Here is a 223,672-nt window from a genome sequence, read left to right as displayed (position 1 = left end):
AGTTCGCTCGGTGGCCTGCGCGCCACCGTGCGGGTGCCGGCCTGATCGTTCAGGCGTCGGCGGGGCCGCGCAGACGGGTGTATTCGCTTTGGACGCTGCCCATCAGGTGCTGGACGCTAGCGCCGTCGAGCTTCGCCTTCGTCAGGCGGTCGAGGAGGCTCGCCTCGCCCTGCCACGCATAGCCGTGATCGAAGGGGAGATGGCGCAGCAGCAGCGGGCTCACCACCCTGTTCCGCCGATAGGCAGGATGCCGCACGAGGCGCGCGATCTGGCGCACGAGGGAATCGAGGTCGCCCGATCCGCTGGGAGAACCCGACCGATTCGCGGACGTAAACTGCATAGCGCTCCCCATGAAACCTTGATGTCTGTTTTGGGGCAGCTTCTGTAAATAAATTACTTGTTCCGACCTTCCGTGACGGGATGCCGCCGCCACGGCCAATCTCCCGCCGCACGGGGGGTGCCAACCGTCGCCGTGCGATGCTATGCAGGATACCTCACAGTTTGAGGCGCGCTCCGCGCCAGTTACCGAGTGCCCCGCATGAACCCGCTCGTTCCGCTGTTCATCCTCATCTCGCTGCCGCTCCTCGCGATCGGCCTGGTGCTCTACACGGATACGGGGATCGAGCCGGCCCTGTTCTACGCCTCGGTGAAGACCTTCATCATCCTCGGTGTCGTCTCGGTCGGCATGTCCGTTGCCGCGATGAAGCTGTCCGAGCGCACGAAGCCGTAAGGTGCGGCAGGCGGCTCGGCTCCCGTAGACGACGTTTCCGGCCCGGAGGCCGCCATGCTCCACGTTGTTCCGGCCTTCTCGCGCATCGGCGAGGAGAACGCCTTCGCCGTGCTCGCCCGCGCCCAGGCGCTGGCGGCCCAGGGGCGCGACATCATCAACCTCGGGATCGGCCAGCCCGACATGCCGACTCCGGCCCATGTGGTCGAAGCCGGCATCAAAGCCCTGCGCGATGGCCACCACGGCTACACGCCGGCCACCGGCATCCTGCCCCTGCGGGAAGCGATTGCTCGGGACATCCTCCGCCGGCACGATGTCGACGTCTCGCCCGAATCGGTGATGGTCGTGCCGGGCGGCAAGGTCACCATGTTCATGGCGATCCTGATGTTCGGTGAGCCCGGCGCCGAGATCCTGTATCCGGACCCCGGCTTCCCGATCTACCGCTCGATGATCGAGTACACGGGCGCGACCCCCGTGCCGGTGCCGATCCGCGAGGAGAACGGCTTCGCCTTCTCGGCGGCGGAAACGCTCTCGCTGATCACGCCGAAGACGCGGCTGCTGATCGTCAACTCGCCGGCCAATCCCTGTGGCGGCGTCAGCCCGAAATCGGAGATCGACGCTCTGGTGAAGGGTCTCGCCGACTACCCCGACGTGGCGGTGCTGTCGGACGAGATCTACGGCACCATGACCTATGACGGGGAGGTGCATCACTCCCTGCTCGCGTATCCCGAAATCCGCGACCGGCTGATCTATCTCGATGGAGCTTCCAAGACTTACGCCATGACCGGCTGGCGGCTCGGCTGGTCCGTGTGGCCGAAGCCCCTCTACGAGAACGCCCGCAAGCTCGCGGTGAACGCCCATTCCTGCGTCAACGCCGCGACCCAATGGGCCGGCATCGCCGCCCTCGACGGCCCGCAGGATTGCGTCGCCGAGATGGTCGCGGAGTTCGACCGCCGCCGGTCCATCGTGGTGGACGGGCTCAACGCCCTGCCGGGCGTGTCCTGCATCGTGCCGAAGGGTGCGTTCTACGCCTTCCCGAACGTGTCCCGCACCGGGTGGAAGGCCAAGGCCCTCGCCTCTGCGCTCCTGGACGAGGCGGGCGTCGCGACGATCGGCGGCCCGGATTTCGGCGTCCACGGCGAAGGCTTCATCCGCCTGTCCTACGCGAACTCGGCCGAGAACATCCGCCGCGCGTTGGATCGGATGAAGGATTTCCTGGAGAGCCGGACGGCGGCTTAGCCGGCCGGATCGGCCTCGCTTGGGCCGAGAAGATCGGCCACCCGTTCGGGCAATGCCGGCTCAGACCAGACCCAGTCGGTGAAACCGGCGGGAAGCGCCGCGAGCCTCGCCCTTGCTTCATCGAGGGTGGTGCTCCGGCGCGGTCCCGCCTGGATGCCTGCATGGGCGGCGCGCTTCATCTTGACGGTGCGCGCGGGAAACCGGCGCCCCCCGAGGCCCGGATTGACCGTCAGCGCTGCGACCGACAACGCCCTGCCTGCCGCACGCCCTGTTCGGACATGCAGGCCGGTCTGATCGAAACGATGAGAAGCGCGGTTCACGGGTTGAGCCTCCGCTTGAAAAGATAGACCGGAAGTCCCGGTGGCGCCACCCGAGCGTAACCGTGCGCGAGATACCGGTCCTCGACCTCTTCGAATGGGTCGATCAGCCGGGTTTCCAGCAGGTTCTGCGCCAGGGCCTGGGCCTCGAGCGCGGCAACAGCGAGGGGCAGGATCCGGCCCTAGAGCGAGTGGGGTTCCGGGCATCCTTCGAGGTAGTTGATTGCCAGCCAATCGGCCCCAGCCTTCCCATAGGCGAGGCCGCAGAGCACCCCATCCCACCAGAACGCGATCTCGAAATGGCCGCCGCCGCGCCGCTTGACGACGCGCGTCCAATCCCAAGACACGCGGCGGGGCGGCATTCGCCAGCGGCGCGCTGCCTGTAGGGCCGCGAACGAGATGCCGGTGATCTGCAGTTCGGGCCGCCGGAGGTCGAGTTGCAGACGCTCACGGACGCTTTGGCGGAGGGCTTCGTGTTCGGCCTCGCTGGCCAAGAATCGCTACCCCACCACCCGCAAATAATCCCCGGCGGCCAGCCCACCCCCGGCGATGATCTCCATGTAGACGCCGAGGTCGCGGTGGCCGAGGCGCTTGTCGATGGTCCATGGAATGTCGAGGTCGCGGGCGCCGGTCTCCGGATCGACGTTGGTGGCGGCGCAGCGCACCGTCCGCTTCGTCACCTTGAACCGCAGGCCGCTCGGCGCCTCGATGACCTGCCCAAGCATGTCGAGTTCGGCGAAGGGGGCCAGCCCCTCCACCAGCAGGTTGCCGCGAAAGCGCAGCGGGTTCACCGGGACGCCGAGTTCGTCCTCCAGCATCTGCACGCTCGCCCGGTTGATGAGCGAGACGTAGCCGATCGGCGAGTCGGTGAAGCGGTGCTGCGGCGGGGCTTCGAGCACCTTCGGCTCGCCCTTCAGGGCGCCGGGTACGAAGCGGCGCAGGAAATCCTCAAGGGCTTCACGCCCTTCGGCCTTGTCGAGCTTGGCAGCAAGGGTTTCGCCGTCGCCCTCCACGTGCAGCGTCGCGGTCGCGTCCTCGTAGCGGGTGCGTAGGCGGGCTAGAGCCTCGTCCCGCATCAGCATCAGGTACTTCGTCTTCGGCTGGTGGCGGTAGGCCACCGAGTTGAAGCCGGAGGGGCCGTTCTCGACCGCGTAGAGGCGGTCACCGGGGAAGAAGCCGCTCGTTTCCAGATCGACGCGGTCCACTCGCTCGGGGCTCAAGCCCTTCACCGGATAGCGGTAGAGGGCGCTGACGTGAATCAATGCGGTCATGCGCGGATCGTGGCCCTGAAGTGACATGTCGCGCAAGAGCGTCGTCGGGTCTTGTGGTGCGCATTTGCAACACCACATCCGGACAGTCGGTGGCCGTGAAGCGCCGATGCCCTCGCGCGGCAGATTGCCGGAGGGCGACGTTTCGGTGGCGCCGCGCCTCGTGTGGGCGGCGGATGCCGGTACGGGAGAGGCGATACATGAATTTCGAGAAGTACACAGAACGCGCCCGCGGCTTCGTGCAGGCGGCGCAGAATCTCGCCATGCGCGAGGGCCATCCCCAATTGCAGCCGGGCCACCTGCTCAAGGTGCTGCTCGACGATCCCGAGGGCCTGTGCGCGGGCCTCATCGACCGGGCCGGCGGCCAGTCCCGCGTGGCTCTGGCGCAGACCGAGCAGTGGCTCGCCAAGCAGCCGAAGGTGTCCGGCAACGCGGCCGCCCCGCAGGCGACGCGCGAACTCGTGCGCCTGTTCGACACCGCCGAGAGCGCCGCTCAGAAGGCCGGCGATTCCTATGTCACCGTCGAGCGGCTTCTCCTCGCCATCGCGGTGGAGAAGGAATCGGAAGCCGGCCGTGCCTTGCAGGCCGCCGGCGTCACGCCCGCGTCGCTGAACGCGGCGATCAACACCCTGCGCAAGGGTCGCACCGCCGACAACGCCAGCGCCGAGAACAGCTACGACGCGCTGAAGAAGTATGCCCGCGACCTCACCGAGGCGGCGCGCACCGGCAAGCTCGACCCGGTCATCGGCCGCGACGAGGAGATCCGGCGCACCATCCAGGTCCTGTCCCGGCGCACCAAGAACAATCCCGTGCTCATTGGCGAGCCCGGCGTCGGCAAGACCGCCATCGTGGAGGGTCTGGCGTTGCGCATCGTCAACGGCGACGTGCCCGAATCCCTCAAGGAGAAGAGCCTGCTCGCCCTCGACATGGGCTCGCTGATCGCGGGCGCGAAGTATCGCGGCGAGTTCGAGGAGCGGCTGAAGGGCGTGCTCTCCGAGGTCACGGCGGCGGAGGGCGGGATCATCCTGTTCATCGACGAGATGCACACCCTCGTCGGCGCAGGGAAGGCGGACGGGGCGATGGACGCCTCGAACCTGCTGAAGCCCGCGCTCGCCCGTGGCGAATTGCACTGCGTCGGCGCGACAACGCTGGACGAGTACCGCAAGCACGTCGAGAAGGACGCGGCGCTCGCCCGGCGCTTCCAGCCGGTCTTCGTCTCGGAGCCCACCGTGGAGGACACGGTGTCGATCCTGCGCGGCCTGAAGGAGAAGTACGAGCAGCACCACGGCGTGCGCATCCAGGATTCGGCCCTGGTCGCGGCGGCGACGCTGTCGAACCGCTACATCACCGACCGTTTCCTGCCCGACAAGGCCATCGACCTCGTGGACGAGGCCGGCTCGCGGCTGCGGATGCAGGTCGATTCGAAGCCGGAGGAGCTGGATTCCGTCGATCGGGAGATCGTGCGCCTGAAGATCGAGGGCGAGGCCCTGAAGAAGGAGACCGATTCCGCTTCCCGCGACCGCCTCGTGCGGCTGGAGAAGGAACTCGGCGACCTTGAGGAGCGCTCGGCCGCGATCACGGCGCGTTGGAAGGCCGAGAAGGACAAGCTCGGCACGGCGGCCGATCTCAAGAAGAAGCTCGACGAGGCGCGCAACGAACTCGCCGCCGCCCAGCGGCAGGGGCAGTACCAGCGCGCGGGCGAACTCGCCTACGGCATCATCCCCGGGCTGGAAAAGCAGCTTGCGGACACCGAGGGTTCCGAGAACGGGCGCGGCCTTATGGAAGAGGCGGTGACGCCGAGCCACATCGCGGGCGTCGTCTCGCGCTGGACCGGCGTGCCCGTCGACAAGATGCTCGAAGGCGAGCGCGAGAAGCTGCTCGCGATGGAGACGGCGTTGGCGAATCGCGTCGTCGGCCAGCGCGAGGCGGTGGAAGCGGTGGCGACCGCCGTGCGCCGCGCCCGCGCCGGGTTGCAGGATCCGAACCGGCCTATCGGCTCGTTCATGTTCCTCGGCCCGACGGGCGTCGGCAAGACGGAGCTGACCAAGGCCTTGGCCGGCTTCCTGTTCGACGACGACACGGCGCTCGTGCGCATCGACATGTCCGAGTACATGGAGAAGCACGCGGTCGCCCGGCTGATCGGCGCGCCTCCCGGCTATGTCGGCTACGAGGAGGGCGGCGCGTTGACCGAGGCGGTGCGCCGCCGGCCGTATCAGGTCGTGCTGTTCGATGAGGTCGAGAAGGCGCATCCGGACGTGTTCAACGTCCTGCTGCAGGTGCTGGATGACGGACGCCTGACGGACGGGCAGGGGCGGACGGTGGATTTCCGCAACACGCTCCTGATCATGACCTCGAACCTCGGGGCGGAATACCTCGTGAACCAGCCCGCCGGGCAGGACACGGAGGCCGTGCGGGACGAGGTGATGGGCGTGGTGCGCAGCCACTTCCGGCCGGAATTCCTGAACCGGGTCGACGAAATCATCCTGTTCCACCGCCTCAAGCGGGAGGAGATGGGTGCCATCGTCGAGATCCAGCTCGGGCGGCTTCAGAAGCTCCTGGACGAGCGTAAGATCGTCCTCACGGTGGACGAGGATGCGCGCAACTGGCTCGCCGACAAGGGCTACGACCCGGCCTACGGGGCGCGGCCCCTAAAGCGGGTGATCCAGAAGAACGTGCAGGACCCGCTGGCGGAATTGCTGCTCGCGGGGAAGGTCCACGACGGCGAGCACGTACCGGTCCATCTCGGGCCTGCCGGCCTGATGATCGGCGACCTCACGGTCGGCGCGGAACGGCGCCCGGCGGATGCCACGTTGAACTGACGGATGGGGAGGGGGGCCTAGCGCCCCCTTCTTTTTGTTTAGGCTCGTTTCCTCCGTAGGTAGGCCTGCCGCTCGCCCTCGGCTTGCAACGAGGCGGCGCGGATGCGCAGCAGATCGCGGCGGGTGAGGAGACCGACGAGGGCGCCGCCCTCCGCCTCGGTCACGAGAAGCCGCCCGCTGCCGTCGGCCAGCATCACGTCGAGGGCGTGGGAGACCACGTCGCCCGGATGCACCACCGGCAGACTCGCATCGGAAAGCCGTTCGGCCAGCGTCTCGCCCGCGCTCTCGTCGTCCTCCCGCGTCCAGAGCAGGATCTCGGCCCGCGAGACGATGGCCACCGGACGGCCCGTCGCGTCGGTGACGGGGTAGGCGTCGTGGCGGCCGGCCTCGATGGCGGCGGCGGCTTCCGCGATCGTCAGGCTCGCGCCAAGGGTCTCGACCTCTGTCGTCATCACCGCGCCGACGCGGGTGAACTCGTAGGGATCGATCCCGTATTCGCGCGTCACGTGCAGGCCGCGCCGGGCGATCTTCTCCGTAAGGATCGAGCGCTTCAGCAGAAGCACGCTGACGGCATAGGCCGCCATGGTCGCGGCCAGCAGCGGCGCCAGCGCGCCAGCATCGCCCGTCACCTCCACCGCGAACACGATTCCCGTGAGTGGCGCGGGCAGGGTGCCGCCGAGCATCGCGGCCATGCCGAGCAAGGCCCAGAAGCCGTGCGCGCCGGGCAGCACGGCCGCCGCGAGCGAACCGAAGGCACCGCCGAGGATCAGCAGCGGCGCCAGCACGCCGCCGGAGGTGCCGGACGCCAAAGCCACCAGCCAGATCACGGCCTTCACGACGAGGATCGTCGCCACCACCGACAGGGCCATGTGCCCGTCGAGGAAGCCCCGGATCACATCGTAGCCGACGCCGAGGGCGCGGGGCTCGATCAGCCCGCCGAGGCCGACGACGACGGCGCCGAGTGCCGGCCACCACATCCAGTGGACCGGCAGGCGCCGGAACGCATCCTCCAGCCCGTAGAGCAGGCGGGTGAGGAGCCCCGACAGCAGCCCGCAGGCGAGGCCGAGCACGACGCAGGCCGGCAGGCCCCACCAGGGCAGGGCCGGGTTGTCGGAGAAGGGAAAGAGCGGCCCGGTCTCGAACAGGGCCGGGCGCCACGCCATGGCCGTCGCGGCGGCGACCGTCACCGGCACGAGACTGCGCGGGCGCCATTCGAACAGCAGCACCTCGAGAGCCAGCAGCACGGCGGCGACCGGCGTGCCGAAGATCGCGGTCATGCCGGCGGCGGCGCCGGAGACGAGGAGCGTGCGCCGCTCGATGGCCGACAGATGGAAGAATTGCGCGTAGAGCGAGCCGATGGCCCCGCCCGTGACGATGATCGGTCCCTCCGCGCCGAACGGCCCGCCGCTGCCGATGGCGATGGCCGATGAGAGCGGCTTCAGCACGGCGACCTTGGGCGACATCCGGCTGCCGCCGATGAGGATCGCCTCCATCGCCTCCGGGATGCCGTGGCCCCGGATCTTCTCCGAGCCGTATCGCGCCATCACGCCGACGATCAGCGCACCGACGACGGGAATGGCGACCATCCACAGCCCGCGTGGCGCCGTGGCGAGGGAGGTGAGCGCCGTATCGAACCGGCCGAACCAGGCGAGGTTCGTCACGAGCCCGATCAGCGCCAGCAGCACCCAGGCGGCGCCCACCGCCGCCGAACCGATGATCACCGCCATGCCGGTGAGCAGCAGGATCCGCCTATCGACGGTGAAATCCGAAAGCGTTCGGCGCACCGGGCTATGGCCCGTCGCCTTCGTGGATGACATGTCCATTCCAACCTCCTGCGGCGGAAAATACATCGTGTTACGATATATTCCAGTGCGGTGGGGTCGGAGGCAGGTATGAGCGCCGAGCGGAACGATGGGCTCTCGCCCGAGCAATACGCGGCGCTGGCGGCCTTCCGGTACCGGCTGCGCCGCTTCCTCGCCTTCAGCGAGGCGGAGGCGGCCAAGCACGGCCTCCCGACGCAGCAACATCAGGCGTTGCTGACCATTGCCGGGCACGGCGGCGGCGGACCGGCCACGGTGGGGCTGCTCGCGGAGCAGTTGATGATCGCACCGCACACCGCCGCCGAATTGGTGTCGCGGATGGTCGAGGCCGGGTTGCTCACCAAGGCGCGGGGTACGCAGGACCGGCGCCGCGCCGAGCTGAGCCTCACGCCGCACGCCTCCGCGCTGCTGCAGGACCTGACCGAGGCGCATCTGCGCGAGTTGCGCGACTTCGGCCCCGCCCTCGTCGCAGCGCTGGCGGGGGACGCCGAAAAAGCGACGCAATCGCCGCCGACGAGCCCCGCGTGAGCCCGACGATTCCCACCACTACCGCGTGGCGGCGCTTCTCCCGCGATGCCCTCGGCGCGACGCTCCTGGCGGGGCTCGCCATCGTCGCCTTCATCGCGGCGGCCGATCCCTATGGCCTGCGGGCGGCGCCGGGGCATCCGCCAGGCCCCATCGTGGATACGAACCAACGGCTCTCCTACCCGGCCATCGCGCGGGGCGGGGATTTCAATGCTGCCGTCTTCGGCACCTCGACGGCGCGGCTCCTCGATCCGGCGATGCTCGACGCGGCCCTCAATGCCCATTTCGCGAACCTCGCGGTGAACGCCGCCACGCCCGACGAGCAGATGCGTCTCGCCGCCCTGTTCCTGGCCCGGCGCCCGGTGAAGGCGGTGCTGTTCGGGCTCGACGCGCCATGGTGTGCCGCGCATCCGGCCGCGCGCTCAAGCCACGCCTTCCCGGATTGGCTCTACGAGGAAGGGGCGCCCTGGGGCGTTCTGCGTCAGGCCAACCTGCGGGGCCTGACGGCGGCGGTGAACGCGGTACAGGTGCGGTTCGGGGATGGTCGCCCGCGTATCCGGGGCGACGGCTACGGCGTATTCACCCCCCCCGAGGCGAGCTACGACGCCGCCCGCGCCAACGCCCATATCGCGGCGGGGTCGGGCGATCCGAACGCGCCCTCCGATCCGCCCGAGGCGCCGTTCCCGGCCCTCGACGCGCTCGACGCGGTGCTCGCATCACTCCCGTCCGAAACTGAAAAGATCGTCGCCTTCATGCCAGTCCATGCGGGGGCGCAGGGTCAACCCGGAACACCGATGGGCCGCCGGGAGGAGGCCTGCAAGGCGAAGGCGGCGGAGATTGGCGCGCGGCGTCATGCCCTGGTCATTGACTTCCGCCGGATCTCCCCCGTCACGGCCGAGAACACGAACTACTGGGATGCCCTGCATTACCGCCTGCCCATCGCGGCGCGGGTCGTTGCCGGGCTGAAGGACGCCGCGCGAGGCGGCGGGGACGATCCGCAGGGCTTCTACCGGGTGCTGGCGCGCTGAACCCTCAGGCGGGCTGCCGTTCGGCCCGTGCCCAGCCCTCGCGGGTTTCAGCGCAGTAATCGGCGAAGCGCCCCTCGCGGATGGCGGCGCGGGCGCCGGCCATGAGGTCCTGATAGTAGGCGAGGTTGTTCCACGTCAGCAACATCATCCCCAGGATCTCGTTCGAGCGGACGAGATGGTGGAGATAGGCGCGGGAATAGTCGCGGGCGGCGGGGCAGGTCGATTGCTTGTCCAGGGGCTCGATGGCCTCGGCCCAGCGGGCGTTGCGCAGGTTCACCCGGCCGTGGCGGGTATAGGCGAGGCCGTGACGACCGGCGCGGGTCGGCATCACGCAATCGAACATATCGATCCCGCGCGCGACCGAACCGAGAATGTCGTCCGGCGTGCCGACGCCCATCAGGTAGCGCGGCTTGTCTTGCGGCAGGTGCGGTTCGGTGGCCTCGATCATCGCAAACATCACCGCCTGCGGCTCGCCCACCGCGAGGCCGCCGATGGCGTAGCCCTTGAGGTCGAGGTCCACGAGGGCGCGGGCGCTCTCGGCGCGGAGGTCGGGCAGGTCGCCGCCCTGCACGATGCCGAACATCGCCTTCCCCGGCTGTTCGCCGAAAGCCACCTTGCAGCGCTCGGCCCAACGCAGCGACAGGCGCATCGCCTTCTCGACCTCGTCACGCTCGGCGGGCAGGCGCACGCATTCATCGAGCTGCATCTGGATGTCGGAGCCGAGCAGGCCCTGGATCTCGATGGAGCGCTCCGGGCTCATGGCATGGGCGGTGCCATCGATATGCGAGCGGAAGGTCACGCCGCTCTCGTCGATCTTGCGCAGGGCCGACAGGGACATGACCTGGAAGCCGCCCGAATCGGTGAGGATCGGCCCGCTCCATTGCATGAAGTGGTGCAGGCCGCCGAGGCGGGCCATCCGCTCGGCGCCGGGCCGGAGCATCAGGTGATAGGTGTTGCCGAGCACGACGTCGGCGCCCAGATCGCGGACCTGATCGGCATACATCGCCTTCACCGTGGCGGCGGTGCCGACCGGCATGAAGGCCGGGGTGCGGATCGTGCCGCGCGGTATGGCGATTTCGCCGGTGCGGGCGGCGCCGTCCTGCCCGTGGAGGGTGAAGCCGAACGTCGTCGCAGTCTCGGAGGTCATCGCGTGGCTCCCGCTGCGGCCGGAAACAGCAGGCTCGCATCGCCGTAGGAGTAGAAGCGGTAGCCCGTCTCGATGGCGTGGGCATAGGCCGCCCGCATCGTCTCGAGGCCGGAGAAGGCGCTCACCAGCATGAACAGCGTCGAGCGCGGCAGGTGGAAGTTCGTCACCAGGGCATCGACCGCGCGGAAGCGGTAGCCTGGCGTGATGAAGATGTCGGTGGGGCCGGAGAAGGGGGCGATCCGTCCGTCTTCGCCCGCCGCGCTCTCCAGAAGCCGCATCGCGGTCGTGCCCACGGCGACGATGCGCCCCCCCGCCGCCCGCGTGCGGTTCAAAGCCTCGGCGGTGTCGGCGTCGAGATCGCCGATCTCGCTGTGCATCCGGTGGCCGTCGGTGTCGTCGGCCTTGACCGGCAGGAAGGTGCCCGCGCCGACATGCAGCGTGACGTGGTGCCGGCTGAGCCCCGCCGCGTCGATGGCGCCGAGCAGCGCATCGGAGAAGTGCAGGCCGGCGGTGGGCGCGGCGACGGCGCCGGGCTCGCGGGCATAGACCGTCTGGTAGTCGCTGGCGTCGCGGGCATCGGCCGGGCGCTTGCCGGCGATGTAGGGCGGCAGCGGCAATTCCCCGAGGGCGGCGATCCGCTCATCGAGGAGGGGCCCCGCCAGCTCGAAGCGCAGGACGATCTCGCCGGCCTCGCCCTTCTCCGCCACACTCGCCCGCAGGCGCGTCGCCTCGCAGGCTGTGCCCTCGGCGGCCTGCCCGAAGGTGAGATCATCGTCGGGGGCGAGGCGCTTTGCCGGGCGGGCGAAGGCACGCCACCGGTCCGGGGCCTCGCGCATGTGGAGCATCACCTCCGTGCGCTGGCCCGGTGCGCCGGGGCGGGTGCGGACGCCGTGCAGCCGCGCGGGAATCACGCGGGTGTCGTTGAAGACGAGGGCATCGCCCGGCCTCAGCAGGGTCGGCAGATCGCGAATCACCCTGTCGGACAGGGTTTGCCCTGGGGCCACCACGAGGAGGCGCGCCGCGTCCCGCGGCTCGGCAGGGCGGAGCGCGATGCTCGCCTCGGGCAGATCGAAATCGAAGAGGTCCACGCGCATCGGCGGGTGCGTGCACCGAACAGGCCGGCGATTCAACCGTCGCCAGAGCCGCGGCAAAAAGAAACCCGCCCGGCGGCGCCGGACGGGTTTCCTTCAGCTCATCTCAAATGAGATCAGCAATCCTTGTCGGCCATGTTGGTCGTGGACTTGGCGGCGGCGGCGTTGTTCATGGCGCCAACAGTGCCCGGCGAGGCGGGCTGGTTGCCGCCGGCCATGTTTTTCGAGCCGGCGTTCGCGCCGTCCTTGTTGGTCGTGCCGTCGGTCTGGGTCGGAGCCTGCGTGGCGCCGGCATTGTTCATGGCGCCGACGGTGCCCGGCGAGGCCGGCTGGTTGCCGCCCGCGAGGTTGGCGCTCGACTTGTCCACATCCGAGCTCTTCGGATTCATGGTCTTGTCCGGGGACTTGGAGGCCGTGGTGCCGGTGGCGCACGGAGCGGCGTAGGCAGCGCCGGACATCAGGACGAATACGGCGGCAGCACCGAGCGCGCGAGTAACCTTCATCAGACATTCCTCCAGATTTTGTAATCGCTGAAACAATGACCTGATGTGCCCGGAGGTTCCGAGACATTTGTCCCGAATGAACTTTACCGCCTGGCATCGGGGGTGGCGCATCCGCCTCCTTGCCGAGGCGGGGCCGAACGGGTACGGCTCTTGTGCCGTGGATGGCCGTCGGGGTGTGGCGCAGTCTGGTAGCGCACCTGGTTTGGGACCAGGGGGTCGTAGGTTCGAATCCTATCGCCCCGACCATCCTCCGCAGGGCACGACACCAGGAGCTTTCGAAAACCCCATGCCGAGTGCCCGCATCTACCGCCCCACCAAGGATGCGTCTCAATCGGGCCTCGCCCGCACCAAGCAATGGGTTTTGGTCTTCGACCAGACGAGCCCGCGCGAGACTGACCCGCTCATGGGTTGGTACGGCTCGAAGGACATGATGCAGCAGGTGCGCCTGGAATTCGAGACGCGGGAGGAGGCCGTGGCCTACGCCCAGCGCGAGGGCATCACCTACCGCGTCGAGGAGCCGGGCAAGGAAATGGCGCGCAAGGGCTTGTCCTATTCCGACAACTTCAAGTTCAACCGCACGGCGCCCTGGACCCACTGAGCGCCGTACGGGAGCGGCGCGTCAGCCCTTCTGACGCGCTTCCCATTCCGGATAGGGCGAGGCGCCTTCCGGACGTATCTGCTTGAGCCGCATCGGCTGCTGGTCCAGCGGCCGGCAGAGTTCGGCATAGATGTCGGCGCTCCCCGCGCCGCATTCCTGCGCTTCCTCCGCGCTGAACGCGAAGTAGCCTTCCTTAAAGCCGGCGAGCCGCATGGCCGCGTGGCACATCGGGCAGGGGCGCCCACTCGCGTACATCACGCAATCCGACAGGTTCTTCCGTCCGAGCGCTTGGCTAGCCTTGTGGATGGCGACCATCTCGGCGTGGTCGGTGGCATCCTTGCTGAGATGGACCGTGTTCGGCGCCGTGGCGACGACGGTACCGTCGCGCACGATGACCGCGCCGTAGGGCGTGCCGCCTTCGGCGACGTTGGCCCGCGCGATCCGCACGGCCTCCGCCATGTACTCCTCGTGCCGATCCATCGAATCCTCACCATGCTCTGTCGGGACGTCCTCAGAACGTCGGCCGGGAGGCACGGTTCACGCCAGGATTCACGCTCTAGTGGCACTGGAGGAATTATTTACGCTCGGCTTGTATTTCGGATACCGAGCAGGGAACGGGGCGATGGCCGCTCAAGCAGGCACAAGCTTAGAGCCGAGTGCTGACATGGGAATCGTCGCTCCACCGGAGCGGATTCTTCGGCGTGCCATTCGGCGCGATCAGTTGGATGCTGCCAGACGAAGCGTCCTGCGCGCTCTTTTCATTAACCTGATTCTCGGCCTTACCTGTCTCGCGGTGGCGATCCGCGCGGACCACGCCATGGCCGGGGGCATCTGGTTCGCCGCCTCGACCATCGCCAACCTCCTGCGGGTCTATCTCTGCCGGGCGTTCTGTGTCGGGCTCGACGACGCCACCCCCGTCGAGGCCAATGCGGCCGCCACGGCCATCGACCGGCGGCTGGAACTGATGGCGTTCGGCGCCTTCCTGTCCGGACTGGTCTGGGCCTGCGTGCCGTTCCTCTGCGCCGCGTACACCACGCCGCAGGCGGTCTTCTACCTCGTCGTGACCTGCGGCATCACCGCCGGGGCGGTGAGCTACGGCACGTCCTTTGCGCGCATCCCCGTCTTCTTCATCACGCCGCCGCTCGTCTCGGTGGTGGGATGCCTGTTCGTCACGGGCGGCTTCGAGCGCGAATGCCTCGCGGTGACGACCCTGGTGTATCTGGTCGCGCTGATGCGCACCTGCTTCGAGACGGAGGCCAACTTCCGGCGGACCAGCGGGTTGAAGAACGAGGCCAACGCACTCGCCGCGCGCATGGCGAACCGCGCGATCTGCGATGGGCTCACCGGCCTCCTCAACCGCGCGGGCTTCGCGGAACAGGCCGAGGCGACGCCCGCCCCCTGCCTGATGCTGCTCGACCTCGACGGCTTCAAATCGGTCAACGACATCTACGGCCACAAGACCGGCGATCAGGTCCTGGCCGAGGTCGGCCGCCGCCTGCGGGCGCAGGTGCCGGCCTGCGGCCATGTCGGCCGGCTGGGCGGCGACGAATTCGCCATCCTCTACGATCCCGCCGTGGCGGGTGTGACGGTCCGCGATCTCGCCAAGGCGATCATCGCGGCGGTGGCCGAGCCCTTCGACCGGTTCGACACCGACCGCGTCGGCATCAGCATCGGCATCCATCTCGGCGCCTGCGACAGCCTCACCGAGGGCCTCGTCCGGGCCGACGAGGCCCTGTACGCAGCCAAGTCCACCGGGCGGAACCGCTATCGTATTTTCGATGACGAGTTGCGCGACCGCCTCGACATGCGCCGCGACGCCGAGCGCGACCTGCCCGACGCCCTCGCCGAGGGCGCCGTCGAGGTGTGGTTCCAGCCGATCTTCCGCGTCCGTGAGGGCAACCTCGCGGGGCTGGAAGCCCTGGTGCGCTGGCGCCACCCGCGCCACGGCTGGGTGCCGCCGCCGGATATCATCGCCGCCGCCGGGGTGATCGGCCTGTCGGAGGCGCTGCTGCGCCACATCCTCGACAGCGTCTACCGGATGAAGCTCGCGCTCACCGAGCACGGCGCGACCGACATCCGCATCGCCATGAACGTCTGCCCGCGCGAACTGACCCAGACGCCGATCGAGGGGCTGATCCTCGATAAGCTCGAAGCCTACGGCCTGCCGGCGAACTGGCTGGAGATCGAGTTGACGGAAGACACTGCGCTGGACGCCGCCGCCGTGTCGGACAAGCTCGGCGCGCTGTCGCGGGCCGGCGTGAGCATCGCCATCGACGATTTTGGCGTGGGCTACTCGTCCCTGTCGCGCATCCGGCAGTTGCGCGTAAACCGCGTGAAGATCGACCGCAGCCTCGTCACCGGCCTCAACGAGGCGGGCGACAAGCGTGGGCTCGTGCAGGCGGTGATCGACCTCGGCAAGGCGCTGAGCCTCGAAGTCGTGGCCGAGGGCGTCGAGACGGAGACCGACCTCGTCGCCCTGCGCGAGATGGGCTGCCCCTTCGCCCAAGGCTACCATCTCGGCCGACCGATGCCGCCCGAAACGGTGCTCGAAACCTTCGCGGTACCGCTGCGGAAGGTCGCCTGAGCGTCAGCGCAGGCGGTAGTCCGATAGCCGCGCGCGGCGGGCGCTGCGCCGGTAGGCCAGCACGGAATCCGGCCAAAGGGTCGTGTTGCGGCCCTGAGTGTCGAGATACCAGCTGCGGCATCCGCCGGCCTGCCAGATGCTCTCCTTCATCCGGTTGCGGATGCGCTCCACAAACCGGACCTGCGCCGGCTCGCTGACCTCGATGGCCTGCCTGCCCTCGGCCAGGGCCTTGAGGCAGCCGATGACGTGATCGACCTGGATCTCGATCATGGCGATGATCGAGTTGTGGCCGATGCCGGTATTGGGGCCGAGCAGGATGAAGTAGTTCGGGAATCCCGCGACGGTGATGCCCTGAAAGGCCTGCATCCCGTCCGACCACGCCTCGGCGAGGCGGCGCCCCCCGCGGCCGACCACCTCCGTGCGCAGCGACCCGCCGAGCACGTCGAAGCCGGTAGCGAAGACGATGGCATCGAGGTCGTGCTTCGTCCCGTCCGTCATCTCGACCCCCTCGGGCAGGATGCGGGCGATGGAGCCGGTCTCCAGGGTCACGTCGTCCCGCTGGAGGGCGGGGTAGTACTCGTCCGACAGCAGCACGCGCTTGCAGCCGAAGCGGTATTGCGGCGTCAGCTTCTCGCGCAGGGCCTTGTCGGGCACGGCCTTGCGCAAGTTGTGCTTGGCCATCCCCTCGGCCTGGGCCGTCACCTTCGAGACGCGGGTGAACCCGACGAGCGCCGGGAATTCGAGGCGCCAGAACAGGCGCCACCGTTCCAGCAGCCGCAAGACGGGAAAGCGGGCGTAGCGCGCCTTGCGCGCCTCCGGGATCGCCCGGTCGTTCTTGGGCATGATCCAGGGGGGCGTCCGCTGGAACACCGTGAGGTGCGCGGCATGGCCCGCCAGTTCCGGCACCACCTGGATCGCGCTCGCCCCCGTGCCGACGATGCCGACCCGCCGGCCCTTCAGGTCGACGGAATGGTCCCAGGCGGCGGTGTGGAAGCTCGCCCCGGCGAAGTCGGTGCGGCCGGGAATGTTCGGCATCGACGGATGATGCAGCCCCCCGGCACCGGAGACGATGGCGCGGGCCAGGATCTCGCCGCGATCCGTCTCCGCCCGCCACAGGGCGCGGGCCTCGTCCCAGACCGCCCGGCGCAGGGTGGTGCCGAAGCGAATGAGCGGCATCAGCCCGTACTGCTCGGCGACGCCGCGCAGGTAATCCTCGATCTCCGGCTGCTTGGCGTAGAGGCGGCTCCAATCGGCCTTCGGCGCGAAGGATAGGGAGTAGAGATGCGAGGGCACGTCGCAGGCGGCACCCGGATAGGTGTTCTCCCGCCACGTCCCGCCGATGCCGGGCCCCTTCTCGATCACCGAAATCGGCCCGATGCCCTGCTGCCGGCAGCGGATCGCCATCGCGACGCCGGAGAATCCGGCGCCGACGATGAGCACGGCGAGCACACCGTCCGTGTCCGTGGCGGCGCTCATGCGTGGGTCTCCCGGCCGGCATGGCGCTTCAGGAACTCGGCCGCCTCGTCGAGGGAGATCTTGGCTTCCGGGAGAACCTGATCGGCGAATTGCCACGCATGGGCCACGACGGGGAAAGTCCGCAGCCGCGTCTCGACCCCCGCCGCCTTGGCCCGGTCGGCCATCCGCACGGCGTCGTCGCGCAGGATCTCGCGGTCGCCGACATGGAACAGCAACGGCGGCAGGCCGGTCGGGTCGCCATAGACCGGCGAGGCGAGGGGCGTGCGCGGATCGCCCTCGCCGACATAGACGGGCGCCACTTCCGCGATGGATTGGGCGTGGAACATGGCATCCCGACTTCCGTTCGAGACGCGCGAGCCGTCCACGGCGGCGAGGTCGGTGACGGGCGAGAACAGGCACGCGGCCGAGGGGAGGGGAATGCCCCGGTCCCGCGCCGCCAGCAGGAGCGCCAGAGCGAGGTTGCCCCCCGCCGATTCGCCCGCGAGGCTCGCAGGACCCGCCGCACGGAACGCGCTCCACGCGGCGATGACGTCATCGAGCCCCGCCGGAAACGGATGCTCGGGCGCCAGCCGGTAATCCGGCGCGAAGACCTCGAAGCCCCGCCGCGCGAAGGCGCCTGTGACCGGGCGGTGCGTCCGGGGCGAGCAGGCGACGAAGCCGCCGCCATGGACGTAGAACAGCCGCCGCGACGCTTTTCCCGAGACCGGCCGGATCCATTCGCCCGGCACACCGCCGAGGCTGCCCACCTCGAAGGTCGCGTCGCGCGGGTCGGGGAATGAGGCGCCGCCGAGGATGCGGCGCACGTCGTCGATGCTCTTGGCGCCCGCCAGGGGGGCCTTCACCCGGCGGCGGACCATCCAGGCCCCGATATAGGCACGCAGGCTCGCCATCTCAGACCTTTCCGCCGGAGAGGCGCAGGATCGCCCGCCAATAGCCGGCGGGCAGTAGGCGCTGAATCAGCGCGGCGTTCCGCGCATCCTTGCCGACAACAATGCGCGGCGCGCGCCGCTCGATGCCCCGCAGGATGGCGGCGGCGGCGTCGTCCGCCGACAGGGTGAGCAGCTTTTCGAAAGCGACCCGCCCGGCCTCCGCCGCCTGCCGCATCGTTTCGGCTTCGGCCGGATCGTCGGACAGGCGCGGGTTGCGGGCGTTGCGGGCGATGGAGGTCGCCACACCGCCGGGATGCACGACGCTGACGCCGAGCCCCGTGCCGGCATATTCATGGCGCAGGGATTCGGTGAAGCCGCGCACCCCGAACTTGCTGGTGCAATAGGCCGCTTGGCCGGGCGGCGCGATCAGCCCAAACAGGCTGGAGATGTTTACGATCTGCGCCGCCGGCCGCTCCTTCAACATCGGCAGGAAGGCGTGGCACATGCGGATCACGGCCCGCAGGTTCACGTCGAGCACCCACTCGAAATCGTCGAGATGCGTTTCCTCGAAGCGCCCGCCCAGGGCGACGCCGGCATTGTTCACGAGGAGATCGAGCCGGCCGAACCTTTGCGCGACCGCCTCGGGCAGCGCGGCGATGGCCGAGGCGTCGGCGAGGTCGAGGGTGCGACACTCGGTGTCCGCGCCGGCTGCCTTGGCGCGTGCGGCGGTGACGGCCAAGCCTTCCGCGTCGCGGTCGATCAGCATGAGCGAGGCGCCCCGCGACGCCAGCGCCGTGGACAGGGCGGCGCCGATGCCGCTGGCTGCGCCGGTCACGAGGGCGACGCTTCCCTGCAGGCGGAATCGTTGAGCCAAGCTGCTCTCCCGGCCTCCCTCCGGCGGTGCCGGATCTCAGGGGGTGATAGGCCCGGTGGGCTTCCCTGTCTAGGGTGGATACCCTAAAGACGATCCGTGATGACCCGCGCGACACCGATCCCGAGCGCTACCACCCCGCGCACCCGCGACCGGATCGTCGCGGCGAGCCTCGCGCTGTTCAACGCCCGGGGAATCGGCCGCGTCACGACGGCCGAGATCGCCGCCGCCTCGTCCATGCGCGAGGGGAACCTGCACTACCATTTTCCGCGCAAGAGCCTTTTGGTGGAGGCGATCTTCGCCGCCTTCGCCGCCGAGGCCGAAGCGGTGGCGGGCCGCCTGCCGGCGGACTTCGAGCAGGCCGATGCCCTGACGGCCTATCAGCGGGCCTGGTTCGACCTGATCTGGCGCTACCGCTGCATCTACCGCGACGGGATCGCCATGGTGGAGATCGCGCCCGCGTTGCGCGGCGAGGTCCGCACCCTGCGGCAGCGGACGCAAGCACTGGCGCGAGGCGTGTTCGAAGCCGCCGCCGAGGCCGGGCGCCTGCGCATCGATCCGGACGCGCTGACGCGGCTCCTCGACAATGCCTGGATCGTATCGAGCCACTGGATGAGCTTTCACCTGCAGGGCAAGGCGGATCTCGATGCGGCCGACCTCGAATGGGGGTTCGATCAGGTGCGGGCGCTGTTCCTTCCCTACATCGTCCCGGTCAGCGCAACCGAAGCTTGACTGTTGGTACGATCCTTCCATCCCGGGTGGAATGATCGAACGCCTGATCCACGCGGCCCTGAGCATCGCGCTGCTCCTCGCCGTCGCCTTCCTGTTCTCGGTGAACCGCCGGCTGGTGCGGCCACGGGTGGTGATTAGCGCGCTCGCCCTGCAAATCGGTCTCGGCGCGCTCGTGCTGTTCGTGCCGGCGGGGCAGGCGGCGTTGCACGCGGCCGCCGACACCGTCGCGACGCTGCTCGCCTATGGCGACCGGGGCACCGCCTTCCTGTTCGGCGGGCTGGTCGAACCGCGCATGTTCGAGCTGTTCGGCGGCTCCGGCTTCATCCTGGCGCTGCGGGTACTGCCGCAGATCCTCTACGTCTCCGCGCTGATCGGCGTGCTCTATCATTTCGGGATCATGCAGGCGGCGGCGCGGATCCTCGGCGCCGGCCTGCAACGGGTGCTCGGCACGTCACCCATCGAATCGTTCTCGGCGGTCATCACCATCGCCATCGGGCAGAGCGAGATCGCGGTGGCCCTGCGCCCCTTCCTTCCGATGCTGACCGGGGCCGAGCTCTTCGCGGTGATGTCGAGCGGCGCGTCCTCGACAGCGGGCGCGATCCTCGCGGGCTACGCGGCGCTCGGCGTGCCGATGGCCTACCTGCTCGCCGCCTCGGTGATGGCGATCCCCGGCGGGCTGCTCTACGCCAAGATCCTGTTTCCCTCCTCCGAGCCGACCCGCATCACCTCGACGCGCGTCACCTTCGGGGAGGCGAGGGCGGCCAACGTCATTGAGGCGGCGGCGGACGGCACGCAGAAGGGCCTCGCGGTGGCCGTCTCGGTCGGCGCGATGCTCATCGCCTTCGTCGGGCTCATCGCCCTGGCGGACGGAATCCTCGGCTGGGGCGGCACTCTGCTGGGATGGCCCGGCCTGTCCATCGAAGCCGTGCTCGGCCGCGTCCTGGCGCCGCTCGCGTGGCTGCTGGGGGTGCCGTGGGAGCAGGCGGGGATCGTCGGCGGCGCCATCGGGCAGAAGCTCGCCTTCAACGAATTCCTCGCCTACGCCTCCCTCTCGCCGACGCTGAAAGCCGGCACCCTCGATCCGCGCTCGCAGACCATCGTCTGCTTTGCGCTCTGCGGCTTCGCGAACTTCGCGTCCATCGCGATCCAGCTCGCGAGCTTTTCGAGCCTCGTCCCCGAACGCCGATCCGAGGTGGCGCGCTACGGCTTGCGGGCGATTCTCGCGGGCTCGCTCTCGAATCTTACCAGCGCAGCCATCGCCGGCCTGTTCGTGGGCTGAGCCCAAACGAAAAACGCCGCCCCACGAAGGAGGCGGCGTTCTCAGACCTAACGGTCCCGGATCGACTTAGTTGAAGGTGTCGATCTCAGCGGACTCGTAGCTGGTGACTTCCATGCCGACGCAGATCTCGGACACGACGGGAGCAGACCAAGCCATTATAATTCCTCCTGATAAGATTTCGGATTGGGTGTGTAGCGTCAACCGGGCTGCGATCCGAAGATCGCGAACCACTTAGTTGAAGGTGTCGATCTCGGCCGACTCGTAGCTGGTGACTTCCATGCCGACGCAGATCTCGGACACGACGGGGGCAGACCAAGCCATCTGAACCATCCTCAAGTGTTAGAGCCACCGGTCCGGCAAACGGACCGTCTGATTTTGCCGCAGTCATCCCGATCGGCCCGCGATCCGGTCTCCCGGAGCGCTGCGCCTCTCGGCCCTGCGATATGCAGGATATAACCGTTTGTTGGCGCGCAATACAAGCGGACACGAGCTTATATTTCTCACAGTCACACCGGTCATCCGATAACCCTGAGTTGCTGCTTTGTGCTTGACGGACGCTGCGGGGCAGCGCACGACGCAGCCGCGCGGCACCGCTTATGCGGGGCTGCGGCCCCTTCAATCCCAGACCCGTGAAGCGACGTGCCCGACCGATCGTGCCTGCCGCGCCCGGCCCTGCGCCGTCGCTTCCGTTAAGCCGTCTTCGCGCCGGCCTGCGGGACCGGCGAGCGGCCCGGGAGCGGCCTGACATCCTGAGGCGCGCCGCCTCGTCCCATGAGGCGCGTCATGAACGAGATGGCTCCCTTCGACGCCCGCGTCGAACCCGCAGCCCTGGCCGCAAGGCTGGCTGACGAGCGCGCCCCCGACATCGTCGAGGCGCTGAATACCGAGGCGCCGGAAGTCGCCACGGCGATCCTGCTCGGCCTGCCGATCGAGAAGGCGGTCGAAGTGCTCGACCAGCCCGAACTCGAACGCGCCAGCGAGATCATCGAGATGCTGCCCCGCGACCGGGTGGCCTCGTTCCTGTCGGGCATGTCCGCCGACCGCGTGACCGACGTGTTCCGCGAGATCGAGGAGCCCGGCCGCTCCGACCTGCGTGCCCGCCTCGACGCCGAGACGCGGGGCGCCGTCGACCGGCTCTCGGCCTATGGCGAGGAGACCGTCGGCTCGCTGATGACGACCGAGTTCGTTACCGTGCCCGGCACGTGGACGGTGGGCCAGACCCTCGAATATTGCCGCCACGTCGAGAAGACGCGGGAGACGATCTACTCGATCTTCGTGCTCGACCCGCGCACCCGCGCGCTGACGAAGGCCGTGCCCCTGCGGCGGCTCCTCTCCGGCAACCCGGAGGACAACGTGCTCACCGTGGCGCCGGGCCGTGCGCCGCTCGCCGTCTCGCCCACGGCCAGCCGCGACGAGGCCGCGCGCCTGATCTCGAAATACGATCTCCTCGCCCTGCCGGTGGTGGATGCGGTGGGCCACGTCATCGGCATCGTCACCGTGGACGACATGATCGACGCGATGATCGAGAAGCAGACGCAGGAGGTGCAGCGCTTCGGCGGCATGGAGGCGCTGCCCGAGCCCTACATGGATATCGGCTTCCTCACGATGATCCGGAAGCGGGCCGGCTGGCTCTGCGCCCTGTTCCTCTCGGAGATGCTGACCGCCTCGGCGATGCAGGGCTTCGAGGGCGAGCTGGAAAAGGCCATCGTCCTCACCCTGTTCATCCCGCTCATCATGAGCTCGGGCGGCAACTCCGGTTCGCAGGCGACCTCGCTCCTCATCCGCGCCCTCGCGCTGCATCAGGTGCGCCTGCGCGACTGGTGGAAGGTGGCGTTGCGCGAACTGCCCACCGGACTGGTGCTCGGCGGCATCCTCGGGGTGATCGCCGTGGTGCGCATCGTCGCGTGGCAGAAGCTCGGCCTCTACGATTACGGGGAGCATTGGCCGCTGGTGGCGGCGACGGTGGGGCTGGCGCTTGTGGGCATCGTGACCTTCGGGTCGCTCGCCGGCTCGATGCTGCCCTTCCTGCTCCAACGCATCGGCTTCGACCCCGCCACCGCCTCGGCGCCGTTCGTGGCGACGCTCGTCGATGTGACGGGGCTCGTGATCTACTTCTCGGTGGCGCTGCTGATCCTGCGCGGGACGCTGCTCTAGTCCTGCGACGCCGCCACGAGGCGCTTGCGCTGCACCTTGCCGTTGGCGGTCCTCGGCAGGGCGTCGAGGAAGCGGATCTCGCGGGGGCGCTTGTAGGCGGCGAGGCGGTCCGCGCACCAGTCGAGCAACGCCCCGGCATCCGGGGCGGCGCCCGGCTGAAGCACCACGAAGCCGCAGATCACCGACACGTCGGCGCGCACCGGCAACTCGGCCACGCCCACCTCGGCCACGGCCGGGTGGGCGCCGAGCACCACCTCGACCTCGTTTGGCGAGACGCGGTAGCCCATCGCCTTCATCAGGTCGTTGTTGCGGCCCTCGAACCAGAGGTAGCCGTCCTCATCGAAACGGGCGAGGTCGCCGCCGACGAACCACTCGCCACGGAACACCTCCGCTTCCTCGTCCGGCCGGTTCCAGTAGCCCAGCATCAGCGCCGGCTCCGACCGGTGGACGGCGAGGAGCCCGCTCTCGCCCAGCGGCAGCGGCTCCGGCTCGCCCTCGACGGGGAGGATCGCCACGCGCCTCCCCGGCTGCGGCTTGCCCGGCGATCCCGGACGCACGGGGATGGTTGGGCCGCTGGAGATGTAGGTCGAGATCTCGCTCATCCCGAGGGCTTCGTAGAGCGGCTTGCCGGTCGCCTTCTTCCAGGCGTCGAGTAACTCGACGGAGAGCGGTTCGCCCGCCGTGCAGCCGTGGCGCAGGCTGGTGAGGTCGTGGGCGGGCAGGTCGCCGTATTTCAGGATCTGCCGGTAGAGGGTCGGCACGGCGGCGAAGATCGTCGCGCCGTAGCGGGCGATCAGCCGGGGCCAGACGCCCGGATCACGCGGCCCATTGTAGAGCACCGCCGTCGCGCCCACCGACCACGGGTCGGACAGGCCGACGCCGAGCGTGTAGGTCCAGTTCATCGTGCCGGCGTGCAGCATCACGTCGGATTCGGTGATGCCGATCCAGTGAGCGAGCATCGGCCGGCGGCCGTAGGTCGCCCGGTGGCCGTGCAGCACGCCCTTCGGCCGGCTCGTCGTGCCGGAGGTGTAGATCAGCATGGCCGGGTCGTCGGCAGCCGTGTCGGCGTAGTCGGCTAGCGGTTCGCCGGTCTTCAATGCCGCGATGGCAGCTGCGTCGAGGACGGTGCGCCCGGCCAGGACATCCGGCTCGACGGTGCAGCCGCCTGCCAGCGCCACCGCCGCCGCGTCGGAATTTCCCATCAGGAAGGCGGCCTCGCCCTCCGTCAGTTGCGGCGACGAGGGCAGCGAGACGAGTCCCGCCGCCATCGCCCCGAAATGCAGCAGGGCGTAATCCGCATCGTTGCCCATGCGGATCATCACCCGGTCGCCGGGCTTGAGCCCCAACCGTAGAAGCCCCGCGCCGATGCCGCGCACCGCCCGGTCCACCTCGCCGAAGGTGAGCCGCGCCTCCGTTCCGTCGCCCACGAGGATGAGGGCGGTCTTCTCGGGCCGGAGGCGGGCGTTCTCGCCGATGCAATAGCGGGCCGCGTTGAAGCGGGCGGGCGGCTGGCGGCTTTCGTTCAACGGGCGTCTCTCTCGGGTGGCGGCGGATCTTACGTCCGCCGCTGGGTCTCCCGTTCTTCCAGCCCCTTGAGCACCTTGTCGAGGGTCATCGGGTAATCGCGGATGCGGATGCCCGTGGCGTTGTAAATCGCGTTCGCGACCGAGGCGCCCGCGCCGCAGATACCGAGTTCGCCCAAACCCTTACTCTTCAGCGGGTTCGCCTTGTCGTCGAGTTCGGGCAGGAAGAACGCGTCGACGTTCGGCACATCGGCGTGAGTGGAGACGTGGTACTCCGCAAGGTCGTGGTTCACGTAGTAGCTGTAGCGCGGGTCGATCACGGCATCCTCCATCAGCGCCGCGCCAACGCCGAAGATCATGCCGCCGATGGCCTGCGAGCGGGCGGTCTTCTCGTTGAGGATGCGCCCGCCGGTGAAGCAGCCGAGCATCCGCCGCAGCCGGATCTCACCGGTATCGACGTCCACGCCCACCTCGGCGAAATGCGCGCCGTAGGAGTATTGCGAGAACTTCTTCTCCATCTCGCCGGGCTTGATCTCGCCCTTGGCCTCCAGGCCCTCGGACCCGGCAAGGTCCTTGAGCGCAACCGAGCGTCCGCCGACGCTCACCGAACCGTTGGCGAAGGTCGCATCGCCGGAGCCGAGCCCCGCCTTCTCGACCAACGCCTTCCGAAGGTTGTCGCAGGCGACGTAGAGTGCCGAGCCCGCCGAGCCCGCGCCGAACGAACCGCCGGAGCCGGACGCCTTCGGGAAGTTGGTGTCGCCGAGTTCGACGCGCACCTTGTCGGCCGGCAGGCCCATCATCTCACCGCCGATCTGGGTGAGGATCGTGTAGGTGCCGGTTCCGAGGTCGGTCATCGCCATGCGGACGACGAGCACGCCGTCCGGTCCGAGGCGCACCGAGGCCGAGGACGGCTTGAGCGGATTCTGCCGCGCCGCCGCCGACATGCCGATACCCACGAGCCATTGCCCGTCGCGGGTGGTGCCCGGCTTGGTACGCTTGTCCCAGCCGAACCGTGCCGCGCCCTCCTTCATGCAATCGATGAGGCGGCGGGTAGAGTAGGGGATCTTCTTCTCCGGATCCTCCTCCGGCTCGTTGCGGACGCGCAGCTCGATCGGGTCGATGTTCAGCCGCTCGGCCAGCTCGTCCATGGCGCATTCGAACGCGAGCTGACCCACGGCCTCGCCGGGCGCACGCATCGAGGAGGCGATGGGCAGGTTCAGGTTCACCAGCCGGTGGGCGGTGATCCGGTTCGGCGCCGCGTAGAGCGAGCGCGTCACGTTGGCCGAGGTTTCGTAGAACGCGTCGCCGATGGCGGTGTCCGACCACGATTCGTGGCCGATGGCCGTGAGACGGCCGTCCTTGTCGGCGCCGAGGCGGACGCGCTGGATCGTGTCCGTCCGGTGCGTCCCGACGTGGAACTCCTGCTGGCGGGTCATCGCGACCTTCACCGGCCGCTTGACGACCTTCGACGCCAGGGCGGCGAGCGTCGCCTCGGGCAGGGCCTGAAGCTTCGAGCCGAAGCCGCCACCGATATAGGGCGTGACGATCCGCACCTTCTCCGGCGGAAGTTTCAGCACCGAGCCGAGCGGGGGCTGGCCGCGGTTCGGCATCTGGTTCGCCGAATAGAGCACCACGGCATCGCCGTCCGGCCCCGTCTGCCATTCCGCGATGGTGGCGTGCGGCTCCATCTGCGCATGGATCTGCGTCGGCGTCGTGTACTCGACGTCGATCTGGATCGGCGCCTTGGCGAAGGCGCCGTCGAAATCGCCCAATGACGAATCCGCCTTTACGCCGGGCGACGTCACCATCGGCTTCGGCTCGTAGGCCGCGCCGAGGTTCGGCTTCAGCAGGCCCTTCGGCTTGGTGGCGTCGTAGCTCACCTTCACCAGCATGGCGGCGGCGCGGGCCTGTTCGAAGGTCTCCGCGACCACGAAGGCGACCGGCTGACCGTAGAACGTGACCTCACGGCCCTGCAGCTGCGGCCAGACCTGTTCCTTCTTCTCGCCCTGCTCCGGCACGTTCTCGTGGGTCATCACGAGAATCGTGCCCGGCGCCTTGCGGGCGGCCTCGGCGTCGATGGCCTTGATCGTCCCGGCGGCGACGGTCGCCGTGACGATGTAGCCGTAGGCCGGGTTCTTGAGCGCGTGGCTCTCGTAGGCGTAGGGCGCGCGGCCCGTCACCTTGAGGGGCCCGTCGACACGGTCGAGGGGCTTGCCTACGAGGCCGTCGGCGCGGTCATCGAGCGGCGTACGGCCGATCGGCTGGTTCATCTCCATGGCGGATGTCCTGCGTTCGGCGTCAGGCGCGGGTCGCTTGCGCGACGACGGCGCGCAAGGTCCTGCGGGTGAGGGGGATCTTGAAGTCGTTTGCGCCGTAGCCGCGGGCGCCCTTCAGCACCCGGTCGGCGGCTTCGTCGGCGGAGCCGGTGCGGACCAGCGCCTCCTCGGCCGCCGCCACGCGCCACGGCTTGTGCGCGAGGCCGCCGAAGGCGAGACGCGCCGAGCCGACACGGCCGTTGCCCTCCGCTGCGATCACCGCCGCGATGGAGATGGTGGCGAAGGCGTAGGAGGCCCGGTCCCGAACCTTCCGGTAGATATGCGTGCCCTCGACGGGCTTCGGCAGCGTCACCGCCGTGATGATCTCGCCCTTCTTCAGATCGGTCTCGATCTGCGGCGTGTCGCCCGGCAGCCGATGGAAATCGGCCATGGCGATGCTGCGGGTCTGGCCCTCAGGGTTGACCGTCTCGATGGTGGCGTCCAGGGCCGCCATGGCGACGTTCATGTCGGACGGGTTGGTGGCGATGCACTGATCGCTTGCCCCGACCACGGCCATGATGCGGTTGAAGCCGCCGATGGCCGCGCAGCCCGAGCCCGGCTCGCGCTTATTGCAGGGCATGGCCGTGTCGTAGAAGTAGTAGCAGCGGGTGCGCTGAAGCAGGTTGCCGGCGGTGGTCGCCTTGTTGCGCAGCTGGCCCGAGGCCCCGGCGAGCAGGGCCCGCGAGAGCACCGCATAATCCTTCCGCACGCGGGGATGGGCGGCGAGGTCGGCATTGCGCACCAGGGCGCCGATCCGCAATCCGCCGTCCTTCGTGTCCTCGACCTGTGCGAGGGGCAGGCGGTTGACGTCGACCAGGGTGGCGGGCGTCTCGACCTGAAGCTTCATCAGGTCGAGGAGGTTTGTGCCACCTGCGATGAAGGTGGCGTTCGGCCGCTCGGCGACGATCTTCGCCGCCTCCTGAACGGTCGCGGGACGCTCGTAGGTGAAGGCTTTCATTGTCCGACCCTCACAGCTTCGTGCCGGCGGTGTCGCGGATCGCCGCGACGATGTTCGGGTAGGCCGAGCAGCGGCAGATGTTGCCCGCCATCCGCTCGCGGATCTCGGCTTCGTTCAGGGAGGTCTTGGCCGTCAGGTCGTCGGTGACGTGGCTCGGAAAGCCGTCCTTGACCTCGTTCAGCATGCCCACCGCCGAGCAGATCTGCCCCGGCGTGCAGTAGCCGCACTGGAAGCCGTCGTGCTGAATGAAGGCGGCCTGCATCGGATGCAGCGTCTCGCCCTGGGCCAGCCCTTCGATGGTGGTGATGTCGTCGCCCTCGTGCATGACGGCGAGCGTCAGGCAGGAATTGATGCGCCGCCCGTTCACCAGCACCGTGCAGGCGCCGCACTGGCCGTGGTCGCAGCCCTTCTTCGAGCCCGTGAGCGCGAGATGCTCGCGCAACGTGTCGAGCAGGGACGTGCGGGTGTCGAGGTTCAGGTCGTGCGCCTGGCCGTTGATGGTGAGGCGCACCGGCATGGTCTGCGGCGCGGGGTCTCCGGCGGCGGGGGTTTCCGCCCGCGCGGAGGACGTGGGCAGGCCGAAGCCGCCTAGGCCGAGGGCGCCGATGACGGCGCATCCCTCGACGACGGCACGGCGCGTCGGCGCACCCGCGTTGCCCGGTGAATGGTCTGTCATGCTGCAAATCCGCTGAGAGACGGCCAGCGCGACCGCGCGGCGTGATCCAGAAAGCGTCAGGGCAACGTTGCATCGCCTAAGCTGGATCCAATCCAAACTGCGCCCGATCCGCACGGGGTCCAGGGCCGCCCTGGCGATGCCGGCCTTATCGCCACAGGTGAATGCTGATCCCCCACAGGCAGGAAAGGCCCGGCATGGCTTCCATCCCGACGCTGACGATGAACGACGGCCGTAGCATCCCGCAGATCGGATACGGCTGCTGGCAAATCCCTGAGGACAAGGCGCCGGGCCTCGTCGGGGATGCGCTGAAGGCGGGCTACCGGCTCATCGACACAGCTGCCGCCTACGGCAACGAGGCCGGGGTCGGCAAAGGCGTCCGCGACTCCGGCGTGCCGCGAGGAGAGATCTTCGTCACGACGAAGCTCTGGAATGACCGTCAGGGCCCCGACGCCGCCAAGGCCTTCGAGGAAAGTCTCGCCAAGCTCGGCCTCGACTACGTCGATCTGTACCTCATCCACTGGCCGTGCCCGCAGCGCCGGCTGTTCGTGGAGACCTGGAAGGCGATGATCGCCCTGCGCGATGCCGGGAAGATCAAGTCCATCGGCGTCTCGAACTTCACGGACGAACACCTCGCCACCCTCGTCGGGGAGACCGGGGTGACGCCTGCGGTGAACCAGATCGAGCTTCACCCGTACTTTCAGCGACAGGATGCCCGCGCCGCCGACAAGGCTCGCGGGATCGTGACGGAGGCCTGGAGCCCCCTCGGCCGGGGCGAGGAACTGAAGGATCCGGTGATCGCCGAGATCGCCAAGGCACATGGGAAAAGCCCGGCCCAGGTGATCCTGCGCTGGCATATCCAGATCGGCGTCGTGGTGATCCCCAAGAGCGCCAACCCTCAGCGGATCGTCGAGAATATCTCGATCTTCGACTTCACGTTGAGCCCGGAAGAGATGGCGCGGATCGGCATGCTCGATAAGCCGAGCGGACGGATCGGGCCCGACCCCGCTACCTTCTGCTGAGCTTTTACGGTCGCGGACGCGCTTGTCGGGATGCTGCGGCGCACCCTGACAAACGCGCCGCAAAAGATTTATGCTCAAAGCTAGCATATCTAGACAGGGGCATCCGGCAGCCATAAGTTAGGCGGCACAATGCTCAAAGTGAGCATAATTGGAGGACGCCATGACGGCGACCATCGCGCCCGTCTCCCGGATGCCGGGAGCCCTTCCTCTGCCGGACCTGTACGCGCGGGTCTCCCGTCACGTCCCGGCCATCGAATGGCCCGCGCTGGCGCCGGACATCGAGGCGATCCTGCGCCTCAAGCGCGAGAAGAACGCAGTCATCCTGGCGCACAATTATCAGGCGCCGGAGATCTTCCACACGGTGGCGGACATCGTCGGCGACAGCCTCGCCCTGGCGCGTGAGGCGGTGACGGTCGATGCGGACATCATCGTGCTGGCGGGCGTCCACTTCATGGCCGAGACCGCCAAGCTCCTGAATCCGTCGAAGACGGTGCTGATCCCCGACATGGGCGCGGGGTGCTCGCTCGCCGATTCCATCACGGCCGAGGATGTGCGGGCGCTGCGTCGGAAGTATCCGGGCGTGCCGGTCGTCACCTACGTCAATACATCGGCGGCGGTGAAGGCCGAGTCGGACCTCTGCTGCACCAGCGGGAACGCCGTGCAGGTGGTGCGCTCGCTGAATGCGCCCCGCGTGCTGATGATCCCCGACGAGTTCCTGGCGCAGAACGTCCAGGCCGAGGTGCCGGAGGTCGAGATCCTGACCTGGGCCGGGCATTGCGAAGTGCACGAGCGCTTCACGCCCGCCGATATCCGCGACGTGCGCGAGAGCTACCCCGGCGTCACGGTCATCGCCCACCCGGAATGCCCGCCGGACGTGGTGGCCGAATCGGACTTCTCCGGCTCGACCGCGATGATGATGGACTTCGTGGTGCAGAAGCGGCCCGCGCAGGTGGTGCTCGTCACCGAATGCTCCATGGCCGACAATATCGCGGCAGCGAACCCGGACATCGAGTTCATCAAGCCCTGCAACATGTGCCCGCACATGAAGCGGATGAGCCTGCGCAACATCCGCCGCTCGCTCGAAACCCTGACCCACGAGGTCACGGTCGATCCGGCGCTGGCCGACCGGGCGCGGGCCGCCGTGGAACGGATGCTGGCCGTGAGGACGCGATGAACGCCTTCTCCCGCAATCCGGCGGACCGGGTGGTGGTGGTCGGCGGCGGTGTCGCCGGCCTCAGCACCGCCCTGCGCCTCGCCCCCCGCCCGGTCACGCTGGTGACCGCCTCTCCGCTCGGCCTCGGCACCGCCACCGGCTGGGCGCAGGGCGGCATCGCCTCCGCCATGGGCGCCGACGATTCGGCGTCGCTGCACGCCGCCGATACGGAAGCGGCCGGCGCCGGCCTCACCGAGCCGGATGTCGCGCTCCGCATCGCCGCCGAGGGGCCGCGCTTGATCGACTGGCTGGTGAGTCTCGGCGCACCGTTTGACCGAAGCGAGGACGGCGCGCTCGCGCTGGGCCTGGAAGCTGCCCACAGCCGCCGCCGCATCGTGCGGGCCGGCGGTGATTCGACCGGCGCGCGGGTGCTCGAAACTCTCGTCGCGGCGGTGCTGAACGCCCCCTGGATCGAGGTGGTGAGCGCCGCCGTCACCGATCTGCTCCGCGACGAGGCGGGCGCGGTGGCAGGCGTCGTCGCCGAGAGCGACGGGGCACGCTTCCGCATCCCCGCCCGCGCGGTGGTGCTGGCCACGGGCGGACTCGGCGGGCTCTATGCGTCCACCACGAACCCGCCCGGCGCCACCGGACGCGGCATCGCCCTGGCGGCGCGGGCCGGGGCGACGCTCCGCGACATGGAGTTCGTGCAGTTCCACCCCACAGCCATCGCGGCGGGGCGCGATCCCATGCCGCTCGCCACCGAGGCGCTGCGCGGGGAGGGCGCCCGGCTCATCGACGAGACCGGCGCCGCCGTGATGGCCGGCATCGCTGGGGGCGATCTGGCTCCGCGCGATGTCGTCGCCCGTGGCATCTTCCAGGCCCTTCAACGGGGGCGGACCGTCTATCTCGACACGCGCGGGGCGCTCGGCGCCGCGATGCCGACGCGCTTCCCCACTGTCGCGGCCCTCTGCGCCTCGGCGGGCATCAACCCGGCGACGCAGGCGATCCCGGTGCGGCCGGCGGCCCACTACCACATGGGCGGCGTGAAGGTGGATGCGCACGGCGCGTCGAGCGTGCCCGGCCTCTATGCCTGCGGCGAGGTCTCCTCGACCGGCCTGCACGGGGCGAACCGGCTCGCCAGCAATTCGCTCCTCGAAGGGCTGGCCTATGCCGGCTTCATCGCGGACGGGCTCGACGCGCCGCCGCCGCGCCGGATCCTGCCCGACACCGCCCCCCGCCGTGCCGGCTCCGAGCTCGCGGCGATCCGCGCGGTGATGGAGACGAAGGTCGGCGTGGTGCGCGAGGAGGCGGGCCTGTCCGCCGCCGTGGCCGAGCTGTCGCCGCTGGCCGAGACCTGCGACGCGGCCCTGGTCGCCTCGCTGATCGCGTCGAGTGCGCTGTCCCGGCAGGAGAGCCGTGGCGCCCACTGGCGCAGCGACCATCCCCATCAGGCGCCCGCCCGCCACACCGAGACGACGTCCGCTGGCGTCGCCGCGCCCGCTCTCGCGGAGTGAGACAGCCGTGACCGACATCCTTCCCCTGCCGAGGCTCCTTGTGGAGCCGATCGTCCGCGCGGCCCTGGTCGAGGATCTCGGCCGGGCGGGCGACATCACCACCGATTCCATCGTGCCGCCGGGCGCCCGGATGAAGGGCGTCATCGCCGCCCGCCAGCCGGGCGTGATCTCCGGCACCGATGCGGCGGCCATCGCCTTCGCCCTGGTCGATCCCGAGGTGAGCGTCACCGTCGAGCGCGGGGACGGCACGAAGGTCGCCCCCGGCGACGTGGTGCTCCGCCTCGACGGTCCGGCGCGAGCGATCCTCACTGCCGAGCGGGTGGCTCTGAACCTGCTCTGCCGGATGTCGGGCGTCGCCACGGCCACGAACGGTCTCGTTGAGGCGGCCCGGCCGCACGGCAAGTCGTCCATCGTCTGCACCCGCAAGACGACGCCGGGCCTGCGCTCCCTGGAAAAACACGCGGTGCGCGCTGGCGGCGGCTCGAACCACCGCTTCGGCCTCGATGACGCAGTGCTCATCAAGGACAACCACATCGCGGTGGCGGGCGGCGTCCGCGAGGCCATCGAGCGCGCCAAGGCGCGGGCCGGGCACCTCGTGAAGATCGAGTGCGAGGTCGACACCCTCGACCAGTTGCAGGAAGTCCTGTCGGTCGGTGTCGATGCCGTGCTCCTCGACAACATGGACCCGGCAACACTCGCCCGCGCCGTGGCGATGATCGACGGCCGGGCGCTGTCCGAAGCGTCGGGCCGGATCACCGTCGAGACCGTCGGCGCGGTGGCGGGATCGGGCGTGGACCTGATCTCCTGCGGCTGGATCACCCACTCGGCGGCGATCATCGACCTGGGATTGGATGCGGCCTGACATTCAGGCCGTCGCTGCTTCCAACCCTCCGCCGTCATTGCGAGCGACAGCGAAGCAATCCAGTCGGCACCGCCTTATTCGGATAGGGCGCGCCCTGGATTGCTTCGGCTCCGCCTCGCAATGACGGGAGTGGCCGTAGCGCATTGAAAACGGCTGCGCTCGCGCGCATATGGCCGGCGCGATTTCCCAACCTGACCCGGAGGTTCATTCCGTGAGCGAGACGATCGAGCGGCACGAATTCGGTGCGGAGGTGGGCCGCCTCCTCGACCTCGTGGTGCACGCGCTCTATTCCGACCGCGAAATCTTCCTGCGCGAGCTTGTGGCCAACGCCGCCGACGCCATGGACCGGCGCCGCTTCGACGCCCTGACTAGCGCGTCGAGCGCCCTGCCGCCGGACGCGAAGGTCCGCATCGCCCCCGACAAGGATGCCCGCACCCTCACCATCTCCGATGCGGGCATCGGCATGGCCAAGGACGACCTCGCGTCGAGCCTCGGCACCATCGCCCGCTCGGGCACCCGCGCCTTCTCGCAATCGCTGGAAGCCGCCAAGGCCGAGGACCGGCCGAGCCTGATCGGCCAGTTCGGCGTCGGCTTCTACTCCGCCTTCATGGTGGCCGACCGCGTCACCGTCACGTCGCGCAAGGTCGGCGCCGACGAGGCCTGGACCTGGGCCTCAGAGGGCCAGGGCAGCTACACCCTCGAACCCGGCACCCGCGCCGAGCCCGGCACCGACATCGTCCTGCACCTCAAGGAGGATGCGGACGAATACCTTGAACCCTACCGGCTCGATCACCTCGTTCGGAAGTGGGCGGACTTCATCACCGTGCCCGTCGCCATCGTGCGCGACGGCAAGGACGAGGCGGCCAACCAGGGCACCGCCCTGTGGCGCAAGCCGAAATCCGAGATCACCGAGGAGCAGTACACCGAGTTCTATCACTCGGTCGGCATGAACTTCGACAAGCCCTGGGCGACGCTTCATTGGCGGGCCGAGGGGCAGCTCGAATTCGCGGCTCTGCTGTTCGTGCCGGGCTCGAAGCCGTTCCAGCCGATCGAGAACGACCGCCAGAGCAAGGTGCGCCTGCATGTCCGGCGCATGTTCATCACCGACGAAGCCGAGTTGCTGCCGTCGTGGCTGCGCTTCGTGCAGGGCGTGGTGGACACCGAGGACCTGCCCCTCAACGTCTCCCGCGAGATGTTGCAGACGACTCCGGCGCTCGCCCGAATCCGCAAGGCCGTCACCGGCCGGGTGATCACCGAACTCACGAACCGCGCCAAGAAGGGCGAGGATTACGAGAGCTTCTGGGAGAATTTCGGCCCGGTCCTCAAGGAAGGCATCTACGAGGATTTCGAGCGCCGCGCCGAGATCGCCCCGCTCCTCCGCTTCCGCTCCTCGGCGGTGGAGGGCTGGACGTCGCTGGCCGATTACGTCTCCCGCATGAAGGACGGGCAGGAGGCGATCTACTACCTCGTGGCCGACGATCAGGAGGCGCTGAAGTCGTCGGCGCAGCTCGAAGGCTTCCGGGCTCGCGGGCTCGAAGTGCTGCTCCTCTCCGACCACGTGGATGCATTCTGGCCGGACCAGCTCGGTACCTTCGAGGGCAAGTCCCTGACCTCGGTGACGAAGGGCAACCTCGACCTGTCAAAGTTCGCCCCCGAGGGCGGCGATGCCGAGCCGGCCGAGGGGATCGACGCCTTCGTGGCGGCGGTGAAGGCGGCGCTCGGCGAAGAGGTGGCGGATGTCCGCGTCACCGATCTTCTGGTGGACAGCGCGGTGGTGCTCTCGGCCGGCGGGGCGGGGCCCGACCTTCAGATGCAGCGGCTGTTGCGCCGGGCCGGACGGGCCGGTGCCGGCAAGCCGGCCCTGGAGATCAACCCGCGCCATGCGCTGATCCGCGCGCTCGCGGCCTCACCCGAATCAGAGCTGCCCGAGGCGGCCGGGATGCTCCTCGATCTCGCGCGGATCCAGGACGGCGACAGCCCCCGCGACCCCGCCGCCTTCACCCGAAAGGTCGCCGCGGCCCTCGCGTCGGCTCACTCGGTAGGCGCTTGAGGGGATAAAGCGTGACGGGGCGCACCTGCCGCGCCCCGTCATGATTGATCATTCCGAAACGTGGGGGTCATAACTTCGCCACCGGTCGGGATCATTCCCACCGGATGCGCGGGCGCGGTGGGGGCCGCAGGCGCACTCTCAACTCCACGGCGAGGATCAAAAGTCCCGCCCATCGGACGCGACATGAATCTCGTCGAGGCTGAAGCCGGCAATGGACAGGCGGTCGCCGCAGCCCGCAACCGTGTCCATGCCCATGCGTACCGCCACAGCGGCCGCGTCCGGCGGTTACGGCGGCTGATCCCCGTGGTCGCCGGTGGCGCCACGGCGGTGCTGCTCGCCTACCTGTTCAATCCCTTCGCGGCCGGCATCTCGGGTGTCAGCGTCGGGCCGGTGACGCTCGCAGGCTCGAAGGTGAAGATGGAGAATCCGCGCCTCTCCGGCTTCCGCAAGGGCAACCGCGCCTACGAGGTGACGGCAGAGGCCGCGCTGCAGGACGTGCGCAAGCCGAGCCAGATCGAGCTTCAGCAGATGCGCGGCCATATCGCCACCGACGACCAGGGCGGGCTCGCCCGGCTCTCGGCGGCCTCCGGCCTGTTCGACAGCGCCCGCGAGGCGCTGGACCTCAAGGACGACATCCGCGTCTGGACCGACAAGGGCGAGGAAGCGCGCTTGAAGACGGCGGCCATCGCGTTCAAGACCGGCTCCATCGTCTCGAAGGACCACGTGACCGTTACGACGGGCAAGGGCGTCGTCGATGCGGACGGGCTCGACGTGGTCGAGAACGGCAAGGTCATTTCGTTCATCGGCAACGTACACGTGTCGATCAACCCGGAGAGCGCGGACGCTCCGAAGAGCGACAAGTTGAAGGGTCCGATCCTCACCTCGGATGCCGATCCCGTGGAGCGCCGGCCATGAGCGCTCTGAAGACGATGGCCGCCGCGCTGGCCCTCGGCCTCGCCTTCGCAGTGCCGGCCCATGCCGAGAAGCCGGCCAAGGATTCGTCCTCCGCCTTCGGCAACATCGGCGGCGGCGGCAAAGAGCCGATCAAGATCGACGCCGACCGGCTCGATGTGTTCGACAAGGAAAACAAGGCGATCTTCGCCGGCAACGTCGTCGCCGTGCAGGGTGAGAGCACAATCCGCTGCACGACCATGACGGTCTATTACAAGCGCGGGAAGGACAAGGCCGAGGGCGGCGACGAAGCAGCGCCGAAGAACCCGGCCGAGAACGGCATCAAGAAGGTCGAGTGCGCCGGTCCGGTGACGGTGACGCAGAAGGATCAGGTTGCGACCGGCGACAACGCTGTGTTCGATCAAGATGCGAAGCGCATCGTGCTCACCGGCAACGTCGTGCTGAGCCAGTGCCAGAACGTTACGCGCGGCCAACGTCTCGTCTACGACATGGCGAGCGGCCGGGCGAACATGGACCCCGTGGCCGGCGGGCGCGTCTCGGCCATGTTCGTGCCGGGCGAGAAGTCCGACGGCAAGGACGCGAAGGCGAAGGGCTGCACCGTGCCCCCGGCGAAGCCGCGGGCGCAAGCCAATTGAGCGACGCCGTGGCTTTACAGGCCGGGCCGGCGGCAGCGGCCCGCCCCTCGCTGCTGTCGCGCCTGTTCGGCCGGAAGGCGGCCGCGCCGCAGGGCGTGGAGATGCCGGCCGAAGCCGTCGCGGCACAGGCCGAGGGCGGCCCCGGCATCCTCTGCGTGCGCGGCCTGCGCAAGAGCTACGGCGCGCGAACCGTCGTCCACGAGGCGGGGCTGACGGTCCATACCGGTGAGGCGGTGGGGTTGCTCGGGCCGAACGGCGCGGGCAAGACCACGATCTTCTACATGATCACCGGCCTCGTCGCCGCCGACCGGGGCGAGATCACCCTCGACGGCCTTCCGATCACCCACCTGCCCATGTACCAGCGGGCGCGGCTCGGCATCGGCTACCTGCCGCAGGAAGCCTCGATCTTTCGCGGCCTCTCCGTCGAGGACAACATCCGCGCGGTGCTCGAAGTGGCCGAGCCCGACCGCAAGGAGCGGGCCCGCAAGCTCGAATCCCTGCTGGAGGAATTCGACATCGCGCGGCTGCGCAAGTCGCCCTCCATCGCCCTCTCGGGCGGCGAGCGGCGGCGCTGCGAGATCGCGCGGGCGCTCGCCTCCTCGCCGACCTTCATGCTCCTCGATGAGCCCTTCGCCGGCATCGACCCCATCGCGGTGGGCGACATCCAGGATCTGGTGAAGCACCTGAAGCAACGCGGGATCGGCGTTCTCATCACCGATCACAACGTGCGCGAGACTCTGGGCCTGATCGACCGCGCCTATATCGCCCATTCGGGCCGGATCCTCACCGAGGGCACGCCCGAGGAGATCGTGGCGAACCCAGAGGCGCGGCGCCTCTATCTCGGCGAGGATTTCCGGCTCTAGCGGCCGGGCCTCAGCCCTTCCAGTTCTTGAGCGCCGCGAAGGGGCTGTCCGAGCCCGCCGGCTTCTCTGGGTTCAGCACCGGCTCAACCTGCGCGATCGCATCGGCCAACGAGAAGGCTGACCCGCTCTGCAGCCGGCCGCCGGCCGCGTCCCGGTGTCCGCCGCCCCGGAACAGACGCGCGCCGTCGAGGGCGGTGCCGTCGACCGAGCGGAAGGACAGCGTGCCCATCCGCTGCACGTTCACCACCCGCTTCGTCCGCCCGGCCTCCATGATCCGGTCGGAGACCCGCTGGAACATGCCGGAATCGAGCCCGAAGGACAGGAGCGTGCCGTCCTTCAGTGGGCGGAACAGGGTGTCCGAGCGCGCCAGCGCCCGGGCGAGGCGGGAGCGGGTGGTGAGATTGGCGTCGTCGTCGGGCGCGTCGGCCAGCAGATCGTTCACGATCCGCGTGCGGATCGCCACGGCGTCCTGTTCCAGCTGCGCCGGGGTGGCTCCTTCGCGCAGGCGCTGTCCGGCGGCTAGCAGCAGCGCCGAGACGAACCGGTCGTGCCAGGGATGGCCGGGCGGGATCAGCCCCGTGGCGTTCTCCCAGAAGATCTCATCGAGGGCGATGCCGCCGGGGAAGGCCGCGTTCTCCTTGCGCCACAGGTCGAGGGCGTCGATGGCGGCGATCAGCGCGGCCAGATCCTCCTGCCGTTCGGGCTCGTGCGTGGCGAAGAGGGCGCGGTGCGTCATCGTCATCGCCGTCGCGCAGGAATCCTCGTCGATCAGCAGGGTGATCGCCGGATCGCCGAAATCCGAGCGTGACAGGCCGGGGCGCTCCGCCACGGGGGCGGGCTCCAGGCCCTGACGGGCCAGCTGCTCGGAGGAGGAGGCATGGTGATCGAGCACCACGAGCCGGTGCTTCTCGCCCTCCCGCTTCTTGTTCATCGCCGCGAAGCGCTTCAGACCGGCGATGGTCTGCTCTTCGAGGCCGAGATCGGTCATCAGCAGCGTTTCGGAGGCCTGAGCCTTAGTGAGACGCTTCACCTCCTCCTCGAAGACCGGGCCGACATCGCTGTAGCGCGGGACGTGGATGACGCGATCCACCTCGGCGCAGGCGGCGGCGACCGTCGAGGCGCCGTAGCCGTCGAGGTCATGGTGGGTGATCTGGGTCAGGCGCACGCGCTCTCGGCTCCGGCTGTCGGGGATCCGGGCTTCTTACGCTGCCAGAACGCCGCAGGCGAGAGAGCGGTGGATGCCGCTTTCTTTAAGTTGCGTGATGCCGACTCACGCAAATGGCCCTTAAGCAAGCCCCCGGACGTGGCGCGAAACGGCGCGGGGAAGTTAAGAAATAGCTCAAGCCATTGGCGAACAAGCCGTTACTGTCTGTGGCGGCCGTTAACCAAAGTGAAGGAACGGGCTCCGCAGGGCGAGAACGGTGCAGTCCCTACCCGCTGCTCACAGCATTAACCTTTTGTTAAGCGGCCGATTGCGGCGAGGGCTCCGTCGTGAGAGCTTTCGTTAACGAGAGCTAAACGGTTGGGTCACGGCGATGCGGTTCGCGGCTAACAAGATGCGGGATGCGGCCTCGGCGCTTCGGCGCGGCCTGGCCATCTTCGCCGTCGCCACCGCCGCCCTGACCGGCGCGGCCGCCGCGCAGACGCTGGCAAGCCTCCCGAATGCCGATGTCGGCGCCCGTGTGCGGGGCGATGCCAAGCCGATCGCCGCCTGGAGCACCTTCTGCCAGGATTACGCCGCCGAATGCGCCATCGACCGCACCGAGCCGGCGCGCATCACCCTGACCCCCGCCGTGTGGAACACCATCGTCGCCGTCAACCGCCGCATCAACAAGTCGGTCGAGCCGATGACCGACATGGATCACCTCCACGTCGCCGACCGCTGGGATCTCGCCGAGGACGGCATCGGCGATTGCGAGGATTTCCAGCTGCTCAAGCGCCACCTGCTGGCCGAGGCGGGCCTGCCGCGCCGGGCCATGCGCATGACCGTCGTCATCGACGAGAAGGGCGAGGGCCATGCGGTCCTCACGCTCGTCACGGATCGCGGCGACCTCGTGCTCGACAACAAGACCAACACGATCCTGCCGTGGCACCGCACCGGCTACGTGTTCATCAAGCGCGAAAGCCAGGATGCGATGGCGTGGGTGTCGCTCGGTGGCGCCACTTCGCCCGTCACCACCGCCAACCGTTAACGCAAAAAGGTCGGGGCGATCCACCAGCCCGGATGGGCGGCGCGCAGGCGCTTGGCCGCCCTGACCGCGGCCTGACGGTCCTCGAACAGGCCGAACACCGTCGCGCCGGAACCCGACATGCGCGCGAGGAGGCTGCCCTGACCGCGCAGGGCGGAGAGGCATTCGCCGATGACCGGCGCCACCGTGAGGGCCGGGCCTTCGAGGTCGTTCCGCGCCGGGCCGATGGTTGCGAGCACCGTTTCGGCATCCGCATCCGCCGGGATGAACGGGTGCTCGCCGCCCGAGAGGGTCTGACCGACCGAGAGGCCGAGCGCCTTGAAGACCGGCGCGGTGGGCACCGGCACGCCGGGATTGATCAGCACCGCCGGCAGGGGCTCGATGCCCAGGGCGAGGCTCACATCCTCCCCCGCGCCGCGCATCATCCGCGCCAGCGGATCGAGACAGACCGGCACGTCCGCCCCCGTCTGCCGCGCCGCCTCCACGACGGCCGGATGATCGAGGGTGAGGCCGTTGAGCCGGGCGAGGAGCCGCAGGGCCGCCGCCGCATCGGAGGACCCGCCGCCGATCCCCGCCGCCACCGGCAGGCGCTTCACGAGATGGAACGCCCCCACCTTCAGGTCCGGCACCTTGGCGGCGAGGCCGCGCGCCGCGCGGATCACGAGGTTGTCCGCATCTGGCCCCGCCGGGCCGGCGGTGGGTCCGCTCACCGTCAGGGAGAGGTCGGCGCCCGGCGTCAGGGTCAGCCGGTCGGCCGTGCCGGCGAAGGCCACGAGGCTTTCGAGCACATGGTAGCCGTCCGCCGGGCGCCGTCCGAGGACGTGCAGCGTGAGGTTCACCTTGGCGGGTGCGCGGTCGGTCAGGAGGGTCACGGGAAGTCCGCCGGCGAGTGATCGGGCGGGGTCGGGGGTACAGGCCGGATGGACCGGCGGCAAGGTTGCCTCAGCCGAGGGGGTGCGCCCGGAAGGGCAGGAGGTCGCCGGGGCGGATCGCCTCGATCTCCTCCCCAAGTTCCGCGAGCCCGTCGCTCGCCGCGAGCCCCGTGAGAGCGCCGCCGGGGGCGGGCCTCGCCTCGGACAATCCGTCCGCGCCCTGGTGCAGGCAGACGCGGAGATATTCCAGCCGCCCGAGCCGCTTCGTGAGGGCGAAACCACTGCGGACGAGGGGGAGGGCAGGCTCCTCGGTGCCGCCGCTCAGGAACCGCAGCACGGGCAGCAGGACCGCCACGGCGGTCACATAGGCCGCACCGGGATTGCCGGGCAGGCCGAGGAAGGCCGTGCCGCCCACCTCGCCGAAGGCCAGGGGCCGGCCGGGCTTGATGGCGAGCCGCCACAGGGCGATGCCGCCGGCCTCGTCCACCGCCGCGCGGACGTGGTCTTCCTCCCCGACCGAGACGCCGCCGGAGGTCACGATCAGATCGAACCGTGTCGCCGCCTCCGCGAGCCGTGAGCGCAGCGATGAGGCGTCGTCGCGCAAAATGCCGAGCGCGTGGGGCAGGGCGCCCCAGCGCGCAAGCAGGGCGGCCAGCATCGGCCCGTTGGCGTCGTGAATCCCGGCCGGGGCGAGTCCGTCGCTCATCGCGGTCACTTCGTCACCGGTCGAGAACACGCCGACGCGCAGCCGGCGCCGCACCGGCAGGTCCCTCACACCGAGCGCCGAGGCGAGGGCGAGGTCGCGCGGCCCGAGCCGCCGCCCCGCCGGCAGGGCGAGGTTGCCGCGCGCGACATCCTCTCCGGCGCGGCGGCAATTGGCGCCGCGCTTGATGGTGGCCGAAAGCCGCACCGCATCGCCGTCGAGGGATGTCTCTTCCTGCATCGCGACGGTGTCGGCGCCACGGGGCAGGGGAGCCCCGGTGAAGATCCGCGCCGCGCTGCCGGTCGGGATCTCCGCGACATTCTTGCCTGCCGGCACGCGGGCCGCGACCGGCAGGGGGCTCGCCCCGAGATCGGCGAAGCGGAAGGCGAAACCGTCCACGGCCGAATTATCGAAGGGCGGTAGGGAGAGGGGGGCGGCGACGTCCTCCGCGAGGATGCGGCCCAGGGACTCGCTCGCGGACACGGTTTCGGCCTCGGCGACGATGGCCAGCCGCTCGCGGATGAGCGCGAGGGCGTCCGAAACCCGCATGGGCGCGGGGGCGTCGCAACTCCGAGAGGTCATGGCACGAGACTGACACGAAGGGCGGAAGGCGTCGCCACCGATTGCGGCATGCGCAACCGGGGATCAACCCCAGGACGGGTTTTGCCCCGTCCCGGCGATCCCTTAGGCTCAACCCATGGAATCGCCCTTCGTCCTCGCCTGCCAGCGGCCCTCGTTCGAAATGCCCGAGGGCGTGAGCTATCTCGATGCCGCCGCGTGGTCGCCCTTGCCCCGCGCGGTGCGGGCGGCCGGCGAGGCCGGAATCCTGGCCAAGAGCCGCCCCTGGGACCATTCCCGCGCGGATTTCCCCCGCCAGACCGAGCGGGCACGGGCGCTCGCGGCCGGCCTTATCGGCGCCACGGCGGACGATATCGCCATCGTCGGCTCGGTCAGCCACGCCATGGCGACCGTCGCCCATAACCTGAAACCGGCGCCGGGCGGGCGCATCCTGCGCGTGGCGGACGAGTTCCCCTCCCTCTGCCTACCCTTCGACAGGCTGGCGGACCGCCATGGCCTCAGCATAGAGATTGTAGAGCGGCCCGAGGACGGCGACTGGACCGCGGCCCTCCTCACTGCCATCGCCCGGCAGGGCGCACCGCCCCTCGCCATCGCGACCTTGACCCCCGCCCATTGGACAGACGGCACGCTCATCGACCTCGACCAAATCGCGCCGACCGTGCGCGCGGCGGGGGCGGTACTCGTGATCGATGCGACGCAGGCGGCGGGCGCCATGCCCATCGACGTCGCCCGCTGGCAGCCCGACTTCCTCGCCTTCCCGACCTACAAGTGGACGCTTGGCCCCTATGGGCTCGCCTTCCTCTACGCGGCCCCGCATCGCCAGGATGGATTGCCGCTGGAGGAGAACAGGGGCAATCGCCCTCCGGCCCAAGGGGCGCGGCGCTTCGACAGGGGCGAGCTGCACGATCCCGTCGCCCTGCCGATGGCGGCCGAAGGACTGGCGCTGATCGCGGAATGGGGCACGGAGCCGATCTCGCGCTATCTCGGCCGCCTGACCCAACGGCTCGCGGACGGATGCGGCGAACTCGGCCTCATCGCACCGCCTCAGGAGCGACGGATGCCGCACATCCTCGGCCTGCGTCGGCCGAACGGGTTGCCGGAGAACCTGATCGCCCGCCTTGCGGAGCGCCGCGTCTTCGCCAGCGAGCGCGGGGGCGGCCTGCGCCTGAGCCCGCATGTCTGGGCGAACGAGGGCGATATCGACACCTGCCTCGCGGCTCTCGCGGCGCTTCTCTGAACGCCGCCTTTTCTCGCATGCGGCACTGGTGCCGGGATGGGTGCGAGGCTACATAGTGGGAGCGGGGCTGCAGAGTTCGTCAGGAGCACTATCCCCGGGGCCTTATCGACTCCCTCGGGAGCTGTCACTGGCCTCGTCCCTGGACTTGGCCAACACGGCGCCCACCTACGCTGTAGGTTTCCCGGGATCGATCCTCCAACGGCTCACGTGGCTCCGCACCCCGATCCTCACTCTTTAGCTGGCCGGAAGGCTGAACTGCGCCGCACGGCGCTCGCCGCCCGCGATGCCCTCGATCCCGACGCACGGCGCGCGGCGTCCGCCGCCATCGCGGAGACCCTCCTCGGCCTGGAGCCGCTCCGCGCGTCGACGCTGGTGGCCGGCTATTGGCCGATCCGCAGCGAAATCGATCCCCGCCCGGTGATGAAGGCCCTGGCCGAGCGCGGCACGCGCATCGCCTTGCCGCACGTGACCCCCGACGGCCTCGTCTTCCGCGAATGGATGCCCGGCGCGACCCTCGTGCGCGGCCAGTTCGGTTTGAGCGAGCCCGATCCGTCGCTCCCCGCCGTCGCGCCCGATGCGCTGCTGGTGCCGCTCGCCGCCTTCGATGCGGAAGGGCGCCGCCTCGGGTACGGGCGCGGCTATTACGACGGCGCCATCGCCCGGCTGTCCGAAGGCCGTGCGTTGCTGACCATCGGCATCTGCTACGCCGCCCAGGAGGTGCCGGAAGTGCCGGTGGAGCCCCACGACAAGTCGCTCTCGGCCATCGTCACCGAGGCCCGGACGTTCCATTTCGAAGGCGCGCGCGGATGAGGCTCCTGTTCCTCGGGGATGTGGTGGGCCGTCCGGGCCGCACCGTCGTACTCGACCGGCTCCCGGACTTGCGCGAGCGCTGGCGGCTCGATTGCGTCGTCATCAACGGCGAGAACGCGGCCGGCGGCTTCGGCATCTCCGAAGCGATCTGCGACGAGCTGATCGGTGCCGGCGCCGACGCCGTGACGCTTGGCAATCACAGTTTCGACCAGCGCGAGGCCCTGGTCTTCATCGGCCGGCAGGAGCGCCTGATCCGCCCGGCCAACTATCCGCCCGGCACCCCCGGCCGTGGCGCCACCATCGTCGAGACCGGCAACGGCGCGCGGGTGCTGGTAGTCAACGTGATGGGCCGCGTCTTCCTCGACCCAATGGACGATCCCTTCGCGGCGGTGGAGCGCGAGATCTCCGCGTGCCCCCTCGGCGCGGCGGCGGATGCCATCGTGGTCGATGTCCATGCCGAGGCGACGAGCGAGAAGCAGGCGATCGGACACTATCTCGACGGGCGGGTGAGCCTCGTCGTCGGCACGCACACCCACACCCCGACCGCCGACCACCGCATCCTGCCCGGCGGCACCGCCTACATGTCGGATGCGGGCATGTGCGGCGATTACGATTCGGTCATCGGCATGCAGAAGCACGAGCCGATTCGCCGGTTGATCCAGAAGACGCCGGGCTCCCGCTGGGAGGTGGCGACCGGCTCCGGCACGCTGAGCGGAATCGCCATCGAGACCGGGGCGAACGGGCTCGCTACAAAGGTTGCTGCCGTGCGGATCGGCCCGAATCTCGAAGAGAGTCTGCCCCATTTCTGGGAGTAAAGAAGCCCTGCCCTTGGCAGATCGGCTCAAGGGCGTACTATGCCGGAAAGTGCTGAACCGCACATGCCAGATGCGGGCCGTTAGCGCAGCCGGAGGGACATCTCATGCTCAACAGCACGAGCCTCATCAAGTCGTCGTGGATCGCCGTCGAGGTCGGCCGGGAGCGCACGGAGCGTGTGCTCATGGTCGAGACCTACATCGCCGTGAGCCCCCTCGAACCCAATTACGACCCCGCGCAATACGAGAAAGTCGTGGGCTGCGTCCGCAGCGTGCTGGCGCGCAATTCCGAGATCGACCGCGCCTCGATCCTCAGCATGCATCGCGGCTCCGGCTGCACCGCCCTGTTCCGTGACCGTCCGGTCGAGGCCGCCCTCACGGCGGCCTGACAGACACCCTTTCACGCTCAGAACGGCCGAAGGTCCGTGGCGCCCCGCCACGGGCCTTTTTTTCGCGCGGCCCTGTCATTGACGCGTCATTAGAGCTGTTCTAATTAAGAACTACGGACGGCGCCGGGTTCGGCTCCGTCGAGGTTCTTTTGGGAGATTGAGCATGGCCGGTACCGCGAACGCGTCCTGCGAGAGCTGCCGCTTCTACGACGAGCACAAGGGCAACGGCGCCGTTGCCAAGTCCGACGAGGGCCTGTGCCGCTTCAACCCGCCGGTGAGCCAGCCGGGTCCGGACACCAAGGGTCTCTGGCCCGTGGTGGCGACCAGCGATTGGTGCGGCCACTTCACCGCCGAGATGACCGCCGCCGAGTAAGCGGCGCGCCTCGCGAGTGTGCCCGAAGGGGTCGGTGCGGATGCACCGGCCCCTTTGCTTTTTCGGGGACACCAATGCGCCGCGCACAGACTGGAGTGGGGAAGGGGGCTCGCTGTCATCATCCGGCCAACTTCCGGCGTGAGACGGCTGCCAGCAGCATCGGCGCCGCCTGTCGGCGGTGACGGCGACCCGCCGGAATACCGGCACGGCCCCGTCACGCCCCGCGGCTCGCGATGGAGGAGAGTTCAGGGATGATGTTTCGTACGCTCGGTCGCCGCGCCGCGCCGGTCGCGCTGCTCGCGCTCGCCGCCCTCTCCGGACCGGCCCGCGCCGCCGCCACACCCACCGATCCCACCGGCACCTACCTCACCGAGGATGGCCGCGCCCGCGTCCGCCTCGAGAAGTGCGGCGCCGTCAACGACAAGCTGTGCGGCTACGTCGTGTGGCTGAAGGTCCCGCTCAACGACAAGGGCGAGCCCCGGACCGACTTCAAGAACCCGGACCCGAAGAAGCAGGCTCGTCCGTCCCTCGGCCACCAGCTCATCATGGGCCTGAAGCCGAATGACGATGCCCATTACGAGGGGCAGATCTACAATTCCGAAGACGGCAAGTTCTACAAGGTCACGATCTGGACGGATGCGCCCAACGAGTTGACCGTGAAGGGCTGCCTGATCGCGTTCCTGTGCAAGTCGCAGACCTGGACCAAGGTCAGCGATCTGATCGCTGGCCAGCTCGCAGGCCCGACCAACGGGGCGAACGGCCCCCGCACGGATCCCGAGTACATGCCGAAGACGGCAGCCGGCGCGGCCAAGCCCGGCACCAAGGCGCCTGCCGGCAAGGCTGCGCCGGCACCGGCTCCGGCAGCCGCGGCTCCGGCCGACGACTGAGCGGCCTCGCGCCACGAAAAAGGCCTGCCCCGGGGAACCGGGGCAGGCCTTTTTCTTGCGCCGATGCGCGACGCTCAGTCCCTGTCGAGGGACAGGTCGGGCGCTTCGGGATTCTTCATGCCGACGACGTGGTAGCCCGCATCGACGTGCAGGATCTCGCCGGTCATGCCGGCGGCCATGCTGGACAGAAGGTAGGCAGCCGTCTCGCCGACCTCACCGATCGTCACCGTGCGCCGGAGCGGCGCGTTGTACTCGTTCCACTTCAGGATGTAACGGAAGTCGCCGATACCGGAGGCGGCGAGCGTCTTGATCGGCCCGGCCGAGATCGCGTTCACGCGGATGTCCTTCGGGCCGAGATCGGCGGCGAGGTAGCGGACGGAGGCTTCCAGCGCCGCCTTGGCCACGCCCATCACGTTGTAATGGGGCATCCACTTCTCGGCGCCGTAATAGGTCAGCGTCAGCAGCGAGCCACCCGGCCGCAAAATCTTCTCCGCGCGCTGCGCCACCGCCGTGAAGGAGTAGCAGGAGATCAGCAGCGACTTGGTGAAGTTCTCCTCGGAGGTTTCGAGGTAGCGCCCCGTCAGCTCGTCCTTGTCGGAGAAGGCGATGCAGTGGACGACGAAATCGATGCCCTCGGGGAAGATGCGCGCCGCCTCGGCGAACACCGCGTCGATGGACGCGGCGTCGGTGACGTCGCAATGGCCGATGACCTGCGCGTCGAGTTCCTTCGCCAGCGGCTCCACGCGCTTGCGCAGGGCGTCGCCCTGGTAGGTGAAAGCCAGTTCGGCGCCGTGGGCGCGGGCGCTGCGGGCGATGCCCCAGGCGATCGAACGGTTGTTGGCGACCCCGAGGATCACCCCCCGCTTGCCTGCCAGAATCCCGTGCCCGTGTTCCGCCATGACGCTTCCCGGTATAACGCGGCGCCGGTAGCGCCGGGGGTTCCCTTAGCGGAGGCGGGACGGGGACGGAAGTCCGACCCGCAACGGAGCGGGCCGGATTGACGCTTTCAGCCGACCCGCGCGGCCCGGCGGGCCCGGGCGAACTCGGCCAGGGCCTCGTCGTCGCCGGAGGGCAGCGTGATCGCCGTGGTGGCAAACAGGTCGCCCCGCGTCCCATCCTTCTTGGGCAGGCCCTTGCCGCGCAGGCGGAAGGTGCGTCCCGAACTGGTCATCGGCGGCATCTTCATCTCGACGGCGCCCGTGAGTGTCGGGACCCGGATCGTGCCGCCGAGGATCGCATCGTCCAGCGGGACGTCCACGCTCACCCGCAGGTCCGCCCCCTCGGTCTTGAAGCGCGGGTGAGGCTGGATGCGGATGGTGAGGAGGGCGTCGCCCGGCTCCGCGCGCGGCCCACCGCCATAGCCGAGACCGCGCAGGCGGATGGTCTGTCCGTCGACCACGCCCTTGGGGATCATCACGTCGACCTCGCGGCCGGTGGGCAGGTTGAGGCGCAGCTTCTCCTCGCCGCCGACCTGTTCGAGGGTCACAATCAGTTCGGCCGAGACATCCTCGCCGCGCGGAGCCTGCCGCGTGCCGGGCCCGGCGCCGCCGGCCCTGAAGGCCTCGCCGAAGATGTGCGAGAAGATGTCCTCGCCCATGCCGCCGCGCTGGTTGCGCGCCATGGATTCGAAGTCGAAGCCCCGTCCGCCGCCACCACCGCCGCCGAAGCCGCCGAACCCCTCGAAGCCGGTCGCGCGCGGCCGGCCGTCGGCGTCGATCTCGCCGCGGTCGAACTGCTTGCGCTTGTCGGCATCGCCCAAGATCTCGTAGGCCGAGTTCACTTCCGCGAACCGGTCCTTGGCCTTCACGTCGGTCTTATTGCGGTCGGGGTGAAACTCCTTGGCGAGCTTGCGATAGGCCTTCTTGATGTCGGCCTCGCTCGCAGCCTTGGGCACGCCCAGAACTTCGTATGGGTTGCGCATCGGTCGTGGATAGCTTTCAGCGAAGCGGGGATGCTTCCCATGTGGGAAGCCTGTTGCATTGCTGCAACGGTGCTGGCGGCAAAAGTCTGCGCGAAAGGCGTCGCCGTCAAGCGGTCGAAATGCACGGCAGGCGCATCGCCATGATCGCGGTAGGGGCTTAAAGTCCCGCACTCCACCGCTCGATGCCGGACGCCATGACCTACCGTTGCGATCACGTCCATCTGCGCAGCCGCGATGCCGTCGCGGCCGCCGCGTTCTACACGGCGATGTTCGGCGCCCGCGAGACCGGCCGGGTCGGCGGCGAGCCGGTGCAGCGGGTGATCCTCGACCTGGGCGGTCTCACGGTGTTCATCGAGCAGGCCACCGACGACGTGCATCCGGCTGCGACGACGCCCTGTCTCGGCGTCGAGCATATCGGCCTCGCCGTCGAGGACATCGAGGCGGCCATGGCCGACTTGAAAGGGCGCGGCGTGGTGTTCCGGACGGACATCATCCAGCGCGGCCCCGGCCTGCGCATCGTCTTCCTCGACGCCCCAGACGGGGCGATCATCGAATTGCTGGAACGGCGCTGACGACCGTTACCGTCCGGGGCTCGGCTGGATGAAGCGGATCCGCTGATCCGCTTCGGGGTCGCTCGCCACGAAGCGGCTCGGGCTCGGATCGATCCCCACTAGGCCGCAATCGTTGTACACTGCGCCCAGCACGGTCCGGTAATGATCGCGCACGCGGGCATGGCAGTCGCAGGACACCTCTTCCATCCGGCGCCGGTCGAGGACCGTGATGCGACCGCGCCCGACCTTGATGAGCCCCTGTTCCTGCAGGACCCGCAGGATGCGCGTGAGATAAGTCCGCTGCACGCCGAGCATCGCCGCCAGAAGCTCGTGGGTGATGGGCAGGACGGGCGAGCCGATCCGGTCGTGAAGGGTCTGGAGCCAGCGCAGGCAGCGCTGTTCGATGGGATGCAGGGCGTTGCAGGCGGAGGATTGAAGCACCTGCGCCAGGAGGCAATCCGAGTAGCGGGCGAACAGGTCGCGGATGTGTCGCGACTGGCGCTTGGCCTCCTGCAGGATGGCGGATTCAATCCGCAGCATCGGCCCGGCGATCTGCACGATGGCGTGCGTGGAGGCCGGCACGTAGCCCTGGCTGACGATGCCGCCGACCGCCCCTTCGTGCCCGATCGTCGCCGTCTCGGCGCTGCGCCCGTCGCTCGTGGTGATCACCAGAGTGACGACCGCGTGCTCGCAAGGGAAGGTAATGTGCGTGACCGGCGCGCCCGCCTCGAAGATCGTGCCGCCCTTGCCGTAACTGACCGCTTCAAGATGCGGCAGCAACAACTCTCGGTCGAAGCCTCGCAGGGCTTTCAACAGCAGGTTGGTTTCTAGGCTGGCGGCAGATTCGACGGGCATCGCATCGTTAAAAGCGTCTGTACTTTCTACTCCTTAACCAATTCGCTTTGTGGCGTCTGTTCAAGACTAGACCAATTGAGGACAAAATCCGCTAATTTAGGTGGGTTTTGTGAAGCCGTAACATTAGTGCTACTTGTCGGTGCAAATTCCCTGCGAAGACAAGCGCTTGTGATCCCTCGGATCACAGTCCGTGGACAGGAAGGACGCCCAATCGGAGGGGGTGCCGTAGAAGGCGTTCCGGTCGACGTCGCCCCGCACGCCGGGGACCCGGCCGGTGGAGGTGAACTGCCAGAGCATCCAGCGGCGGTTCACGAAGCGCTGCTCCGGCTCGGCGGCGGTGGAGCGCAGCCAGTGCGGATAGTCAGGCAATTCGCCTTCCAACACGTCCTTGTGGAAGGTGATGTCCGTGTAGATGATCGGGCGCTTGCCGGTGTAGCGCTCCATCTCTTCGAGCATCTCCCGCACCATCGTCAGCGCCTGCTCCTTCGGAAGCTTGCGCGGGCAGGTCTGGGAATGGCCGTTCCATTCCACATCGAGGACCGGGGGGAGGGCGCTCGGATCGTTGGGGACGTTCTTCTTGAACCAGTTCATCTGGTCCCGGGCCGAGCGGCACCAGAAGACGAAGTGGTAGGCGCCGCGTGGAATGCCGGCGGCGGCGGCTCCATCCCAGTTCGTCCGGAATCGCTCGTCCACGTGGTCGCCGCCCTCGGTCGCCTTGATGAAGGCGAACTGCGTGCCCGAGGCGCGGACGGAGGCCCAATCGACGTTGCCCTGCCACTTCGAGATGTCGATGCCCTGGATCGGGTGCAGCTTGGCCTTGGCCACGCCCGGATGGGGCTTCACGTCGCCCTTGGTGGGGTAGAAGTCGGGGTTGCTCGAGCAGGCGGCGAGGCCCGCGAGGGTGGCCACGGCGAGCGCCCGGCGCGACATGCGCAGAACGGCCGACAGCGACGCGGAGATGGAGCCCCCGAAGAGCGGTGTAGACACTCTAGTCCGAGACATCAGCGCCACCGCCCGTTTCTCCGAAAAGCGCTTACGACAGGCCTATTCGATGACCCCTCTGCAGTTAACGGACCTTTGCGATCATTGCGGCGGAATTCCGGGATGCGTTGCCGGCCAGTGACATACCCACAGCCTGCCGCGCTTGGAGAAGCTGGCTGCGCAGCCTAAGTCCCGGCACAGCAAGGAAAGTCGGGTCGTGCTGCCGTGAGCAAGAGACTGTTTACCATCGGCTACGAAGGGCTCGATCCGGAGCGCCTGCGGGACGCCCTCCAGTCGGCCGGGGTCGCCGTGCTGGCCGATGTCCGCGCCGTGGCGAACTCGCGCAAGCGCGGCTTCTCGAAGGGTGCCCTGAAGGCGGGTCTGGAGGACGCGGGGCTCGGCTACGCGCATCTGCGCGTCCTTGGCACGCCGAAATCCGGCCGCGAGGCTGCCCGCGCCGACGATGCCGCGCTGCTGAAGCGCATCTATTGCGAGGAAGTGCTGGAGACGGCGGGCGGCATCGCTGCGCTCGATGAGCTGTCGGCCCTCGCCGAGAAGGCGCCGACATGCCTCCTGTGCTTCGAGCGTGATCCTGCTCGCTGCCATCGCCGCCTTCTGGCCGAGCGGCTGGCGCCGCGCGGCTTCGTGGTCGAGGACCTGTTCGGCTAGATCCTCAGGCCTGCGCGATGGCCTGGACGCGGGCGCTCACCGCCCCGGCGAAACGGCGCATCGGCTTGAGCGCCGCGCCAAGCAGGGCGCTCGGGCGTTCGGCACGGGCTTCCGGCCGGCGCCGGTTCGGGTCGGCCTCCGGCGACACGGGCAGATAGAGCGCCTCGAAGAAGGAGATCTCCATCAACCCGGCGCCCGCCTCGTCGGTGACGAGGAGCGAGGCATCGAGGAGCTTGGCTTCGCCGCCGTGGCGCTGGACGATGCCGCGCACCACGGTGGAGGCGACGAAGCGCAGAGCGGCCGTGTCGCCGACATCCTGGCCGACGCGGTCGGGGACGACCTTTCCGTTGATGACGATATTGAAGAAGGCACGCATGAGGGCGAGGCTTTCTTGCGAGGGAGGCCGGGCGGCCGGGTTCAGGCGGCCTCGACGTCCCTGTCGGGTTCGGCGGCCGATTTGGGATCGAAGGCGTCGGCGAGCAGGCCGATGCGGCGGGCCATGTCCCGCACCTCGTTGAGGGCGATCGACTTCTGGCCTTCCTTCACAGCCCGCGTGATGTCGCTCACCTGGGCCGTCGCGATGCGCTTCAGTTCCTCGGCAAGTTGCTGGCTTGTCATCATGTCCGCTGTCCGGCGAAGGAATAGCGGCAGGTTCGGCTGGTCTCGTTACCATGCCGTATCTTCGGGCGGTGGATTGCTGTGGATTGAGGGGATCGCCCGCTCGACCGTGCTTCCCGTTGCGCGCACCGGCCCGTGCGCTACCTCCGGCACGGCCGCCACAGAACTCCAAATCAGCAGGACCGCAGCATGGACTTCGCCCTCTTCCTCGACTTCGACGGCACCCTCGTGGACATCGCGCCGAGGCCCGATGCGGTGGTGGTCGAGCCGGGGCTGATCCAGAATCTCGAAGCCGTGCGGCAGCGGCTCGGCGGCGCGCTCGCCCTCGTGAGCGGGCGGCCCATCGCGCAGATCGACGGGTTCCTCACGCCGGCTCAGTTCGATGCGGCCGGACTGCACGGCGTGGAGCGGCGGCGCGAAGGCGAGATCGTCGGCGGGCGCCCGGAGGACCACCCGGACCTGCGCCGGCAGGTGGAACGGCTGCACGCCGATTCGGCGCCGCTGGCCAATGTGTTGATCGAGGACAAGGGCGCGTCCGTCGCCGTGCACTGGCGGCTGGCAAGCGCGGAGGACGCGCAGCGCGCCGAGGCGCTGGTGAAGGAGGCGGCCGGTTTGCTCGGCGCTGCCTACCGGCTGCAACTCGGCAAGGCGGTGGGTGAGATCGTGCCCGCCACCGCGACCAAGGCCGTGGCGATCCGCACCTTTCTGGAAGAGGCGCCCTATGCGGGCCGCCGGGCGATCTTCCTCGGCGACGACAAGACCGACGAGATCGCCTTCGCGAGCGTCACCGAGGATGGGGGCGTGGCCGTGCGCGTCGGCGACGGCGAAACCGCCGCCGCGCGCCGTTTGCCGGATCCGGCGGCGGTGCGGGCGCTCATCGCCGCCTGGGCCGCCGGAGACCCGATCGACCCGGACGCGCTGCCGCCCGCCTGAGGGCGCCTTACGGCGCCATGTCGGGGACGGGCTTCACCACCACGTCGTCGACCGGCGCCTCGACCGGGGTCGGAACCGCTGCCTCGACGCGCGGGGGCGGAGTGAGCTGCAGCGTCTCGCTGGTCATGGCCAGCGACTCGAAGGCCTTCTGCGGATCCTCGTTGAGCTTCGTGCCGTAGCTCGGGATGATGCGGCGGATCTTGGCCTGCCACTCGGGCGTCGCGACCTTCTTGGCGAAGACCTTCTCCAGCACGGAAAGCATGATCGGCGCGGCGGTCGAGGCCCCCGGCGAGGCGCCGAGCAGGCCGGCGATGCTGCCGTCCTTCGCGCTGACGATCTCGGTGCCGAGCTTCAGCACGCCGCCCTTCTCGGGATCGCGCTTGATGATCTGCACCCGCTGGCCCGCCTGCCACAGGCGCCATTCGCTCTTCTTCGCGTTCGGGAAGTACTCGCGCAGCGCTTGGTAGCGGTCCTCGTCCGACAGCATCAGCTGGCCGGCGAGGTATTCCACCAGCGGATACTGATCGATGCCGACCCGCATCATCGGCCACACGTTGCTCGTGGTGGTCGAGGAGAGCAGGTCGAGATACGACCCCTCCTTCAGGAACTTGGTCGAGAAGGTCGCGAACGGTCCGAACAGGATCACGCGCTTGCCGCCGAGCATGCGGGTGTCGAGATGCGGCACCGACATCGGCGGGGCGCCGACGGACGCCTTGCCGTAGGCCTTGGCGAGATGCAGCGACGTGACGTCCGGGTTCTCGTTGATGAGGAACGAACCGCCGACGGGGAAGCCGGCATAATCCTCGGCCTCGGGGATCCCAGACTTCTGCAGAAGATGTAGGGCCCGCCCGCCCGCGCCGATGAAGACGAACTTGGCATCGACCGTGTCGGCCGCGCCGGTCTTCACGTTGCGGATCGACACGCGCCAGGAGCCGTCACCGTTGCGGGCCAGGGCCTCGACCTCTGTGCCGGTCTTCAGATCGAACTTCGGCGCGCTCTTCAGATGGCCGACGAACTGGCGGGTGATCTCGCCGAAATCGACATCGGTGCCGACCGGCGCCCAGGTGGCGGCGATCTTCTGCTGCGGGTCGCGGCCCTCCATCATCAGCGGCACCCAGGCCTTGATGCGCTCGGGGTCCGACGAGAACTGCAGGCTGGAGAAGAGCGGGCTCGCCCGCAGCGCCTCGTAGCGGCGCTTCAGGAAGGAAACGTTCTCATCGCCCCACACGAAGCTCATGTGCGGCGTCGAATTGATGAAGCTGCGCGGGTTCCGGAGAACGCCGTTCTTCACCTGCCAGGACCAGAACTGGCGAGAAATCTGGAACGCCTCGTTGATCGCGACGGCCTTGTCGATCGTCACCCGGCCCTTCGTGTCCTCGGGGGTGTAGTTCAGCTCCGCCAGGGCGGAATGGCCCGTGCCGGCGTTGTTCCAGCCGTTGGAGCTTTCCAGGGCGACACCGTCCAGCCGCTCCACCATCTCCATCGACCAGTCGGGCTCGAGCTCGCGCAGCCACACGCCGAGGGTGGCGCTCATGATGCCGCCGCCGATCAGCAGCACGTCGACCTTGCGAGTATCGCCGGCCGCGCCCGCAATCGTCGCGGGCAGCGAGGCCGCCGCGGCGCCGGTCAGCGCAGTCCCGATAAGTTGCCGGCGGCTGAAACCGACTGAACTATCGTTCATATCCTGCGAGGAAGAGCGGTTGTCGTGATCGATCATTGCTACCGACGGTTCTCTCAGAGAGTTAAATTTTATTTGCGGGCGGCTACAGTAGAATTTGAGGCCCCACTCCTTGCCGACCCGCTCCCAATGCTCAAGCCGTTTGCATTGCAACGGGGGGCCGCGCCGGACGCAAGGGTCGTCGTGAGGCCTTCCCGTGCCGGGCGGCATTTGCGACACAGGGCACGGCCGGCGCTGTCCGCGCGGCGGGGAGGTGAGTGCTGATGTTCGAGTTCCCGGTCCTCATCGGCGACATCGGCGGCACGAATGCCCGCTTCGGTCTCGTGGAGCGGAAGGGTGACAAGCCGCGAACGCTCTCGCACGAGGCGACCGCCGACCATGCCGACCCGTCCGCCGCGATCCGTGCCGCGCTCGGCAAGGGAGGGCAGGACGCGCCGCCGCCGCGCTCGGCGATCCTCGCCATCGCGGGGCGGATCGACGGGCCGGAGATCCAGCTCACGAACGCCCATTGGAAGGTGAGCGGCGAGCGGATCGCCGGGGATTTCGACCTGTCCTCGGCGACGATCGTGAACGACTACGTCCCCGTGGCGGCCGGCGCGGCGGAGATCGAGCCGCACGACCTCACCCCCATCGGGCGCAGCCATCCCGTGCCGGGGGGCGCCCGCGTGGTGCTCGGGCCAGGCACCGGCTTCGGCGCGGCGGCGCTGGTGCCGTACTCTTCCCACCTCGCCATCGTCTCGACGGAGGCGGGCCATACCGATATCGGCCCGGCGGATTCTTTCGAGGAGCAGGTGTGGCACGCGCTGGAGCGCGTCGAGGACCGCATCACCGTCGAGACAGTGCTCTCAGGGCCCGGCCTCGCGCGTCTTCACGCGGCGGTGGCGCATGTCCGCACCGGGCGCCCGCACGACAAGATCGACCCCGCCGCCGTGACGGAGGCTGGGCTCGACGCGTCCGATCCCCACGCGGTCGAAACGCTTGGCCTGTTCGCCCGGCTGCTCGGCCGGGTCTGTGGCGACCTCGCCCTGACCTTCCTCGCCACGAGCGGCGTCTATATTGGCGGGGGCATCGCGCCGCGTATCCTGAAGGTGTTGGAAGAAAGCGGATTCCGCGAGGCCTTCGAGCGTAAGACGCCCTTCGCGACTATGATGCGCGGCATCCCCACCAGCGTCATCACGGTGCAGGACCCGGCCTTCAACGGGTTGTCGGCGTTGGCCAGCGACGGGGCGAAGTTCGTCTATCACGGGCAGGTCTGGCGCCGCCCGGAGTGATTCGAGCCGCCCGCTGCGGACATGTCATACAATTGACATAGCACGATCCATGCGATGAACGCATGGCTTGTTACAGCTGTCGCTGTCTGTTTGCCTTGGCAATGGGAACCATAGCGCACGCGATCTTGACGCCCCGCGTTTTGTTGCATTGCGAAATTTTCAAACCGCGACGCAGCAATTCTGTGTTTTCTTTTGCGGGCCGGAATACCCCGGTGTCGCATCGGAGCACACAATGCGCACGATTATCATTCTTGCGTCGTCCGCTATCGCCGCAGCGACCTTCGCGGCCGGCATCGCCTCGGCCGACGACCGGATCAATGTGACCCCGCCGATCAGCCGTGAGCATGCCCGCGAGATCCGCGCCATCCACCCGGCCGGCGAAAACACCGTGACGCCCCAGCCGGTCCCGACCGCCGAGACGCCGCGCCCGTTCTCGGCCGCCGCGTCCCGGATCGACGTCGCCAACCGCTGAGGCGGTGGGTCAGGCCGCAGCCAGCGGCTTGGACACATCTTCGAGGGACCGCCCTTCGGCGGCGGTCCCCCAGATGCCGCCCACCACGGCGGCCACGATCATCAGCACGGCACCGAGCAGGTAGCCGAAGAAGACGTATTCCCGCGAACCGCTCTCCACGAGCGACCCGAAGAGCAGCGGACCCGAGACGCCGCCGACCCCCGTGCCGATGGCATAGAAGGCGGCGATGGCGAGCGCCCGGATCTCTAGCGGGAAGGTTTCCGCCACGGTGAGGTAGGCCGACGAGGCCGCTGCGCTGGCGAAGAAGAACACCGCCATCCACACCACCGTCTGGCCCACGGGGCCGAAGGCGTCGATGAGGAACAGGTAGCCCGCGCCGATCAGCATCACGCCCGAGATGCCGTAGGTGAAGGCGATCATCGGCCGGCGTCCGACTGTGTCGAACAGCCGTCCGAGGACCACCGGCCCGAGGAACGAGCCCAGCGCGAAGGGCAGCAGATACCAGCCGACCTGCCCGCCCGGCACCTGATAGAACTTCTCCAGCACCAGGGCATAGGTGAAGAACAGGGCGTTGTAGAAGAACGCCTGACCTACCATCAGGCAGAGTCCGACCACGGTCTGCTTGCGGCTCGTCACGAACATCGAGTGCACCACGTCCGAGAGGGGCGTGTGATGGCGGACGCGGATCTTGGTGTGCTTCTTCGGGTCCGGCGGCGGCAGGGTGACGCCCGCATCGGTGAATCGCTTCTCGATGCTCGTGACCACCCGGTCGGCCTCGGCGGTGTAGCCGTGGGTCGCGAGCCAGCGCGGGCTTTCCGGGATCCAGCGCCGCAGGAACAGGATCACGAGGCCGATGGCGCCGCCGGTCAGGAAGGCGACGCGCCAGCCCCAGGCCGGATCGATCACTTCGGGCTTCAGCAGCACGATCGACATGAAGGAGCCGAGCGCGGCGCCGATCCAGAACGAACCGTTGATGACGAGGTTGGTCCAGCCCCGCGCGCTGGCCGGCACGAGTTCCTGGATGGTCGAATTGATGGCGGTGTACTCGCCGCCGATACCCGCGCCCGTGAGGAAGCGGAAGAAGCAGAAGCTCGCCACGTTCCACGAGAGGCCGGTGGCGGCCGTGGCGACGAGGTAGAGGGCCAGGGTGATGAAGAAGAGCTTCTTGCGGCCGATCCGGTCGGTCAGCCAGCCGAAGCCCACGGCGCCCGTCACTGCGCCGACAAGATAGGAGGAGGCCGCGAGGCCGACGTCGAACTCGGAGAAGGACATGGGCGGCTGGCGCAACGCGCCGACGAGGGAGCCTGCCAGCGTCACCTCAAGGCCGTCGAGCACCCAGGTGATGCCCAACGCCACGATCACGAGCACATGGAAGCGGCCCCAGGGCAGCCGGTCGAGGCGCCCCGCGATGTCCGTATCGACGACGCTGCCGATCTCGGCGCGCTCGGGCGTGCCGGCTACCCCTTCCACCTTGGTCGCCATGCTGCCCGATCCTCCATTCACCAAAAGTCGTGAGAAGCAGTAAACCGCAACTCCGAATTGCTGTTCGCAACAATCGCCCGCCCGATTCGGTTCGATCTCGTCTTCACCGCCCCAAGTCAAACTGGCCGCACTCACAACGAGTGATCGCCATGCGCCTCCGTCTGTTCCTCGCCCTCGTCGTCACCACCGGCTTCGCGTCCTTTCCCACCGGCGCGGCGGATTCCGCGCTGCCCGCCGCGAAGCCGCGTGTCGCCATGGGGGCAGAGGAGCGCTGGGCCCTTCGCCCGAGCGAGCCGGTGCGGGTGCTGTTCGCCTCCGTGGAGGAGGCGCCGCGCCGGGACGTGCGCATCGTCTATCCGCCCCTGGTCGAGCCGCGCTGAGCCCTCGCGTCCGCTCGCCCCGGAACCTTGAAGCGCGTACAGCGTCGGGGAGGTTTCGACGGGCGAAAGGAGAGGCGGATGGGTGTGGCCACCGACACGGATCTGCGTGAGGCGGGCGTCTGCCCGCAGCGCCTCGCCCGGATCGCGCCGTGGATGGACCGGCTCGTGGCGGACGGACGGCTCGCGGGCCTCTCTGTGTCGATGCAGCGACGCGGCAAGACCGTCTTCGCCCGTGCCTGCGGTCAGGCCGACCTCGCGCGCGGCACGCCGTTCACCCTGGAGACGGTGACGCGCATCTACTCCATGACGAAGCCGCTCACCTCAGTGGCGGTGATGCAGCTCTACGAACAGGGCCTCTTCCAGCTCGACGATCCGGTCTCCCGCTTCCTGCCGGAGTTCAAGGAGATGCGGGTGGCGGTGGGCGGTAACCGCGCCAAGATCGAGACCGAACCGGCCAAGCGGCCGATCACGGTGCGTGACCTCCTCACCCACACCGCCGGCCTGACCTATGGCTTCATGGAAGCGACGCTCGTCGATGCGGTCTATCGCGAGAAGGGCATCGACTTCCTGGCCCGCGAGGGCACCCTCGCCGAGATGTCGGCGCAGACGGCCTCGGCGCCGCTCCTCGCCCAGCCGGGCGCGGCCTGGAACTACAGCGTCGCCACCGACGTGCTCGGCCATTTCGTGGCGGTCGTCTCCGGCCGCCCCTTCGCGGATTACCTCCGCGAGGAGGTGATCGGGCCGCTCGGCATGGTGGACACGGATTTCCACGTCCATCCCGAGTGGATGGACCGGTTCTGCGCCTGCTACGCCTACGACCGGGAGCGCAAGCTTCGGCCCTTCGACGGCTCTGTCGAGACGAGCTTCAGCCAGCCTCCGGCCATCCCCTCGGGCGGCGGCGGCCTCGTCTCGACGGCGGCCGACTATCACCGGTTCTGCCGGATGATCCTCAACGGCGGCGAACTCGACGGGCGCCGGCTCCTCGGCCGCAAGACCGTGGCGCTGATGACGGCGAACCACTTGCCGGGCGATCTGGCGGCCATGGGCACGCCGCGCTTCGCCGAGACCTCCTATGCCGGGATCGGGTTCGGGCTCGGATTCTCGGTGATGCTCGATCCGGCCAAGGCGCAGATCGTCGGCACGCCGGGGGAGGTCGCGTGGGGCGGCATGGCCTCGACGGCGTTCTGGATCGACCCCAAGGAGGATCTGGCCGTCGTGCTGATGACACAGCTCATCCCGTCCTCGGCCCTGCCGATCCGGAAAGAACTGCGCGTCCTGACCTACGCGGCGCTGGTGGATTGACCCGCGCGGTGCCGGCTCAATCCGGTACCTTGAGGCCCGCGATGTCCTTCGGCCCCTCGGGAAACTGGGGGTCCATCGCCTCAAGGGTGTCGGCGATGGTCTTGGCGACGAGGTAGTTGCGGAACCACTTCCGGTCGGCCGGCACCACGAGCCACGGGGCGTGCGGCGTCGAGCAGCGCCCGAGGGCGTCCGCGAAGGCCGTCTGGTAGGAATCCCACGATTTGCGCTCGACGAGGTCGGCCGGGTCGAACTTCCAGTGCTTGGCAGGGTCGGCGATCCGGGCCTCCAGCCGCTCCTTCTGCTCCTCCTTGGAGATGTGCAGGAAGAACTTCAGGATCGTCGTGCCGCTCTCGGTGAGAAGCCGCTCGAAATCGTTGATGGCTGCGTAGCGCGAGCGCCAGACCGCATCGGGGACAAGGCCCTTCACCCGCACCACCAGCACGTCCTCGTAATGGCTGCGGTTGAAGACGCCAATCATCCCCTTGCCGGGGGTGCGGTGGTGATACCGCCAGAGGAAATCGTGGTCCAGTTCCTCGGGCGAGGGCACCTTGAACGAGGCGATGGCGCAGCCCTGCGGGTTCACCCCCTTCAGCACGGCGCGGATCGTGCCGTCCTTGCCGCCGGTATCGATGGCCTGCAACACGATGAGCAGGCTGCGCCGCCGCTCGGCATAGAGCTTCTCTTGAAGGTCGGAGATCCGCGCCCGCTCCTTGCGCAGCTGGTCCTCGGCCCAGCCCTTGTCGAGGCCGCCGTTCTCCCGGGTGTCCACGCCCGCGAGATCGAAGGTCACACCGGGCGCCACGGCGACGAGGCCGGGGGCCGGCACGATGGGGCTTGCGACAGGCGCATCGAGCGCATCGGGCCTCATTCCGGCGATCAGGCCGGCGGCGTTCGCCCACAGGGATGTCGAGGGTGGGTGCAAATGTCCGTGGGAGAGATCGTCCCGGTCTGCTACCTGCCTGCCGGAGGCGGGCTGGCCGCGATCATGCTTGCCGTGTTTCTTGGACATCCGGTGAGGCCTGTGGGGGGCGTTGCTCAGCGGCATCGGAACGGTTGGGCTGATGCCTCGTTCCGGCGGCCGTGTTCCTCGTAAGGAACGCAGAGTTTGCGGACTATCTTTTTTATTCGGCACGGCCAGACGGGCTGGAACGCGGAGGGCCGTCTTCAAGGTGCCCACGACATCGACCTGAACGCCATCGGCGAGGCGCAGGCCGCCGCGGTGGCGCCGCGCCTCGCGGCCGTCGCCGGTTCGGCGCTCGCGGAGGCGACCTTCATCGCCAGCCCGCTGACCCGGACCCGGCGCACCATGGAAATCCTGCGCGGGACGCTCGGCCTGCCGCCCGAGGACTATGCCACGGATCCGCGCCTGCGGGAGATCGGCTTCGGCGCGTGGGAGGGTTCCACCTGGACCGAGATCCGCCGACGGGACCCGGCGGGGGCCAGCCAGCGCGACCGCAACCGGTGGCACCATCGCCCGCCGGGCACGGGCGCGGAAAGCTACGCGATGCTGGTGGAGCGCGTGGCGCCGTTCTTCGCGGAACTCCCTCCGGTTTCGGTGGTCGTCGCTCATGGGGGCGTCGCCCGTGCCATGCTGGTCGCCCTCGGCCAGATGGACATCTACGCCGCCCCGCGCCTCGGCATCCGCCAGGGCGAGGTGCTGGTCGTGGAAGCCGGGGGTTGGCGCTGGGCCTGATGACCCGCAAGCCACGGTCGAGACTTCGTCACCGTCGCGGGGCCGTTCCGGTGGAAAGCCGCCTCGCTAACGGCACGATCCGCAGGGTATAGGGCGCCAGATTGACATGCGCCGGTGGGTAGAGCCGGCAGCGGAGCAGCGCATGAGCGACCTCGCCGAGAAGTCCTTGCCCGCCACGGCGGCCATGGACGCGCGGCCGTCGGGGGATGGGGCGGTCCTGTATGGCGACCGCCGGCCAGACCTGATCCGCGACGAGGTGCTCGGCGAGATCTTCCTCGCCTCCGCCAAGGCACGCGGCGACCATCCCTGCCTGATCGACGGGGCCGCCCTCGGCACGGGCGGGCTGCATCCGCATCTGAGCTATACCCAGGTCGTGGCGCGGGCGCAGCGGATCGCCGCCGGGCTGGCGCATCGCGGCATCGGGCCGGGCGACGTGGTCGGCCTCTGGATGGCGCGTGGGCCGGACCTTCTGGTCACGCAGATCGGGATCACCCTCTCGGGCGCCGCGTGGCTGCCCTTCGACGCCGAGGCCCCCGCCGACCGGGTCGGCATCTGCCTCGGGGATGCGGCCGCCAAGGCACTCCTCGTCTCCCCGGCGCTCGAATCCCAGGCGCCCGCCGGCACCCCCGCCCTGACGCCGGCCGCGCTGGACAGGGACACGCCCGCCGACGCCCCCGTGCCCGATGCGCGGGCGAAGGGCCTCACCCCCGGCCATCCGGCCTACCTGATCTACACCTCAGGCTCGACCGGCGTGCCGAAGGGCATCGTCATCAGCCACGCCAACATCTGCCACTTCCTGCGCTCGGGGAACGCCCTCTACGGGATGCGGGCGGACGATGTGGTGTTCCAGGGCGCCTCGGTCGCCTTCGATCTCTCGATGGAGGAGATCTGGGTCCCCTACCTGGTCGGCGCGACCCTGTTCGTCGCGAGCCCGTCGATGATGGGCGATGTCGAGGCGCTGCCCGGCATCATCGCGAACAACGCCATCACCGTCCTCGACACGGTGCCGACCCTGCTCGCGATGATCACCGGGGACCTGCCCAAGGTCCGCCTCGTGCTGCTCGGCGGCGAAGCGCTGCCCGAGCCGCTGATCGCCAAATGGGCGACGGCGAAGCGCAAGCTGTTCAACACATACGGGCCGACCGAAGCCACCGTGGTGGCCACCGCCGCCGAGATGCATGCCGGCGAGCCCGTGACCATCGGCGGGCCGATCCCGAACTATTCCGTCTACGTGGCGAGCGAGGAGCTTCGCCTCCTCTCGCATGGCGAGCAGGGAGAGTTGCTGATCGGCGGCCCCGGCGTCGCGGCGGGCTACCTGAAGCGGCCGGAGCTGACGGCCGAGAAGTTCATCGCGAACCCCTTCGCCTCGGACGGGTCGGACCCGATCCTTTATCGCTCGGGCGATGCCGTCTCCCTGGACGCAGACGGGCGCATCCTCTTCCACGGGCGCATCGACGATCAGGTGAAGATTCGGGGCTTCCGGGTCGAGCTGGGCGAGATCGAATCCCGCATCCGCGCGGTGCCGGAGATCAACCAGGCGGCGGTGGTGCTGCGTTCGGATGACGGGGTGGACCGGCTCGTCGCCTTCCTCATCCCCGAGCGCGGCCAGAGCCTCGACACGCCCTCGCTGCGCAAGCGCCTCGCCGCCGAGATGCCGCCCTACATGGTGCCCGGCCATTTCGAGGTGGCGGAAACCCTGCCGCGCCTCACCTCCGGCAAGGTCGACCGCAAGGCGTTGAAGATCGCCCCGCTGGCGGTGGTCGCCGCCGACGGCGAACAGGAGCCGCCGCAGAACGACACAGAGGCCGCGTTGCTCGCGGCCGCCAAGCAGATCTTCGGCGCGCAGCCGATCCCGCTGGAGGGCGATTTCTTCGCCGATCTCGGCGGCCATTCGCTTCTGGCCGCGCGGTTCGTCTCCGCCGTGCGCGAGACCCCGGCGCTGGCCGGCATCACCCTGCCCGACGTCTATGCCAAGCGTACCCTGCGGGCGATGGCCGACGCGCTGATCGAGCGGACCGGGGGCGTCGGCGCCGAAGCCGCCGTGCGGGACCTGAGCTTCGAGCCGCCGCCACTGCTGCGCCGGGCGCTGTGCGGCCTCGCGCAGGCGGTCGCCTTGCCCTTCCTGATCGCGCTCGCCACCGTGCAGTGGCTCGGCATCTTCGTGACCTACCTGCTGCTGACCGGCGGTGGCCTGAGCTTCTTCGCCGAACTCGGCGTGCTGCTGCTCGTCTACATCGCCATCAACGCGGTGACGGCGGCCATCGCGGTGGCGGGCAAATGGCTCGTGCTCGGACGGACGAAGCCCGGCCGCTACCCGCTTTGGGGCGTCTATTACTACCGCTGGTGGCTGGCGCAGCGCCTCGCGCCACTGGTCCACGTGAAATGGCTCCAGGGCTCACCGGCCATCGCCAGCTACCTGCGCCTGATGGGCGCCAAGGTCGGCCAGGATACGCTGATCTCCGATATCGAGATCGGCGCCCCCGACCTCCTCACCATCGGTGACGGCGCGTCGCTCGGCGGGCGGCTCGTCATCGCCAATGCCGAGATCGTCGGCAACGAACTCGTCATCGGCAAGGTCGAGATCGGCGCGGATGCCGCCATCGGCACGTCCTGTGTCATCTCCCACGACACGGTGATCGGCCCGCAGGCCGAGATCGCCGACCTCACCACCATCCCGTCGCGCACCCGCGTCGGCGCCGCCGAGCGGTGGGACGGCTCCCCCGGCCGCAAGGTCGGCATGGCCGAGACGGGCGACCTGCCCGCCCAGGCGACCGCGAGCCCGCGTCGGCGCGCGGCGTTCGGGCTGATCTACATCCTGCTGCTCGGGGCGATCCCGGCGGTCGGGTTGCTGCCGATCTTCCCGGCCTTCTTCATCTTCGACCAGATCTCGGATTCGCTCTCGGACATCACGGACATCGACTACCACTTCTACCTGCCGATCCTCACATGGCCGACCGCCATGCTGATGACCGCCGGCACGGTGCTGCTCATCACCGGCCTGCGCTGGTCGATCCTGCCGCGTACCCGGCACGGTACCTACTCGATCCACTCCCTGTTCTACCTGCGGAAGTGGTCGCTGGCGCTCGCCGTCGAGGTGACGCTGGAGACGTTGGCCTCGCTGTTCGCCACCGTCTACATGCGCGCGTGGTACCGGCTGATGGGCGCCCGGATGGGCGAGGGCGCGGAGATCTCCACCAACCTCGCCGGCCGCTACGACCTCGCGGAGGTCGGCGCACGCAACTTCATCGCCGACGAGGTGGTGTTCGGCGAGGAAGAGATTCGCCGGGGCTGGATGCATCTCGATCCGGTCCAGACCGGCAAGCGCGTCTTCGTCGGCAACGACGCGGTGGTACCGCCGGGCGCGGTGATCCCGGACGACGTGCTTATCGGCATCAAGTCGAAGCCCCCGGCCAACGACGCGATGGCGCCCGGCGAGACGTGGTTCGGCTCCCCGCCGATCCGCCTGCCGGCGCGGCAGCGCGTCGATCTCGGCTCGGCCGCGCAGACCTACGAGCCTGGCCTGTGGCCGAAGGTGCGGCGCGGCGTGTTCGAGGCGTTCTCGACCTCGTTCTCGCCGATGCTCTACATCACCCTCGCGATCACCTCGATCGATTGGTACTTCTACCCGGCGATCCTAGAGCGCGACTGGACGGGGCTGGCGGTCAGCTTCATCACCGTGAGCGTGGTGATCGCGCTGATCCAATCCTCGGCGGTCATCGCGATGAAGTGGCTGCTGATGGGCGTCTACCGCCCCGGCATGCAGCCGATGTGGTCGTGGTGGGCCATGCGCACCGAGGCCATTGCGGTGGCCTATTGGGGGCTGGCCGGCAAGGTGCTCCTCGAACACCTGCAGGGCACGCCGTTCCTGCCCTGGGCGCTGCGCCTGTTCGGCGTGAAGGTAGGGCAGGGGGTGTGCATGCTCACCACCGACATCACCGAGTTCGATTGCGTCGAGATCGGCGATTTCTGCACCATCAACCGCGTCTCCGCATTGCAGACCCACCTCTATGAGGACCGCATCATGAAGATCGGCCGCGTCGTGGTCGGGCGCGGCGTGTCGGTGGGGTCGTTCTCGACGGTGCTCTACGACACTAAGGTCGGCGACTACGCCCGGCTGCGGCCGCTGACCATCGTTATGAAGGGCGAGTCGATCCCGGCCAACACCGAGTGGGAGGGCGCCCCCGCCGTTCCGGTGATCCACACGGCGTAGGCGGAGGTGGCGGCGCCTAGCCGACCGCCGTCAGCCCCTCGGCGCGGATCCAGTCCCGCGTCCGGTCGAGCGCCCGCGTCAGGCGGTCGAACAGTGTGTCGATCTCCTCCCGCGTGATGATGAGCGGCGGGCACACCGCTACGCGATCCCCCGAGAGGTAGCGGACGATCAGCCCTTCCTCCTGGGCGAAGGCAACGCAGCGGGCGGACACGCCGGCCTTCGGATCGTATTGGCGGCGGCTCGCCTTGTCGGCGACGATCTCCAGGCCGCCGATCAGGCCCATGCCCTTGGCCTCGCCGACGATGTCGTGCTCGGCCAACGCCGACAGGCGCCGCTGGAAGTGCGGGGCCTTCTCGGCCGCGCCCTCGATCACACGGTCGCGCTTGTAGATCTCGATGGCCTTGATCGCGACGGCGCAGGCGACGGGATGCCCGGAATAGGTCGTGCCGTGGCCGAAGCCGCCGAGCTTCTCGCTCTGCCCGAGCAGGGCCTCGTAGAGCGGTGGGTCGATGCTGATGCCGCCCAGCGGCACGTAGCCGGAGGTCACGGCCTTGGCGAAGGAGATCGTATCAGGCCGCATCTCCAGGGTTTCGCCGCCGAACCACGTGCCCAACCGGCCGAAGCCGCAGATCACCTCGTCGGCGATCAACCGCACCTCATACTTCGTCAGCACGGCCTGAATCGCGGGGAAGTAGCCCTTCGGCGGGATGATCGCCCCGCCCGCACCCATCACCGGTTCGGCGATGAAGGCGGCGACCGTCTCCGGCCCCTCGCGCAGGATCGTCTCTTCCAGTTCGGCGGCGAGGCGGGCGGAATAGGCCTCCTCGCTCTCACCCGGCTCGGCGCCCCGATAATGGTGCGGCGTCGAGACGTGCAGGAAGCCCGGCAGGGGCAGATCCCAGTCCAGATGGTTGGCCGGCAGGCCGGTCATGGAGGCGCTGGCGATGGTGACGCCATGATAGCCCTTCTTGCGGGCGATGATCTTCTTCTTGTTCGGCCGCCCGAGGGCGTTGTTGTAGTACCACGCGAGCTTCACCTGCGTGTCGTTCGCCTCCGAGCCCGACGAGCAGAAGAAGACCTTCGAGGTCGGGACCGGCATCAGCTCCTTCAGCGTCTCGGCCAGTTCGATGGCCGGGTCGTGGCTGCGGCCGGAGAAGAGATGCGAGAAGGGCAGGCGGCCCATCTGCTCCCGCGCCGCCTCGACGAGTTCCGCATTGGAATAGCCGAGCGCCGTGCACCACAGCCCCGCCATGCCCTCGATATAGGGGCGGCCATCCGCGTCGTAGACGTGCACGCCGTCCCCGCGCTCCAGCACCAATGGGCCGGTGCGGCGGTGATTCGCGAGCTGCGTGTAAGGGTGGAGCAGAGTTTCGACGTCGCGGGTCGCGAGGTTCGAGAGCATGCAGGCGCTCCTGGACAATGGGCCGTGCCACACTACCGGCACGATGCCTGCGCAGATAGGTCCGTCGTCCGCGATCCCTCTTCCCCGGACGCATGCCGGACCAACCGATGCAGAGCCCCGACAGCTACATCGCCCACCCCGCGCCCGGCCGCGCCTGCGGCACCTGCACCCTGTGCTGCAAGGTCTACGACGTGCCGGCGGTGGAGAGCGTCGCCGGGCAATGGTGCCGGCACACCCTGTCCGGCCGGGGCTGCGCGATCCACGCGACGCGGCCGGACCATTGCCGCGCCTTCCATTGCCTCTGGATGACGGAGGGCTGGCTCGGCCCGGAATGGAAGCCGGAGCGCGCCAAGATGGTGCTGAGCCTCGATCCGACGACCCGCAACATGAACGTGCAGGTCGATCCGGGGCAGGCGAACGCATGGCGGCGCGAGCCCTATTACGGGCAGTTGCGCCGCTGGGCGGTGGCCTCGGCGGCCAAGGGGCGGCACGTGCTCGTCCACGTGAACAAGACGACGACGATGGTGCTGCCCGACAGGGACGTCCCCCTCGGCATCATCGCCGCCGACGAGCGCATCGTCACCCGCGAGCGGATGACCCCGCAGGGCCTCACCTTCGACGTGGAGAAGGTCCGCCCATCGCCGCAGCCGGCCTGAGCCTATTCCGGTGAAGGCCCCCGATGCTCTATGCATCGCGGGAGCCAGGAAAAGCCGGACGGAATGACCACGATCCACGATTTCACCGTCCACGAGGGGGACGGGAGCCCGCACCCGCTGGCGCAGTACCGGGGGCAGGCGCTGCTCATCGTCAACACGGCGTCCCGCTGCGGCTTCACCTCGCAATATGCCGGCCTCGAAGACCTCTGGCGCGCGCGGCGCGAGGCGGGGTTCACCGTCCTCGGATTTCCCTGCAACCAGTTCGGCAAGCAGGAGCCGGGAGATGCGGCGGAGATCGCGCGGTTCTGCTCGCTGAGCTACGACGTGACGTTCCCCATCCTCGGCAAGGTCGAGGTGAACGGGCCGAATGCCGATCCGCTCTTCACCTACCTCACCCGCAGCCGTCGCGGCCTGTTCAGCACGGCGGCGATCAAGTGGAACTTCACGAAGTTCCTCGTGGGGCGGGACGGCGTGCCCATCGCGCGCTTCGCGCCGAAGGATCGCCCGGTCTCGCTCGCCGGGGCCATCGACAAGGCGCTGAGGGTCTAGGCGGGCTCGTGGCTCGCGCGGAAATCGGGCGCGGCGGTCCAGAGCTGGCGGGGGCCGCGCTCGCTCTGGTAGCAAACGGGCGAAACGGACTCCCGCAGGATCCCCGCGAGGAACCGGCTTTCGGCCAACCGGCCGAGAGTCAGCGCCGACGCACCACCCACGAAAGCTTGCTTCTCGAGCCGAGACAGCGACTCGAACAGCGCAATACGCGAATCGCGTTCGCGAGGACCCCGCGCGCGACCTAAAATCGCCGTCAGATCGTCGATGAAGGTGTTTTCGTCGGTCGAAGGGACGGACATCGGGCAGCCAATTCTTGACGGGCCGATGCTAATACGACGGAGGCGATTTCCGCCAGGGGTTGTTTCGCGGTCGGACGATTATGGTGAAAGCCGGGCAGCGATGTTGCCCGATTGCATCGGCAGCAGACGCCTCACGAGAGGGCCGCGATGGTCCGCGCGGCGGCCTCGAACTCCGCGCGGCGCACCGCAAGGCGCTCCTCGGCCTCCTCGTCGCGCCCCCAGACATCGGCCTGATAGGTCTCGTCCACATGGGCGGCAGCCCAGGCTTCCGCCGGGTCGAGCCGCCCGTGCAGCACGGCGAGGGCGAGAATGAGCGAGCCGGAGAGCGTCGTGAGGGTGTGGAGGGCGGCGAGCTTGAAGGGGTCGCGCACCTGCCGGACGGCCTCGGACAGGGCCTGAACGCTCTGCGGCGGCTGCGTGACGTGCATCACGCCCTCGCTGAGGATCAGCCGCGCGCCGAACGTCTCGTAAGCCCAATCCAGCACCGGATCCCAGGCTTGCGCCTGCGCGGAGACGAGCTTGTCCGGGTCTGCGGCGCGGTAGGCGAGGAGGTCCGTCTGCGCATAGGCACAGAGGTCGTCGGCCACGGCATCGAGGCGCTGGGACACGCCGTCGATGGCCGTGTTGGCCAAGCGGGTGAGCGGCATCTTCGCCGGGTCGATCTCGGTGGTCTGCGCCCCCCATTCCGCCGCGACGGCTTCGGCCAGCGTCTCGGAGGGGAGAAGCAGGGGGTTGCGGGCCGGCGTGTTGGCCGACCGTCCATCGAGGGTCAGGCGAAACCCGCCCTCGGTCGGGGCGAAGCCGGCCTCCTTGTAGAACCGGCGGGGGAGGGCGGGTTTGGCCCCCGACCGTGCGGCCCGCATCGGATCGGGCCGTGCCTCATCGCCCGGTTCGCCGAGCCAGTCTCGCGTCACGTCGCTCATGGGCACGCACATAGGCGTTTCGCCGCCCGTGGGCGAGGGGGGTCAGGCGAGGCCGAGCAGCGGTTCCAGCGCGGCCGTATTCTCCACCACCGTCACCGCGCCCGCGCGGAGCAGGGAGCCCGGTGCGTGGTAGCCCCAGGCGACCCCGATGGGCGCGACGCCCGCCGCCACCGCCATGCCGATGTCGTAGGTCGTGTCCCCAATCATCACTGTGCCGTCGGGGCCGGTGCCGGCCTCCCGCATGGCCTGATGGAGCATGGCGGGATCGGGCTTCGAGGGCGCATCGTCCGCCGTCTGCGTCGTGACGAAGCGGCCCTCCCAGCCGTAATGCTCGATCAGCCGGTCCACGCCTCGGCGCGACTTGCCCGTCGCGATGCCGAGCATCACCCCCGGATTCGCATGAAGCCGGTCGAGCAGATCGGCCATGCCGGGAAACAGCGGCTCCTCGTGATCCGGGTCGAGCCGCAGGCGGTTGTAGGCGAGCTTGTAGGCTTCGGAGAGTTCGGCCACAGGCCCGTCCTCGCCGACGAGTCGGCGGAAGGCCTGCGGCAGGGACAGCCCAACCACGGACAGGGCGATGCGCCGCTCGGGCGCGGGCAGGCCGAGCTCGGCGAAGGCGACGCCCTGCGCGGCGACGATCAGATGCTGGCTGTCGACGAGGGTGCCGTCCACGTCGAAGACGACGAGCCTCATCGGCAGCCCCATCTCATGGCTTGCGAACGGGTGCAGGCGCGGGCGCGGCGGCGGGCGCCTGCTGCTGCTGTTGCTGGTGGCGGGTGCGCTCGTAGCCGAGGCGGCAGCGGATGAGGAACCGCCGCCGCTTGCCGCCGCGATAGCCACGCTGGTGCGAGGCCCGGTTGCAAGCCGCGTAGGAGCGCCGCCGCTTGTCGCGACTGCCGACGACGGGTGCGCCGGCGGCACGGGGCTCGGCGCGGGCAACGGGCGCCTCGACCTTGGCGGGTTCCGCCTTCGCAGGCTCGGGTTTGGACGCCGCCGGCTTCTGCGGAGCCGGCGCGGCATCGCCCGGCGCCGCATGGGCGATGGGCGCCGTCAGGCACAGGGCGGCGAGGCAGGCCAGAGTCGCGAGCTTCATGTCCCAGGGTCTCGACCGTCGGATATCCCGGCAGGCAGGCGCGCGGCCGAGCAAGGCAGCATATGAGGCAGGCGGCGCCGTTGCCAAGGCATGGCCGCCCGCAGGAGCGCTCCGGCCGATCAATCTTCCGGTGCGTCCACCACCGGATCGTACCGCCCGGCATCGAAACCGAGGAGGTTCCAGCTCTGCTGCATGTGCTGCGGCAGCGGCGCGCTCACGTCCACGGGCTTCCCCGTGCGCGGATGCGGGATCACGATCCGCCGCGCCAGGAGGTGCAGGCGGTTCTGGATGCCGCCGGGCAATTCCCAGTTCTCGACCGAGAAGTATTTCGGGTCGCCGACGATGGGGTGGCCGATATGGGCCGCGTGGGCGCGCAACTGGTGCGTGCGCCCCGTCACCGGCTTGAACGATAGCCAGGACAGCTTCTGCGCCACGTGATCGACCGTGGCGTAATAGGTGAGCGCGTGTGTGGCACCCTCGTCACCGTGCTTGGCGATGCGCATCCGCGCGTCGGCATCGGTCGGCTCGTCTTTGGCGAGATAGGTCGAGACCCGGCCCTGCTTGACGCGCGGCACCCCGGCGCAAAGCGCCCAGTAGATCTTGCGGGCGTTGCGCGAGCGGAAGCTCTTGGCCAGCGTCGAGGCGGCGAGCCGCGTCTTCGCGATGATGAGGCAGCCGGCCGTGTCCTTGTCGAGCCGGTGGACGAGGCGGGGCTTCTGCCCGTCCGGCCCGATCAGCGATTCGAGGAGGCCATCGACATGTCGGACGGTGCCCGAGCCCCCCTGCACGGCGAGGCCGAAGGGCTTGTTCAGCACCATCATCTCCGCATCCTCGTACAGGATGAGGCTCCGCAGGAAGGTGGCGTCGTCCGAATCGCGGGCGGCGCTGCGCGGGCGGTCGTTCGGCTGGTCGAGGCGCAGCGGCGGCACGCGCACGCTCATCCCCGGCTCCAGCCGGTCGTTCGGCTTGGCGCGCTTGCCGTCGACGCGCAGCTCGCCCTTGCGGACGATGCTCTGCACGCGGGTGAAGGGTAGCTGCGGGAACCGCGCTGTGAGGAAGCGGTCGATCCGCATCCCCGCCTCGTCCGCCTCCACCATCAGCGTCTGCACGCCGGAGGCGAGGGTCGCCGAGGCCTCGGCGCGCTGCTCCCGCTTGCTCGGGCCGGGGGGCGGGGCCACGGGCTCGGGCTTTGGTTTGGGCTTGCGCGGCTCGCGCGGCTCCGGCGCGGCGGCCGGAATCCACGGCGAGCGCTCGCTTGAATCGTCGCCGCGGGCGCGGGCGGCGCGCTCGGCGGCATCGTGGGCGCTGGTGCGCGGGCCGGTGCGGGCGCGGTTGGCGCCGAACGGCGGCTTGCGGCCCGGCCGTCCATCGGGGCGGCCATTGCCGCCGGAAGGGCCGCCGCGGCGGGGAGGTCGTGTGGTCATGATCTTCCTGGAATGCCCGCCGCATAGCATCGCTGGCCGCACCCGGCAAAGTCTTGCCCCGGGATAGCCGCTTTGCGAGCGTTGACGCGGGGGGAGTGCGTCGCCTAGCGTGGCCGTGACGGTTCCCCTTTCGGGGATCAAAAGGGAACGCGGTGTGGGGCAACCCGAAGCCGCGGCTGCCCCCGCAACTGTAAGCGGTGAGCTTTTCCACCATTCACGTCACTGGGCCGGTTCGCCCGGGAAGACGGTGGGACGGCGGCGACCCGTGAGCCAGGAGACCTGCCGTCAGCCGTGGTCACACGCGAAACGCGCCGGGCGGGGTGTCCTGGCGGGTGTCGAAGCTGCGCCCTGAGCGGCGCTGCCGAGGCCTCGTTCGCGGTGACGTGCCACAGCAGCGCGCCCGCGTCCGCCATGCCCGCATTCCAGCCATCCGCCGAGGTTCTGCCCGAGCCTTCGCGACAAGCTGGACATGTAATGTTGTTACATTGCATGTGGGGTGAGGCCGGCATCCGCCGCGCCGGAGTCCGTCCATCGATGTCCGTTTCCCGTTCCAGACGCCGCCTGTTGGCTCTTGTCGCTCCCCTCGCCATCGTGTCCCCCGCCTCCGCGCAGGAGGCCGTGACCCTCGATCAATTGTCCGTCGAAGGGGAGGGCGGGGTGAGCCTCACCCGCGCCTCGCCCACCGGCCTCAACCTGCGCACCCCGGACCGCACGGCGAGCCGCCTCGGCCTGACGCCCCTCGAAACGCCGGCCAGCGTCGATATCGTCTCTGGCGAAACCGCACGGTTGCGCGGCCAGGACAGGATCATCGACGCCGTGACGCAGGACGCCACGGGCGTCACCGCCGTCGCCACGCCGGGCTACGGAAACGGCACCTTCACCAGCCGGGGCTTCGCGGGGCCGACGTCGATCCAGCAGCTCTACGACGGCACGCGCTTCTACGTCGGCGCCGGCACGGTGACGTTCCCGTTCGACACGTGGAACGTCGAGCGCATTGAGGTGCTGCGCGGCCCGTCCTCCGTGCTCTACGGCGACGGCGCCATCGGCGGCATCATCAACGTCGTGCCGAAGAAGCCGACCTTCGTGCCCATCAACACCGCGCGGGCGGTGGTCGGCTCGGACGGGGTCGCCCGGCTGGCTCTCGATTCGGGCGGCGGCATCGCGCAGGCCGATTACGGCGACACCTTCGCCTACCGATTGAACGTCAGCGGCAACCGGGCGGATGGCTGGCTCAATCAGGCGGGCGATTTCCGCAACCTCGCGGTGTCGGCGGCCTTGCTGTTCCGCCCGAGCCCCGACCTCGCCATCACCCTCTCGCACGACCTCGGCTATCAGGAGCCGATGCGCTACTGGGGCACCCCGTTGGTCGAGGGGCGGATCCCGGACCTGATCCGGTTCAACAACTACAACGTCCGCGATCCGAAGATCACCTGGGCCGACAACTGGACCGCGCTCAAGACCGAATGGTCGCCCTCCGCCGACATCACCATCCGCAACACGGCCTACACGCTTACGAGCCGGCGGCATTGGCTGGACGTGGAGCAATACGCGTTCAACCGGGGCACCGGCCTCGTGGACCGCTCCGATTACCTGGAAATCTACCACAACCAGGAGCAGATCGGGAATCGCCTGGACGCCACGTTCCGGGGCGCGCTGTTCGGGCGGCCGAACGATGTCTCGGTGGGCTTCGATGTCAATCACATCGACTTCCGGCACACGAACAACTTCTACTTCGACCAGACCACGAGCGTGCCCCTCGTCGGCTACGATCCCGGCCTGTTCCCGCAGAACGGCCGGGCGATCCCGGCCTATGCCACGCAAACCAATCAGGCCTCGTTCTTCGCCGAGGATCGGCTGGTCATCACCGACAAGCTGTCCTTCCTCACGGGTGCGCGCCTCGACCTGCCGACGCTGCACCGGCAGGATCTGCAGACCGGCGCGCAGTTCGACCGAAGCTTCCAGGCGCTCGGCTACCGGTTCGGCCTCGTCTACAACCCGACGCCCGACAGCGCCCTCTACGCGCAATATAGCTACGCCACCGATCCGGTCGGGAGCCTCATCACGCTGTCGCAATCGCTCGCGGGCTTCAAGCTGGCGACCGGCGACCAGATCGAGGTCGGTGCCAAGGGGCTGGCCTTCGATGGCGCCCTCGAATGGACACTCGCCGGCTACCGCATCGTGAAGGACAACCTGATCTCGCGCCTGCCCGGCTCGTCGGCGGTCGGCGTGCAGGTGGGGAGTCAATCCTCGCAGGGCGTAGAGTTGGCGCTGGGCTGGCGGTTTACGCCGGGCTGGCGGCTCGACGGCAACCTCGCCCTCCTGCACGCGCAATACGACAGCTTCGACCAGATCGTGAACGGCGCGGCCGTCTCCTACGCCGGCCGGCAGCCCATCGACGTGCCGGAGCGGGTGGCGAACCTGTGGCTTACCTGGGAGCCGACCCGCGACTGGGCCGTGCGCGTGGGCCTTCAGAACGTGGGGGAGGTCTTCAGCGACTTCGGCAACACGGCTCGGCGCCCCGGCTACAACCTCGTGAACCTCGTCCTCGACCGGCAGGTCACGGCGTATTCGCGCCTGTCGCTGCGGGTCTACAACCTGTTCGACAAGGTCTACGCCATCAGCGGCAACGCCGTGAACGGCGTTGGCACCAATTGGCTGCTCGGCCGCCCGCGCTCCGTCGAGGTCGCCTACACGGTGAGCTGGTGAGCGCCGTCGGCAAGCGGGGCAAGCGCTGGCTGATCCTGGGCCATCGCTGGCTCGGGATCGGCACGGCCCTGCTCTTCGCCTTGTGGATCGGCTCTGGGCTGGTGATGCTCTACGTGCCGTTTCCCCGCCTCGACGAGGCGGAACGGCTCGCCCGCCTTGCGCCCCTCGATTGGGACACGGTGAAGCTCGGCCCCGACGCCGCCCTCGCGTTGGTGAGGGCGATGGATGTCCGGCTGGAGATGCGCGGCGACAGGCCGGTCTATCGCCTCGCCGCCCCCGATGGCGGGCGCGTCACAATCTCAGCCGAGACGGGCGAGCGGCTCGGGCCCATCGGCCCGGACGAGGCTGCGCGGATCGCGGGCGGCGGGGCGGTCGAGCCGGTATGGCGCGACCAGTGGACGGTCACGGCGCGCTACGACCCCCTGCGGCCCTTCCTGCAGGTGGCCTCCGGCGATTCGGCGGGCACCGAAACGTATGTCTCAGAGCCGACCGGCGAGATCGCCCTCGTCACCACGCGCTGGCAGCGCGGGTGGAACTGGGTTGGGGCCGTGGTTCATTGGGTCTACGTCACGCCCCTGCGCGCGCGTCCGGAGGCATGGCGCCAGGCGGTACTCTGGCTCTCCGGCGTCGCGAGCGTCACCGCGCTGACCGGCCTCGTCATCGGCATCTGGCGGATGCGCCTGTGGCGGCGCTATCGCGGCGGCGCGGTCAGCCCCTATCGCGGCCTCGCCCTCTGCCACCATGCTTTCGGCCTCGTCGGTGGGATCGGACTCGCCGGATTCATCGTCAGCGGGTGGCTCTCCATGAACCCGAACCGCTGGTTTTCCTCGCTGTCCGTGCCGGACGAGATCAGGGTGGCCTATGCCGGCGCACCCGGCCGCATCGGCTTGTCGCCCGACGACCTGCGGCGGGGGCCGGAGACGAAGGCGCTGCGTTTCACGGCGATCGGCGGACGGTGGTTCGTGGTGCGCGATGGCATCGCCGCCGGCCTGGACGACACCACCCTCACCGCCGCCGTGTCCGTGCCCGGTGGCAGGCTCGTCTCGGCCGCGCGGATCACGGCCTACGACGCCTATTGGTATCCCCACGGCGACGCGCGCCCGCTGCCGATCCTGCGCCTGATCTACGATGACCCCGCCGCGACGTGGCTCCACATCGACCCACGCGACGGCGCCATGCTGACCCGGCTCGACCGCTCGGGCCGGGTGAACCGCTGGCTGTTCGACGCCCCGCACCGGCTCGACCTGCCGGGCCTGACCCTGCGCCCGACCGGCCGTGAAACCGCGCAATGGATCCTCAACAGCCTCGCCGCCGGCATCGCCGTGACCGGGCTGGTGGCCGGCATCCGCCGCCTCGCCCGCACTTGACAGGAACCCTCAACCTGCAACACATGAAGAGGTGTTCATGTGTTGGGGAGATTCGTGACGCAGCCATCGGATCCGGTTTCGGCGGTTGCGGAGGTGTTTCGCCTGCTCGGCGATCCGACTCGCTTGCGGATCGCGCTCACCTGCCTGGAGGGCGAGCGCACCGTGGGGGAGATCGGTGAGGCGGTCGGCCAATCGCAGTCCCTCGTGTCGCACCACCTGCGCCTGCTTCGCACGGCGCGGATCATGCGGGCGACGCGGCAGGGGCGGAACGTGGCCTACGCCATCGATGACGACCATGTGCGCGACGTGCTGCGCAACATGATTGCCCATTTTACCGAGCCGCATGACCATCACCATCCGGACGCGGAGGCGGACGGATCCTGAAGCGTGGGGATTGGGATATGTCGAGCGTCGATGTCGAATTGGTGAAGTGCGCCTGTCCGGACTGCGTGTGCGTGGTCTCGGTGGCGAAGGCCGTCTCGAAGGACGGCAAGGCGTTCTGCTGCGATGAATGCGCCGAAGGTCACAAGGACCATGCCGGCTGCCACCACGCCGGCTGCGAGTGCCACGGCTGAGGCTGACGACCCGGCCCGGTCTTGCCGACCGGGCCGGAGCTCGCGCCGATCAGAACCGCGCGGTGAGGAACAGGCGCACGTTCCGGCCGGGCAGCAGGATCTCGTCCTTCTTGAACGAGGCCGCGTTGCGGATATCCGCGTCGAGCAGGTTGCGCCCTTGCAGGCCGAGGGTGACGGAGGTTGCGCCGTAGACCTTCGGATCGAGGGGGGCGGTGTAGCTCACCTCGGCGCGTAGGTCGTTGTAGCCGGCGGTCGGCGTCTCGAACGCGGCGATGCGGCGCTGGTCGAAGGCGTGGAGCAGGTTCACCCGCGCGAACCACCCATCCGCCCGCACATAGACGCCGCCGCCGACGCGGTAGGGCGGGATGCGCGGCACGTTGGTGCCGTCATCGAATTGCGCGCGCACGGCATCGAACTGCGCCTCCACACCCGCGAACCCGTCACCGATCGGCAGGATGTCGTACTGGCCGATGATTTCGGCGCCGTAGAACGTCGCGTTTTGCTGCTGGTAGACGATCTGCCGATTCTCGGTGCCCGTACCGCACGAGGCGAAGTCGTCGTCGCAGAACAGGCCCGTGTAGTTGCGGTAGATGAAGCCCGTGTAGCGCGTGTAGTAGCCGGTCGCGTCGAGGCGCAGCGGGCCGACGGCCCGGCGGATGCTCGCCTCGATGGTGCGGGCGCGCTCGCGCTTCAGGTTCGGGTTGCCGATCTCGAACGTCGCCGTGGCGTCGTGTGGCCCCTGCGAGAACAATTCGTAACCGCTCGGGCCGCGCTCGACATAGGAGCCGGTCAGGCTCGCCACGAAGTCGTAGGGCAGATCCTGCAGCGCGCCGAGGCTCACGCTCTTCGGCGCGAAGCGCCGGGTGCGCGCGTATTGCAGCGGGTCCTCGCCGTTCACGGGGAGATAATCGCCGGGGAACTGCGCCGCCGTGCCGGAGATGCGGTCCACCTCGTAGCGGCCCGCCGCCTGAAGCCGTGTGCCGGGCCGCAATTCCAGTTCCTCGAACAGGTACACCGCGTTGGCGCGGGATTCCGTCTTCGGCAGGAAGGCTTCGAGGGCGGTGTTGATCACCCGCCGGTCGGACTGGAAGCCGAGCGCGCCGGTCAGCTTGCCGATCTCGGTGAAGACGGGAACGTGCTGGAATTCGAGCCGTGCCTCGGCCTCGCGGTTCTTGAAGGTGGCCTGGATCCCCTCAATCCCGTCCTCGCCGATCCCGACCTCGTTGTGCTTGTAGACCGAGTAGCCCGCCCAGTAGCGGATGACCTCGATGGGTCCGTCCAGCGGGCGATACTCGCCCCGGCTGAGGACGCGGTCCTGGTTCGGGGTGAGGCGGGTGCGGTCCTGCTCCGCGACGCCACCGGGGATGGCGTAGATCGCATCGTAGTGGCTGAACGAGATGCCGGCGAACCCACGGTCGCCGATGGCCGAGATGCCGAAGGCCCCGCCCTGCGATTCGTTGTAGGAGTTGCGCTGGATGCCGCCGGGGATGGCGTAATTGTCGGCGGCGGTCTTGAACCCGTCCGCATGGACGGCGATGCCGTCGCCGCCCGCATCGACCGTCGCGGCGCCGAGCCGGCCGTTGTCGACCGTCGAATAGCCGCTCGTCACCTGGCCCTGGACGCCATTCGCCGGGATGAAGGTCGGCACGCGGTTGTTGTCGGCCGAGACGACGCCGCCGATGGCGCCCGAACCGTAGCGCAGGGTGGCCGGGCCCCGGATCACCTCGATCCGGTCGGACACGAGCGGGTTCACGGGCACCGCGTGGTCCTCGCCGAGGTCCGACACGCCGCCATTGACGATGCCGTTTTCCTGGATGCGCACCCGCGCATTGTCGAGGCCGCGGATGATGGGGCGGGAGGCGGCACCGGGGGCGTAGGTCGTGCCGGAGATGCCCGGCCGATCGAACAGCGCGTCGCCCAATGTGCGGGGCTGGTCCCGCTGGATCTGCTGCTGCGTGACCACCGTGACCGGGGAAAACGTGTCCGTCGCCACCGGTAGGATGCCGATGGGGAAGTTCGCGTCCCCCGTGACGGCGGCCCGGCTCGGTTGGACCGGCGTCGGGCTGGTGACGCTGATCTGGTCCAGAGTGACGGCGCTCTGACCCAGCGCAGGCCCCGTGCCGAGCAGCGCGGCGCAGGCGAGGGCAGGCACGACGGAATGGCGCGGCGCGGACATCGAGACTCACAACTTGTTATAACGTTTCAATGCCGCGCCATGGTGTCACCCCGCAAGGCCGGTTCGGGGCCATGAAGGAAATGGCGGTGAAACGTTACTCAGTTGCAACAGGTCGGCGGGTGTGGGGCGCTTACGGCGCCAGGGCGTCGGCCTCGTCCTCACCCTCGATTTCGGCGTCGATCTCCGTCGCCTGACCGGCGGCGCCCGCCGCTTCGGCGAGGCCCTTCGCGGCCTTGCGCAGCAGCTTGCGCAGGCGGCGGCGGTCGCCCTTGTCGAGATGGTCGAGCAATTCCGCCTCGACCTCTTCCTGGATCGCCTCGATGGCCTGGGCCTTCGCAAGGCCGACCTCGGTGAGACGCACCCGAACCACGCGGCCATCGCCGGCTTCGGCGCGGCGCTCGACGATGCCCAGGGCCGCGAGGCGCGTTACGGTCTTGGAGGCCGTGGGCGGGCGGACCCGAAGGAGCGCGGCGAGATCGCCCATCGTCATAGTGCCGGCGGCGGCGAGCACCTGCACCACCTGCTCCTGGCCCGCGAACAGGCCGATCTTGGCCAGCCGGTCCCCAGTCCGCGCCCGGTGAAGGCGCGCCGCCTGGACCAGCGCCCAGCCGACGCTGCGCGACCCCGGAGGGCGCAGTTTCTTCGAACCCGGATCGAACACGGCACCTTCCGTATCCGCCTCGCGGTCGGGCTTGGCCTTCTCGCCCGCGAGCGAGGCTGCGTCGGACCCGGCGGCAAGCACCGGAAGATCGTAGACCTGCACCTTCGATTCCCGTTCTTCTGCCAGCCCCTGGGCTCTTGGCGGAAAACCGGTGACGATGGGATGACAGAGCGGCGCCGGCTCGGCCGCTCAGCAATGCATGAGGTGGCGCAGCCGCTGCAGGATATCCTCGCCGCTGCACGGCCGCGCGATGAACTCCGCGTGCTGCGGCATCCGGTCGGGATCGGGCGCGGCGCGTCCTGAGACGATGAGAATCGGCAATTGCGGCCGCGCCTCGGCGACGGAGCTGGCGAGGTCGAACCCGTCCGTCTTGCCCGAGAGCTGCACGTCGGTGACGAGGCCGCAGATGTCGGGGCGCGTCTGGAGGATGCTCAGGGCGCGCTCGGCCGAGGCGCACTGGATGGTGTCGTAGCCGCCTTCCTCGAGCACGTCGCCGAGGTCCATGATGGTCAACGCCTCATCCTCGACGAGGAGGATCACCGGCCGATCGTCCGCTACCGTCTGCTCACTCGTCACGTCGTGCTCCTCCCCGCCGCCAACCCTCCGGCGCAGCCAGTTTGCGGCCTCCCCGGCCGTAATCCCAACGGGACAAACGCCCCGTAGTTGCAGCCCCGGGGCACCTCTCGCGCACGAGATCAGCGATTTTCGCGCACGGTCTCGACCACGGCCGCGATCAGCCGGTCGAGATCGGCCTCGGCGATGGTGAGGGCCGGCGTCAGGTAGAGGATGTCGCCGAACGGCCGCACCCAGACGCCCCGCGCCAGCAGCCGTTCCTTTAGTGCGGCGAGGTCCGGCGCTCCCGCGAATTGCACGCAGCCGATGGCGCCGAGCACCCGCACATCCGCCACCCCCGGCGCGCCGCGCAGGTCCGCGAGCCCCGCCGCGAGCCGCGCGCCGATGGCGCGGGCCTGGGAAAGGCGCGGCTCCTGCTCGAACAGGTCGAGGCTGGCATTGGCGGCGGCGCAGGCCAGCGGGTTCGCCATGAAGGTCGGGCCGTGCATCAGCGCCGCCGCCGGGTCGTCGGACCAGAAGGCCTCGAAGATCCCGGAGCGCGCCACCGTGGCGGCGAGCGTCATGGTCCCGCCGGTCAGCGCCTTCGACAGGCAGAGAATGTCGGGCACGATACCCGCCTGCTCGCAGGCGAACAGGGTGCCCGTGCGGCCGAAACCGGTGAAGATCTCGTCCGCGATCAGCGGCAGGCCGTGCCGGGCCGCCAACCGGGCAATGGTCGCCAGCACCTCCGGCGGATGCATCAGCATCCCGCCCGCCCCCTGCACCAGCGGCTCCACGATCACCGCCGCGAGGGTGTCGCGGTGCCGGGCGAGCGCGGCATCGAGCGCCTCTGTCTGGTCGGCGGTGCACGGCAAGTCACAAAAAATCTGCTCCGGCAGGTACGCGCCGAAGCGGCGGTGCATCCCCTCGTCGGGGTCGCAGACCGACATCGCCCCCATTGTGTCGCCGTGGTAACCGCCCCGGAACGCGAGCACCCGGGTGCGGCCTGCGATTCCCCGGTTCAGCCAGTATTGCGCGGCCATCTTCAGCGCGACCTCGACGGCCACCGAGCCCGAATCGCTGAAGAAGACGTGGTTCAGATCGCCCGGCAGCAGGGCGGCCAGGCGGGCGGCGAGCCGTTCGGCCGGCGCATGGGTCAGCCCGCCGAACATCACGTGGGGCATGGCGGCGAGCTGGCGCGACACCGCCTCGGCAATGTGCGGGTGGTTGTAGCCGTGTACCGCCGTCCACCACGAGGCGATGCCGTCCACCAGTTCCCGCCCGTCCGCCAGGCGGATGCGCGTGCCCTTCGTCGCCACCGCTTCCAGCGGCGGGGCGGCGTGCTTCATCTGGGTGTAGGGGCGCCAGAGATGCGTGGTCATGGGCGGGGGATGGACAGAGCCGCCGCCGGGGTCAACCGCCGGAGCCTTGACGCCACCCCGCCGCCCTGGCTTCTCGCCCTCATGAACAGCCTCGATGCCTTCGCGCAGGACAAGCTCGCCGCGCTCGAAGCCGGCGCCCTGCGTCGGCGGCTCACGATCACCGGGCGGGGTCCCGAGGCCGCCGCCGCGCGGGGAGGGCGGGCGCTCGTCTCGTTCTCGTGCAACGATTATCTCGGCCTGTCGCATCATCCGCGCGTGATCGCGGCGGCGCAGGCGGCGGTGGGGGCGCATGGCGCCGGGGCGGGGGGCTCGCGCCTCGTCACCGGCAACCACGCGGTGCTCGCCGCCCTCGAAGCCCGGCTCGCGGCGCACAAGGGCAAGGATGCGGCCCTCGTGTTCGGCAGCGGCTACCTCGCCAATCTCGGCATCACCCCGGCCCTTGCGGGCAAGGGTGATCTCGTCCTGCTCGATGAACTCTCCCATGCCTGCATGTGGGCGGGGGCGCGGCTCTCGGGGGCGACGGTTCTCACCTTCCGCCACAACGACGTCGCCGACCTCGCGGCGATCCTGGGCGCCAAGCGTGCCGCCCACGGACGGGCGCTGATCCTCACCGAGCGCGTCTTCTCCATGGATGGCGACCGGGCGCCGATGCAGGACATCCTCACCGTGGGGCGGGACCACGAGGCCTGGACCCTGGTGGACGACGCGCACGGCCTCGGCATGGTCGAGGACGGGCCGCGTGCCCCCCTCGAAATGGGCACGCTGTCGAAGTCGCTCGGCTCCTATGGTGGCTACCTCTGCGCCTCGCAGCCGGTGATCGACCTGCTCACCAGCCGCGCCCGCAGCTTCGTCTACACGACGGGCTTGCCCCCGGCCTCGGCGGCGGCGGCGCTCGAAGCCCTGGCGATCCTCGAAGAGGAGCCGGAGCGCGGCGCCCGGCCGATCCAGCTCGCTCGCCGCTTCACCACCCGTCTTGGGCTGCCCGAGGCCGAGAGCGCCGTGGTGCCAGTGCTGGTCGGCGACGCGCAGAAAGCCCTCGACCTGTCGGGCAAGCTCGAAGCGGAGGGCTTCCTCGTGGTGGCGATCCGCCCGCCGACGGTGCCCGCCGGCACGGCGCGGCTACGGGTGGCCTTCTCGGCGGCGCACAGCGAATCGCAGGTGGACGCCCTCGCGGAGGCGGTGGCGCGCTTTACCACCGGTTGAGCCCGGCTTCGCGAGACGCTACGCGGGGCATCAACCAGAGAGAGGAAACGAACCCCATGGACGCCACCACCCTGCGCAGCCTCCAGGCCCCCCTCAAGGACCAGTATCGCAACGCGCCGGATTCGGCCGTCATCACCCTGAAGGCCAAGGGCACGCTGGACGACAGCAGCATCGCCTGCAAGGTCGAGACGGGCCGCGCCCTGGCGGTTGCCGGGCTCCACCCGGCGACCGGCGGCTCCGGCGCCGAACTCTGCTCCGGCGACATGCTGCTCGAAGCCCTCGTCGCCTGCGCGGGCGTGACGGTGAAGGCCGTGGCCACCGCCCTCGAAATCCCCCTGCGCGCGGGCACCGTCTCGGCGGAGGGCGATCTCGATTTCCGGGGCACGCTCGGCGTCGACAAGGAGGCCCCGGTGGGCTTTCGCGATATCCGCCTGTCCTTCACCCTCGACACCGACGCCTCGGAGGAGAAGCTGGCGCAACTCCTGAAGCTCACCGAGCGCTACTGCGTCGTGTTCCAGACCCTGAACCACAAGCCGGCCCTGTCGGTGGCGCTCACCACCGCCTGAGGCGGTTGCGCGGACGGCCGCGCCGCTGCATCAGCGGCGGCGATGGCCGACCCGCACCCCGCGCTGCCGATCGAGGCGGCGCTTCCCGATCTCCGAAAGGCCCTCGCGGCCCGCAACGCCGCCGTGCTCGTGGCGCCCCCCGGCGCCGGCAAGACCACGCGCGTTCCCCTCGACCTGCTCGACGCCCCGTGGCTCGGCGGAGGCAAGATCGTGCTGCTGGAGCCCCGCCGCCTCGCGGCGCGGGCCGCCGCCGCCCGCATGGCGAAGACGCTGGGCGAGGAGGTCGGCGGCACGGTGGGCCTGCGCGTGCGCCTCGGCTCCAAGATCACCGCGCGCACCCGGATCGAAGTGGTCACGGAGGGTGTGTTCACCCGCATGATCCTGGACGATCCCGAACTCACCGGCATCGGCGCGGTGCTGTTCGACGAGTTCCACGAGCGCTCCCTCGATGCCGATCTCGGCCTCGCCCTGGCCCTCGACGCGCAGGGTGGCCTGCGCGAGGACCTGCGAATCCTCGTCATGTCCGCGACCCTCGACGGGGCGCGTGTGGCGGGGCTCCTGAACGACGCACCGGTCGTGGCCTCCGAGGGCCGCGCCTTCCCGGTGGAAACCCGCTACCTCGACCGCGATCCGAATCGCCGGATCGAGGACAGTGTCACGGAGGCGGTGCTGCGGGCGCTGCGGGCCGATCCCGGCTCGGTGCTGGTTTTCCTGCCGGGGCAGGCCGAGATCCGCCGCACGGCCGAGGCGCTGGCTGGGAAGGTCGGGCCGGAGGTGATCCTGGCGCCCCTCTACGGCGCGCTCACCCCGGCCGAGCAGGACAGGGCGGTGAGCCCCGCGCGCCCCGGCCAGCGCAAGGTGGTGCTCGCCACCTCCATCGCGGAAACCTCGCTGACCATCGAGGGCGTGCGCATCGTGGTCGATTCCGGCCTCGCGCGGGTGCCGGTCTACGAGCCCGGCCTCGGCCTCACCCGCCTCGTCACCGCGCGGGCCTCGCGGGCGGCGGTGGATCAGCGCCGGGGCCGCGCGGGCCGCACCGAGCCCGGCATCTGCTGGCGGCTCTGGGCCGAGGCGGGCAACGGTGCCTTGGAGGCCTTCGCCAAGCCCGAGATTCTGTCGAGCGATCTCGCCGGGCTGCTCCTCGATTGCGCCGCCTGGGGCGTGCCCGACCCGCGCAACCTCGCCTTCCTCGATCCGCCGCCGGCCCCCGCCCTGGCCGAGGCGCGCACCATGCTCGACGGGCTCGGCGCCCTCAATGCCGACGGGCGCCTGACCGAGATCGGCCGGCGCCTGCGCGCCCTGCCGCTGCCGCCCCGCCTCGCGCGGATGGTGGCGACGGCCGCGCAGGACGGACGCGGCCGGGCGGCGGCGAATCTGGCGGCGGTGCTCGTGGAGCGCGGCCTCGGCGGCGATGCCGTCGATCTCGATGAGCGCGTCGAGCGGTTCGCCCGAGACCGGGGCGGCCGGGCGACCGACATGCGCCGGCTCGCGGAGAACTGGGCGCGGATCGCTGGCGCAAGCGGCCCGTCCGAGCCCAGCCCGGCGGGGCCGCTCCTGGCGCTGGCCTTCCCGGATCGCGTCGCCCGCGCTAGGGGCCGCGAGGGTGAGTTCGTGATGGCGAGCGGCCGGGCCGGGCGGCTCGACGCCGCGAGCCCGCTGGCGCGCGGACAATACATCGTCGTGGCCGATCTGGCGGGAATCGCCGCCAACGCGCGCATCCTGGCCGCCGCCGCCATCACCGCCGAGGACATCGAGGCCCTGTTCGCGGAGCGGATCGAGGCCGTCACGCAAGTCACGTTCGATTCGCAGGCCGCCTCGCTGCGCGCCCGCTCGGTGCGCCGCCTCGGCGCGGTAAACCTCGGCGAGACAACCTTGCCTGTCCCGGCCGACGAGGCTTCGGCGGCGATCCTCGCCGAGGGCATCGTCCGGCTCGGGATCGAGCGGTTGCCCTGGACATCCGCCCTCTCGCAATGGCGCGCCCGCGTGAACTTCCTCCGCGCGGCCGAAGGCGAGGCGTGGCCGGACCTCTCGGACGCCACGCTCACCGCCACGGCGGGCGAATGGCTCGCCCCGTCCATCGTCGGGCGCACGAGCCTTGGGGCGATCACCGCCGACGACCTCGCCAACGCCCTTCACGGCCTCTTGCCCTGGGAGCTTCGCGCGCGCCTCGACACCGCCGCCCCGACCCATGTCGAGGTGCCGACCGGCTCGCGCATCGCCATCGATTACGCCGCCGAGGAGCCCACCCTGTCGGTGCGGGTGCAAGAATTGTTCGGCCTCGACAGGCACCCGAGCGCCGGGGGGCGCCCGCTGGTGCTGCACCTGCTATCGCCGGCCCAGCGGCCGATCCAGATTACCCGCGACCTGCCGGGCTTCTGGCGCGGTTCATGGGCCGCTGTCCGCGCCGAAATGCGCGGGCGCTACCCCCGCCATCCCTGGCCGGAGGATCCCCTGGCCGAGGCGCCGACCCGCCGGGCGAAGCCGCGGGGCACCTGAATCACCCAAGAGGATGCCATGACCGACACCACGGAACGCGACGACCCCGCCGCCTCGGGCTGGGTCCATATCGAGGACGAAGGCTTCATCGCCACGGTCGGCCCGCTCTACGTGCGCGATGGCGTCTACGCCTTCCGCGCCTCGCAGAAGCACGCCAACCTCATCGGCGTCGTGCATGGCGGCATGCTCATGAGCTTCGCCGACCGCGCCATGGGGGTCACGGCCATGGCGGCGGCGGACGGGGCGAACTGCGTGACCATCCAGCTCGAGATGAAATTCCTCGAAGCCGGCCGGATGGACGATTGGCTCACCTGCGAATCCATCGTCGTGAAGCGCACCGGCTCCCTGGTCTTCATGCGCGGCGAAGTCCGCGACGGCGAACGCCTCGTCGCCACGGGCGACGGCGTCTGGAAGATCCTGCGCAGCCGGAAAGGCTGAGGCTCGCCCATGGTTGAGGCGCCCGCTCGGCGCTATCTTGCAAGGATGAGCGAAGACGCCGCCCCCGATCCGGCCCTCAGCCGCCTGAGCGCGGCCCTCGGCACCCTGCCCAAGCGCGGCCTGCCGCCGGTTGAGCACTGGAATCCGCCCTATTGCGGCGAGATCGACATCCGCATCGCCGCCGACGGGACGTGGCACCATAACGGCTCCCCGATCCGCCGGGACAAGCTCGTCCGCCTGTTCTCGACCATCCTGCGGCGGGAGGCGGACGGACGCACCGTCCTCGTCACCCCCGTGGAAAGCGTCGGCATCGTCGTGGAGGACGCGCCGTTCCTCGCCGTCGAGATGGCGGTGGAGGGCGAGGGGCCGGACCGCAGCATCGCCTTCCGCACCAACGTCGATGACCTCGTGCGCCTCGATGCCGACCACGCCCTGCGCTTCGAGCAGGATTCGGAGGGCGGGCTGAAGCCCTACCTCCACGTCCGGCGCGGCCTCTGGGCGCTCGTCACTCGCGCCCTGACCTACGACCTCGTGGAGCTCGCCGAGGAGCGCGAGATCGACGGCCAAGTCTGGCTCGGGATCGCCGCCGGGGGCGCGTTCCACCGGATCGCCCCGGCGGACCAAGCGTGACCGCAGCCCTCTCCGACTTCCTCTCCCGTGCCGAGGCGGGGCTTTCGCGCGTGCCGCCGGGGCCGGACGATCCGACCTCGAACCCGCGCGGCGACCACAGCATCGACCCGGACGGCGCGGCGGTCATTCCACCCCCGCCCCATCGCAGGGCGGCGGTGCTGGTGCCGGTGATCCACCGTCCCGAGGGCCCCGCCCTCGTGCTGACGCAGCGCGCCAGCGGCCTGCGCGACCATTCGGGCCAAGTCGCCCTGCCGGGGGGCAAGATCGACCCGACCGATCCCGGCCCCGCCGAAGCCGCGTTGCGCGAGGCGCAGGAGGAGATCGCCCTCGCGCCGGAGGACGTGCGGGTGCTCGGCTATCTCGACCCCTATCTCTCCGGCACGGGCTTCCTCGTCACGCCGGTCATCGGCCTCGCAGCGCCCTCCGAGCCGTTCCGCCCGAACCCCACCGAGGTCGCCGAGGTGTTCGAGGTGCCGCTCTCCTTCCTGATGGACCGGGAGCGGTATGTCCTCCAATCGCGGGAATGGAAGGGACGGCAGCGCTGGTTCTACGCCATGCCGTTTGGCGGGCGGCTGATCTGGGGCGTCACCGCCGGTATCCTCAATAACCTGCGCGAGCGGCTTTATCCCGAGAATCTACCGGTTTCCGGCGACAGCGGAGACCGGCCGCGCTAGTCTCGCTTTCGTATCGCAGCCTTTCGCCCCGCGAAACATCCTCAAGCCGACATATCCATGCTTCGCCGCTTCATCGAAGAGTTCGGCCTCTTCCTGATACCCTTCGGCCTGTTCCTCGTCCTGCTTGTGGTGACGGGGCGCAATCCGTTCCGGTTGCACCACTGGACGAGGCAGGGCACGCGGCTCGTCCTGGCCGGGCTGTTCGTGGTGATCGCCTCCCTCGTCTACGAGGGCCTGTTCTCGACCCGCAGCGAAACCGGCTACGTGCCGCCGCACATGGAGAACGGGCGCCTCGTGCCGGGGCAGTTTCGGTGAGCCGCAGCCTCGACACGGCGGGTCCGGCGGCGCTTCTCGCCCGTCCGAGCGTGCGCGCCACCCTGGCCGCCCTTGCCGCGCCCGGTGAGGAAACCCGCCTCGTCGGCGGCTGCGTGCGCGATGCCCTCCTGGGCTCTGCCGCGTCCGACATCGACCTCGCGACGACGCTCCGGCCCGAGGCGGTGATGGAGCAGGCGCGCCGCGCCGGGCTGAAGGCCGTGCCGACCGGCATCGAGCACGGCACGATCACCGTAGTGACGCCGCAGGAACCCATCGAGGTCACGACCCTCCGGGAGGACGTCGAGACGGACGGGCGCCACGCGGTGGTGCGGTTCGGCGGCGACTTCGCGCAGGACGCCGCCCGGCGCGACTTCACCATCAACGCCCTGTCCCTCGGCGCGGACGGGGCGCTGCACGACACGGTGGGGGGCCTGGACGACCTGCGCGCCGGCCGCGTCCGCTTCATCGGCGAGGCGGCGACGCGCATCCGCGAGGACGCCCTGCGCATCCTGCGCTTCTTCCGCTTTCACGCCCGCTTCGCCGAGGCCGAGCCGGATCGGCAGGCGCTCGCCGCCTGTATCGCCGCCCGCGATGCCCTCGACGGCCTGTCCCGCGAGCGGGTGCGCAGCGAATTCCTGAAGCTGCTGCTGGCCCCCGGCTGCGTACCCGTGGTGACGCTGCTGTCCGGGACGGGCCTGTTGCAGCGGATCAGCGGCGGCGTCGCGGAAATGGGGCGCCTCGCCCGCAGCGCGGCGGCAGGGCAGGGGGCCACGATGCGGCTCGCGACGCTATGCGTTCACGCCGCCCACGACGAGCCGCGCCTGCGCGACAGCCTGCGCCTCTCGAATGCCGAGACGGCGCAACTGGATACCTACGCCGCGCTCCTCGCCGCGCTCCACGGGCGTGAGGCGCTGGGCCTGAAGGACGTCCGTGCCCTCGCGTCCATCCATGGCGGACGCATGGTGGCGGAGACGTTGGCGATCCTCGCGAACGAGCCACGCCCGCGCCCAGACGAAGCCGCCCTGGCGGAGGCCGCGCGCTTGGCGCATGGAGCGAGCGATCCGGTCTTTCCCCTAACCGGCGGCGATCTCGTCCGCGAGGGTCTTCCCCCCGGTCGGGCCATTGGGAAACGCCTCGCGGTGGCGAAGGCCGAATGGCTCGCGCTCGGCTGCCCGGAGGATGACGCCTCGCGCCAAGCCCTGCTGGCCCGGGCGCTAAAGGCCGCGCGCCCATAAAAAAACGTCCCCGCCGATTGGACGGGGACGCTTCAAAGATCCGACGATGCGGCGAAGCTCAGAGCTTCAGCAGCGCCTTGGTCTCACGCAGCTGCACGATCTGAGCATTCAGATCCTCGCGCTTCTGCAGATCCTCGGTGGCGTCGTACTGCATCTGGATCGCCTCGATGTCGCGATCGAGGGACGCGGCGTTCAGCTCCTCGATGGGAGCGGCGCGCTCGGCCAGAACCGTCACGCCCTTCGGCCCGATATCGGCGAAACCGCCACGGACGTAGATGCGCTTTCCGGAGCCCTGGCTCTCGGTGATGACGATGACGCCGACCCGAAGGGAGGTGAGGACCGGGGCGTGACCCGCCATAACGGTCATCTCGCCCTCGATGCCGGGAAGCTGAACGGCGTTCACCTCGCCGGAATACAGCGTCCGCTCGGGGCCGACGAAATCGAAGTGGAAGGTGGCCATCGTCTCAGAATTCCTGCCTCAAGCTCTCTTCCCGCGTGAGGGAAGCATGGCCCCTCCCCGGTGCGGGGAGGGGACGACAGGCTGGCTTACGCCGCCTTGAGCTTCTTGGCCTTCTCCTGGGCCTGCTCGATGGTGCCGACCATGTAGAAGGCGGCCTCGGGCAGGTCGTCGTAGTCGCCGTTCACCAGGCCCTTGAAGCCCTTGATGGTGTCCTCGAGCGGCACCTGCACGCCCGGCGAGCCGGTGAACACCTCGGCCACCGTGAAGGGCTGCGAGAAGAAGCGCTCGATCTTGCGGGCACGGGCCACGGTGAGCTTATCCTCTTCGGACAGCTCGTCCATGCCCAGGATCGCAATGATGTCCTGCAGGGCCTTGTAGCGCTGCAGGGTCTGCTGGACGCGGCGGGCCACATCGTAATGCTCCTCGCCGAGGATGGCGGGCGAGAGCATGCGCGAGGTCGAGTCCAGCGGATCCACCGCCGGGTAGATGCCCTTCTCGGCGATCGAGCGCGACAGCACGGTCGTGGCGTCCAAGTGGGCGAACGAGGCGGCGGGCGCCGGGTCGGTCAGATCGTCGGCCGGCACGTAGATGGCCTGCACCGAGGTGATCGAGCCCTTGTTGGTGGTGGTGATGCGCTCCTGCAGGGCGCCCATGTCGGTGGCCAGCGTCGGCTGATAGCCCACCGCCGAGGGGATGCGGCCGAGAAGCGCCGACACCTCGGACCCCGCCTGCGTAAAGCGGAAGATGTTGTCCACGAAGAACAGCACGTCCTGGCCCTCGTCGCGGAACTGCTCCGCGATGGTCAGACCGGTGAGGGCCACGCGGGAGCGGGCGCCGGGGGACTCGTTCATCTGGCCGTAGACCAGGGCGCACTTGGAGCCCTCGGCCGAGCCGCCATGCTCCTTCGGGTCGACGTTCACCTTGGACTCGATCATCTCATGGTAGAGATCGTTGCCCTCGCGGGTGCGCTCACCGACGCCGGCGAACACCGAGTAGCCGGAGTGCACCTTCGCGATGTTGTTGATCAGCTCCATGATCAGCACGGTCTTGCCGACGCCGGCGCCGCCGAACAGGCCGACCTTACCGCCCTTGGAGTAGGGGGCCAGCAGGTCCACCACCTTGATGCCGGTGACGAGGATCTGCGCCTCGGTCGACTGGTCGGCGTAGGAGGGGGCCGGCTGGTGGATGGCGCGGTAGGTGTCGCACTGCACCGGGCCGAGTTCGTCGATCGGCTCGCCGATGACGTTCATGATGCGGCCGAGGGTGTTCATGCCCACCGGCACCTTGATCGGCTCGCCGGTGTCCGTGCACTCCTGGCCGCGGGTCAGGCCCTCGGACGTGTCCATGGCGATGCAGCGGACGGTGTTCTCGCCGAGCTGCTGGGCGACCTCGAGGACGAGGCGAGCGCCGTTGTTCTTGGTCTCCAGGGCGTTCAGGATCTCGGGCAGGTGGCCCTCGAACTGCACGTCGACCACGGGGCCGATGACCTGGGTGATCTTGCCGACCTTGTTGGAGCCGGCGCCGGGGAGTGCGGTGTTCGCCATTGTCTGCCTACCCTTCAATCTGTGCGGACGGTGCCGATACCCTTAGAGGGCCTCGGCGCCGGAGATGATTTCGATGAGCTCCTTGGTGATCATCGCCTGACGGGTCCGGTTGTAGACCAGCGTCTGCTTCTTGATCATCTCCCCCGCGTTGCGGGTGGCGGAATCCATCGCGCTCATGCGTGCGCCCTGCTCGGAGGCGGCGTTCTCCAGCAGCGCCCGGTACACCTGCACCGCGAGGTTCTGCGGCAGCAGGGTCTCCAGGATCACTTCCTCGGAGGGCTCGAACTCCAGCGCGGCGTTGCCGCCGGGCTTGGCTGTCGTCTCGGTCGTGGCCGGAAGCTCCGCCGGGATGAGGCGCTGCGCCGTCGGGATCTGCGAGATCACCGAGCGGAACTCGGCGAAGAACAGCGTCGCCACGTCGAACTCGCCGGCATCGAAGCGCGCGACGATCTTCTGCGCGATCTCGGAGGCGAAGGCGTAATCCACCGGCCTGTTGCCGCGGATGTCCATGCTCTCCACGATCTGGTCGCGGAACTGGCGGCGCAGGAGGTCGAGGCCCTTCTTGCCGACGGTCATGAACTTGACCGTCTTGCCCTCGGCCTGAAGCTTCAGGGCATGCTCGCGGATGGCGAGGCGGACGATCGAGGAGTTGAACGCGCCGCAGAGGCCGCGATCGCCGGTGCAGACGACGAGCAGGTGCACCTGCTCCGCGCCGGTGCCCGAGAGGAGCTTCGGGGCGTTGTTGCCGCCGATCATGTTGCCGGCGAGATTGCCCAGCACGCCGGACATCTTCTCGGCGAAGGGGCGGCCCGCCTCGGCGGCCATCTGGGCGCGGCGCAGCTTGGCCGCGGCGACCATCTGCATGGCCTTGGTGATCTTCTGCGTCGCCTTCACCGAGGTGATGCGGTTCCGCAGGTCCTTCAAGCTCGCCATCGAGTGAGGTCCAGGTCCGTTCCTAGGGGCCTCTCCTCCCTCGCGGAGGGAGGAGGCGGATCGTGCCCGCCCCGGTCAGGCGAGCGCAAACCTGATCCCGGGCGATCCCGGGATCAGAGGGTCTTGGGTCAGGCGACCGACTTGGCCACGCCTTCGACGACGCTCTTCAGCTTGCCGGCATTGTCGTCCGACAGGTCCTTGGAGGCAGCGATCGAGTCGAGCAGGTCCTTGTGCTTGGTGCGCAGGGTGCTGAGGAGCTGGTCCTCGAACGGGCGCACCTTCGCGAGGGGCATCTTGTCGAGGTAGCCGTTCACGCCGGCGTAGATCACCGCAACCTGCTCTTCCATCTTCAGCGGCGAGAACTGCGGCTGCTTCAGGAGCTCGGTCAGGCGCGAGCCGCGGTTCAGCAGCTGCTGGGTCGAGGCGTCGAGATCGGAGCCGAACTGCGCGAAGGCCGCCATCTCGCGGTACTGCGCCAGCTCGCCCTTGATCTTGCCGGCGACCTTCTTCATCGCCTTCGTCTGGGCCGAGGAGCCCACCCGCGACACCGAGAGGCCGACGTTCACCGCCGGGCGGATGCCCTGGTAGAACAGGTCGGTCTCAAGGAAGATCTGGCCGTCGGTGATCGAGATCACGTTGGTCGGGATGTAGGCCGACACGTCGTTGGCCTGGGTCTCGATGACCGGCAGGGCGGTCAGCGAGCCATTGCCGGCGGCGTCGCCCATCTTGGCGGCGCGCTCCAGCAGGCGGCTGTGGAGGTAGAACACGTCGCCCGGGTAAGCCTCGCGGCCCGGCGGGCGGCGCAGCAGCAGGGACATCTGGCGGTAGGCGACGGCCTGCTTGGACAGATCGTCATACACGATCACGGCGTGCATGCCGTTGTCGCGGAAGTACTCGCCCATGGCGCAGCCGGCGAACGGCGCGATGAACTGCATCGGCGCGGCATCGGACGCGGTGGCGGCGATGACGATGGAGTATTCCAGGGCGCCCTGGTCCTCGAGGACCTTCACGAACTGGGCCACCGTCGAGCGCTTCTGGCCGATGGCGACGTAGATGCAGAACAGCTTCGACTTCTCGTCGCCGCCCGCCGTATGGCCCGGCTTCTGGTTCAGGATCGTGTCGAGGGCGATGGCGGTCTTGCCGGTCTGGCGGTCGCCGATGATCAGCTCGCGCTGGCCACGGCCGACCGGGATCAGGGCGTCGATGGCCTTCAGGCCCGTCGCCATCGGCTCGTGCACCGACTTGCGCGGGATGATACCCGGTGCCTTCACGTCGACGCGGCGGCGCTCGGTCGAGACGATCGGGCCCTTGCCGTCGATCGGGTTGCCCAGCGCGTCCACGACGCGGCCGAGCAGGCCCTTGCCGACCGGCACGTCCACGATGGAGCCGGTCCGCTTGACGGTCTGGCCTTCCTTAATCTCACGGTCGGAGCCGAAGATCACGATGCCGACGTTGTCCTGCTCGAGGTTCAGGGCCATGCCCCGGACGCCCGACTCGAACTCGACCATCTCACCGGCCTGAACGTTGTCGAGGCCGTAGGCGCGGGCGATGCCGTCACCGACGGAGAGAACCTGACCGACCTCAGAGACTTCGGCTTCCTCGCCGAAGTTCTTGATCTGGTCCTTGAGGATCGCGGAGATCTCGGCGGCGCGGATGTCCATGCTCGTGCCCCTGTGGCTTTAGCGTCTGTCGAATTACGGGTCGCGGGGTGGTGGCGCGCTTAGCGCGCAGCCCTCATCGCGAGGCGGATACCGTTGAGCTTGGTCTTGAGCGAGGCGTCGACCATGCGGGAGCCCATCTTCACGACGAGGCCGCCGATCAGGCTCGGATCGACCACGAGGTCGATGTCGACATCCGCTTTCGCGATGTCCTTCAGCGACGCCTTGATCTCCTCGATCAGCGTCTCGGAAGGCCGCTCCGCCACCCGCACCTCGGCGCGGACGATGCCCTTCGAATCCTGCACGAGGGAGCGGAAGGCAGCGATCATGCCCGGCAGGGCGAACAGCCGGCGGTTGGCGGCCGACAGGCGAATGAAGTTGGCGGCGAGCCCGGTGATGCCGGCCTTTTCCAGGATGGCGCTGATCGCGGCTTCCTGCTCCTCGGCGCTGAAGACAGGGCTGCGCACGAGGCGGCGGAGATCCGCGCTCTCCTTGAGCAACCCGTCGAATTGATTGAGGGCCTCGGCCACCGCGTCAAGCTGGCGCTCGTCTCGCGCGAGCTCGAAGAGGGCGGAAGCGTACCGGCCCGACACGCCTGCGACCAGGGGACCAGCCTCGGAACCGTTCTGCGCCACCCGTCGCTCTCTTCTCTCGTTGCCCGCGTGGTCGGGTTTGAGACCCGTCCGCGCGCTGCGCAAGACCTTTCGGCCCTGGGCAATGGTTTTTGGATCGCGCCGGGATCGGACAGGGCTTCCGTCGCCCCCGTCCGGCGCGGCGACCGCCTAGCATGGCTCAGCGGATGGGCGCAAGGCGACGCTGGCCCCTGCGCGACAGGGCGGCAGAAGTGTGACGCCCGTTAACCGTGCAAAAATACCGGGTCAGATGCGATGGGCCGTGACGAGGGTCGCAATGCCGGCGTCGCCTTCGGGCGTCCCATGACTGACTTGCCAGATCGAGCGAATGCGCGGGGTCGTGCCGTTCGGCGTGAGAATCGCCCCCTCGAAGACGAGGCGGTGCCCCCAGAGACGAGGAGGAATACGGACGCCGACGAAGTTCACCGCCGAGGTATGTTCGAACAGGCAATCGATCACGGCGTCCGGGCGCTCGGCGGAGTAGCCCTGGGATAGCCACCAGCGCGCCTTGGCTGGGCTGTTGCCTTCGGTGTTGAGGAGATAACCGCTGACTTTGGCCGGAGCGACATTGAAGCCCGCCGGCCACGCGATGTAGGGCAGCATCCGCCGTCAGCGCTGGCCGCGCGTCTTGATCTGACCGGCCATGAGCGTCGCGATTCCGGTGAAGGGCGCGTCGAACTCGATATCGAAGGCTTCCGCGTCCCCCCATACGGCCACGACGGTGCCGACCGTTCCCGCCGGCACGAGTTCGTCGTCGTCCGTCCTCTCGTCGGCGACGAGCGTCACCGTGTCGAGTTCGTCGATGGGGAACCGGCGGGCGTGTTCGGCTCGCGTGAAGCTCGGGCGTTTGATCGTCTGGAAAGTCACCGCCGCAATCCCCGGGAGGGTTCAGTGAAATCTGCTCCCCCCCGATGCCGTTCGCAAGGGGATCAACACGCCAGCCGGTCGCAGCGGCGGGTGCTGGCGATCATCTTGGCCATGGATTTCGCGCCGGGATGGCCGAGGATGCCCGAATTGCCGAGTACGTAGGAGGGGGTGGCGTAGAGCCCGAGATCGGCCGCCATGCGCATGTGGCTGCGCAGGGCGAGGCGCACCTCGTCGCTGTCGGCGATCTCCTCGATCTCGGTCTGCGGCACGCCGAGGGCCGTCGCGGCGGTCAGCGCGCCGGGGCCGTCGATGCGGCCGGGCTTCGAGAGGAGTGTCCGGTAAAAGCCGAACGCCGCCGCCGAGCCGAGCTTGCGCTGCACGGCGAGCGTCACCTTGGCGGCCTGCGCCGAATCCGGGGACAGAATCGGGTTGTGGACGAGCCCGATGCGCAGGGTTGAATCGGACTCGTGCAGAGCGACCACGTCGGCGGCGGCCTTCCGGCACCACGGGCAGTTGAAATCGAAGAACTCGTAGAGGACCGTCTCGCCGTCCTTCGGGCCGGCATAGGTCACGCCGCGTAGGCTGGGAATCTGGCCGGTGATCTCGCCGGGGAGGATCGAGTTCGCCACCGCCTTCCCGTCATCGCCCGTCACGGCGACGCGCTGGCCGTAGGATTGTGCGGCGGCCGGGCCCGCGAGGGCGAGGCCGGCGGAGGCCGCGAGGAGGCGGCGACGGGTCATCATCATGGCTGCGGAACCGAGCGGCGTCAGATGGCGCATTTATGGCCATCGCCGGGTTCGCATCACCTTAAGCCGGGCGGACGGTCGCCGCTGGCCCAGGCGAGGGCCTGTTCGAGGCGATCGTTGCCCCAGAACAACTCGCCGTCGTCGGTGAGGAAGGTCGGCGCGCCGTAGATGCCGCGCGAACGGGCCTCCTCCACGCTGACGCGAAGCTTCGTCTTGTTCGTGTCGGAGGCGGCGGCCTTGAGCACCTGCGTCCCGTCGAGGCCAAGCGAATCGAGAATCGCGACCACGGCCGCCGGCTCGGAGATGGAGCGCCCCTGCGAAAAGCTCGCCGAGAATACCGCCTTCGAGAACGGCACGAGCCAGTCCTGATCCTGCCCGAAGATCGCCACCCGCACCGCGTTGAGGCTGTTCTGCGGGAAGGGGTCGGGCTTGGTAATCGGCGGCAATCCGTATGCGGCGGCCTGCCGTTCGAGGTCGCGCCACATGTTGCGGCCCTTGGCTGGGAACAGGTTGAACGGCGAAGTCGTCCAGCCCTGCGAGGCGAACAGGGGACCGACGAGGAACGGCCGCCAGCGCACGCTCACCCCAGCCGTCTCCGCCGCCGCCTCGATGCGCTGTGCCGCGAGGTGCGAATAGGTCGAGGCAAATTCGTACCAGAACTCCAACACGGGCTGGCGCGCCATCTGTTCGGCCTTTCGGTCATCGTCTCAAAGGGTCGCTCTGGCCAAGTTGGGCCGGCAACGCCAGGGCTCAAGGCATCCGACGTATGGATTCGGGCCCATCTTCACAGGGGCATACGCTCAAGACGGCATGCCGGTTGCAGGCGGGTGTCGCCCGCGATAAGCCGCCGCGATCCACGCCCTCCCGTTACCGGACGTCGCATGACCGATCCCGCCAAGCCCGCCGTGAAGAAGGTCGTGCTCGCCTATTCGGGCGGCCTCGACACCTCCATCATCCTGAAGTGGCTGCAGACCACCTATGGCTGCGAGGTGGTGACATTCACCGCCGATCTCGGCCAGGGCGAGGAGCTGGAACCCGCCCGCCGCAAGGCGGAACTGCTCGGCATCAAGCCGGAGAACATCTACATCGAGGACCTCCGCGAGGAGTTCGTCCGCGATTACGTGTTCCCGATGTTCCGGGCGAACGCGGTCTACGAAGGCGTCTACCTGCTCGGCACCTCCATCGCCCGGCCGCTCATCGCCAAGAAGCAGATCGAGATCGCCGAGCGCGTCGGCGCGGATGCCGTCTGCCATGGCGCCACCGGCAAGGGGAACGATCAGGTCCGGTTCGAGCTCGGCTACTATGCCCTCAAGCCCGACGTCACGGTCATCGCCCCCTGGCGCGAATGGGACCTGCGCTCCCGCGAGCAGCTGATCGCCTTCGCCGAGCAGCACCAGATCCCGATCGCCAAGGACAAGCGTGGCGAGAGCCCGTTCTCGGTGGACGCGAACCTGCTCCACGCCTCCTCCGAGGGGAAGGTGCTGGAGGATCCGGCCGTCGAGGTGCCGGATTACGTCTACTCGCGCACGCTCTCGCCGGAGGAAGCGCCGGACGAGCCGACCATCGTCACCATCGGCTTCGAGCGGGGCGATGCCGTCTCCGTCGATGGCGTGGCGATGTCGCCCGCCACGCTGCTCGCCAAGCTCAACGAATTGGGCCACGCGAACGGCATCGGGCGCCTCGACCTCGTGGAGAACCGCTTCGTCGGCATGAAGAGCCGCGGCATGTACGAGACGCCCGGCGGCACGATTCTGCTTCCGGCGCACCGGGCCATCGAGTCGATCACGCTGGATCGCGGCGCGGCGCACCTGAAGGATCAGTTGATGCCGCAATACGCGGAGCTGATCTACAACGGGTTCTGGTTCTCGCCGGAGCGGGAGATGATCCAGGCGCTCATCGACAAGAGCCAGGAGAAGGTCACCGGCACCGTGCGGCTGAAGCTCTACAAGGGCGGCATCCATGTCATCGGCCGCGAGAGTCCGCACTCCCTCTACGACCAGGATCTCGTGACCTTCGAGGAAGGCGCCGTCGCCTACGACCACCGCGACGCGGCGGGCTTCATCAAGCTCAACGCCCTGCGCCTTCGCACCTTGGCCCAGCGCAAGAAGCGAGAGGGTTGATCACCGCCGCAGGCAGGCCGCCAGACCCTCCGTCCGCCCCATCATCCCCTGGATGCGCGCCGCCCGTCGGCGCACGCCGGCGGAGGGGCGGCCGGCGCTGCGCAGGATCGGGTTTGGCAGCACGGCGGCGAGCAGGGCCGCCTCCTGACGGGTGAGGTCGGCGGCGTCCTTGTGGAACCAGTAGCGGCTCGCCGCCTGCGCCCCGTAGATGCCGTCCCCCCACTCGGCGACGTTGAGATAGATCTCCATCATCCGCCGCTTGCCCCACAGGGTGTCGAGGGCGAGCGCCAACGGGATCTCGACGGCCTTGCGGATGTAGGACCGCCCCGGCCACAGGAACACGTTCTTCACCGTCTGCATGGCGATGGTCGAGGCGCCGCGCGAGGGGGAATCCTCGTCCTCCACGACATCGCGGATCGCCCCGAAATCGACGCCGTGGTCGAGGCAGAAGCGCTGATCCTCGGAGGTGAGCACCGCAAGTTGCAGGGCGGGCGCGATCCGCGCCAAGGGGACGGCCTGTCGGTCCACCGGTTGCAGCGTCAACCAACGGCCAAGCATGAGAGTCGACGGCGGCGTCACCGCGCTATAGACGAGCGCCAACGTGAGCACGATGACGACACTCAGCGCGGGAGCGAGCAGCAGCAGCCCGACAAGCCGCCGCCACGGCGTCGCCCGCCTCGGCCGGGCGAGCGGTCGCCCGGATCGCGCCTCCTCCAACGGCCTTTCGGCCCTGATCTTTTCCTCCCTCACGCCGATGCTCAACTCACTCCGCACGGCCAGATCCGGACGCGACGCCCGATGAACCCGAACTCCTCAACGCAGTCGGACGCCCGTCCGGTCAAGGCGAACTCTTCCGCGCCCGACTTTTCCCACAGGCTCGCGCAGGTTGCGCAGCAGGTCGAGACATTCCTTGTGGAGCGGCTCGGCGAGCAGACCGGCCCCGGCGAGATCACCCGCCCGCCGCGCCTGATGGATGCGATGCGCCATGCGGTGCTCGGCGGCGGCAAGCGTCTGCGGCCCTTCCTCGCCATCGAGACGGCGAAGATGCTCGGCGGGGCCGAGGCGGCGGCGCTCGCGGCCGGCGCGGGTGTCGAGCTGGTGCATTGCTACTCCCTCGTCCACGATGACCTGCCGGCGATGGACAACGACGACATGCGCCGGGGCAAGCCCACGGTGCATAAGGCCTACGACGAGGCGACCGCGATCCTCGTGGGCGACGCTCTACAGACTTTGGCCTTCGAGGTGGTGGCCGATCCGGCCTGGCAGCCCGATCCGGCCATCCGCGCCAATCTCGTCCTCGGCCTCGCCCGCGCGTCGGGCCTCGGCGGCATGGTCGGCGGGCAGTTGCTCGACCTGACGGCCGAGGGCCGCTTCGGCGCCGTGAACCTCGACGTGGACGACACCCTGCGGATGCAGGCGATGAAGACCGGCGCGATTCTGGCCTTCTCGGTGGAGGCCGGCGCCCTGGTCGGCGGGGCCGACAAGGGCCAGAGCGCCGCCCTGCTGCGCTATGGCCACGCTCTGGGCCAGGCCTTCCAGATCGCCGACGACATCCTCGACCGCGAGGCGTCGCCCGAGGCGATGGGCAAGGCGACCGGCAAGGACAAGGACGCCGGCAAGGCGACCCTGGTGGACCGCCTCGGCCTCGATGGCGCCCGCGCCGAGTGCGACCGCCTCGTGGCGGTCTGCGAGGATGCGGTGTCCCAGTGGGGCGAGGGCGCCCGCGTCCTGCGCGACGCCGCCCGCTTCACCGTGGCTCGGAAGACCTGAGGGCTTCTACGGCGGCCATTGCCGGGCGCTGTGTAGGACCCGGAGGATCGTCACCGCTCGGTCGTTCTCTGCGTAGACGACGACGTAGGTCGAGCGGACGACCATCTCCCGCGTGCCGGCGACGCGGCCGGCGCGATACAGTTTCGGGCGTTCGGTTAAAGCTGCCGCCCTCGTCTCGATCTCATCCTTCAGCCGTTGCGCTGCATCGATGTTGTCGTCCGAGATATAATCCACGATCGCCAGCAGGTCCGCTCGGGCGGCCGGATGCCATTCAAGAACGGGCACCGCGCTTCCGATCGATCAGGGCCTGTGCGTCATCCATGACCTCATGGTGGGGAACGGCTGGGCTGGGATCGGCCAGGGCTTCCTGAACCTTGGCCCGAAACCACGCATCGTGGGCATCTGGGTCGGCGGTGAGCCCGGACGGCAAGCCGCCTTCATGCACGACGCGGGTGAGCAGGATGCGGACGGCATCCGACACCGTCAGGCCGAACTTCGCCAGCGTCTCCGACGCGTCCGCTTTCAAGGCGTCGTCGACGCGGACATGGAGCATTGAGGTTCGGGGCATCATCCCTCCGGGCGATCCGGCCTGTCTCTCAAATGAGATGCACGCCCGGTCGCCTGTTGCAAGAGGCGTTCACCCCCGCCCGACGAACGGCATCTTCGTCGCCATCACGGTCATGAACTGCACGTTCGCCTCGATGGGCAGGTTCGCCATCATGAGGACGGCCTCGCCGACGTGCAGCGGGTCCATCACCGCTTCGGCGCGGACGCTGCCGTCCGCCTGCGGGACGCCCGCCTTCATGCGGCCGCCCATCGCGGTGTCGGCGTTGCCGATGTCGATCTGGCCGCAGGCAATGTCGTAGGCGCGGCCGTCGAGGGAGGTCGACTTGGTGATGCCCGTCACCGCGTGCTTCGTCGCCGTGTAGGCGATGGAGTTCGGGCGCGGAGCGTAGGCCGAGATCGAGCCGTTGTTGATGATCCGCCCGCCGCGCGGGTTCTGGTCGCGCATGATGCGGAAGGCATGCTGCGTGCAGAGGAAGATCGCGGTCAGGTTCGTGTCCACGACCTGACGCCACGTCTCCAGGGGCAGGTCTTCGAGGGGAACGGCCGGCGCGCCGATGCCGGCATTGTTGAAGATCATGTCGAGGCGACCGAACCGCTCCAACGTGGCGTCGAACAGGGCCTTGATCGAGGCAGGGTCGGTCACGTCGGTGGGGACGACGAGGGTGTTCTCGGCACCGATCTGCACGGCGACCTCCTCCAGCGGCTGGCGGCGGCGCCCCGACAGCACGACCTTCCAGCCCGCCCCGGCGAGCGCGACGGACGCCGCCTTGCCGACGCCGGTGCCGGCACCCGTAACGATCGCGATCTTGCCCGTGGCGCTCATTTCGTCCTCCCGGTTCCCGTTGCGTCAGGCTGTAGAGCGAGCCTCGCGCGGCTTGCAACGCCCGCCTTTGTGTTCCGGCCGGGAATGCCCCCGATTGTCGCTGCCGGAACGGTTGGCGAAACGGGGCGTCGAGAGAGGTGATGAGCCAGTCGCCCCCAGCCCCGGACGAACTCATGTTCCGCCGCGTCGATCTCGGTGAGGTCACGCTGAATGTCGGCGAGGCCGGGCCGGGCGACGGGCCTGTGGTGATCCTGCTGCACGGGTTCCCGGAGAGCGCGGCCGGTTGGCACCGGCAGGTCGGACCGTTGGCGCGTGCGGGCTTTCGCGTGGTCGTGCCGGATCAGCGCGGTTACGGGCTCAGCGACAAGCCCGAACGCATCGAGGCGTATCACCTAGACCGCCTCGCGGCGGATGTCGTGGCCTTGGGGCGGGCCTGCGGCGCGGAGCGATTCTTTCTCGCCGGCCACGATTGGGGCGGCCTCGTCGCATGGTGGGTCGCGAGCTTCCACTCGGAGCAGGTCATCCGCCTTGCGATTCTCAACGCACCCCATCCTGGTATCGTCGCCGGATATATCCGACACCATCCCGGCCAGTGGCTGCGCAGCCTGTATGTCGGCTTCTTCCAGTTGCGGGGCTTCGCCGAGCGCTGGCTGACGGCGGACGATGCCAAGGCCCTGCGCCGGGCCCTCGTGAGCACCAGCCGGGAAGGCACGTTCTCGAAGGCCGATCTCGACGCCTATGCTCGCGAATGGACGCGGCCTCGCGCCATGACGGCGATGCTCTCTTGGTATCGCGCCCTCTTGAGGCTACCGCGGCGCGATCCGCCCCGGGTGACGATGCCGACGCTCATCCTCTGGGGGAAACGCGATCACGCCCTCCAGCCGGGGCTCGCGGAAGCGAGTTTACGGCTGTGCGACAGCGGCCGGATCCGCTGGTTCCCTGACGCGACTCATTGGATTCAGCACGAGGAGCCGGTCGCGGTGTCTTCGGCCCTCGAAAGCTTCCTCCAGCCTAGCGAACAGCCTTGAATAACCGGATCATCTGCTGCAACCGGGTTTAATCCCTCATCTAAGCATTCGAACATCGCTATTTTTTTATCGCTGTTCGCGGAACTCCTTCGGGACTGCGACTTTGAGCCGCTGCCTGACATTTTTGTCCAGAGGAATTCCGTGATCTCGCTTCGTACCTCTCTCGCCGCCGGCCTCGTGCTCGGCGCTCTCTTCGCAGGTTCGGCCCAGGCCGCGCCGGCTCCGGTCCAGCCGGGCCTCGGTCAAGACGGCCTGATGGAGACTGTGGCGATGCACCGCCACCACCGTCACCGGATGCACCGCCATCACTCGACCCGGCACGAGCGCCGGATGCGCCGCATGAACACCATGCGCCACGGTGATCCGAACGCCCGCAACCCGCAGCAGCCCGGCTACAAGCAGCAGCTCGGCAACACCACGGGCGGCCCGCGCTACTGATCTTCGACCGACGACAGGCCCGGCACCGCGCGTGCCGGGCCACGACGTCCCCAGGCAAGCGGCAGGGTGGGACTGATTCGGAGCGGGGGCTCTGGTAGGAAGGCGGCATGGGCCGCACCTCTCGTATCCCCCAGTCGCCGCCGGAGACGGGCAACCTCGACGCGGTCGGCGCCACGCCGATGATGGCGCAGTACATCGAGATCAAGGCGGCCAACCCGGATTGCCTCCTGTTCTACAGGATGGGCGATTTCTACGAGCTGTTCTTCGGCGACGCGGAGATCGCCTCGCGCGCCCTCGGCATCGTCCTGACCAAGCGCGGCAAGCATGCCGGGGCGGAGATCCCGATGTGCGGCGTGCCCGTCGAGCGGGCCGACGATTACCTCAGCCGCCTCATCGGCCTCGGGCACCGGGTCGCCGTCTGCGAGCAGACCGAGGACCCCGCCGAGGCCAAGAAGCGCGGCCCGAAATCCGTGGTGCGGCGGGAGGTGGTGCGCCTCGTCACCCCGGGCACCATCACCGAGGACCGCCTCCTCGATCCCGCGAGCGCCAACCTGCTGCTCGCCATCGGTCGGCAGAAGGCGTCGGAGAGCGGCTTCGTCTACGGGCTCGCGGCCATCGACATCTCCACCGGCCGGTTCTCCCTCAGCGAGGTCCCGGCGGGCGAATTACCCGGCGCCGTCGCCCGACACGACCCGCGCGAGATCGTCCTGTCCGAGGCGATCCATGCCGATCCGGCCCTGGCGCGGCTGTGGCAGGATACGAAGGCCGCCGTGGTCCCGCTGGCCCAGGCCGAACTCGAACCCTCGGCCGCCGAACGGCGAATTCGCGAGCAATACGGCGTCTCGACCCTCGACGGGTTCGGCCGGTTCAGCCGCGCGGAGATCGCGGCGGCGGGAACGGGCCTCCTCTACATCGCCCGCACCCAACTCGCCGCTCGCGCGCCGCTCGCCGTGCCGAGCCGCGAGGAGACCGGCGCGACGCTCTCCATCGATGCCGCCACGCGGGCCAACCTCGAACTGACGCGCACCCTCTCCGGCGAGCGGACGGGGAGCCTGCTCGCCACCATCGACCGCACGGTGACGGCGAACGGCGCGCGCCTCCTGGCCGAGCATCTGGCCGGGCCGCTCACCGACCTGAGCCGCATCGCCCGACGGCAGGATGCCATCGCGCGTCTCGTCGAGGATGCCACCCTCCGCCACGCCTGCCGCGAGGCGCTGGCTGCTGCGCCGGACCTGCCGCGCGCCCTCTCCCGCATCGGCCTCGGCCGTTCCGGGCCGCGCGATCTCGCGGCGGTGCGCGACAGCCTCGCGGCGGCACTGCGGATCGCGGAGACGCTGCGCGCGGCGCCGGACCTACCCTCGGCCCTCACCGAGATCGGCCGGGCACTGTCCGGCGTCGATCCGGAGATCGGCGCGACGCTCGCCGCCGCCCTGGCCGACGAACTGCCGCTCTCGCGGCGCGACGGCGGCTTCGTGCGGCCGGGCTTCCTGGCCGAGATCGATGAGGCGCGGCTGCTCGGGCAGGATTCGCGGAAGGTCGTGGCGGCCCTCCAGGCTCGCTACGCGGAGGAGACGGGCTGCCGGACCCTGCGGATCAAGCACAACAACCTGCTCGGCTATTTCATTGAGGTTCCGCAATCGATCGGCGAAGCCTGCCTCAAGGGATTGCAGAAGGAATTCGTCCACCGGCAGACGATGGTGGATGCCATGCGCTTCACCAGCGTCGAGTTGGGCGAGTTGGAGAGCAAGATCTCCGGCGCCTCCGACCGGGCGCTCGCCCTCGAAAGCGAGGTGTTCGACGATCTCGCGGGGGCGGTCGTGGCGGCCTCGGCGAGCCTCAATGCGGTGGCCGACGCCCTCGCGTCCCTCGACGTGGCGGGGAGCCACGCCGCGTTGGCGATCGAAGGCGATTGGCGCCGGCCCATCGTGGACGATTCGCTGTCCTTCGCCATCGCCGGCGGACGGCATCCAGTAGTTGAGGCGGCCCTGCGGCGGACGGGCGAGCCGTTCATCGCCAACGATTGCGACCTGTCGGGCGAGGGGCGGGGCCGCATCCGGCTCATCACCGGCCCGAACATGGGCGGCAAGTCCACCTTCCTGCGCCAGAACGCGCTGATCGTCGTGCTGGCGCAGATGGGCGCTTTCGTGCCCGCTGCCTCGGCGCGGATCGGGCGCGTGGACCGCCTGTTCTCCCGCGTCGGCGCCGCCGACGACCTCGCGCGCGGCCAATCGACCTTCATGGTCGAGATGGTCGAGACCGCCGCGATCCTGAATCAGGCGACCCGCCGTTCGCTGGTGATCCTCGATGAGATCGGGCGCGGCACCGCGACCTTCGACGGCCTGTCCATCGCCTGGGCGTGCCTCGAACACCTGCACGAGGCCAACGCCTGCCGCGCGCTGTTCGCCACGCACTTCCACGAGCTGACGGCTCTGGGCGACCGGCTCCCCCGGATCGACAACGCGACCCTGAAGGTCGCGGAGCACCGGGGCGGCGTCGTGTTCCTGCACGAGGTAGTGCCCGGCATCGCCGAGCGCAGCTATGGGTTGCAGGTCGCCCGCCTCGCCGGCCTTCCGGGGAGCGTCGTCACGCGGGCGGGGGCGATCCTCAAGAGCCTGGAGAAGTCGCAGGGCGGACGTTCGGCCCGGGCGAGGATCGACGATCTGCCCCTCTTCGCGACGCTGAGCCCGCCGCCGCCGCCAGAGCCCCCGGTCGAATTGCCGGAGGACAAGCTCGCCCTGCTGCTCGACACCATCGATCCCGATGCGCTGACCCCGCGCGAGGCGCTGGAAGCACTCTACCGGCTGAAGCGCGAACGGGAGGAAAGCCGGGTGCCCGGCTGAGCCGCTAATTGGCGCGAAGGGGAATCGCGATATCGACCCGCGTGCCGGAGGCCTGAGGTAGCCAGCGGACGGTGCCGCGCAATTGCTTGGCGACCATCTCCACGAGGCTGCGGCCGAATCCGGAGACCTCCGGGACGGTCGCATCGAAGCCGACGCCGTCGTCGCAGATCTCGACGGCCATGCCGATCTCCGTCCGCCGGGCGGTGATCGAGACGCGGCCGGGGCGCCCGTGGGGAAAGGCGTGGCGCAGGGCGTTGGCCACGAGTTCGTGGATCATCAGCGCCAGCGGGGCGGCCATGGAGGCGGGGAGCCGGATGGCCTCGACCTCCGTGTCGATGCGGATGCGGTCGTCCGCCATGCCCGCGTCGAGGTCGGAGAGCAGTTCAGCGACGAATTCCGTGAGGGCGAAATGGCTGCCGTCCTCCTCGGTGTAGAGGAGGCGATGGGCGATCGAGAGCGCGCCGATGCGCTCGACCATGCCTTCCAAGGCGTCCCGCGCCTCGCCGTCCTGGGTGCGCCGGGCCTTCAGCAGCATCAGCGAGGAGATGACCTGAAGGTTGTTCTTGGCCCGGTGGTCGATCTCGTGAATCAGCGCCGTCTTCTGCGCGAGGTCGGCGATCAGGCCCGAGACCTTCTGGGCCTCGACGTGAAACTGGGTCGTGTCCGTCTGCGACGCGAAGAAATAGGCGAGGCCCTGATCGTCGCTGACGGGCGTGATCGTCAGCGCGTTCCAGAAGGTCGTGCCGTCCTTGCGGTAGTTCAGGATCTCGGCGGAGACCGCGCGGCCCGCGCTGACGGCCTCGCGCAGGCGTGCCACCTCGGCGGGGTCGGTCTCCGCGCCCTGGAGCATACGGCAGTTCCGGCCCGTCACCTCGTCCAGGGCGTAGCCCGTCTGGCTGAGGAAGGCCGCGTTCGCCCAGACGATGGGATGGTCGTGCGCGCGCGCGTCGGCGACGAGCATCGGCGAAGGCGTCGTCGCGAACGCCGCCGCTAGGGTTTCAGCGGAAGGACCGCTCTCTGGCCCGGTACTCAACGCCTCATCCACTCCGCCCCATCACTCGGTCTTGTCGCCCCGAAGTAAAAGGCCCGTTAATCACCTGTTGACCATCATACGGGGGTCAGCCCGCGCGGCAAAACACGGCCAACGCACGGTCGCCATGTTTCTGCCTGACAAGAGCGAGCAGGTCGAGGAGTTCCAGCGCATGCCCGTCGCCGCTCAGAAGCAAACGCGCCGGTTTCGGATGCGCGACATCGTCGAGGACAAACGCATCCTGCTAATGCTGGCGCTCGGCTTCTCGTCGGGCCTGCCGCTTCTGCTGGTGCTTGGGACTTTCACCCTGCGCTTGGCCTTCTCGGACATCGACGTGAAGACCATTGGTCTGTTCAGCTACGTCGCGCTGCCCTATTCCCTGAAGTTCCTCTGGGCGCCGATGATCGATCGGCTGGATGTTCCGCTGTTGTCGCGCGCGCTGGGCCGCCGCCGGGCCTGGATGGTGACGACACAGCTCGCCACGGCGACGGCATTGCTCCTGATGGCCTTCGCGGATCCGAAGACCAGCCTCGCCCTGCTGGGCTTCGGCGCCTTCCTTGTGGCCTTCTGCGCGGCAAGCCAGGATGTGGTGGTCGATGGCTGGCGCATCGACGCCGCCGGCAGCGACATGCAGGGCATCCTCGCCGCGACCTCGAATCTCGGATACCGCCTCGGGCTTATCACCGCCGGGGCGGGCGCCCTGTTCATCGCGGCTTCCGGCGGCTGGCAGATCGCCTATCTCAGCATGGCCGCGCTGATGCTCGTCGGCTTCATCGCTGCGTTGCTGGCGCCGCCCTACGACCGTCGGGTGCAGGCCGCCGAACAGGCCGCGCCGACCTCGCGGCTGTGGTCGGCCCGCCGCGCCCTAGTGGAGCCGCTGACGGAGTTGCACGCCCGCTTCGGGCCGGCGCTCTACGCGATCCTGCTCCTCGTCGCCCTGTTCCGCCTGCCGGACTTCCTCTCCGGCGTGATGGCGAGCCCCCTCTACCGGACGCTCGGCTTCGACCTGAAGGAGATCGCCACCGTCACCAAGCTCTACGGCGTGTGGGTCGGCATCGCGGGCGGGTTCGTCGGCGGCTGGGCGCTGGCCCGCCTCGGCATGTTCCCGACCCTGCTGCTGGGCGCCTTCCTGGCGGCGGCCTCGCATCTCGCCTTCGCGTGGCTCTCGGCCGGCGCGCCGGAGATCTGGCGGCTGATCGTGGCGATCTCCGTCGAGAACTTCTGCGGCTCCTTCGCCGGCATCGTGCTCATCGCCTACATGTCGAGCCTCACGAGCCCGGCCTATGCGGCCACGCAATACGCCCTGTTCTCCTCGCTCTATGCGTTGCCGGGGAAGCTCATCGCCGGCTCGGCGGGCTTCATCGTCTCGGCCATCGGCTACCCCGCCTTCTTCACGTTCACGTCGCTGATCGGGCTTCCGGTCCTGGCCCTGTGCGTGGCCGTCGGGCGGCGGACGGGCGTCAAAGAGCCGGCGGAGGATGGGAACTCCCCGAGTGTCTCCCCGCTTCCTTCCCCCGCGAGGACGCCTAAAACGGCGTGAGAGCGAAGGACACAGTCTTGAGCGGTGGTGCCATGACGAGCGGCGATGTGATCCTCTCCGGGGAGATCCTTCCCCCCGCCGATACGGCGGCTCCGGCCCTGAGCGAGGACGACCTCGCCGCCCTGCGCCGGGCGGTGCAGTCGCTGGAACAGCCGGGCCTCGCGGCGCGGCTCTCGGCTGCTGCGGGCACGCCCATCGAGATGATCGGCCGCTCGCTGCCCACGCCCGTCATGGACGCGGTGGCCAAGGGCACCGAAGCCGCCCTGCGCACCGCGATCCGCGTCGCATTGGCGACCCTGCCGAAGAATAGCGAAGCGGCGGTAGCGTCCCACCTGCCAGTGCCGCAGACCGAGCCGGAGGGCCGGCTGAAACGGCTGCTTGGCTCCGGCGAGGGCAAGCACAAGGCTCTCGCGGCCATCTCCGGTGCGCTCGGCGGCGCGTTCGGCCTCGCCACCATCGCGGTCGAACTCCCCGTCTCCACGACGCTCATGCTCCGCTCCATCGCGGAGATCGCGCGCGAGGAGGGGGAGGACATCGAGACGCCGGAGGGCGCGCTCGCCTGCATCCAGGTCTTCGCGCTCGGCGGCGGCAAGCTCGCGAGCGCCGAGGCTGGCGCGACGCTGACCGAGAGCGGCTATTTCGCCGTGCGCGCGGCGCTCGCCAAGACCATGTCCGAGGCCGCGCGATACGCCGGTACGATCACCCTGGTGGACCAGTCCGGCCCGGCGCTGATGCGCTTCGCGGCGCAGGTCGCCGCGCGGTTCGGCATCGTCGTGTCGGAGAAGGTCGCCGCGCAGGCTGTGCCGATCCTCGGCGCGGTGGGTGGGGCGGCGGTCAACACCGTGTTCATGAGCCACTTCCAGTCGACGGCGCGGGCGCATTTCATCATCCGCCGGCTGGAGCGGCGCTACGGGGCCCCGGCGGTCAGGGCCGCCTACGAGATCGAAAAGGCCGCCCTCGGCCCGGCCTGACACTCACGGGAGCAGGATTCTGATCGGCAACGCAGAGATGATCGCGCGGCTCGCGGCAGCCGCGCTGTTCGGCAGCGTCGTGGGGTTGGAACGCGAGCGGCTGCTTTGGGCCGCCGGCCTGCGCACTCACATGCTGGTCTGCACCGGCTCGTGCCTCATCATGCTCGTCTCGGCCTTCGGCTTCGCCGACGTGCTCGGCGCGCACAACGTGGTGCTCGATCCCTCCCGCATCGCGGCGCAGGTCGTCTCGGGCATCGGCTTCCTCGGCGCGGGGACGATCCTGCTCAAGGGCGAGGTGGTGAAGGGCCTCACCACGGCCGCGAGCCTCTGGGCGGTGGCGGCCATCGGGCTCGCGGTCGGCGCCGGGCTCTACGTGCCGGCCCTCGCCGCGACGGCCATCGTGGTCGGCATCCTCGCCGGGGTGAAGCCGTTCGAGGAGCGCTGGCGCGACCGTCTGCGCGGCCACGGTTTGCGCCTGACGGTGAAGCGCGGGACCATGTCGCTGGACGCGCTCCACGCGATCACCGGGGATTACGCCTCCCGCATCCGCCAGTTCGTGGTCTCCCCTGCCGAGGACGCCGACCACGAGGTGGTGACGGTACAGTTCTCGGCGCTCCCGCCCGCCGCCCTAGCCCTCATCGAGCAGAAGCTGCGCGAATCGGGCGACGTGGTGACGGTCGAGACCAAGGGCGGGTGAGGGCGGCTCAGATCCCGCCGTCGAGGAACAGGCGGTAGGCCGGGTTCGCGGTCTCTTCCGTGGCCGGATAGCCCAGATCCTCGATCGCCGCCTCGAACCGTGCCTGATCCTCGGGCGGCACGTCGATGCCGGCGAGGACGCGGCCGTAATCGGCGCCATGATTGCGGTAGTGGAAGAGGGTGATGTCGAAGTTCGGCGCCAGGGCGTCGAGGAACTTCATCAGCGCCCCGGGCCGCTCCGGAAACTGGAAACGGAACAGCCGCTCGTGCATCAGGCCGGGGCTGCGGCCGCCGACCATGTAGCGCACATGGACCTTGGCCATCTCGTTGTCGCTCATGTCGAGCACGCGGTAGCCGGCCTCGCCGAGCGAGCCCATCAGCTCCTGCTTCTCGCGCTTGCCGCCGGCGAGGTTGATGCCGACGAAGATCTGCGCGTCCGAGGCAGGCGCCTGCCGGTAATTGAACTCGGTGATGGCGCGCGGGCCCAGGGCGTTGATGAAGGCCCGGTAGGCGCCGGGCTTTTCGGGGATCGTGACGCCCAGCAGCACCTCCCGTTGCTCGCCGATCTCGGCGCGCTCGGCGATGTGGCGCAGGCGGTCGAAGTTGAGGTTCGCTCCCGACGAGATGGCGATGAGCGTCCCCGAGCCCCCGTTCTGCTCGGCATAGAGCTTCGCGCCGGCGAGGCTCAGCGCCCCGGAAGGCTCGGACACGGCGCGGGTGTCGTCGAAGATGTCCTTCACCGCTGCGCACATGGCGTCGGTATCGACGGTGATGATCCCGTCGAGATTCTCCCGGCACAGGCGGAAGGTCTCTTCGCCCGCGCGCTTCACCGCCACGCCGTCCGCGAACAGGCCGACGGAGGGCAGGTCCACGAGGCATCCGGCATCGAGCGCGGCCTTCATGCAGGCCGCGTCGTCAGGCTCGACGCCGATCACCTTGGTGCCCGGCCGAAGGTACTTCACGAAGGTCGAGATGCCGGCCGCGAGCCCGCCGCCGCCCACGGGCACGAAGATCGCCTCGATGGGCCCGGTATGCTGCTGCAGGATCTCCTTGCCGATGGTGCCCTGGCCGGCGATCACGTCCTCGTCGTCGAACGGGTGCAGGAAGGTCAGGCCGTCCTCGTGCTCCCGGCGGCGGGCCTCGGCCAGGGCCTCGTCGAAGGCGTCGCCGTGCAGAATGACCTCTGCGCCCCGCGCCCGGCAGGCATCGACCTTGATGGACGGGGTGGTGCGCGGCATCACGATCACCGCGCGGGCGCCGAGCTTCGCCGCCGCCAGCGCCACGCCCTGGGCATGGTTGCCGGCCGAGGCGCAGACGACGCCGCGCGCCACCTGCTCCGGCGCGAGGCCGGACATCTTGTTGTAGGCGCCGCGCAGCTTGAACGAGAAGACCGGCTGTAGATCCTCGCGCTTGAGCAGCACGGGACGTTCGAGCCGACGCGTCAGGCGCGGCATCGGATCGAGCGGGCTCTCGATCGCCACGTCGTAGACGCGGGCGGTGAGGATCTTCTTGATGTAGTCTGTCATCGGCTGCGAAGGGGCTCGGGAGCCACGGGGCATAGACCCTTGCGCCGAGCGAGGCGAGGGCGGCCCCGGCAGGGCTGCTCCGCTATCGCGTGACGGGCTCGGGCACCATGCGGCTGATCCACTTGGCCAGAAGCGGCCCGGTCAGCAACACCACGAAGAGCCGCAGCGTCTGCACCGCCAGCACGAAGGACACGTCGGCCTGCGATCCCACGGCGATGATGGCCACCGAATCGAGCCCGCCGGGGCTCGTCGCCAGGATCGCGGTGAGGAGGTCGATGGGCAGGAGGAGCGTCAGCAAAAAGCCCCAGCCCGCGCAGAGCAGGATGACCGAGAAGGTCGCCACGAGGATGCCGGGCAGGGCGCTTACCGTCAGCCGCAGCGTCTCGCGGGTGAAGCGCAGGCCGACGTACCAGCCGATGCAGGCATAGGCGAGTTCGAGGATCGGCACCGGCAGCGCCATGCGCACGAAGCCGGTGGCGTGGAGCACGGAGCCTAGCACCATCGGCCCGATCTGCGCCCCGGCCGGCACCCGCAGCTTGATCGCCACGAACGCGCCGATGGCCGCGACGAGGAGGGTGGCGGCCACCGAACTCGCCGCGGTCGCGTCGCCTGCGGCGGCGGCCGTGCCGGTGGGCGCGCCGCTCATGAGGAAGCGCGCGGCCACGGAGGCCGAGAACACCACGGCGGCGACGCGGACATATTGCATGAAGGCGACGAGGCGCGGATCGGCCCCGAAATCCTCGGCCATGGCGACCATCGCGGAGGCGCCGCCGGGCGAAGAACCCCAGGCCGCCGTCGTGCCGGGCAGGATGCGCAGGCGCGTGAGCATCCAGCCGACGAAGGCCGAGGCGGCAACCGTCACCAGCACCACGGCGACGATCAGGAACCCGTCCTCGAACAGCGTCTGCGCGATCTGCCCCGTTACGGCATGGGCCACGAGGCAGCCGATCATCGCCTGGGCCGCCAGGAAGCCCGGTCGCGGCACGGTGAGGTGCGAGCCGCCGACGCCGAAGGCGATGGCCGCGATCATCGGCCCGAGCAGCAGGGCGGCGGGGAATTGCGCGGCGGTGAGACCGTAGGCGATGGCGGCCGAGACCGCGACGAGCGCGATCCAGAGGCCGATGGTGCGGAGGGGAGGCACGGCGTTCGGGGGATGCATTCCCGCCGGAGATGACGGGCGCCCCGCCGGCTACACCCGCCAGGCCGCGCTGTCACCGCAGAATCGCGTTCAGGGTGTGGTGCTCAAGCCTGCGAAGGCCGCATCGAGCTCCGCCCGCGCCTTGGCGAGCCCGTCCCGCTTGGCCGAGAGCCACGCCCGGTCGGCGGCGAGCTTGTCCTTCGCCACCCCGAGCATCCGCGCGACCTCGGCGGGTTGCGGCCCGCCGAAGCCCTTGGCCGCCGCGATCATGCCCGTCGCCGACAGGGCCTCGCGGAAGCGCGCTTCGGACAGCGGCAGGCCCGCCCCGGCAGCGGCCTCGGCATAGATCCGCTTCACCTTATCGAACGGCAGGTCGGCCGGACGCAGGTTGTGGCTGCGCCCGTAGGTGACGAGTTCCGAGGCGAAGTGGTGGCCGAGGCGGAACGGCACGTCGGCCTCGCGCTGGAGCGTGTCCGCGAGTTCGGTCGTGGTCGAGTAATCGGCCGCCACCTCGTCCGCCGCCCGCTCGCGGTCCACGACGAGCCCGTCCAGCACGGAGACCCAGCGACGGCACATCTCGGCGGCGACGGCCAGCGTGCGCGCGGGCGGGATCATCTGGTTGCGCTTGTAGTCCGGCATCCCGGAATCGACGTTGTGCGCCATGATGGTAAAGGCCATGGCCCCGCCGACCACGTCGCTCGCCTTCATCCGCAGGGTGTAGATCGCCACGGGATTGCGCTTCTGCGGCATGATGCTGCTCGGCCCCGTGAGCGCGCCCTCGCGCAGCAGGATCCACGGCCGGGTCTGGTGATACTGCGCGTAGAGATCCTGCGAGAAGCTGCCCGCCGTGGTGGCGAGGTTGGCGGCGAGGCCGGTCAGTTCCAGGCCGAGATCCATCGGGGCGAGCTGGCCCGCGTCGTAGCTGTTCTCCACCGGGGCCTCGAAGCCGAGGAGGGCGGCGAGGCGCATCCGGTCGACGGGAAAGCTCGACGTGCCGAGTGCCGCCGCGCCCAACGGCGAGCGGTTCACCCGCGCCCAGGCTTCGTGCAGCCTGTCCGCATCGCGGGCCATCGCGGCGGCGTAGCCGAGGAGGTAATGGCCCAGCGTCGTGGGCTGCGCCTGGACGCCGTTCGTGTAGGCGGGGATCACCGTCGCGGCCTCGCGCTCGGCGACCGCCAGCAGGCTCCCCCGTGCATCGTCGAGGGCGGCGGCGAAGTCGAGGAGCCGGTCGCGCTGCTCCAGCTTGAGGACCGTGGGGATGATGTCCTGGCGACTGCGCCCGGCATGCATCCGCGTGGCGTCGGGGCCGGCGATGGCGGTGATGAGCGGTTCAATCCGCAGGTAATCGTCGGGGCGCGAGGCGTGGGGCTTGGCGGCGTTCGCCTGCACCGTATCGAGCGCCTGCGCGATGGTGCGGCCGAGCGCCCGGGGGACGATGCCGGTCTCGACGGTCATCACCAGGGAAGCGCGGTTGATCTCGCCGATCCGCGCGAAGGCGTCGTCCCCGTCGGCGCGGGCGCCCCCGCCCATCGCCAGCACCGCGACCATGGATGTCAGAAGACGCCGCATCGATACTCCCCCGTTGCACCGGGCGGCGCTTGATAGGCCCAGTTCCCCGCCGCCTTCAAGCGGCCTCACGGCAGGCCGCCGTGCCGGGCGGGGCATGGGCACGGAAGAACGCGGCCAGATGCGCGAGGCCGGGCGCGCGGGGGTCACTCGCCCGCCACGCCAGGGCGATGGTGCGACCGGGGCCGTCGACGTCGAAGGTGCGGATCACCGTCAGGCCGCTCGGGTCGGGGCCGGGCGGCACGGCGAGCGCCGGCAGGAGGGTGTAGCCCGCTCCGGCCCCGACCATCGAGCGCAGGGTTTCCAGACTCGTGGCGTGCCGTCCCACCGAGGAGCCGGCGCCGCAGGCGGCGATGGTCTGGCCGCGCAGGCAGTTCCCCTCGTCGAGGAGCAGCAAGTCGGGCCCCGCGATGGACCCGGCCGAGAGCGCGCCGCCCTGCGCCAGTTCATGCTCCGCCGGGCAGACGAGGTGGAACGGCTCGATGAACAGCGGCGACAGAGCGAGCCGCCCCTGGTTCAGCGGCAGGGAGATCAACGCGGCGTCGATCCGCCCCTCGCGCAGCCCTTCGAGGATGTCGGCGGTGCGCGATTCGGACAGCGACAGGCTCAGCAGCGGAAACGCCTCGCGCAGGGGCCGCAGGACCAGCGGGAAGAAGTAGGGGCCGAGGGTCTGGATCGCCGCCAGCGACAACCGTCCGGTGAGGGGCGCGCCCCGCCCCTCGGACGCCATGGCCAGAAGCCGCTGCGCCTCCGCGAGCACCGTGCGCGCCTGCCGCACGATGGCTTGCCCGGCTTCGGTGAGGAGCACACGCCGGTTGGACCGCTCGAACAAAGCGAGGCCCAGCGCGCTTTCGAGCTTGCGGATCTGCACGCTCAGGGTCGGCTGGCTGACGTTGCAGCGCTCGGCCGCCCGCCCGAAATGCCCCTCGTCCGCAACGGCGACGACATATTCCAGATCGCGCAGGGACAGTCCTGAAAGGTTCATAGACGGCGTCTATCACAACCTTTGTGACGATGCATTTGTCAGATGGACCGGCGAGGTCCATAAACCCGTCAGAACGGTTCCAGTCTAGGGCGTCGCCCTCAGGCCGGCCCCCTTTTGGCCCAAGGAAAGACGAGACGCATGAGCGATCAACGACCGATCCTGACCACCCGCCAGGGCCATCCGGTCCGTGACAACCAGAGCACCCGCACCGTCGGTGAGCGTGGCCCGGCCACCCTCGAGAACTACCAGTTCATCGAGAAGATCACCCATTTCGACCGCGAGCGGATCCCGGAGCGCGTCGTCCACGCGCGCGGCGCCGGCGCTCATGGCTATTTCGAAGCCTACGGCAAGATCGGCAACGAGCCGGCCTCCAAGTACACCCGCGCCCGCGTGCTGAACGAGACCGGCGTGAAGACGCCGATGTTCGTGCGGTTCTCCACCGTGGCCGGCGCCAAGGAATCGCCCGAGACCGAGCGTGACCCGCGCGGCTTCGCGGTGAAGTTCAAGACCGTCGACGGCAACTGGGACCTCGTGGGCAACAACCTCAAGGTCTTCTTCATCCGCGACGCGATCAAGTTCCCCGACATGATCCACGCGTTCAAGCCCGATCCGGTGACGAACCGGCAGGAGGCGTGGCGCTTCTTCGACTTCGTGGCCCAGCACCCCGAAGCGATCCACATGGTGACGCACCTGAAGTCGCCGTGGGGCATTCCGGCCAACTATCGCGAGATGGAAGGCTCGGGCGTGAACACCTACAAGCTGGTGAACGACCAGGGCGAGGCCGTCCTCTGCAAGTTCCACTGGGAGCCGAAGCAGGGCATCCGCAACCTGACCTCGCAGCAGGCGTCCGAAATCCAGGCGAAGGACGTGGGCCACGCGACCCGCGACCTGTACGACAACATCAAGGCCGGCAACTTCCCCGAGTGGGAATTCTGCGTGCAGATCATGCCGGACGGCCCGAACGATCACCTGTCGTTCGATCCGCTGGACGACACCAAGCTGTGGCCGGTCGAAGACTTCCCGCTGCTCCCCGTCGGCCGCATGGTCCTCGACCGGGTGCCGGATAACTTCTTCGCGGAAGTCGAGCAGTCGGCCTTCGGCACAGGCGTGCTCGTGGACGGCATCGACTTCTCGGACGACAAGATGCTGCAGGGCCGGACCCTGTCGTACTCGGACACCCAGCGTTACCGCGTGGGCGCCAACTACCTCCAGCTGCCGATCAACGCGCCGCAGCCCGGCGTGAAGGTCTACTCGAACCAGCGGGACGGGCAGATGACCTACGGGGTTGATGGCACGGGTCCGAACCAGCACATCAACTACGAGCCTTCCACGCTGGCCGAGGGCCTGCGCGAGGCGCCGAAGAAGACCGACTACCATCAGGCTGTCGAGGGCCGGCTCGGCCGGTATCAAACCTCGCGGACCGAGGACGACTACACCCAGGCGGGCGTGCGCTACCGGTCCTTCCAGGATTGGGAGCGTGACGACCTGATCGCCAACCTCGTCAACGACATGAAGCAGTGCCCGGAGCCGATCCAGCTGCGGATGGTCTGGCACTTCTGGCACGCCGACGAGGACTACGGCCGTCGCGTCGCCGAGGGTGCGGGCATCGATCTGGAGAAGGCCAAGTCCCTGCCGCCGCTGCCGGGTCGCGCTGCCCCGGGCAAGCGTCTCGCAGCCGAGACCTACACCGAGAACGCTCCGCGCGTCGCCGCCGAGTAAGCATAGGTTGAAGCGGGCCCGGTTCGCCGGGCCCGCCCACGGGACAACAAAAAAGCCCCGCGCGGAGCGATCCGCGCGGGGCTTTTCGTTAGGCTGGTGGTCGCTTACGGGCAGGAACGACGGATGCCGCCCTTGCCGACATAGGTCTGGGACTGCGGATCGTAGGTCCGGAAGCGGCGGGCGCAGGCCTCGATGGCCCCGTCGTCACCCGTGGTCACGGTCTCGACGGGCGCGTAGCCGACATTGGCGTAGCCGCCGGCCGGGCCGTACTCGGTGCCGTAATAGCCATCGTCATAGCCGCCGTAGCCATAGGCTGACGGGTATCCGTACCCGTAGCTGCTGCCGTAGAGGCCGCCCGCCGCCAGCCCGAGGCCGAACCCGCCGAGCCCGGCCGCGAGGCCGTAGCCGCCGTATCCGCCCCGGCCGTAGCCACGACCGTAATAGCCACGGTTGAAGCCACCGCGGTTGTAGCCGTAGGCGCCCCGGTTGAAGCCGCCGCCGGCCAGCCCGGCACCACGGCCGTAGCCCGCTCCGGCGAACCCGCCCCGGTTGAAGCCACCGCCGCCGATCGCGCCGCCGCGATTGAAGCCGCCGCCGCCGATGGCACCGCCGCGACCGAAGCCGCCGCCATTGCCGCCGATCGTGATGCCGGGATTGCCGGCCGAGACGCCGCCGCCGGCCAGAGCATTACCGCGACCCTGGGCCTGCGCGCCCACCGGCATCATGGAGAGGCCGATAGCCATCGCCGAGGCGACAGCAAGTCCATAAGTGCTGCGAGTCATTCCATCCATCCTGATCACGTGTATCGTGAGCGGTGAACGCGCCACTTCCGCTTTCGATCACGGAAATAGACATCAAAGCGACAAATCGCACAGACAAGTACGGCGAAGCTTGGGTCAACGCGTCGCGGAAACCGTTCGCGCCGCGCCTGCGGGAAGCCCCGCGATGATGGCCACGACGCAGATGGCAGCAAAGAGGATTCCAGCGAGGCCCCATCCCCCGGTCGCCTCGTGCGCCAGCCCGAAGGCGAGGGGGCCGAGCGCCGCGAAGACGTAGCCGATGCCCTGCGCCATGGCGGAAAGGCCGGCTGCCGTGCCGGCGTCGGCGGCCCTCAGGACGATGAGCGTCAGCGCCAGCCCGAAGCAGCCGCCCACTCCGAAACCGAGGATGCCGGCCGCCGGGATGCGGAAGGCATCGGCCCCGAAGGCGACGACGAGGAAGGCGAGGGCGGTGATGCCCGGAATGCCGACGATCCAGGCGCGCTGGTCGCGGGCGCGGGCGGCGAGCGTCGCGATGATGAGCGCGCCCGGCGCTTGGCAGAGCGTCACCAGCGAGGCGTAGAGGCCGGCATGGAGCGGATCGAGCCCGCGTCCCTGTAGGAGCAGCGGCAACCAGCCGAACAGGATGTAGGCGAGGGAGGATTGCAGGCCCATGAAGGCCGTCACCCGCCACGCGAGGGCGCTGCGCAGGAGTTTCCCCGGTTGCGGCGGCCGGGCGGGGCCACCGCGCCTCGCGTAGGGGAACCACGCCAGGGCCGCGATCAAGGCCGGCACCGCCCAGACGGCCAGCGCCACGGGCCAGCCCTTCAGCGCCTGCTCCACCGGCACGGCAGCGCCCGCGCCCGCCGCCGCCCCGAGGCAGAGCGTCATGGTGTAGAGGCCGGTCATCGGCCCGCTGCTCGCGGCGAAATCGCGCTTCACCAGGGCCGGAAGCAGCACGTTGGCGAAGCCGATGCCGGTGGCGGCGACCGCTGTGCCGAGGAACAGCGTCGGCAGCGTGTCGATCCCGCGCAGCGCCAAGCCGGCGGCGATGAGGGCCATGCCCGCCATCACGCCGCGATCCGGCCCCATCGTGCGGATGACCGGGGCGGCCAGGGCGCAGGCGAGCCCGAGGCAGAGCACCGGCAGGGTCGTGAGGGTCGCGGCTCCGGCGGCGCTGAGGCCCGTCGTCTCGCGGATCAGCCCGAGCAGCGGCCCCACCGTGCTCAGCGCCGGCCGCAGATTGAACGCGACCAGCATCATCGCGAGGCCGAGGATCCACCCGCCCGCGTTCACCTGACGACCCGTCACACCCGCTCCCTTCCCGCCAGGGCGAGCCCCGCGCAGACCACCAGCATCCCGGCGAACAGCAGGTCGCCGAACCGGGCATAGGGCGTCCCGCCCAGGATCCGCGCCGGCAGGTCGGCATCGAGATAGGTCTCGACGTCGATGGGCGTCTGCGCGGTGACGCGCCCATGGGGATCGACCACGGCCGAGATGCCGGTATTGGCGTCGCGGACGAGGGGCAGACCCTCCTCCACCGCCCGCAGCCGCGCTTGTGCGAGGTGCTGGCGCGGCCCCGGCGTATCGCCGAACCAGCCGTCGTTGGTCACGTTCAGGATCAGGCCCGGCGGCCTCGCACTATCGATGGGCTGGCCCAGGGGGCGGATCGCGGCCGGGAAGATCGCCTCGTAGCAGATCGTCCCCACCACGGGCGGCAGGCCCGGCACGGTGAGGATGCGCTGGCTCGCCGCGTTGCCCGCCGTGAAGCCGCCGGGGATCGCCACGAACTGGCGCAAGCCGATGGCCCGCAGCGCACCATCGAGAACGCCCGGCAGGTACTCACCGAAGGGGACGAGGTGCACCTTGTCGTAGGTGTCGGTGATGGTGCCGTCGGGCTCGATCACCATGATCGCGTTGTAGATGCGCGGGCGCTCGCCGGGCAGCGGCTCGTCGGCGCGGGCGGCGCCCGTCATCAGCACCCGCCCCGGCTTCAGCCCGGCAGCGATCTTCGCCCGCGCGTCAGCGTCCCGCTGGATGAGGAAGGGGAAGGCGGATTCGGGCCAGACGATATGCGTCGGCGCCGGCTCACCGGCCTCCGGCGGGCGGTCGCTCAGTTCGATGTAGCGATCAACGATATCGTCGCGATTCTCGGGGCGGAATTTGGCGTCCTGCTGCAGGTTCGGCTGCACGAGCCGCAGTCGCACGCCCGTCACCACCGGATCGGCCGGGCCGAGGCGGTCGGCCCCGACCAGGGCGAGGGCGACGAGCAGGATCGCCGCCGCCGCCGCCGGCCCGAACCGCTCGCGCGGGGAGGCGGCATCGAAGAGCGTCGCCGGGGCGGCACAGACCAGCACCGCCAGCACCGTCAGACCGTAGAGACCAATGAAGGCCGCCGCCTGCATCAGCCAGAGGTTCTGGCCCAACGCCATGCCGAGCACGTTCCACGGGAAGCCGGTGAGGACGTGCCCGCGCAGCCATTCGGCACCACCGAGGCCGAAGGCGAGGGCGGCGATCCGTGCCGGCCCGCGCGTCCAGGCCAGCCCCGCGACGGCGAAGCCGGCCCCGTAGAACAGCCCCAGCCCGAAGGGCAGTCCGATCACGCCGAGGGGCAATGCCCACAGGAATTCGTCGGCCTCCACGAGGAAGGCCGAGCCCAACCACCACAGGCCCGCCGTGAGGAAGCCGAAGCCCCAGGCCCAGCCGATGAGGAAGGCCGGGCCGATGCGGCGCCGCCCGGCCATCGCTCCGTCCATCAGCCAGACGGCGACGCACAGGGCGACGGCGAGCGCGGGCAGGAACCCGTAGGGCGGCATCGCCAGGGCACCGAAGGCCCCCGCGACGAAGGCACAGGCCAGCCGCCGCCACCCGCGCAGGGCGGCCAGACCCGCGATTCGCTCCCTCACGGACGCGGCGTCTCGGCGGGCGGCGTCGGAGAGGGCGGGGGTAGGGCGAGGGGCACGACCGCCGCGATGCGGGCGGGCCCCCGGTGGAAGCGCAGGCGCTTCAGCCGGCGCGGATCGGCGTCGAGCACTTCGAATTCGAGATCGCCCGGCCCGGTGATCAATTCACCCCGCGACGGCACGCGGCCGGCGAGGGTGACGATCATGCCGCCGATCGTGTCGATCTCCTCGGCCATGTCGCCCACGGCGGCGGCAAGGTCGATGCCCGTCGCCTCGGACACCTCGGCCAGGGGCGTGCGGGCGTCGGCGACGAACACGTCGCCCTCGCCCTCGACGCGCTGGACCTGCTTGGCCTCGGCCACGTCGTGCTCGTCCTCGATGTCGCCGACGACGACCTCGATCAGGTCCTCGATGGAGATGAGGCCGTCCGTACCGCCATACTCGTCGATGACGAGGGCCATGTGCGTGCGCGTCGCCTGCATCCGCACCAGCAGGTCGATGGCCGGCATGGAGGGCGGGACGAACAGCACCGGGCGCTGGATGCGCGCGGCGGCGAGCGTCGTGCCGAGTTCGACCTTGCCGAGGTCGAGGGCGCGCGGCAGGCGCGGTGCCGGGCGGCGGACGCGCGGCGCGGGGGGAGCGTCCTCGCCGGCCTGCTCGGCGGGCGGGGTCGCCACGCGGGACGCGGCCGGGCGGCGGGAGGACGGTTCGGCCTTGGCGGCGATGAAGTCCACGAGGTCGCGGATGTGCACCATGCCGCGCGGGTCATCCAGCGTCTCGCCGTAGACCGGCAGGCGGGAATGCCCGGCCGTGCGGAACAGCTTGAGGAGATCGCCGAGGCTGGTCTCGTTCGAGACGGCGACGATGTCGGCCCGCGGGATCATCACGTCATCGACCCGCACCTTGTGCAGCCCGAGGACGTTCTTGAGCATCGCCCGCTCGAGGGGCGAGAGGCCTGTCTCGCTCTGGTCTGGCTCGGCCAGGGCCTCTTCAAGGCCCTCGCGGAGGGTCTCCCGCGGCTTCAGGTGAAGCGCCTGCAGGAGGCGGTCGTACCAAGGCTCACGCTGGGGGGCGTCAGTCTCGGGGGCATTCGGCGCGGCCAGGGCCGCGCCGCGACTTCGATCGTTGCTCATGTCTCTCGGATCAAGGAAGGGATGGTAGTTGCCCGCTCAGTCGGCATAGGGGTCCGGGATGCCCAGGGTCGCGAGGGCCGCGATTTCGAGGGCTTCCATCGCCTCGGCCTCGGTGTTTCCGAGTTCGTGGTCCTGTCCGACAAGGTGCAAGGTCCCATGGACGAGGAGGTGGGCGAGGTGATTCTGGAGCGGCTTTCCCTGCTCCGCACTTTCGCGCACCATCGTCTCGTAGGCAAGGACCACGTCGCCCAGGGGGGCGGGCGCCCCCGGCGGCAGGGGCTGCGGCGCGGCCGGAAAAGACAGCACGTTCGTGGGCTTATCCTTGCCGCGCCATGTCTTGTTAAGATCCTGGACCGTCGCGTCGTCCGCGAGCAGAACGCTCACCTCGAGGTTGCCCGCCGGCTTCTCGGGGGCGATGGCGAGCCCCGCCTCCACCGCCCGCAGCACGAGCGATTCGAGATCGGGGATCGCCTTTTCCCAGCGGTCGTCCTCGACCGCGAGGTCGATGTCGTGGTCGGGCATCAGGCGAGGGGCCGGCGGCGGGGGTTCGGGTTGCGGTCGGCCTCGGCCTCGCCGTGGGAGGCGTGCTCGTAGGCGGTGACGATCCGGCGGACGAGGTCGTGGCGCACCACGTCCACGTCCTTGAACACGACGCGGCCGATGCCTTCGACCCCGTTGAGAACCGAGACGGCCTCCACCAGCCCGGATTTCTGGCCCGGCGGCAGATCGATCTGGCTGGGGTCTCCGGTCACGATCATCCGCGAGCCCTCGCCCAGGCGGGTGAGGAACATCTTCATCTGCATGGAGGTGGTGTTCTGCGCCTCGTCGAGGAGCACCACCGCGTTGGTCAGCGTACGTCCGCGCATGAAGGCCAGCGGCGCGATCTCGATCTGCCCGGTCTGCAACCCGCGATCGACGTGGCGCGCTTCCATGAAATCGTAGAGCGCATCGTAGATCGGGCGCAGATACGGATCGACCTTCTCGCGCATGTCGCCCGGCAGGAAGCCCAGGCGCTCGCCCGCCTCGACGGCGGGGCGTGAGAGAATCAGCCGCTCGGCATGGCCCTGTTCGAGCAGCGACACCGCATGGCCCACGGCGAGCCACGTCTTGCCGGTGCCCGCCGGGCCCTCGGCGAAGACGAGTTCGTTGCTGCGCAGCGCCTTGATGTAGGAATCCTGCGCCGGGTTGCGCGCCCGCACGGCGCCCCGGCGGCGGGTGGCAATCTGGTCGAAATGCGGGGTGTCGGTCTCGGCGGCGATTTCAGCGGCCGGAAACAGGTTCGCCTGCGCCGTCGATTCGCGGATCGCGCCATCGACATCGCCGAGGCTCAGCGTGCCCCCGCCGGTCCGCACACGGGCGTAAAGCTTCTGGAACACCCGACGCGCCTTCTCGGCGGCGTCCGGCGGCCCCTTGATGACGAGGTGATTGCCGAGCGCCGTCGCGGTGATGCCGAGCCGCCGCTCGATATGGGCGACGTTCTGGTCGTACTGGCCGAAGACGAGGCTCGCGAGCCGGTTGTCGTCGAAGGTCAGCGGAACCTCGACCGCCTCCTCCGTGACGGGCCTCCCGAATCCGGGGGGCCGCCCGCGCAGGGGGTTGCCCCCGCGTCCACCGTCAGCCGCACTCAAGCGTTGTCTCTCACGTCAGGCATCCTCACGCAGCGGCGGCCTCGGGGAGGCGTTCACCGAACAGGCTGTTGGCCCCGGCCTCGGTGATCCGAACCGGCACGATCCGTCCGATATGGTCCTGCGGAGCGTCGAACTGCACTGCCAGGAGGTGCGGCGTCTTGCCTGCCACCTGTCCGGGGTAGCGCCCGGCTTTCTCGACCAGCACGTCGAACACCTGTCCCACCGCCTCCCGCTGGTAGGCGTGGCGACGGGCGTCGAGGACGCGCTGCAGCTCGGTCAGCCGCTCGGACATCACCACCTCGGGCACGTGGTCCGTGCGGTCCGCCGCCGGGGTGCCGGGGCGCGGGCTGTACTTGAAGGAGAAGGCGCTCTCGAAGCCGATGTCGCGCACCAGCGCGAGGGTGTCGGCGAAGTCCGCGTCGGTCTCGCCGGGGAAGCCGACGATGAAGTCCGACGAGAGCGCGATGTCGGGCCGCGCGGCGCGCACCCGGTCGACCAGCCGGCGGTACTGATCCGCCGTGTGCTTGCGGTTCATCGCGGCCAGGATCCGGTCGGAGCCCGACTGCACCGGAAGATGCAGGTAGGGCATCAGCGCCGGGATCTCGGCATGGGCCCGCACGAGGTCGTCCGCGAAGTCGTTCGGGTGGCTCGTCGTGTAGCGGATGCGCGCGATGCCAGGCAGGCGCGCCACCTCCCGCACCAGCGCCGCGAGGCCCACCGGCCCGCCCTCGGCGCCCTCGCCGTGATAGGCGTTGACGTTCTGGCCAATCAGGGTGATCTCGCGCACCCCGCCCGCCGCGAGGCGCTGCGCCTCCGCGAGCACGGCGGCAACCGGGCGGGACACCTCCGCGCCGCGCGTGTAGGGCACCACGCAGAAGGCGCAGAACTTGTCGCAACCCTCCTGCACCGTCAGGAAGGCCGACGTGCCGAGGTTCCGCCGCGCAGGCAGGTGATCGAACTTGTCCTCGATGGGGAATTCGGTGTCCACGACGCGGCCGCCGCGCGCCAGAAGCTCCGGCAGGCGGTGGTAGCTCTGCGGGCCGACGACCACGTCCACGGCGGGCTGGCGGGCCTGGATCTCGGCGCCTTCCGCCTGGGCGACGCAGCCGGCCACGACGATCCGCATGTCGAGCCCCTGGGCGCGCCGCTCCTGCTTCAGCACGCGCAGCCGGCCGAGTTCGGAATAGACCTTCTCCGCCGCCTTCTCGCGGATGTGGCAGGTGTTCAGCACCACCACGTCCGCGTCCTCGACGCTGTCCGTGGCGGTGTAGCCCTCGGCGCCCAGCACGTCGGCCATGCGGGCCGCGTCGTAGGCGTTCATCTGGCAGCCGTAGGACTTGACGTAGGCTTTCTTCAACGGGCCGGGTTCCGGTTCGGGGCGGGCAATCCCGTCGGGCTCTAGCACAGAATTCGCCGTGGGTCAGGCGGCGGACAATCCGCCCATCGTCCCGAGATTGGAGGCCGGTGCCGGGCTGGCGGCGGGCTCGCGCCCTGCGCGGCCGGTCACGACTCCCTGGATCGCCCGGCGCACCTCGGCCTCGGCGGCGGCGGTGGCCACCTTCCGGTCGCTGTCGGCCTCGAACAGGATCGGCGCACCCCAGACGATGTGCACGTCGATGGGCCCGCCCTGCACGAAGGTGGCGAGGTGCGGCGCCAGCTCCATGTCGCCGTACCACGCGATCTCGGCCCGCTCTGAGCGGACGACCGGCATGCCGTTGCGCTTCGGATAGGTGATCGCCAGCGGCTGGAGCCGCACCCGTCCACGCTCCCCCTCGGCTTGCAGGGCGGCCCTGGCGGCGCCGACGAGGGAGGAGCGGAAGGGCAGGAGCCGTGTGCCGTCGCCGGTCGTGCCCTCCGCAAACAGCACGACGAGTTCGCCCCCGGCCAGCCGGTGCCCCATGGCCGCGCTGACGGTGGCGGTGGCGCCCCGGCGGGCGCGGTCGATGAACAGCGTCCGCTGCAGCACGGCGAGATGGCCGATGACCGGCCAGCCGGCGATCTCGGATTTCGCCACGAAGGAGAGCGGCCGCAGCGAGCCGATGGCGATGATGTCGAGCCAGGAGACATGGTTCGCGAGCACCAGAGCGGGCTCGTCCGGCGCGGGCGGCGTGCCGGTCTGCGTCACGCGCACCGAGAACAGCCACAGGAAGACCCGGTGGAACAGCATCGGCACGAAGCCGGAGGGGCGCTTCAGGACCCTCAGCACGACGAGATGCGGCGGCCAGATCACCGCGAAAGCCAGCGCGAGGCAGGCGAGCCGGAGGACGAGGCCGACGCGGCTCACGCGTTCACAGCTCGGCCGACATGGTGAGAGCGGTGGCACGGCTTCCGTCGGCCTTGGTGTAGTAGCCCGTCCGGGCGCCGACCTGCTCGAAGCCCAACCGCCGGTAGAGCTTCAGGGCCGGCTGGTTGCCCTCATCGACTTCGAGATGAACCCGCCGTGTTCCATTGAGGGCGAGGCCGTTCAGGTGCTCCCGGAGCAGCCCACGGGCATGGCCACCCCCGCGCAGGGGAGGGGCCACCACGACGGTGAGGATTTCCGCCTCGTCGGCAGCCCGCCGGGACAGGACGAAGCCCTGCAACGTCCCCGAGCGAAACAGGCCATGTGCGAAGCTCGACCGCTCGCACAGGATGCGCTCGAACTCGTGGCTCTCCCAGGGGCGGGCGAAGGCGGTGGCGTGGATCCGCGCCAGGGCAGGGGATTGCGAGGCATCCGTCAGCGGCGCCACGCTCGGCGGCGGCGTCAGAGCGTCCCACCACGCCATCCACCATTCCATCGGCCAGAAGGGGAAAGCGGGGCGATTCATTGTCGGGCGACCCGGGCGTGGTCCTGCGGGCGCGCATCCGGCCCACGGAGATAGAGGGGACGCGGCAGGGCGTGGGCGGGATCGGCCACCATGCCGAGTTGCGCGACGGCGGCGATATCGGCCACGCCGGTCCCGGCGATGCTTACCGCGATGCCGCGCGCGGACAGAGCCTGCGCCACGAGCGGCGCGCCGGAGCCGGTGAGGATGACGGGTCCGGTCCCGAGCCGCGCGGCGGCCTCCTCCACCGGCAGGTAGACCGGCGCCAGCGTCTCGCCGCTCGCCGTCGTCAGAGCCTGGACGTAGACGGCTCCGTGCCGGGCATCGATGGCCGCGACGAGGGTGCCCTCGCCGGGATCGGCCAGCAGCGGCGCGAGCAGGGCCGAGAGGGTGCCCACGCCGACCACGGGCCGGTCGACCGCGAGCCCGATGGCCCGTGCCGCCGAGAGGCCGACGCGCAGGCCGGTGTAGCTGCCGGGCCCGACGGTGACGGCGATCCTGTCGAGGGATTCGAAACCGCCGTCGATGCGGGCCATTACCCGCTCGATCAGCGGCAGCAGCGCCTCGGCATGGCCGCGCGCCATCGGCAGCGATTCCGAGGCCAGGGGCTCGGGCTCGCTGCCCTTCATCACGCAGGCGGCGCAGACATCCAGCGCCGTATCGATGGCCAGTACTCGCACGCCCACTCCCGTCGCGCCCTATGACGCGGACGGTATGGCATAAAACGAAACCGCCGCACCGTCAGCGCCGTCCGGCGGTTTCATCCCCTGTCGGATCACGAGTGTTGCCGGCTTGCGCCGGCTCGACCCTCAGACCGCCTGGACTTCGCGCACATCCGGCAGGAAGTGGCGGAACAGGTTCTGCACGCCGTGGCGCAGGGTGGCCGTGGAGGACGGGCAGCCCGAGCACGCGCCCTTCATCTCCAGGTAGACGATCCCGTCCTTGTAGCCACGGAAGGTGATGTCGCCACCGTCGCCGGCCACGGCCGGGCGGACGCGCGTCTCAAGGAGGTCCTTGATCGTCACTACGGTGTCGTGGTCCGCCTCGTCGTAGAATTCCTCGCCGGCCGCGTCATGGGCCTCGGCGGCACCTTCGGCGAGGACCGGGGCACCGGACTGGAAGTGCTCCATGATCGCGCCGAGCACCGCCGGCTTCACCTGTGGCCATTCCGACCCGTCCTCGGCCTTCGTCACCGAGATGAAGTCGTGCCCGAAATAGACGCCGGAGACGCCTGGCACGCCGAACAGCGCGGAGGCGAGGGGCGAGCGCGTGGCGGCCTGGGCGTCGCGCGCCTCGAAGGTCGAATCGGACAGAACCACCCGGCCGGGCAGGAACTTCAGGGTGGCGGGGTTCGGGGTCGCTTCGGTCTGAATGAACATCGGAGGCTCCGCTGCGCCGGTTCAAGGCCGGCGGGGGGAAGGGTGTCGCGCGCCGTCATCGGCGCTGCCCATCATGTGGACCGCGCGCCGGATTTTCACAACCGCGCCGGCCGCGCAGGTTTAACCGCCTCTTAACCAGCCGGCGGGATCGTCCGACCCATGGCGCTCTCCGGCGCGGTCGGCACCGGCCCGCCGGGAGAGAGTGCAGGATCACGGCCCCGCCGTGCCCCGACCCCGAGCGGTCGCGGTGGCATCGGGTCCGTCCGGAGACCCGATATGCAGAGCACCGAGCAGGCCGTCCGCGAGCGCGCCTATTACATCTGGGAAGGCGAAGGCCGCGTCCATGGCCGCGCCGACATCCATTGGATGCGCGCCGAAGCCGAGCTGACCGCCGTCGAGCCCGCCAAGAAGCCGGCCCGCAAGGCGGCTGCCAAGCCCGTCGCCGAGAAGCCCGTTGCCGAGAAGCCCGTCGTGGCCGCCAAGCCGGTCGCCGCCGCGAAGCCGGTCGCCGCCAAGAAGGCCGCCGAGGCCGCCACCCCCGCGAGCAAGATCGCCAAGCCGAAGGCCACCGCCGGCGCGGCCGTCGCCGCCGCTGCGGTCAAGGCGAAGCCGGCCCGCAGCCGCGCCGCCATGCACTGAGAATCGGCCGCATCGCCGATCCTGCGAGAGGCCCGCCCCGCCGAGGGGTGGGCCTCCGTCGTTTCGGGGGCAGGAACGTCGCCGCCCGGCCGGGGTTGTCCGCGCTCTTGGGTAGGCGGGCCGGTGGTGCGATGCGAGCGGTGATCTTCGATATCGACGGGACGCTGCTGAACAGCGTCGATCTCCACGCCAAGGCCTGGGTCGAGGCCTTCCGGCATTTTGGCGTCGAGACGAAGGAAGCCGAGGTCCGCAGCCAGATCGGCAAGGGCGGCGACCAGCTGATGCCGGTCTTCCTCTCGAAGGAGCGAATCGAGAAGGACGGCAAGGAGATCGAGAGCTACCGCTCCGACCTGTTCAAGCGCGAATACCTCGACAAGGTGAAGCCGTTCCCCGCCGTGCGACCCCTGTTCGAGCGGATCCGCCGGGAGGGGCTGACCGTGGCCCTCGCTTCTTCGGGGAAGAAGGACGAGGTGAAGCACTATCAGGAGCTTCTCGGCATCGCCGATCTGATCGACGTCGCGACGAGTTCGGACGACGCGGATCGCTCGAAGCCCCATCCCGATATCTTCCAGGCGGCCATCGACAAGCTCGACGGAATCGCCCCGGAGGACATGATCGTCGTCGGCGATACACCCTACGATGCCGAGGCCGCCGACAAGGCTGGCCTACGGACCATCGGCGTCCTGTGCGGGGGCTTTCCCGAGAGCAATCTCAAGGGGGCAGGCTGTGTCGCGATCTACCGCGACCCGCAACACCTGCTGGATGCGTTCGACGACACACTCCTGTCGCAGAAGTAGTGCGATTTTTGCGCATTTGGCCCGCGTCGCATGCAAGCGACGTGAGTCTTTACGGCTGTCCGCAGCCGATGCGAGATGACCTAAACAGTTACGCGCAATTTGGTTTTCCACGCATCGGGCGTCGCGTGGTGACGCCGGGCGGCTGTGGCTTCGCGGCGACTCCTTCCAACGCCGGCTATGGAAAACTCGCCGATGGGGTGGCGCCGGGCGAATGAAAGGTTTAGCGACCCGCCCGCCCCTGGAATCCTTCAAAGGACCGCCGCGCATGATTCAGCTCCGCGAACTCGCGAACGAGCCATGCTTCAGCTCCCGCAGCCGCAGCCTCGCCGAGCAGATCGCCGACGCGGTTCGCAGCCGGACCACTCCGCTGAGCCAATTGCTGCGGCTGATGTCGGCGGTCGATGCGCAGGGCGGCGACGCCAGCCTGAAGCAGCTTCTGCGCAACCGGATCGGCGCCCCGCTAGACGCCTGATGTCCCTATCGCGCGCGGTACCGCCGCGCGCGCTTGCGTGAAGTGTTGGCCTTGCCGTCGATGCGGGCCATGCACGCGTAGTAGATCCCCTTGCCAAGCTCCTCGATGGGCAGGTTCCGGGGATTGGGCGTCGAGAAGACGCGAGCCCGCGCCTCGCCGCGACAGGCGGCGTCTTCCGGGCTTCGGATCGGCGGCTCCGCCCGGGCGGCCCCCACTCCAAAGATCACCAGAGCCGCGAGGCCGAAAGTGACGCGATAGCCCGTTCCGATTCGCTTCATGTCGTTCGCTGGCCGCTCCCTCTTGCACGCAAGATAGTCGGGTTAGGGCAACGGTGAAGCTTTTCGCGACGAAAAAAGTTCGCGGGCTCGCCCAAATCAGTCTCAACGCATTGCGCAAAAGAAAACCGCCCGCAAAGCGGGCGGCGATTTGGTACGCGATAGAGCCGTATTGTGCCGGACCGGGCCCGGATGAACCGGGCCAGCGCGCAATTAGCGCTTGGTCTTGGCCTTCGCCTTGCGGGCCGCGTAGCGCGCATCGCGCAGGGCCTTCTTGGCTTCCAGCTCGGCGGACTTCCGCTCCTGATAGGCAGCGAGTTCCGCGGCCTCACGGGCGAGCTTGGTGGCGAGTTCGGTTTCCTCGCGGAGACGCTTCTCCTCGGCAGCCTTACGCTCGGCCTCGATTCGGGCGGTCTCGCGCTCGCGGGCGCGCTCGTCACGGGCGCGGGCGACTTCTGCGCGCGCCTGGGCCCGGGCCTTGACCTCGGGGTCATCCGACGGAGGGCGGGCCTTGAACTTGGCCAACAGGGCAGCCTTGGCGGCTGCGGAGCTCTCGCGACGGTCGTTGAAGTTCCTGTAGTCGAATGCGCTCATCGGGCCTTTCTCTTGGGTGCGTCACGCGTCTCGCGGGGACGGCCGGCTCGAATCCGCCGGTCAGCGAAGCTGGTGACCGATCCTCACGTCGTCCCCGAGACGCGGGATCCTCTCGAACCATCGAACCAATCGATGGTTCGACCCGAGCGCTCACGCGAAAGCAAGCGTTCGGGTCGAACCAAAGTCGGGAGCAGCGAGCCCTTCGCACGCTCTCCTTGCGAAAGGCAACCGGCCCCAGGTGCAATGGACCGGACCACCGCAACAAAAGCCGTGAATCCTTTGAAAGTTTCGACGCCAGATGCCGAAAAGCCTCAGAGCGTCACGCGGGAGCGGCGCATGACCGGCGTGGAGCCACGTCCGTCGCTTGGATCGAGTACATGCGAGAAATGGGGCGCTGGGCGCCGCCCGGCAAGGCAATGAGCACTATGCGCGAGCAGCGAAAGCGACCTCGCTGCCTCGTACCGGGCATGCTGTGCGAAAAGTTACATGGGACCGGTCACAATGTCGCCAACGGATACATGATTCCCAGCCTAGCCCGCTCGACATGCCTAAAAGCTAGGCAGTGGCGCCGGCGGCCATGAACGGGCTCCCCGGTAGCGGTGCCCAACGGGTTGGCCGAGGGTTTGCATGATGGCTATCCCGACCGGGCATGACAGGCCCGGGGCCAGGAGCAGACCCCTTTCTCATGAACGTCGTTCTTCCCAAACTCGGCGCCCGTGCGGCGCTGGCTGGCGCTGTGCTGCTCGCCGCGACCTCCGCGAGCCTCGCGCAGGGCACGCTGCGTATCGGCATGACCGCGTCCGACATCCCCCTCACCACCGGTCAGACCGACAATGGCGGCGAGGGCATGCGCTTCATGGGCTACACGGTCTATGACGGGCTCATCAATTGGGACCTCTCCAGCGCCACCAAGGCGTCGGACCTCGTGCCGGGCCTCGCCGAAAGCTGGACGGTCGACGCGAACGACAAGACCAAGTGGGTCTTCAAGCTCCGCCCCGGCGTGAAATTCCACGACGGTTCGGACTTCACCGCCGACGCCGTGGTCTGGAACCTCGACAAGCTCCTGAAGGCGGATGCCCCCCAATACGATCCGCGCCAGTCGGCCCAGGGCAAGACGCGCATTCCGTCCGTGGCGAGCTACAAGGTCGTCGATCCGCAGACGGTCGAGATCGTCACCAAGGCGCCGGACGCGACGCTTCCCTACCAGATCGCCTGGGTGATGATGTCCTCGCCCGCCCAGTGGGAGAAGCTCGGCAAGTCCTGGGACGAGTTCGCCAAGCATCCCTCCGGCACCGGCCCGTGGAAGCTGACCCTGTTCGCCCCGCGCGAGCGCGCCGAGATGGTGCCGAACACGGCCTATTGGGACAAGAACCGCGTTCCGAAGCTCGACAAGCTGGTGCTGGTGCCCCTGCCGGAGGCCAACGCCCGTGTCGCGGCCCTGCGCTCCGGTCAGGTCGACTGGATCGAGGCCCCGGCGCCGGATGCCGTCGCCTCCCTGAAGGGGGCGGGCTTCACCATCGTCACCAACGCCTACCCGCACAACTGGACGTGGCACCTCTCCCGCGTCGAGGGTTCGCCCTGGAACGACATCCGCGTTCGCAAGGCGGTGAACCTCGCCATCGACCGCGAGGGGATGAAAGAGCTGCTCGGCGGCCTCGCCATCCCGGCCAAGGGCTTCATGCCGCCGGGCCACCAGTGGTTCGGCAAGCCGACCTTCGACGTGAAGTACGATCCCGAAGCGGCCAAGAAGCTCCTCGCCGAGGCCGGCTACAGCACGGCGAAGCCCCTCAAGCTCAAGGTGGCGATCTCGGCTTCCGGCTCAGGCCAGATGCAGCCGCTGCCGATGAACGAGTTCGTCCAGCAGAACCTCGCCGATGTCGGCGTGCAGGTCGAATATCAGGTCGTGGAGTGGAACACGCTCATCAACATCTGGCGGGCCGGCGCCAAGGCCGACATCTCGCGCGGCGTCAGCGCGATCAACTACTCGTACTTCATCCAGGACCCCTTCACTGGATTCATCCGGCACCTGCAATGCAACCTCGCGCCGCCGAACGGCACCAACTGGGGGTATTACTGCGACCCCGCGATGGACAAGCTGTTCGATCAGGTCCGCAACACGTTCGACAAGGCCGAGCAGGAGAAGGTCCTCCAGAAGGTCCACGAGAAGTACGTGGATGACGCTCTGTTCGTGATGATCACGCACGACGTGAATCCCCGCGCCATGAGCCCGAAGGTGAAGGGCTTCGTCCAGGCGCAGAACTGGTTCCAGGACTTCTCCAACATCACCATGGCCACCGCCGGTCGGTGAAGACGAACGACCCTCCCCCCACCGGGGGAGGGTGTCCCTGGTGGTCAGATCGGTCCCATGCTCCTCTACATCCTGAAACGCCTCATCACTGTCACCCCCGTCGCGTTCGGGGTGAGCATCGTGTGCTTTCTCCTCGTTCACCTCGCCCCCGGCGACCCGCTCAGCGCCGTGCTGCCGGCGGATGCGACGCAGCAGACCATCGACGACATGCGGGCGGCCTATGGGTTCGATAAGCCGCTGCCGATCCAGTACGCGATCTGGCTGTGGCACGTGCTCCATGGCGATCTCGGCGTGTCCATCGCCACCGGGCGCCCCGTCGCGCAGGAGGTCGGCCGCGCGGTCGTCAATTCGCTGATCCTCGCCAGCGTCGCGACGTTGATCGGGTTCACCTTCGGCGTCTTCTTCGGCTTCGTGGCCGGCTACCGCCGCAACTCCATCCTCGACCGCGTGGCCTCGGCCCTGTCGGTCTTCGGCGTGAGCGTGCCGCATTACTGGCTCGGCATGGTGCTGGTCATCGTGTTCTCGGCCACCCTCGGCTGGCTGCCGCCCACGGGGGCGGGGCCGGACGGCTCCGGCAACTGGCGGCCGGACTTCGACCACCTGCGCTACATCATCCTCCCCGCCGTCACGATGGCGGTGATCCCGATGGGCATCATCGCCCGCACCGTGCGGGCGCTCGTCGCCGACATCCTCTCCCAGGATTTTGTGGAGGCGCTGCGCGCGAAGGGCCTCAGCGAGTTCGGCGTGTTCAAGCACGTGGTGCGCAACGCCGCACCGACCGCGCTCGCCATCATGGGCCTGCAGCTCGGCTACCTGCTCGGCGGCTCGATCCTGATCGAGACCGTGTTCGCGTGGCCGGGCACGGGCTTCCTCCTCAACGCGGCGATCTTCCAGCGCGACCTGCCCCTGCTCCAGGGTTCGATCCTCGTGCTGGCGATGTTCTTCGTCGCCCTCAACCTCATCGTGGACGTGATGCAGACCGCCCTCGATCCGCGCATCGAGCGCGCCTGAGACAGGAGGAACGGCCATGACTGCCCCCCTCACTGCCGGCTCCGTCGCCCTCGACGGCAACATCACCGCCGCCCCCGACGCCCCGGAGGCCTTCATCGCCTCGCGGGGCTTCTGGGGTCATGTCGGGCATCGGCTCGTGCGCGATCCCGTCGCGATGGCGGCCGGGATCCTCATCCTGATCGTCATCGCCATCGCGATCCTGTCGCCGTGGATCACGCCGATGGACCCCTACAAGGGCTCCATGCTGCGCCGGCTGAAGCCGGTGGGGGACGCGACCTACTGGTTGGGCTCGGACGAGCTCGGCCGCGACATGATCAGCCGGCTGATGCTCGGCTCACGGCTGTCGCTGTTCATGGGCGTCACACCCGTGCTGATTGCCTTCGTCATCGGCTCCGGCATCGGCATCCTCGCCGGCTATGTCGGCGGCTGGACGAACACGATCCTGATGCGCACCATCGACGTGTTCTTCGCCTTCCCCTCGGTGCTGCTGGCCATCGCCCTTTCGGGGGCGCTGGGCGCGGGTATCTTCAACTCGATCGTCTCGCTGACCTGCGTGTTCGTTCCGCAGATCGCCCGCGTGGCCGAGAGCGTCACCACCGGCATCCGGCGGCGGGACTACATCGACGCCGCCAAGCTCTCAGGCGCCTCGGCCTTCACCATCATGCGGGTGCAGGTGCTCGGCAACGTGGTCGGGCCGATCTTCGTCTACTCGACCAGCCTCATCTCCGTGTCGATGATCCTGGCCTCGGGCCTGTCCTTCCTCGGTCTGGGCGTGCGCCCGCCGGAGCCGGAATGGGGCCTCATGCTCAACACCCTGCGCACGGCGATCTACGTGAACCCCGTCGTGGCGGCCCTGCCGGGCCTCGCGATCTTCATCGTGTCGATCTCCTTCAACCTGTTCTCGGACGGGCTGCGCAGCGCCATGGAGATCCGCCAGTGAGCGTCATCCCGAACGGCCCCGATCCCTTCGCCACCGACCGGGGCGGCCCCGCCCAACCGCTCCTCTCGGTCTCCGGTCTCATCAAGCACTTCCCCGTCCGCAAGGGCACCGGCCCGAAGCGGGTGGTGCGCGCCGTCGATGGCGTCGATTTCGACGTGCTGAAGGGCGAGACGCTGGGCATCGTCGGCGAATCCGGCTGCGGCAAGTCCACGACGGCCAAGCTCATCATGGGCCTGATCGAGCGCGATTCCGGCGAGATGCTCTACGACGGCCAGCCCATTGGCGAGCGGGCCATGCCCTGGCGCAGCTACCGGCGGCAGGCGCAGATGGTCTTCCAGGACAGCTACGCCTCGCTGAACCCGCGCATGACGGTGGAGCAATCCATCGCCTTCGGGCCGAAGGTGAATGGCGTGCCCGGCCGGCAAGCGGTGGAGCGCGCCCGCGCCCTGCTCGCCCGCGTCGGCCTGGAGCCGAAGCGCTTCGCCGGCCGATACCCGCACGAGATCTCCGGCGGCCAGCGGCAGCGGGTGAACATCGCCCGCGCGCTCGCGCTCGAGCCGCGCCTCGTGCTCCTGGACGAGGCCGTCTCGGCCCTCGACAAGTCGGTCGAGGCGCAGGTGCTGAACCTGCTCCTCGACCTCAAGGCCGAGTTCGGCCTCACCTACATCTTCATCAGCCACGATCTGAACGTCGTGCGCTTCATCTCCGACCGGGTGATGGTCATGTATCTCGGCCGCGTCGCCGAGATCGGCCCGTCCGATCAGGTGCTCGCCGCGCCCTCGCACCCCTATACGCAGGCGCTGCTGGCCTCGATGCCCTCGCTGGATCCCGACAACCGGACACAGGAAGCCCTGCTCGCGGGCGATCCGCCGAACCCCATCGATCCGCCCTCCGGCTGTCGCTTCCACCCCCGCTGCACCCTGGCGGAAGGGGTCTGCTCGGCGGTCGAGCCTTCGCTCTCCCCGGTCATGCCCCTGCATCGCGTGGCCTGCCTCGCCCGCCAGCCGGGCTCGGGCCATTCGGCCGCCCCCTCGGAGGCCATCGCGGCATGAGCACGGCACAGGCACGGGACGGCGCGGCCGTCGAACTGTCCGGCCTGCGGGTCGCCTTCGGCAAGACGCAGGTGGTCGATGGCGTCGATCTCAAGGTCGAACGCGGGCAGGCGCTGGCGCTGATCGGCGAATCCGGTTCCGGCAAGAGCGTGACGCTCCGCTCGATCCTGCGGCTGTTCCCGGCCGGGCGCAGCCGGATCGAGGGCAAGATCCTGGCGGCGGGCAAGGACGTGCTCGCCCTCGACACCAAGGCGCTGTCGCATTTCCGGGGCGGCGACGTCTCGATGATCTTCCAGGAGCCGCTGCTCGCCTTCGATCCGGTCTACACGGTGGGCCGGCAGATCACCGAGTCGATCCAGCGCCACGAAAAGATCTCGTCCAAGGATGCGCGGGCTCGGGCGCTCGCCCTGTTCGAGCGGGTCCGCATCCCGAGCCCGGAGCGGCGCCTCGACAATTACCCGCACGAGATGTCGGGCGGGATGCGCCAGCGGGCGATGATCGCCCTGGCGCTCGCCTGCCGGCCGCAGGTGCTGCTCGCCGACGAGCCGACCACCGCGCTCGACGCCACGGTGCAGATCCAGGTGCTGCTCCTTCTGCGCGAGTTGCAGCGGGATCTCGGCCTGTCCATCGTCATCGTCACGCACGATCTCGGCGCGGCGGTGGAGGTCGCAGACCGGATCGCGGTGATGTACGCGGGCAAGATCGTGGAGGTCGGCACCGCCAAGGAGATCGTGCGCGATCCGCACCATCCCTACACGATCGGCCTCCTGCGCAGCCGCGCCGAGGGCGCGATGGACAAGGGCAGCCGCCTTCAGACCATCCCCGGAAGCCCGCCCGACCTCGCCAACCGCCCGCCGGGCTGCCCCTTCGCGCCGCGCTGCTTCCTCGCGGAGGACCGTTGCCGGAAGGAGATGCCGCCGGAGGTGGAACTCTCCCCCGGCCACCGGGCGGCCTGCTGGTTCACCGACGAAGCCTCGTCCGCCTATCGCGCCGGGCCGCAGCCGGTGGCGGTGGAAATGGCCTGATCGAATAAGGTGCTCGGATGAGCCACACCGATTCGTCCGAGCGCCTGAACGAGTACGGCCAGCCCATCGGGCCGGCACTGCCGGAGTGGACGCCCCGTCCGCGTCCGCCGCGCACACCGATGTGCGGCCGGTTCTGCCACGTCGTGCCCCTCGATCCGGCGGCCCATGCGGCAAAGCTCTACGCGCTCTTCCAGGGCGCGCCCGACCGGCGCAGCTGGACCTACCTGATGGACGACCTGCCGGAGACAGAGGCCGCGTTCCGCGAGCGCCTGGACCGGCAGGCGGCGGGAGACGACCCGCTGTTCCACACGATCCTCGACGCGGAGACGGGCGAACCGCTCGGCATTGCCTCCTACCTGCGGATCGACCCGGCCAATGGGGTGATCGAGGTCGGCCACCTGCATTTCGGCCCGAGCCTTCAGCGCAAGCCGGCGGCGACGGAGGCCATGGCCCTGATGATGGCCCGCGCCTTCGATGAATTGGGCTACCGCCGCTACGAGTGGAAATGCGACAGCCTCAACGCGCCCTCGCGCGCGGCGGCCCTGCGGTACGGCTTCGCGTTCGAGGGCATCTTCCGCAAGGCGGTGGTGGTGAAGGGGCGCTCGCGGGACACGGCATGGTACGCCGTGACCGACGCGGACTGGCCACGCCTGCGCGACGCCTTCGCCGCCTGGCTCGCCCCGGAGAACTTCGACGCCGAGGGGCGTCAGCGTCGAAGCCTTGCGGAGATTCGCGGCTGAGGGGCCTTATCGCCCGACAGCGAGGAACCGGTCGGCGCTGCGCAACGCCAGCGCCATGATCGTCAGCGCGGGGTTGGCCGCCAGCGAACTTGGGAAGGTCGAGCCGTCGCTGATCCAGAGGTTGTCGATGTCGAAGCTGCGGCCGAACGCATCGACCACCGCCGTATCGCCGTCATGGCCCATCCTGCAGGTGCCGATGGTGTGGGCCACGCGCTCCAGCACCCAGATGTCCTTGGCACCCGCTGCCTCCCAGAGGTCGCGCATCACCTTGGTGGCGTGGGCGTTCAGCCGCTCCTCGTTGGTGGAGTAGCCGAAGTCGATCTGGGCCTTGCGCATCCCCCGCGCATCGACCTCGTCCGACAGGGTCAGCACGTTGGCATCGCAGGGCAGCGTTTCGCCGTTGATGCCGATTCCGGCGAGGTGATTGTACCGGCCGAGATAGTCGATGAGCGCCTTGCCCCACAGGCCACGTCCGCGCGCGACGGCGTTGCCGAAGGTGAGCGGCACCACGCCGAGGCTCTGGATTAGGTAGCCGCCCGCGAAGTCGGCTCCCTCGGCGCGGATGAAGTCCTCGGTGATGAGCGAGGACGGGTAGCCCCGGTTCATCCGCACCTCGTGGTCGAAGGTGCCCCAGACCTGCGTCGCCACATGGCCCATGTAATTGCGCCCAACCTGGCCGCTGCCGTTGGCGAGGTCGTTGTGCAGCAGCAGGCGCGGCGTCTCGACGGCGCCCGCGCTGAGAAACACCGCCCGGCAGCGCTGGCGCGTTTCGCGGCCCTCATGGCTGTAGATCACCGCCGAGATCCGCCCGTCGGCCCCGCGCTCGAAGCCGGTGACGAAGCATTCAGGCCGGATCTCGGCGCCGTGCGCGACCGCGAGCGGCAGGTAGGTCACGTCCATGCTCGCCTTGGCGCCGTTGCGGCAGCCCTGATGGCAGAAGCCGCAATTGATGCAGCCATGGCGCAGGGGTCCGTCCTCGGACTGGAACTCGCGCGAGACCAGAGCGGCGGGCGCATCCGCCCAACGGATGCCCCGGCTGTCGCAGGCGCCGGCCATAATGTCGGCCGGGCCGTTCCGCTGGACCGGCGGCAGCGGATAGCGGCGCCCCGCATCCCACGGATAGGTCGGCGGGCCTGACACGCCGAGAAAGCCTTCGACCCGCTCGTAGTAGGGCACGAGGTCGGCGTGTTCGAGCGGCCAGTCGACGCCCTCGCCGCTCTCCGTGAACAGGCGCAGGTCGCGGGCATCGGCGCGGGGGACGAAGGCGCCCCAGTGAAGGGTCGAGCCGCCGACACCGGTGCCGCTGTTGTTGGCGCCGAAGGCCTCCGGCGTCGAGCCGCCGCTCAGGCGCTCGTCGGTCCAGTAGATTTCGTCGGCCAGCGTCTCGTCGAAGGCGAACTTTTCGGGCCGGAAGTTCGGCCCTGCCTCCAGGGCGACGACCGACAGGCCCGACGCCGCCAGCTTGGCGATGACGGGCGCACCGCCGGCCCCGGTGCCGATCACCACGACATCGACCGTGTCGCCCTCGGCGTAAGTCCGCATGGAATCGAGGTTCATCGTGCGGACTCCGAGGAGCGGGGCTCCCAGCTTTCAGGGGAATCGAGGCCGGTTTTGTGGAAGCCCGGCAGGCCGGCAGCCAGGGGCTCGGGGCTGTCGCCGCCCGCGCCGATCCCGGAGAAGCCGATGCTGGCGAGCGACGCCGGATGGGCGAGATAGAGGCGCACGGCGTCCGCCCGCACATCCTCGAACCAGAAGCGCATCCGATCCGCATCGAGGAGGCCGCCGAGCGAATCCGGTACGGACAGTTCGCCCTTCTGCGCCAGGGTCAGGAGCGCGTCCTGCCCCGCCTCGTCCAGCGCGACGAAGGGGCGTTCGTGGGCGGCCCGCGATGCCGCATCGAGCGTGCGGAGCGCGGCCCGATAGGCTTCCGCGTCGGGCGGCAGGGCGACGAAGCGCCAGCCGTCGCCGCCACCGGAGGCCAGCCGCGCATCGAGCCGTGCCGCGACGTCGAGGCCCGGCACGGGCAGCACCCGCGCGAAGACCGCCCGCAGGATGGCGAATTCCACTGCATCCATCGCCTTCGGCGCGTAGGCCGGATCGTCGGGCTCGGCGCGCTGGCGAAGGGTCTCGCGCAGGCGGGAATTCACCCGGTCGGAGGCGATCAGCGCATCGTAATCGGCAGGAACGGGGAAAGTGTTCGGCTCGACGGAGGCGGACAGCGGCTCGCGGAGCAGTCGGGCCAGCTCCTCCGGCTTCTCCATCGGCAGCAGATGGGCGACGCCTTCCACCGTGACGAGCCGTCCGTTCGGCAGATGCGGCATGGTCAGCGCCGCTTGGGCGTCGGCGCCGAGATCGGCATCCTCCGATCCCGCGAGGACGAGGGCGGGCATCCGCAGCGTACCGATCCGGCGGCAGTGGTCCTCGTTCGACCCGGAGGTCAGCCACGCCTTCCAGGCGGCGGGGGCGGTGCGGAGCACGTCCTCGACCGCCCGGTCCTCGACCTCGGCCGGGAGCTTCGCGGCGACGTTGGCGCGCACGAACGCGCGGGCCTCCTTCGTGCGGGTCTCGTCGTCGGAATCGATCCAGGCCAGCATCTTGGTGCGGCGATCCTCGGGGATCGGCTCCGGGCTCGGCGGCGAGCCGGAGATCAGCACGAGGCTAGAGAGCCCGTCCAGCCGGTCATCGCCGTCTTCGGCACGCCGGGCGAGGGCGAGGGCGACCTTGGCGCCCATGCTGTGGCCGGCGATGCGGAACGACCCCGGCGCGGCGGCGACGATGGCCTCCGTCACGGCGTCGGCCATGGCGTCGATGCCGTATCCCGACTGGCCGCTCGCCGCGCCGAAGCCCGGCAGGTCGATGGGGACGAGGCGTGCGGTGCCGTCGAGGGCGCGCCCGAGGGCCTCCCAGCTTCGGGTACTTCCGCCTAGAAAGTGGAGGCAGAACAGGGTGTCTGGGGGGCGTCCGGTCATGAGCCGGACATCGCGCGAGCTTAACCGAGTTCAAGTCGGTGCGACATCGCAGGATGGATAATGGCGGGATTAGCCACGGATGATCTGTGCTGGCAGGTGGAAGAAGCCTGCCTGAACGCGTGGCCGAGCCCGCGTCACGCCCTCGTCCATGGCTATCTGCTCCGCGCAGCGGGCGGATCCTCGAAGCGCATCAACTCTTGCAATCCCCTGCGCGGGGCGGGCGACCCAGACGCGGCGATCACGGCCAGCGAGGCCATCTATGCCGGGCTCGGGCAGCGACCGATCTTCCGCGTGCCCGCCATCGCTCCGCAGATGCTCCCCTATCTCGAACGGAGGGGCTACCGTGCCATCGGCGAAACCCGAACCCTGTACCGCGATCTCGGCGACTGCGCCGAAGCCGACGTCACTGTGGCGCCGGCCCCATCACTGGAATGGCTGGCCATCCGCGACGCCGTAAGCGGCCATCATGCCGATACGGCGCGGACGTTCCGCATGGTGACGGAGGCGATCCTGTTGCCGCGCGCCTTCGTGTCGGTGGAAGGGCCGGACGGAATCGGCGCGATCTGCTTCGGCGTCCGGGCCGGAGCGCTGCTCGTGATCGAGTCCGTGGCCGTGCCGAAGGCTCTGCGCCGGCATGGCTTCGCGCGGACGGCGGTGGCCGGCTTGATGCGCTGGGGCGCGGAAACGGGTGCCAGCGCCGTCTGCCTACAGGTCGAGGACAGCAATACGGCGGCGATCACCCTCTACCAGGGCCTCGGCTTCACGCGGGAGCTGTACCGCTACCATTACCGGGTGCGGGATTAGGCGTCGAACAGCGTCCCCTGCTTCGCCTTCGGGCTCTTCGCGCGCGACGCCGGGCGCTTGCCCTTGGCGGGCAGGGCCTCGACGGTCCCGTCCGCGAATTGCAGGGTCAGGCGCGTCGATGCCTCGGCCTCCTCGGCGTGCTTCAGGGGGCGGCCGTCGCCGTCGCGGACCAGGGCGAAGCCCCGGTCGAGGACGGAGCGATAGCTGAGGGTGCCCAGCAGATCGGCCAGCGATTGCAGGCGGCTGTGGCGGCGCTCGATGTCGCGCCGCCCGGCCTGGACGAGCCGCGCCGTTAGCCCGGCCAGGCGATCCCGGCGGCGGGCCTCCAAGGCGCGGGCGCGCTCCAGGCTGGTTTCCTTGGCCAGCACGAGGCGACGGCCGAATTGGGCGACCTGCTCCTCCTTCCGGCGCACCTCGACGATCAGCGCCCGGTGGGCGCGGTCGTCGATGCGGTCTAGGCGGGCGCGGGCCTGGGCGAGGGCGAGTTCCGGCGAGCGGCGGGCAAGCCGGTCGAGGAGCGCCTGGAGCTTCACCCGGTGGCGGGCCGCACCGGCTGCCAGCGCCGGAGCGAGGCGCGCCTCCGCGAGGTCGAGCCGCTGACGCTTGGCCGCGAGCAGCATGTCGGGGCCGGGCATGGCGCGGACGAGGCCACGCAGGTCCGCCCGGTCGCGCTCGATCCGGCGGCGGACGGCGCCTCCGCCCCGCGCCGCCAGATCCGCCACCGTGGCGATGAGGTCGGCGCGCACCGGCACCGCCATCTCGGCCGCGCCGGTCGGCGTCGGCGCGCGGCGGTCGGCGACGTGGTCGATCAGCGTCGTGTCGGTCTCGTGGCCCACCGCCGAAATCAGCGGGATGACGCTCTCGAAGGCGGCGCGGACGACGCATTCCTCGTTGAACGCCCACAGGTCCTCGATCGAGCCGCCGCCACGCGCGACGATCAGCAGATCGGGTCGGGGGATGGGTCCGCCGGGCGTCAGGGCGTTGAATCCCCTGATCGCGGCGGCGACCTCCTCGGCGGCGCCGTCGCCCTGCACGCGCACCGGCCAGACGAGGACCGGGCGGGGGAAGCGGTCCTGCAACCGGTGGAGGATATCGCGGATCACCGCGCCGGTCGGCGAGGTGACGACGCCGACGACGTTCGGCAGGAACGGGATAGGCTTGCGGTGCTCGGGGAGGAACAGGCCCTCGGCGGCGAGCATCTTCCGCCGCTCTTCCAGCAGCGCCATCCACGCGCCGAGCCCGGCGGGCTCCAGGCTGTCGATGACGATCTGGTAGGAGGACTTGCCGGGAAAGGTCGTGATCTTCCCCGTCGCGACGACTTCCAGCCCTTCCTGCGGCTTCTGACGGAGGCGGCCATAGACGCCCTTCCACACCACCGCATCAATCTTGGCCTGCCCATCCTTCAGGGAGAAATAGGCATGGCCAGAGCCGTGCACGCCCCGGAATCCGGAGATCTCACCCCGGAGGCGAACGTGGCCGAAGCGATCTTCCAGGGTTTGCTTCAGCTTCGTCGAGAGCTCGCCAACCGTCCACTCCGGCTGGTTGCCGGCTAGGATCGCGGAGGACGGTACATCCGCCGCGGGCAGCGGGGCCTTGGAGCGGGGAGGGGGGACCAGGGGCATCGCGACGACGCTAGGCGGACGCGGCGTGCCGGTAAAGATGGAAACCGGCCCCTGCGGGAGCATGTACACCCGGAGCAACAAGGGGACGGAACGCCATGAACGCCTTCATCGCAGTGGTGCTGGTCTGCGCCAACGGGATCGCTCAGGAAGCCTGCACCGACGCACAGGCGCTCGAAGTCCGCAAGGTGCGGGTCGCGAACGAACTCGGCTGCGCCACCGGCTGGCAGGAGATCATCGCCCGCACCGACCTGCGCGAGGATATCGGCAAGACCGCCTACCTCAAGACCGAATGCCGGCGGGTGAAGGAGAAGGAATAACCCTCAGCCGATCTCCCGCGCCCGGTCCCGGAGAACGAACTTCTGGATCTTACCCGTCGAGGTCTTCGGCAGGTGGCCGAACACCACCGTCTTCGGCACCTTGTAGCGGGCCATGCGCTCGCGGCAGAAGGCGATGATCGTCTCCTGGCTCGGCACCTCGCTGCCGGGCTTGGCTTCGAGGAAGGCGCAGGGCGTCTCGCCCCAGGTCGCATCGGGCCGGGCGACCACGGCGGCAAGCATCACCGAAGGGTGGCGCATCAGCACCTCCTCCACCTCCAGGCTGGAGATGTTCTCGCCGCCCGAGATGATGATGTCCTTCGAGCGGTCCTTGATCTCGACGGCGCCGTCCGCGTGCCAGACGGCGAGGTCGCCCGTGGCGTACCAGCCGCCGGCCAGCGCCTTCTCCGTGGCGGAGGGGTTGCCGAGATAGCCCTTCATGATCGTGTTGCCGCGCAGGCGGATCTCGCCGATCCGGCTGCCATCCTGCGGCACGGGCTCCCCCGTCTCGGGATCGGTGACGATGACGCCATCGAGGGTCGCCAGCGCCACGCCTTGGCGCGCCATGCGCTGGTAGCGTTCCTCGTCGGTCAATTCGGCCCAGTCGGGCTGGGCGAGGCAGGCGGTGGCCGGGCCGTAGCTCTCCGTCGCCCCGTACAGGTGGGTGATGCGGAAGCCCATCTCCTCCATCGTGCGGATGATGGTGGACGAGGGTGCCGCGCCGCCGACCGCGCAGCGCACCGTCTGGGGGAAGTCCCTCCGCTCGTGCGCGGGGGCATGGGCGATCATCGACAGGACGATGGGCGCGCCGCACAGATGCGTCACCCCGTGCTCTGCGATCAGCCGGAAGATGTCCGCCGGCTCGACCTTGCGCAGGCAGACCTGCGTCGCGCCCGCCGCCACGCAGGCCCAGGGGTAGGACCAGCCGCTGCAATGGAACATCGGCAAGGTCCAGAGATACACGCTCTCGCCCGACAGCCCGAAGGTCACGGCGTTGCCGAGCGCCTGGAGATAGGCGCCGCGATGGCTGTAGACGGCGCCCTTCGGATCGCCCGTCGTGCCGGAGGTGTAGAGCAGGCACAGCGATTGCCACTCGTCGTCAGGCGGCGCCCAGGCATGGGCGGGGTCGCCCGCCTCGATCAGCGCTTCGTAGGGGAGTGCGCCCGCGATCCCCGTCTCGCCGATAGTGATGACGAGGGGCCGCGCCTCCATCGCGGCCAACGCCTTCGCGGCCAGCGGCGCATGGGCCTCCTCGACGATCAGCACCCGCGCGCCGCCGTGCCGGAGGGAGAAGGCGATGGTCGCCGGGTCGAGGCGGGTGTTGAGCGGGTTCAGCACCGCGCCGAGCATCGGCACGGCGAAATGCGCTTCGACCATCTCGGGAATGTTGGAGGCCAGGATCGCCACCGTGTCGAGGCGCCCGATCCCCCGCGCGGCGAGCGAGGAGGCGAGGCGGCGGCAGCGCGCGTAGAGGGCGGCGTAGGTGAGGCGGCGCTCGCCGTCGATCACCGCGACGCGGGCACCGAAGGCCGCCGCCGCGCGGGCGAGCAGGCTCACCGGCGTCAGGGACACATAATTCGCCGCCCTGCGTTCCAGCCCCGCTTCGAAGCGGTGCGCGGCCCCGCCGGCTGGCGGCATCGGGGTGTCCGTCATGACGGCCCTCTCGGTCAGGCGGCGGGCGTGGCGTTCGCCCCTTGGCGCCATGATTTCGAGGGTGGCTCCGCTGTCAATCGCGCGGGGCGGCGGGATCGAATAGGCTGCCTCCTCCGTAACGAGTCGCGGGCTGCCGTCACCGCGATGCGGTTGACGGGATACGCCGTCGTGTAAAATGCCACGCTGCCGGGGCGAACCGGCTTCGTCGCGCGCGGGAGCCGAACGTGAACAACGACAACCTACCGGCCCCATCGGATGCGATGCGCCGCGAGATGGCGGAAAGCGCGGTCGCCAAGGCCCGCGAGGCCTACGAGCGCTACGCCCATGCCGGCGAGCAGGCGCTGAACGCCTTCGAAGCCTCCATGGCCCAGGCCTTCGAGGGCTGGAAGCAGGTGGCGGGCTCGACCCGCGAGGCGGCGACGCAGCTCACCGACAGCAACGTCGCGGGCGCCCGCAAGGCGCGGGAGCAGTGGGAATCGGCCGGCGCGCGCCTCTACAACGCCTTCGAGGACAACGCGAGCCATATGCTCTTCGCCATGCGCGAGATCGGCCACCGCATGCTCGTCGCGTCCGACACGAACGTGCGCGCCTCCCTCGACTTCGCCGAACAGCTCGCCTCCACCTCCGATCCGCGCGAGATGCTGCAATTGCAGGTCTCCTTCATGCAGGACCAGTCGCGGCGGATCACCGATCAGGTGGTCGATCTGCACCAGACCACGTCACGCCTCGCGCGTGAGGCCGCCATCCGCGCCGAAACGCGGTGACGACGCTGCTGCGGAGCCGCCCGCTGCGGCTCGATGAACTGAGCGAAGCCGATGTCCCGTTCCGCACGGGGCATTTCCTCGCCTACGCGCCGAAGGACTTCCACCGCATCGCCTATGTCGATTGGGGCGATCCGGAGAGCCGCCGCGTCATCATCTGCGTTCACGGCCTGAGCCGGCAGGGGCGGGACTTCGACCAGCTCGCCTTCGCGCTCGCCAAGATGGGCTACCGGGTGATCTGCCCGGACCTGCCGGGGCGAGGCCTCTCCGGCTGGCTGCGCGATCCCGAACTCTACGCCCTGCCGCAATACGCCGCCGACATGGCCGCGCTCATCGCCCACCTCAATCTGAAGGGCGAGATCGACTGGATCGGCACCTCCCTCGGGGGCCTAACCGGCATGGTGCTGGCCTCGGCGCAGGACACGCCGATCCGCCGCCTCGTCATCAACGACATCGGGCCGTTTCTGCCCTGGGCGCCCATCCGCCATATCGGCGACCGGCTGCGGGACGCGCCGCGCCTGCACCACAACCTCGCCTCCGGCGAATCGCGCCTGCGGATCGTGCTCGGCGCGTTCGGGCCGCTCACCGACGAGCAATGGCGCCACATCGCCATTCACAGCTTCTTCCCAGAGCCGACCGGCGGCTGGCGGCCGCATTACGACCCCGCCATCGGGCAGGCCTTCCGGCCGGGCCGGGTCTACAGCGTGAGCATGTGGCGCGACTGGGACGCGATCACCTGTCCCGTGCTGCTGCTGCGCGGGGTCGAGTCGGACCTGCTCCTGCGCGAGACGGCCGACGAGATGACCCGGCGCGGCCCGCGCACCTACCGCGTCGAGATTCCCGGCTGCGGCCACGCCCCCGCGCTCCTCGATCCCGACCAGATCCGCATCGTCACGGACTGGATGGGCCCGGCGGTCTGACGTCGCCCGCGCAAAAACCCCGCTGCGGCGAGGCCGCGCGGGCAAGTCGAGCCTGGGTCAAAACGAGCAAAGCCGTGGCGGGAGGGCTGAGGTGGGGCGTCTCGCGTGTTCGAAGTCGTGCCTGGAAGGCCGCTTCCATGCCCCTGGGGCCGCTCCCGTCCGGTTATCCGTCGAAAGGCCGCTAGGTTACGGGCCGAACGGTCCCGCGCCCATCAAGGCGGCATCCTGCTGAGGTGGAGTCATGCCAGTCTCCTTCAGCTCGTTGCGAGTAATTCCCTGGTCATCCGCACTATCCGCTTGGTAACGGATGACGCGTGCCCGCATCCGCGAAGCACTGGAAGAGACTGCGCCCGTCCCACGACCTCGTCAACTCGAAAAATGAAGCCGTCTTCGCTTTCGTACGACCTTAAGAAACCGTCAGGCTTAAGTGATGCACAGCATGATGCCGATTGTTTAGTCCGCAATTGAACGGTCCCGTCCTCTACTGCCGCTGGGCTTCGACCGTCGTCTCGGGTTTGCCGGCGATGCGGTCGCGGAGATCCATGAACCAGGTCGGGGGGGTGGCGCGTCCGTCGCCCACCACCACCGTCGCGGTCATGCCCGCCACCAGGGGGACCTCCGGCGGCACGCGGTCGATTTTGATGCGGACCGGCACGCGCTGGGCGAGGCGCACCCAGGTGTAGACCGGGTTGACGTCCGGCAGGCCCTGCGTGCTCGCGGTGGCGTTGGCGGTGGAGATGCCGAGCGTGATGCTCGCGACCGTGCCGTTCAAGTGCTGCGGATAGCCCATCAGCGCCACATCGGCCGAGGCGCCGACCTGGATGTTGCGCATCTTCGTCTCCTCGAAATACCCGTCGATCCAGTAGGAATCGGTATCGACGACGTTGACGTTCGAGCTGCCGCTGCGGGCATAATCGCCGACCCGCATGAGCAGGTTGGTGACGCGCCCGTTCACGGTAGAGCGGACCTGCGTGCGCTCCAGATTGACTTTGGCCTGCCTCAGCTGCGCCTGTGCCGCCTCAAGAGCCGCCGAAGCGATCTTGGCGTTGCCGGCGTAGATCTGCTTCTCCTCGATGGAGGTCGAGACGGTGGACAGCGCTTCGCGCCGCGCGGCCTGGGCGCTCTTCACCGAGAGGTCGGCCTCGCGGTTCTTCACCTCGGCATCGGCCGACGACACGGCGACCTGAAAGTCGATAGGGTCGATGACGTAGAGGATGTCGCCCTTCTTCACGTTCTGGTTGTCCGCCACCTTCACGGCGACGATCTGGCCGGAGACCTGCGGGGCGATGTTGGCGACCTGCACGCGCACCCGCCCGTCGCGGGTCCAGGGAGCCTCGACGTAGAATTGCCAGACGAAGGCCGCCGCCACGAAGGCGACGATCAGGATCAGCCCTGTCGCGGCGAAGCGGAACACCTTCGCCGCCCGGCTGCGCCCGGTGGCCTTCGTAAAGCGCGCATGCGTGGCGGGCGGTTCGACCGGTGGCGGCGCGGATTTCCCGTCCTCCAACTCGGCCGGCGCGACCTTCTTGGGATCGTCCTCGTCTGCGGTGGTCTGCGGCATCAGGTCAGGGCAATCAGCAGGGCGAGGACGCAGACATAGATGCCGGCCTCGGCGAGGGGAGCGTTCGCGACGTAGCGGCTGAGCCGGATGCGGGCGAAGACGAAACGGAGCGCGAGCAGAATAGCGAAGGCGACGAGGGCGTAACCCACGAAGGACGAGATCAGGACCCCGCCGAAGTGGATATCCTCGTGCATGACCAGTCTTGCTGCCTCTATCTCAGAACGGAGCGATATCGAGCCGCTGTAGAAAGCGTCGATGGTGCGCAATGGTTCGAGCCGCGCTGACGAGATCGCTCACCGCCCGCGCGGTCAGGAGCCGCACGCCCCGGTCTTCGCCCCGCGCGCTGCCGAGCAGGGCCTGCGCGGATAACTCCAGGGCACGGTCGTCGCCGCGTGCCAAAGCGTTGCGGGTGCCGGGGATCACAGCCCGCAGGGGCTCGATTTGCCACAGGGCGCGCAATTCCGCATGCGCCCGCGCCGCCGCCGCTTCGAGCCGGGCCAGGGCGAAGGCGTGGCTGAGGTTCGCCTTGCGCACGGCGCTGTTGCCGGAACTGTAGCCCGCGAACTGGAAGAGGCGGTCGGCATTCAGGCTGGTGCGGGTCGTGGCGTCGCCGCCCTCGCCGAGCAGGGCATCGGCCAGGGACCGCTTGGCGGAATCGAGGGCGAAGACCCGCTGCTGCGCATTGTTCACCGGCAGGACGAGCCGCACCACCACGCCGAGGATCACCGCCGCCACGAGGACGAGGAAGCCGTTCAGCAGGAAGGTGAGGGCATCGTAATCCTGCGGGTTCGAGGGGCTGAGCAGGACGGGGAAGAACACGATCAGGATGAAGCCGATACCGAAGGTTTTTTGATTCAGCGACAGGAAGCAGCCGAGATAGATGACCGGCGCCATCACCATGGCCAGCATCGGAAAACCCTGGACGCCGTTCAGCAGGGTGAAGCGGGCGATGCCGGCGAAGGTCGCGGCGAGCGTCATGCCGATCATCACGCCGTTGGCGAACTTCTTCGGGTCCGGCGTCACCGACGAGAGCGAGGAGGTCGCCGCGACCTGCACGAGGGCGAAGGAGGCCTGCGGCAAGCCCAAGGCCACGAAGCTCGCCGCCGTGACGGCAAAGCCGATCACCACCCGCATCGCGCCACGCGCCGCCACGGGGAAGTCGCGGTGGGTCGGCAGGCGCGCATCGCGGAGGGGTTCGTGTCCGTCGGCGAGCGCCTTCAGCCCGTCCAGGGCGAAGGTCGCCGCGCAGGCGAAATCGAGGGCGCGCTGAAGCACGACGATCTCGTCGATGGGGCGGTCGGCATCGCGGATCGCCTCATCGATCAGTTCGCGCAGGCGTTCGTCCTCCGCGTCGAGCCGTGCCGGATCGGGCCCGGCGGCGATGCGGCGGCAGATGGCGAGTGCTTCCTCGACGGCCGGCGACGGCTCGCGCAGATGTGCCGCCGCCGCTGCGACGGTGCGGATCGCCGCCGCCATGGCATAGAGCGCCGCGATGCAGCTTCGCGACCCAGCCGCCCGGAAGGGCCCGTCATCGAGTTCCCCGGCGATGGCGCTGGCATCGGCGCGCATGGGCGCGATCTGGCGGATCAGCGCCGCCGTGCGGACGACGCCGAGATCGCCCTTCTCCAGCGTCTCCTTCGCGTAGGCGCGGGTGGCGTCCCAGGCCGACGTGAGCGTCGGCAAGAGGGAACGCCACGTGCTCGGGGAGGCGAGGGCATCGTTGATGAAGGTGATCGCGACGATGCCGATGACGATGGCCGCCACGCGCGCGGTCGCGGCGTCGAACGTGTCCTGCGGCGTATCGATCTGCGCCAGCGCCACGATACCGACCGTGTAGCCGGAGAGCATGGCCCCGTAGGCGCGGGTATCCTGCAGGTATTGCGCGACGAGCACGCAGAGGCCGAGCCAGACCGCGACCGAGGTGAGGAGCAGCACCCGGTCCTGACCGAACAGGGCGATGAAGACGATGGAGACGGCCGCGCCGATCAGCGTGCCGACGAGGCGGTAGACCGCCTTCGACAAGGCCTGTCCGCGTTTGGGTTGGGCGAGAATCGCCACGCAGGTCGCGGCCGAGGAGGCGCTTTCCAGCTGCAGCCAGAAGGCGACCCCGAGGGCCAGCATCATCGCCAGCCAGATTCGCGTCGCGAAAGCCCAGGCCGGAAGCCTGGGCACGTATTGATCGACGGCATCGATCAGCCGGTCGAGGCGGGAGCCACCGGCCGGCGCGGCACTGTCGAGCCGCGCGTTCATCGTCCCACACTCCAGCTGAGCCGTTAGGCGGGCATCAACGCGCGCGCAGTCACCGGAGTTTCACGGCAGCGCCGCCGCAGCCGGTCAGGCCTTGTCGTGGCCCTTCAGCCGCTTGTTGCACTTGCTCCAGAATTGCGGCCACTTCGGCCCCTCGGTCGCCTTCTGGGCGTCGGTGAGGGCGCGCCATTCGGTGCCACAGGTCTTCTGCCGCTCGCGGGCGGCGGCCTGTCCGGCGCTCGGCGCCTTAGCAGACGGCGCCTTGGCGGACGGCGCGGTCTCGGCGGGGGCGGGCTCCTTGGCGAAAGCCGCCGGGGCGGCGGCGAGGGACAGGGCGAGACACGCAGCCCTGAACAGACGGTCGTTCATCGTAGCGTCCTGATCACCGCCGACACGGGCGGCGACCGGAGCGGGGCATGGCGACCGCCCGCCGGTCGAGCGCGAACCGGCGTTGCGCACAGGATCGTCCCCTCACGAAGGCGTGAGACAATCTGGGCGTGTGGCTTGAGCGGCGGGGCAAAATCGTCTTCATTCGCAGCCGCACAGGGTCCGTCTGGGATTGCCTGAAGGGAAGCGATTGATGGCAGCGGTCAACGCCCGGCCGATCGACGTGCACACGTGGAGCACGCCGAACGGTTGGAAGGTTCCGATCATGCTGGAGGAGTGCGAGCTCCCCTATCGGATCGTGCCCGTGAACATCGCGAAGAACGAGCAGTTCGCGCCCGACTTCCTGGCGATCTCACCCAACAACAAGATCCCGGCCATCGTCGATCCCGAAGGCCCCGGCGGCCAGCCGATCACCGTCTTCGAATCGGGGGCGATCCTGCAGTATCTCGGCCGCAAGACCGGGAAGCTCTACCCGGCCGACGAGCGCGCGCGGGTGGCGGTGGACGAGTGGCTGTTCTGGCAGGTGGCAGGGTTCGGGCCGATGCTCGGACAGACGCACCATTTCACCATCTACGCGCCGGAAAAGGTGCCCTACGCCATCGAGCGCTTCACCGCCGAGGCCAAGCGGCTCTACGGCGTGCTGGAACGGCGTCTCGAAGGCCGCGAGTACATCGCGGACCAGTTCTCCATCGCCGACATCGCGACGGTGACGTGGGCCAAGCTCAACTTCAAGCAGGGTGTGGACATCGGCACCCTGCCGAACGTCGCCCGGTGGCTCGAGCGGGTGCTGGCGAGGCCCGCCGTGCAACGGGGCCTCGCCGCGGTCTAGGCGGTCAGTTCTTGTTCGACGCCTGCTGGTTCACGCCAGGCACACGCGTCCAGGTCTGCGAGCCGCAGAGCACCTTCAAGAGGCAGCCCGAGACGCTGAGTTCGGATTCGCTCTCGCGCTCCACGCTCACGTCGTAGGTCTTGCCCTCCTCGACATTGTAGATCTGGCCCGCGAACTTGCCGTCCTCCGGCCGCAGGCCCTCGATCAGCTGAAGGCCGATCACCGGGCGGGCGCGCTTCTTCGGGTCCGGGTTCTTGATGTCGGTGCGCGGGGCGCCGGTATCCGTGGTCGGCACCTTGAGCCACACGACCTTGCCGCAGACATGGGACGCGTTCGCGCCGCAGCGGTCGATCTGGATCTTGGCGCGGCCGTCACCCGTCAGCCAGGTGCCGGAGGGATCGCGGGGCGTCTCGGCCTGGACGGCGCCGAGGCCGGCCAGGAGGAAAGCGGGGCTGAGGGCGATGCGCAGGATCGGCTTCATGGGCAGCTCCGGATTCTGAACGGCCCGGCGTTGCGCCGGACCCGATGCGGCAATGGAGCCCTCGCAATCGGGCGAATTCTTGGCCGTGTTGCGGCAAGGCCACGTTTCCCCGGTTTTCCGAATCCGCCCCGCTGGGTTGAGGCAGGGGTTGCGCGGGGCTATAAGCCCGCCGCCCAAGGGATTTCGCGCGAGAGGGGATTTCGCAGAAGGCCCCTTGGCCGCGGTGCGATGCGGACCCGGTTCGTGCGCCCGATCTCCCGCCCGAATTCCCGACAGAAAGACCACGGACCATGGCCACCGAGCGCACCTTCTCGATCCTCAAGCCCGATGCGACCCGCCGCAACATCACCGGCGCCGTGAACGCCGTGATCGAGGGCGCGGGCCTCCGCATCGTCGGCCAGCGCCGCATCCAGATGACCAAGGCCCAGGCCGAAAAGTTTTACGAGGTCCACAAGGAGCGCCCGTTCTTCGGCGAGCTCGTGGAGTTCATGACCTCCGGCCCGGTGGTCGTGCAGGTGCTCGAAGGCGAGAACGGCGTCGCCAAGTACCGTGAGGTGATGGGTGCCACGAACCCGGCCCAGGCCGCCGAGGGCACCATCCGCAAGCAGTTCGCCGAGTCGGTCGGCGAGAACACCGTCCACGGTTCGGACAGCGCCGAGAACGCGAAGCTCGAGATCGCGCAGTTCTTCCAGGATTCGGATCTCACCAAGTAAGGTGACGGTGGCCGGTGGGGCACACAGCCCCGCCGGCGCCATCCGGGAACGGGCTCTTGCGCGTGATGACCGGAAGGTGTGTCCGCCCCGTCATTGACGGCGCGGAGTCCGGGGGCGACCAGGGAACTCGGTAGAACACCCCGAGCCCTGGGACCACGATACGATGACGACCCGCCTCCGCCTGCTGGCCGCGACCGGCCTCCTCGCCCTCGGCGCCACCGCCGCCCTCGCCAGCGGCTCGTCGGCCCCGTTCGAGCAGTACCAGCCCGACCCGGCGCTCAAGACTGCGAGCAAGGCCAACCTCGAAGGCCGCGTGCGCCACGCCTGCGCCGTCGTGCAGGCCCGCATGACCAGCGCCCCCGAGGCGTCCCTGGATCGCCCCTGCGGCTGCTACGCCAAGCAGACCCTGCGCAGCCTCGACGAGTCCGAGCTCGATGCCTACCGCGTCACCGGCTACTTCAACGACAGCGCCCGCGCCAAGGCTCTCTCGGCCCTCGACGCCTGCAAGCTGCAGCGCCCGGTCTAATCCACGCTAGAGACTGAACAGCACGCCATCCGGCGGCGCGTCGTCGATCACGACGCGCCCGCCGTCGAGGCGCGCCCGTCCGCCCGCGACGAGGGCGAGCGCCGCCGGATAGAGCCGGCGCTCCTGCACGATGACCCGCGCGGCGAGGCTGTCGGGGTCGTCGCCCTGCCGCACCGGCACCGCCGCCTGGGCGACGATGGGGCCGGCATCGAGTTCCGGCACCACGAAATGCACCGTGCAGCCGTGCAGCCGCACTCCGGCGGCCAGGGCCTGCGCATGGGTGTGCGTGCCCTTGAACAGCGGCAGCAGGGACGGGTGGATGTTGATCATCCGGCCCGCCCAGCCCTCCACGAACCCGTCCGTCAGGATCCGCATGAAGCCGGCGAGGCAGACCAACTCGGTGCCTGCTTCCCGCAAAGCCGCGTCGATGGTCGCGTCGAAGCTCGCCCGGTCGGGATAGGCCCGGTGATCGATGACCTTCGTCGGAATGCCGAGGGCGGCGGCACGGGCCAAGCCCTCGGCTTTCGGATCGTTCGCCAGGACGAGGACGATCTCCGCCGGGAAGGCCGGATCGCGGGCCGCCTCGGCGAGCGCGACCATGTTCGAACCGCGCCCCGAAATGAGAACCGCGACGCGGAGCTTCTTCACCGCCGCCGTCACAGGGCGAGCGTGCCCGTGAAGGTCACGGGCTCGGCGGCGCGCGGCGTGATCCGCCCGAGGCGAACCGGGGCCTCACCGGCCTCGGTGAGGGCCTTCGTCACCGCGTCCTCGGAAGCGGCGTCGGCGACTACGACCATGCCGATTCCGCAATTGAACGTGCGGAGCATCTCGGCCTGCGCGACGCCACCCTCGCGGGCGAGCCAGCCGAAGACCGGCGGCGGGGTGAGCGCGTCGAGATCGACCTCGATGCCGATGGCGTCGGGCAGCACGCGGGGCAGGTTGTCGGGGAAGCCGCCGCCTGTGATGTGGGCGAGGGCCTTGATGCCGTCCGTCGCGCGCAGCGCCGCAAGCAGGGGCTTCACGTAGATCTTCGTCGGCTCCAGCAGCGCCTCGCCGAGGCTGCGCGAGGGATCGAACGGCGCGGGCGCGTCCCAGCCGAGGCCGGTGCGGGCCACGATCCGGCGAACGAGCGAATAGCCGTTCGAATGCACGCCCGAGGAGGGCAGGCCGAGCACCACGTCACCCGGGGCGATGCCGGGCTTCGGCAGAAGCGTGCCGCGCTCGGCGGCGCCCACGGAGAAGCCGGCGAGGTCGTAATCGGAGCCGTCGTAGAGGCCCGGCATTTCGGCAGTCTCGCCGCCGATCAGCGCGCAGCCCGCCTGCCGGCACCCCTCGGCGATGCCGCGCACGATGTCGGCGCCGACACCTGGCACGAGCTTGCCCGTGGCGTAATAGTCGAGGAAGAACAGCGGCTCGGCGCCCTGCACGATCAGGTCGTTCACGCACATCGCCACGAGGTCGATGCCGATCGTGTCGTGCTTACCCGTCTCGATGGCGATCTTGACCTTCGTGCCGACGCCGTCGTTGGCCGCGACAAGGATCGGATCGCGAAAACCCGCCGCCTTCAGGTCAAACAGGCCGCCGAAGCCGCCGATCTCCGCATCCGCGCCCGGCCGCCGGGTCGAGCGAACCAGAGGCTTGATCGTCTCCACCATGGCATTGCCGGCGTCGATATCGACGCCCGCCTGCGCGTAGGTGAGGCCTTTCCCGTCCGCCGTCATGCCAGCGCCATCCCGAACTGATTGCGGCACCGCCTTAGCGGGTCAGGCGCCATCGCGCGAGTCGGTCTTGACCTGAGGGGGCCGACTGCCGACCCTTGGGCCACATGGCAAACGACGCTCCGCCCCGGCAACTCACCTTCGACCTGCCCTTCGATCCCCGCTACGGCCGCGAGGATTTCCTGGTGGGCGATGCCAACGAAGCCGCCTACGGGCTGATCGAGGCGTGGCCCAACTGGCCCGACCGGGTGCTGGTGCTCATCGGCCCGGCGGGGAGCGGCAAGAGCCACCTCGCGGCGATCTGGGCCGAACGCGCCCATGCTTGGACCGTGACCGCCACAGCGGTGACGCATGACCGGGTGCAGCACCTCGCCTCGAACGGCGCCCTCGTGGTCGAGGACATCGACCGGCCGGAGGGCCGCGACGAGGCCTCCCTTTTCCACCTGCTGAACCTCGCCCGCGAGCGGGGGAGCCCGGTGCTGCTCACCAGCGCGAAGCCCATCGACGCGCTCGGCCTCGCCACCGCCGACCTGCGCTCGCGCCTGCGGCTCGCGCCCGGCGCGGCCATCGAGGCACCCGACGACGCTTTGCTGCGGGCCGTCCTTGTGAAGCTGTTCGTGGACCGCCAATTGATCGTGGACCTCGGGGTGATCGAGGCGGTGGCCCTCCGCATCGACCGCTCCCTCGGACGGGCGCGGGACGTGGTGGCCGAACTCGACCGCGACGCCCTCGGACGTGGGCGTCGGATCAGCCGGCCGCTGGCCGTTGCGGTGCTGCGGCGGATGGGGCTCGATGAGAGTTCGGGGGATGCCGAGCCCTGAATTGGCACTGTCATCGAACTGTCGTGACGGCGGCGATGGTCGGGTGGTAAGGGGCGCCGAACGAAGACGACACGGGAAAGCGGGACCAGCCGATGGAATCGACGCCCAAGCCCCTCGACCGCAAGGATAAAGGGGATCAGGCGGAAGGATCGGCCGCTCCGGCGGCCCGGCCTCCGGCCGCACGGCGCCCGGCTGCGCCCCGCCGCACCATGGGCACCCCACCCGCGAAGGGCTCGACGCCGGAGTCCGACGCCAACGAGGAATGGCCCACCTCCCCGGCAACGCCTGAGCCCGCCGCCCCCGTCACCGGCCCCGCGCGCGATCCCGTGGTCGAAGCCGGGCGCAGCCTGCGCCATGCGCCGGAGCGGTTCGTCAACCGCGAGCTCTCCTGGCTGCAGTTCAACCGGCGGGTGCTGGAAGAGGCGTCGAACACCAATCATCCGCTGCTGGAACAGCTTCGCTTCTTGTCGATCTCGGCCAACAATCTGGACGAGTTCTTCATGGTGCGCGTCGCCGGCCTGCACGATCAGGTGCGGGCGGGGATCACCATGCCCTCGCAGGACGGGTTGAGCCCGTCCGAGCAATTGTCGCGGATCGGCGCCGAGGTTTCGAGCCTCGCCGCCGACCAGCAGACGCGCTGGCGCGAATTGCGCGCGATGCTCCACGATGCCGAGATTGACCTCGTGGAGCCCGCCGACCTGACGGGCGATCAGTCGGCGTGGCTGGAAGAGTACTTTCTCACCTACGTCTTCCCGGTGCTGACGCCGCTTGCCATCGATCCGGCGCACCCGTTCCCGTTCATCCCGAACCTCGGCACGACGCTCGCGCTGATGCTGGTGCGCCCCCGCGACGGGCGGGTGCTGCGGGCGCTGATCCGCATGCCGGGCCTGCTCGACCGGTTCGTGCGGCTGCCGGCCTCGGAGGGCGATTCCCAGGCTCGCTTCATCGCCATCGAGCAGGTGATCGTGATGTTCACCGGCCGGCTCTTCCCCGGCTACCTCGTGAAGGGGCAGGGGGCGTTCCGGGTGGTGCGCGATTCCGACCTCGAAATCGAGGAAGAGGCGGAAGACCTCGTCCTGCACTTCGAATCGGCCCTCAAGCAGCGCCGCCGGGGCGTGGTGATCCGCATCGAGGTCGAAGCGGGCATGTCGGAGGAGTTGCGCAACTTCGTCGTGGACGAGTTGGAAATCTCGTCCGACGCCGTCTTCCTCGTGGACGGGATGCTTGCCCTCAACGAACTCTCGCAGATCGTCGGGATCGACCGGCCGGACCTGAAGTTCAAGCCCTACACGCCGCGCTTCCCGGAGCGGATCCGCGAGAGCGGCGGCGATGTCTTCGCCGCGATCCGGCAGAAGGACTTCATCGTCCACCACCCCTACGAGTCGTTCGATTCGGTGGTGCAGTTCCTCGCCCAGGCGGCGCGGGACCCGAACGTCGTCGCGATCAAGCAGACGCTCTACCGCACCTCCTCGAACTCCCCCATCGTCGCGGCGCTGGCCGAGGCGGCCGAACTCGGCAAGTCGGTGACGGCCCTTGTTGAGTTGAAGGCCCGCTTCGATGAGGAGGCGAACATCCGTTGGGCGCGCAACCTCGAGAAGGCGGGCGCGCAGGTCGTGTTCGGCTTCGTCGAGTTGAAGACCCACGCCAAGCTGTCGATGGTGGTCCGCCGGGAGGGCGACCGCCTCGTCACCTACTGCCATGTCGGAACGGGCAATTATCACCCGATCACGGCCCGGGTTTACACCGACCTGTCGTTCTTCACCGCCGACCCGGCCATCGCCCGGGATGTGAGCCGGATCTTCAACTTCATCACCGGTTATGCCGAACCCGCCGAACTGGAGCGAATGGGCGTCTCGCCGCTCACCCTCAAGAATCGCCTGCTTGAACACATCGAGGCGGAGGTCGCGCACGCCAAGGCCGGGCGCCCGGCGGCGATCTGGATCAAGTGCAACTCCCTCGTGGATCAGCAGATCATCGACGCGCTCTACGACGCTTCGGCGGCCGGGGTGCAGATCGATTGCGTGGTGCGCGGCATCTGCTGCCTGCGGCCGGGCATTCCCGGCCTGTCGGAGACGATCCGGGTCAAGTCCATCGTCGGGCGCTTCCTGGAGCACGGGCGCATCTACGCCTTCGGCAACGGCGTGGGGCTGCCGCACCCGAAGGCCATCGTCTACATCTCGTCGGCGGATCTGATGAGCCGCAACCTCGACCGCCGCGTGGAGGCCCTGCTGCCGATCACCAACCCGACGGTGCACCAGCAGGTGCTGGACCAGATCATGCTGGCTAACCTCCTCGACAACAGGCAAAGCTGGCGTGTACTGGCCTCGGGTGGCTGCGAGCGGATCCAACCGTCGGACGGTGAGGAACCCTTCAACGCGCACAAATACTTCATGACCAACCCGAGTCTGTCGGGGCGCGGGAAATCCTCGAAGAAGTCGAGCCCGCGGGCGCTCAGCCGCCGGGCCCGCGTCACGCAGAACGACTAGGACCGCACCGCTTGGCAAGTCCCAGCGCCATCCTCGCCCCTGCCGAGTTTGCTCAGGGGGCCGTCCGTGACCGGAACCGTCCGGTCGCCATCATCGATATCGGCTCCAATTCGGTGAGGCTCGTCGCCTATGACGGGCTCGGCCGGGCGCCGACCCCGATGTACAACGAGAAGGTGTTGTGCGGCCTCGGCCGGAATGTGTTCACCACGGGCCGGCTGAACGACGAGGCGGTGGCGCGGGCGCTGGCTGCGCTGAGCCGTTTTCGCGTCCTGTGCAGGACGATGCGGGTGTCGCAGGTGTTCGTGCTGGCGACCGCCGCCGCCCGCGACGCGCAGAACGGGCCGGATTTTCTGCGTGCCGCCGAGGAGGCGTGCGGCGAGGAAATCCGCCTCCTCTCGGGCCGCCGTGAGGCCGAACTCTCGGCGCTCGGCGTCGTCTCGGGCTTCCACGCGCCGGACGGCGTCGTCGGCGACATGGGCGGCGGCTCCCTCGAATTGGTGGACGTGCGCGGCACGGTGGTCGGCCAGGGCGTGACGATGCCCCTCGGCGGCCTCACCTTGCAGGACCTTTCCGGCGGCTCGATCAAGAAGGCCGGCAAGCTCGTCCGCGAGCATATGCGCAAGGCGGCGCCGCAACTGGAGATCCTGAGGGGACGGACCTTCTACGCGGTCGGCGGCACGTGGCGGGCCATCGCCCGGTTGCATCAGGCCTCGCGCGGCTATCCCGTCCACGTGATGCACGGCTACACCGTCGATCCCACGGACGAGCTGAGCTTCCTGCAGATCGTGGAGCAGACCGACGCCTCGCAATTGCAGGACGTCGAGTCGGTGTCCGAGGCGCGGCGTCCGCTCCTGGCCTATGGCGCGCTGGTCCTCGAAGAGATCATCCGCGTCGGGCGACCGCGCGCCGTGGCGATCTCGGCCTCCGGCGTGCGTGAGGGGCTGCTGTTCGAGCAGCTCGACCGCGACACGCGGCTGGTCGATCCGCTCCTTGCCTCGGCGTCGGAGTTCAACGCCCTGCGGGCGCGGGCGCCGGGCCATGGCGAGGAACTGATCGCCTGGACGGACCGGTTCGTAGCCGATCTCGACGGGCCGGAGACGGCCGACGAGCGCCGTCTGCGCCACGCCGCGTGTCTCCTGGCCGATGTCGGCTGGCGGGCGCACCCGGATTACCGGGGCGAGCAATCCATCGCGGTGATCCAGAACGCCGCCTTCGTGGGCGTGGACCATCCCGGCCGGGCCTATCTCAGCCTCGCGGTGTCCCTGCGCCATACCGGCGTCGGGCCGGAGAAGGCCAATCAGGTCCTGCGGGCGCTGGCCGGGCCGCGCCTGTTCGACCGGGCTCGCCTGCTCGGCGCGCTGCTGCGGGTCGCCTTCCCGGTCTCGGCGGGGATGGACGGCGCCCTGCCTCGGGCGCCGCTGGGGGTCGAGGAGGGCCGCGTGACCCTGCGCCTCCCGGCCGAATGGAAGGATCTCGGCGGAGACCGCCTGCTCAACCGCGTTCGGGGCCTCGCCCGCCTCATCGGGTGCGACGGGCGGGTCGTGGTGGGCTGAGCGCGGTTCAGCCTTCCGCCGCCTCGCGGAAGTAGGGCTCGACCTTGCCCTTCAGTTTCACGGTCATCGGGTTGCCCGCGCGGTCCAGCGTCTTGCCGGCGGAGAGGCGCACCCAGCCCTCGCTGACGCAATACTCTTCCACGTTGTTCTTCTCGGCGCCGTTGAAGCGCACGCCGATGCCGCGCTCGAGAAGCGCCTCGTCGTAGAAGGGGCTGTTCGGGTTCGCCGCCAGGCGGTCGGGGGGCGTCTCGCTCATCGCCTTGGTCCGGCTTCCATCTCATGCGCCGCGCGGGGTGCGGGCGCGGCCCCGCCGTTACGGGATTCCACCGGCCCGCGCAACGCGGCGAGCAGGGCGGCGATGTCCGTGCTCTGCAGCAGCGGCACGAGGCGACTCACCTCGTCCTTCGGCCTGTCCCACCAGGCCGACGCCACCAGCGCCTCGGCCACCTCCGCCGGGAAACGGTGGCGGACCACGCGCGCCGGGTTGCCGGCCACCACCGCGTAGGGGGGCACGTCGCGGGTCACGACGGCGCGGGCCGCGACTACCGCCCCGTGCCCCACCGTGACGCCCGACAGGATCATGCAGCCGGAGCCGAGCCAGACGTCGTGGCCGATCACCACGTCGCCACGCGAGGCGTGATAATCCTCAGGCGCGTGTGCGTCCGCGAAGTGCCCCCGCATCGCGGCAAAAGGATAGGTGGACGCCCAATCGAGGCGGTGATCGCCCCCCAGAAGGATCTCCACCCGGTCGGCGATGGAACAATAGCGGCCAATCGTCAGCTTCCGGCCGCTTTCAGGGAAGCGGACCTTGGGCTTGCCGTAGGAATAGGCACCGATGGAGAATCCGTAGCGCCCCGCCATTCGGGCGAGGTGCAGCCGGGTTTCGTTCAGCGGGTTGCGCCCCCTGCGCAGGCGTTGCAACAGACCCATCAGCGCACGTTCCCGCCCGGCCGGCGGGGCCGGCACGGCGTAGGGCGAGCAGGAGGGCTATTGATGGCCGACAACATGTCCGAGGACCTCAAGACAGGGGCGCTCGTCTACCATCGGCTGCCGCAGCCCGGAAAGCTCGAGATCCAGGCGACGAAGCCGCTGGGCAACCAGCGTGACCTCGCGCTGGCCTATTCCCCCGGCGTCGCCGCCGCCTGCATGGCGATCCACGACGACCCGCAGGAGGCCGCGACCCTCACCATCCGCCAGAACCTCGTCGCGGTGCTCTCGAACGGCACGGCCGTGCTGGGCCTCGGCGATATCGGCCCGCTGGCCTCGAAGCCGGTGATGGAGGGCAAGGCCGTCCTCTTCAAGAAGTTCGCCGGCATCGACGTGTTCGACATCGAGGTGAACCAGAAGGACGTCTCCAAGCTTGTGGACGTCGTCTGCGCCCTGGAGCCGACCTTCGGCGGCATCAACCTCGAAGACATCAAGGCGCCAGAATGCTTCGAGGTCGAGGAGCAATGCCGGGCGCGGATGAACATCCCGGTCTTCCACGACGACCAGCACGGCACGGCAATCATCGTCGCGGCAGCGGTGCTGAACGGGCTCGAACTCGCCGGCAAGAGCCTTGAGGACGTCCGCATCGTGACCTCGGGCGCGGGCGCGGCGGCGCTCGCTTGCCTGAATCTGCTCGTGTCGCTGGGCGCCCGGGTCGAGAACATCACGGTCACGGACATCAAGGGCGTGGTCTACAAGGGCCGCCCGGAACTGATGGACCGCTGGAAGGACATCTACGCGCAGGAGACCGAGAAGCGGACCCTCGCGGAGGTGATCCCCGGCGCCGACGTGTTCATCGGCCTCTCGGCGGGCGGCGTGCTCAAGCCGGAATACCTGCGCGAGATGGCCGAGAAGCCGCTCATTATGGCGCTCGCCAACCCCTACCCGGAGATCATGCCCGATCTCGCCGAGAAGGAGCGGCCGGACGCGATGATCTGCACCGGCCGGTCGGACTTCCCGAACCAGGTCAACAACGTCCTCTGCTTCCCCTACATCTTCCGGGGCGCCCTCGATGTCGGCGCGCACAAGATCAACGAGGAGATGAAGAAGGCCGCCGTGAAGGCCATCGCCGGCCTCGCGCATGAGACCACCTCCGACGTGGTGGCCCGCGCCTATGGCGGCGAAGTCCGGCCCTTCGGCCCGAAATCGCTGATCCCGAGCCCGTTCGATCCGCGCCTGATCCTGCGCATCGCCCCCGCCGTCGCGCAGGCGGCGATGGATTCGGGCGTCGCGGGGCGCCCACTGGAGGACATCCAAGCCTACACCGACAGCCTGGACCGGTTCGTCCACCGCTCCGGCCTCATCATGAAGCCGCTCTTCTCCAAGGCGAAGGAGAACCCGAAGCGGGTGATCTACGCCGAGGGCGAGGACGAGCGCGTGCTGCGCGCCGTGCAGGCCATCGTGGAGGACAGGGTCGCCCTGCCGATCCTCGTCGGCCGCCCGCGGGTGGTGGAGACGCGGCTGAAGCGCTTCGGCCTGTCGATCAAGCTCGGGCGCGACTTCGAGCTGATCGATCCCGAGGACGATCCCCGCTACCGCTCCTTCGTCCAGACCTATCTGGACATCGCCGGCCGCAAGGGCATCACCCCCGACGCCGCCCGCACGCTGGTGCGCACCAACAGCACGATCATCGGCGCCGTCGCCGTGCGCCGGGGCGAGGCCGACGCCCTGATCTGCGGTCTCGAAGGCCGGTTCGAGACGCGCCTGCGGATCATCCGCGACGTGATCGGCCTGCAGCCGGGCATCAAGCAGCTCGCGGCGATGAGCCTGATCATCACCAACGAGGGTCCGTACTTCCTGACGGACACCCATGTCCGCCAGAACCCGACCGCGGAGGAGATCGCGGAGATCGCCATGGCGAGCGCCGGCCATGTGGCCCGCTTCGGCATCACGCCAAAGATCGCGCTGCTCAGCCATTCCGATTTCGGCCAGTCCGATTCGGCCTCGGCGATGAAGATGCGCGAAGCGCTGGCGCTGATCGAGGAGCGCGACCCGAGCCTGCAGGTCGATGGCGAGATGCAGGCGGATTCGGCCCTGTCCGAAACGGTGCGTGACCGGGTCCTGCCGGGCTCGCGGCTCAAGGGCGCGGCCAACGTGCTGGTGTTCCCGAACCTCGACGCGGCCAACATCGCGTTCCAGTTCGCCAAGGTGCTGGCCGATGCCCTGCCGGTCGGCCCGCTGCTGATCGGCCCGGCCAAGCCTGCCCACATCCTCACGCCGTCGGTGACGGCGCGCGGCATCGTCAACGTCACGGCGGCGGCGGTGGTGGAAGCTCAGTCGGTCGATGAGACGCCGCGTGAAGGCGGCGAGGGCGGCGCCGCGATGAGCTCGGACTGACCTAGCGACGGGCCAGCGCGGCTGCGAAGTCGCGCTGCGCCCCCCGCACCAGGGCGGCGACCTGATCGGCCGAGTGCGGGCCGTCGATGACGAGGCTTGTCAGGATATCGGTGCGCCGCTTGCGCTGCTTGGCCGTGCGGGAATGGTTCGACAGCCGCAGATGCCAGGGGCATCCGGGCCTTTGCAGATAAAAGCTGTCGCCGCGCTCGTTCCGCGCGGCGACCACGAACCCCTCGGCCGACAGCAGCCGGGCGGCGAGGTCGAGGGCGGCGAGCGGGGGCAGGACCGCGCTCACGGCCCCGCAGGCTCAATGGTGCCGAGGCTTCGGCGGCCTAGTGCGCGGGCCTTCAGGGCGAGGGCAGGGCGCTCGACGGCGTACCAGGAGAGGGCCGCCACCGGCACCGTGACAAGGAGCGACGGCAGCAGCAGCGCGAGCCCGGTCTGCGCCGGCCAGAGAGCGTGCAGGGTCTGCTGCACCGGCCAGCCGTAGAGGTAGATCCCGTAAGAGAAGTCGGCCGGCGGGTCGAAAAGCCGGAAGGCCAGCGGCCCCAGTGCCAGCCAGATCGCGGCGTAGGCGCTCCCGAGAAACAGCAGGGCCGGATAGACGGGCGTCCGCGCCAGCACGAACAGGGCGACGCTCAGGCACAGCATCGCCGGGGCGGCGAGGCGCAGCGTGTCCCGCCAGAGATAGAGGCAGGCCCCGGCCGCGAAGATCATCGGCAGGCGGAACGCCGTCTCGACACCCTTCGCCAGCGCGTCGCCGTGCAAGGCAACTTCCACGGACAGGGCGAGGGCGAGGCCGAAGCAGAGCAGCGTCGCGACCCAGCGGCGTCGCAGCAACCCGCTCAGGCCGGCGAAAAACACGCCGCAGTAGCAGAGCACCTCGTACTTGAGGGTCCAGACCGTGCCGAGGGGCGAGCGGTAGGGGTTGCCCTCGAACACGCCCGGCAGGGCGGCGTTGCTCTTGAAGCTGACGAGGGTGTTGCGCACGAAGGACCACAGCCCCGGATCGCGCAAGTACTCGCCGGCCGGCAGGCGCGTCATCGCCGTGCCGAGAACGAGGGAGACGACGAGCGTCGCCGCGATCAGTCCCGGCAGGATGCGCAGGGTCCGCGCCAGGGCGTAGTCGCGCAGGCCGCGCCGGTCGCAACTCATGGTCACGAGGAACCCGGAGACGGCGAAGAAGCCGTTCACCGCATGCTCGCCGAGGGTATAGCCGGTGGCCTTGGCCAGAGGCTCGTCGGCACCGATGCCGGTGGCGACGCTGTACGCGTGAGACACGACGACGGCGAGCGCCAGGATCAGGCGCAGTCCGGTGAACCCGTTGGGCTTACGGGCCAGCGACTCCGCGATGGTCGGCGCGGCGCTCACGACAGGCCCTCCCGGGCCAGGGCGCCACGGCCCCGCCACGCCGCATAGGCGCCGGCCACCGAGCCTCCGTAGCGCTCGAATCCGGCCCGACGGAAGACCAGAGCCGAGAGGGCGGCCTTGGGCAGATTGACGATCATCGTATTAAGGCTCGGATCCGGCAGGCCGTATTTGCGGCTCACATAGGCCCGCGACCAAGCCTGATGCCAGCGTGACCGGAACACGCGGCCCGGCTCAGGCGCCGAGGATCGCCCCCGCCCGTGGAGCGCGACCGCCCCATGGACATGGACGAGCGCCCGGCCTGAGTCGGCCACCCGGCGGCACAGGTCGTCGTCCTCGTAGAAAAGGAAGATCGCCTCGTCGAAGCCGCCGAGCTCCAGGAACAGGTCGCGCCTCACCATGAAGCAGGCGCCCGACAGGAACGGCGCGCAAGCATCGCCCTCGGGCAGGTCGCGGCGACCTTGCGGGTTCGTGAGATACGGGGCGAGGAGTGAGCGCGGCTGGTAGAAGAAGCGCCCGTCCGGCTCCACGATGCGGGGGGCGAGGAGCCCGGCGTCGGGCCAGTCCCGCGCGGCGGCGAGCAGCGCCGAAGCTGCACCCGGCTTCAACTCCACGTCAGGGTTGATGATCATGACGTGAGCGGCGCCCTCGGCCGACCTGACGCCGATATTGTTGGCCCGGCCGTAGCCTTCGTTGCGCGCGTTGCGCACCACGCGGGCGCCGGCGGCCTTCGCCACCGCGACGGAGCCGTCCCGGCTCGCATTGTCCACGACGATGGCCGAGACACCCTCCCGCGCCAGCGCCGCGAGGCAGGCGGGGAGGGCGTCGGCACTGTCATGGGCGACGACGATGGCGACGAGATCCGCCATCGCGGCCACTCACAGCGCCGTTGGAGACGTCAGGCCTTCTTCTCCGGCAGGTTCAGGCGGATGTGCAGCTCGCGGAGCTGCTTCGCCGTCGCCTCGGAGGGGGCGCCCATCATCAGATCCTCGGCGCGCTGGTTCATCGGGAACAGCACGACCTCGCGGATATTCGGCTCGTTGCAGAGAAGCATGACGATGCGGTCCACACCCGGCGCGATGCCGCCGTGCGGCGGGGCGCCAAGGCGGAGCGCGTTCAGCATGCCGCCGAACTTGGCCTCCAGCACGTCCTTGCCGTAGCCGGCGATGGCGAAGGCCTTCTCCATCACGTCGGGGCGATGGTTCCGGATGGCGCCGGAGGACAGTTCCACGCCGTTGCAGACGATGTCGTACTGGAACGCCTTGATGTCGAGGATCGTCTTGGTGAGTTCGCCAGTCTCGCCATCGGCGGCGAGCTTCTCGACGTCGAACTTCAGGAAGTCCTCCCGCTCGATGTTGGGCATCGAGAACGGATTGTGGGAGAAGTCGACCTTCTTGTCTTCCTCGTTCCACTCGTACATCGGGAAGTCGGTGATCCAGCAGAAGGCATACTGATCCTTGTCGGACAGGTTCAGCTCGTCGCCAATGCGGATGCGCGCCTTGCCGGCGAGCCCGGCGGCCTTGGCCTCGACGCCGGCCGAGAAGAACACCGCGTCGCCCGCCTTCACCTGAGCCTTCTCGGCGATGATCGCCTGGACCGGCGCCGGGATGAACTTGGCGATCGGGCCCTTGCCCACGAGCGTGCCGCCCTCGTCCTCGAACACGACGTAGCCGAGGCCCGGCGCACCTTCGGAGCGGGCCCATTCGTTGAGCTTGTCGAAGAACGAGCGCGGCTGGCCGCCGGCGCCCGGCGCGGGGATCGCACGGACGACGCCGCCCGCCTTGATCGCGCCCTTGAACGCCTTGAACTCCACGTCGTCGCGGGCGAACTCGTTGGTCACGTCGGCGATGAGGAGGGGATTGCGCAGGTCCGGCTTATCGACGCCGTACTTGAGCATCGCGTCGGCATAGGTGATGCGCGGGAACGACTTGGTGACGCGCTTGCCCTCGGCGAACTCCTCGAACACGCCGCGCAGCACAGGCTCGACGGCCTGGAACACGTCCTCCTGCGTGACGAAGCTCATCTCGATATCGAGTTGGTAGAACTCGCCCGGCGAGCGGTCGGCGCGGGCATCCTCGTCGCGGAAGCAGGGCGCGATCTGGAAGTAGCGGTCGAAGCCCGCGATCATCGTCAGCTGCTTGAACTGCTGAGGCGCCTGCGGGAGCGCATAGAACTTGCCGGGGTGGACGCGCGACGGCACGAGGTAGTCGCGTGCGCCTTCCGGCGAGGAAGCCGTCAGGATCGGCGTCTGGAACTCGAAGAACCCGCCCTCGCGCATCCGGCGGCGGAGCGAGTCGATGATCGCGCCGCGCTTCATGATGTTGGCGTGCAGCTTCTCCCGGCGCAGGTCGAGGAAGCGGTACTTGAGGCGCGTCTCCTCCGGGTACTCGACATCGCCGAAGACCGGCAGCGGCAGCTCGCCCGCCGGGCCGAGCACTTCGAGCTCATCGATGTAGACCTCGACCGCGCCGGTCGGCAGTTCCGCGTTCTCGGTGCCGGCGGGGCGGGTGCGCACCCGGCCGTCGATGCGGACCACCCATTCCGAACGAACGGCCTCGGCGGCGGGGAAGGCCTTCGAATCCGAATCCACCACGCACTGCGTCACGCCGTAATGGTCGCGCAGGTCCACGAACAGCACGCCGCCGTGATCGCGGACGCGATGGCACCAGCCGGAGAGGCGGACGGTCTGCCCGACTTCGGACGGGCGCAATGCCCCGCAGGTGTGGGTACGGTAACGGTGCATGGCGGTTTCTTCTCTGGGGAGGCCGGCACCATTCACGCGAGTGCCTTCAAGTCAAGCGCGACGTCGGATGGCCGCCTCCGTGCCTGCCCGCCACCGCCTTGTAGGGAGGGCGCCGGCTCCGTTGACCGACGCAGCCCGGTAACGCGCGGAAAATGCTACAAGCCCCGGCGAAATAGAGCGGGGAGCCTCAAGCCGCCTCCCCAACCCGTTGAGGCTTGCGTATAGCCGAGTCATGGATCTGATCACCGACACCGCCGAACTGCGCGACGTCTGCACGCGGCTGGCCGCGCAGCCTTTCGTGACCGTCGATACCGAGTTCATGCGGGAGACGACCTACTATCCCAAGTTGTGTCTCATCCAGATGGCCGCGCCGGACGGCAGCGGCGTCCTGGTGGATCCCCTGGCGCCGGGCATCGACTTGCAACCCTTCGTGGATCTGATGTCCGACGAAGGGGTGGTGAAGGTGTTCCACTCCGCCCGGCAGGATCTGGAGATCGTCTGGATGCTGGGGCGGACCCTGCCGCATCCGTTCTTCGACACGCAGGTCGCGGCGATGGTCTGCGGCTACGGCGATTCGGTCTCCTACGAGCAGTTGGTCAACGACGTGGCCAAGGCCAAGATCGACAAGTCCTCGCGTTTCACGGACTGGTCGCGGCGCCCGCTTTCCGAGGCGCAGCTTGCCTATGCCCTCTCGGACGTGACGCACCTCGTGAAGATCTACGAGGCGCTGGTGGCCGAACTGCTCCGCACCGACCGGGGCGCGTGGCTCGATGAGGAGATGGGGGTTCTCACCTCGCCGGAGACCTATCAGGCCGATCCCCAACAGGCTTGGCGCCGCCTCGCCGGGCGGATGCGCAAGCCCCGCGAGATCGCCGTGCTGATGGAAGTCGCCGCGTGGCGGGAGCGGGAGGCGCAGTCGCGCAACGTCCCGCGCGGGCGCGTGCTGAAGGACGAGGCGGTGATCGACGTGGCCTCGGCCGCGCCGCGCAGCGTCGAGGCGCTGGGACGCCTGCGCACGATCCCGGCCGGCTTCGAGCGCTCGCGTACCGGCGCCGACATCCTGTCCGCCGTCGAGCGCGGCCTCGCGAGCGACCCGACCGCCATCGCCATGCCTGAGCGCATCCGCCGCTCCGGCGGCAACGGGGCCCTGGTCGAATTACTGAAGGTCCTCCTGAAGGCGGTGTGTGAGGCGGAGGGCGTCGCGCCCAAGATCATCGCCACGGTGGACGATCTCGAAGCTCTCGCGGACGACGACGAGGCCGAAGTGCCCGTGCTGCAGGGCTGGCGGCGGTCGTTGTTCGGAGAGAAGGCGCTGGCGCTCAAGCACGGGCGGCTCGCCCTCTCGGCGCGCGGCAACCGCATCGTCGTCCACGAGCTCGACGTACCCGTTGGCTGACAGATCCCAGGATCCTCACGGGGAGCCGGTGACAGAACGCCTCGCCGGGATTAAGTGGCAATGGGATTGCCACTTTTTCCTCACCCTGCTTTGCGTATGTCCGAGCCCGAGGACGGTCCGAACATTCATACCGGTCGCGGCGTCGTCATCGCAGAGGGCTGCGAGTCCGTTCGCGTGCGTTACCGGATCGTCCTTGAGACGCGCCCTGACGGCCAGATGGCTCACGGCACGTTGACCGGCCGCCATGTCGGCCTACGGCCGATCTGGCTGGAACCCGATGCGCAGCTGCGCGTGAAGAGCGGACGCAGCTTCGCCATATCGATCACCGACCTCGTCGGCGACGTCGCCGAGTTCGAGTCGACCGGCCCGGTCCCCGAACTCTGATTCTCAAATTGCTAACGGTTCGCATGCCGCGTCGGCTCGTCGCGAACGCCTACGCTTTGCCGAATTTTCCCGGTTCGGACGGGTGGATCATGCGGCAGGACGGCGCAATCCCCACGATCCGATCGCGGCATTCTGCGGAGGCGCGTTCGACCGGCTCTCTCGGCGCTCCCGCACTGCGATACTCGTACCGCTGATGCCCCTTATCGCGGCCAAGCTTTACTGACTTTCCATTATGCCGCGCCGGAACAAGAGACTTTTCCACTTTCCGTGAAATCTCGCCGGCTCCGACCGGCCGGGACTGCGCTGGTTCAAATTCGTTTTGAACGCGGTGCAATATGGATTTGTGCGCGGCAGCAACTAAGCCGTTTTCACATCTGCGAAACCATCCGTGGCCTCGCCGGGGGAACGAGCCCCAAACTCCGTGTTGACGGCGCTCAAAAATCTCTTAAGGTCCGTCTCAGCTTCGGTTTCGAGGGGGCTGCCTAAGGGGATGGGCGGCTCCTGGCCGGAGATCTGATAAAGATCTCCGTCACCCACTAGCCCGCTATCGAGGCTCTATCCCTGTCGCGAAAGAGTCAGGTTGCAGTTCTTCTGGCATTGCCCTCGCGGCATGTTCGGAGACTTACTAATGACTTGTCGGAGGAATCCATGAGAGCGGTACATCTCCTTGCCCTGGGGGCAGGCGTTGCGGCCGTCGCCACGCCGGCGCTTGCCAACGAAAGCGTTCTGAAGGGCATTGCCAATCCTGCTGAGCAGGTCCTGCAGACGGTCGATTACGCGAACACGCGCTTCTCGAAGCTCGACCAGATCACCAAGGACAACGTGAAGAACCTCCAGGTCGCCTGGACGTTCTCGACCGGCGTTCTGCGCGGCCACGAGGGCTCTCCGCTCGTCGTCGGCAACATGATGTACGTGCACACGCCGTTCCCGAACATCGTGTACGCCCTGGATCTGGACCACGACGCCAAGATCGTGTGGAAGTACGAGCCGAAGCAGGATCCGTCCGTGATCCCGGTCATGTGCTGTGACACGGTCAACCGTGGTCTGGCCTACGCCGACGGCGCCATCCTCCTCCACCAGGCCGACACGACCGTCGTCTCGCTCGACGCCAAGTCCGGCAAGGTGAACTGGTCCGTCAAGAACGGCGACCCGTCCAAGGGCGCGACCAACACCGCCACCGTCCTTCCCGTGAAGGACAAGGTCATCGTCGGCATCTCCGGCGGCGAGTTCGGCGTGCAGTGCCACGTCACCGCCTACGATCTGAAGACCGGCAAGCTCGCCTGGCGCGGCTTCTCGGAAGGCCCGGATGACCAGATCCTGGTCGACCCGGAGAAGACCACCGAGCTCGGCAAGCCGATCGGCAAGGACTCCTCGCTGAAGACCTGGGAAGGCGATCAGTGGAAGACCGGCGGCGGCTGCACCTGGGGTTGGTTCTCGTACGATCCCAAGCTGAACCTGATGTACTACGGCTCGGGCAACCCCTCGACCTGGAACCCGAAGCAGCGTCCGGGCGACAACAAGTGGTCCATGACCATTTGGGCGCGTAATCCGGATACCGGTGTCGCCAAGTGGGTCTACCAGATGACCCCCCACGACGAGTGGGACTTCGACGGCATCAACGAGATGATCCTCACGGATCAGAAGATCGACGGCAAGGATCAGCCGCTCCTGACCCACTTCGACCGTAACGGCTTCGGCTACACGCTGAACCGCGACACCGGCGCCCTCCTGGTCGCCGAGAAGTTCGACCCGGTGGTGAACTGGGCTTCGAAGGTCGACATGGACAAGGGCTCCAAGACCTACGGCCGTCCGCTCGTCGTGGCGAAGTACTCGACCGAGCAGAACGGTGAGGACGTGAACTCCAAGGGCATCTGCCCGGCGGCCCTCGGCACCAAGGATCAGCAGCCTGCTGCCTTCTCGCCGAAGACCAACCTGTTCTACGTGCCCACCAACCACGTCTGCATGGACTACGAGCCGTTCCGGGTGACCTACACCCCGGGCCAGCCCTACGTCGGTGCGACCCTCTCGATGTACCCGGCTCCGAACTCTCACGGCGGCATGGGCAACTTCATCGCTTGGGACGGTGTGAACGGTAAGATCAAGTGGTCGAACCCCGAGCAGTTCTCGGTGTGGTCGGGTGCTCTCGCCACCGCCGGTGACGTGGTGTTCTACGGAACCCTGGAAGGCTACATCAAGGCTGTCGACGACAAGTCCGGTAAGGAGCTCTGGAAGTTCAAGACTCCGTCGGGCATCATCGGCAACGTGATGACCTACCAGCACAAGGGCAAGCAGTACGTGGGCGTCCTCTCGGGCGTCGGCGGCTGGGCGGGCATCGGCCTTGCGGCCGGCCTGACCGACCCGAACGCCGGCCTCGGCGCGGTGGGTGGCTACGCGGCTCTGTCGCAGTACACCAACCTCGGCGGCCAGCTGACCGTCTTCGCCCTGCCGAACTAATCGGCCGCGGTGAACGCTTGAACTAAGGTGCCGGCGCGGGCTTCCGCGCCGGCATCCTTTTCATTAGAAGTGGTTCAAGAGGTCTCTGCTCGAAGGGAGACGGAAAGACCTCAATCAGGGAGAAGCGCACGTTGCTGCACCTCAGCACATTCATCACGCGGCCGGTACTCGCCGCCCTCGCCCTAGCGACCGTTTCTGCGGTCGCCGTACATGCTGAGGATGCCAAGCCTGATCCGGCGCTCGCCAATTCGATCAATAAGGACGACAAGACGGCTGAGAGCGAGCCGGAGCTTCTGAAGAAGGACGCTGCGGTCAAGGTCGAAGACGGCAAGTACGTCGACGCCGACGGCCATCCGACCTTCCACATCACGGACAACGGCAAGAAGCTCGACTGGTATAGCTACTCCGGCTACCGCCGCTATCACGCCGAGTGCCACGTCTGCCACGGCCCGGACGGCATGGGTTCGACCTACGCCCCCGCGCTCAAGGATTCGCTGAAGCATCTCTCCTACGAAGAGTTCATCGGCATCCTGGTCGGCGGCAAGCAAGACATCAATGCCGCCGAACAGAAGGTCATGCCGGCCTTCGGCGACAACAAGAACGTCATGTGCTACTCGGACGACCTCTACGTCTACCTGAAGGCCCGTGCCGCAGGTGCCATCGGCCGTATCCGGCCGAGCGACCACGAGGACAAGCCCGACGCCGCCAAGAAGACCGAGAAGGAGTGCATGGGCTTCTAATGGCCCAGGCCCCTCGGCTTGCGATCCTCTGCGCCCTGTCGATGACGGTGGCGCAGGGGGCCGTCGCACAGCACCTGCCGGACACCGTGACGACCGACGTTCTGCGCGTCTGCGGCGATCCCGGAAACATGCCGTTCTCCGAGCGCAAGGAAGACGGCTTCGAGAACAAGATCGCCGCGATCATCGCGGACGAGTTGAAGGTCACGGTCCGCTATTACTGGCTGACGCAGGGTCCGGGCTTCGTCCGCAATACCCTGGGCACCGGCCTGTGCGACGTGGTGATCGGTCAAGCCTTCGGCAGCGACCTCGTCCAAACGACGAACCCCTATTACCGCTCCACCTATACCCTCGTGACCCGCAAGGGTGAGTTCGACGGCGCCACCGCGCTGGACGATCCGCGCCTGAAGGGCAAGAAGATCGGCGTCATCGCCGGCACACCGCCCGTCAACCGCATGGGCGATCTCGGGCTCGTCTCGGCCATGAAGGCGTATCCGCCCTACGCGCTCGATCCCAAACGGAAATTCCAGACCGTTTCGGCGGAAGTGATCGCGGATCTCGCCGCCAAGGACATCGACGCCGCCGTGTTGTGGGGTCCGGCCGCCGGCTGGCTCGCCAAGCAGAGCGGCACCGAGATGACGGTCACGCCCCTGCTCAAGGAGCCGGAGCGCCCGCCGATGGCCTACCGGATCGCCATGGGTGTGCGTCTCGGTGAGAATGACTGGAAGCGCGCCCTCAATACCGCCTTGCGCAAGCGCAGCGCGGATATCGAGAAGGTGCTGCGCGACTACGACGTGCCGCTTCTCGACCAGGACGAGAACAAATTGATGACGCCGGGCGAGCGCTGAGCTCGCCCTCCGCGATGCGCAGGGGAGGGGGCGTTATCGCCCCTTCCAGTCCGGCGCGCGCTTGCCCAAGAACGCTTCCATCCCCTCGCGGAAATCCTGGCTCATGTAGCACATGAGGATCAGGTCATCGCCGGGCCGCGCCTCGCCCTCGGCGCCAGCTTCCTCTTCGGCGAGACGGCGAAGCCCTTCCTTCGTGGCCTGCATCGTCAGCGGCGCGTGGCCGGCGAGCAGGGTCGCGAGGGCTTCGGCGCGCTCGTTGAGCGAGTGGAGATCGTCCACGACCTCACCGACGAGGCCGATCGCGAGGGCTTCGTCCGCACCGACGAGGCGCGCGGTGAAGATGATGTCCTTTACCCTTGCAGGGCCAATGAGGTTCGACAGCCGCTTGAGGTTGCCCTGGCTGAGGCAATTGCCCAGCGTCCGGGCGATGGGGAAGCCGAACCGCGCGTCGCGGGTGGCGATCCGCAGGTCGCAGGCCGCCGCGATGGCCGCTCCGCCGCCCGTGCAGGCCCCGGCGATGGCCGCGATGGTCGGCACGCGCAGCCGCTCCAGGCCGCCGAGCACCTGATCCATGAAGCGCTCGTAGCCGAGCGCATCCTCCGCCGTCGCGAAGCTGCGGAACTGCGCGATGTCGGTGCCAGCGGCGAAGGCCTTCTCGCCCGCGCCGGTGATGATGAGCGCCTTCACGGACGGGTCCGCCGCGATGTCCTCGCAGCAGGCGATCAGCCCGCGATACATCGCGAAGGTCAGGGCGTTGCGGGCCTGCGGGCGGTTCAGGACGATGCGGGCGATGCCAGCCTCGTCCTTGGTGAACAGCAACTCGTCGGTCGGGGCGTGAGCGTTCATCGGGGCCTCCGCGCAGCCGGGATCAGGCGAGGGTTTCGCGCACGATGCCGCGGGCGATCAGGTCGTCGATCGCGACATCATCGTAGCCCGCTTCCGCCAGGATGGCACGGGAATGCTGGCCGAGCAGCGGCGCCGGCCCGTGGACGCGGCCGGGCGTCTCCGAGAACTTCACCGGCAGGCCGAGGGTCTTCATCCGCCCGACACGGGCGTGCTCGACCTCCACCACCATCTCGCGCGCCAGCGTCTGCGGGTCGTGGTGCATGGCGTTCACGTCGAGCACCGGCCCGGCCGGCACGCCCTCGGCTTCGAGGCGGGCGAGCCAATCGCCCGAGCTGCGCTCGCGGAAGGCGGGGGCCAGGGTCGAGGCCAGACTCTCGCGATTCGCCATGCGGTCGCGGTTCAGGGCGAAGCGCGGATCCTCGGCGAGATTTTCCATGCCGACCGCCTTCAGCATCCGCAGCCAATTGGTCTGGTTGGCGGCACCGATGGTGATCCAACCATCGGCCGTCTCGAAGGCCTCATAGGGCGCGTTCAGCGGGTGGGCCGAGCCCATCGGACCGGGCGCCGTGCCGGTCGCCATGGCGATAGCCGATTGCCAATAGGTGTGCGTGATGCCCGCCTCGAACAGCGAAGTGTCCACCACCTGACCCTGGCCGGTCTTGAGCCGGCGCGTGTAGGCGGCGAGCACGCCCATCGCGGCGAGGATGCCGGCGGTGATGTCGGTGACGGGCGGCCCGCACTTCATCGGCGGGCGGCCCGGCCCTTCGCCGGTCACGGACATGAGGCCGCTCATGCCCTGGGCCACGAGGTCGAACCCCGCCCGGTCGGCATAAGGTCCGCTGCGGCCAAAGCCGGACAGCGAGCAATAGACGAGGCCGGGGAAATCCTGGCGCAGGCTCTCGTAGCCGAGGCCAAGCCGCTCCATCGTGCCCGCGCGGTAATTCTCGATCAGCGCGTCGGCATTGCCGAGGAGGCGCCGCAGGACGGCGACGCCCTCCGGCGCCTTGAGATCGAGGCTGAGTCCGCGCTTGCCCCGGTTCATCATCATGTAGGCGGCGCTCTCGCCGTCCAGGGCCGGGGGGACCGTACGGCGGGTGTCGTCGCCGTCGAGCTTTTCGACCTTGATGACCTCGGCGCCCATGTCCGCGAGCATCAACCCGCAGACCGGGCCAGCCATGATGTGCGCGAGCTCGATCACGCGCATCCCGGCGAGCGGCCCGTGCCGCTCCATCGTTGCGACGGCCATCGGATCACTCTCCCGCGGGGACGCTGGCGACACGCCCGGTGGACTCGGCAGGGGGATCCACGAACTCGCGCTCGGGATGCATCGTGAAGGCGAGGGCCGCGCCCAGCAGGCAGAGGCCGATGGAGCCGATGAAGGGCAGCGTCCAGCTTCCCGTGCGATCCACGATGAAGCCGAACACGATCGGGGAGACGATGGCCGCCAGCGCCGAGCCGGTGTTCATCAGCCCGCTCGCCGTTCCGGCATATTTCGGCGCGATGTCCATCGGCACCGACCAGATCGGGCCGATCACCAGTTCGGCGAAGAAGAAGCCGGAGGAGAGCAGCAGCGCGACGTATGTGAGGTCGCGGGTGAAGAACACGCCGGTCAGGCTCGCCGCCGCACCGAGGAAGCCGATGACGATCACCGACAGGCGGGCGAGCTTCACGTTTCCGGTGACGTGGCCGATCTTGTCGCTCGCGATGCCGCCGACCGTGTCGCCCACCACGCCCGCGAAGAACACGCCGGAGGCGAACAGGGCCGAGTTCTTCAGGTCGAGCCCGTAGCTCTCCTTGAAGAAGGTCGGCAGCCAGCCGAGGAACAGCCACAGCGTCCAGCCGTAGCAGAAATAGGTGATCGACACCGGGAGCATCCGCCGGGTGAGGGCGCCCCACGGCACGCTCTGGCGGACGCCGACCTTGCGCGGGGCGGGCAGGGTGTCGAGCTCGGCCTGGGTGATGTCCGGATGGTCCGAGGGATCGTCGCGGAAGTAGAGATACCAGATCACCACCCAGACGAAGCTCACGCCGCCGAGGACGAAGAAGCTCACGCGCCAGCCGAAATGGTAGATCAGGAAGGCGACGATGGGCGGGGCGACGGCATTGCCGAACCGCGCGAAAGCGTGGGTGATGCCCTGCGCGAAGCCGCGCTTGCCCGGCGCCGTCCAGTTCTGCATGGCGCGGGTGGCGGTGGGGAAGGTCGCGCCCTCGCCGAAGCCGAGGAGCACGCGGGCGAGGAACAGGCTTAAGAGGCCGCCGACGAGGCCGGTGAGGACCGTCGCTATCGCCCAGATGATGCCGCAGATCATGAGGGTCCGCCGGGCGCCGAACTTGTCGCCCACCGAGCCGCCGATGACCTGGAAGATCGCATAAGGATAGGCGAAGGCAGAGAGCATCAGCCCGAACTCGGTCTTCGACATGCCGAGGTCGTGCATCATCACCGTGCCGGCCGTCGCCAGGTTCACCCTGTCGAGGTAGGTGATGAAATACATCAGGCAGAGCAGGCCGAGCACGCCATTGGTGGCGCTCACGCGCTTCATCATCGCCTTCCCCTCCCTGGCGGCGCCGGGAGCTTGCTGCCCCTCGTGCCCGCACGGTGCCTCGACCGATTGGCCTGACACTTCGATTAATACGTTATTCAATCCCGTCTTGGCGTCTTTGGCAACCGCCAATGATCATCATGCGCTCATGGCCCCCAAAAGCGAACGGGGGCCGTGTGGCCCCCGTCCTTGCGGTGATGTCGACAGTGTTCAGGCCGTCACGGGCTGAAGCTTCGTGTTGTCTTCGGCCGGCGACGAGAGGGCCTTGCCGCGCGGGCCGACCCAGGAGCCCACCCAGTTGCGCTGCCACAGGGCGAGGCAGCCGAGCACCACGGCCGCAAAGACGGCGTAGATGACGAAGCCGGTGGCGAAGTGCCCGGTATACTGCTTCGACAGGCCCATCACGTTCGGCAGGATCGCACCGCCGAGGGCACCGATCTCGCCGATCATCGAGCCCGCGACCGCCGTGTTGTTCGGCCAGCGCAGGGGCACGAGCTGGAACAGCGCACCGTTGCCCGCGCCGAGCGCGGCGAAGCAGAACATGAACAGGATGGTCGTCATGGCGAGCGACGGATTCGCCGTCAGCGCCAGGAAGGCCGCCACCGCCGCGAGCAGCACCACCGAAAGCACCGCCACGCCGCCGAGCTTGTCGGCGAAGTAGCCGCCGACGATGCGGATGCCCGAACCCATCAGCGCCGCGAGCATCGTGAGCCGCCCGGCTTCGACCTTCGTCACGGAGAACTGCTCGTAGAAGAAGGTCGGCAGGAAGTTCGACAGGCCGATGAAGCCGCCGAAGGTGATGACGTAGATCAGCGAGAAGGCCCAGCCGTCCTTCGTGAACAGGCAGGAGATGTGCTCCTTGAAGGACTGGCCGTGCAGGTCCGGCGGCTCCTTCGCGAGGATGATCATCACCACCAGCGGAACGAGCATCACGACGCCCGCGAAGCCGTAGACGGCCTGCCAGCCGTACATCTGTGCCAGCGGCGGGGCGAACAGCACGGCGAGCACGGTGCCGGAATTGCCGGCGCCCGCGATGCCCATGGCGAGGCCCTTGTGCTCCGGCGGGAACCAGCCCGAGCCCAGCGACAACGCCACGCCGAACGACGCGCCGGCGATGCCGAGCAGCACGCCCATGGCGAGGACGTCGTTGTAGGAGGAGACCGCGAAGAAGCCGTAGGCCATCGCCAGGACGATGACGCCCATTTCGGTGATCGCGGCGTTCTTCCGGCCGATATACTGGGCCAGCACGCCGAGCGGGAAGCGCATGATCGCGCCGGCCAGGATCGGCAGGGAGATCATGAAGCCGGTCTGGGCCGGGGTGAGCTTGTAGGTTTCGGTGATGAACGGGCCCATCGCGCCGTTCAGAACCCAGATCGCAAAGCAGAAATCGAAGTAGAGGAATGCGGCAAACAAGGTCGGGGGGTGGCCCGACTTCATCACGGTCTTGAAGCTCGCCATGGGTGAGGTGCTCGTCAGAGTTTGCAAGCCGCGACGCGGCCGTACATGCCGGGGATCCGGACTCACACCGTCCGCTCTGCGGAGCGCCGTTGCTCCACGTGCCGCGCCTGAGGCGGCAGGAGGAGTAATGCACGAGGTGTGCCAGCCGCCACGGGCGGCGGATTCGGGCGCGGCGGAAAGCTGTGCCGCGCAACGAGGCAGGGGTGACGCGCAAACGGGCGCGCGCGCAAAATCAGTCGCAATTGATGGGATTAACTTGCTGCATGCATGCAACAGACGTGCGGAAAGCCCGGCGGCAAGTCATACGCGGGTCCGGTATGGCATGGCCGCGCTTGGCGGCGACCGGCGGCTTTTGTAGATCTCATTGAAGCTTGACCGGATGACGCGCGGCCGACTCCGTCCGTGATCCGCCTTCGTCTTTCAGGAAGACTCACGATGTCCGCCCCGATCCGCCTTCTGCTTCTCGCCGGCCTCGCCGTCAGCGCGGCGGCTGCGCCCGCCCTGGCGCAAACCCGCACCGCCCTGGCCGATCCCGATGCCGACCGGCTCTTCCAGGACCAGAACGGCGCCTACTACCTGAAGCGTGGCGACCGTTACGTGCCGTATGCCGGCCGCGTCGAGTTCGGCCGCGCCGTGCTGGACCGTCAGGCCGCCACCGCCGTACCGCCGCTCGCCCCCGCCCCGGCGATGCAGCCGCCGGCCTCCCGGCAGGCCGCCCTGGTCCAGCCGGAAGCCTCCGGCGATCCGGCGCTCTCGCCGATCGAGGCCGCGAAAGCCAAGGCCGTGCTGCGCACGCCCGACAACGGCCCGATCGACTACGCGAAGGCCTACGGCCCCATCGAGGACGACGTGTTTCCCGTCCGCGCCTTCGACTACAAGAAGATGAGCCCGGCCTACCTCCGGCAAGAGATCGCCTATAACGGCCCCTACGAGCCGGGCACGATCATCGTGGATCCGCGCGCCCACCAACTGACCCTGGTGCAGGAGGGTGGCCGTGCCCGCCGCTACGGCGTCGGCGTGGGCAAGCAGGGCTTCTCGTGGTCGGGCACGGCCACCGTGAACTCCAAGCAGGCGTGGCCGGATTGGTACCCGCCGAAGGAGATGATCGCCCGCAGCCCGAAGCTGGCGAGCGAGGTCGACAAGCTCCAGAGCGGGCTCGGCGTCTCCGGTGGTCTGCGCAACCCGCTCGGCGCCCGCGCCATGTATCTCTGGCAAGGCAACAAGGACACGCTGTTCCGCATCCACGGCACGCTGGAGCCCTTCTCCATCGGCAAGAGCGTGTCCTCCGGCTGCATCCGTATGATCAACCAGGACGCCATCGACCTGTTCAGCCGCGTGAACGTCGGCTCGAAGGTGGTAGTGCTGAACTGATCGCGGTCGCTCAGCGCGCGAGGTCGGCGACCAGCGCGTTGAGCACCGGAGCCCCGGCGGCGGTCGCGGCGATGCGGCCGTCGGGCTTCCGCGATAGGAGCCCATCCCCCACCAGCGCGTCGATCCGCGCGGGGTCGATGGGCCGCCCGCCGAGGGCGGCGTAGCGGGCGGGGTCGATCCCCTCCGAGAGGCGCAGGCCCATCACGAGGAATTCGTCGGCCTGGGCCGGGGCCCCGAGCTGTTCGGTCTCCGCGATGCCGTGGCCGTCCGCCTCGACGCGGGCGAGCCACGCTTCGGGGCCGCGCTCGGTGACGGTGCCGATGCGCCCCTCCGGCGTCACGAGGCGCCCATGGGCGCCGGGCCCGATCCCGGCATATTCGCCGTAGCGCCAATAGAGCAGGTTGTGCCGCGCCTCGGCGCCGGGCCGGGCGTGGTTCGAGATTTCGTAGGCCGGTAGGCCCGCCTCCTCGCAGACCTCCTGCGTCACGTCGTAGAGGGCGCGGGAGACGTCCTCGTCGGGCGTCACGAGTTTGCCGGCGGCGGCGAGGCCGTAGAACGGCGTGCCGGGCTCGATGGTGAGCTGGTAGAGCGACAGGTGCTCGGCCGCCCGCGCGATGGCCTCGGACAGTTCAGCGCGCCACGCCGCCGGGCTCTGGTTCGGCCGGGCATAGATCAGGTCGAAGGAGGTCCGCGCGAAGGTGTCCTGCGCCACCTTGATCGCGGCGAAGGCTTCCTGCGCGTTGTGCAGGCGCCCGAGGGTCTTCAGCGAGGCATCGTCCAGCGCCTGCACGCCGAGGGAGACGCGGTTCACCCCCGCCGTCCGGTAGCCCTGGAAGCGCCCGGCCTCGACGCTCGACGGGTTGGCCTCCAGCGTCACCTCCGCCCCCGGCGCGACGCGCCAATGCCCGGCGATGGCATCGAGCAGCCCCGCCACGGTCTCGGGCTTCATCAGCGAAGGCGTGCCGCCCCCGAGGAAGATGCTTGTCACCTCCCGCCCCGGCACGCGGGCGGCGACATGGGCCATCTCGGCGCGGAAGGCCGCGAGGAAGCGGGCCTCATCGACGCCGGCATGGCGGACATGGCTGTTGAAGTCGCAATACGGGCACTTCGCCGCGCAGAACGGCCAGTGCAGGTACACCCCGAACCCCGCATCGCGGGTGGGGTGCTCCGGGATCGCGGCGGTCAAGTCCGCTCCGTCGGGGCGAGGCAGTCGCGGGCGAGGTCCACGAAGGCCCGCGCCCGATGGGAGAGGCCCTTGCCCGATTGCCAATCGACGCCGTGCTTCTCCTCGGCGGTCATCTCGCCGAAGGTCCGCTCATGGCCCTCGGGGCGGAACAGCGGGTCGTAGCCGAAGCCCGCCGTGCCGCGCGGCTCCACGAGGTCGCCGAACACCCGGCCTTCGAACAGCTCGGTATGGCCATCGGGCCACGCGAGAACGAGGGCCGACACGAAGTGCGCCTTGCGATTTGCGGCGCCGCGCGTGTCGAGTTCGGAGAAGATCCGGGCCATGGCGCCGGAGAAGTCCTTGGTCGGCCCGGCCCAGCGGGCGGAGAAGATCCCCGGCGCGCCGTCCAGCGCATCGACGCAGAGGCCGGAATCGTCGGCAAAGGCCGGCAGGCCGGTGGCCTTGGTCGCCGCATGGGCCTTGATCGCCGCGTTCTCGGCGAACATCGTCCCGGTCTCGTCGGGCTCGGGCAGGCCGAGTTCGCCCGCCGAGACGGCCTCGATGCCGAAGGGCGCCAGAAGCTCGCGCATCTCCACGAGCTTGCCCGCATTGTGGGTGGCGATCACCACCTTGCCGGTCAGGCGGCGCCTCACGCGATGGCCTCCTTCTGCAGGCCCACGAGGCGTTCGGTCCCGATGCGGGCGAGGCGGAGCAATTCGAGGAGCTGCGCCTCGGTGAAGGGCTCGGCCTCGGCGGTGCCCTGTACCTCCACGATGCCGCCCTTGCCGGTCAGCACGAAGTTCGCATCGGTGTCGGCAGCCGAATCCTCCTCGTATTCGAGGTCGAGGACCGGCATGCCCTTGTAGATGCCGCAGGACACGGCGGCGACATGGTCGCGCAGCGGATCGACGGAGATGATCGAGCGGGTGCGCATCCAGGCGAAGCAATCGTGAAGCGCCACCCAGGCGCCGGTGATGGCGGCCGTGCGGGTGCCGCCATCGGCCTGGATCACGTCGCAATCCACCGTCACCTGCTTCTCGCCGATGGCTGACAGGTTGGTAACGGCGCGGAGCGAGCGGCCGATCAGACGCTGGATCTCCTGCGTACGGCCGGAGGGCTTGCCGGAATTCACTTCGCGGCGGGTGCGCTCATGGGTCGCTCGCGGCAGCATCGCGTATTCGGCCGTGACCCAGCCCTTGCCGGAGCCGCGCAGCCATGGCGGCGCGCGCTCCTCCAGGGAGGCCGTGCACAGCACCTTGGTGTTGCCGAAGCTGACGAGGCAGGAGCCCTCGGCGTAGCGCGCCACGGCGCGCTCGAGGGTTACGGGCCGCATCGCGTCGGCGGCACGGTTGGATGGCCGCATGCGACACCCTTTCATTGCGAGAAGTGCGGGCCGGGCTCATAGGCTGCACGGCCCCGGCGAGCAAGCAGCGGATTGATCCGCGAGCCCAGGGCAGACATGATCGGGAGTCAGGACCCGGCGACCGTGACACATCAGAGCTTCGACATTTCACAAAATCAACAGATGCAGGCCCTCTCTGCCCTTAACGAGCGCGCCAGGGAGATCTTCCGGCAGATCGTCGAGAGCTACCTGACGACGGGGGAGCCAGTGGGCTCGCGCAACCTCGCGCGCATCCTGCCGATGGCGCTCTCCCCGGCCTCCATCCGCAACGTGATGGCGGATCTGGAGCATTCCGGCCTGATCTTCGCGCCCCACACCTCGGCGGGGCGCCTTCCGACCGAGCAGGGCCTGCGCTTCTTCGTGGATGCCATGCTCGAACTCGGCGATGTCGGGCAGGACGAGAAGGACCGGATCGAGGGCCAAATGCGCGCGGTCGCCTCGCGCCACACCTTCGAATCCGCGCTGACGGAGGCGTCGAGCCTGCTGTCGGGCGTATCGCGGGGGGCCGGCGTGGTGCTCACCACGAAGGCCAATGCGAGCCTGAAGCACATTGAGTTCGTCCGCCTCGACCCTGCCCGCGCCCTGGTGGTGCTGGTCTCGGACGACGGCAGCGTCGAGAATCGCCTGCTCGACCTGCCCCCCGGCCTTCCGGCCGGCGCCCTGCAGGAGGCGACGAACTACCTCAATGCCCGCCTCGCGGGGCGCACCCTCGGCGTGCTGCGCGCGGAGATCGAGGTGGGGCGCCTCGCGAAGAAGCGCGAGTTGGACGAACTCACCGAGCGGCTGGTGGATGCGGGCCTCGCGACACCGGTCGGGCCCTCGGAGGCGCGGCAACTCATCGTGCGCGGACAGGCCAATCTGTTGGACGACCTGCGCGCGGCCGAAGACCTGGAGCGCATCCGGCTGCTGTTCAACGATCTGGAGACGCAGAAGGACGTGATCGATCTCCTCGCCCGCGCCGAGCAGGGGGAGGGGGTGCGCATCTTCATCGGCTCCGAGAACAAGCTGTTCTCGCTGTCGGGTTCGTCGCTCATCGCGGCACCGTTCCGCGACGGGTCGCAAAAGATCGTCGGCGTCGTCGGCGTCATCGGCCCGACGCGGCTGAACTACGCCCGCATCGTGCCGATGGTCGATTACACCGCCCGCGTCGTCTCGAAGCTGCTCGACGGCGGGCGGTGATCGTTCGCCCGCTTAGGCGGGGATCACGTCCACGATCTCGTAGGTGTCGGGATCGATGATGATGATGTCGTCGCGCACGAGGATGAAATCGTAGCCCTCGTAATCCGGCACCAACTCGACGATGGCCGGCGGCAGACGGTGCAGCCGCACCGAACGCGGGATCGCCGTGCCGACGCTCAGCGCGAAGTTCACGCTGTCGAGCCGCGAGACACCGCCCCGCAGGATCGACTGGCGGAACTCCGTGCGCCGGCCGGTATCGAGGCGGGAATAGCCGCCGCGCACCGCACCGCCATCGCGACCGCCACGGGCGCCCGGCCCGCGCTCGGCACCGCGCCGCTCGCCGGCCGCACCCGGGCCGTTCCGGCCATCGGGGCCACCGCGCTCGGCCGCCCCGTTGCGCTCGCCGGGTCCGCCACGCTCACCGCGCTCACCGGGGCCACCACGATCACCACGATCACCACGATCACCGCGTTCGCCGGGACCGCCGCGCTCCGCGCCACCCCGCTCGGCCGCGCCGCCGCGTCCGGCCGGACCACCCTGCTCGGCCGCTCCGCCGCGCTCGGCGGGTCCGCCGCGTTCCGCGCCGCCGCCGGCCGCCGGGCCGCGCCCACCGCCTTCACCACCGCGCATCCCGGCACCGCCGCCCGCGCCACCCGGACCCGCCGCGCCCGGTCCACCCGCGCCGGGGCCGCCGCTCGCGCCGCCGCCCGGACCGCCACCGCCGCCCGGACCGGCCGCCGCGCCCCCGGCGCCACCCGCGCCACCGCCACCGCCGGCCCCGCCACCGGGTCCGCCCTGGGCGAAGGCCGTCGTCGCGCCCGCCATGATGACCGCCGCGGCCACCGTGCTGCGAAGAATCCTGTTCATGTGCCGTCCACCGTCCCAGAGGGCGCGCCCTCCGGACGCTCGACCCGGGCCGGAACGGGGACGGAATCGAAACCGTTCCGGCATCGTTCGTCCAAGGCTGGTGACAAGCCGCCGCGTCTCGCACACGCGAACGTGAGGAAGCCTTGCGGGCAGGGGTTGGGGCTGTAACGTCCGCGCACGCCAGAGAAGCCGGCGCAGTGTCGGCCCAGCGAGTCCCGGAGACGCCATGTCCGCACCTCCCGCCGACCGTATCAACATCACGTCGGAGGTCCACGATGCCGCCGACCGGCGCCGCCGCATCATGGCGATCGTCGGCTCCTCCTCGGGCAATCTGGTCGAGTGGTACGACTTCTACTGCTACGCCTTCTTCGCCCTCTACTTCGCCCCGGCCTTCTTCCCGAAGGGCGATTCCACCAGCCAGCTCCTGCAGACGGCGGGCATCTTCGCGGTGGGCTTCTTCATGCGCCCGGTGGGCGGCTGGCTGTTCGGGCGCATCGGCGACCGGGTGGGGCGGCGGACCTCGATGGTCATCTCCGTATTGATGATGTGCTTCGGCTCGCTGCTGATCGGCATCCTGCCCACCTACGAGACCGTGGGCACCCTGGCGCCGGTCCTGCTGCTGCTGGCGCGGATGCTCCAGGGCCTCTCGGTCGGCGGTGAGTACGGCACGTCGGCCACCTACATGAGCGAGGTCGCCATCAAGGGGCGGCGCGGGTTCTTCGCCTCGTTCCAGTACGTCACGCTGATCGGCGGGCAGTTGCTCGCATCCCTGGTGCTGGTCGGCCTCCAGGCCGTGATGACGAGCGCGGAACTGACGGCCTATGGCTGGCGCATTCCGTTCTTCATCGGTGCGGGCCTTGCGGTCGTGGCCCTCTACCTCCGGCGCTCCCTGGCCGAGACCAAGGAAGCCGGCGACAAGGAGAATGCCGGCACCTTCAGCGAGCTGTTCAAGCACTGGCGTGCGTTCTGCGTCGTCCTCGCCTACACGGCCGGCGGCAGCCTGAGCTTCTACACCTTCACGACGTACATGCAGAAGTATCTCGTCAACACCGCCGGCATGCCGAAGACCTCGGCCTCACAGGTCATGACCTGGGTTCTGCTGGTCTACATGCTGATCCAGCCGATCTTCGGCGCCCTGTCGGACAAGATCGGCCGCAAGGCCAACATGATCCTCTACAGCGGCCTCGGCATGTTGATGGTGGTGCCGATCATGTCGTTCCTGCACACCAACAAGGATCCCTACCTCGCCTTCGCGATGATCACCCTCGGTCTGTCGGTGATCTCGTTCTACACGGGCATCAGCGGCATCGTGAAAGCCGAGCTGTTCCCCACCAACGTCCGCGCGCTGGGCGTCGGCCTGTCCTACGCCCTCGCCAACGCGATGTTCGGCGGCACCGCCGAATACGTGGCGCTGTGGTTCAAGGATGCCGGGATCGAGACGACCTTCTTCTGGTACGTGACGATCATGCTGGCGATCGCCTTCATTGCCTCGCTCATCATGCCGAACCCGAAGGTGCACGGCTATCTCGATGGCGCGGGCACGGTGGAAGAGGCGCTGGGCAAGAAGAAGAAGGCGGGGCTCGCCACCGCCTGATTAAAAAAGGGGGCGGGCCTCGCGGCCCGCCCCCTTTCGCTTGGACAGGACCGAGGCTCAGTCCTGATCGATCTGCTTGCCGATGATGGCGATGGCCTTCTCGTAGACCTGCGCCGCGTTCCAGCCCTGAAGGGCCGCGAAATTCGGCTCGCCCGGCTGATAGCCCGCGCCGCGCTGCCAGCCATGCGCCTTCAGGAAGTTCGCCGTGGAGGAGAGGGCCGCGCCGACGTTATTGAGGTCGCCGCCGGTGCCGTAGTTCAGCACGTTCTTCGGCAGGAACTGGGTGTGGCCGATCTCGCCGTGGGCGGCGCCGCGGGTCCCGGCCGAGATGATGCCCCGGTCGACCAGGGTGAGGGCGGCGCGGAGCTGATCGGTGAAGTATTCCGAGCGGCGGCAATCGTAGGCGAGGGTCGCGACGGCCGAGAGGGTGTTCACGTTGCCCTTCACGGCGCCGAAGCCGGTCTCCATGCCCCAGATCGCCAGGAGCGGGCCCGGCGGCACGCCGTAGCGCTGCTCAATGGAGTCGAACAGGGCGGCGTTGGTGCGCTTCAGGGCGCGCCCGCGCTTCACGATGGTCGTGGCGCCGCGCTTGGCCATGAACTGGTCAAGGGAGAGCTTGAAGCTGTGCTGCCCCCGGTCGGCCGAGATGGTGGCGGTGGAATAGCTGGTGCCGGCGAGGGCATCGAGGCTTTCGGCGCTGGCGCGGCCCCGGTTCTCGGCGATGAACTCGCGCTTCCAGGTCTCGAACCCGGCCGAATTGTTGCCGCACTGGGCGGCCTGCGCCTCGGTGAGGGCGCCGCCGAGCAGGCCGAGCGCCGCGACGGCGAGGCTGAAGTGACGCATGCGTGCAGCCACGTGAAACTCCTGAAATTCCGGCCGGACGGAATGGTCCGTTCGGCAATATCGTTGCGGTGTAAAGCATATCGCGAAGGTTGGCGCACGCGGGGACGGCCCCAAGACGTGCGGTTTCCCCCCATCCGCGACAGAAGTGATCGCAGCGTGGTTTCCGAGACGCTTCCGGCCTCACGGGAGCCAGGATCTCGCGCCAAGGCCCTCGCGGCGCCGGTCGAACCGAGCGGATCGCGAAGCGTTTGAGCGAGGCGGCGGGGAGGCCGGCGAATGCGAAACGGTCGGGGCCGATGACGAAACCCACTCTTGCGGATGCACCGGAACTGGCGGGCGCGCAGCCCGTGAGCCCAGCCGGCCTCGATGCCCCGGCGCCGGCCTTCAAGATCGTCAGCTGGAATCTCCTGCGGCGGGTGGGGGCGGCCATCGAGGACGTCATCGCCCTGATCGAGCAGGAATCCCCCGATCTGCTGCTGATGCAGGAGGCGACGCGGGCCATCGGCTTCCTGAAGGAGCGCGTCGGCGGCCATTACGCCTGGGCGCCGCTGCCGGGGCGCATCCACGGGCTCGCCATGTGGAGCCCGACCCCGTTCCCGAGCCCGCCGCGCACGGTGACGCTGCCCTCCGGCGCGGTGGTCCACCGGGTGTGCCAAGTGGTCGATCTCGGCACGTTCGGGATTGCCAACGTCCACCTCTCCCACGGGCAGATGCTGAACCGGCGGCAGTTGCGGCGGATCGTGACGGGCCTTCCGCCCCGCGCGGCGGTTCTGGGCGATTACAACATCGTCGGCCCGGCCATGGTGCCGGGGTTCCGCGACATCGGCCCCCGGCGGCCGACCCATTCGATGATCGAGGTGCTGCCCCTGCGGCTCGACCGCTGCATCGCCAGGGGGCTCGTCTGCCGGGAGAGCGCGGTGCTGCCGCGCGGCCCCTCGGACCACCGGCCCATCGTCGTGCATCTGTGCCCGGAGCCGGAATCGCCCGCGCCGCTCAAAGGTATGGCAGCAGCAGCCGAACGCCTGCGTCGCGCAAGCGCACGGGCAAGAATCGGTCTGCGAGATCCTTCTCGGTAAGCGGCAGGTCCATCTTGGCCTGGATCAGCGCATCGATCTGCCCGGCGAGATCGGCGTCGATCACCTCGACGTTCAGCTCGAAGTTCAGGCGGAAGCTGCGCATGTCCCAGTTGGCGCTGCCGACAAAGCACCACACGTCATCGACCACCATCGCCTTGGCGTGGTCGAACGGATCGCGGTCGAGATAGACCCGCACGCCCGCGCGGATCAGCACGTCGAGATGGGCGCGCATCGCCCAATCGATGAAGCGGTGATCGCTGACCGCCGGGATCACCACATCCACGGAGATTCCCCGCGTCGCGGCCTGAATGAGGGCGCCGGTCACGAGTTCGTCCGGCAGGAAGTAGGGCGTCGCGATCCGCACCCGGCGGCGGGCACAGTTCAGCGCCTGGATGACCACCTGCTCGATCTTCTGCACGTCGGCATCGGGCCCCGACGTCACCACGCGGGCGACACAGTCGCCGACGGCGGGCGCCTCCATGAACCAGGGCGGCCCGTCGAGGCTCTCGCCGTCGGCGAAGGCCCAATCCGCTGTGAAGGCCGTCACGAGTTGGTCCACCACCGGCCCCTCGAACCGGAAATGGATGTCGCGGATCGGATCCCGGGGCTTCGTGCTCACGCGGTTCGCGGCGGCGATGTTGAGCCCGCCCGTAAAGGCGACCCTTCCATCGAGGATCAGCAGCTTCTTGTGGTTGCGCAGGTTCAGGAACGGCATCCGCCAGGGCAGGGCGGAATGCATGAACAGGGCGGCGGGCACGCCGGCCGCGTGCAGGCGCTTGTAGGCCAGCATTCGGAAATAGCCGCCGCCGATCCCGTCGATGATGACCCGCACCTCGACGCCACGGTCCTTGGCCTGCGCCAGGGCCTCGCAGAATTCACGGCCGGTCGCGTCATCGCGGAAGATGTAGCTCGTCATGGCGACGCTCGCCCGCGCGTCGCGGATCCCGGCCAGCATCTCCGGGTAGGCCGCGTCGCCGTTGCGGAACATCCGCACCCGGTTGCCGATGAGCGCGGGCGCACCGGTGATGCGCCGGATCGCCCGGTCCAGGGGCCACAGGGTTTCCGGCACGACGGCATCATCCGCGTCCGGCGGCGGCACGGCCTCGGAGGGGCGCCCGCGCATCTTGCGCGCCCGGCGATAGACGCGGTTGATGCCGAGCAGCAGGTAGAGGGCCGATCCGAAGATCGGCGAGAGCCACGCCAGCCCGATCCACCCCACGGCCACGCTCACGCGCCGCTTGCGCAGCAACGCATGCACTGTCACCGCGACGGCGAGGCAGACGCCGACCAGCGCCTCCACGTCCGCCCGCAGCAAAGCTGTCGAGTTGATCCAACGATAGACGACCTGGTCCACTGGCATCCCATGCGGCTGAAGCCTGCGGGCGATATAGCCCAGCCTCGGCGCAAGTCTGCCCGTTCGGTGAGCCTTCTCAGCGCTTGGACGGTGGATCGCAGCGGAACTCGCTGCCGTCGAGGGCGCCGTAGACGATGCGCCCGCCCGCATGGAGGCAGCGCGTCTTCGCCGCTTCGAGCGGCCGGTGAAAGGTCCAGATCGTGATCATCGGCATCACGGTGGCGAGGCAGACGCCGCCGATGAGGAGCGCCGCCGCCCAGGTCGGGCCGTCGCGCTCGGGCCGGGGAGGGCGCGGGGGCGGCATCGACCCATAGAAGGCCAGGGTCAGGCCGATCAAGTCGGTGGTGGCTGTCATCGCCCATCCCGCACCGGCGGCCCGTCTTTGCGGGACAGCGGACAGATTAGGGCACGGCGAGCGCGCCGCCTACCACCGGGGAGGCGCGGCGGATCACCCCTCCCAGACGGGCGCCCGCTTCTGCAGGAAGGCGTCGATGCCCTCCTGCGCGTCGGCCATGGCCATATTCCGGGTCATCACCTGCGCCGTGTAGGCATAGGCCTCGTCGAGGGTCATCTCGCCCTGGCGGGCGAAGGCTTCCTTGCCGACGGCGAGCACTTTCCGCGCCTTGGCGGCGATGCGCCCCGCCATGTCGGCGACGGAAGCGTCCAGCCGGTCGGCGGGCACCACGCGGTTCACGAGGCCGATGCGCAGGGCCTCGGCGGCGTCGACCGGCTCGCCGAGCAGCAGCATCTCCATCGCCGCCTTGCGCGGCACCGCCCGGGTGAGGGCGACCATCGGCGTCGAGCAGAACAGGCCGATCTGCACGCCGGGCGTGGCGAAGCGTGCTTCCTCGGTGCAGATTGCGAGATCGCAGGAGGCCACGAGCTGGCAGCCGGCCGCCGTGGCGATGCCGTGGACCTGCGCAATGACGGGCTTCGGCAGGCGCACGAGGCTCGTCATCAGACGGGCGCAGGTTCGGAAGAGGTGGTCCGTCGTCTCGGGCGAGGAATCGGCGCGCATCTCGCGCAGATCGTGCCCGGCGCAGAAGGCGGGTCCGGCGGCCTTGAGGACCACCACCCGCACCGAATCGTCCTCGCGGATCGCGTCGAGGGCGTCCTGCAGGGCGTTCATCAACGCCAGCGACAGGGCATTGCGCGCCGCTGGGCGGTTCAGCACGAGGGTGGCGATACCCTCCGCGTCGTGCCGGAGAAGGACGGGCTCAGCAGCGGTCAACGGCGTCTCCCTTCGGGCTCTGCGGCCCTCAGGCGACGGATCTAGCATACCCGGCTGGGCTCGGCATGCTCCGCCAGGGCATGGTCGAGCCGGGCGAAATCGGCGCCGGGTCCGTTCCACCACAGGGGCGGCAGGCGGTCGAGCCGGCCGAGTGCCCGCGCGTAGTTCGGCGCGAGCGCGCTGTCCACGATGGCGAGGCTGGCGCCGGAGAGGACGAGGGCGAGTTCGTGTTCGCCGATCGCCGGATCGAGATCCTTCGTCCGGGCGCCGACCCAGGCGAAGCCCTGCCGAAGGGCCGCCGCCTCGAGGGGATCGGCCACCATCATCACGGCGAGGTCGCCGAAGCCGATACCCTCGGCCCGGGCCCATTTGGCGCAGGCGCCGGGCACGAACGGCGACGGGTTCTCCTCCACGGGAGCCGGACGCAACAGCGTCGGCTTCTCCAGGGAGGCGGGGTGGGTCACGCTGTATCTTGCGCCGAGCATGCGGTGAAAACCGGCCTGTTCATAAGCTGAACCATTCCGGGTTCGCGCGTCCCGGTTAAGACTTCCTGATCTCGACCCACTCAGGTGCAGCAAAACCGGCCGGAACCGGGCGGTTCGTCGGCGCAAAGCGGCTCATGGCCAACGCGGGATGAAGATTACGCAGAAAATCCGCCCTGGCCGGCGGGGTCGGAACGTCTATCTGATGCCTTCCGAAGCGGCCCGCTCGACGAGGCCGCGACACACCGGAGGACATCCTTGACCCGCCATTTCGCCCCGCTCGCTGCGGCCCTGCTGCTCTGCGGCCCGGCACAGGCCGAGATGCGCAACGCGCCCTCGCCGCGCGCCCTCGAATTCGCCGCCTACATCTTCGCGGCGTCCAACGTCTGCGGCTACCGGATCGGCGCCCCCGAGTTCGAGGCCCTGCTCGCCAATCAGAACACCCGCGTCGCCGACGTTCAGCCCGGCGGCCCGTTCGGCAACCGCGTCCAGACGATGTTCACCCTGATGTCGAACCAGATGCAGATGAACCGCGATGGCGCGTGCCTTGCGGTGGCCGGCGAATACGGGCCGGAGGGCAACATCGCCAAGAACGTGCTGCAGCCCTCCGCCGAGGTGCCGAAGGCCCCGGAGCCGGCCAAGCCCGCGCAATAGTCCTCAGCCGAGACGCCACTCGATCGGCGCCAAGCCCCGTTCGGCGAGCCATGCGTTGGCCCGGCCGAACGGGTCGGAGCCGGGAAAGTCCCGCGCCCGGTTGAGGGGCGAGGGATGCCCGCTCTCGATGATCGCGTGGCGCGCGGGGTCGATCAGCCCGGCCCGTGCCCGCGCCTGCGCCCCCCACAGGAGAAACACGGCGGGTTCGTCGCGCGCGGCGACTGCCGCCACCGCCTCGTCGGTGAGCGCCGCCCAGCCCGACCGCAGATGCGCCCCGGCCTTCCCAGCCTCGACGGTGAGCGCGCTGTTGAGGAGCAGCACCCCCTGCCGCGCCCAGGGCGTGAGATCACCCCCCGCCTCGCGGGCCGAGCCCGCCTCGGCGAGGATGACCTTGAGGGAGGCGGGCAGATGCGCCGTGCCCACGTAGGAGAACGCGAGCCCGTTGGCGTCGCCCGGCGTCGGATAGGGGTCCTGCCCGAGGATGACCGCCTTCACGGACGGCAACGGAGTCTCGCGCAGCGCCCGGAAGATGTCGCCGGGGGCGGGCAGGACCTGCGCCCCTGCGGCGATGCGTCCATCGATCGTCTGCGCTACCCTGTCGGCCGCGCCGTCGCGGAAGAAAGGCAGGGCGAGCCAGGGTGAACCGCTCTCGCGGAACGCAGCAAGGGCGGCGGCGACGGGCCGGTCGGTCATCGGGCTGTGGAGATCCTAAGCCGGGTCGGCATTTGCCGCCGCGTGCCGCGTCACTATACCGGTATGCACGCGGCACCGCAGCAAGGGTGCCTTCGCCGGAGCCGCCCGGCGACCTACATAGGGGCGACTTCCCGCCCAGCGGGTCCGAACTCAGCTTCGAAAGGGAATCGGCGCCAGGGCGCCGGAACGCTCTGATGAACGAACGTATCGAACCAGCCGCGCTCGCCAACAACCGCCCCGTCCCCGCCCGCGAGAACGGGACGCGCGGCCTGCCGGGCGACCATCCGCAGGTCCGCTGGGGCCGCGTCGGCGTTCTCTTGATGAATCTCGGCACGCCCGAGGGCACGTCCTACTGGCCGATGCGCCGGTACCTGAAGGAGTTCCTGTCCGACCGCCGGGTCATCGAGGTGCCGCGCCTGATCTGGTGGCCGCTGCTCAACCTTATCATCCTGTCGAAGCGGCCGGGCCCCAAGGGGAAGGACTACGCCAGCGTCTGGAACAACGACCTGAACGAGGGGCCGCTCAAGACCATCACGCGAGGCCAGAGCGACAAGCTCCAGGCGGCGATGGGCGACAGCGTCGTGGTCGACTGGGCGATGCGCTACGGCAAGCCGGAGGTGGCGGGCCGCATCCAGGCGCTGCTCGATCAGGGCTGCGACCGCATTCTGCTCGTGCCGCTCTATCCGCAATACGCGGCGGCGACCTCGGCCACCGCCTGCGATCAGGCGTTCCGCGCCCTCATGGACATGCGCTGGCAGCCGACCGTGCGCGTCTCGCCGCCCTATCACGACGATGCGGTCTATATCGAAGCCATGGCGCAATCGATCCGCGAGGGTCTGGCCAAGCTCGATTTCGAGCCGGAGGTGATCCTCACCTCGTTCCACGGCGTGCCGCGCAGCTACCTGCTGAAGGGCGACCCCTACCATTGCCAGTGCCACAAGACCGGCCGGCTCATCCGCGAGGCGCTGGGCCTGTCGCCGGACAAGATGCGGGTGACGTTCCAGTCCCGCTTCGGCAACGAGGAATGGCTGAAGCCGTATACCGACGAGACGGTGATGGACCTCGCCAAGTCCGGCGTGAAGCGCATGGCCATCGTGGCCCCGGGCTTTACCGCCGATTGCCTCGAGACCCTGGAAGAACTCGACGGCGAGAACCGCCATTATTTCGAGGAGAACGGGGGCGAGCAATTCGCCTACATTCCCTGCCTCAACGACACCGATCTCGGCATGCGCGTGATCGAGCACGTCGTTCGCCGGGAATTGCAGGGCTGGCTGTGACGACCACTTAATCGACGCGGATCATGCCGGTTGCGCTTGCTGCGCGGCCGACGCGGCCTATCATCCTCTCACCCGGCGCGAGTCCGGTCCAAATGGGAGGGTCGTCGCGTGGCGTTCTTCATCGGTATCGCCTGTCCGTGGATCCTCGTCATCGTGCTGGACCGGCTGTCGGAGGCACGGCGCGTCTCCGAACTGGAATCTCTCGGCGTCACGCCGCAGCCCGCGAACCAATCCGCCTACCTCATGAAGCCCGACCGTCCGTATTAGTCGGACGATCCTTCCCTCGACCTCATCCTGAGGTGCCCGCCGTGGCGGGCCTCGAAGGAGGGTTCCAGTTGGCTCCACGATCCCTGGAGCCCTCCTTCGAGGCTGCTTCGCAGCACCTCAGGATGAGGTAGGCGAGCAGGACGAACGACCGATCAGCCTCACTTCACCGCGGGCGGGGGCGGCGCGGCCGGGGTCATCGGATCCGCCGGGGTCGCGGCGGGCGCGTCTTTGCGGTCGATCTTTGCCTCGGCGCGCAGCTTCAGGATCAGGTCCTGCTGCGACTTGCGGATGAGGTGCTGGTCGATCTGCTCCTTCAGCTCGTCGAAGGTCGGCTGCGGCTTCGTCCGCTTCTCCTCGACCTTGATGACGTGCCAACCGAACTGCGTCTTCACCGGGTCGGAGACCTGACCGGGCTGCATCGCGAAGGCGGCGGTGGCGAAATCCGGCACCATCCGTTCCTTGGTGAACCAACCGAGATCGCCGCCCTCGGCCTTCGAGCCGGGATCCTTCGAGGTCTCGGCCGCGACCTTGGCGAAATCCTCGCCGCCCTTGATCCGCGCGGCGATCTTCTTCGCCTCGGCCTCGTTGTCCACGAGGATGTGACGGGCGTGGATCTCCTCCTCGGGCTTCATCAGCTTCACCGAGGTGTCGTAGATCGCGTGCTCGGCCTCCGGCGTCACGGCCTTCTTGGCCTCCTGTTCGAGGTAGTCGTCGAGCAGGAGCTTGTCGCGGAAGTAGGCGAGCTTGCGCTTGAAGTCGGGGCTCTCGCCGACCTTGGCCGCCTCGGCGGCCTGCGCGCCGACCTTCAGGTCGACCATGTAATCCACGAGCAGGTTCTTCTTCTGCGCCTCGTCCACGCCCGGCAGGGACAGGGCCGGATCGTCGGAGGCGATCGCGATATCGGCCTGCGTGATCGGCTGGCCGTTCACCGTCGCCACGACGGCGGCAGGGTCGGCGGGGGCGGCGGGCGCAGCTGCCGGCGTCTTGCCGGCCGGGGGCGTCTGGGCCGCCGCCGCGCCGGAGAGGGCGAGTGCAAGCGCGAGCGCGCTGGCGCGCCGGAGCAGAGCATGGGTCGGCATGGGAATACCTCGGTCGGCGTGTCGTTCAGCCGGTTCGGCGGCGGAGGCCCGAGGGGCCCCGCTCGGCCGCCCGTCCGGCGGCGGGAGAGGTGGCCCGGCCGCACGCAGAAGGCAAGCGGAGCCATAATCGGCAACCAATCGGGGCTCCGGCTCTTTCAGGTGCACGGGGCGATGTTTACCTCTATAAGCCGACCCCATTCCGCCCAGGCCGGCCCGCGACGTCACGTCCGTCGGCGGGCACGCCCGTCCGCAGGTTTACGATGCTCGGCTCGCTCGCCAAGAAGATTTTCGGCTCCTCCAACGACCGCCGTGTGAAGGGCTACCGTCCGCGCGTCGCGCAGATCAACGCCCTGGAGCCGGAGATCGCGGCGCTGAGCGACGACGCCTTGCGCGCCCGCACCGACATGCTGAAGGCCGAGCTCGCAGCCGGCAAGAGCGTGGACGACATCCTCGTTCCCGCCTTCGCCACGGTCCGCGAGGCCGCCAAGCGGGTGCTGGGCCAGCGCCACTTCGACGTGCAGCTCCTCGGCGGCATGGTGCTGCACGAGGGCGGCATCTCGGAGATGAAGACCGGCGAGGGCAAGACCCTCGTGGCCACGGCGCCGGTCTACCTGAACGCCCTGGAGGGCAAGGGTGTCCACGTCATCACCGTGAACGACTACCTCGCCAGCCGCGATGCCGAGTGGATGGGCCGTGTCTATCGCTTCCTCGGCCTGTCGGTCGGCACCATCGTGCACGGCCTGGACGACGAGCAGCGCAAGGCCGCCTATGCCTGCGACATCACCTACGGCACGAACAACGAGTTCGGCTTCGACTACCTGCGCGACAATATGAAGTACGAGATGGCGCAGCTGTCTCAGCGCGGGCACCATTACGCGATCGTGGACGAGGTCGACTCGATCCTCATCGACGAGGCGCGGACGCCGCTCATCATCTCCGGCCCGGTGGACGACCGCTCGGAACTCTACGTGGCGGTGGACGGTGTGATGCCGCTGCTCGTGCCGTCGCACTACGATCTCGACGAGAAGCAGCGCACCGTTTCGCTGACCGAGGAGGGCAACGAGTTCGTGGAGGACGCCCTGCGCGCGGCGGGCATCCTCAAGGAGGGCGACCTCTACGACGCCCACAACGTCACGCTGGTCCACCACGTGACCCAGGCGCTGCGCGCCCACACCCTGTTCACCCGCGACAAGGACTACATCGTCAAGAACGACGAGGTGGTGATCATCGACGAGTTCACCGGCCGCATGATGCAGGGCCGGCGCTACTCGGAAGGCCTCCATCAGGCGCTCGAAGCGAAGGAGCGGGTGACGATCCAGCCCGAGAACCAGACGCTCGCCTCGATCACGTTCCAGAACTACTTCCGCCTTTACAAGAAGCTCGCCGGCATGACCGGCACGGCCTCCACCGAGGCGGACGAGTTCGCCGAGATCTACAAACTCGACGTGGTCGACATTCCGACCAACAAGGAGATCGAGCGCGTCGACGAAGACGACGAGGTCTACCGCTCCGTCGAGGAGAAGTATCAGGCGATCATCAAGGAGATCGGCAAGGCGCACGAGCGCCATCAGCCGATCCTCGTCGGCACGGGTTCGATCGAGAAGTCGGAATACCTCGCCGAGATGCTGGTGAGCGCCGGCTACAAGCCTCTCGACTATTCGGACCCGAACGCCCTCACCGACGTCTACGCCGCCGCCCGCGAGGGCCGCGTCACCAAGCGCTTCGCCGTGCTGAACGCCCGCTTCCACGAGCAGGAGGCGTATATCGTCGCCGAGGCCGGTGTGCCGGGCGCCATCACCATCGCCACCAACATGGCCGGTCGCGGCACCGACATCAAACTCGGCGGCAACGTCGAGATGCGCGTCGAGAAGGAACTCGCCGGGGTGCCGGAGGGGTCTGAGCGCGACGCCGCCATCGCGGCGATCAAGGCCGAAATCGCGGAGAACCGCGCCAAGGTGCTGGCCTCCGGTGAGCCGGCCGATCCGGCGGCGGGCCGTAAGAAGGATCTTCCCGGCGGCCTTTATATCATCGGCACCGAGCGCCATGAATCGCGGCGCATCGACAACCAGCTGCGCGGCCGCTCCGGCCGTCAGGGCGATCCCGGCCGCTCGAAGTTCTACCTGTCCCTCAAGGACGACCTGATGCGGATCTTCGGGTCCGACCGCATGGACGGGATGCTGCAGAAGCTCGGCCTGGAGCAGGGCGAGGCGATCATCCACCCTTGGATCAACCGGGCCATCGAGAAGGCGCAGCAGAAGGTCGAAGCCCGCAACTTCGACATGCGCAAGAACGTGCTCAAGTACGACAACGTGATGAACGACCAGCGCAAGGTCGTGTTCGAGCAGCGCCGCGACTTCATGGGCCAGGAGAGCGTCCGCGAGACCGTGGACGACATGCGCGAGGGCGTGGTGGACGACATCGTCACCCGCCACATCCCGCCGGATACCTATGCCGAGCAATGGGATGCCGAGGGCCTGCGCGAGGCGGTGCAGCAGACCCTGAACCTCGAAATTCCGGCCGAGGATTGGGTGAAGGAAGAGGGCATCGCGGACGAGGAGATCCGCGAGCGCCTGATGAAGCTCGCCGAGGAGACCTATCAGACCCGCGTCGAGAAAAACGGCGCCGAGGTCTCCGCCTATATCGAGAAGCAGGTCCTGCTGCAGACCCTCGACCACCTGTGGCGCGAGCATCTGGTGACGCTCGACCACCTGCGGCAGGTGGTGGGCTGGCGCGGCATCGCCCAGCGCGATCCGCTGAACGAGTACAAGTCCGAGGCGTTCGAGTTGTTCAACAGTCTCGTCGTGGCCCTGCGTGAGCAGGTGACGGGTCAGCTCTCGCGCATCGAGGTGATGTTCCAGCAAGACGAGGCGCCTCCGATGGAGAGCCCCGCCCTTCCGCCGATGTTCGCCCAGCACCTCGATCCCGTCACCGGCGAGAACGAGATGGCCTATGCGGGCGGCAGCGGCAGCGATGGGGGTGGCGGCCCGGCCTATGGCTATGCCGCGCAGGCGCTCTCCGCCGACACCGCCGTGCTCGAACGGGACCCCACCGACGAATCGACCTGGGGTCGCGTCGGCCGCAACGAACCGTGCCCCTGCGGATCCGGCAAGAAGTACAAGCACTGCCACGGCAGCTATCAGGCGTGAGCCGACACGCGGTCTTCATCGCCGGAGCGGGGACGGAGATCGGTAAGACCTACGTGACGGCGGCGCTGACGCGCCGCCTTCGCGAGCGGGGCTCGGTCCTCGCCCTCAAGCCCCTCGCGAGCGGCGTCGCGCCCTGGGACGATCCCGCCTTCGGGGAAAGTGACACGGCGCGGCTTCTGGCAGCGCAGGGCCTGCCCGTCACCGAGGAGACCGTCACCGCCTGTTCGCCCTGGCGCTTCGCGGCGCCCCTGGCCCCCGATCAGGCCGCCGCCCTCGAAGGGCGCAGCGTGGGCCTGTCCGCAATCGCCGACTGGTGCCGCGACCGGATCGCGGCCTCCGATGGCCCCGTGGTGGTCGAGGGGGTCGGTGGGCTGATGAGTCCCATCACCGACGCGGCGACCGGGCTCGACTGGATCGAGGCCCTGCGCATCCCGGTCGTGCTGGTGTCGGGCAGCTATCTCGGCGCGATCAGCCACGCCCTGACGGCGGCGGAGGTGCTGCGGCTGCGCGAGGTGGATCTCCTGGCAATCGTCGTGAGCGAAAGCGAGGGCGCCCCGACGCCGCCGGAAACGGTGGCGCATGCGATTCGCCGCCATGTATCCTGCCCGGTCTTCTGCTTGGGCCGGGGAGCATCGGCACCGGATGATCTGGCGGCGTTGCTTGAACGCGCCGTCGGTTCTCAAGCAGAGCGACACTTCACCGAATAGTGTCGGGATGGCGGGCGGGCGTCGCTGGACGGTGACGCTTTGGCGCTTAGCTGATGTGCGAAGAGGCACGTGGCCTCCGCCGATCATCCCCGGAGGTCCGTTGAGCCAGTCCGTCGCTACGGCCAGCGGTGCCGCAATGCCTGAAACCACGGCTCCGGCCCGTGGACGCATGAGCCCCGCGCTGCTCATGGGCGCCCTCGGTGTCGTCTACGGCGACATCGGCACGAGCCCCCTCTACGCTTACAAGGAGGCGGTGAAGGCGGCCGGCAACGGCTCCGCCACGCCGCTCGCCGTGACGGGCGCCGTCTCACTGATCTTCTGGGCGCTGATCCTTATCGTCTCGCTCAAATACGCCATCTTGATCCTGCGCGCGGACAATCGCGGGGAGGGGGGCATCGTCGCAATGCTGGCGCTCCTCGGCGCGCGGCAGGCGCGGCCGAAAACGCCCCAGGCGCTGCTCCTCGTCGTCGGTCTGGTGGGTGCGGCGCTCCTCTACGGCGACGGAGCGATCACGCCCGCCATTTCCGTCCTCTCGGCGGTGGAGGGGCTGAAGGTCGATGCGCCGAGCCTCGGCCACTACGTCGTGCCGATCACCCTCGTGATCCTCGTCGGGCTGTTCGCCGTCCAGTTCCAGGGTGTCGCCCGGATCGGGCGGATCTTCGGCCCCGTCATGCTGCTCTGGTTCGTGGCCCTCGCGCTTCTCGGCTTGGGGTCGATCCTGCACGAACCCCGGATCCTCCAGGGCCTGAACCCCCTGCGGGCGGTGGACTTCCTGTTCCATGCCGGCTGGGGCGTCAGCTTCGCCATGCTTGGCGCGGCGTTCCTCGCCGTGACGGGCGGCGAGGCGATGTATGCCGACCTCGGCCATTTCGGCGCCCGGCCGATCCGCGCGGCGTGGTTCGCCCTGGTGCTGCCGGCCCTGGTGCTCAACTATTTCGGGCAGGGGGCGCTGCTCCTCGCCGAGCCCGACGCGATCGAGAACCCGTTCTTCCGCCTCGCGCCGGATTGGGCCCACATCCCCCTGGTGGGGCTCGCCACCCTTGCGACGATCATCGCCTCGCAGGCGATCATCTCCGGTGTGTTCTCCCTGACGCAGCAGGCGATCCAGCTCGGCTTCCTGCCGACCATGCGGATCGTCCAGACCGCCCATGACGAGCGCGGCCAGATCTACGTGCCGGCGGTGAACTGGCTGCTGGCCATCGCGACGCTCGTGGCCGTCGTCGTGTTCGGCTCGTCCGATGCGCTGGCCGGGGCCTACGGCATCGCCGTCTCGATGCTCATGGCGATCACCACGCTGCTCGCCGCGCTCATCGCCCTCAAGTGGGGCTACAACCCCATCGCGGTGGTGGCGGTGAACGGCTTCTTCCTCGCCATCGACCTCATTTTCTTCGGCGCCAACAGCGTGAAGATCCTGGAAGGCGGGTGGTTTCCCCTCGTGCTGGCGGGGATCGTCGCCGTGATGATGCTCACATGGCGCAAGGGCAACATGCTGGTGGAGGAGGCGCGGGTGAACCTGCGCCAGCCGGAGGACGCCTTCCTCGAAGGGCTGAGTCACCAGCGGCTCACCCGCCTGCCGGGCACCGCCGCGTTCCTCTCGGCCGCGATCCACGGCATTCCGCTGCATCTGTCCCGCTTCGTGGAGCGCAGTCATGCCCTGCACGAGCGCGTGCTGATCGTCACCGCCCTCTACGAGGAGACGCCGACCGTACCGCTGGAGGAGCGGGCCGAGGTCAGCATGATCGCGCCGAACTTCTACCGGGTGGTGCTTCGCTACGGCTTCATGGAGGACGCCTCGATTCCCGAGGGCATCGCCTGTGCCGTCCGGGACGGCCGGCTTCCGCCGCAATGCGTGGAAGACGTCACGGTCTTCATCGGTCACGAGACCGTGATTCCGAAGAACGACCAGCGGGGCATGGCCATCTGGCGCGAGAATCTGTTCGCGTTCATGCAGCGAAACGCTGAGCGGACAGGCGCTTTCTTCGGTGTGCCGACCCGTCAGGTCGTCGAGGTCGGTACCGAAATCGAGATCTGACGGGCCCCGCCGCATAGGAACCTTGGCCGTCCCCCTTCGTTCGACTCGCCTGAAGAGCCAGCGACCCGTTCCGCTTCCGTCAGGGACCGGCAGCGGGTCGCCGAACGGAGGGATTTTCAGATGAACAGTGATCGCTTGGAAGGCGGCATCCGCCACCTGCGCGGCCGTGTGAAGACCGCGACCGGCGCCCTGCGCGGGGCCCCCGGCCGGCAGGCCGAAGGGGCGTTCGATCAGGCGGCCGGCGCCGCGCAATACGCCTATGGCCGCGCCCGCGAGACTGCGCACGACCTGCGTCGCGAGGGCGAGCACCTCTACGAGGAGGGCCGCGACCGGGCCCGCGCCCTGGCCGACGAGGCCCGCTCCCGCGGCGAGGCCTTCGCCGACGAAGCCTACGAGCGCGGCCGTCACGTGCGCTCCCGCGCGGTGCATCACGGCCAGGACATCGCCCGCCGGGCCGACGACAACCGCGCGACCACCCTCGCCCTCGTGGCGGCCGTGGCGTTCGGCATCGGCTGGCTCGCCCGCCCGAACCGCTGAGCGATGGGTAGCCGTCCAATCGCATAAAGACATCTTTATGTCTTGATTGCTTCCTCGCTCGCGAAGTGGTAGGCCACCGGCCGGATCGCAACGCGAGTGAGGAGAGCCGCATGGCCAAGGATTACGTCGTCAGGGATATCGGGCTGGCCGATTACGGCCGGAAGGAAATCTCGATCGCCGAGAGCGAGATGCCCGGCCTGATGGCCGTTCGCGAGGAATACGGCGCGAGCCAGCCGCTGAAGGGCGCCAAGATCGCCGGCTCCCTGCACATGACCATTCAGACGGCCGTGCTGATCGAGACCCTGAAGGCGCTCGGCGCCGACATCCGCTGGGTCTCCTGCAACATCTATTCGACCCAGGACCACGCCGCTGCCGCCATCGCGGCCGCCGGCATCCCGGTCTTCGCCGTGAAGGGCGAGACCCTGGAGGAGTACTGGGACTACACCTCCCGCCTGTTCGACTGGCATGACGGTGGCCTGCCGAACATGATCCTGGATGACGGCGGCGATGCCACCATGTTCGTCCACCTCGGCCTGCGCGCCGAGAACGGCGACACCGCCTTCCTCGACAAGCCGGGCTCCGAGGAGGAGGAAATCTTCTTCGCGCTCCTGAAGAAGAAGCTCGCCGAGAAGCCGAAGGGCTGGTTCGCCGGCCTCGCCGACTCGATCAAGGGCGTCTCCGAGGAGACGACCACGGGCGTGCACCGCCTCTACATCCTCGCCAAGGAGGGCAAGCTGCTCTTCCCGGCGATCAACGTGAACGACTCGGTCACGAAGTCGAAGTTCGACAACCTCTACGGCTGCAAGGAGTCGCTGGTCGACGGCATCCGTCGCGGCACCGACGTGATGATGGCCGGCAAGGTCGCCATGGTCGCGGGCTTCGGTGACGTGGGCAAGGGCTCCGCCGCCTCGCTCCGCAACGCCGGCTGCCGCGTCATGGTCTCGGAGATCGATCCGATCTGCGCGCTCCAGGCCGCGATGGAGGGCTACGAGGTCGTGACGATGGAAGACGCCGCCCCGCGCGCCGACATCTTCGTCACCGCCACGGGCAACAAGGACATCATCACCCTCGACCACATGCGGGAGATGAAGGACCGGGCCATCGTCTGCAACATCGGCCACTTCGACAACGAGATTCAGGTCGCCGGCCTGAAGAACCTCAAGTGGAACAACATCAAGCCGCAGGTCGACGAGATCGAGTTCGCGGACGGCCACCGCATCATCCTCCTGTCGGAGGGTCGCCTCGTGAACCTCGGCAACGCGACCGGCCACCCGTCCTTCGTGATGTCGGCCTCGTTCACCAACCAGACGCTGGCCCAGATCGAGCTTTGGACCAACCCGGGCAAGTACGAGAAGCAGGTCTACACCCTGCCGAAGGCGCTCGATGAGAAGGTCGCGGCCCTGCATCTCGCCAAGGTCGGGGCGACGCTCTCGAAGCTTCGGCCGGACCAGGCGTCCTATATCGGCGTGAAGGAAACCGGGCCGTTCAAGCCCGAGCACTACCGCTACTAGAACCCTCGCAGGCTACACACTATAGGGGCCCGGCGCGCTGCGCCGGGCCCTTCGTTTGTCAAGCCTAATTCGGCACCGGAAGGTGTGTCTTCTGAGTGTCGTTAACGGCGGATTTACCCCCCAGGGCCAAAGCCACGCTTCGTTCTCCTTCCGGCGGGAATCCCCCCCACGGTAAGGTGCCCCCGACTCAGTGACAGGCGTACCGCGGCAGCCCCGGCAGAGGGCATCCGCGGCAGGGTGCGTTTCGCACCGCTCGGGCGCACGCCGGCGGTGACGAGAGCTTGGGGGCATGGCGGATGCGGGTCGGACGTGCGGCGCAGCTGCGGGTCGGCGTGGGGATTCTCGCGCTGTTCGCGGCGGGCGCGGCCTTTGCGGAAATGCAGGACGTCCCGGCGGCTCACGCGCCGAGGGAGATGCACGGCGTCGCCGGGCTCGCCGTGTTCGGCGGCCTCGTCGCCTTCGCGGTGATCCTCGCCCTTCTCTATCTCTATGAGCGCGCCCGCTGGACCCGGCGGGAGCAGGACCTCGTCGCGGCCTTGAACCTGCTGCGCGGCGCCCACGACCGCGCGGAGATGCTGCTGAACGCCGACCGTCAGGTGGTCATCACCTGGGACGAGAACAGCGAGCCGGTGATCGAGGGCGATGTCGGCATCGCCCTGAACGGCGAGCGGGCGGTGGCGGATTCCGCGCGCCGGGTGCTGGCCTTCGGCGCGTGGCTGATGCCCGCCGACGCGCAGGCGGTCGAGGCGGCCCTCGATACGCTGCTCACCCGCGGCACCGGCTTCACCCTCGACCTGCGCACTCAGAGCGGGCGCAACATCGACGCCCAGGGGCGCACCGTGGCGGGCCGGGCGCTGTTGCGCCTGCGCGAGACCACCTCCGAGCGGCGCGAGATTTCCGAACTGCGGATCACCCTCGACGAGACGCGGCGCGGCCTCTCGGCGCTGGCGAGCCTGCTCGACGCGATCCCGCAGCCGGTCTGGCGCCGCAACCGCGACGGTGGCCTCGCCTGGGTGAACGCCGCTTATGTCACCGCCGTGGAGGCCGCGAGCCGCGAGGCGGTGATCGACGCCGGGATGGAACTCCTCGACCGTCCGGCGCGGGACACCATCGCCCGCGAGGAGGCCGTCGTCGCCGCCGGTGGTCCGCGCCGGGCGCCCCGCGTCTCGGCCGTGATGTCCGGCAACCGCCGCGTCCTCGACGTGTACGAAACCGTCCTCGAAGGCGGCCGCGTCGGCATGGCGGTGGACGTCTCGGAGTTGGAGAGCGTCCGCGCCGACCTGCAGCAGCAGATGAACGCCAACGCCCGCACCCTCGACCAATTGCCCACCGCCGTAGCGATGTTCGACGTGGGCCAGCGCCTGATCTTCCACAACGCCGCCTACCGCGCCCTGTGGGATCTCGATCCGGCCTTCCTCGACAGCCGCCCCTCGGACGGTGAAATTCTCGACCTGCTGCGTTCGCAGCGGAAGCTCGAAGAGCATGCCGATTTCCGCACCTGGAAGCACGGCGTGCTCGCCGCCTACCGCGCCGCCGAAGCGCATCAGGCCTGGTGGTATCTGCCGGACGGCCGCACCCTGCGCGTGGTGGCCGATCCGAACCCGCAGGGTGGGCTGACCTACCTGTTCGAGGACGTCTCGGACCGGCTCAATGCCGAGTCCCGTTACAATGCCCTGCGCCGCCTCCAGGCCGAGACCCTGGATACCCTGGCCGAGCCGGTGGCGGTGTTCGGGGCGGACGGACGCCTGCACCTCGCCAACCGCGCCTTCACGACGGTGTGGCGCCTCGACCCGGAGATGGTCGACGCGAAACCGCACGTCGATTCGGTGATCCTGCGCTGCAAGGCCTTCGCCCCGGCCGAGAATCAGTGGCTCGATATCCGCGACGCGGTGGTGGGCCTCGAAGCCCGCGTGGCCCTGGCCCGCCGCATCGAGATGGTGGACGGCACGGTCCTCGACTGCGCGACGCAGCCCCTGCCCGAGGGCGCGACCCTCCTGACCCTGATCGACGTCACCGCCAGCGTGAACGTCGAGCGGATGCTCATCGAGAAGAACGAGGCGCTGGAGAAGGCCGCCGAACTGCGCGACACCTTCGTCCACCACGTCTCCTACGAACTGCGCTCTCCGCTCACGAACATCATCGGCTTCACCCAGTTGCTCGGCGACGAGACGGTGGGCGCGTTGAACACGCGGCAGCGGGAATACGCCGACCACATCATGCGGTCCTCCGGCTCGCTGCTGGTGATGATCAACGACATCCTGGACCTCGCCTCCATCGATGCCGGGTCGCTGGAATTGCAGCGCGAGGACGTGGACGTTCACGCGACCGTCGAGGCCGCCGTGCGTGGTCTCGAAGACCGTCTGGCCGAGGCGCGGATCGGCCTCTCCGTCGATGTGCCCGCCGACATCGGCACCGTCCGCGCCGACGGGAAACGCATCCGCCAGATCCTGTTCAACCTGCTCTCCAACGCCGTGGGCTTCTCCGATCCCGGCCAGCGGGTCGAGATCGCTGCGCGGCGCTCCTCCCGCGATCTCGTCCTCAGCGTGCGCGACCACGGGGTCGGCATGTCGCCGGAGGTGCGGGAGCTCGTCTTCAACCGGTTCGAGAGCCACACGCGGGGTACCCGCCACCGGGGCGTGGGCCTCGGCCTCTCCATCGTCCGCTCCTTCGTGGAGCTGCATGGCGGCCGGGTGGAGTTGGAGACGGAACAGGGCGTCGGGACCTGCGTGACCTGCCACTTCCCCCTTCAGGTGCCGGACGAGCCCCAGCCGGAGCGCCGCCCGGAATTGTCACGCATCTCCATCGCGTGACCTCGCGATTGATGTGATCCCGAAACAAATTGGGCGCACTCGCACCGCGTGGCCGCGCTTGCTTCCGCGAGGCCCGCGCCCCACGGAAGGCGGATGTCCGACACCACGAAATCCGGCTACGTCGTCTTCGCCAACGGCGATTTCCGGCTCTTCGGCACGGCCCGGTTCCTTACCGGCCTCGCCTATCAGATGCAGGCGGTGGCGATCGGGTGGTTCGTCTACGACCTGACCCGCTCCGCCCTGGCGCTGGGCCTCGTGGGCCTCGCCGGCTTCCTGCCCGCCATGTTGAGCGCCCTGGTGAGCGGCCATGTCGCCGACGTCTACGAGCGGCGCATCGTCGGTTCGGCCGCCTTCGCGCTGCAGGCGGTGGCGAGCTTCGGCCTCCTCGCCTACGCGCTGAGCGGGGCCGCGATGGTCTGGCCGATCTACGCCCTGGTGGTGATCGTCGGCACGGCCCGCGCCTTCGCGAACCCCGCCTTGCAGGCCCTGCTGCCGACCCTCGTGCCGGGGCCGCTCTTCGGCTCTGCCATCGCGTGGAACGCCTCCCTCTGGCAGACCGCCTCGGTGATGGGGCCGGCGCTCGGCGGCCTGCTCTATGCCCTCGGGCCGAAGGTGGTCTTCGCGGTGGCGGGAACGTGCTTCGCCCTCGCGAGCCTCAGCGTCGCCCTGATCCGGCACCGGCCGGCGCCGGTCACGGAGCGGCCGAAGGTGACGTGGGGCACGCTGCTCGCCGGGATCGGCTACATCCGCTCGCAGCCCGTGGTGCTCGGCGCCATCAGCCTCGACCTGTTCGCGGTGCTGTTCGGCGGGGCGACGGCACTGCTGCCGATCTACGCGGCGTCGGTGCTGCATGTCGGGCCGCTCGGCCTCGGCCTCCTGCGCAGCATGCCGGCGGCGGGGGCGGTGACGATGGCGCTAATCCTCGCCTCATACCCGCTGCGCCGCCATGCCGGCCTTCGCATGCTGCGGGCGGTGATCGTGTTCGGCCTCGCCACCGTCGTGTTCGGCGTTTCGACCTCGCTGCCCCTGTCGATGGCCTGCCTGTTCGTGACGGGGGCCGCCGACATGATCTCGGTCTATGTCCGCCAGAGCTTCGTACAGGGCGAGACGCCGGACGCCATGCGCGGCCGAGTGGCGGCGGTGAACACCGTGTTCATCGGCGCCTCGAACGAACTGGGCGAGTTCGAATCGGGATTGCTCGCGGCGGCGGTGGGCGCGGTGCCGGCGGTGGTGCTCGGCGGCGTGGCGACGGTCGGCGTCGCCCTGCTCTGGGGCCGCCTGTTCCCGGCCTTGCGGGCGCGGGACAGGCTGCTCACCCAGAGCTGAGAGTGGGCGCCGCTTAGCGCCCCGCGAGGAGCGGCGACCACGTCGGGTCGGAGGCGTAGGCCGGCGTCGGCACCGGCTGCTCGACCTTGCCGGTGATGTCGACCATGTACAGCTTGCCGCCGCCCTGGCCGCCGGGATCACGGAAGAACACCACGTACTGGCCGTTCGGCGAGAAGGACGGGCTCTCGTTGTGGAAGCCTTCGGTGAGCACGCGCTCGCCGGTCCCGTCCGTCTTCGCGACGCAGATCGCGAAGCCGCCGTTGCGCTGGCGGGTGTAGGCGATCAGGTCGCCGCGCGGCGACCACGCCGGCTGAGAGGCCGAGCCGGTGCCGAAGGTGATGCGGTGCGGGTTCGAGCCGTCCGCGCCCATCACGTAGACCTGCTGCGAGCCGCCGCGATCCGATTCGAAGGCGATCTGGCTGCCGTCCGGCGAGTAGGTCGGTGAGGTGTCGATGGCGAGCCCGCTCGTGATGGGCTTTTGCGCCTTGGAGGCGAGGTCCATCGTCACGATGTCGGCGTTGCCACCCGATTGCACGCTCATCACGAGGCGGCGGCCATCGGGGGAGAAGCGCGGGCTGGCGCTCATCGAATCGACCGAACCGAAGGCCTGCCGGGAGCCGGTTTCGAGGTTGATCACCTGCACGCGCGGCTGGTGGCCGGCGGCCTGCGCCATGAAGGCGATCTCCTGCGTGCTCGGCGAGTAGCGCGGAGCGACGATCGACATCTCACCCGAGGTGATGGCGCGGACGTTGGCACCGTCCTGATCCATCACCATCAGCCGCTTGCGGCGGTTCTCCTTCGGGCCGGTCTCGTCCACGAAGGCGATGCGGCTGTCGAACCACGGCCCGAGGCCGGTGATCTTGGTGTAGACCTGATCCGAGATCAGGTGCCCGGCGCGGCGTGCGTTGGCCGGATCGGTGGCGTATTGCTGGCCGATCATCTGCTGGCCGGAGGTCACGTCCCACAGACGGAACTCGACCTTCAGGCGACCGCCGCCGTCGCGCACCACGCGGCCGGTCACGAGGCCCTGCACGCCGGTGGCGCGCCACTTCTCGAAGTTCGGGGCGGCGTCGAAGGGCGGGTTCTCGGGGAAGCGCCCCTTGTCGAGGGGGGCGAAGTAGCCGGAGCGGCGCAGGTTGTTCGTCACCACCCCGCTGAGCAGCCCGCCGAGGCTCGGATCGCCGCCGAAATCGGCTACCGCGATGGGGAGGGGCTGGAAGCTGCCGCCGCCGATCCTGAGTTGCAGCTGCGCCTGCGCCGGCCCGGCGAAGCCGAGCGCCAGGGCGATGAAGGCGAGGAACGCCAGGAGGGGGGCGGGCCGCGAGGGGCCGTGCCGGCGAGTGAGGCTGTCGATCATCGTCTCGGTCGTGGTCAGACGGGGGAGGGGCGGCGACGGCGGGGGCCTCGGCGGTTACGTCGCCGTGAACTCGAACTCCGCGTTGATCGCCTTCCAGTCGTTGTAATACGGCGCGTAGGTCGCCGGTATGCGGTAGGGCGCACACCGCCGGACCGCCCGAAGCGCGGCCTGGGCGATGGATTGGTCCACCGCGCTGGCACCGCCGCGCATGATGCGCGGCTCGTTGCTGAGGGATCCGTCCGGGTTCAACCGGATGTCGAGCACCGGCAGCACCACGCCCTGGGCCGCGCCGGGCGGCGCCGAGTAGCACCGCTCGATCTGCTGCTGCAGCATGCCCACCAGGGCATCGCGCAGGGACGGCGACAGGCGCTGCGCGTTCCCCGTGGCGGCGCCGAGGGCGGCGACCTTCTGCACCGCATGGCCGGTGGAGCCGGTCGATTGCGACGGAGCCTTGGAATTGAGCACCGAGCGAATGTCGCCCGCATTGAACTTGTCTGCGAGTTCGGCCTGCTTGCGCGCCTTGGCCTCGCCATCGGCCTTCGCCTTGGCATCCGCCACAGCCTTGGCCTTCGCCTTGGCGGCGGCATCGGCCCGGGCCTTCTCGGCCGCGTCCGCCTTGGCCTTCGCCTCGGCGGCGGCTTCCGCCTTCTCGCGCTCCGCCTCGGCCTTGGCTTCGGCGATTTCCTTCTGGCGCTCGGCCTCCGCTTCGGCTTTGGCCTTCGCCTCAGCGACCTTCTTCGCCGCCTCCTTGGCGGCTTCCGCCTTCGCCTTGGCCTCGGCGGCCTTCTTGGCGGCGTCGGCCTTGGCCTGGGCGGCGGCTTCCGCCTCCTGGCGCTCGATCAGCTTGTCGAGTTGCTCGCGCTTCTCGGCTTCCGCCTCGGCCTTGGCCTTCGCCTCGGCGGCCTTGGCCTCGGCCTTCGCCCTGCTCTCGGCGGCAGCCTTGGCGGCGGCGGCCTTCTCGGCGGCAGCGGCCTTGTCCGCCGCAGCCTTGTCGGCGGCGGCTTTGGCGGCCTTCTCGGCCTCGCGCTTCTCCTCGGCGGCCTTCGCCGCCTTGGCGGCTTCGGCTTCGTTCACGTCCGGCTCGGCGCGCAGGGGCATCTCGTCCGCGTTGGCGAGCTTCATCTCGGCCGTGCGCTTCGGCGCCGTGGGGGCGTCGGTCTTGGAATTCTCGGGTTCGCGCTCTTCGATCTTCTCGGCCTGCTTGTCCGCACGGCTCTGCGCGTTCGGCATCGGCTTGTCGGCCTGACGCTCGCCCTTGGTGAGTTCGGAGAGCTGGTTCTCGGTGATGATCTCGACGGGCACGCCCTCCTGCGCCTCGGGCAGGGCCGGGGCGGAGACGCCGAGCAGCACGAAGCCGAGCAGGGCCACATGGGTGCCAGCCGAGATCCAGACGCCGGGTTCCCGGCGGTCCAACTTGGGCAGGGAGATCGCCAAGGCAGCGCGTCCCCTAGTGCTCGGGCTCGGTGACGAGGGCGACGTGACGGAAGCCCCCGCCCGTCACGATGGCCATGACCTGGGCGACGCGGCCGTAATCGACGCGCTTGTCGCCGCGCACGAACACCCGGTCCTCGGTGCCGTTCTTGGCGGCGGCCGTGAGCTTGGCGACGATGCTGTCGTCGGTCAGTTCGTCCTCGCCGAGGAAGATCTGGCCGGTCTGCCGGATGGAGAGGGTGATCGGCTTCACGTCCGAGTTGAGGGGCGAGGCCTTGGATTGCGGCAGGTCGAGGGGCACGCCCACCGTCATCATCGGCGCCGCCACCATGAAGATGATGAGCAGCACCAGCACGACGTCGATGAACGGCGTCATGTTGATTTCATTGATGGCGCCGCTGCGGCGACCGCGCCGGCGCCGCCGCTTCGTTCCGCCTTGTCCAGCCCCTGCCGCCATGGCCATCGGTCTGTCTCCTTCAGGCGGCCAGCGACAGGCGTTCGTCGATCTGCCGGGACAGGATCGCCGAGAATTCGTCCGCGAAGCCTTCCAGGCGCGACTGCGCCTTGGCGACTTCGGCCTGCAGCTTGTTGTAGGCGAGCACCGCCGGGATGGCGGCGAACAGGCCGATGGCGGTGGCGAACAGCGCCTCCGCGATGCCCGGCGCCACGACGGCGAGGGAGGTGTTCTTCGAGGCCGCGATCGAGGTGAAGGCGGTCATGATGCCCCACACCGTGCCGAACAGGCCGATATACGGGCCGGCCGAGCCGATGGAAGCGAGGAACAGCAGGCGCGATTCGAGCCGCTCGACCTCGCGGTGGATGGTGACGTCGAGCTGCTTCTCGATGCGCTGGGAGAGCGACTGGACCTGACGGCCCGAGCCCTCGAAGGAGCGCTTCCACTCGCGCATCGCGGCGACGAAGACGGCGGCGAGGCCGGTGGCCGGGCGGTCGTTGAAGGAGCGGAACAGCTCCTCCAGGGAGCGGCCGGACCAGAACGCGTCCTCGAAGGCGTCCATCTCGCTGCGGATGCGGCGGAACAGGAGCGTCTTGTCGACGATGATCGACCAGCACCACACCGACGCGCTGAGCAGACCGATCATCACGATCTTCACGACGATATGGGCTTGGAGGAACAAGCCGAGCAGGCTCATGTCGGCCACGGGGGCGGCGGCCTGCATCGCGTCGGCTGGGTTCATCCGTCGAAGTCTCCTGCTCCGAGCCGGCGCGACGGCATGAGCGCCGCGGGTGCCGGAAGTGCGAGCGATATCAAGGGTATCGCCGGTGAATCTGTCGAAAGTAAGGGCCGGGCCCTTCCGCGGTCGTTCGTGTGTCCGCAGGATTTTAAGGGCCGGGCAAGGTTAAGGATCGGTTGAGAACCCGGCGAACTTGAGGCGTTTTCACTTTCGCGCATGCTGGACCGGGGTGGGCTGGCTTCCCTATCCTGGCCGCACCGAACCCTGTTGCAGGATCCCGCCGTGACCGCACCCGTGCCGAGCCTGCCCGACCTGTTGCGCAGCCAAGGCGGCTGCCTCCTCGGATGGTCCTGCCTCGCGGATGTCGCCCTGGCGGGGCTGATGGCGCGGGCGGGCTTCGACGTCGTGCTCCTCGATCAGCAGCACGGCACCTACGACGTCGCCACCTGCACCGCCGGGCTCACGGAACTGGCGCTGTGGGGCAAGCCCGGCCTCGTACGCATCGCGGTGGGCGATTTCGCCATGGCCTCGAAGATGCTCGATGGGGGCGCGGCCGGCATCGTCGCGCCGATGATCAACACGGTGGAGGATGCGCGCGCGCTGGCCGCCGCGACGAAGTTTCCGCCCGTCGGCCAGCGCAGCTGGGGGCCTGACCGGTCGATGTGGTTCACCGGCCTCACGGACCCGCAGGATTACCTGACGCAGGCCAACGCCCGCACGATGACCATCGCCATGTGCGAGACCCGCGAGGCCATCGCGAACCTGCCGGAGATCCTGCGGGTGCCGGGCATCGACGGCATCCTCGTCGGCCCCGGCGACCTGTCCATCGCCCTGTCGAACGGTGCCGCCTTCGATCCGAACGGCAGCGCCGTGACGGAGGCTCTGCGGGAGATCGTCCGCGTCACCCTCGCGGCGGGCAAGATCCCTTGCGCCTTCGCCGCCGGCCCGGCCCGCGCCCGCGAGATGCTGGCGATGGGCTTCAAGCTGGCCTCCATCGGCTACGACGGGCTGCTCGTGGCCGAGGCGTTCACGCGGGCCCTGGCCGAGGCGCGCGGCGGTGATCCGGTGGGATAGGCTGGCCCTGACGGGTACGGACCTGTAAGCCCGCAGCGCCGCAAGGCCGGGAGAGCGAGAGGGTACGCCGATGCCGACAGCTTTCATCTACGACCATGTCCGCACGCCCCGTGGGCGCGGCAAGGCGGACGGCGCCCTCCATGAGGTGACGGCCCTGCGGCTCGCCGAGACGGCGCTCCGTGCCCTGAAGGAGCGCAACGGCCTCGACACGCGGCTGGTGGACGACGTGATCCTCGGTTGCGTCGATCCGGTCGGCGAGGCGGGAGGCGACATCGCCCGCGCCGCCGCCCTGGTGGCCGATTATGGGATCCACGTCCCCGGCATGCAGATCAACCGCTTTTGCGCCTCCGGCCTCGACGCGGTGAACGTCGCCGCTGGGCAGGTCATGTCGGGCCAGCACGTCATGGCGGTCGGCGGCGGCGTCGAATCCATGAGCCGCATCGGGATCGGCGCATCCGGCGGCGCCTGGCCGGTGGACCCGGCCATCGCCGTGAAATCCTACTTCATGCCGCAGGGCATCTCGGCCGACCTGATCGCCACCAAGTACGGCTTCAGCCGCGAGGAATGCGACGCCTACGCCGTGCGCTCACAGGCGCTGGCCGCGCGATCCTGGGAGCACGGGCTGTTCGACCGCTCCGTCGTGCCGGTGCGCGACGTGAACGGCATCACCCTGCTGGACCGGGACGAGCATATGCGCCCCGGCACCGACATGCAGTCGCTCGGCGCCCTCAAGCCCTCCTTCGTGCAGATGGGGCAGATGGGCGGGTTCGATGCGGTCGCCACCGACGCGCACCCGGACGTCGAGTTCGTGAACCACGTCCACCACGCCGGCAATTCGTCGGGCATCGTGGACGGGGCGGCGGCCGTGCTGATCGGCTCGCAGGAGGCCGGGGAGGCGGCGGGCCTGCGGCCCCGCGCGCGCATCCGCGCCTTCGCCAATATCGGCTCGGACCCGGCGCTCATGCTCACCGGGCCGGTCGATGTCACCGAGAAGGTGCTCTACCGGGCCGGCCTGACCCTCGACGACATCGACCTGATCGAGGTGAACGAGGCCTTCGCCGCCGTGGTGCTGCGGTTCTGTCAGGCGTTCGACCTCGACCCCGACGCGGTGAACGTCAACGGCGGCGCCATCGCCCTCGGCCACCCGCTCGGCGCGACGGGCGCGATGATCCTGGGCACCGCCCTCGACGAACTGGAGCGCACCGGCAAGGAGCGCGCCCTCATCACCCTGTGCATCGGCGCGGGCATGGGCACCGCCACGATCATCGAGCGCGTCTGAACGCAGCAGGACAAGGACTTGCGGCGGCTCCGTTTTCGACCGAAACGGGCGCCGTGCCACGGCGGCCGGCTAAACGGCCCGCCGGGAACCGACATGAAAACGGGAGGAATGAACTTGAATCGCCTGATCGCCACCCTCTGCCTCGGCGTCGCGCTCACTGCGCCGCTCGCCGCCCGTGCCGACGACCAGAGCGACCGGGTCGCCGAGGCGACGAAGCTCGTCAACAAGACCCTCATCAAGAACCTGCAGACCGGCTTCAACGTCGCGCTCGAAAAGACCACGGCGGCGATGCCGGAAGCCCGCGCCGACTCGGTGCGCAAGGAGCTGAACGCGGAGTTCGAGAAGCAGCGCGCCCTGATGGTCGAGGGCCTGTCGAAGGAATACGCGCAGAAGTTCAGCCTCGCCGAGCTGAAGCATCTCGATGAGATCTACTCCGACCCGGTCTACGAGAAGTTCCAGACCATGAATGCCGACCCGAACTCCTCGGTGACGGCGATCTCTCAGAACTCCGTGACGAAGCTCCTGAACATGCTGGCCGTGGCCTCGGCGACCGACAATCAGCCGCCCGGCGCGCCGCCCGTGCCGATGCCGGCTCCGACGCCCGCGCCCAAATAAGACGAGCCCGGGCCATGGCGACCGGGCGGGCTCCGGCGTACCGTCACGCGGCCTGCGCGGCGGATTCCGGCGCCATGCCCGGCACCATGGGCAGCGCCTCGATGAGGGGACGGGCGAAATGGTAGCCCTGGACCAGATCGATGCCCAGCGACCGCACCGCGTCGAGTTCGGCGGCGGTCTCGATGCCCTCCGCGAGGATTTCGACGCCCAGCGCGCGGCCGATCCCCACGATGCCCTCGACGATGCTGCGGCGGCGATCATCGCCGTCGAGGCCGCGCAGGACGTCCATGTCGATCTTGATGAGGTCCGGCTGGAAATTCGCCAGCAGGCTCAAGCCCGCGAAGCCCGCGCCGAAATCGTCGAGCGCCGTCATGAAGCCCTGCTTCCGGTAGGCCGCGACGATGCGCTTCAGATGGTCGATGTCCCGGAACCGCTCGTTCTCGGTGAATTCGAACATGATCCGGCGGTACGAAAAGCCGACCCGCTTCGCCGCCTCGAGGGACGCCCGGATGCAGGCATTCGGCTCGTAGACCGCGTTCGGCATGAAGTTGATGGACAGGCGCACGTCCTCGTCCACCGGGAAGAGCGATCCGGCGAGTTCGATGGCCTTCACCCGCGCCGCCTGATCGAAACGATACCGGGTCTCGTCGTTCACCTGGGAGAGGATCGCCCCGGCCGGCTCGCCCTGCGTGCCGCGCACCAGCGCCTCGTAGCCCCAGACCCGCGCCGTGGAGAGGTCGAGGATCGGCTGGAAAGCCATCGTGAAGGCGAAGGGGAGGGAAGCGCCATCTCGGCAGGCAGCGCAACCTTGGGTCGATATCATGCTCGGATCCTGACTTTGCCCCCCAGCGCGCGCCAGAATGCGCAAGAAACCCTCACCAGTCGATTAAGACCGGCCGTCATGTATTCGTTTTGCGATACTGCCGCAGGAGCGCAGAAATGAACCTAGATTACTTTCGCTTCGAAGCAGATGCCGATGGGATTGCCCTCGCAACCTGGGACATGCCGGGCCGTTCGATGAACGTCATCACCGAAGCGGTGATGGAGGAATTCTCGGCGATTGTGGAGACTGTTGCTGCGGACCCAGCGATCAAGGGGTGCGTGATTGCCACAGGCAAGGAGAACTTCTCCGGCGGCGCCGATCTCACCATGCTCCAGGGCCTGCGCGCCGCCTACGAGAAGTTGCGCGCGGAGGAGGGCGAGAAGGCGGCGATGCGCCGCTTCTTCGAAGAATCGCGCCGACTGACACTGCTGTTCCGGCGGCTGGAGACCTGCGGCAAGCCCTTCGCGGCGGCGATCCACGGGCTCTGCCTTGGCGGGGCCTTCGAACTGTCGCTCGCCTGCCATTACCGCATCGCGTCGGACGCGCCCCATACCCGCGTCGGCCTGCCGGAGATCAAGGTCGGGCTCTTCCCCGGCGGCGGCGGCACACAGCGGGTGGCGCGGCTGATGCAGACGGGCGACGCCCTGCAGATGCTGTTCAAGGGCGAGCAGATCCGCGCGCCGATGGCGAAGGGCATGGGCCTCATCCACGCCGTCGCCCCGGTCGCCGACATCGTCGCGCAGGCCAAGGCGTGGATTCGCGATGGCGGTTCGGCGGTGGCGCCCTGGGACGCGCCGAAGTTCAAGGCCCCCTCCGGCAAGGTCTATTCACCGGCCGGCATGCAGGTCTGGCCCGCCGCCAACGCGATCTACCGCCGCGAGACGCACGACAACTACCCCGCCGCGAAGGCCATCCTGAATTCGGTCTACGAGGGCCTTCAACTGCCCATGGACCTCGCCCTTAAGGTCGAGAGCCGCTACTTCGCGCACATCCTCCGCACCAAGGAGGCGGCGGCGATGATCCGCACCATGTTCCTCTCCATGGGTGAACTGAACAAAGGTGCCCGCCGTCCGAAGGACGTTCCGCCCGCCAGCCTGCGCAAGGTCGGCGTGGTCGGCGCGGGCTTCATGGGCGCAGGCGTCGCCTACGTGACCGCCCAGGCCGGGTTCGAGACCGTGCTGATCGACCGGAGCATCGAGGCGGCCGAGAAGGGCAAGGCGCATGCTCACGCCCTCATCACCGGCCAGATCAACAAGGGACGCGCCAAGACCGCCGACCGCGACGCCCTGCTCGCGCGCATCACCGCCACGGCGGATTACGCGGCGCTCGAAGGCTGCGACCTCGTGATCGAGGCGGTGTTCGAGGACCCGGCGATCAAGGCGGAGGTGATCGGAAAGATCGAGGCCGTGATCGGGCCGGACACGGTGTTCGCGTCCAACACCTCGACCCTGCCGATCACCGGGCTGGCCCGCCATTCCCGGCGGCCGGAGCTGTTCGTCGGCATCCATTTCTTCTCGCCCGTCGAGAAGATGATGCTGGTCGAGATCATCAAGGGCGGCACCACGGGCGACCGGGCCGTGGCGGTGGCCCTCGATTACGTCCGCGCGATCAAGAAGACGCCCATCGTCGTCAACGATTCGCGCGGCTTCTTCGCCAACCGCTGCGTCGGCGCCTACATCCTCGAAGGCCACAAGATGCTGGCCGAAGGCGTCCCGCCGGCCATGATCGAGAGCGCCGGGCGGCAGGCGGGCATGCCGGTCGGCCCGCTCTCCCTCAACGACGAGGTCGCCCTCGACCTGATCCTGAAGATCACCAAGGCCACGGAGGCGCAGGTCGGGCCGGAGGCGGTCGATCCGGCGCAGCGGGAGATCCTGACCCGGATGGTGGAGGGGGAGGGGCGGCTCGGCCGCAAGAACCGTAAGGGCTTCTACGATTACCCCGAGGGCGCGCCGAAGCGCCTGTGGCCGGGCCTCACCGATCTCCAGCCGCAGAGGCTCGACCCGGAGCAGGTCGATTTCACGGAGTTGAAGAACCGCCTGCTCGTGGTCCAGGCGCTGGAAGCCGCCCGCACGGTAGGGGAGGGCGTCGTGACCGACCCGCGCGAGGCCGATGTCGGCTCGATCCTCGGTTTCGGCTTCGCGCCGTTCACGGGCGGCGTGCTCTCCTACATCGACTTCATGGGCGTGCCGGCCTTCGTCGCCCTGGCGAGGGATCTGGAATCGCGCCACGGCCCGCGCTTCGCCGTGCCCGACAGCCTCGCCGCCATGGCCGAGCGGGACGGCACCTTCTACGGCGAAGCCCGGAAGGCGGCCTGACGCCTCACGCCGCGCCGGCCAGCCGCGACGCGAGCGTGGCGAGGTCGGCGTGGTTGTCGGACAGCAGGTCGGTGATGTCGCCGGCCTGCAGCGCCTTCACATGCCGGCACCGCTGCCCGAAGCGCCCCGCCGTGCAGGTGCAGCGCAGGACGGCGCCACTGCGGCGCTCCTCCAGGGTCACGGTGTAGCGGTTGCCCGTGGAGCCGCGCACGAGGAAGCTCAGGGAGGCCGAGGCGGGCGGCGGGACGGCCGGCATCGCCCGCCCACTGATCGGCCCCAGGCCCGGCACGAAGCGCGCCGATTCCCCCGGCACCGCCGTCACCGGCACGCCGATGGCGGCGGCAAGGCCGTGCACGTCCCCGGCCGAGGTCTCCTCCATGGCCGCGAGCGCGATCCGGGCGCAGGCATAGGCATCCTCGCCGGCATCGTGGTGCTCGAAGGTGATGCCGAGCCGCCGGGCGACCTTGCCGAGGCCGCAGCCCTCCGGCGCCGGGAACACCCGCCGGGCCACCTGCACCGTGCAGAGATAGGCAAGATCCGGCACGGGCAGGCCCGCCCGTCCGAGCCCGGCGCGCAGGACGCCGATGTCGAAGGTGGCGTTGTGGGCGAGGATGACCCCGCCTGCGAGGTCCGGGAGGAACGGCGCCATCACCTCCGCGAAGCCCGGCCGGTTCGCCACGTCGGCGGGCAGGATGCCGTGGACGCGGATGTTGCCGGGGGAGAAGCGCATCTCCGGTGGGCGGATGAGGTGGCTCTCCCGGCGGACGATCCGGCCGCCGTCGATCCAGGCGAGCCCGACCGCGCAGGCGCTGTCGCGCCGCTCGTTGGCCGTCTCGAAATCGAGGGCGAGGGTGATCATGCCGCCATGCCCCGCCCTACGCCTGCGCCACCATGGCCAGCCAATCGGCCTCGCTGACGACCTTCACCTTGTGCTTCTCGGCATCCTTCAGCTTGGAGCCGGCGCCAGGCCCGGCCACGACTAGATCGGTCTTGGCCGAGACCGACCCCGACACCTTGGCGCCAAGCCGCTCGGCGATGGCTTTGGCCTCGTTGCGGGTCATCTGTTCGAGGCTGCCGGTGAAGACCACGGTCTTGCCGGCGAAGGCGCTGGCCGTGCCCGCACGCTCCATCGGCTCGGTGCGGACCTCCTTCAGAAGCTCCCGCACCGCCGACGCGTTGTGCGGCTCGGCGAAGAACTGGATCAGCGCGTCGGTCGCCACGGGGCCGACCTCGCCATCGTCGGCGAAGGCGCGGTAGGCATCCCCCGGCCGCTGGCCCGCCGCCCGTTCGAGCGCCACACGGGCTGCGTCGAGGTCGCCGTAATGGGTGATGAGACTTTCGCGCTGGCTCGATGTCAGCCGCACCCGCTCGCCGGGCGTCGGCTCGGCCCCTTCGGCGGGTAGCCCCGCCTCCATCAGCCGGTCGCGGGTGGTGGGGCCAATGCGCGGGACGGAGGTGAACTCGATCCAGTCCGGCCCGCCCTGCGCCTCGGCCGCAGCCTCGATCCCCGCGATCAGCGCGTCCATATCCTCGAAGCGCTTGGCCAGTGCCTTGGCGGTGGCCTCGCCGATCTGCGGGATGCCCAGGGCGAAGACGAAGCGGTTGAGGGGCAGCGAACGGCGCGCCTCGACCCCGGCGAGCAGGTTCTTGATCGCCTTGTCCTCGTCGTCGCCCTTCTTCTTGGCCGCCTTCTTCACCGGCTCGGCCCCGGCCCGCCGCTCGGCCGCCAGTGCCTCGCGCCGCGCCTCTACGGCCGCCTTCAGCTTGTCGAAATCCAGCCGGAACAGGTCGGCGGGCTGTTTCACGAGCCCCGCCTCGAACAGCACCTCGATGTAGGTTTCGCCGAAGCCCTCGATGTCGAAGCCGTTGCGCGAGACGAAGTGCTTCAGCCGCTCGACGCCCTGCGCGGGGCAGATCAGCCCGCCGGTGCAGCGGCGGACGGCGTCGAGCTTGCCCGTGCGCGGGTTCACCGCCCGCACCGCCCGGCTGCCGCAGGCGGGGCAATGGTCGGGGAAGGTGAAGGGCTGCGAATCGGCCGGGCGCTTGGTGAGATCGACGTCCATCACCTTCGGGATGACGTCGCCCGCACGGACCACCGTCACCGTGTCGCCGACGCGGATGTCGCGCCCCTCGCGGATCGGCTCGCCATCGGCGCCGACGCCCTTCACGTAGCCCTCGTTGTGGAGCGTGGCGTTCGACACCACCACACCGCCCACCGTCACCGGCTTCAGCTTCGCCAGCGGATTAAGCGAGCCGGTACGGCCGACATTGATGACGATCTCCTCCAGCACCGTCGTCGCCTCCTCGGCGGCGAACTTGTGCGCCAGCGCCCAGCGCGGCGAACGCGAGACGAAGCCCAGGCGCTTCTGCAGGGCGATGTCGTCCACCTTGTAGACGACGCCGTCGATGTCGTAGCCGAGGTCGGCGCGCTCGGCCGCGATGCCTCGGTAATGGGCGAGCATGCCCTCCGTGTCGGTGAAGGTCCGCGTGCGCGGGTTCACCGGCAGGCCCCAGGACGTGAAGCGTTCGAGCACGCCGGTCTGCGTGTCGGCCAGGGATTCGGAGACATCGCCCCAGGCATAGGTGAAGAAGCGCAGCGGCCGGGAGGCTGTGACCGCCGGATCGAGCTGGCGCAGCGACCCCGCCGCCGCGTTGCGTGGATTGGCGAAGAGCGGCTTCCCGGCCGCCTCCTGCCGGGCGTTGATCGCCGCGAAATCCGCATGCGACAGGTAGACCTCGCCCCGCACCTCGCAGACCTCCGGCCAGCCGCCGCCCTTCAGCTTGCGAGGGATGTCGTTCACGGTCAGCGCGTTGGCGGTAACGTTCTCGCCAACCTCGCCGTCCCCCCGCGTCGCCGCCGTGACGAGGGTGCCCTTTTCGTAGCGGAGCGAGAGGGACAGGCCGTCGATCTTCGGCTCGGCGGTGAAGGCGAGCGGCTTGTCCTCGGGCCAATTCAAGAAGCGCCGCACGCGGGCGACGAACTCCGCGACCTCTTCGTCGGCGAAGGCATTGCCCAGGGAGAGCATCGGCACCGCGTGCCGGACCTTGGCGAATTTCTCGGAGGGCTTGGCGCCGACCGAGACGCTGGCCGCGCCCGTTCCCGCGAGTTCCGGAAAGGCGGTCTCGATGGTTTCCAGCCGACGGCGGAGCCGGTCGTAATCCGCGTCGGAGATTTCCGGCGCATCCTCCTGATGGTAGAGGCGGTCGGCCTCGGCGATGCGCTCCGAGAGGTCGGCGTGCTCCGCACGGGCCTCGTCGGCGGTCATGGAGGCGGGTTGGGTCTGCGCGGCGGCCATGCCGGGCTTCTAGCGCATCATGGCCCCTGAGGAGAGGGGCGGATGCGGTGATCGCCGATGTCGTCATCGCCGCGCTGGCCCTCGATCCGGGCCGGATCGCCCGCTGCGCCGCGCTGCTGAGCGCGGACGAGACGGCCCGGGCGGATCGCTTCCTGCGTGAGGCCGACCGCATTCGCTACATCGCGAGCCACGCGGCCCTGCGCGTGGTGGTCGGCCGAGAATGCGGCCTGCCGCCCGAACGCCTGCGCTTTGCCACCGAACCCACCGGACGCCCGTTCCTGGCGGAGCCGGCCGGGACGGACCTCGACGTCAACCTCTCCCATTCCGGCGACATCGCGCTGATCGGTCTGGTCCGGGGGGCGAGGATCGGCGTCGATGTCGAGATCCGCCGGCCGCTGCCCGATGCCCTGCGCATCGCCCGCAGCCATTTCGCCCCCGACGAGACGGCGGCGCTCGAAGCTCTTCTGCCGAGCCGGCGCGAGGCCGCTTTCTTCGGCCTGTGGACGCGCAAGGAGGCGGTGGTGAAGGCCCTGGGCGCGGGCCTGTCCCAGCCGCTGGCGGGGCTCTCCGTCACCGCTCCCCCGGAGCCGGCGCGGATGCTGCGGATCGCGGGAGGGACCGCGCAATGGACGCTGGCCACGCTCGATCCTGGCCCCGGCGCATGCGCCACCGTCGCGGTGACGGCGGCGGGGGTTGCGATCCGCCAGAGGGACCTTCCCGCGGCCTGGGCGGACAAGTTCGATGCGAAATGATGGCGGAGGCGCTTGCGGCCTGGGGAGGCCACAGCTATAAGCCGCCTCGCCGGTCGCGCTTCACCGCCCGCCGGCCTTCGGAGTGTAGCGCAGTCTGGTAGCGCACCACGTTCGGGACGTGGGGGTCGCAGGTTCAAATCCTGCCACTCCGACCAGTTTCCCCCTCTGCAACAGGCCTTCCCGGGGCGCAGAGGAATTTCCCGACCAAACATCCGACCAAAGATTGGTAGCGGATCTTCGGTCGCATCTTCCGTACGGATCAGGTACGTGCATGCTGGTAGGATGCCCCTCAAGTTGCATCCTGCCTGCATGAAACGCCTCGACGAAATCCTCGCCAGCGAGCTCCCCAAACTTCGGGTCGAGAACAACCAGTACCTCTCCTATGCATCCGTCGCTGGTCTCACGGCGCTCGACAAAGCCCTTTCGAATCGGAAGGACGAACGCCGGGACTTGGTAGCGATGATAGACGATGGTCCGGTCGTCGATTTTGTCCTGGATCGGATCTCGCGGCGACTGTCGGACCGCGAGGTCTATAATCCGGAGGCCGCAGAGCGACCTCTTACCGAGCTCAGCTCTTTCGCGGACCCCAGCGCCATCTCCCGAGAGATCGTCGCCGAGTTCGACACGCTGCCCTGGGATTACACGTTCACTTTCCCCCTGCCTCAAGCAATCTCAGAGCGCGTCGGTCCGCTCCTCGACCAGCTTGGGTCGATCACGCTCTCCGATGACGTGAAGTTGGTTCTTGGTACTGGATTGGCCGAGGGGGCCTATCCGCTCCCGGAGCCGGCCGCGCCTGGAACTGGCCTCGGCGCATTCTTCTCCGGGCTTCTGGTTCAGCCTGAATGGAATGCCGAAGGGGTATATCTACAAGTGCGGTGCCGGGGTTACGTCGACCGCTATGGTCTAACCGGGACCGCGCGGGATGCCACGGCCATCCTTCACGCCTTCATTGGGATTGGGATCGCCCAACACGTTTTTCGTTATGATTGGCGGGTGCCGACGTTCCTGGCTTCGCCAAGGTTCACGTACCACGTCCACGTCAACCAAGGAGACGGCTGGCGTCATAACGGAACTGTCGAACCCGAAGGAACGCTGGCCACAGCGTTCTCAAATATGGCTTGCGTTGAATTTCACGACCTGAAGACGTTCGGGAAGATGATGGGATGGGCCTTCACAAAGGTTCGAACGTGCTTCACTCACCCAAAGAAGGCTGATCGGATCGTCCGAGCCGCGCAGTGGCTCTTCGACAGCCATGCGAGCCGCAACCAGACCCTAGCATTTCTCCAAAGCATGGTCGCACTAGAGATCCTGCTAGGTGAAAGGGCAGTAACGGAGCTAGTTGGGATTGGCACCCTCCTGAGCAATCGCTGCGCCTATCTAATTGGCAAGAGCCAAGCTCAGCGCGAGGAGCTACTCAGCGACTTCGGCGCGCTCTACAAGGTTCGTTCGGACATTGTACATAGCGGCAAAAATCGGCTCTCGAACTCAGAGACAAACATGCTCAATAAGCTCCGCTGGATTTGTGCACGCGCCATCCAGGAGGAGATCGACCTCCTGGAGCAGGACGTGCGAAAGGTCTAGGCCGCCTTCTTCCGCCCGCCGCGACCGCCCAGCGCCGCCCGCGCGCCCTCCATGTGCGTCGCCGAATGGTGCCCGTACCGGCGCTCGATCATCTCGACGGTCATGCCGACGTAGCCGGCGAGCTCCCAGATATCGACGCCGGCCTGCATGCCCCACGTGACGGCGGTATGCCGCAGGCTGTGGCGGACGACGTCGTCGCCGAGGCCCTCTTCGTGGACGAGGTTGGCGAAGCTCTTCTTCGTGCTTCCCACCGGCCGGCCTTCGAACTCGACGACGTGCCGGTGGCCGAGAACGTGGTGCCAGCGCCACAGATGGGCGACGAGGCTGTCGGGCATGCGGACGGTCGGCGCCTTCTTGTTCTCGGCCTCCTTCGTCCCGAGCGCCTTCCGGTGAAAGATCGCCACGCGCTTGATGACGGGGACCTGCACCCGGCGCTCGAATGTCTCGCCGTCGATGGTCCGGGTCTCGACGCGCTCCTCCGTCGACGTCTCCGTCTTGAGCTCCATCCACGGCTTGCCGATCTCGCGCACGAACGATGCGCCGCACACCGGGCCTGACCGGGTGCCGGTCCGCAGCGCCACCAGGATGAACCTCGCCAGGTGCCGCGCCGGCCGCCGGGGCATGACGTAGGTCTCGCCCTTCCGGGGGCCGGACCGGATCGTCTGGACCTCGCGCTTCCGCCAGGCGCGCAGGAGGAGGCGGGCGGCCTCGTTGCGGGTGAGCCACCGGTCGCGCTCCTGCCCCTTGGGCGGGAGCGTCACGCGGACCGCGTCGCGCGTCAGGTTGTCGGCGATGGCGACGTTGACCGCCGCGCGCAGGTCCTCAAGCTCGCGCCGGGCCCCGCCGGCGGTGACGACGCGCGCCTTCGTGGGCTTCGAGTAGCCGGTGCGGGCGGGCTTGCCGTCCTTGCCGGTGCCGAGGCGGGAGTGGGTCTTCCACGGCTGCCCGACGCGCGACGCGACGTAGGCGGCGCAGGAGACGGTGTCGACGTCCGCCAGGGTCCGCTCGCCCCACCATTCCAGCAAGGCGACGACGCGCTGCGCGAGCTCGTGGTGGCGGGAGACGCCGCCCTTGAGCTCGCCGGTCGCCGGGTCGGGGATGCCCCGCTTGCTTTCGAGGTAGCGGCTGAGGACCTCGGCGAGGGTGACCTCGTGCGCGGGCCGCCCCTTGGCGTGCGGGGCCGCCTCGACCGCGGCGATGGCGAGCGAGGCCTTGTAGTCCTCTAGCTTCGCGAGTGCCGCGCGCTCTTCGCTTTCGCCAAGGCCGCAGTCAGTGCTAGCGACCTGGGCACCGCGGTGCATGACGATCCAGACGCCGCCGCGCTCAATGCCGTCCGATCCGACGCGCCCGGGTCGGTACCATAGGTACGGCTCTCCCCGGCGCCCGACCCCCAACTTTCGGGGTCCCTTCCGTCGCTTCCGTTCTGCCACGCGTCCCTCCATGCCCGCAGCTGCCTGCGCGTGCATTCGATGAGACGACCGCGACGGTTCACCCGAAGCTCTCCCCGGCGGATCGCCCCCCGCAGGTCGGCGACGCTGTACGCCGGCAACCCGGCCGGCCCCTGGATCTCCGGCGCCCAACGGGCCGTCTCAAGGTCCAGGGGCGCATCCTCGCCCGCGAGCTCCGCCAGATCGGCGAGGCCTTCGGAGATGTCGGGGGAGACGATGAGGGTGTAAGTCGCGGTCATCGTGGACAGAATCGGCGAACCTTTGGTCGGCGGCAATCAGTATCCGCCGCCAGCGTTAATCGAGTTCCCCCGCAGTGGGCTCAGCGGAGAGGGCCGATCCCAAGGCGGCGCGCGAGGAGGTCCTTAATGGGGGTCGACGGCACCAGCACGTACTGGCCCCCGCAACCGGGCGAACCGCCGAGGCGGCCGCGCAGGCTCCTCGCCGCCATGGTGAACGTGCGCTCCTGCGGGGGCTCCCAGACCTCTCGAACTTCCCGCCGGTCGAGGCCCATGGCGGCGCCGACGGCATTGAGGAAGGGCGTCGGATCGGACCGGGGCGCGGGCGCCAACGCGTCGACGATCGCCTGCTGGTACGGCAGGAGGCGCAGCGTCCCTACCTCGTCCTGGCGGCTGTCAACCGTTTCGGGCGGCGTAGTCGAAACCGTCGCATCG

General features: G+C 69.1%; 215 protein-coding genes, 2 tRNA genes, 1 other RNA gene and 1 riboswitch (2 of these 219 running past the window's edge). Of the genes, 106 read left to right on the top strand and 112 right to left on the bottom strand.

Going from position 1 to position 223,672, the window contains the following annotated elements; genetic code table 11:
• Positions 1–45 carry the 3' end of an ATP-binding protein gene (locus AAHF99_RS07210; RefSeq protein ID WP_342163464.1) on the top strand. The gene continues 1,332 nt to the left of window position 1, outside the view, so only the last 45 of its 1,377 coding nucleotides appear in the window; the start codon falls outside the window, past its left edge; the stop codon is at positions 43–45.
• A gap of 4 nt (positions 46–49) precedes the next feature.
• Here the strand turns inward: AAHF99_RS07210 and AAHF99_RS07205 are convergent, their stop codons facing one another.
• Positions 50–223 (bottom strand): hypothetical protein, encoded by a 174-nt coding sequence (locus AAHF99_RS07205; RefSeq protein WP_342163404.1) that lies wholly within the window; start codon positions 221–223, stop codon positions 50–52.
• Positions 224–538: 315 nt separating this feature from the next.
• Between AAHF99_RS07205 and AAHF99_RS07200 the strand changes: the two genes are divergently transcribed.
• Complete coding sequence (locus AAHF99_RS07200) at positions 539–730, top strand: hypothetical protein (RefSeq protein ID WP_342163402.1); 192 nt, start codon at positions 539–541, stop codon at positions 728–730.
• A 54-nt stretch (positions 731–784) separates the two neighbouring features.
• A complete protein-coding gene (locus AAHF99_RS07195; protein ID WP_342163401.1) occupies positions 785–1,966 on the top strand; it encodes a pyridoxal phosphate-dependent aminotransferase in 1,182 nt (393 codons plus the stop codon).
• Here the strand turns inward: AAHF99_RS07195 and AAHF99_RS07190 are convergent.
• The 3 genes from AAHF99_RS07190 to AAHF99_RS07180 form a co-directional block, all read right to left on the bottom strand.
• A complete protein-coding gene (locus AAHF99_RS07190) occupies positions 1,963–2,286 on the bottom strand; it encodes a hypothetical protein (protein WP_342163400.1) in 324 nt (107 codons plus the stop codon). The genes AAHF99_RS07195 and AAHF99_RS07190 overlap by 4 nt on opposite strands.
• Before the next feature lie 179 nt (positions 2,287–2,465).
• Positions 2,466–2,777 carry a hypothetical protein gene (locus AAHF99_RS07185; protein ID WP_342163399.1) on the bottom strand — a complete coding sequence of 104 codons (312 nt, stop codon included), beginning with the start codon at positions 2,775–2,777 and terminating at the stop codon, positions 2,466–2,468.
• A 6-nt stretch (positions 2,778–2,783) separates the two neighbouring features.
• Entirely contained in the window at positions 2,784–3,554 is a 771-nt protein-coding gene (locus AAHF99_RS07180; protein ID WP_342163398.1) for an MOSC domain-containing protein, read from the bottom strand.
• 197 nt (positions 3,555–3,751) lie between these two features.
• Between AAHF99_RS07180 and clpB the strand changes: the two genes are divergently transcribed.
• Positions 3,752–6,370, top strand: a complete 2,619-nt coding sequence (gene clpB / locus AAHF99_RS07175; protein ID WP_342163396.1) for an ATP-dependent chaperone ClpB — start codon at positions 3,752–3,754, stop codon at positions 6,368–6,370.
• 38 nt (positions 6,371–6,408) lie between these two features.
• On the opposite strand, the gene AAHF99_RS07170 is transcribed toward clpB, so the two are convergent.
• Positions 6,409–8,193 carry a chloride channel protein gene (locus AAHF99_RS07170; protein WP_412759844.1) on the bottom strand — a complete coding sequence of 595 codons (1,785 nt, stop codon included), beginning with the start codon at positions 8,191–8,193 and terminating at the stop codon, positions 6,409–6,411.
• 69 nt (positions 8,194–8,262) lie between these two features.
• Here AAHF99_RS07170 and AAHF99_RS07165 point away from each other — a divergent pair, with 69 nt between their 5' ends.
• On the top strand, positions 8,263–8,718 hold the full coding sequence (locus AAHF99_RS07165) for a MarR family winged helix-turn-helix transcriptional regulator (RefSeq protein WP_342163395.1): 456 nt from the start codon (positions 8,263–8,265) through the stop codon (positions 8,716–8,718).
• Complete coding sequence (locus AAHF99_RS07160) at positions 8,715–9,743, top strand: hypothetical protein (RefSeq protein WP_342163393.1); 1,029 nt, start codon at positions 8,715–8,717, stop codon at positions 9,741–9,743. Before AAHF99_RS07165 ends, AAHF99_RS07160 begins: the two co-directional genes overlap by 4 nt.
• Positions 9,744–9,747: 4 nt before the next feature.
• Here AAHF99_RS07160 and tgt read toward each other — a convergent pair whose 3' ends face one another.
• The 3 genes from tgt to AAHF99_RS07145 all read right to left on the bottom strand — a co-directional run bounded on the left by tgt (position 9,748) and on the right by AAHF99_RS07145 (position 12,484).
• Positions 9,748–10,890: a tRNA guanosine(34) transglycosylase Tgt gene (gene tgt, locus AAHF99_RS07155; protein WP_342163392.1), complete on the bottom strand. Its 1,143-nt coding sequence runs from the start codon at positions 10,888–10,890 to the stop codon at positions 9,748–9,750.
• Positions 10,887–11,984 carry a tRNA preQ1(34) S-adenosylmethionine ribosyltransferase-isomerase QueA gene (queA, locus tag AAHF99_RS07150; RefSeq protein ID WP_342163391.1) on the bottom strand — a complete coding sequence of 366 codons (1,098 nt, stop codon included), beginning with the start codon at positions 11,982–11,984 and terminating at the stop codon, positions 10,887–10,889. The genes tgt and queA overlap by 4 nt, the downstream gene beginning before the upstream one ends.
• Positions 11,985–12,097: 113 nt before the next feature.
• Positions 12,098–12,484: an exopolysaccharide production protein YjbE gene (locus AAHF99_RS07145; RefSeq protein ID WP_342163389.1), complete on the bottom strand. Its 387-nt coding sequence runs from the start codon at positions 12,482–12,484 to the stop codon at positions 12,098–12,100.
• Positions 12,485–12,653: 169 nt separating this feature from the next.
• Between AAHF99_RS07145 and AAHF99_RS07140 the strand changes: the two genes are divergently transcribed.
• A tRNA-Pro gene (locus tag AAHF99_RS07140) sits at positions 12,654–12,730 on the top strand.
• 40 nt (positions 12,731–12,770) lie between these two features.
• Positions 12,771–13,082: an ETC complex I subunit gene (locus AAHF99_RS07135; protein ID WP_342163388.1), complete on the top strand. Its 312-nt coding sequence runs from the start codon at positions 12,771–12,773 to the stop codon at positions 13,080–13,082.
• 21 nt (positions 13,083–13,103) lie between these two features.
• Here AAHF99_RS07135 and AAHF99_RS07130 read toward each other — a convergent pair whose 3' ends face one another.
• Positions 13,104–13,562: a nucleoside deaminase gene (locus AAHF99_RS07130; RefSeq protein ID WP_342163387.1), complete on the bottom strand. Its 459-nt coding sequence runs from the start codon at positions 13,560–13,562 to the stop codon at positions 13,104–13,106.
• A 337-nt stretch (positions 13,563–13,899) separates the two neighbouring features.
• On the opposite strand from AAHF99_RS07130, the gene AAHF99_RS07125 reads away from it, so the two are divergent.
• Positions 13,900–15,666: a putative bifunctional diguanylate cyclase/phosphodiesterase gene (locus AAHF99_RS07125; RefSeq protein WP_342163386.1), complete on the top strand. Its 1,767-nt coding sequence runs from the start codon at positions 13,900–13,902 to the stop codon at positions 15,664–15,666.
• A 3-nt stretch (positions 15,667–15,669) separates the two neighbouring features.
• On the opposite strand, the gene AAHF99_RS07120 is transcribed toward AAHF99_RS07125, so the two are convergent.
• From AAHF99_RS07120 to AAHF99_RS07110, 3 genes are read right to left on the bottom strand one after another with little or no spacing between them, the layout of a single operon-like run.
• Positions 15,670–17,142 (bottom strand): flavin-containing monooxygenase, encoded by a 1,473-nt coding sequence (locus AAHF99_RS07120; RefSeq protein ID WP_342163385.1) that lies wholly within the window; start codon positions 17,140–17,142, stop codon positions 15,670–15,672.
• Positions 17,139–18,032 (bottom strand): alpha/beta hydrolase, encoded by an 894-nt coding sequence (locus AAHF99_RS07115; protein WP_342163384.1) that lies wholly within the window; start codon positions 18,030–18,032, stop codon positions 17,139–17,141. Before AAHF99_RS07115 ends, AAHF99_RS07120 begins: the two co-directional genes overlap by 4 nt.
• 1 nt (position 18,033) lies before the next feature.
• Positions 18,034–18,885, bottom strand: a complete 852-nt coding sequence (locus AAHF99_RS07110) for an SDR family NAD(P)-dependent oxidoreductase (RefSeq protein WP_342163383.1) — start codon at positions 18,883–18,885, stop codon at positions 18,034–18,036.
• Between the two features lie 99 nt (positions 18,886–18,984).
• Here AAHF99_RS07110 and AAHF99_RS07105 point away from each other — a divergent pair, with 99 nt between their 5' ends.
• Together AAHF99_RS07105 and AAHF99_RS07100 are read left to right on the top strand one after the other, a co-directional pair.
• Positions 18,985–19,614 carry a TetR/AcrR family transcriptional regulator gene (locus AAHF99_RS07105; protein WP_342163382.1) on the top strand — a complete coding sequence of 210 codons (630 nt, stop codon included), beginning with the start codon at positions 18,985–18,987 and terminating at the stop codon, positions 19,612–19,614.
• A gap of 31 nt (positions 19,615–19,645) precedes the next feature.
• The gene (locus AAHF99_RS07100) at positions 19,646–20,893 is read left to right on the top strand and encodes a NupC/NupG family nucleoside CNT transporter (protein WP_342163381.1); all 1,248 of its coding nucleotides are present in this window, start codon (positions 19,646–19,648) and stop codon (positions 20,891–20,893) included.
• Positions 20,894–20,959: 66 nt separating this feature from the next.
• Here AAHF99_RS07100 and pqqA (AAHF99_RS07095) read toward each other — a convergent pair whose 3' ends face one another.
• Both pqqA (AAHF99_RS07095) and pqqA (AAHF99_RS07090) read right to left on the bottom strand, forming a co-directional pair.
• On the bottom strand, positions 20,960–21,049 hold the full coding sequence (pqqA, locus tag AAHF99_RS07095) for a pyrroloquinoline quinone precursor peptide PqqA (protein WP_007559225.1): 90 nt from the start codon (positions 21,047–21,049) through the stop codon (positions 20,960–20,962).
• Between the two features lie 75 nt (positions 21,050–21,124).
• Positions 21,125–21,214, bottom strand: a complete 90-nt coding sequence (gene pqqA, locus AAHF99_RS07090; RefSeq protein ID WP_007559225.1) for a pyrroloquinoline quinone precursor peptide PqqA — start codon at positions 21,212–21,214, stop codon at positions 21,125–21,127.
• A gap of 462 nt (positions 21,215–21,676) precedes the next feature.
• Between pqqA (AAHF99_RS07090) and mgtE the strand changes: the two genes are divergently transcribed.
• Positions 21,677–23,047, top strand: coding sequence for a magnesium transporter (mgtE, locus tag AAHF99_RS07085; RefSeq protein WP_243957664.1), 1,371 nt, complete (start codon positions 21,677–21,679; stop codon positions 23,045–23,047).
• Here the strand turns inward: mgtE and AAHF99_RS07080 are convergent.
• The 4 genes from AAHF99_RS07080 to paoA are packed head-to-tail and all read right to left on the bottom strand — an operon-like array spanning position 23,044 to position 28,519.
• On the bottom strand, positions 23,044–24,573 hold the full coding sequence (locus AAHF99_RS07080; RefSeq protein ID WP_342163380.1) for an acyl-CoA synthetase: 1,530 nt from the start codon (positions 24,571–24,573) through the stop codon (positions 23,044–23,046). The genes mgtE and AAHF99_RS07080 overlap by 4 nt on opposite strands.
• Positions 24,574–24,602: 29 nt before the next feature.
• On the bottom strand, positions 24,603–26,846 hold the full coding sequence (locus AAHF99_RS07075) for a xanthine dehydrogenase family protein molybdopterin-binding subunit (RefSeq protein WP_342163379.1): 2,244 nt from the start codon (positions 26,844–26,846) through the stop codon (positions 24,603–24,605).
• A gap of 22 nt (positions 26,847–26,868) precedes the next feature.
• On the bottom strand, positions 26,869–27,843 hold the full coding sequence (locus AAHF99_RS07070) for an FAD binding domain-containing protein (protein ID WP_342163378.1): 975 nt from the start codon (positions 27,841–27,843) through the stop codon (positions 26,869–26,871).
• Between the two features lie 10 nt (positions 27,844–27,853).
• Entirely contained in the window at positions 27,854–28,519 is a 666-nt protein-coding gene (paoA, locus tag AAHF99_RS07065) for an aldehyde dehydrogenase iron-sulfur subunit PaoA (protein ID WP_342163377.1), read from the bottom strand.
• A 194-nt stretch (positions 28,520–28,713) separates the two neighbouring features.
• Between paoA and AAHF99_RS07060 the strand changes: the two genes are divergently transcribed.
• The 8 genes from AAHF99_RS07060 (at position 28,714) to lptB (ending at position 37,527) form a co-directional block, all read left to right on the top strand.
• A complete protein-coding gene (locus AAHF99_RS07060; RefSeq protein WP_342163376.1) occupies positions 28,714–29,538 on the top strand; it encodes an aldo/keto reductase in 825 nt (274 codons plus the stop codon).
• Positions 29,539–29,698: 160 nt separating this feature from the next.
• Positions 29,699–30,712, top strand: coding sequence for a quinolinate synthase NadA (gene nadA / locus AAHF99_RS07055; protein ID WP_342163375.1), 1,014 nt, complete (start codon positions 29,699–29,701; stop codon positions 30,710–30,712).
• A complete protein-coding gene (locus AAHF99_RS07050; protein ID WP_342163374.1) occupies positions 30,709–32,205 on the top strand; it encodes an L-aspartate oxidase in 1,497 nt (498 codons plus the stop codon). The genes nadA and AAHF99_RS07050 overlap by 4 nt, the downstream gene beginning before the upstream one ends.
• Positions 32,206–32,212: 7 nt before the next feature.
• Positions 32,213–33,067 carry a carboxylating nicotinate-nucleotide diphosphorylase gene (nadC, locus tag AAHF99_RS07045; RefSeq protein WP_342163373.1) on the top strand — a complete coding sequence of 285 codons (855 nt, stop codon included), beginning with the start codon at positions 32,213–32,215 and terminating at the stop codon, positions 33,065–33,067.
• Between the two features lie 211 nt (positions 33,068–33,278).
• Complete coding sequence (htpG, locus tag AAHF99_RS07040; RefSeq protein WP_342163372.1) at positions 33,279–35,117, top strand: molecular chaperone HtpG; 1,839 nt, start codon at positions 33,279–33,281, stop codon at positions 35,115–35,117.
• 183 nt (positions 35,118–35,300) lie between these two features.
• Positions 35,301–36,032 (top strand): LPS export ABC transporter periplasmic protein LptC, encoded by a 732-nt coding sequence (gene lptC, locus AAHF99_RS07035; RefSeq protein ID WP_342163370.1) that lies wholly within the window; start codon positions 35,301–35,303, stop codon positions 36,030–36,032.
• Positions 36,029–36,664, top strand: a complete 636-nt coding sequence (locus AAHF99_RS07030) for an LptA/OstA family protein (RefSeq protein ID WP_342163369.1) — start codon at positions 36,029–36,031, stop codon at positions 36,662–36,664. Before lptC ends, AAHF99_RS07030 begins: the two co-directional genes overlap by 4 nt.
• Positions 36,661–37,527 (top strand): LPS export ABC transporter ATP-binding protein, encoded by an 867-nt coding sequence (lptB, locus tag AAHF99_RS07025; RefSeq protein ID WP_342163368.1) that lies wholly within the window; start codon positions 36,661–36,663, stop codon positions 37,525–37,527. Before AAHF99_RS07030 ends, lptB begins: the two co-directional genes overlap by 4 nt.
• Positions 37,528–37,537: 10 nt before the next feature.
• Here lptB and AAHF99_RS07020 read toward each other — a convergent pair whose 3' ends face one another.
• On the bottom strand, positions 37,538–38,692 hold the full coding sequence (locus tag AAHF99_RS07020) for a dimethylmenaquinone methyltransferase (RefSeq protein WP_342163367.1): 1,155 nt from the start codon (positions 38,690–38,692) through the stop codon (positions 37,538–37,540).
• Between the two features lie 370 nt (positions 38,693–39,062).
• Here AAHF99_RS07020 and AAHF99_RS07015 point away from each other — a divergent pair, with 370 nt between their 5' ends.
• Entirely contained in the window at positions 39,063–39,719 is a 657-nt protein-coding gene (locus AAHF99_RS07015) for a transglutaminase-like cysteine peptidase (protein ID WP_342163366.1), read from the top strand.
• On the opposite strand, the gene AAHF99_RS07010 is transcribed toward AAHF99_RS07015, so the two are convergent.
• Positions 39,716–40,588, bottom strand: a complete 873-nt coding sequence (locus tag AAHF99_RS07010) for a 4-(cytidine 5'-diphospho)-2-C-methyl-D-erythritol kinase (protein WP_243957635.1) — start codon at positions 40,586–40,588, stop codon at positions 39,716–39,718. The genes AAHF99_RS07015 and AAHF99_RS07010 overlap by 4 nt on opposite strands.
• Positions 40,589–40,658: 70 nt before the next feature.
• Positions 40,659–41,840 carry a molybdopterin molybdotransferase MoeA gene (locus AAHF99_RS07005; RefSeq protein ID WP_342163364.1) on the bottom strand — a complete coding sequence of 394 codons (1,182 nt, stop codon included), beginning with the start codon at positions 41,838–41,840 and terminating at the stop codon, positions 40,659–40,661.
• A gap of 148 nt (positions 41,841–41,988) precedes the next feature.
• Between AAHF99_RS07005 and AAHF99_RS07000 the strand changes: the two genes are divergently transcribed.
• The 7 genes from AAHF99_RS07000 (at position 41,989) to AAHF99_RS06970 (ending at position 46,378) form a co-directional block, all read left to right on the top strand.
• Positions 41,989–43,107, top strand: a complete 1,119-nt coding sequence (locus tag AAHF99_RS07000; RefSeq protein WP_342163362.1) for an aminotransferase class V-fold PLP-dependent enzyme — start codon at positions 41,989–41,991, stop codon at positions 43,105–43,107.
• Positions 43,108–43,168: 61 nt separating this feature from the next.
• Positions 43,169–43,325, top strand: a non-coding RNA gene (ssrS, locus tag AAHF99_RS06995) — 6S RNA.
• Positions 43,315–43,917: a 5-formyltetrahydrofolate cyclo-ligase gene (locus AAHF99_RS06990; protein ID WP_342163361.1), complete on the top strand. Its 603-nt coding sequence runs from the start codon at positions 43,315–43,317 to the stop codon at positions 43,915–43,917. The genes ssrS and AAHF99_RS06990 overlap by 11 nt, the downstream gene beginning before the upstream one ends.
• The gene (locus AAHF99_RS06985; RefSeq protein WP_342163359.1) at positions 43,914–44,732 is read left to right on the top strand and encodes a TIGR00282 family metallophosphoesterase; all 819 of its coding nucleotides are present in this window, start codon (positions 43,914–43,916) and stop codon (positions 44,730–44,732) included. The genes AAHF99_RS06990 and AAHF99_RS06985 overlap by 4 nt, the downstream gene beginning before the upstream one ends.
• A 104-nt stretch (positions 44,733–44,836) precedes the next feature.
• Positions 44,837–45,118 carry a hypothetical protein gene (locus AAHF99_RS06980; protein WP_342163358.1) on the top strand — a complete coding sequence of 94 codons (282 nt, stop codon included), beginning with the start codon at positions 44,837–44,839 and terminating at the stop codon, positions 45,116–45,118.
• Between the two features lie 163 nt (positions 45,119–45,281).
• Positions 45,282–45,491 carry a hypothetical protein gene (locus tag AAHF99_RS06975; RefSeq protein WP_243957617.1) on the top strand — a complete coding sequence of 70 codons (210 nt, stop codon included), beginning with the start codon at positions 45,282–45,284 and terminating at the stop codon, positions 45,489–45,491.
• A 251-nt stretch (positions 45,492–45,742) separates the two neighbouring features.
• A complete protein-coding gene (locus AAHF99_RS06970) occupies positions 45,743–46,378 on the top strand; it encodes a DUF2147 domain-containing protein (RefSeq protein WP_342163357.1) in 636 nt (211 codons plus the stop codon).
• Between the two features lie 74 nt (positions 46,379–46,452).
• Here the strand turns inward: AAHF99_RS06970 and fabI are convergent, their stop codons facing one another.
• Both fabI and AAHF99_RS06960 read right to left on the bottom strand, forming a co-directional pair.
• Positions 46,453–47,277, bottom strand: coding sequence for an enoyl-ACP reductase FabI (fabI, locus tag AAHF99_RS06965; RefSeq protein WP_342163356.1), 825 nt, complete (start codon positions 47,275–47,277; stop codon positions 46,453–46,455).
• Positions 47,278–47,384: 107 nt separating this feature from the next.
• A complete protein-coding gene (locus tag AAHF99_RS06960; protein ID WP_342163354.1) occupies positions 47,385–48,299 on the bottom strand; it encodes a DnaJ C-terminal domain-containing protein in 915 nt (304 codons plus the stop codon).
• 194 nt (positions 48,300–48,493) lie between these two features.
• Here AAHF99_RS06960 and AAHF99_RS06955 point away from each other — a divergent pair, with 194 nt between their 5' ends.
• Positions 48,494–48,871: a VOC family protein gene (locus AAHF99_RS06955; RefSeq protein WP_342163353.1), complete on the top strand. Its 378-nt coding sequence runs from the start codon at positions 48,494–48,496 to the stop codon at positions 48,869–48,871.
• 6 nt (positions 48,872–48,877) lie between these two features.
• Here the strand turns inward: AAHF99_RS06955 and AAHF99_RS06950 are convergent, their stop codons facing one another.
• The gene (locus AAHF99_RS06950) at positions 48,878–49,705 is read right to left on the bottom strand and encodes a Crp/Fnr family transcriptional regulator (protein ID WP_342163352.1); all 828 of its coding nucleotides are present in this window, start codon (positions 49,703–49,705) and stop codon (positions 48,878–48,880) included.
• A 129-nt stretch (positions 49,706–49,834) separates the two neighbouring features.
• Positions 49,835–50,635 carry a glycoside hydrolase family 25 protein gene (locus tag AAHF99_RS06945; protein ID WP_342163460.1) on the bottom strand — a complete coding sequence of 267 codons (801 nt, stop codon included), beginning with the start codon at positions 50,633–50,635 and terminating at the stop codon, positions 49,835–49,837.
• 276 nt (positions 50,636–50,911) lie between these two features.
• Here AAHF99_RS06945 and AAHF99_RS06940 point away from each other — a divergent pair, with 276 nt between their 5' ends.
• A complete protein-coding gene (locus AAHF99_RS06940; RefSeq protein ID WP_342163351.1) occupies positions 50,912–51,355 on the top strand; it encodes a DUF488 domain-containing protein in 444 nt (147 codons plus the stop codon).
• A 4-nt stretch (positions 51,356–51,359) separates the two neighbouring features.
• On the opposite strand, the gene AAHF99_RS06935 is transcribed toward AAHF99_RS06940, so the two are convergent.
• Both AAHF99_RS06935 and AAHF99_RS06930 read right to left on the bottom strand, forming a co-directional pair.
• Positions 51,360–51,731 carry a DUF6894 family protein gene (locus AAHF99_RS06935; RefSeq protein ID WP_342163350.1) on the bottom strand — a complete coding sequence of 124 codons (372 nt, stop codon included), beginning with the start codon at positions 51,729–51,731 and terminating at the stop codon, positions 51,360–51,362.
• A 41-nt stretch (positions 51,732–51,772) separates the two neighbouring features.
• A complete protein-coding gene (locus AAHF99_RS06930) occupies positions 51,773–51,976 on the bottom strand; it encodes a hypothetical protein (protein WP_409564712.1) in 204 nt (67 codons plus the stop codon).
• Between the two features lie 186 nt (positions 51,977–52,162).
• Between AAHF99_RS06930 and otsB the strand changes: the two genes are divergently transcribed.
• Complete coding sequence (gene otsB, locus AAHF99_RS06925; protein ID WP_342163348.1) at positions 52,163–52,906, top strand: trehalose-phosphatase; 744 nt, start codon at positions 52,163–52,165, stop codon at positions 52,904–52,906.
• 7 nt (positions 52,907–52,913) lie between these two features.
• Here otsB and mqo read toward each other — a convergent pair whose 3' ends face one another.
• A complete protein-coding gene (mqo, locus tag AAHF99_RS06920) occupies positions 52,914–54,587 on the bottom strand; it encodes a malate dehydrogenase (quinone) (protein ID WP_342163347.1) in 1,674 nt (557 codons plus the stop codon).
• A gap of 320 nt (positions 54,588–54,907) precedes the next feature.
• Here mqo and AAHF99_RS06915 point away from each other — a divergent pair, with 320 nt between their 5' ends.
• Together AAHF99_RS06915 and AAHF99_RS06910 are read left to right on the top strand one after the other, a co-directional pair.
• Positions 54,908–55,855 carry a glucokinase gene (locus tag AAHF99_RS06915; RefSeq protein WP_412759849.1) on the top strand — a complete coding sequence of 316 codons (948 nt, stop codon included), beginning with the start codon at positions 54,908–54,910 and terminating at the stop codon, positions 55,853–55,855.
• A gap of 67 nt (positions 55,856–55,922) precedes the next feature.
• The gene (locus tag AAHF99_RS06910) at positions 55,923–56,327 is read left to right on the top strand and encodes a hypothetical protein (RefSeq protein ID WP_342163345.1); all 405 of its coding nucleotides are present in this window, start codon (positions 55,923–55,925) and stop codon (positions 56,325–56,327) included.
• A 9-nt stretch (positions 56,328–56,336) separates the two neighbouring features.
• Here the strand turns inward: AAHF99_RS06910 and AAHF99_RS06905 are convergent, their stop codons facing one another.
• The gene (locus tag AAHF99_RS06905; protein WP_342163344.1) at positions 56,337–57,809 is read right to left on the bottom strand and encodes an MFS transporter; all 1,473 of its coding nucleotides are present in this window, start codon (positions 57,807–57,809) and stop codon (positions 56,337–56,339) included.
• A gap of 149 nt (positions 57,810–57,958) precedes the next feature.
• Between AAHF99_RS06905 and AAHF99_RS06900 the strand changes: the two genes are divergently transcribed.
• Complete coding sequence (locus AAHF99_RS06900; protein WP_342163342.1) at positions 57,959–58,189, top strand: hypothetical protein; 231 nt, start codon at positions 57,959–57,961, stop codon at positions 58,187–58,189.
• Between the two features lie 78 nt (positions 58,190–58,267).
• Entirely contained in the window at positions 58,268–59,491 is a 1,224-nt protein-coding gene (locus tag AAHF99_RS06895) for a serine hydrolase domain-containing protein (protein ID WP_342163341.1), read from the top strand.
• A gap of 16 nt (positions 59,492–59,507) precedes the next feature.
• On the opposite strand, the gene AAHF99_RS06890 is transcribed toward AAHF99_RS06895, so the two are convergent.
• A complete protein-coding gene (locus AAHF99_RS06890; RefSeq protein WP_342163340.1) occupies positions 59,508–60,500 on the bottom strand; it encodes a polyphosphate kinase 2 family protein in 993 nt (330 codons plus the stop codon).
• 96 nt (positions 60,501–60,596) lie between these two features.
• Here AAHF99_RS06890 and AAHF99_RS06885 point away from each other — a divergent pair, with 96 nt between their 5' ends.
• Both AAHF99_RS06885 and AAHF99_RS06880 read left to right on the top strand, forming a co-directional pair.
• Positions 60,597–61,184 (top strand): histidine phosphatase family protein, encoded by a 588-nt coding sequence (locus AAHF99_RS06885; protein ID WP_342163339.1) that lies wholly within the window; start codon positions 60,597–60,599, stop codon positions 61,182–61,184.
• 142 nt (positions 61,185–61,326) lie between these two features.
• The gene (locus AAHF99_RS06880; RefSeq protein WP_342163338.1) at positions 61,327–65,394 is read left to right on the top strand and encodes a Pls/PosA family non-ribosomal peptide synthetase; all 4,068 of its coding nucleotides are present in this window, start codon (positions 61,327–61,329) and stop codon (positions 65,392–65,394) included.
• A 16-nt stretch (positions 65,395–65,410) separates the two neighbouring features.
• Here AAHF99_RS06880 and AAHF99_RS06875 read toward each other — a convergent pair whose 3' ends face one another.
• Entirely contained in the window at positions 65,411–66,796 is a 1,386-nt protein-coding gene (locus AAHF99_RS06875) for an aminotransferase (RefSeq protein WP_342163337.1), read from the bottom strand.
• A 107-nt stretch (positions 66,797–66,903) separates the two neighbouring features.
• Here AAHF99_RS06875 and AAHF99_RS06870 point away from each other — a divergent pair, with 107 nt between their 5' ends.
• Together AAHF99_RS06870 and AAHF99_RS06865 are read left to right on the top strand one after the other, a co-directional pair.
• A complete protein-coding gene (locus AAHF99_RS06870; RefSeq protein ID WP_342163336.1) occupies positions 66,904–67,452 on the top strand; it encodes a hypothetical protein in 549 nt (182 codons plus the stop codon).
• Between the two features lie 63 nt (positions 67,453–67,515).
• Positions 67,516–68,001 carry a glutathione peroxidase gene (locus AAHF99_RS06865; protein ID WP_342163335.1) on the top strand — a complete coding sequence of 162 codons (486 nt, stop codon included), beginning with the start codon at positions 67,516–67,518 and terminating at the stop codon, positions 67,999–68,001.
• Here AAHF99_RS06865 and AAHF99_RS06860 read toward each other — a convergent pair.
• The 5 genes from AAHF99_RS06860 to AAHF99_RS06840 all read right to left on the bottom strand — a co-directional run bounded on the left by AAHF99_RS06860 (position 67,998) and on the right by AAHF99_RS06840 (position 71,740).
• A complete protein-coding gene (locus tag AAHF99_RS06860; protein ID WP_342163334.1) occupies positions 67,998–68,300 on the bottom strand; it encodes a hypothetical protein in 303 nt (100 codons plus the stop codon). The genes AAHF99_RS06865 and AAHF99_RS06860 overlap by 4 nt on opposite strands.
• Before the next feature lie 131 nt (positions 68,301–68,431).
• The gene (locus AAHF99_RS06855; RefSeq protein ID WP_342163333.1) at positions 68,432–69,223 is read right to left on the bottom strand and encodes an ATP12 family chaperone protein; all 792 of its coding nucleotides are present in this window, start codon (positions 69,221–69,223) and stop codon (positions 68,432–68,434) included.
• A 42-nt stretch (positions 69,224–69,265) separates the two neighbouring features.
• On the bottom strand, positions 69,266–69,916 hold the full coding sequence (locus AAHF99_RS06850; RefSeq protein WP_342163332.1) for an HAD-IA family hydrolase: 651 nt from the start codon (positions 69,914–69,916) through the stop codon (positions 69,266–69,268).
• A gap of 13 nt (positions 69,917–69,929) precedes the next feature.
• Positions 69,930–70,316 (bottom strand): hypothetical protein, encoded by a 387-nt coding sequence (locus AAHF99_RS06845; protein ID WP_342163331.1) that lies wholly within the window; start codon positions 70,314–70,316, stop codon positions 69,930–69,932.
• Between the two features lie 119 nt (positions 70,317–70,435).
• Positions 70,436–71,740 (bottom strand): RluA family pseudouridine synthase, encoded by a 1,305-nt coding sequence (locus AAHF99_RS06840; RefSeq protein ID WP_342163330.1) that lies wholly within the window; start codon positions 71,738–71,740, stop codon positions 70,436–70,438.
• A gap of 102 nt (positions 71,741–71,842) precedes the next feature.
• Positions 71,843–72,041: riboswitch (cobalamin riboswitch) on the top strand.
• A 233-nt stretch (positions 72,042–72,274) separates the two neighbouring features.
• On the opposite strand from AAHF99_RS06840, the gene AAHF99_RS06835 reads away from it, so the two are divergent.
• Genes AAHF99_RS06835 through AAHF99_RS06820 form a run of 4 tightly spaced genes read left to right on the top strand, consistent with a single transcriptional unit; the run spans position 72,275 to position 76,388 of the window.
• On the top strand, positions 72,275–74,446 hold the full coding sequence (locus AAHF99_RS06835) for a TonB-dependent receptor (protein ID WP_342163329.1): 2,172 nt from the start codon (positions 72,275–72,277) through the stop codon (positions 74,444–74,446).
• Complete coding sequence (locus tag AAHF99_RS06830; RefSeq protein ID WP_342163328.1) at positions 74,443–75,813, top strand: PepSY domain-containing protein; 1,371 nt, start codon at positions 74,443–74,445, stop codon at positions 75,811–75,813. The genes AAHF99_RS06835 and AAHF99_RS06830 overlap by 4 nt, the downstream gene beginning before the upstream one ends.
• Positions 75,814–75,867: 54 nt before the next feature.
• Positions 75,868–76,197, top strand: coding sequence for an ArsR/SmtB family transcription factor (locus AAHF99_RS06825; RefSeq protein WP_342163327.1), 330 nt, complete (start codon positions 75,868–75,870; stop codon positions 76,195–76,197).
• Positions 76,198–76,214: 17 nt separating this feature from the next.
• The gene (locus AAHF99_RS06820) at positions 76,215–76,388 is read left to right on the top strand and encodes a metallothionein (RefSeq protein WP_342163326.1); all 174 of its coding nucleotides are present in this window, start codon (positions 76,215–76,217) and stop codon (positions 76,386–76,388) included.
• A 49-nt stretch (positions 76,389–76,437) separates the two neighbouring features.
• Here the strand turns inward: AAHF99_RS06820 and AAHF99_RS06815 are convergent, their stop codons facing one another.
• The 4 genes from AAHF99_RS06815 to AAHF99_RS06800 all read right to left on the bottom strand — a co-directional run bounded on the left by AAHF99_RS06815 (position 76,438) and on the right by AAHF99_RS06800 (position 81,159).
• The gene (locus AAHF99_RS06815; RefSeq protein WP_342163325.1) at positions 76,438–78,564 is read right to left on the bottom strand and encodes a TonB-dependent receptor; all 2,127 of its coding nucleotides are present in this window, start codon (positions 78,562–78,564) and stop codon (positions 76,438–76,440) included.
• Between the two features lie 130 nt (positions 78,565–78,694).
• Entirely contained in the window at positions 78,695–79,327 is a 633-nt protein-coding gene (locus tag AAHF99_RS06810) for a MarR family winged helix-turn-helix transcriptional regulator (protein WP_342163324.1), read from the bottom strand.
• Between the two features lie 87 nt (positions 79,328–79,414).
• Positions 79,415–79,801 (bottom strand): response regulator, encoded by a 387-nt coding sequence (locus AAHF99_RS06805; protein WP_243957551.1) that lies wholly within the window; start codon positions 79,799–79,801, stop codon positions 79,415–79,417.
• Positions 79,802–79,920: 119 nt separating this feature from the next.
• The gene (locus tag AAHF99_RS06800) at positions 79,921–81,159 is read right to left on the bottom strand and encodes an adenosylmethionine--8-amino-7-oxononanoate transaminase (protein WP_342163322.1); all 1,239 of its coding nucleotides are present in this window, start codon (positions 81,157–81,159) and stop codon (positions 79,921–79,923) included.
• Between the two features lie 81 nt (positions 81,160–81,240).
• Between AAHF99_RS06800 and AAHF99_RS06795 the strand changes: the two genes are divergently transcribed.
• The 8 genes from AAHF99_RS06795 to AAHF99_RS06760 are packed head-to-tail and all read left to right on the top strand — an operon-like array spanning position 81,241 to position 88,716.
• Positions 81,241–82,362, top strand: a complete 1,122-nt coding sequence (locus AAHF99_RS06795) for an aminotransferase class I/II-fold pyridoxal phosphate-dependent enzyme (protein ID WP_342163459.1) — start codon at positions 81,241–81,243, stop codon at positions 82,360–82,362.
• 56 nt (positions 82,363–82,418) lie between these two features.
• Positions 82,419–82,928: an OsmC family protein gene (locus AAHF99_RS06790; protein WP_342163321.1), complete on the top strand. Its 510-nt coding sequence runs from the start codon at positions 82,419–82,421 to the stop codon at positions 82,926–82,928.
• Between the two features lie 42 nt (positions 82,929–82,970).
• Positions 82,971–85,424: an ATP-dependent helicase HrpB gene (gene hrpB / locus AAHF99_RS06785; RefSeq protein ID WP_342163320.1), complete on the top strand. Its 2,454-nt coding sequence runs from the start codon at positions 82,971–82,973 to the stop codon at positions 85,422–85,424.
• Positions 85,425–85,442: 18 nt separating this feature from the next.
• Positions 85,443–85,862, top strand: coding sequence for a PaaI family thioesterase (locus AAHF99_RS06780; RefSeq protein ID WP_342163319.1), 420 nt, complete (start codon positions 85,443–85,445; stop codon positions 85,860–85,862).
• A gap of 45 nt (positions 85,863–85,907) precedes the next feature.
• On the top strand, positions 85,908–86,492 hold the full coding sequence (locus AAHF99_RS06775; protein ID WP_342163318.1) for a DUF1285 domain-containing protein: 585 nt from the start codon (positions 85,908–85,910) through the stop codon (positions 86,490–86,492).
• Entirely contained in the window at positions 86,489–87,166 is a 678-nt protein-coding gene (locus tag AAHF99_RS06770) for a CoA pyrophosphatase (protein ID WP_342163317.1), read from the top strand. Before AAHF99_RS06775 ends, AAHF99_RS06770 begins: the two co-directional genes overlap by 4 nt.
• Before the next feature lie 57 nt (positions 87,167–87,223).
• Positions 87,224–87,481, top strand: a complete 258-nt coding sequence (locus tag AAHF99_RS06765; protein WP_342163316.1) for a DUF6111 family protein — start codon at positions 87,224–87,226, stop codon at positions 87,479–87,481.
• The gene (locus AAHF99_RS06760) at positions 87,478–88,716 is read left to right on the top strand and encodes a CCA tRNA nucleotidyltransferase (RefSeq protein WP_342163315.1); all 1,239 of its coding nucleotides are present in this window, start codon (positions 87,478–87,480) and stop codon (positions 88,714–88,716) included. Before AAHF99_RS06765 ends, AAHF99_RS06760 begins: the two co-directional genes overlap by 4 nt.
• A gap of 58 nt (positions 88,717–88,774) precedes the next feature.
• Here the strand turns inward: AAHF99_RS06760 and AAHF99_RS06755 are convergent, their stop codons facing one another.
• The 9 genes from AAHF99_RS06755 to AAHF99_RS06715 form a co-directional block, all read right to left on the bottom strand.
• On the bottom strand, positions 88,775–89,176 hold the full coding sequence (locus tag AAHF99_RS06755; RefSeq protein ID WP_342163314.1) for a F0F1 ATP synthase subunit epsilon: 402 nt from the start codon (positions 89,174–89,176) through the stop codon (positions 88,775–88,777).
• 86 nt (positions 89,177–89,262) lie between these two features.
• Positions 89,263–90,720, bottom strand: a complete 1,458-nt coding sequence (atpD, locus tag AAHF99_RS06750; protein WP_243957524.1) for a F0F1 ATP synthase subunit beta — start codon at positions 90,718–90,720, stop codon at positions 89,263–89,265.
• Positions 90,721–90,762: 42 nt separating this feature from the next.
• Positions 90,763–91,653, bottom strand: a complete 891-nt coding sequence (locus AAHF99_RS06745; RefSeq protein ID WP_342163313.1) for a F0F1 ATP synthase subunit gamma — start codon at positions 91,651–91,653, stop codon at positions 90,763–90,765.
• A 128-nt stretch (positions 91,654–91,781) separates the two neighbouring features.
• A complete protein-coding gene (atpA, locus tag AAHF99_RS06740; RefSeq protein ID WP_342163312.1) occupies positions 91,782–93,314 on the bottom strand; it encodes a F0F1 ATP synthase subunit alpha in 1,533 nt (510 codons plus the stop codon).
• Between the two features lie 59 nt (positions 93,315–93,373).
• Positions 93,374–93,946: a F0F1 ATP synthase subunit delta gene (locus AAHF99_RS06735; RefSeq protein WP_342163311.1), complete on the bottom strand. Its 573-nt coding sequence runs from the start codon at positions 93,944–93,946 to the stop codon at positions 93,374–93,376.
• Positions 93,947–94,189: 243 nt separating this feature from the next.
• The gene (locus AAHF99_RS06730) at positions 94,190–94,546 is read right to left on the bottom strand and encodes a DUF6883 domain-containing protein (RefSeq protein ID WP_342163310.1); all 357 of its coding nucleotides are present in this window, start codon (positions 94,544–94,546) and stop codon (positions 94,190–94,192) included.
• Positions 94,547–94,552: 6 nt separating this feature from the next.
• The gene (locus AAHF99_RS06725) at positions 94,553–94,810 is read right to left on the bottom strand and encodes a DUF4926 domain-containing protein (RefSeq protein WP_342163309.1); all 258 of its coding nucleotides are present in this window, start codon (positions 94,808–94,810) and stop codon (positions 94,553–94,555) included.
• A gap of 62 nt (positions 94,811–94,872) precedes the next feature.
• Entirely contained in the window at positions 94,873–95,556 is a 684-nt protein-coding gene (locus tag AAHF99_RS06720) for a DsbA family protein (RefSeq protein ID WP_342163458.1), read from the bottom strand.
• A gap of 56 nt (positions 95,557–95,612) precedes the next feature.
• The gene (locus tag AAHF99_RS06715; protein ID WP_342163307.1) at positions 95,613–96,239 is read right to left on the bottom strand and encodes a 2-hydroxychromene-2-carboxylate isomerase; all 627 of its coding nucleotides are present in this window, start codon (positions 96,237–96,239) and stop codon (positions 95,613–95,615) included.
• A 198-nt stretch (positions 96,240–96,437) separates the two neighbouring features.
• Here AAHF99_RS06715 and AAHF99_RS06710 point away from each other — a divergent pair, with 198 nt between their 5' ends.
• Entirely contained in the window at positions 96,438–97,676 is a 1,239-nt protein-coding gene (locus AAHF99_RS06710) for an argininosuccinate synthase (RefSeq protein ID WP_342163305.1), read from the top strand.
• On the opposite strand, the gene mtgA is transcribed toward AAHF99_RS06710, so the two are convergent.
• Complete coding sequence (gene mtgA / locus AAHF99_RS06705) at positions 97,677–98,438, bottom strand: monofunctional biosynthetic peptidoglycan transglycosylase (RefSeq protein ID WP_412759848.1); 762 nt, start codon at positions 98,436–98,438, stop codon at positions 97,677–97,679. It abuts the gene before it with no gap.
• 36 nt (positions 98,439–98,474) lie between these two features.
• Between mtgA and AAHF99_RS06700 the strand changes: the two genes are divergently transcribed.
• On the top strand, positions 98,475–99,446 hold the full coding sequence (locus tag AAHF99_RS06700) for a polyprenyl synthetase family protein (protein ID WP_342163303.1): 972 nt from the start codon (positions 98,475–98,477) through the stop codon (positions 99,444–99,446).
• Positions 99,447–99,452: 6 nt separating this feature from the next.
• Here AAHF99_RS06700 and AAHF99_RS06695 read toward each other — a convergent pair whose 3' ends face one another.
• The 3 genes from AAHF99_RS06695 to AAHF99_RS06685 form a co-directional block, all read right to left on the bottom strand.
• Positions 99,453–99,731 carry a type II toxin-antitoxin system RelE/ParE family toxin gene (locus AAHF99_RS06695; RefSeq protein ID WP_342163302.1) on the bottom strand — a complete coding sequence of 93 codons (279 nt, stop codon included), beginning with the start codon at positions 99,729–99,731 and terminating at the stop codon, positions 99,453–99,455.
• The gene (locus AAHF99_RS06690) at positions 99,718–100,017 is read right to left on the bottom strand and encodes a type II toxin-antitoxin system RelB/DinJ family antitoxin (RefSeq protein ID WP_342163300.1); all 300 of its coding nucleotides are present in this window, start codon (positions 100,015–100,017) and stop codon (positions 99,718–99,720) included. The genes AAHF99_RS06695 and AAHF99_RS06690 overlap by 14 nt, the downstream gene beginning before the upstream one ends.
• A 66-nt stretch (positions 100,018–100,083) precedes the next feature.
• Positions 100,084–100,836: an SDR family oxidoreductase gene (locus AAHF99_RS06685; protein ID WP_342163299.1), complete on the bottom strand. Its 753-nt coding sequence runs from the start codon at positions 100,834–100,836 to the stop codon at positions 100,084–100,086.
• Between the two features lie 140 nt (positions 100,837–100,976).
• On the opposite strand from AAHF99_RS06685, the gene AAHF99_RS06680 reads away from it, so the two are divergent.
• The 3 genes from AAHF99_RS06680 to mutS all read left to right on the top strand — a co-directional run bounded on the left by AAHF99_RS06680 (position 100,977) and on the right by mutS (position 105,142).
• Complete coding sequence (locus AAHF99_RS06680) at positions 100,977–101,864, top strand: alpha/beta fold hydrolase (RefSeq protein WP_342163297.1); 888 nt, start codon at positions 100,977–100,979, stop codon at positions 101,862–101,864.
• A 144-nt stretch (positions 101,865–102,008) separates the two neighbouring features.
• Positions 102,009–102,302: a hypothetical protein gene (locus AAHF99_RS06675; RefSeq protein WP_342163456.1), complete on the top strand. Its 294-nt coding sequence runs from the start codon at positions 102,009–102,011 to the stop codon at positions 102,300–102,302.
• Positions 102,303–102,409: 107 nt separating this feature from the next.
• Positions 102,410–105,142 (top strand): DNA mismatch repair protein MutS, encoded by a 2,733-nt coding sequence (gene mutS / locus AAHF99_RS06670; protein WP_342163295.1) that lies wholly within the window; start codon positions 102,410–102,412, stop codon positions 105,140–105,142.
• 4 nt (positions 105,143–105,146) lie between these two features.
• Here the strand turns inward: mutS and AAHF99_RS06665 are convergent, their stop codons facing one another.
• Complete coding sequence (locus tag AAHF99_RS06665) at positions 105,147–106,175, bottom strand: histidine kinase dimerization/phosphoacceptor domain -containing protein (protein WP_342163294.1); 1,029 nt, start codon at positions 106,173–106,175, stop codon at positions 105,147–105,149.
• A 169-nt stretch (positions 106,176–106,344) separates the two neighbouring features.
• Between AAHF99_RS06665 and AAHF99_RS06660 the strand changes: the two genes are divergently transcribed.
• From AAHF99_RS06660 to AAHF99_RS06650, 3 genes are read left to right on the top strand one after another with little or no spacing between them, the layout of a single operon-like run.
• On the top strand, positions 106,345–107,712 hold the full coding sequence (locus AAHF99_RS06660; RefSeq protein WP_342163455.1) for an AmpG family muropeptide MFS transporter: 1,368 nt from the start codon (positions 106,345–106,347) through the stop codon (positions 107,710–107,712).
• A 32-nt stretch (positions 107,713–107,744) separates the two neighbouring features.
• Positions 107,745–108,683, top strand: a complete 939-nt coding sequence (locus AAHF99_RS06655; protein WP_342163293.1) for an EcsC family protein — start codon at positions 107,745–107,747, stop codon at positions 108,681–108,683.
• Positions 108,684–108,720: 37 nt separating this feature from the next.
• Positions 108,721–109,380: an MgtC/SapB family protein gene (locus tag AAHF99_RS06650; protein ID WP_342163292.1), complete on the top strand. Its 660-nt coding sequence runs from the start codon at positions 108,721–108,723 to the stop codon at positions 109,378–109,380.
• 7 nt (positions 109,381–109,387) lie between these two features.
• Here AAHF99_RS06650 and ilvA read toward each other — a convergent pair whose 3' ends face one another.
• From ilvA to AAHF99_RS06630, 4 genes are all read right to left on the bottom strand, one after another.
• The gene (gene ilvA / locus AAHF99_RS06645; protein ID WP_342163291.1) at positions 109,388–110,905 is read right to left on the bottom strand and encodes a threonine ammonia-lyase, biosynthetic; all 1,518 of its coding nucleotides are present in this window, start codon (positions 110,903–110,905) and stop codon (positions 109,388–109,390) included.
• An 82-nt stretch (positions 110,906–110,987) separates the two neighbouring features.
• A complete protein-coding gene (locus tag AAHF99_RS06640) occupies positions 110,988–112,046 on the bottom strand; it encodes an AbrB family transcriptional regulator (RefSeq protein WP_412759843.1) in 1,059 nt (352 codons plus the stop codon).
• A gap of 87 nt (positions 112,047–112,133) precedes the next feature.
• On the bottom strand, positions 112,134–113,612 hold the full coding sequence (locus AAHF99_RS06635) for an argininosuccinate lyase (RefSeq protein ID WP_342163288.1): 1,479 nt from the start codon (positions 113,610–113,612) through the stop codon (positions 112,134–112,136).
• 55 nt (positions 113,613–113,667) lie between these two features.
• On the bottom strand, positions 113,668–114,594 hold the full coding sequence (locus AAHF99_RS06630) for a LysR substrate-binding domain-containing protein (RefSeq protein ID WP_342163286.1): 927 nt from the start codon (positions 114,592–114,594) through the stop codon (positions 113,668–113,670).
• 138 nt (positions 114,595–114,732) lie between these two features.
• Here AAHF99_RS06630 and AAHF99_RS06625 point away from each other — a divergent pair, with 138 nt between their 5' ends.
• Positions 114,733–116,313 carry a catalase gene (locus AAHF99_RS06625; RefSeq protein ID WP_342163285.1) on the top strand — a complete coding sequence of 527 codons (1,581 nt, stop codon included), beginning with the start codon at positions 114,733–114,735 and terminating at the stop codon, positions 116,311–116,313.
• 104 nt (positions 116,314–116,417) lie between these two features.
• On the opposite strand, the gene AAHF99_RS06620 is transcribed toward AAHF99_RS06625, so the two are convergent.
• The 11 genes from AAHF99_RS06620 to AAHF99_RS06570 all read right to left on the bottom strand — a co-directional run bounded on the left by AAHF99_RS06620 (position 116,418) and on the right by AAHF99_RS06570 (position 126,918).
• The gene (locus tag AAHF99_RS06620) at positions 116,418–117,095 is read right to left on the bottom strand and encodes a BA14K family protein (RefSeq protein WP_342163283.1); all 678 of its coding nucleotides are present in this window, start codon (positions 117,093–117,095) and stop codon (positions 116,418–116,420) included.
• 114 nt (positions 117,096–117,209) lie between these two features.
• Positions 117,210–118,334, bottom strand: a complete 1,125-nt coding sequence (locus AAHF99_RS06615; protein WP_412759847.1) for a CynX/NimT family MFS transporter — start codon at positions 118,332–118,334, stop codon at positions 117,210–117,212.
• Between the two features lie 44 nt (positions 118,335–118,378).
• The gene (gene lnt, locus AAHF99_RS06610) at positions 118,379–119,977 is read right to left on the bottom strand and encodes an apolipoprotein N-acyltransferase (protein ID WP_342163281.1); all 1,599 of its coding nucleotides are present in this window, start codon (positions 119,975–119,977) and stop codon (positions 118,379–118,381) included.
• Positions 119,974–121,107, bottom strand: a complete 1,134-nt coding sequence (locus AAHF99_RS06605; RefSeq protein WP_342163280.1) for a hemolysin family protein — start codon at positions 121,105–121,107, stop codon at positions 119,974–119,976. The genes lnt and AAHF99_RS06605 overlap by 4 nt, the downstream gene beginning before the upstream one ends.
• A 36-nt stretch (positions 121,108–121,143) precedes the next feature.
• Complete coding sequence (ybeY, locus tag AAHF99_RS06600; RefSeq protein ID WP_342163279.1) at positions 121,144–121,629, bottom strand: rRNA maturation RNase YbeY; 486 nt, start codon at positions 121,627–121,629, stop codon at positions 121,144–121,146.
• Complete coding sequence (locus AAHF99_RS06595) at positions 121,629–122,699, bottom strand: PhoH family protein (protein WP_243957754.1); 1,071 nt, start codon at positions 122,697–122,699, stop codon at positions 121,629–121,631. Before AAHF99_RS06595 ends, ybeY begins: the two co-directional genes overlap by 1 nt.
• Before the next feature lie 61 nt (positions 122,700–122,760).
• On the bottom strand, positions 122,761–124,092 hold the full coding sequence (gene miaB, locus AAHF99_RS06590) for a tRNA (N6-isopentenyl adenosine(37)-C2)-methylthiotransferase MiaB (protein WP_342163278.1): 1,332 nt from the start codon (positions 124,090–124,092) through the stop codon (positions 122,761–122,763).
• Positions 124,093–124,155: 63 nt separating this feature from the next.
• Complete coding sequence (locus AAHF99_RS06585) at positions 124,156–125,019, bottom strand: lysophospholipid acyltransferase family protein (RefSeq protein ID WP_342163277.1); 864 nt, start codon at positions 125,017–125,019, stop codon at positions 124,156–124,158.
• 4 nt (positions 125,020–125,023) lie between these two features.
• Complete coding sequence (locus AAHF99_RS06580; RefSeq protein ID WP_342163275.1) at positions 125,024–125,542, bottom strand: GNAT family N-acetyltransferase; 519 nt, start codon at positions 125,540–125,542, stop codon at positions 125,024–125,026.
• Positions 125,539–126,219, bottom strand: coding sequence for a tRNA (adenosine(37)-N6)-threonylcarbamoyltransferase complex dimerization subunit type 1 TsaB (tsaB, locus tag AAHF99_RS06575; protein WP_342163274.1), 681 nt, complete (start codon positions 126,217–126,219; stop codon positions 125,539–125,541). The genes AAHF99_RS06580 and tsaB overlap by 4 nt, the downstream gene beginning before the upstream one ends.
• A gap of 129 nt (positions 126,220–126,348) precedes the next feature.
• Positions 126,349–126,918: a NifU family protein gene (locus AAHF99_RS06570; protein ID WP_342163272.1), complete on the bottom strand. Its 570-nt coding sequence runs from the start codon at positions 126,916–126,918 to the stop codon at positions 126,349–126,351.
• Between the two features lie 276 nt (positions 126,919–127,194).
• Between AAHF99_RS06570 and AAHF99_RS06565 the strand changes: the two genes are divergently transcribed.
• The 3 genes from AAHF99_RS06565 to AAHF99_RS06555 all read left to right on the top strand — a co-directional run bounded on the left by AAHF99_RS06565 (position 127,195) and on the right by AAHF99_RS06555 (position 128,826).
• Positions 127,195–127,557, top strand: a complete 363-nt coding sequence (locus AAHF99_RS06565; protein ID WP_342163270.1) for a DUF2934 domain-containing protein — start codon at positions 127,195–127,197, stop codon at positions 127,555–127,557.
• A gap of 131 nt (positions 127,558–127,688) precedes the next feature.
• Positions 127,689–128,354 (top strand): HAD family hydrolase, encoded by a 666-nt coding sequence (locus AAHF99_RS06560; protein WP_342163269.1) that lies wholly within the window; start codon positions 127,689–127,691, stop codon positions 128,352–128,354.
• A gap of 265 nt (positions 128,355–128,619) precedes the next feature.
• A complete protein-coding gene (locus AAHF99_RS06555; protein ID WP_342163268.1) occupies positions 128,620–128,826 on the top strand; it encodes a hypothetical protein in 207 nt (68 codons plus the stop codon).
• Positions 128,827–128,831: 5 nt separating this feature from the next.
• On the opposite strand, the gene AAHF99_RS06550 is transcribed toward AAHF99_RS06555, so the two are convergent.
• Both AAHF99_RS06550 and AAHF99_RS06545 read right to left on the bottom strand, forming a co-directional pair.
• Entirely contained in the window at positions 128,832–129,104 is a 273-nt protein-coding gene (locus tag AAHF99_RS06550; RefSeq protein WP_342163267.1) for a hypothetical protein, read from the bottom strand.
• A 210-nt stretch (positions 129,105–129,314) separates the two neighbouring features.
• Positions 129,315–129,695: a DUF6481 family protein gene (locus AAHF99_RS06545; RefSeq protein ID WP_243957420.1), complete on the bottom strand. Its 381-nt coding sequence runs from the start codon at positions 129,693–129,695 to the stop codon at positions 129,315–129,317.
• A 685-nt stretch (positions 129,696–130,380) separates the two neighbouring features.
• Between AAHF99_RS06545 and AAHF99_RS06540 the strand changes: the two genes are divergently transcribed.
• The 6 genes from AAHF99_RS06540 to AAHF99_RS06515 are packed head-to-tail and all read left to right on the top strand — an operon-like array spanning position 130,381 to position 136,771.
• Positions 130,381–132,003: an ABC transporter substrate-binding protein gene (locus AAHF99_RS06540; RefSeq protein ID WP_342163266.1), complete on the top strand. Its 1,623-nt coding sequence runs from the start codon at positions 130,381–130,383 to the stop codon at positions 132,001–132,003.
• A 57-nt stretch (positions 132,004–132,060) separates the two neighbouring features.
• On the top strand, positions 132,061–133,014 hold the full coding sequence (locus AAHF99_RS06535) for an ABC transporter permease (RefSeq protein WP_243957413.1): 954 nt from the start codon (positions 132,061–132,063) through the stop codon (positions 133,012–133,014).
• A gap of 16 nt (positions 133,015–133,030) precedes the next feature.
• Positions 133,031–133,954 carry an ABC transporter permease gene (locus AAHF99_RS06530; protein WP_243957411.1) on the top strand — a complete coding sequence of 308 codons (924 nt, stop codon included), beginning with the start codon at positions 133,031–133,033 and terminating at the stop codon, positions 133,952–133,954.
• Positions 133,951–135,006, top strand: coding sequence for an ABC transporter ATP-binding protein (locus tag AAHF99_RS06525; protein WP_342163265.1), 1,056 nt, complete (start codon positions 133,951–133,953; stop codon positions 135,004–135,006). Before AAHF99_RS06530 ends, AAHF99_RS06525 begins: the two co-directional genes overlap by 4 nt.
• Positions 135,003–136,031, top strand: coding sequence for an ABC transporter ATP-binding protein (locus AAHF99_RS06520; protein ID WP_342163264.1), 1,029 nt, complete (start codon positions 135,003–135,005; stop codon positions 136,029–136,031). Before AAHF99_RS06525 ends, AAHF99_RS06520 begins: the two co-directional genes overlap by 4 nt.
• Before the next feature lie 17 nt (positions 136,032–136,048).
• Positions 136,049–136,771, top strand: coding sequence for a GNAT family N-acetyltransferase (locus AAHF99_RS06515; protein ID WP_342163263.1), 723 nt, complete (start codon positions 136,049–136,051; stop codon positions 136,769–136,771).
• Between the two features lie 6 nt (positions 136,772–136,777).
• Here AAHF99_RS06515 and AAHF99_RS06510 read toward each other — a convergent pair whose 3' ends face one another.
• Both AAHF99_RS06510 and AAHF99_RS06505 read right to left on the bottom strand, forming a co-directional pair.
• The gene (locus AAHF99_RS06510) at positions 136,778–138,328 is read right to left on the bottom strand and encodes a GMC family oxidoreductase (protein ID WP_342163262.1); all 1,551 of its coding nucleotides are present in this window, start codon (positions 138,326–138,328) and stop codon (positions 136,778–136,780) included.
• Positions 138,325–139,740, bottom strand: a complete 1,416-nt coding sequence (locus AAHF99_RS06505) for an alpha/beta hydrolase (protein ID WP_342163261.1) — start codon at positions 139,738–139,740, stop codon at positions 138,325–138,327. The genes AAHF99_RS06510 and AAHF99_RS06505 overlap by 4 nt, the downstream gene beginning before the upstream one ends.
• A 60-nt stretch (positions 139,741–139,800) precedes the next feature.
• Here AAHF99_RS06505 and AAHF99_RS06500 point away from each other — a divergent pair, with 60 nt between their 5' ends.
• On the top strand, positions 139,801–140,544 hold the full coding sequence (locus tag AAHF99_RS06500; RefSeq protein ID WP_342163260.1) for a GNAT family N-acetyltransferase: 744 nt from the start codon (positions 139,801–139,803) through the stop codon (positions 140,542–140,544).
• Here AAHF99_RS06500 and xseA read toward each other — a convergent pair.
• Complete coding sequence (gene xseA, locus AAHF99_RS06495; protein ID WP_342163259.1) at positions 140,541–142,166, bottom strand: exodeoxyribonuclease VII large subunit; 1,626 nt, start codon at positions 142,164–142,166, stop codon at positions 140,541–140,543. The two genes, AAHF99_RS06500 and xseA, sit on opposite strands and share 4 nt — an antisense overlap.
• A 95-nt stretch (positions 142,167–142,261) precedes the next feature.
• Between xseA and AAHF99_RS06490 the strand changes: the two genes are divergently transcribed.
• Positions 142,262–142,483: a hypothetical protein gene (locus AAHF99_RS06490; RefSeq protein WP_342163258.1), complete on the top strand. Its 222-nt coding sequence runs from the start codon at positions 142,262–142,264 to the stop codon at positions 142,481–142,483.
• A gap of 3 nt (positions 142,484–142,486) precedes the next feature.
• Here the strand turns inward: AAHF99_RS06490 and AAHF99_RS06485 are convergent, their stop codons facing one another.
• Positions 142,487–144,133, bottom strand: coding sequence for an AMP-binding protein (locus AAHF99_RS06485; protein ID WP_342163257.1), 1,647 nt, complete (start codon positions 144,131–144,133; stop codon positions 142,487–142,489).
• A gap of 224 nt (positions 144,134–144,357) precedes the next feature.
• On the opposite strand from AAHF99_RS06485, the gene AAHF99_RS06480 reads away from it, so the two are divergent.
• Positions 144,358–144,897, top strand: a complete 540-nt coding sequence (locus tag AAHF99_RS06480; RefSeq protein ID WP_342163256.1) for a phasin family protein — start codon at positions 144,358–144,360, stop codon at positions 144,895–144,897.
• Positions 144,894–145,814 carry an alpha/beta fold hydrolase gene (locus AAHF99_RS06475; RefSeq protein WP_342163255.1) on the top strand — a complete coding sequence of 307 codons (921 nt, stop codon included), beginning with the start codon at positions 144,894–144,896 and terminating at the stop codon, positions 145,812–145,814. Before AAHF99_RS06480 ends, AAHF99_RS06475 begins: the two co-directional genes overlap by 4 nt.
• Before the next feature lie 481 nt (positions 145,815–146,295).
• On the opposite strand, the gene AAHF99_RS06470 is transcribed toward AAHF99_RS06475, so the two are convergent.
• From AAHF99_RS06470 to AAHF99_RS06455, 4 genes are all read right to left on the bottom strand, one after another.
• The gene (locus tag AAHF99_RS06470; RefSeq protein WP_342163254.1) at positions 146,296–147,375 is read right to left on the bottom strand and encodes an HlyD family secretion protein; all 1,080 of its coding nucleotides are present in this window, start codon (positions 147,373–147,375) and stop codon (positions 146,296–146,298) included.
• Entirely contained in the window at positions 147,375–147,569 is a 195-nt protein-coding gene (locus AAHF99_RS06465) for a DUF1656 domain-containing protein (protein ID WP_342163253.1), read from the bottom strand. The genes AAHF99_RS06470 and AAHF99_RS06465 overlap by 1 nt, the downstream gene beginning before the upstream one ends.
• 22 nt (positions 147,570–147,591) lie before the next feature.
• Positions 147,592–149,625 (bottom strand): FUSC family protein, encoded by a 2,034-nt coding sequence (locus AAHF99_RS06460; protein WP_342163251.1) that lies wholly within the window; start codon positions 149,623–149,625, stop codon positions 147,592–147,594.
• An 84-nt stretch (positions 149,626–149,709) separates the two neighbouring features.
• Positions 149,710–149,991, bottom strand: a complete 282-nt coding sequence (locus AAHF99_RS06455) for a hypothetical protein (RefSeq protein WP_342163250.1) — start codon at positions 149,989–149,991, stop codon at positions 149,710–149,712.
• Between the two features lie 211 nt (positions 149,992–150,202).
• On the opposite strand from AAHF99_RS06455, the gene AAHF99_RS06450 reads away from it, so the two are divergent.
• On the top strand, positions 150,203–150,838 hold the full coding sequence (locus AAHF99_RS06450; RefSeq protein ID WP_342163248.1) for a glutathione S-transferase family protein: 636 nt from the start codon (positions 150,203–150,205) through the stop codon (positions 150,836–150,838).
• A 4-nt stretch (positions 150,839–150,842) separates the two neighbouring features.
• Here AAHF99_RS06450 and AAHF99_RS06445 read toward each other — a convergent pair whose 3' ends face one another.
• A complete protein-coding gene (locus tag AAHF99_RS06445; protein ID WP_342163453.1) occupies positions 150,843–151,307 on the bottom strand; it encodes a DUF2147 domain-containing protein in 465 nt (154 codons plus the stop codon).
• Between the two features lie 302 nt (positions 151,308–151,609).
• Between AAHF99_RS06445 and ndk the strand changes: the two genes are divergently transcribed.
• A complete protein-coding gene (ndk, locus tag AAHF99_RS06440; protein ID WP_342163247.1) occupies positions 151,610–152,032 on the top strand; it encodes a nucleoside-diphosphate kinase in 423 nt (140 codons plus the stop codon).
• A 163-nt stretch (positions 152,033–152,195) separates the two neighbouring features.
• On the top strand, positions 152,196–152,558 hold the full coding sequence (locus tag AAHF99_RS06435) for a hypothetical protein (RefSeq protein WP_342163246.1): 363 nt from the start codon (positions 152,196–152,198) through the stop codon (positions 152,556–152,558).
• A 6-nt stretch (positions 152,559–152,564) separates the two neighbouring features.
• Here the strand turns inward: AAHF99_RS06435 and purN are convergent, their stop codons facing one another.
• Together purN and purM are read right to left on the bottom strand one after the other, a co-directional pair.
• Complete coding sequence (gene purN / locus AAHF99_RS06430; protein WP_342163244.1) at positions 152,565–153,218, bottom strand: phosphoribosylglycinamide formyltransferase; 654 nt, start codon at positions 153,216–153,218, stop codon at positions 152,565–152,567.
• Positions 153,215–154,279, bottom strand: a complete 1,065-nt coding sequence (gene purM, locus AAHF99_RS06425; RefSeq protein WP_342163243.1) for a phosphoribosylformylglycinamidine cyclo-ligase — start codon at positions 154,277–154,279, stop codon at positions 153,215–153,217. The genes purN and purM overlap by 4 nt, the downstream gene beginning before the upstream one ends.
• Before the next feature lie 104 nt (positions 154,280–154,383).
• Between purM and AAHF99_RS06420 the strand changes: the two genes are divergently transcribed.
• The 3 genes from AAHF99_RS06420 to ppx all read left to right on the top strand — a co-directional run bounded on the left by AAHF99_RS06420 (position 154,384) and on the right by ppx (position 159,136).
• Positions 154,384–155,097, top strand: coding sequence for a P-loop NTPase family protein (locus AAHF99_RS06420; RefSeq protein ID WP_342163242.1), 714 nt, complete (start codon positions 154,384–154,386; stop codon positions 155,095–155,097).
• A 92-nt stretch (positions 155,098–155,189) separates the two neighbouring features.
• On the top strand, positions 155,190–157,583 hold the full coding sequence (locus AAHF99_RS06415; protein ID WP_342163241.1) for an RNA degradosome polyphosphate kinase: 2,394 nt from the start codon (positions 155,190–155,192) through the stop codon (positions 157,581–157,583).
• Positions 157,584–157,594: 11 nt separating this feature from the next.
• Entirely contained in the window at positions 157,595–159,136 is a 1,542-nt protein-coding gene (gene ppx / locus AAHF99_RS06410) for an exopolyphosphatase (protein ID WP_412759842.1), read from the top strand.
• A gap of 7 nt (positions 159,137–159,143) precedes the next feature.
• Here the strand turns inward: ppx and AAHF99_RS06405 are convergent, their stop codons facing one another.
• Together AAHF99_RS06405 and AAHF99_RS06400 are read right to left on the bottom strand one after the other, a co-directional pair.
• Complete coding sequence (locus AAHF99_RS06405; protein WP_342163240.1) at positions 159,144–159,392, bottom strand: DUF3297 family protein; 249 nt, start codon at positions 159,390–159,392, stop codon at positions 159,144–159,146.
• Positions 159,389–160,057: a CatB-related O-acetyltransferase gene (locus tag AAHF99_RS06400; protein ID WP_342163450.1), complete on the bottom strand. Its 669-nt coding sequence runs from the start codon at positions 160,055–160,057 to the stop codon at positions 159,389–159,391. Before AAHF99_RS06400 ends, AAHF99_RS06405 begins: the two co-directional genes overlap by 4 nt.
• A 72-nt stretch (positions 160,058–160,129) precedes the next feature.
• Here AAHF99_RS06400 and AAHF99_RS06395 point away from each other — a divergent pair, with 72 nt between their 5' ends.
• Entirely contained in the window at positions 160,130–162,460 is a 2,331-nt protein-coding gene (locus AAHF99_RS06395; protein WP_342163239.1) for an NADP-dependent malic enzyme, read from the top strand.
• Between the two features lies 1 nt (position 162,461).
• On the opposite strand, the gene AAHF99_RS06390 is transcribed toward AAHF99_RS06395, so the two are convergent.
• Genes AAHF99_RS06390 through aspS form a run of 4 tightly spaced genes read right to left on the bottom strand, consistent with a single transcriptional unit; the run spans position 162,462 to position 166,571 of the window.
• Entirely contained in the window at positions 162,462–162,755 is a 294-nt protein-coding gene (locus tag AAHF99_RS06390; protein ID WP_342163238.1) for a hypothetical protein, read from the bottom strand.
• Positions 162,752–163,831 carry an acyltransferase family protein gene (locus AAHF99_RS06385; RefSeq protein WP_342163237.1) on the bottom strand — a complete coding sequence of 360 codons (1,080 nt, stop codon included), beginning with the start codon at positions 163,829–163,831 and terminating at the stop codon, positions 162,752–162,754. Before AAHF99_RS06385 ends, AAHF99_RS06390 begins: the two co-directional genes overlap by 4 nt.
• Complete coding sequence (locus tag AAHF99_RS06380) at positions 163,828–164,697, bottom strand: glycosyltransferase family 2 protein (RefSeq protein ID WP_342163236.1); 870 nt, start codon at positions 164,695–164,697, stop codon at positions 163,828–163,830. The genes AAHF99_RS06385 and AAHF99_RS06380 overlap by 4 nt, the downstream gene beginning before the upstream one ends.
• Before the next feature lie 29 nt (positions 164,698–164,726).
• Positions 164,727–166,571, bottom strand: coding sequence for an aspartate--tRNA ligase (gene aspS, locus AAHF99_RS06375; RefSeq protein ID WP_342163235.1), 1,845 nt, complete (start codon positions 166,569–166,571; stop codon positions 164,727–164,729).
• A gap of 232 nt (positions 166,572–166,803) precedes the next feature.
• Here aspS and rnd point away from each other — a divergent pair, with 232 nt between their 5' ends.
• The 5 genes from rnd (at position 166,804) to xoxJ (ending at position 172,390) form a co-directional block, all read left to right on the top strand.
• Complete coding sequence (gene rnd, locus AAHF99_RS06370; protein WP_342163234.1) at positions 166,804–167,967, top strand: ribonuclease D; 1,164 nt, start codon at positions 166,804–166,806, stop codon at positions 167,965–167,967.
• Positions 167,968–168,063: 96 nt separating this feature from the next.
• Complete coding sequence (locus tag AAHF99_RS06365; protein WP_342163233.1) at positions 168,064–168,351, top strand: hypothetical protein; 288 nt, start codon at positions 168,064–168,066, stop codon at positions 168,349–168,351.
• A 648-nt stretch (positions 168,352–168,999) separates the two neighbouring features.
• Positions 169,000–170,805, top strand: a complete 1,806-nt coding sequence (xoxF1, locus tag AAHF99_RS06360) for a lanthanide-dependent methanol dehydrogenase XoxF1 (RefSeq protein WP_342163231.1) — start codon at positions 169,000–169,002, stop codon at positions 170,803–170,805.
• A gap of 131 nt (positions 170,806–170,936) precedes the next feature.
• Complete coding sequence (locus AAHF99_RS06355; protein WP_342163230.1) at positions 170,937–171,545, top strand: c-type cytochrome, methanol metabolism-related; 609 nt, start codon at positions 170,937–170,939, stop codon at positions 171,543–171,545.
• Positions 171,545–172,390 carry a rare earth element methanol dehydrogenase accessory protein XoxJ gene (gene xoxJ / locus AAHF99_RS06350; protein ID WP_342163228.1) on the top strand — a complete coding sequence of 282 codons (846 nt, stop codon included), beginning with the start codon at positions 171,545–171,547 and terminating at the stop codon, positions 172,388–172,390. The genes AAHF99_RS06355 and xoxJ overlap by 1 nt, the downstream gene beginning before the upstream one ends.
• A gap of 33 nt (positions 172,391–172,423) precedes the next feature.
• On the opposite strand, the gene AAHF99_RS06345 is transcribed toward xoxJ, so the two are convergent.
• From AAHF99_RS06345 to AAHF99_RS06330, 4 genes are all read right to left on the bottom strand, one after another.
• Positions 172,424–173,236: an enoyl-CoA hydratase/isomerase family protein gene (locus AAHF99_RS06345; RefSeq protein WP_342163227.1), complete on the bottom strand. Its 813-nt coding sequence runs from the start codon at positions 173,234–173,236 to the stop codon at positions 172,424–172,426.
• A 22-nt stretch (positions 173,237–173,258) separates the two neighbouring features.
• Positions 173,259–174,467: a CaiB/BaiF CoA transferase family protein gene (locus AAHF99_RS06340; RefSeq protein WP_342163449.1), complete on the bottom strand. Its 1,209-nt coding sequence runs from the start codon at positions 174,465–174,467 to the stop codon at positions 173,259–173,261.
• A 19-nt stretch (positions 174,468–174,486) separates the two neighbouring features.
• Positions 174,487–175,779, bottom strand: coding sequence for an MFS transporter (locus tag AAHF99_RS06335; protein ID WP_342163226.1), 1,293 nt, complete (start codon positions 175,777–175,779; stop codon positions 174,487–174,489).
• A gap of 207 nt (positions 175,780–175,986) precedes the next feature.
• Positions 175,987–177,234, bottom strand: a complete 1,248-nt coding sequence (locus AAHF99_RS06330; RefSeq protein ID WP_342163225.1) for an MFS transporter — start codon at positions 177,232–177,234, stop codon at positions 175,987–175,989.
• Positions 177,235–177,669: 435 nt separating this feature from the next.
• Between AAHF99_RS06330 and AAHF99_RS06325 the strand changes: the two genes are divergently transcribed.
• Positions 177,670–178,605 carry a L,D-transpeptidase gene (locus AAHF99_RS06325; RefSeq protein WP_342163224.1) on the top strand — a complete coding sequence of 312 codons (936 nt, stop codon included), beginning with the start codon at positions 177,670–177,672 and terminating at the stop codon, positions 178,603–178,605.
• A gap of 10 nt (positions 178,606–178,615) precedes the next feature.
• Here AAHF99_RS06325 and hemW read toward each other — a convergent pair whose 3' ends face one another.
• Genes hemW through rph form a run of 3 tightly spaced genes read right to left on the bottom strand, consistent with a single transcriptional unit; the run spans position 178,616 to position 181,133 of the window.
• Positions 178,616–179,791, bottom strand: a complete 1,176-nt coding sequence (gene hemW / locus AAHF99_RS06320; protein ID WP_342163223.1) for a radical SAM family heme chaperone HemW — start codon at positions 179,789–179,791, stop codon at positions 178,616–178,618.
• Complete coding sequence (rdgB, locus tag AAHF99_RS06315; protein ID WP_342163222.1) at positions 179,788–180,423, bottom strand: RdgB/HAM1 family non-canonical purine NTP pyrophosphatase; 636 nt, start codon at positions 180,421–180,423, stop codon at positions 179,788–179,790. The genes hemW and rdgB overlap by 4 nt, the downstream gene beginning before the upstream one ends.
• Positions 180,420–181,133 carry a ribonuclease PH gene (rph, locus tag AAHF99_RS06310; RefSeq protein ID WP_243957334.1) on the bottom strand — a complete coding sequence of 238 codons (714 nt, stop codon included), beginning with the start codon at positions 181,131–181,133 and terminating at the stop codon, positions 180,420–180,422. Before rph ends, rdgB begins: the two co-directional genes overlap by 4 nt.
• Positions 181,134–181,295: 162 nt before the next feature.
• On the opposite strand from rph, the gene hrcA reads away from it, so the two are divergent.
• Positions 181,296–182,351, top strand: coding sequence for a heat-inducible transcriptional repressor HrcA (gene hrcA / locus AAHF99_RS06305; protein ID WP_243957333.1), 1,056 nt, complete (start codon positions 181,296–181,298; stop codon positions 182,349–182,351).
• A 12-nt stretch (positions 182,352–182,363) separates the two neighbouring features.
• Here the strand turns inward: hrcA and AAHF99_RS06300 are convergent, their stop codons facing one another.
• The gene (locus AAHF99_RS06300) at positions 182,364–183,218 is read right to left on the bottom strand and encodes a DUF1236 domain-containing protein (protein ID WP_342163221.1); all 855 of its coding nucleotides are present in this window, start codon (positions 183,216–183,218) and stop codon (positions 182,364–182,366) included.
• Positions 183,219–183,444: 226 nt separating this feature from the next.
• On the opposite strand from AAHF99_RS06300, the gene AAHF99_RS06295 reads away from it, so the two are divergent.
• Complete coding sequence (locus tag AAHF99_RS06295) at positions 183,445–184,812, top strand: MFS family transporter (RefSeq protein ID WP_342163220.1); 1,368 nt, start codon at positions 183,445–183,447, stop codon at positions 184,810–184,812.
• Between the two features lie 57 nt (positions 184,813–184,869).
• On the opposite strand, the gene AAHF99_RS06290 is transcribed toward AAHF99_RS06295, so the two are convergent.
• Positions 184,870–185,655 carry a lytic murein transglycosylase gene (locus tag AAHF99_RS06290; RefSeq protein WP_342163448.1) on the bottom strand — a complete coding sequence of 262 codons (786 nt, stop codon included), beginning with the start codon at positions 185,653–185,655 and terminating at the stop codon, positions 184,870–184,872.
• Between the two features lie 296 nt (positions 185,656–185,951).
• Here AAHF99_RS06290 and AAHF99_RS06285 point away from each other — a divergent pair, with 296 nt between their 5' ends.
• Positions 185,952–186,731: an endonuclease/exonuclease/phosphatase family protein gene (locus tag AAHF99_RS06285; protein ID WP_342163219.1), complete on the top strand. Its 780-nt coding sequence runs from the start codon at positions 185,952–185,954 to the stop codon at positions 186,729–186,731.
• Here the strand turns inward: AAHF99_RS06285 and AAHF99_RS06280 are convergent.
• From AAHF99_RS06280 to AAHF99_RS06265, 4 genes are all read right to left on the bottom strand, one after another.
• Positions 186,649–188,085 (bottom strand): phospholipase D-like domain-containing protein, encoded by a 1,437-nt coding sequence (locus AAHF99_RS06280; protein WP_342163217.1) that lies wholly within the window; start codon positions 188,083–188,085, stop codon positions 186,649–186,651. The two genes, AAHF99_RS06285 and AAHF99_RS06280, sit on opposite strands and share 83 nt — an antisense overlap.
• A gap of 76 nt (positions 188,086–188,161) precedes the next feature.
• Entirely contained in the window at positions 188,162–188,440 is a 279-nt protein-coding gene (locus AAHF99_RS06275; RefSeq protein WP_342163216.1) for a hypothetical protein, read from the bottom strand.
• A 93-nt stretch (positions 188,441–188,533) separates the two neighbouring features.
• Positions 188,534–189,364: an enoyl-CoA hydratase gene (locus AAHF99_RS06270; protein WP_412759841.1), complete on the bottom strand. Its 831-nt coding sequence runs from the start codon at positions 189,362–189,364 to the stop codon at positions 188,534–188,536.
• Entirely contained in the window at positions 189,358–189,780 is a 423-nt protein-coding gene (locus tag AAHF99_RS06265) for an AMP-dependent synthetase (protein WP_342163214.1), read from the bottom strand. The genes AAHF99_RS06270 and AAHF99_RS06265 overlap by 7 nt, the downstream gene beginning before the upstream one ends.
• 339 nt (positions 189,781–190,119) lie before the next feature.
• On the opposite strand from AAHF99_RS06265, the gene AAHF99_RS06260 reads away from it, so the two are divergent.
• Positions 190,120–190,452 (top strand): hypothetical protein, encoded by a 333-nt coding sequence (locus tag AAHF99_RS06260; protein WP_342163447.1) that lies wholly within the window; start codon positions 190,120–190,122, stop codon positions 190,450–190,452.
• Between the two features lie 3 nt (positions 190,453–190,455).
• Here AAHF99_RS06260 and AAHF99_RS06255 read toward each other — a convergent pair whose 3' ends face one another.
• Complete coding sequence (locus AAHF99_RS06255) at positions 190,456–191,145, bottom strand: uracil-DNA glycosylase (RefSeq protein ID WP_342163213.1); 690 nt, start codon at positions 191,143–191,145, stop codon at positions 190,456–190,458.
• 194 nt (positions 191,146–191,339) lie between these two features.
• On the opposite strand from AAHF99_RS06255, the gene hemH reads away from it, so the two are divergent.
• Both hemH and AAHF99_RS06245 read left to right on the top strand, forming a co-directional pair.
• Complete coding sequence (gene hemH / locus AAHF99_RS06250; RefSeq protein WP_342163212.1) at positions 191,340–192,422, top strand: ferrochelatase; 1,083 nt, start codon at positions 191,340–191,342, stop codon at positions 192,420–192,422.
• 108 nt (positions 192,423–192,530) lie between these two features.
• Positions 192,531–192,689, top strand: coding sequence for a hypothetical protein (locus tag AAHF99_RS06245; RefSeq protein ID WP_342163211.1), 159 nt, complete (start codon positions 192,531–192,533; stop codon positions 192,687–192,689).
• Between the two features lie 158 nt (positions 192,690–192,847).
• On the opposite strand, the gene AAHF99_RS06240 is transcribed toward AAHF99_RS06245, so the two are convergent.
• A complete protein-coding gene (locus tag AAHF99_RS06240; RefSeq protein ID WP_342163210.1) occupies positions 192,848–193,768 on the bottom strand; it encodes a peptidylprolyl isomerase in 921 nt (306 codons plus the stop codon).
• Between the two features lie 260 nt (positions 193,769–194,028).
• Between AAHF99_RS06240 and secA the strand changes: the two genes are divergently transcribed.
• The 7 genes from secA (at position 194,029) to AAHF99_RS06205 (ending at position 205,837) form a co-directional block, all read left to right on the top strand.
• Positions 194,029–196,914 carry a preprotein translocase subunit SecA gene (gene secA / locus AAHF99_RS06235; protein ID WP_342163209.1) on the top strand — a complete coding sequence of 962 codons (2,886 nt, stop codon included), beginning with the start codon at positions 194,029–194,031 and terminating at the stop codon, positions 196,912–196,914.
• The gene (bioD, locus tag AAHF99_RS06230) at positions 196,911–197,621 is read left to right on the top strand and encodes a dethiobiotin synthase (protein WP_342163208.1); all 711 of its coding nucleotides are present in this window, start codon (positions 196,911–196,913) and stop codon (positions 197,619–197,621) included. The genes secA and bioD overlap by 4 nt, the downstream gene beginning before the upstream one ends.
• A gap of 100 nt (positions 197,622–197,721) precedes the next feature.
• Positions 197,722–199,653 carry a potassium transporter Kup gene (locus AAHF99_RS06225; RefSeq protein ID WP_412759840.1) on the top strand — a complete coding sequence of 644 codons (1,932 nt, stop codon included), beginning with the start codon at positions 197,722–197,724 and terminating at the stop codon, positions 199,651–199,653.
• A gap of 120 nt (positions 199,654–199,773) precedes the next feature.
• Entirely contained in the window at positions 199,774–200,190 is a 417-nt protein-coding gene (locus tag AAHF99_RS06220; RefSeq protein ID WP_342163206.1) for a CsbD family protein, read from the top strand.
• Positions 200,191–200,300: 110 nt separating this feature from the next.
• Positions 200,301–201,701, top strand: a complete 1,401-nt coding sequence (gene ahcY / locus AAHF99_RS06215) for an adenosylhomocysteinase (protein WP_342163205.1) — start codon at positions 200,301–200,303, stop codon at positions 201,699–201,701.
• Positions 201,702–201,997: 296 nt separating this feature from the next.
• Positions 201,998–204,511, top strand: a complete 2,514-nt coding sequence (locus tag AAHF99_RS06210) for a sensor histidine kinase (protein ID WP_342163204.1) — start codon at positions 201,998–202,000, stop codon at positions 204,509–204,511.
• Positions 204,512–204,604: 93 nt separating this feature from the next.
• The gene (locus AAHF99_RS06205; RefSeq protein WP_342163202.1) at positions 204,605–205,837 is read left to right on the top strand and encodes an MFS transporter; all 1,233 of its coding nucleotides are present in this window, start codon (positions 204,605–204,607) and stop codon (positions 205,835–205,837) included.
• A gap of 13 nt (positions 205,838–205,850) precedes the next feature.
• Here the strand turns inward: AAHF99_RS06205 and tolB are convergent, their stop codons facing one another.
• Genes tolB through tolQ form a run of 4 tightly spaced genes read right to left on the bottom strand, consistent with a single transcriptional unit; the run spans position 205,851 to position 209,821 of the window.
• The gene (gene tolB, locus AAHF99_RS06200; RefSeq protein ID WP_342163200.1) at positions 205,851–207,194 is read right to left on the bottom strand and encodes a Tol-Pal system beta propeller repeat protein TolB; all 1,344 of its coding nucleotides are present in this window, start codon (positions 207,192–207,194) and stop codon (positions 205,851–205,853) included.
• A 54-nt stretch (positions 207,195–207,248) separates the two neighbouring features.
• Complete coding sequence (gene tolA / locus AAHF99_RS06195) at positions 207,249–208,628, bottom strand: cell envelope integrity protein TolA (RefSeq protein ID WP_342163199.1); 1,380 nt, start codon at positions 208,626–208,628, stop codon at positions 207,249–207,251.
• 13 nt (positions 208,629–208,641) lie between these two features.
• Positions 208,642–209,088 carry an ExbD/TolR family protein gene (locus AAHF99_RS06190; RefSeq protein WP_243957292.1) on the bottom strand — a complete coding sequence of 149 codons (447 nt, stop codon included), beginning with the start codon at positions 209,086–209,088 and terminating at the stop codon, positions 208,642–208,644.
• Between the two features lie 13 nt (positions 209,089–209,101).
• Complete coding sequence (gene tolQ, locus AAHF99_RS06185; protein WP_243957291.1) at positions 209,102–209,821, bottom strand: protein TolQ; 720 nt, start codon at positions 209,819–209,821, stop codon at positions 209,102–209,104.
• 279 nt (positions 209,822–210,100) lie between these two features.
• Here tolQ and AAHF99_RS06180 point away from each other — a divergent pair, with 279 nt between their 5' ends.
• The 3 genes from AAHF99_RS06180 to AAHF99_RS06170 all read left to right on the top strand — a co-directional run bounded on the left by AAHF99_RS06180 (position 210,101) and on the right by AAHF99_RS06170 (position 212,786).
• Positions 210,101–210,892, top strand: coding sequence for an HpcH/HpaI aldolase family protein (locus AAHF99_RS06180; protein ID WP_342163198.1), 792 nt, complete (start codon positions 210,101–210,103; stop codon positions 210,890–210,892).
• A 70-nt stretch (positions 210,893–210,962) separates the two neighbouring features.
• Complete coding sequence (locus tag AAHF99_RS06175) at positions 210,963–212,171, top strand: acetyl-CoA C-acetyltransferase (protein WP_342163197.1); 1,209 nt, start codon at positions 210,963–210,965, stop codon at positions 212,169–212,171.
• Between the two features lie 114 nt (positions 212,172–212,285).
• Positions 212,286–212,786: a DUF2059 domain-containing protein gene (locus AAHF99_RS06170; RefSeq protein WP_342163196.1), complete on the top strand. Its 501-nt coding sequence runs from the start codon at positions 212,286–212,288 to the stop codon at positions 212,784–212,786.
• 43 nt (positions 212,787–212,829) lie between these two features.
• Here the strand turns inward: AAHF99_RS06170 and AAHF99_RS06165 are convergent, their stop codons facing one another.
• Positions 212,830–213,609: an EAL domain-containing protein gene (locus AAHF99_RS06165; protein ID WP_342163195.1), complete on the bottom strand. Its 780-nt coding sequence runs from the start codon at positions 213,607–213,609 to the stop codon at positions 212,830–212,832.
• Positions 213,610–213,725: 116 nt separating this feature from the next.
• Between AAHF99_RS06165 and AAHF99_RS06160 the strand changes: the two genes are divergently transcribed.
• Complete coding sequence (locus AAHF99_RS06160; RefSeq protein ID WP_342163194.1) at positions 213,726–215,924, top strand: 3-hydroxyacyl-CoA dehydrogenase NAD-binding domain-containing protein; 2,199 nt, start codon at positions 213,726–213,728, stop codon at positions 215,922–215,924.
• Positions 215,925–215,928: 4 nt separating this feature from the next.
• On the opposite strand, the gene AAHF99_RS06155 is transcribed toward AAHF99_RS06160, so the two are convergent.
• Together AAHF99_RS06155 and ligA are read right to left on the bottom strand one after the other, a co-directional pair.
• Positions 215,929–216,783: a 3'-5' exonuclease gene (locus AAHF99_RS06155; protein WP_342163193.1), complete on the bottom strand. Its 855-nt coding sequence runs from the start codon at positions 216,781–216,783 to the stop codon at positions 215,929–215,931.
• A gap of 16 nt (positions 216,784–216,799) precedes the next feature.
• Entirely contained in the window at positions 216,800–219,220 is a 2,421-nt protein-coding gene (gene ligA, locus AAHF99_RS06150) for an NAD-dependent DNA ligase LigA (protein ID WP_342163191.1), read from the bottom strand.
• A gap of 47 nt (positions 219,221–219,267) precedes the next feature.
• Between ligA and AAHF99_RS06145 the strand changes: the two genes are divergently transcribed.
• From AAHF99_RS06145 to AAHF99_RS06135, 3 genes are all read left to right on the top strand, one after another.
• A complete protein-coding gene (locus tag AAHF99_RS06145; RefSeq protein ID WP_342163190.1) occupies positions 219,268–219,972 on the top strand; it encodes a 4'-phosphopantetheinyl transferase family protein in 705 nt (234 codons plus the stop codon).
• Positions 219,973–220,050: 78 nt separating this feature from the next.
• A tRNA-Pro gene (locus AAHF99_RS06140) sits at positions 220,051–220,127 on the top strand.
• A gap of 154 nt (positions 220,128–220,281) precedes the next feature.
• Entirely contained in the window at positions 220,282–221,553 is a 1,272-nt protein-coding gene (locus AAHF99_RS06135; protein ID WP_342163189.1) for a hypothetical protein, read from the top strand.
• On the opposite strand, the gene AAHF99_RS06130 is transcribed toward AAHF99_RS06135, so the two are convergent.
• Together AAHF99_RS06130 and AAHF99_RS06125 are read right to left on the bottom strand one after the other, a co-directional pair.
• Positions 221,550–222,854: a site-specific integrase gene (locus tag AAHF99_RS06130; RefSeq protein ID WP_342163188.1), complete on the bottom strand. Its 1,305-nt coding sequence runs from the start codon at positions 222,852–222,854 to the stop codon at positions 221,550–221,552. The genes AAHF99_RS06135 and AAHF99_RS06130 overlap by 4 nt on opposite strands.
• A 466-nt stretch (positions 222,855–223,320) precedes the next feature.
• Positions 223,321–223,672 carry the end of a hypothetical protein gene (locus AAHF99_RS06125; RefSeq protein ID WP_342163187.1) on the bottom strand. It continues 686 nt past the right edge of the window, so the window shows 352 of its 1,038 coding nt (coding positions 687–1,038); its start codon lies beyond the right edge, outside the window; it ends in the stop codon at positions 223,321–223,323.

Source organism: Methylobacterium litchii, from assembly GCF_038442315.1.
GTDB lineage: Bacteria > Pseudomonadota > Alphaproteobacteria > Rhizobiales > Beijerinckiaceae > Methylobacterium > Methylobacterium litchii.
The sequence above is the reverse complement of the archived record's forward strand: the minus strand, read 5'-3'. Positions and strand labels throughout refer to the sequence as shown.

Bases quoted from the DNA above. Each gene is read 5' to 3' on its own strand.
- AAHF99_RS06285 (WP_342163219.1), top strand. From the start codon at position 185,952: ATGACGAAACCCACTCTTGCGGATGCACCGGAACTGGCGGGCGCGCAG.
- pqqA (WP_007559225.1), bottom strand. From the start codon at position 21,214: ATGGCTTGGTCTGCCCCCGTCGTGTCCGAGATCTGCGTCGGCATGGAA.
- AAHF99_RS06240 (WP_342163210.1), bottom strand. From the start codon at position 193,768: ATGCCGACCCATGCTCTGCTCCGGCGCGCCAGCGCGCTCGCGCTTGCA.
- AAHF99_RS06835 (WP_342163329.1), top strand. From the start codon at position 72,275: ATGTCCGTTTCCCGTTCCAGACGCCGCCTGTTGGCTCTTGTCGCTCCC.
- atpA (WP_342163312.1), bottom strand. From the start codon at position 93,314: ATGGACATCCGCGCCGCCGAGATCTCCGCGATCCTCAAGGACCAGATC.
- AAHF99_RS06800 (WP_342163322.1), bottom strand. From the start codon at position 81,159: ATGACCACGCATCTCTGGCGCCCCTACACCCAGATGAAGCACGCCGCC.
- tgt (WP_342163392.1), bottom strand. From the start codon at position 10,890: ATGACCTCCGAGACTGCGACGACGTTCGGCTTCACCCTCCACGGGCAG.
- AAHF99_RS07125 (WP_342163386.1), top strand. From the start codon at position 13,900: ATGGCCGGGGGCATCTGGTTCGCCGCCTCGACCATCGCCAACCTCCTG.
- AAHF99_RS06485 (WP_342163257.1), bottom strand. From the start codon at position 144,133: ATGACGGACACCCCGATGCCGCCAGCCGGCGGGGCCGCGCACCGCTTC.
- AAHF99_RS07060 (WP_342163376.1), top strand. From the start codon at position 28,714: ATGGCTTCCATCCCGACGCTGACGATGAACGACGGCCGTAGCATCCCG.
- AAHF99_RS06255 (WP_342163213.1), bottom strand. From the start codon at position 191,145: ATGACCGACCGGCCCGTCGCCGCCGCCCTTGCTGCGTTCCGCGAGAGC.
- AAHF99_RS06720 (WP_342163458.1), bottom strand. From the start codon at position 95,556: ATGATGATGACCCGTCGCCGCCTCCTCGCGGCCTCCGCCGGCCTCGCC.
- AAHF99_RS06730 (WP_342163310.1), bottom strand. From the start codon at position 94,546: ATGCTGCCCTACATCGCGTGGCCGGCGGGCTTCAATGTCGCTCCGGCC.
- AAHF99_RS06135 (WP_342163189.1), top strand. From the start codon at position 220,282: ATGAAACGCCTCGACGAAATCCTCGCCAGCGAGCTCCCCAAACTTCGG.
- AAHF99_RS06960 (WP_342163354.1), bottom strand. From the start codon at position 48,299: ATGCGCAACCCATACGAAGTTCTGGGCGTGCCCAAGGCTGCGAGCGAG.
- AAHF99_RS06155 (WP_342163193.1), bottom strand. From the start codon at position 216,783: ATGATCACCCTCGCCCTCGATTTCGAGACGGCCAACGAGCGGCGCGAC.
- AAHF99_RS06985 (WP_342163359.1), top strand. From the start codon at position 43,914: ATGAGGCTCCTGTTCCTCGGGGATGTGGTGGGCCGTCCGGGCCGCACC.
- AAHF99_RS06270 (WP_412759841.1), bottom strand. From the start codon at position 189,364: ATGCTAGATCCGTCGCCTGAGGGCCGCAGAGCCCGAAGGGAGACGCCG.
- AAHF99_RS07115 (WP_342163384.1), bottom strand. From the start codon at position 18,032: ATGGCGAGCCTGCGTGCCTATATCGGGGCCTGGATGGTCCGCCGCCGG.
- AAHF99_RS06975 (WP_243957617.1), top strand. From the start codon at position 45,282: ATGGCCGGTACCGCGAACGCGTCCTGCGAGAGCTGCCGCTTCTACGAC.
- AAHF99_RS07170 (WP_412759844.1), bottom strand. From the start codon at position 8,193: ATGGACATGTCATCCACGAAGGCGACGGGCCATAGCCCGGTGCGCCGA.
- AAHF99_RS06295 (WP_342163220.1), top strand. From the start codon at position 183,445: ATGTCCGCACCTCCCGCCGACCGTATCAACATCACGTCGGAGGTCCAC.
- pqqA (WP_007559225.1), bottom strand. From the start codon at position 21,049: ATGGCTTGGTCTGCTCCCGTCGTGTCCGAGATCTGCGTCGGCATGGAA.
- AAHF99_RS06415 (WP_342163241.1), top strand. From the start codon at position 155,190: ATGGAATCGACGCCCAAGCCCCTCGACCGCAAGGATAAAGGGGATCAG.
- AAHF99_RS06700 (WP_342163303.1), top strand. From the start codon at position 98,475: ATGAACCCGAACTCCTCAACGCAGTCGGACGCCCGTCCGGTCAAGGCG.
- AAHF99_RS06685 (WP_342163299.1), bottom strand. From the start codon at position 100,836: ATGAGCGCCACGGGCAAGATCGCGATCGTTACGGGTGCCGGCACCGGC.
- AAHF99_RS06515 (WP_342163263.1), top strand. From the start codon at position 136,049: ATGAGCCACACCGATTCGTCCGAGCGCCTGAACGAGTACGGCCAGCCC.
- AAHF99_RS06935 (WP_342163350.1), bottom strand. From the start codon at position 51,731: ATGCGTGCCTTCTTCAATATCGTCATCAACGGAAAGGTCGTCCCCGAC.
- AAHF99_RS06660 (WP_342163455.1), top strand. From the start codon at position 106,345: ATGCCCGTCGCCGCTCAGAAGCAAACGCGCCGGTTTCGGATGCGCGAC.
- AAHF99_RS06900 (WP_342163342.1), top strand. From the start codon at position 57,959: ATGCGCCTCCGTCTGTTCCTCGCCCTCGTCGTCACCACCGGCTTCGCG.
- AAHF99_RS06690 (WP_342163300.1), bottom strand. From the start codon at position 100,017: ATGATGCCCCGAACCTCAATGCTCCATGTCCGCGTCGACGACGCCTTG.
- AAHF99_RS06790 (WP_342163321.1), top strand. From the start codon at position 82,419: ATGGACGCCACCACCCTGCGCAGCCTCCAGGCCCCCCTCAAGGACCAG.
- xseA (WP_342163259.1), bottom strand. From the start codon at position 142,166: ATGCCCCTGGTCCCCCCTCCCCGCTCCAAGGCCCCGCTGCCCGCGGCG.
- AAHF99_RS06565 (WP_342163270.1), top strand. From the start codon at position 127,195: ATGCAGAGCACCGAGCAGGCCGTCCGCGAGCGCGCCTATTACATCTGG.
- AAHF99_RS07100 (WP_342163381.1), top strand. From the start codon at position 19,646: ATGATCGAACGCCTGATCCACGCGGCCCTGAGCATCGCGCTGCTCCTC.
- AAHF99_RS06950 (WP_342163352.1), bottom strand. From the start codon at position 49,705: ATGCCCGTCGAATCTGCCGCCAGCCTAGAAACCAACCTGCTGTTGAAA.
- AAHF99_RS06560 (WP_342163269.1), top strand. From the start codon at position 127,689: ATGCGAGCGGTGATCTTCGATATCGACGGGACGCTGCTGAACAGCGTC.
- AAHF99_RS06335 (WP_342163226.1), bottom strand. From the start codon at position 175,779: ATGATGAAGCGCGTGAGCGCCACCAATGGCGTGCTCGGCCTGCTCTGC.
- AAHF99_RS06300 (WP_342163221.1), bottom strand. From the start codon at position 183,218: ATGAACAGGATTCTTCGCAGCACGGTGGCCGCGGCGGTCATCATGGCG.
- AAHF99_RS06625 (WP_342163285.1), top strand. From the start codon at position 114,733: ATGAGCGATCAACGACCGATCCTGACCACCCGCCAGGGCCATCCGGTC.
- AAHF99_RS06630 (WP_342163286.1), bottom strand. From the start codon at position 114,594: ATGAACCTTTCAGGACTGTCCCTGCGCGATCTGGAATATGTCGTCGCC.
- AAHF99_RS06420 (WP_342163242.1), top strand. From the start codon at position 154,384: ATGGCAAACGACGCTCCGCCCCGGCAACTCACCTTCGACCTGCCCTTC.
- AAHF99_RS06160 (WP_342163194.1), top strand. From the start codon at position 213,726: ATGAACCTAGATTACTTTCGCTTCGAAGCAGATGCCGATGGGATTGCC.
- AAHF99_RS07135 (WP_342163388.1), top strand. From the start codon at position 12,771: ATGCCGAGTGCCCGCATCTACCGCCCCACCAAGGATGCGTCTCAATCG.
- AAHF99_RS06755 (WP_342163314.1), bottom strand. From the start codon at position 89,176: ATGGCCACCTTCCACTTCGATTTCGTCGGCCCCGAGCGGACGCTGTAT.
- AAHF99_RS07015 (WP_342163366.1), top strand. From the start codon at position 39,063: ATGCGGTTCGCGGCTAACAAGATGCGGGATGCGGCCTCGGCGCTTCGG.
- AAHF99_RS06450 (WP_342163248.1), top strand. From the start codon at position 150,203: ATGGCAGCGGTCAACGCCCGGCCGATCGACGTGCACACGTGGAGCACG.
- tolB (WP_342163200.1), bottom strand. From the start codon at position 207,194: ATGATCGACAGCCTCACTCGCCGGCACGGCCCCTCGCGGCCCGCCCCC.
- AAHF99_RS06850 (WP_342163332.1), bottom strand. From the start codon at position 69,916: ATGAGGCTCGTCGTCTTCGACGTGGACGGCACCCTCGTCGACAGCCAG.
- AAHF99_RS06620 (WP_342163283.1), bottom strand. From the start codon at position 117,095: ATGACTCGCAGCACTTATGGACTTGCTGTCGCCTCGGCGATGGCTATC.
- AAHF99_RS06855 (WP_342163333.1), bottom strand. From the start codon at position 69,223: ATGAGCGACGTGACGCGAGACTGGCTCGGCGAACCGGGCGATGAGGCA.
- AAHF99_RS06470 (WP_342163254.1), bottom strand. From the start codon at position 147,375: ATGCCGCAGACCACCGCAGACGAGGACGATCCCAAGAAGGTCGCGCCG.
- rph (WP_243957334.1), bottom strand. From the start codon at position 181,133: ATGCGGCCATCCAACCGTGCCGCCGACGCGATGCGGCCCGTAACCCTC.
- fabI (WP_342163356.1), bottom strand. From the start codon at position 47,277: ATGGCGGAACACGGGCACGGGATTCTGGCAGGCAAGCGGGGGGTGATC.
- AAHF99_RS06635 (WP_342163288.1), bottom strand. From the start codon at position 113,612: ATGCGGCGTCTTCTGACATCCATGGTCGCGGTGCTGGCGATGGGCGGG.
- AAHF99_RS07130 (WP_342163387.1), bottom strand. From the start codon at position 13,562: ATGGATCGGCACGAGGAGTACATGGCGGAGGCCGTGCGGATCGCGCGG.
- AAHF99_RS06490 (WP_342163258.1), top strand. From the start codon at position 142,262: ATGAACGCCTTCATCGCAGTGGTGCTGGTCTGCGCCAACGGGATCGCT.
- AAHF99_RS06890 (WP_342163340.1), bottom strand. From the start codon at position 60,500: ATGTCCAAGAAACACGGCAAGCATGATCGCGGCCAGCCCGCCTCCGGC.
- AAHF99_RS06380 (WP_342163236.1), bottom strand. From the start codon at position 164,697: ATGGCGGATCTCGTCGCCATCGTCGTCGCCCATGACAGTGCCGACGCC.
- AAHF99_RS06395 (WP_342163239.1), top strand. From the start codon at position 160,130: ATGGCCGACAACATGTCCGAGGACCTCAAGACAGGGGCGCTCGTCTAC.
- AAHF99_RS06980 (WP_342163358.1), top strand. From the start codon at position 44,837: ATGCTCAACAGCACGAGCCTCATCAAGTCGTCGTGGATCGCCGTCGAG.
- ilvA (WP_342163291.1), bottom strand. From the start codon at position 110,905: ATGACAGACTACATCAAGAAGATCCTCACCGCCCGCGTCTACGACGTG.
- hrpB (WP_342163320.1), top strand. From the start codon at position 82,971: ATGGCCGACCCGCACCCCGCGCTGCCGATCGAGGCGGCGCTTCCCGAT.
- AAHF99_RS06500 (WP_342163260.1), top strand. From the start codon at position 139,801: ATGGCGGGATTAGCCACGGATGATCTGTGCTGGCAGGTGGAAGAAGCC.
- AAHF99_RS06505 (WP_342163261.1), bottom strand. From the start codon at position 139,740: ATGACCGGACGCCCCCCAGACACCCTGTTCTGCCTCCACTTTCTAGGC.
- xoxF1 (WP_342163231.1), top strand. From the start codon at position 169,000: ATGAGAGCGGTACATCTCCTTGCCCTGGGGGCAGGCGTTGCGGCCGTC.
- AAHF99_RS06365 (WP_342163233.1), top strand. From the start codon at position 168,064: ATGTCCGAGCCCGAGGACGGTCCGAACATTCATACCGGTCGCGGCGTC.
- otsB (WP_342163348.1), top strand. From the start codon at position 52,163: ATGGACTTCGCCCTCTTCCTCGACTTCGACGGCACCCTCGTGGACATC.
- AAHF99_RS06330 (WP_342163225.1), bottom strand. From the start codon at position 177,234: ATGGCGAGCTTCAAGACCGTGATGAAGTCGGGCCACCCCCCGACCTTG.
- clpB (WP_342163396.1), top strand. From the start codon at position 3,752: ATGAATTTCGAGAAGTACACAGAACGCGCCCGCGGCTTCGTGCAGGCG.
- AAHF99_RS07070 (WP_342163378.1), bottom strand. From the start codon at position 27,843: ATGAAAGCCTTCACCTACGAGCGTCCCGCGACCGTTCAGGAGGCGGCG.
- AAHF99_RS06510 (WP_342163262.1), bottom strand. From the start codon at position 138,328: ATGAACCTCGATTCCATGCGGACTTACGCCGAGGGCGACACGGTCGAT.
- AAHF99_RS07165 (WP_342163395.1), top strand. From the start codon at position 8,263: ATGAGCGCCGAGCGGAACGATGGGCTCTCGCCCGAGCAATACGCGGCG.
- AAHF99_RS06540 (WP_342163266.1), top strand. From the start codon at position 130,381: ATGAACGTCGTTCTTCCCAAACTCGGCGCCCGTGCGGCGCTGGCTGGC.
- aspS (WP_342163235.1), bottom strand. From the start codon at position 166,571: ATGCACCGTTACCGTACCCACACCTGCGGGGCATTGCGCCCGTCCGAA.
- AAHF99_RS06405 (WP_342163240.1), bottom strand. From the start codon at position 159,392: ATGAGCGAGACGCCCCCCGACCGCCTGGCGGCGAACCCGAACAGCCCC.
- secA (WP_342163209.1), top strand. From the start codon at position 194,029: ATGCTCGGCTCGCTCGCCAAGAAGATTTTCGGCTCCTCCAACGACCGC.
- lptC (WP_342163370.1), top strand. From the start codon at position 35,301: ATGAATCTCGTCGAGGCTGAAGCCGGCAATGGACAGGCGGTCGCCGCA.
- AAHF99_RS06325 (WP_342163224.1), top strand. From the start codon at position 177,670: ATGTCCGCCCCGATCCGCCTTCTGCTTCTCGCCGGCCTCGCCGTCAGC.
- ndk (WP_342163247.1), top strand. From the start codon at position 151,610: ATGGCCACCGAGCGCACCTTCTCGATCCTCAAGCCCGATGCGACCCGC.
- AAHF99_RS06340 (WP_342163449.1), bottom strand. From the start codon at position 174,467: ATGGAGCGGCACGGGCCGCTCGCCGGGATGCGCGTGATCGAGCTCGCG.
- AAHF99_RS06570 (WP_342163272.1), bottom strand. From the start codon at position 126,918: ATGTTCATTCAGACCGAAGCGACCCCGAACCCCGCCACCCTGAAGTTC.
- queA (WP_342163391.1), bottom strand. From the start codon at position 11,984: ATGCGCGTGGACCTCTTCGATTTCGATCTGCCCGAGGCGAGCATCGCG.
- mutS (WP_342163295.1), top strand. From the start codon at position 102,410: ATGGGCCGCACCTCTCGTATCCCCCAGTCGCCGCCGGAGACGGGCAAC.
- mqo (WP_342163347.1), bottom strand. From the start codon at position 54,587: ATGAACGATAGTTCAGTCGGTTTCAGCCGCCGGCAACTTATCGGGACT.
- AAHF99_RS06905 (WP_342163344.1), bottom strand. From the start codon at position 57,809: ATGGCGACCAAGGTGGAAGGGGTAGCCGGCACGCCCGAGCGCGCCGAG.
- AAHF99_RS06580 (WP_342163275.1), bottom strand. From the start codon at position 125,542: ATGAATCGCCCCGCTTTCCCCTTCTGGCCGATGGAATGGTGGATGGCG.
- AAHF99_RS06895 (WP_342163341.1), top strand. From the start codon at position 58,268: ATGGGTGTGGCCACCGACACGGATCTGCGTGAGGCGGGCGTCTGCCCG.
- AAHF99_RS06465 (WP_342163253.1), bottom strand. From the start codon at position 147,569: ATGCACGAGGATATCCACTTCGGCGGGGTCCTGATCTCGTCCTTCGTG.
- AAHF99_RS06780 (WP_342163319.1), top strand. From the start codon at position 85,443: ATGACCGACACCACGGAACGCGACGACCCCGCCGCCTCGGGCTGGGTC.
- AAHF99_RS07075 (WP_342163379.1), bottom strand. From the start codon at position 26,846: ATGGAGATGAACCAGCCGATCGGCCGTACGCCGCTCGATGACCGCGCC.
- AAHF99_RS06290 (WP_342163448.1), bottom strand. From the start codon at position 185,655: ATGCGTCACTTCAGCCTCGCCGTCGCGGCGCTCGGCCTGCTCGGCGGC.
- AAHF99_RS06930 (WP_409564712.1), bottom strand. From the start codon at position 51,976: ATGATGACAAGCCAGCAACTTGCCGAGGAACTGAAGCGCATCGCGACG.
- AAHF99_RS07005 (WP_342163364.1), bottom strand. From the start codon at position 41,840: ATGCGGGTTTCGGACGCCCTCGCGCTCATCCGCGAGCGGCTGGCCATC.
- AAHF99_RS07180 (WP_342163398.1), bottom strand. From the start codon at position 3,554: ATGACCGCATTGATTCACGTCAGCGCCCTCTACCGCTATCCGGTGAAG.
- AAHF99_RS06845 (WP_342163331.1), bottom strand. From the start codon at position 70,316: ATGAAGCTCGCGACTCTGGCCTGCCTCGCCGCCCTGTGCCTGACGGCG.
- AAHF99_RS06435 (WP_342163246.1), top strand. From the start codon at position 152,196: ATGACGACCCGCCTCCGCCTGCTGGCCGCGACCGGCCTCCTCGCCCTC.
- AAHF99_RS06205 (WP_342163202.1), top strand. From the start codon at position 204,605: ATGTCCGACACCACGAAATCCGGCTACGTCGTCTTCGCCAACGGCGAT.
- AAHF99_RS06555 (WP_342163268.1), top strand. From the start codon at position 128,620: ATGATTCAGCTCCGCGAACTCGCGAACGAGCCATGCTTCAGCTCCCGC.
- AAHF99_RS07000 (WP_342163362.1), top strand. From the start codon at position 41,989: ATGGAATCGCCCTTCGTCCTCGCCTGCCAGCGGCCCTCGTTCGAAATG.
- AAHF99_RS07145 (WP_342163389.1), bottom strand. From the start codon at position 12,484: ATGAAGGTTACTCGCGCGCTCGGTGCTGCCGCCGTATTCGTCCTGATG.
- AAHF99_RS06605 (WP_342163280.1), bottom strand. From the start codon at position 121,107: ATGAGCAACGATCGAAGTCGCGGCGCGGCCCTGGCCGCGCCGAATGCC.
- AAHF99_RS06870 (WP_342163336.1), top strand. From the start codon at position 66,904: ATGCAGAGCCCCGACAGCTACATCGCCCACCCCGCGCCCGGCCGCGCC.
- ybeY (WP_342163279.1), bottom strand. From the start codon at position 121,629: ATGCCCGACCACGACATCGACCTCGCGGTCGAGGACGACCGCTGGGAA.
- atpD (WP_243957524.1), bottom strand. From the start codon at position 90,720: ATGGCGAACACCGCACTCCCCGGCGCCGGCTCCAACAAGGTCGGCAAG.
- AAHF99_RS06795 (WP_342163459.1), top strand. From the start codon at position 81,241: ATGAACAGCCTCGATGCCTTCGCGCAGGACAAGCTCGCCGCGCTCGAA.
- purM (WP_342163243.1), bottom strand. From the start codon at position 154,279: ATGACGGCGGACGGGAAAGGCCTCACCTACGCGCAGGCGGGCGTCGAT.
- AAHF99_RS06820 (WP_342163326.1), top strand. From the start codon at position 76,215: ATGTCGAGCGTCGATGTCGAATTGGTGAAGTGCGCCTGTCCGGACTGC.
- AAHF99_RS06345 (WP_342163227.1), bottom strand. From the start codon at position 173,236: ATGAACGCTCACGCCCCGACCGACGAGTTGCTGTTCACCAAGGACGAG.
- AAHF99_RS06130 (WP_342163188.1), bottom strand. From the start codon at position 222,854: ATGCACCGCGGTGCCCAGGTCGCTAGCACTGACTGCGGCCTTGGCGAA.
- AAHF99_RS06520 (WP_342163264.1), top strand. From the start codon at position 135,003: ATGAGCACGGCACAGGCACGGGACGGCGCGGCCGTCGAACTGTCCGGC.
- xoxJ (WP_342163228.1), top strand. From the start codon at position 171,545: ATGGCCCAGGCCCCTCGGCTTGCGATCCTCTGCGCCCTGTCGATGACG.
- AAHF99_RS06175 (WP_342163197.1), top strand. From the start codon at position 210,963: ATGCCGACAGCTTTCATCTACGACCATGTCCGCACGCCCCGTGGGCGC.
- paoA (WP_342163377.1), bottom strand. From the start codon at position 28,519: ATGACAGACCATTCACCGGGCAACGCGGGTGCGCCGACGCGCCGTGCC.
- hrcA (WP_243957333.1), top strand. From the start codon at position 181,296: ATGCAGGCCCTCTCTGCCCTTAACGAGCGCGCCAGGGAGATCTTCCGG.
- mgtE (WP_243957664.1), top strand. From the start codon at position 21,677: ATGAACGAGATGGCTCCCTTCGACGCCCGCGTCGAACCCGCAGCCCTG.
- AAHF99_RS07200 (WP_342163402.1), top strand. From the start codon at position 539: ATGAACCCGCTCGTTCCGCTGTTCATCCTCATCTCGCTGCCGCTCCTC.
- AAHF99_RS07050 (WP_342163374.1), top strand. From the start codon at position 30,709: ATGAACGCCTTCTCCCGCAATCCGGCGGACCGGGTGGTGGTGGTCGGC.
- AAHF99_RS06875 (WP_342163337.1), bottom strand. From the start codon at position 66,796: ATGCTCTCGAACCTCGCGACCCGCGACGTCGAAACTCTGCTCCACCCT.
- AAHF99_RS06865 (WP_342163335.1), top strand. From the start codon at position 67,516: ATGACCACGATCCACGATTTCACCGTCCACGAGGGGGACGGGAGCCCG.
- AAHF99_RS06535 (WP_243957413.1), top strand. From the start codon at position 132,061: ATGCTCCTCTACATCCTGAAACGCCTCATCACTGTCACCCCCGTCGCG.
- AAHF99_RS06650 (WP_342163292.1), top strand. From the start codon at position 108,721: ATGATCGCGCGGCTCGCGGCAGCCGCGCTGTTCGGCAGCGTCGTGGGG.
- nadA (WP_342163375.1), top strand. From the start codon at position 29,699: ATGACGGCGACCATCGCGCCCGTCTCCCGGATGCCGGGAGCCCTTCCT.
- AAHF99_RS07120 (WP_342163385.1), bottom strand. From the start codon at position 17,142: ATGAGCGCCGCCACGGACACGGACGGTGTGCTCGCCGTGCTCATCGTC.
- AAHF99_RS06745 (WP_342163313.1), bottom strand. From the start codon at position 91,653: ATGGCGAGCTTGAAGGACCTGCGGAACCGCATCACCTCGGTGAAGGCG.
- AAHF99_RS06455 (WP_342163250.1), bottom strand. From the start codon at position 149,991: ATGAACGACCGTCTGTTCAGGGCTGCGTGTCTCGCCCTGTCCCTCGCC.
- AAHF99_RS06275 (WP_342163216.1), bottom strand. From the start codon at position 188,440: ATGACAGCCACCACCGACTTGATCGGCCTGACCCTGGCCTTCTATGGG.
- AAHF99_RS06680 (WP_342163297.1), top strand. From the start codon at position 100,977: ATGAGCCAGTCGCCCCCAGCCCCGGACGAACTCATGTTCCGCCGCGTC.
- AAHF99_RS06880 (WP_342163338.1), top strand. From the start codon at position 61,327: ATGAGCGACCTCGCCGAGAAGTCCTTGCCCGCCACGGCGGCCATGGAC.
- AAHF99_RS06550 (WP_342163267.1), bottom strand. From the start codon at position 129,104: ATGAAGCGAATCGGAACGGGCTATCGCGTCACTTTCGGCCTCGCGGCT.
- AAHF99_RS06970 (WP_342163357.1), top strand. From the start codon at position 45,743: ATGATGTTTCGTACGCTCGGTCGCCGCGCCGCGCCGGTCGCGCTGCTC.
- ligA (WP_342163191.1), bottom strand. From the start codon at position 219,220: ATGGCCGCCGCGCAGACCCAACCCGCCTCCATGACCGCCGACGAGGCC.
- AAHF99_RS06615 (WP_412759847.1), bottom strand. From the start codon at position 118,334: ATGATGCTGGTCGCGTTCAATCTGCGGCCGGCGCTGAGCACGGTGGGG.
- AAHF99_RS06165 (WP_342163195.1), bottom strand. From the start codon at position 213,609: ATGATATCGACCCAAGGTTGCGCTGCCTGCCGAGATGGCGCTTCCCTC.
- AAHF99_RS06715 (WP_342163307.1), bottom strand. From the start codon at position 96,239: ATGGCGCGCCAGCCCGTGTTGGAGTTCTGGTACGAATTTGCCTCGACC.
- AAHF99_RS06710 (WP_342163305.1), top strand. From the start codon at position 96,438: ATGACCGATCCCGCCAAGCCCGCCGTGAAGAAGGTCGTGCTCGCCTAT.
- hemH (WP_342163212.1), top strand. From the start codon at position 191,340: ATGAACGAACGTATCGAACCAGCCGCGCTCGCCAACAACCGCCCCGTC.
- AAHF99_RS06945 (WP_342163460.1), bottom strand. From the start codon at position 50,635: ATGTCGCGCCGGGCGCTCGCCGTGGCCACCCTCGCGGGCCTCGCCGCC.
- AAHF99_RS06860 (WP_342163334.1), bottom strand. From the start codon at position 68,300: ATGTCCGTCCCTTCGACCGACGAAAACACCTTCATCGACGATCTGACG.
- AAHF99_RS06210 (WP_342163204.1), top strand. From the start codon at position 201,998: ATGCGGGTCGGACGTGCGGCGCAGCTGCGGGTCGGCGTGGGGATTCTC.
- AAHF99_RS07195 (WP_342163401.1), top strand. From the start codon at position 785: ATGCTCCACGTTGTTCCGGCCTTCTCGCGCATCGGCGAGGAGAACGCC.
- AAHF99_RS06815 (WP_342163325.1), bottom strand. From the start codon at position 78,564: ATGTCCGCGCCGCGCCATTCCGTCGTGCCTGCCCTCGCCTGCGCCGCG.
- ahcY (WP_342163205.1), top strand. From the start codon at position 200,301: ATGGCCAAGGATTACGTCGTCAGGGATATCGGGCTGGCCGATTACGGC.
- AAHF99_RS06190 (WP_243957292.1), bottom strand. From the start codon at position 209,088: ATGGCCATGGCGGCAGGGGCTGGACAAGGCGGAACGAAGCGGCGGCGC.
- AAHF99_RS06260 (WP_342163447.1), top strand. From the start codon at position 190,120: ATGCGCAACGCGCCCTCGCCGCGCGCCCTCGAATTCGCCGCCTACATC.
- AAHF99_RS07030 (WP_342163369.1), top strand. From the start codon at position 36,029: ATGAGCGCTCTGAAGACGATGGCCGCCGCGCTGGCCCTCGGCCTCGCC.
- AAHF99_RS06840 (WP_342163330.1), bottom strand. From the start codon at position 71,740: ATGACCACACGACCTCCCCGCCGCGGCGGCCCTTCCGGCGGCAATGGC.
- tolQ (WP_243957291.1), bottom strand. From the start codon at position 209,821: ATGAACCCAGCCGACGCGATGCAGGCCGCCGCCCCCGTGGCCGACATG.
- AAHF99_RS06220 (WP_342163206.1), top strand. From the start codon at position 199,774: ATGAACAGTGATCGCTTGGAAGGCGGCATCCGCCACCTGCGCGGCCGT.
- AAHF99_RS06765 (WP_342163316.1), top strand. From the start codon at position 87,224: ATGCTTCGCCGCTTCATCGAAGAGTTCGGCCTCTTCCTGATACCCTTC.
- AAHF99_RS06530 (WP_243957411.1), top strand. From the start codon at position 133,031: ATGACTGCCCCCCTCACTGCCGGCTCCGTCGCCCTCGACGGCAACATC.
- AAHF99_RS06545 (WP_243957420.1), bottom strand. From the start codon at position 129,695: ATGAGCGCATTCGACTACAGGAACTTCAACGACCGTCGCGAGAGCTCC.
- AAHF99_RS07105 (WP_342163382.1), top strand. From the start codon at position 18,985: ATGACCCGCGCGACACCGATCCCGAGCGCTACCACCCCGCGCACCCGC.
- AAHF99_RS06460 (WP_342163251.1), bottom strand. From the start codon at position 149,625: ATGAACGCGCGGCTCGACAGTGCCGCGCCGGCCGGTGGCTCCCGCCTC.
- AAHF99_RS06955 (WP_342163353.1), top strand. From the start codon at position 48,494: ATGACCTACCGTTGCGATCACGTCCATCTGCGCAGCCGCGATGCCGTC.
- AAHF99_RS06775 (WP_342163318.1), top strand. From the start codon at position 85,908: ATGAGCGAAGACGCCGCCCCCGATCCGGCCCTCAGCCGCCTGAGCGCG.
- AAHF99_RS06655 (WP_342163293.1), top strand. From the start codon at position 107,745: ATGACGAGCGGCGATGTGATCCTCTCCGGGGAGATCCTTCCCCCCGCC.
- rnd (WP_342163234.1), top strand. From the start codon at position 166,804: ATGGATCTGATCACCGACACCGCCGAACTGCGCGACGTCTGCACGCGG.